This window comes from Klebsiella sp. I138 (assembly GCF_051131765.1).
GTDB lineage: Bacteria > Pseudomonadota > Gammaproteobacteria > Enterobacterales > Enterobacteriaceae > Klebsiella.
Genome location: NZ_CP180447.1, coordinates 5,225,950 through 5,456,635 on the forward strand (window position 1 = coordinate 5,225,950; position 230,686 = coordinate 5,456,635).

General features: G+C 55.4%; 210 protein-coding genes, 5 tRNA genes and 1 pseudogene (1 of these 216 cut by a window edge). 115 read left to right on the plus strand and 101 right to left on the minus strand.

Annotated features, from left to right (window positions below; genetic code table 11):
* The 6 genes from ACMYSK_RS24480 to ACMYSK_RS24505 form a co-directional block, all read left to right on the plus strand.
* Positions 1-548 carry the 3' end of an LLM class flavin-dependent oxidoreductase gene (locus ACMYSK_RS24480; protein WP_434639044.1) on the plus strand. Its footprint begins 859 nt before the window's first position, so 548 of the gene's 1,407 nt are visible here — the last part of the coding sequence; its start codon lies beyond the left edge, outside the window; its stop codon occupies positions 546-548.
* Positions 545-1,564, plus strand: coding sequence for a methionine ABC transporter ATP-binding protein (locus tag ACMYSK_RS24485; RefSeq protein ID WP_434639045.1), 1,020 nt, complete (start codon positions 545-547; stop codon positions 1,562-1,564). Before ACMYSK_RS24480 ends, ACMYSK_RS24485 begins: the two co-directional genes overlap by 4 nt.
* Positions 1,561-2,259: a methionine ABC transporter permease gene (locus ACMYSK_RS24490; protein ID WP_434639046.1), complete on the plus strand. Its 699-nt coding sequence runs from the start codon at positions 1,561-1,563 to the stop codon at positions 2,257-2,259. The genes ACMYSK_RS24485 and ACMYSK_RS24490 overlap by 4 nt, the downstream gene beginning before the upstream one ends.
* Complete coding sequence (locus ACMYSK_RS24495; RefSeq protein ID WP_434639048.1) at positions 2,256-3,134, plus strand: MetQ/NlpA family ABC transporter substrate-binding protein; 879 nt, start codon at positions 2,256-2,258, stop codon at positions 3,132-3,134. The genes ACMYSK_RS24490 and ACMYSK_RS24495 overlap by 4 nt, the downstream gene beginning before the upstream one ends.
* 172 nt (positions 3,135-3,306) lie before the next feature.
* Complete coding sequence (locus ACMYSK_RS24500; protein WP_434639049.1) at positions 3,307-4,728, plus strand: MFS transporter; 1,422 nt, start codon at positions 3,307-3,309, stop codon at positions 4,726-4,728.
* Between the two features lie 10 nt (positions 4,729-4,738).
* Entirely contained in the window at positions 4,739-5,962 is a 1,224-nt protein-coding gene (locus ACMYSK_RS24505) for an acyl-CoA dehydrogenase family protein (RefSeq protein ID WP_434644337.1), read from the plus strand.
* Between the two features lie 34 nt (positions 5,963-5,996).
* Here the strand turns inward: ACMYSK_RS24505 and ACMYSK_RS24510 are convergent, their stop codons facing one another.
* The 5 genes from ACMYSK_RS24510 to queF form a co-directional block, all read right to left on the minus strand.
* Entirely contained in the window at positions 5,997-6,938 is a 942-nt protein-coding gene (locus tag ACMYSK_RS24510; protein ID WP_434639050.1) for an aliphatic sulfonate ABC transporter substrate-binding protein, read from the minus strand.
* Positions 6,939-7,089: 151 nt separating this feature from the next.
* Positions 7,090-8,457, minus strand: coding sequence for an L-serine ammonia-lyase (locus ACMYSK_RS24515; RefSeq protein WP_434639051.1), 1,368 nt, complete (start codon positions 8,455-8,457; stop codon positions 7,090-7,092).
* A 53-nt stretch (positions 8,458-8,510) separates the two neighbouring features.
* Entirely contained in the window at positions 8,511-9,797 is a 1,287-nt protein-coding gene (locus ACMYSK_RS24520; RefSeq protein ID WP_434639052.1) for an HAAAP family serine/threonine permease, read from the minus strand.
* A gap of 527 nt (positions 9,798-10,324) precedes the next feature.
* Positions 10,325-11,692: a nucleotide 5'-monophosphate nucleosidase PpnN gene (ppnN, locus tag ACMYSK_RS24525; RefSeq protein WP_434639054.1), complete on the minus strand. Its 1,368-nt coding sequence runs from the start codon at positions 11,690-11,692 to the stop codon at positions 10,325-10,327.
* A 112-nt stretch (positions 11,693-11,804) separates the two neighbouring features.
* Positions 11,805-12,650, minus strand: coding sequence for an NADPH-dependent 7-cyano-7-deazaguanine reductase QueF (queF, locus tag ACMYSK_RS24530; RefSeq protein ID WP_434639055.1), 846 nt, complete (start codon positions 12,648-12,650; stop codon positions 11,805-11,807).
* Between the two features lie 176 nt (positions 12,651-12,826).
* On the opposite strand from queF, the gene syd reads away from it, so the two are divergent.
* The 8 genes from syd (at position 12,827) to ACMYSK_RS24570 (ending at position 21,489) form a co-directional block, all read left to right on the plus strand.
* Positions 12,827-13,372, plus strand: a complete 546-nt coding sequence (gene syd / locus ACMYSK_RS24535; protein WP_434639057.1) for a SecY-interacting protein — start codon at positions 12,827-12,829, stop codon at positions 13,370-13,372.
* A 765-nt stretch (positions 13,373-14,137) separates the two neighbouring features.
* On the plus strand, positions 14,138-14,467 hold the full coding sequence (locus tag ACMYSK_RS24540) for a YqcC family protein (RefSeq protein ID WP_434639058.1): 330 nt from the start codon (positions 14,138-14,140) through the stop codon (positions 14,465-14,467).
* Positions 14,467-15,261: a tRNA pseudouridine(65) synthase TruC gene (truC, locus tag ACMYSK_RS24545; protein ID WP_434639059.1), complete on the plus strand. Its 795-nt coding sequence runs from the start codon at positions 14,467-14,469 to the stop codon at positions 15,259-15,261. Before ACMYSK_RS24540 ends, truC begins: the two co-directional genes overlap by 1 nt.
* A 2-nt stretch (positions 15,262-15,263) precedes the next feature.
* Positions 15,264-15,707, plus strand: coding sequence for a flavodoxin (locus ACMYSK_RS24550; RefSeq protein ID WP_434639060.1), 444 nt, complete (start codon positions 15,264-15,266; stop codon positions 15,705-15,707).
* Positions 15,708-16,212: 505 nt separating this feature from the next.
* Positions 16,213-17,565 carry a galactarate/glucarate/glycerate transporter GudP gene (gene gudP, locus ACMYSK_RS24555; protein WP_434639061.1) on the plus strand — a complete coding sequence of 451 codons (1,353 nt, stop codon included), beginning with the start codon at positions 16,213-16,215 and terminating at the stop codon, positions 17,563-17,565.
* A 2-nt stretch (positions 17,566-17,567) separates the two neighbouring features.
* Positions 17,568-18,923 carry an enolase C-terminal domain-like protein gene (locus tag ACMYSK_RS24560; RefSeq protein ID WP_434644340.1) on the plus strand — a complete coding sequence of 452 codons (1,356 nt, stop codon included), beginning with the start codon at positions 17,568-17,570 and terminating at the stop codon, positions 18,921-18,923.
* Between the two features lie 15 nt (positions 18,924-18,938).
* Entirely contained in the window at positions 18,939-20,279 is a 1,341-nt protein-coding gene (gudD, locus tag ACMYSK_RS24565; RefSeq protein WP_434639062.1) for a glucarate dehydratase, read from the plus strand.
* A gap of 70 nt (positions 20,280-20,349) precedes the next feature.
* A complete protein-coding gene (locus tag ACMYSK_RS24570; protein WP_434639063.1) occupies positions 20,350-21,489 on the plus strand; it encodes a glycerate kinase in 1,140 nt (379 codons plus the stop codon).
* 100 nt (positions 21,490-21,589) lie between these two features.
* Here ACMYSK_RS24570 and barA read toward each other — a convergent pair whose 3' ends face one another.
* Positions 21,590-24,343, minus strand: coding sequence for a two-component sensor histidine kinase BarA (gene barA / locus ACMYSK_RS24575; RefSeq protein ID WP_434639064.1), 2,754 nt, complete (start codon positions 24,341-24,343; stop codon positions 21,590-21,592).
* A gap of 168 nt (positions 24,344-24,511) precedes the next feature.
* Here barA and rlmD point away from each other — a divergent pair, with 168 nt between their 5' ends.
* The 5 genes from rlmD to eno all read left to right on the plus strand — a co-directional run bounded on the left by rlmD (position 24,512) and on the right by eno (position 32,329).
* Positions 24,512-25,816, plus strand: a complete 1,305-nt coding sequence (gene rlmD, locus ACMYSK_RS24580) for a 23S rRNA (uracil(1939)-C(5))-methyltransferase RlmD (RefSeq protein WP_434639065.1) — start codon at positions 24,512-24,514, stop codon at positions 25,814-25,816.
* A gap of 109 nt (positions 25,817-25,925) precedes the next feature.
* Positions 25,926-28,163, plus strand: a complete 2,238-nt coding sequence (gene relA / locus ACMYSK_RS24585; protein ID WP_434639066.1) for a GTP diphosphokinase — start codon at positions 25,926-25,928, stop codon at positions 28,161-28,163.
* A gap of 133 nt (positions 28,164-28,296) precedes the next feature.
* Positions 28,297-29,088 (plus strand): nucleoside triphosphate pyrophosphohydrolase, encoded by a 792-nt coding sequence (mazG, locus tag ACMYSK_RS24590; protein WP_434639067.1) that lies wholly within the window; start codon positions 28,297-28,299, stop codon positions 29,086-29,088.
* A 223-nt stretch (positions 29,089-29,311) separates the two neighbouring features.
* The gene (pyrG, locus tag ACMYSK_RS24595) at positions 29,312-30,949 is read left to right on the plus strand and encodes a glutamine hydrolyzing CTP synthase (RefSeq protein ID WP_434639068.1); all 1,638 of its coding nucleotides are present in this window, start codon (positions 29,312-29,314) and stop codon (positions 30,947-30,949) included.
* An 81-nt stretch (positions 30,950-31,030) separates the two neighbouring features.
* The gene (gene eno, locus ACMYSK_RS24600) at positions 31,031-32,329 is read left to right on the plus strand and encodes a phosphopyruvate hydratase (RefSeq protein ID WP_434639069.1); all 1,299 of its coding nucleotides are present in this window, start codon (positions 31,031-31,033) and stop codon (positions 32,327-32,329) included.
* Between the two features lie 68 nt (positions 32,330-32,397).
* Here eno and ACMYSK_RS24605 read toward each other — a convergent pair whose 3' ends face one another.
* Positions 32,398-33,507 (minus strand): SDR family oxidoreductase, encoded by a 1,110-nt coding sequence (locus ACMYSK_RS24605; protein ID WP_434639070.1) that lies wholly within the window; start codon positions 33,505-33,507, stop codon positions 32,398-32,400.
* Between the two features lie 512 nt (positions 33,508-34,019).
* Here ACMYSK_RS24605 and queE point away from each other — a divergent pair.
* Positions 34,020-34,691 carry a 7-carboxy-7-deazaguanine synthase QueE gene (queE, locus tag ACMYSK_RS24610; RefSeq protein ID WP_434639071.1) on the plus strand — a complete coding sequence of 224 codons (672 nt, stop codon included), beginning with the start codon at positions 34,020-34,022 and terminating at the stop codon, positions 34,689-34,691.
* Between the two features lie 79 nt (positions 34,692-34,770).
* Here the strand turns inward: queE and queD are convergent, their stop codons facing one another.
* Positions 34,771-35,133, minus strand: coding sequence for a 6-carboxytetrahydropterin synthase QueD (gene queD / locus ACMYSK_RS24615; RefSeq protein ID WP_434639072.1), 363 nt, complete (start codon positions 35,131-35,133; stop codon positions 34,771-34,773).
* A 319-nt stretch (positions 35,134-35,452) separates the two neighbouring features.
* Between queD and cysJ the strand changes: the two genes are divergently transcribed.
* The 3 genes from cysJ (at position 35,453) to cysH (ending at position 39,804) form a co-directional block, all read left to right on the plus strand.
* Complete coding sequence (cysJ, locus tag ACMYSK_RS24620; protein WP_434639073.1) at positions 35,453-37,252, plus strand: NADPH-dependent assimilatory sulfite reductase flavoprotein subunit; 1,800 nt, start codon at positions 35,453-35,455, stop codon at positions 37,250-37,252.
* On the plus strand, positions 37,252-38,964 hold the full coding sequence (gene cysI / locus ACMYSK_RS24625) for an assimilatory sulfite reductase (NADPH) hemoprotein subunit (RefSeq protein WP_434639074.1): 1,713 nt from the start codon (positions 37,252-37,254) through the stop codon (positions 38,962-38,964). The genes cysJ and cysI overlap by 1 nt, the downstream gene beginning before the upstream one ends.
* Positions 38,965-39,069: 105 nt before the next feature.
* Positions 39,070-39,804 (plus strand): phosphoadenosine phosphosulfate reductase, encoded by a 735-nt coding sequence (cysH, locus tag ACMYSK_RS24630; RefSeq protein ID WP_434639075.1) that lies wholly within the window; start codon positions 39,070-39,072, stop codon positions 39,802-39,804.
* A 90-nt stretch (positions 39,805-39,894) separates the two neighbouring features.
* Here the strand turns inward: cysH and ACMYSK_RS24635 are convergent, their stop codons facing one another.
* Positions 39,895-40,938 carry an aminopeptidase gene (locus ACMYSK_RS24635; RefSeq protein ID WP_434639076.1) on the minus strand — a complete coding sequence of 348 codons (1,044 nt, stop codon included), beginning with the start codon at positions 40,936-40,938 and terminating at the stop codon, positions 39,895-39,897.
* A gap of 248 nt (positions 40,939-41,186) precedes the next feature.
* On the opposite strand from ACMYSK_RS24635, the gene cysG reads away from it, so the two are divergent.
* The 13 genes from cysG to rpoS all read left to right on the plus strand — a co-directional run bounded on the left by cysG (position 41,187) and on the right by rpoS (position 52,541).
* Entirely contained in the window at positions 41,187-42,593 is a 1,407-nt protein-coding gene (cysG, locus tag ACMYSK_RS24640) for a siroheme synthase CysG (RefSeq protein ID WP_434644343.1), read from the plus strand.
* A 155-nt stretch (positions 42,594-42,748) separates the two neighbouring features.
* Entirely contained in the window at positions 42,749-43,657 is a 909-nt protein-coding gene (gene cysD, locus ACMYSK_RS24645) for a sulfate adenylyltransferase subunit CysD (RefSeq protein ID WP_434583303.1), read from the plus strand.
* A 9-nt stretch (positions 43,658-43,666) separates the two neighbouring features.
* A complete protein-coding gene (gene cysN / locus ACMYSK_RS24650) occupies positions 43,667-45,094 on the plus strand; it encodes a sulfate adenylyltransferase subunit CysN (RefSeq protein ID WP_434639077.1) in 1,428 nt (475 codons plus the stop codon).
* Positions 45,094-45,699, plus strand: coding sequence for an adenylyl-sulfate kinase (cysC, locus tag ACMYSK_RS24655; RefSeq protein WP_434639078.1), 606 nt, complete (start codon positions 45,094-45,096; stop codon positions 45,697-45,699). Before cysN ends, cysC begins: the two co-directional genes overlap by 1 nt.
* 48 nt (positions 45,700-45,747) lie before the next feature.
* Complete coding sequence (locus tag ACMYSK_RS24660) at positions 45,748-46,074, plus strand: DUF3561 family protein (RefSeq protein ID WP_434639079.1); 327 nt, start codon at positions 45,748-45,750, stop codon at positions 46,072-46,074.
* A 140-nt stretch (positions 46,075-46,214) separates the two neighbouring features.
* Positions 46,215-46,526: a cell division protein FtsB gene (gene ftsB, locus ACMYSK_RS24665; protein WP_434639080.1), complete on the plus strand. Its 312-nt coding sequence runs from the start codon at positions 46,215-46,217 to the stop codon at positions 46,524-46,526.
* A 19-nt stretch (positions 46,527-46,545) separates the two neighbouring features.
* A complete protein-coding gene (gene ispD, locus ACMYSK_RS24670) occupies positions 46,546-47,256 on the plus strand; it encodes a 2-C-methyl-D-erythritol 4-phosphate cytidylyltransferase (protein ID WP_434639081.1) in 711 nt (236 codons plus the stop codon).
* Positions 47,256-47,735 (plus strand): 2-C-methyl-D-erythritol 2,4-cyclodiphosphate synthase, encoded by a 480-nt coding sequence (gene ispF, locus ACMYSK_RS24675; RefSeq protein WP_004866948.1) that lies wholly within the window; start codon positions 47,256-47,258, stop codon positions 47,733-47,735. The genes ispD and ispF overlap by 1 nt, the downstream gene beginning before the upstream one ends.
* Positions 47,732-48,781, plus strand: a complete 1,050-nt coding sequence (gene truD, locus ACMYSK_RS24680; protein WP_434639082.1) for a tRNA pseudouridine(13) synthase TruD — start codon at positions 47,732-47,734, stop codon at positions 48,779-48,781. The genes ispF and truD overlap by 4 nt, the downstream gene beginning before the upstream one ends.
* A complete protein-coding gene (surE, locus tag ACMYSK_RS24685; RefSeq protein ID WP_434639083.1) occupies positions 48,762-49,523 on the plus strand; it encodes a 5'/3'-nucleotidase SurE in 762 nt (253 codons plus the stop codon). The genes truD and surE overlap by 20 nt, the downstream gene beginning before the upstream one ends.
* Complete coding sequence (locus ACMYSK_RS24690; protein WP_434639084.1) at positions 49,517-50,143, plus strand: protein-L-isoaspartate(D-aspartate) O-methyltransferase; 627 nt, start codon at positions 49,517-49,519, stop codon at positions 50,141-50,143. Before surE ends, ACMYSK_RS24690 begins: the two co-directional genes overlap by 7 nt.
* Positions 50,144-50,268: 125 nt before the next feature.
* Positions 50,269-51,393, plus strand: coding sequence for a murein hydrolase activator NlpD (gene nlpD, locus ACMYSK_RS24695; protein WP_434639085.1), 1,125 nt, complete (start codon positions 50,269-50,271; stop codon positions 51,391-51,393).
* A gap of 155 nt (positions 51,394-51,548) precedes the next feature.
* Positions 51,549-52,541 (plus strand): RNA polymerase sigma factor RpoS, encoded by a 993-nt coding sequence (gene rpoS / locus ACMYSK_RS24700; RefSeq protein ID WP_004866938.1) that lies wholly within the window; start codon positions 51,549-51,551, stop codon positions 52,539-52,541.
* A gap of 55 nt (positions 52,542-52,596) precedes the next feature.
* Here the strand turns inward: rpoS and ACMYSK_RS24705 are convergent, their stop codons facing one another.
* Together ACMYSK_RS24705 and ACMYSK_RS24710 are read right to left on the minus strand one after the other, a co-directional pair.
* Positions 52,597-52,974, minus strand: coding sequence for a DUF4440 domain-containing protein (locus ACMYSK_RS24705; protein WP_434639086.1), 378 nt, complete (start codon positions 52,972-52,974; stop codon positions 52,597-52,599).
* Entirely contained in the window at positions 52,971-54,185 is a 1,215-nt protein-coding gene (locus ACMYSK_RS24710) for an MFS transporter (protein WP_434639087.1), read from the minus strand. The genes ACMYSK_RS24705 and ACMYSK_RS24710 overlap by 4 nt, the downstream gene beginning before the upstream one ends.
* Before the next feature lie 108 nt (positions 54,186-54,293).
* On the opposite strand from ACMYSK_RS24710, the gene ACMYSK_RS24715 reads away from it, so the two are divergent.
* Positions 54,294-55,181, plus strand: a complete 888-nt coding sequence (locus ACMYSK_RS24715; RefSeq protein ID WP_434639088.1) for a LysR family transcriptional regulator — start codon at positions 54,294-54,296, stop codon at positions 55,179-55,181.
* On the opposite strand, the gene ACMYSK_RS24720 is transcribed toward ACMYSK_RS24715, so the two are convergent.
* Positions 55,178-55,597, minus strand: coding sequence for a MarR family winged helix-turn-helix transcriptional regulator (locus ACMYSK_RS24720; protein WP_434639089.1), 420 nt, complete (start codon positions 55,595-55,597; stop codon positions 55,178-55,180). The two genes, ACMYSK_RS24715 and ACMYSK_RS24720, sit on opposite strands and share 4 nt — an antisense overlap.
* Before the next feature lie 171 nt (positions 55,598-55,768).
* Between ACMYSK_RS24720 and ACMYSK_RS24725 the strand changes: the two genes are divergently transcribed.
* Genes ACMYSK_RS24725 through ACMYSK_RS24735 form a run of 3 tightly spaced genes read left to right on the plus strand, consistent with a single transcriptional unit; the run spans position 55,769 to position 58,036 of the window.
* On the plus strand, positions 55,769-56,362 hold the full coding sequence (locus tag ACMYSK_RS24725; RefSeq protein WP_434644345.1) for a non-oxidative hydroxyarylic acid decarboxylases subunit B: 594 nt from the start codon (positions 55,769-55,771) through the stop codon (positions 56,360-56,362).
* Positions 56,362-57,789, plus strand: a complete 1,428-nt coding sequence (locus tag ACMYSK_RS24730; RefSeq protein ID WP_434639090.1) for a non-oxidative hydroxyarylic acid decarboxylases subunit C — start codon at positions 56,362-56,364, stop codon at positions 57,787-57,789. The genes ACMYSK_RS24725 and ACMYSK_RS24730 overlap by 1 nt, the downstream gene beginning before the upstream one ends.
* A 10-nt stretch (positions 57,790-57,799) precedes the next feature.
* Positions 57,800-58,036, plus strand: a complete 237-nt coding sequence (locus ACMYSK_RS24735; protein ID WP_434639091.1) for a non-oxidative hydroxyarylic acid decarboxylases subunit D — start codon at positions 57,800-57,802, stop codon at positions 58,034-58,036.
* A 249-nt stretch (positions 58,037-58,285) separates the two neighbouring features.
* Here the strand turns inward: ACMYSK_RS24735 and mutS are convergent, their stop codons facing one another.
* Both mutS and ACMYSK_RS24745 read right to left on the minus strand, forming a co-directional pair.
* Positions 58,286-60,853 carry a DNA mismatch repair protein MutS gene (mutS, locus tag ACMYSK_RS24740; RefSeq protein ID WP_434639092.1) on the minus strand — a complete coding sequence of 856 codons (2,568 nt, stop codon included), beginning with the start codon at positions 60,851-60,853 and terminating at the stop codon, positions 58,286-58,288.
* A gap of 614 nt (positions 60,854-61,467) precedes the next feature.
* The gene (locus ACMYSK_RS24745) at positions 61,468-61,791 is read right to left on the minus strand and encodes a hypothetical protein (RefSeq protein ID WP_434639093.1); all 324 of its coding nucleotides are present in this window, start codon (positions 61,789-61,791) and stop codon (positions 61,468-61,470) included.
* A 261-nt stretch (positions 61,792-62,052) separates the two neighbouring features.
* Here ACMYSK_RS24745 and ACMYSK_RS24750 point away from each other — a divergent pair, with 261 nt between their 5' ends.
* Positions 62,053-62,679 (plus strand): hypothetical protein, encoded by a 627-nt coding sequence (locus ACMYSK_RS24750; RefSeq protein ID WP_434639094.1) that lies wholly within the window; start codon positions 62,053-62,055, stop codon positions 62,677-62,679.
* A 385-nt stretch (positions 62,680-63,064) separates the two neighbouring features.
* Here ACMYSK_RS24750 and ACMYSK_RS24755 read toward each other — a convergent pair whose 3' ends face one another.
* Positions 63,065-63,997: a LysR family transcriptional regulator gene (locus ACMYSK_RS24755; RefSeq protein ID WP_434639095.1), complete on the minus strand. Its 933-nt coding sequence runs from the start codon at positions 63,995-63,997 to the stop codon at positions 63,065-63,067.
* A 92-nt stretch (positions 63,998-64,089) separates the two neighbouring features.
* On the opposite strand from ACMYSK_RS24755, the gene ACMYSK_RS24760 reads away from it, so the two are divergent.
* Complete coding sequence (locus tag ACMYSK_RS24760) at positions 64,090-64,566, plus strand: GNAT family N-acetyltransferase (RefSeq protein ID WP_434639096.1); 477 nt, start codon at positions 64,090-64,092, stop codon at positions 64,564-64,566.
* Positions 64,567-64,621: 55 nt separating this feature from the next.
* On the opposite strand, the gene ACMYSK_RS24765 is transcribed toward ACMYSK_RS24760, so the two are convergent.
* The 5 genes from ACMYSK_RS24765 to ACMYSK_RS24785 form a co-directional block, all read right to left on the minus strand.
* Positions 64,622-65,410 carry a heme ABC transporter ATP-binding protein gene (locus ACMYSK_RS24765; protein WP_434639097.1) on the minus strand — a complete coding sequence of 263 codons (789 nt, stop codon included), beginning with the start codon at positions 65,408-65,410 and terminating at the stop codon, positions 64,622-64,624.
* A complete protein-coding gene (locus tag ACMYSK_RS24770) occupies positions 65,403-66,398 on the minus strand; it encodes a FecCD family ABC transporter permease (protein ID WP_434639098.1) in 996 nt (331 codons plus the stop codon). The genes ACMYSK_RS24765 and ACMYSK_RS24770 overlap by 8 nt, the downstream gene beginning before the upstream one ends.
* The gene (locus ACMYSK_RS24775) at positions 66,398-67,216 is read right to left on the minus strand and encodes a heme/hemin ABC transporter substrate-binding protein (protein WP_434639099.1); all 819 of its coding nucleotides are present in this window, start codon (positions 67,214-67,216) and stop codon (positions 66,398-66,400) included. Before ACMYSK_RS24775 ends, ACMYSK_RS24770 begins: the two co-directional genes overlap by 1 nt.
* Entirely contained in the window at positions 67,213-68,244 is a 1,032-nt protein-coding gene (locus tag ACMYSK_RS24780; protein ID WP_434639100.1) for a hemin-degrading factor, read from the minus strand. The genes ACMYSK_RS24775 and ACMYSK_RS24780 overlap by 4 nt, the downstream gene beginning before the upstream one ends.
* Positions 68,245-68,424: 180 nt before the next feature.
* Entirely contained in the window at positions 68,425-70,794 is a 2,370-nt protein-coding gene (locus tag ACMYSK_RS24785) for a TonB-dependent receptor domain-containing protein (RefSeq protein WP_434639101.1), read from the minus strand.
* 217 nt (positions 70,795-71,011) lie between these two features.
* On the opposite strand from ACMYSK_RS24785, the gene ACMYSK_RS24790 reads away from it, so the two are divergent.
* Both ACMYSK_RS24790 and ACMYSK_RS24795 read left to right on the plus strand, forming a co-directional pair.
* Positions 71,012-71,305 (plus strand): SelT/SelW/SelH family protein, encoded by a 294-nt coding sequence (locus ACMYSK_RS24790; RefSeq protein WP_434639102.1) that lies wholly within the window; start codon positions 71,012-71,014, stop codon positions 71,303-71,305.
* Positions 71,306-71,379: 74 nt separating this feature from the next.
* On the plus strand, positions 71,380-71,724 hold the full coding sequence (locus ACMYSK_RS24795) for a nitrous oxide-stimulated promoter family protein (protein ID WP_434639103.1): 345 nt from the start codon (positions 71,380-71,382) through the stop codon (positions 71,722-71,724).
* Positions 71,725-71,792: 68 nt separating this feature from the next.
* Here the strand turns inward: ACMYSK_RS24795 and ACMYSK_RS24800 are convergent, their stop codons facing one another.
* From ACMYSK_RS24800 to ACMYSK_RS24840, 9 genes are all read right to left on the minus strand, one after another.
* Entirely contained in the window at positions 71,793-72,644 is an 852-nt protein-coding gene (locus tag ACMYSK_RS24800; protein WP_434644348.1) for a metal ABC transporter permease, read from the minus strand.
* Positions 72,638-73,489 (minus strand): iron/manganese ABC transporter permease subunit SitC, encoded by an 852-nt coding sequence (gene sitC, locus ACMYSK_RS24805; protein ID WP_434639104.1) that lies wholly within the window; start codon positions 73,487-73,489, stop codon positions 72,638-72,640. The genes ACMYSK_RS24800 and sitC overlap by 7 nt, the downstream gene beginning before the upstream one ends.
* The gene (locus ACMYSK_RS24810; protein ID WP_434639105.1) at positions 73,486-74,307 is read right to left on the minus strand and encodes a manganese/iron ABC transporter ATP-binding protein; all 822 of its coding nucleotides are present in this window, start codon (positions 74,305-74,307) and stop codon (positions 73,486-73,488) included. The genes sitC and ACMYSK_RS24810 overlap by 4 nt, the downstream gene beginning before the upstream one ends.
* Positions 74,304-75,221 (minus strand): metal ABC transporter substrate-binding protein, encoded by a 918-nt coding sequence (locus tag ACMYSK_RS24815; RefSeq protein WP_434639106.1) that lies wholly within the window; start codon positions 75,219-75,221, stop codon positions 74,304-74,306. Before ACMYSK_RS24815 ends, ACMYSK_RS24810 begins: the two co-directional genes overlap by 4 nt.
* Positions 75,222-75,450: 229 nt before the next feature.
* Positions 75,451-76,413, minus strand: coding sequence for a LacI family DNA-binding transcriptional regulator (locus ACMYSK_RS24820; RefSeq protein ID WP_434639107.1), 963 nt, complete (start codon positions 76,411-76,413; stop codon positions 75,451-75,453).
* A 54-nt stretch (positions 76,414-76,467) separates the two neighbouring features.
* Entirely contained in the window at positions 76,468-77,382 is a 915-nt protein-coding gene (locus ACMYSK_RS24825; protein ID WP_434639108.1) for an ROK family protein, read from the minus strand.
* Positions 77,383-77,443: 61 nt separating this feature from the next.
* Positions 77,444-77,758, minus strand: coding sequence for a PTS lactose/cellobiose transporter subunit IIA (locus ACMYSK_RS24830; RefSeq protein ID WP_434639109.1), 315 nt, complete (start codon positions 77,756-77,758; stop codon positions 77,444-77,446).
* Positions 77,759-77,781: 23 nt separating this feature from the next.
* Entirely contained in the window at positions 77,782-79,104 is a 1,323-nt protein-coding gene (locus tag ACMYSK_RS24835) for a PTS sugar transporter subunit IIC (protein WP_434639110.1), read from the minus strand.
* A gap of 9 nt (positions 79,105-79,113) precedes the next feature.
* Positions 79,114-79,428, minus strand: coding sequence for a PTS sugar transporter subunit IIB (locus tag ACMYSK_RS24840; protein WP_434639111.1), 315 nt, complete (start codon positions 79,426-79,428; stop codon positions 79,114-79,116).
* 174 nt (positions 79,429-79,602) lie between these two features.
* Between ACMYSK_RS24840 and ACMYSK_RS24845 the strand changes: the two genes are divergently transcribed.
* The 4 genes from ACMYSK_RS24845 to ACMYSK_RS24860 all read left to right on the plus strand — a co-directional run bounded on the left by ACMYSK_RS24845 (position 79,603) and on the right by ACMYSK_RS24860 (position 86,104).
* A complete protein-coding gene (locus ACMYSK_RS24845; protein WP_434639112.1) occupies positions 79,603-80,874 on the plus strand; it encodes a PTS sugar transporter subunit IIC in 1,272 nt (423 codons plus the stop codon).
* Between the two features lie 220 nt (positions 80,875-81,094).
* The gene (locus ACMYSK_RS24850) at positions 81,095-82,432 is read left to right on the plus strand and encodes a maltoporin (protein ID WP_434639113.1); all 1,338 of its coding nucleotides are present in this window, start codon (positions 81,095-81,097) and stop codon (positions 82,430-82,432) included.
* Positions 82,433-82,444: 12 nt separating this feature from the next.
* On the plus strand, positions 82,445-84,640 hold the full coding sequence (locus ACMYSK_RS24855) for a CBM35 domain-containing protein (protein ID WP_434644351.1): 2,196 nt from the start codon (positions 82,445-82,447) through the stop codon (positions 84,638-84,640).
* Positions 84,641-84,694: 54 nt separating this feature from the next.
* Positions 84,695-86,104, plus strand: a complete 1,410-nt coding sequence (locus tag ACMYSK_RS24860; protein ID WP_434639114.1) for a glycoside hydrolase family 1 protein — start codon at positions 84,695-84,697, stop codon at positions 86,102-86,104.
* Between the two features lie 129 nt (positions 86,105-86,233).
* On the opposite strand, the gene ACMYSK_RS24865 is transcribed toward ACMYSK_RS24860, so the two are convergent.
* The 7 genes from ACMYSK_RS24865 to hypA form a co-directional block, all read right to left on the minus strand.
* Positions 86,234-86,662, minus strand: a complete 429-nt coding sequence (locus ACMYSK_RS24865; protein WP_434639115.1) for a TOBE domain-containing protein — start codon at positions 86,660-86,662, stop codon at positions 86,234-86,236.
* Between the two features lie 38 nt (positions 86,663-86,700).
* The gene (flhA, locus tag ACMYSK_RS24870) at positions 86,701-88,773 is read right to left on the minus strand and encodes a formate hydrogenlyase transcriptional activator FlhA (RefSeq protein ID WP_434639116.1); all 2,073 of its coding nucleotides are present in this window, start codon (positions 88,771-88,773) and stop codon (positions 86,701-86,703) included.
* 222 nt (positions 88,774-88,995) lie between these two features.
* Positions 88,996-90,006 carry a hydrogenase expression/formation protein HypE gene (hypE, locus tag ACMYSK_RS24875; RefSeq protein ID WP_434639117.1) on the minus strand — a complete coding sequence of 337 codons (1,011 nt, stop codon included), beginning with the start codon at positions 90,004-90,006 and terminating at the stop codon, positions 88,996-88,998.
* Entirely contained in the window at positions 90,003-91,124 is a 1,122-nt protein-coding gene (hypD, locus tag ACMYSK_RS24880) for a hydrogenase formation protein HypD (protein WP_434639118.1), read from the minus strand. The genes hypE and hypD overlap by 4 nt, the downstream gene beginning before the upstream one ends.
* Positions 91,124-91,396, minus strand: coding sequence for a HypC/HybG/HupF family hydrogenase formation chaperone (locus tag ACMYSK_RS24885; protein WP_004866894.1), 273 nt, complete (start codon positions 91,394-91,396; stop codon positions 91,124-91,126). Before ACMYSK_RS24885 ends, hypD begins: the two co-directional genes overlap by 1 nt.
* Positions 91,387-92,259 (minus strand): hydrogenase nickel incorporation protein HypB, encoded by an 873-nt coding sequence (hypB, locus tag ACMYSK_RS24890; protein WP_434639119.1) that lies wholly within the window; start codon positions 92,257-92,259, stop codon positions 91,387-91,389. Before hypB ends, ACMYSK_RS24885 begins: the two co-directional genes overlap by 10 nt.
* A gap of 81 nt (positions 92,260-92,340) precedes the next feature.
* Positions 92,341-92,691 (minus strand): hydrogenase maturation nickel metallochaperone HypA, encoded by a 351-nt coding sequence (hypA, locus tag ACMYSK_RS24895; RefSeq protein WP_434639120.1) that lies wholly within the window; start codon positions 92,689-92,691, stop codon positions 92,341-92,343.
* A 211-nt stretch (positions 92,692-92,902) separates the two neighbouring features.
* Here hypA and hycA point away from each other — a divergent pair, with 211 nt between their 5' ends.
* The 9 genes from hycA to hycI all read left to right on the plus strand — a co-directional run bounded on the left by hycA (position 92,903) and on the right by hycI (position 100,692).
* On the plus strand, positions 92,903-93,352 hold the full coding sequence (hycA, locus tag ACMYSK_RS24900) for a formate hydrogenlyase regulator HycA (protein ID WP_434639121.1): 450 nt from the start codon (positions 92,903-92,905) through the stop codon (positions 93,350-93,352).
* An 82-nt stretch (positions 93,353-93,434) separates the two neighbouring features.
* Positions 93,435-94,043: a 4Fe-4S dicluster domain-containing protein gene (locus ACMYSK_RS24905; protein WP_434639122.1), complete on the plus strand. Its 609-nt coding sequence runs from the start codon at positions 93,435-93,437 to the stop codon at positions 94,041-94,043.
* Entirely contained in the window at positions 94,040-95,866 is a 1,827-nt protein-coding gene (hycC, locus tag ACMYSK_RS24910; RefSeq protein ID WP_434639123.1) for a formate hydrogenlyase subunit 3, read from the plus strand. The genes ACMYSK_RS24905 and hycC overlap by 4 nt, the downstream gene beginning before the upstream one ends.
* 2 nt (positions 95,867-95,868) lie before the next feature.
* On the plus strand, positions 95,869-96,792 hold the full coding sequence (locus tag ACMYSK_RS24915; protein WP_434639124.1) for a respiratory chain complex I subunit 1 family protein: 924 nt from the start codon (positions 95,869-95,871) through the stop codon (positions 96,790-96,792).
* 16 nt (positions 96,793-96,808) lie between these two features.
* A complete protein-coding gene (hycE, locus tag ACMYSK_RS24920; protein WP_434639125.1) occupies positions 96,809-98,518 on the plus strand; it encodes a formate hydrogenlyase subunit HycE in 1,710 nt (569 codons plus the stop codon).
* A 9-nt stretch (positions 98,519-98,527) separates the two neighbouring features.
* Positions 98,528-99,070 (plus strand): formate hydrogenlyase complex iron-sulfur subunit, encoded by a 543-nt coding sequence (locus ACMYSK_RS24925; protein WP_434639126.1) that lies wholly within the window; start codon positions 98,528-98,530, stop codon positions 99,068-99,070.
* Positions 99,070-99,837 (plus strand): NADH-quinone oxidoreductase subunit B family protein, encoded by a 768-nt coding sequence (locus tag ACMYSK_RS24930; RefSeq protein ID WP_434639127.1) that lies wholly within the window; start codon positions 99,070-99,072, stop codon positions 99,835-99,837. Before ACMYSK_RS24925 ends, ACMYSK_RS24930 begins: the two co-directional genes overlap by 1 nt.
* Positions 99,834-100,244: a formate hydrogenlyase maturation HycH family protein gene (locus ACMYSK_RS24935; protein WP_434639128.1), complete on the plus strand. Its 411-nt coding sequence runs from the start codon at positions 99,834-99,836 to the stop codon at positions 100,242-100,244. Before ACMYSK_RS24930 ends, ACMYSK_RS24935 begins: the two co-directional genes overlap by 4 nt.
* A complete protein-coding gene (gene hycI, locus ACMYSK_RS24940) occupies positions 100,237-100,692 on the plus strand; it encodes a hydrogenase maturation peptidase HycI (RefSeq protein WP_434639129.1) in 456 nt (151 codons plus the stop codon). The genes ACMYSK_RS24935 and hycI overlap by 8 nt, the downstream gene beginning before the upstream one ends.
* 211 nt (positions 100,693-100,903) lie before the next feature.
* Here hycI and ACMYSK_RS24945 read toward each other — a convergent pair whose 3' ends face one another.
* Positions 100,904-102,328: a 6-phospho-beta-glucosidase gene (locus ACMYSK_RS24945; RefSeq protein WP_434639130.1), complete on the minus strand. Its 1,425-nt coding sequence runs from the start codon at positions 102,326-102,328 to the stop codon at positions 100,904-100,906.
* Between the two features lie 29 nt (positions 102,329-102,357).
* Positions 102,358-103,800: a PTS cellobiose/arbutin/salicin transporter subunit IIBC gene (ascF, locus tag ACMYSK_RS24950; protein ID WP_434639131.1), complete on the minus strand. Its 1,443-nt coding sequence runs from the start codon at positions 103,798-103,800 to the stop codon at positions 102,358-102,360.
* A gap of 267 nt (positions 103,801-104,067) precedes the next feature.
* On the opposite strand from ascF, the gene ACMYSK_RS24955 reads away from it, so the two are divergent.
* From ACMYSK_RS24955 to ACMYSK_RS24970, 4 genes are all read left to right on the plus strand, one after another.
* Positions 104,068-105,081 carry a LacI family DNA-binding transcriptional regulator gene (locus ACMYSK_RS24955; RefSeq protein ID WP_434639132.1) on the plus strand — a complete coding sequence of 338 codons (1,014 nt, stop codon included), beginning with the start codon at positions 104,068-104,070 and terminating at the stop codon, positions 105,079-105,081.
* Positions 105,082-105,228: 147 nt separating this feature from the next.
* Complete coding sequence (hydN, locus tag ACMYSK_RS24960) at positions 105,229-105,756, plus strand: electron transport protein HydN (RefSeq protein WP_434639133.1); 528 nt, start codon at positions 105,229-105,231, stop codon at positions 105,754-105,756.
* Positions 105,757-105,768: 12 nt separating this feature from the next.
* Positions 105,769-107,997 (plus strand): carbamoyltransferase HypF, encoded by a 2,229-nt coding sequence (gene hypF / locus ACMYSK_RS24965; RefSeq protein WP_434639134.1) that lies wholly within the window; start codon positions 105,769-105,771, stop codon positions 107,995-107,997.
* Positions 107,998-107,999: 2 nt separating this feature from the next.
* Positions 108,000-109,013, plus strand: coding sequence for a HoxN/HupN/NixA family nickel/cobalt transporter (locus ACMYSK_RS24970; RefSeq protein WP_434639135.1), 1,014 nt, complete (start codon positions 108,000-108,002; stop codon positions 109,011-109,013).
* A 138-nt stretch (positions 109,014-109,151) separates the two neighbouring features.
* Here ACMYSK_RS24970 and norW read toward each other — a convergent pair whose 3' ends face one another.
* Together norW and norV are read right to left on the minus strand one after the other, a co-directional pair.
* Positions 109,152-110,285, minus strand: a complete 1,134-nt coding sequence (gene norW, locus ACMYSK_RS24975; RefSeq protein WP_434639136.1) for an NADH:flavorubredoxin reductase NorW — start codon at positions 110,283-110,285, stop codon at positions 109,152-109,154.
* On the minus strand, positions 110,282-111,730 hold the full coding sequence (norV, locus tag ACMYSK_RS24980) for an anaerobic nitric oxide reductase flavorubredoxin (protein ID WP_434639137.1): 1,449 nt from the start codon (positions 111,728-111,730) through the stop codon (positions 110,282-110,284). The genes norW and norV overlap by 4 nt, the downstream gene beginning before the upstream one ends.
* A 187-nt stretch (positions 111,731-111,917) precedes the next feature.
* On the opposite strand from norV, the gene norR reads away from it, so the two are divergent.
* Entirely contained in the window at positions 111,918-113,462 is a 1,545-nt protein-coding gene (gene norR, locus ACMYSK_RS24985) for a nitric oxide reductase transcriptional regulator NorR (protein ID WP_434639138.1), read from the plus strand.
* Here the strand turns inward: norR and gutQ are convergent.
* The 7 genes from gutQ to srlA form a co-directional block, all read right to left on the minus strand.
* Positions 113,425-114,390, minus strand: a complete 966-nt coding sequence (gene gutQ, locus ACMYSK_RS24990; protein WP_434639139.1) for an arabinose-5-phosphate isomerase GutQ — start codon at positions 114,388-114,390, stop codon at positions 113,425-113,427. The two genes, norR and gutQ, sit on opposite strands and share 38 nt — an antisense overlap.
* Positions 114,383-115,156, minus strand: a complete 774-nt coding sequence (gene srlR / locus ACMYSK_RS24995; protein WP_434639140.1) for a glucitol operon DNA-binding transcriptional repressor SrlR — start codon at positions 115,154-115,156, stop codon at positions 114,383-114,385. The genes gutQ and srlR overlap by 8 nt, the downstream gene beginning before the upstream one ends.
* Positions 115,157-115,227: 71 nt before the next feature.
* On the minus strand, positions 115,228-115,587 hold the full coding sequence (gene gutM / locus ACMYSK_RS25000) for a transcriptional regulator GutM (RefSeq protein WP_434639141.1): 360 nt from the start codon (positions 115,585-115,587) through the stop codon (positions 115,228-115,230).
* 165 nt (positions 115,588-115,752) lie between these two features.
* Positions 115,753-116,532, minus strand: coding sequence for a sorbitol-6-phosphate dehydrogenase (gene srlD, locus ACMYSK_RS25005; RefSeq protein WP_434639142.1), 780 nt, complete (start codon positions 116,530-116,532; stop codon positions 115,753-115,755).
* 17 nt (positions 116,533-116,549) lie between these two features.
* Positions 116,550-116,912 carry a PTS glucitol/sorbitol transporter subunit IIA gene (gene srlB / locus ACMYSK_RS25010; RefSeq protein WP_434639143.1) on the minus strand — a complete coding sequence of 121 codons (363 nt, stop codon included), beginning with the start codon at positions 116,910-116,912 and terminating at the stop codon, positions 116,550-116,552.
* 13 nt (positions 116,913-116,925) lie between these two features.
* The gene (gene srlE, locus ACMYSK_RS25015) at positions 116,926-117,903 is read right to left on the minus strand and encodes a PTS glucitol/sorbitol transporter subunit IIB (RefSeq protein ID WP_434639144.1); all 978 of its coding nucleotides are present in this window, start codon (positions 117,901-117,903) and stop codon (positions 116,926-116,928) included.
* Positions 117,900-118,463, minus strand: a complete 564-nt coding sequence (gene srlA, locus ACMYSK_RS25020) for a PTS glucitol/sorbitol transporter subunit IIC (RefSeq protein ID WP_434639145.1) — start codon at positions 118,461-118,463, stop codon at positions 117,900-117,902. Before srlA ends, srlE begins: the two co-directional genes overlap by 4 nt.
* 298 nt (positions 118,464-118,761) lie before the next feature.
* On the opposite strand from srlA, the gene mltB reads away from it, so the two are divergent.
* The 20 genes from mltB to ACMYSK_RS25120 all read left to right on the plus strand — a co-directional run bounded on the left by mltB (position 118,762) and on the right by ACMYSK_RS25120 (position 134,437).
* Positions 118,762-119,835, plus strand: coding sequence for a lytic murein transglycosylase B (mltB, locus tag ACMYSK_RS25025; RefSeq protein ID WP_434639146.1), 1,074 nt, complete (start codon positions 118,762-118,764; stop codon positions 119,833-119,835).
* 201 nt (positions 119,836-120,036) lie between these two features.
* Complete coding sequence (locus ACMYSK_RS25030; RefSeq protein ID WP_434639147.1) at positions 120,037-120,747, plus strand: metal ABC transporter ATP-binding protein; 711 nt, start codon at positions 120,037-120,039, stop codon at positions 120,745-120,747.
* Entirely contained in the window at positions 120,744-121,607 is an 864-nt protein-coding gene (locus tag ACMYSK_RS25035) for a metal ABC transporter permease (RefSeq protein ID WP_434639148.1), read from the plus strand. The genes ACMYSK_RS25030 and ACMYSK_RS25035 overlap by 4 nt, the downstream gene beginning before the upstream one ends.
* An 8-nt stretch (positions 121,608-121,615) precedes the next feature.
* Entirely contained in the window at positions 121,616-122,494 is an 879-nt protein-coding gene (locus tag ACMYSK_RS25040) for a metal ABC transporter substrate-binding protein (RefSeq protein WP_434644353.1), read from the plus strand.
* Positions 122,495-122,632: 138 nt separating this feature from the next.
* Positions 122,633-123,130, plus strand: a complete 498-nt coding sequence (gene pncC, locus ACMYSK_RS25045) for a nicotinamide-nucleotide amidase (protein ID WP_434639149.1) — start codon at positions 122,633-122,635, stop codon at positions 123,128-123,130.
* 80 nt (positions 123,131-123,210) lie between these two features.
* Complete coding sequence (gene recA / locus ACMYSK_RS25050) at positions 123,211-124,275, plus strand: recombinase RecA (protein ID WP_434639150.1); 1,065 nt, start codon at positions 123,211-123,213, stop codon at positions 124,273-124,275.
* Positions 124,276-124,343: 68 nt separating this feature from the next.
* Complete coding sequence (gene recX, locus ACMYSK_RS25055) at positions 124,344-124,844, plus strand: recombination regulator RecX (protein WP_434639151.1); 501 nt, start codon at positions 124,344-124,346, stop codon at positions 124,842-124,844.
* Between the two features lie 254 nt (positions 124,845-125,098).
* Positions 125,099-127,726 carry an alanine--tRNA ligase gene (alaS, locus tag ACMYSK_RS25060; RefSeq protein WP_434639152.1) on the plus strand — a complete coding sequence of 876 codons (2,628 nt, stop codon included), beginning with the start codon at positions 125,099-125,101 and terminating at the stop codon, positions 127,724-127,726.
* Between the two features lie 238 nt (positions 127,727-127,964).
* Positions 127,965-128,150 carry a carbon storage regulator CsrA gene (gene csrA / locus ACMYSK_RS25065; protein WP_000906486.1) on the plus strand — a complete coding sequence of 62 codons (186 nt, stop codon included), beginning with the start codon at positions 127,965-127,967 and terminating at the stop codon, positions 128,148-128,150.
* A 323-nt stretch (positions 128,151-128,473) separates the two neighbouring features.
* Positions 128,474-128,566 (plus strand) — tRNA-Ser (locus tag ACMYSK_RS25070).
* 4 nt (positions 128,567-128,570) lie between these two features.
* Positions 128,571-128,647 (plus strand) — tRNA-Arg (locus tag ACMYSK_RS25075).
* Between the two features lie 63 nt (positions 128,648-128,710).
* Positions 128,711-128,787 (plus strand) — tRNA-Arg (locus ACMYSK_RS25080).
* A gap of 227 nt (positions 128,788-129,014) precedes the next feature.
* Positions 129,015-129,091, plus strand: a tRNA-Arg gene (locus tag ACMYSK_RS25085).
* Positions 129,092-129,318: 227 nt separating this feature from the next.
* Positions 129,319-129,395, plus strand: a tRNA-Arg gene (locus ACMYSK_RS25090).
* Between the two features lie 361 nt (positions 129,396-129,756).
* Positions 129,757-130,071, plus strand: a complete 315-nt coding sequence (locus ACMYSK_RS25095) for a BON domain-containing protein (RefSeq protein WP_434639153.1) — start codon at positions 129,757-129,759, stop codon at positions 130,069-130,071.
* Between the two features lie 120 nt (positions 130,072-130,191).
* Positions 130,192-130,758, plus strand: coding sequence for a fructose-1-phosphate/6-phosphogluconate phosphatase (gene yqaB / locus ACMYSK_RS25100; RefSeq protein ID WP_434639154.1), 567 nt, complete (start codon positions 130,192-130,194; stop codon positions 130,756-130,758).
* Complete coding sequence (locus ACMYSK_RS25105) at positions 130,755-131,183, plus strand: YqaA family protein (protein WP_434639155.1); 429 nt, start codon at positions 130,755-130,757, stop codon at positions 131,181-131,183. The genes yqaB and ACMYSK_RS25105 overlap by 4 nt, the downstream gene beginning before the upstream one ends.
* Before the next feature lie 198 nt (positions 131,184-131,381).
* A complete protein-coding gene (gene gshA / locus ACMYSK_RS25110) occupies positions 131,382-132,938 on the plus strand; it encodes a glutamate--cysteine ligase (protein ID WP_434639156.1) in 1,557 nt (518 codons plus the stop codon).
* A gap of 163 nt (positions 132,939-133,101) precedes the next feature.
* Positions 133,102-133,617, plus strand: a complete 516-nt coding sequence (gene luxS / locus ACMYSK_RS25115; protein WP_434639157.1) for an S-ribosylhomocysteine lyase — start codon at positions 133,102-133,104, stop codon at positions 133,615-133,617.
* Positions 133,618-133,669: 52 nt separating this feature from the next.
* Positions 133,670-134,437, plus strand: a complete 768-nt coding sequence (locus ACMYSK_RS25120) for an AraC family transcriptional regulator (RefSeq protein WP_434639158.1) — start codon at positions 133,670-133,672, stop codon at positions 134,435-134,437.
* Here ACMYSK_RS25120 and leuA read toward each other — a convergent pair.
* The 14 genes from leuA to ACMYSK_RS25190 all read right to left on the minus strand — a co-directional run bounded on the left by leuA (position 134,416) and on the right by ACMYSK_RS25190 (position 149,008).
* A complete protein-coding gene (gene leuA, locus ACMYSK_RS25125) occupies positions 134,416-136,092 on the minus strand; it encodes a 2-isopropylmalate synthase (RefSeq protein WP_434639159.1) in 1,677 nt (558 codons plus the stop codon). The two genes, ACMYSK_RS25120 and leuA, sit on opposite strands and share 22 nt — an antisense overlap.
* Before the next feature lie 145 nt (positions 136,093-136,237).
* Entirely contained in the window at positions 136,238-137,776 is a 1,539-nt protein-coding gene (gene emrB / locus ACMYSK_RS25130; protein WP_434639160.1) for a multidrug efflux MFS transporter permease subunit EmrB, read from the minus strand.
* Positions 137,777-137,791: 15 nt separating this feature from the next.
* Positions 137,792-138,964 (minus strand): multidrug efflux MFS transporter periplasmic adaptor subunit EmrA, encoded by a 1,173-nt coding sequence (gene emrA, locus ACMYSK_RS25135; RefSeq protein WP_434639161.1) that lies wholly within the window; start codon positions 138,962-138,964, stop codon positions 137,792-137,794.
* Between the two features lie 130 nt (positions 138,965-139,094).
* Positions 139,095-139,625 carry a transcriptional repressor MprA gene (gene mprA / locus ACMYSK_RS25140; protein WP_041146855.1) on the minus strand — a complete coding sequence of 177 codons (531 nt, stop codon included), beginning with the start codon at positions 139,623-139,625 and terminating at the stop codon, positions 139,095-139,097.
* Positions 139,626-139,715: 90 nt separating this feature from the next.
* Entirely contained in the window at positions 139,716-140,051 is a 336-nt protein-coding gene (gene ygaH, locus ACMYSK_RS25145; protein ID WP_434639162.1) for an L-valine transporter subunit YgaH, read from the minus strand.
* Entirely contained in the window at positions 140,041-140,769 is a 729-nt protein-coding gene (locus ACMYSK_RS25150; RefSeq protein ID WP_434639163.1) for an AzlC family ABC transporter permease, read from the minus strand. The genes ygaH and ACMYSK_RS25150 overlap by 11 nt, the downstream gene beginning before the upstream one ends.
* 200 nt (positions 140,770-140,969) lie before the next feature.
* Positions 140,970-141,968, minus strand: a complete 999-nt coding sequence (gene proX, locus ACMYSK_RS25155; protein WP_434639164.1) for a glycine betaine/L-proline ABC transporter substrate-binding protein ProX — start codon at positions 141,966-141,968, stop codon at positions 140,970-140,972.
* A gap of 69 nt (positions 141,969-142,037) precedes the next feature.
* A complete protein-coding gene (proW, locus tag ACMYSK_RS25160; RefSeq protein ID WP_434639165.1) occupies positions 142,038-143,102 on the minus strand; it encodes a glycine betaine/L-proline ABC transporter permease ProW in 1,065 nt (354 codons plus the stop codon).
* On the minus strand, positions 143,095-144,297 hold the full coding sequence (gene proV, locus ACMYSK_RS25165) for a glycine betaine/L-proline ABC transporter ATP-binding protein ProV (protein WP_434639166.1): 1,203 nt from the start codon (positions 144,295-144,297) through the stop codon (positions 143,095-143,097). Before proV ends, proW begins: the two co-directional genes overlap by 8 nt.
* 355 nt (positions 144,298-144,652) lie before the next feature.
* Positions 144,653-145,615 (minus strand): class 1b ribonucleoside-diphosphate reductase subunit beta, encoded by a 963-nt coding sequence (gene nrdF, locus ACMYSK_RS25170; protein ID WP_434639167.1) that lies wholly within the window; start codon positions 145,613-145,615, stop codon positions 144,653-144,655.
* Between the two features lie 10 nt (positions 145,616-145,625).
* Positions 145,626-147,770 (minus strand): class 1b ribonucleoside-diphosphate reductase subunit alpha, encoded by a 2,145-nt coding sequence (gene nrdE / locus ACMYSK_RS25175; RefSeq protein ID WP_434639168.1) that lies wholly within the window; start codon positions 147,768-147,770, stop codon positions 145,626-145,628.
* Complete coding sequence (gene nrdI / locus ACMYSK_RS25180) at positions 147,743-148,153, minus strand: class Ib ribonucleoside-diphosphate reductase assembly flavoprotein NrdI (RefSeq protein WP_434639169.1); 411 nt, start codon at positions 148,151-148,153, stop codon at positions 147,743-147,745. Before nrdI ends, nrdE begins: the two co-directional genes overlap by 28 nt.
* Complete coding sequence (gene nrdH, locus ACMYSK_RS25185) at positions 148,150-148,392, minus strand: glutaredoxin-like protein NrdH (protein WP_434639170.1); 243 nt, start codon at positions 148,390-148,392, stop codon at positions 148,150-148,152. Before nrdH ends, nrdI begins: the two co-directional genes overlap by 4 nt.
* Positions 148,393-148,576: 184 nt before the next feature.
* Positions 148,577-149,008, minus strand: coding sequence for a carboxymuconolactone decarboxylase family protein (locus tag ACMYSK_RS25190; RefSeq protein WP_434639171.1), 432 nt, complete (start codon positions 149,006-149,008; stop codon positions 148,577-148,579).
* Positions 149,009-149,119: 111 nt separating this feature from the next.
* Here ACMYSK_RS25190 and ACMYSK_RS25195 point away from each other — a divergent pair, with 111 nt between their 5' ends.
* Positions 149,120-150,481, plus strand: a complete 1,362-nt coding sequence (locus ACMYSK_RS25195; RefSeq protein ID WP_434639172.1) for a PLP-dependent aminotransferase family protein — start codon at positions 149,120-149,122, stop codon at positions 150,479-150,481.
* Between the two features lie 140 nt (positions 150,482-150,621).
* Here the strand turns inward: ACMYSK_RS25195 and ACMYSK_RS25200 are convergent, their stop codons facing one another.
* Positions 150,622-150,948 (minus strand): DUF883 family protein, encoded by a 327-nt coding sequence (locus tag ACMYSK_RS25200; RefSeq protein WP_434639173.1) that lies wholly within the window; start codon positions 150,946-150,948, stop codon positions 150,622-150,624.
* Between the two features lie 150 nt (positions 150,949-151,098).
* Here ACMYSK_RS25200 and ACMYSK_RS25205 point away from each other — a divergent pair, with 150 nt between their 5' ends.
* Positions 151,099-151,461, plus strand: coding sequence for a DUF2002 family protein (locus tag ACMYSK_RS25205; protein ID WP_434639174.1), 363 nt, complete (start codon positions 151,099-151,101; stop codon positions 151,459-151,461).
* Positions 151,462-151,546: 85 nt separating this feature from the next.
* Here ACMYSK_RS25205 and alaE read toward each other — a convergent pair whose 3' ends face one another.
* A complete protein-coding gene (gene alaE / locus ACMYSK_RS25210) occupies positions 151,547-151,996 on the minus strand; it encodes an L-alanine exporter AlaE (RefSeq protein WP_434639175.1) in 450 nt (149 codons plus the stop codon).
* 716 nt (positions 151,997-152,712) lie between these two features.
* Between alaE and stpA the strand changes: the two genes are divergently transcribed.
* Positions 152,713-153,114, plus strand: a complete 402-nt coding sequence (gene stpA / locus ACMYSK_RS25215) for a DNA-binding protein StpA (RefSeq protein WP_434639176.1) — start codon at positions 152,713-152,715, stop codon at positions 153,112-153,114.
* Between the two features lie 94 nt (positions 153,115-153,208).
* Here stpA and ACMYSK_RS25220 read toward each other — a convergent pair whose 3' ends face one another.
* The 4 genes from ACMYSK_RS25220 to ACMYSK_RS25235 form a co-directional block, all read right to left on the minus strand.
* A complete protein-coding gene (locus ACMYSK_RS25220) occupies positions 153,209-153,388 on the minus strand; it encodes a hypothetical protein (protein WP_434644355.1) in 180 nt (59 codons plus the stop codon).
* A 93-nt stretch (positions 153,389-153,481) separates the two neighbouring features.
* Entirely contained in the window at positions 153,482-154,003 is a 522-nt protein-coding gene (locus ACMYSK_RS25225) for a rhodanese family protein (RefSeq protein ID WP_434639177.1), read from the minus strand.
* Between the two features lie 9 nt (positions 154,004-154,012).
* Positions 154,013-154,312: an ArsR/SmtB family transcription factor gene (locus ACMYSK_RS25230; RefSeq protein ID WP_434644358.1), complete on the minus strand. Its 300-nt coding sequence runs from the start codon at positions 154,310-154,312 to the stop codon at positions 154,013-154,015.
* A gap of 79 nt (positions 154,313-154,391) precedes the next feature.
* A complete protein-coding gene (locus ACMYSK_RS25235) occupies positions 154,392-154,997 on the minus strand; it encodes an NAD(P)H-dependent oxidoreductase (protein ID WP_434639178.1) in 606 nt (201 codons plus the stop codon).
* Positions 154,998-155,102: 105 nt separating this feature from the next.
* Here ACMYSK_RS25235 and ACMYSK_RS25240 point away from each other — a divergent pair, with 105 nt between their 5' ends.
* Positions 155,103-156,023: a LysR family transcriptional regulator gene (locus tag ACMYSK_RS25240; RefSeq protein ID WP_434639179.1), complete on the plus strand. Its 921-nt coding sequence runs from the start codon at positions 155,103-155,105 to the stop codon at positions 156,021-156,023.
* Positions 156,024-156,098: 75 nt separating this feature from the next.
* Positions 156,099-156,695, plus strand: a complete 597-nt coding sequence (locus ACMYSK_RS25245; RefSeq protein ID WP_434639180.1) for an undecaprenyl-diphosphatase — start codon at positions 156,099-156,101, stop codon at positions 156,693-156,695.
* Between the two features lie 7 nt (positions 156,696-156,702).
* On the opposite strand, the gene ACMYSK_RS25250 is transcribed toward ACMYSK_RS25245, so the two are convergent.
* The gene (locus ACMYSK_RS25250) at positions 156,703-158,487 is read right to left on the minus strand and encodes a sigma-54-dependent Fis family transcriptional regulator (RefSeq protein WP_434639181.1); all 1,785 of its coding nucleotides are present in this window, start codon (positions 158,485-158,487) and stop codon (positions 156,703-156,705) included.
* Positions 158,488-158,737: 250 nt separating this feature from the next.
* Between ACMYSK_RS25250 and exaC the strand changes: the two genes are divergently transcribed.
* The 5 genes from exaC (at position 158,738) to ACMYSK_RS25275 (ending at position 166,080) form a co-directional block, all read left to right on the plus strand.
* On the plus strand, positions 158,738-160,258 hold the full coding sequence (gene exaC / locus ACMYSK_RS25255) for an acetaldehyde dehydrogenase ExaC (protein WP_434639182.1): 1,521 nt from the start codon (positions 158,738-158,740) through the stop codon (positions 160,256-160,258).
* 754 nt (positions 160,259-161,012) lie between these two features.
* A complete protein-coding gene (locus ACMYSK_RS25260; protein WP_434639183.1) occupies positions 161,013-161,609 on the plus strand; it encodes a fimbrial protein in 597 nt (198 codons plus the stop codon).
* Between the two features lie 99 nt (positions 161,610-161,708).
* The gene (locus ACMYSK_RS25265) at positions 161,709-162,374 is read left to right on the plus strand and encodes a fimbrial biogenesis chaperone (RefSeq protein WP_434639184.1); all 666 of its coding nucleotides are present in this window, start codon (positions 161,709-161,711) and stop codon (positions 162,372-162,374) included.
* 75 nt (positions 162,375-162,449) lie between these two features.
* Positions 162,450-164,942 carry a fimbria/pilus outer membrane usher protein gene (locus ACMYSK_RS25270; protein WP_434644361.1) on the plus strand — a complete coding sequence of 831 codons (2,493 nt, stop codon included), beginning with the start codon at positions 162,450-162,452 and terminating at the stop codon, positions 164,940-164,942.
* A 16-nt stretch (positions 164,943-164,958) separates the two neighbouring features.
* On the plus strand, positions 164,959-166,080 hold the full coding sequence (locus ACMYSK_RS25275; protein WP_434639185.1) for a fimbrial protein: 1,122 nt from the start codon (positions 164,959-164,961) through the stop codon (positions 166,078-166,080).
* On the opposite strand, the gene ACMYSK_RS25280 is transcribed toward ACMYSK_RS25275, so the two are convergent.
* From ACMYSK_RS25280 to ACMYSK_RS25310, 7 genes are read right to left on the minus strand one after another with little or no spacing between them, the layout of a single operon-like run.
* Positions 166,077-167,045, minus strand: coding sequence for an oligopeptide/dipeptide ABC transporter ATP-binding protein (locus ACMYSK_RS25280; protein WP_434639186.1), 969 nt, complete (start codon positions 167,043-167,045; stop codon positions 166,077-166,079). The genes ACMYSK_RS25275 and ACMYSK_RS25280 overlap by 4 nt on opposite strands.
* A complete protein-coding gene (locus ACMYSK_RS25285; RefSeq protein ID WP_434639187.1) occupies positions 167,038-168,024 on the minus strand; it encodes an ABC transporter ATP-binding protein in 987 nt (328 codons plus the stop codon). The genes ACMYSK_RS25280 and ACMYSK_RS25285 overlap by 8 nt, the downstream gene beginning before the upstream one ends.
* Positions 168,021-168,917, minus strand: a complete 897-nt coding sequence (gene ddpC, locus ACMYSK_RS25290; protein WP_434639188.1) for a D,D-dipeptide ABC transporter permease — start codon at positions 168,915-168,917, stop codon at positions 168,021-168,023. Before ddpC ends, ACMYSK_RS25285 begins: the two co-directional genes overlap by 4 nt.
* A complete protein-coding gene (locus tag ACMYSK_RS25295; protein ID WP_434639189.1) occupies positions 168,918-169,937 on the minus strand; it encodes an ABC transporter permease in 1,020 nt (339 codons plus the stop codon). It abuts the gene before it with no gap.
* Positions 169,938-169,991: 54 nt separating this feature from the next.
* Entirely contained in the window at positions 169,992-171,548 is a 1,557-nt protein-coding gene (locus ACMYSK_RS25300; protein WP_434644363.1) for an ABC transporter substrate-binding protein, read from the minus strand.
* Positions 171,549-171,550: 2 nt separating this feature from the next.
* Positions 171,551-172,135 carry a D-alanyl-D-alanine dipeptidase gene (gene ddpX, locus ACMYSK_RS25305; RefSeq protein WP_434639190.1) on the minus strand — a complete coding sequence of 195 codons (585 nt, stop codon included), beginning with the start codon at positions 172,133-172,135 and terminating at the stop codon, positions 171,551-171,553.
* A gap of 37 nt (positions 172,136-172,172) precedes the next feature.
* Entirely contained in the window at positions 172,173-173,042 is an 870-nt protein-coding gene (locus tag ACMYSK_RS25310; RefSeq protein WP_434639191.1) for a MurR/RpiR family transcriptional regulator, read from the minus strand.
* 316 nt (positions 173,043-173,358) lie between these two features.
* Here ACMYSK_RS25310 and ACMYSK_RS25315 point away from each other — a divergent pair, with 316 nt between their 5' ends.
* Positions 173,359-174,120 (plus strand): transporter substrate-binding domain-containing protein, encoded by a 762-nt coding sequence (locus ACMYSK_RS25315; protein ID WP_434639192.1) that lies wholly within the window; start codon positions 173,359-173,361, stop codon positions 174,118-174,120.
* Between the two features lie 76 nt (positions 174,121-174,196).
* Here ACMYSK_RS25315 and ACMYSK_RS25320 read toward each other — a convergent pair whose 3' ends face one another.
* Genes ACMYSK_RS25320 through ACMYSK_RS25335 form a run of 4 tightly spaced genes read right to left on the minus strand, consistent with a single transcriptional unit; the run spans position 174,197 to position 180,791 of the window.
* The gene (locus tag ACMYSK_RS25320) at positions 174,197-175,789 is read right to left on the minus strand and encodes a cyclic peptide export ABC transporter (protein WP_434639193.1); all 1,593 of its coding nucleotides are present in this window, start codon (positions 175,787-175,789) and stop codon (positions 174,197-174,199) included.
* Between the two features lie 31 nt (positions 175,790-175,820).
* Entirely contained in the window at positions 175,821-177,803 is a 1,983-nt protein-coding gene (gene fhuB / locus ACMYSK_RS25325) for a Fe(3+)-hydroxamate ABC transporter permease FhuB (protein ID WP_434639194.1), read from the minus strand.
* Positions 177,796-178,653, minus strand: coding sequence for an iron-siderophore ABC transporter substrate-binding protein (locus ACMYSK_RS25330; RefSeq protein WP_434639195.1), 858 nt, complete (start codon positions 178,651-178,653; stop codon positions 177,796-177,798). Before ACMYSK_RS25330 ends, fhuB begins: the two co-directional genes overlap by 8 nt.
* Before the next feature lie 2 nt (positions 178,654-178,655).
* Positions 178,656-180,791, minus strand: coding sequence for a TonB-dependent siderophore receptor (locus tag ACMYSK_RS25335; RefSeq protein ID WP_434639196.1), 2,136 nt, complete (start codon positions 180,789-180,791; stop codon positions 178,656-178,658).
* 178 nt (positions 180,792-180,969) lie between these two features.
* Between ACMYSK_RS25335 and ACMYSK_RS25340 the strand changes: the two genes are divergently transcribed.
* Positions 180,970-181,722: an AraC family transcriptional regulator gene (locus ACMYSK_RS25340; RefSeq protein WP_434639197.1), complete on the plus strand. Its 753-nt coding sequence runs from the start codon at positions 180,970-180,972 to the stop codon at positions 181,720-181,722.
* A 4-nt stretch (positions 181,723-181,726) separates the two neighbouring features.
* Here ACMYSK_RS25340 and ACMYSK_RS25345 read toward each other — a convergent pair whose 3' ends face one another.
* On the minus strand, positions 181,727-182,629 hold the full coding sequence (locus ACMYSK_RS25345; RefSeq protein WP_434639198.1) for a LysR family transcriptional regulator: 903 nt from the start codon (positions 182,627-182,629) through the stop codon (positions 181,727-181,729).
* 134 nt (positions 182,630-182,763) lie between these two features.
* Between ACMYSK_RS25345 and speB (ACMYSK_RS25350) the strand changes: the two genes are divergently transcribed.
* The 6 genes from speB (ACMYSK_RS25350) (at position 182,764) to ACMYSK_RS25375 (ending at position 187,272) form a co-directional block, all read left to right on the plus strand.
* Positions 182,764-183,735: an agmatinase gene (speB, locus tag ACMYSK_RS25350; RefSeq protein ID WP_434639199.1), complete on the plus strand. Its 972-nt coding sequence runs from the start codon at positions 182,764-182,766 to the stop codon at positions 183,733-183,735.
* A 14-nt stretch (positions 183,736-183,749) separates the two neighbouring features.
* The gene (locus tag ACMYSK_RS25355) at positions 183,750-184,568 is read left to right on the plus strand and encodes a transporter substrate-binding domain-containing protein (protein ID WP_434644365.1); all 819 of its coding nucleotides are present in this window, start codon (positions 183,750-183,752) and stop codon (positions 184,566-184,568) included.
* A 225-nt stretch (positions 184,569-184,793) separates the two neighbouring features.
* Positions 184,794-185,075, plus strand: a complete 282-nt coding sequence (locus ACMYSK_RS25360; RefSeq protein WP_004866676.1) for a PTS sugar transporter subunit IIB — start codon at positions 184,794-184,796, stop codon at positions 185,073-185,075.
* Positions 185,076-185,078: 3 nt separating this feature from the next.
* Positions 185,079-186,443 carry a PTS galactitol transporter subunit IIC gene (locus ACMYSK_RS25365; RefSeq protein ID WP_434639200.1) on the plus strand — a complete coding sequence of 455 codons (1,365 nt, stop codon included), beginning with the start codon at positions 185,079-185,081 and terminating at the stop codon, positions 186,441-186,443.
* Positions 186,440-186,895, plus strand: a complete 456-nt coding sequence (locus ACMYSK_RS25370) for a PTS sugar transporter subunit IIA (RefSeq protein WP_434639201.1) — start codon at positions 186,440-186,442, stop codon at positions 186,893-186,895. Before ACMYSK_RS25365 ends, ACMYSK_RS25370 begins: the two co-directional genes overlap by 4 nt.
* 50 nt (positions 186,896-186,945) lie before the next feature.
* Positions 186,946-187,272, plus strand: a complete 327-nt coding sequence (locus tag ACMYSK_RS25375; RefSeq protein WP_032691060.1) for a helix-turn-helix domain-containing protein — start codon at positions 186,946-186,948, stop codon at positions 187,270-187,272.
* Between the two features lie 22 nt (positions 187,273-187,294).
* Here the strand turns inward: ACMYSK_RS25375 and ACMYSK_RS25380 are convergent, their stop codons facing one another.
* The 8 genes from ACMYSK_RS25380 to speB (ACMYSK_RS25415) form a co-directional block, all read right to left on the minus strand.
* Positions 187,295-188,089: an SDR family NAD(P)-dependent oxidoreductase gene (locus ACMYSK_RS25380; protein ID WP_434639202.1), complete on the minus strand. Its 795-nt coding sequence runs from the start codon at positions 188,087-188,089 to the stop codon at positions 187,295-187,297.
* A gap of 85 nt (positions 188,090-188,174) precedes the next feature.
* Positions 188,175-189,107 carry a 2-hydroxyacid dehydrogenase gene (locus ACMYSK_RS25385; RefSeq protein WP_434639203.1) on the minus strand — a complete coding sequence of 311 codons (933 nt, stop codon included), beginning with the start codon at positions 189,105-189,107 and terminating at the stop codon, positions 188,175-188,177.
* Positions 189,108-189,112: 5 nt separating this feature from the next.
* Complete coding sequence (locus ACMYSK_RS25390; RefSeq protein WP_434639204.1) at positions 189,113-189,841, minus strand: class II aldolase/adducin family protein; 729 nt, start codon at positions 189,839-189,841, stop codon at positions 189,113-189,115.
* Complete coding sequence (locus ACMYSK_RS25395; RefSeq protein WP_434639205.1) at positions 189,842-191,362, minus strand: amino acid ABC transporter permease/ATP-binding protein; 1,521 nt, start codon at positions 191,360-191,362, stop codon at positions 189,842-189,844.
* 33 nt (positions 191,363-191,395) lie between these two features.
* Positions 191,396-192,199, minus strand: a complete 804-nt coding sequence (locus ACMYSK_RS25400; protein ID WP_434639206.1) for an ABC transporter substrate-binding protein — start codon at positions 192,197-192,199, stop codon at positions 191,396-191,398.
* Between the two features lie 9 nt (positions 192,200-192,208).
* Positions 192,209-193,285 carry an isopenicillin N synthase family dioxygenase gene (locus ACMYSK_RS25405; protein ID WP_434639207.1) on the minus strand — a complete coding sequence of 359 codons (1,077 nt, stop codon included), beginning with the start codon at positions 193,283-193,285 and terminating at the stop codon, positions 192,209-192,211.
* A complete protein-coding gene (locus tag ACMYSK_RS25410; RefSeq protein ID WP_434639208.1) occupies positions 193,282-194,145 on the minus strand; it encodes a sugar phosphate isomerase/epimerase family protein in 864 nt (287 codons plus the stop codon). Before ACMYSK_RS25410 ends, ACMYSK_RS25405 begins: the two co-directional genes overlap by 4 nt.
* Before the next feature lie 11 nt (positions 194,146-194,156).
* Entirely contained in the window at positions 194,157-195,107 is a 951-nt protein-coding gene (speB, locus tag ACMYSK_RS25415) for an agmatinase (protein ID WP_434639209.1), read from the minus strand.
* A gap of 112 nt (positions 195,108-195,219) precedes the next feature.
* On the opposite strand from speB (ACMYSK_RS25415), the gene ACMYSK_RS25420 reads away from it, so the two are divergent.
* Positions 195,220-196,131 carry a LysR family transcriptional regulator gene (locus tag ACMYSK_RS25420; RefSeq protein WP_434639210.1) on the plus strand — a complete coding sequence of 304 codons (912 nt, stop codon included), beginning with the start codon at positions 195,220-195,222 and terminating at the stop codon, positions 196,129-196,131.
* 118 nt (positions 196,132-196,249) lie between these two features.
* Here ACMYSK_RS25420 and ACMYSK_RS25425 read toward each other — a convergent pair whose 3' ends face one another.
* The 3 genes from ACMYSK_RS25425 to ACMYSK_RS25435 all read right to left on the minus strand — a co-directional run bounded on the left by ACMYSK_RS25425 (position 196,250) and on the right by ACMYSK_RS25435 (position 199,882).
* Positions 196,250-197,212 (minus strand): sugar-binding transcriptional regulator, encoded by a 963-nt coding sequence (locus ACMYSK_RS25425; protein ID WP_434639211.1) that lies wholly within the window; start codon positions 197,210-197,212, stop codon positions 196,250-196,252.
* Positions 197,213-197,351: 139 nt separating this feature from the next.
* Complete coding sequence (locus tag ACMYSK_RS25430; RefSeq protein ID WP_434639212.1) at positions 197,352-198,131, minus strand: triose-phosphate isomerase family protein; 780 nt, start codon at positions 198,129-198,131, stop codon at positions 197,352-197,354.
* Positions 198,122-199,882: a dihydroxyacetone kinase family protein gene (locus ACMYSK_RS25435; protein ID WP_434639213.1), complete on the minus strand. Its 1,761-nt coding sequence runs from the start codon at positions 199,880-199,882 to the stop codon at positions 198,122-198,124. Before ACMYSK_RS25435 ends, ACMYSK_RS25430 begins: the two co-directional genes overlap by 10 nt.
* A 332-nt stretch (positions 199,883-200,214) precedes the next feature.
* On the opposite strand from ACMYSK_RS25435, the gene rpiB reads away from it, so the two are divergent.
* The 6 genes from rpiB (at position 200,215) to ACMYSK_RS25465 (ending at position 207,273) form a co-directional block, all read left to right on the plus strand.
* On the plus strand, positions 200,215-200,694 hold the full coding sequence (gene rpiB, locus ACMYSK_RS25440) for a ribose 5-phosphate isomerase B (protein WP_434639214.1): 480 nt from the start codon (positions 200,215-200,217) through the stop codon (positions 200,692-200,694).
* A gap of 20 nt (positions 200,695-200,714) precedes the next feature.
* Positions 200,715-201,695, plus strand: a complete 981-nt coding sequence (gene tal / locus ACMYSK_RS25445) for a transaldolase (RefSeq protein WP_434639215.1) — start codon at positions 200,715-200,717, stop codon at positions 201,693-201,695.
* Entirely contained in the window at positions 201,682-203,673 is a 1,992-nt protein-coding gene (gene tkt, locus ACMYSK_RS25450; RefSeq protein WP_434639216.1) for a transketolase, read from the plus strand. The genes tal and tkt overlap by 14 nt, the downstream gene beginning before the upstream one ends.
* Positions 203,674-203,756: 83 nt before the next feature.
* Entirely contained in the window at positions 203,757-204,611 is an 855-nt protein-coding gene (locus ACMYSK_RS25455) for a sugar phosphate isomerase/epimerase family protein (RefSeq protein ID WP_434639217.1), read from the plus strand.
* A 340-nt stretch (positions 204,612-204,951) separates the two neighbouring features.
* Positions 204,952-206,274, plus strand: coding sequence for an MFS transporter (locus ACMYSK_RS25460; RefSeq protein WP_434639218.1), 1,323 nt, complete (start codon positions 204,952-204,954; stop codon positions 206,272-206,274).
* 60 nt (positions 206,275-206,334) lie between these two features.
* Entirely contained in the window at positions 206,335-207,273 is a 939-nt protein-coding gene (locus ACMYSK_RS25465) for a 2-hydroxyacid dehydrogenase (RefSeq protein ID WP_434639219.1), read from the plus strand.
* A gap of 69 nt (positions 207,274-207,342) precedes the next feature.
* Here ACMYSK_RS25465 and ACMYSK_RS25470 read toward each other — a convergent pair whose 3' ends face one another.
* Positions 207,343-208,245, minus strand: a complete 903-nt coding sequence (locus ACMYSK_RS25470) for a sugar phosphate isomerase/epimerase family protein (protein ID WP_434639220.1) — start codon at positions 208,243-208,245, stop codon at positions 207,343-207,345.
* Positions 208,246-208,729: 484 nt separating this feature from the next.
* The gene (locus tag ACMYSK_RS25475; RefSeq protein ID WP_434639221.1) at positions 208,730-210,478 is read right to left on the minus strand and encodes a sigma-54 interaction domain-containing protein; all 1,749 of its coding nucleotides are present in this window, start codon (positions 210,476-210,478) and stop codon (positions 208,730-208,732) included.
* 381 nt (positions 210,479-210,859) lie between these two features.
* On the opposite strand from ACMYSK_RS25475, the gene dpaL reads away from it, so the two are divergent.
* From dpaL to ACMYSK_RS25495, 4 genes are all read left to right on the plus strand, one after another.
* On the plus strand, positions 210,860-212,071 hold the full coding sequence (gene dpaL, locus ACMYSK_RS25480) for a diaminopropionate ammonia-lyase (RefSeq protein ID WP_434644368.1): 1,212 nt from the start codon (positions 210,860-210,862) through the stop codon (positions 212,069-212,071).
* A gap of 35 nt (positions 212,072-212,106) precedes the next feature.
* Positions 212,107-213,291, plus strand: coding sequence for a YgeY family selenium metabolism-linked hydrolase (locus ACMYSK_RS25485; protein ID WP_434639222.1), 1,185 nt, complete (start codon positions 212,107-212,109; stop codon positions 213,289-213,291).
* A 69-nt stretch (positions 213,292-213,360) separates the two neighbouring features.
* Positions 213,361-214,953 (plus strand): N-acyl-D-amino-acid deacylase family protein, encoded by a 1,593-nt coding sequence (locus ACMYSK_RS25490; RefSeq protein ID WP_434639223.1) that lies wholly within the window; start codon positions 213,361-213,363, stop codon positions 214,951-214,953.
* A 78-nt stretch (positions 214,954-215,031) separates the two neighbouring features.
* Complete coding sequence (locus ACMYSK_RS25495) at positions 215,032-216,318, plus strand: MFS transporter (RefSeq protein ID WP_434639224.1); 1,287 nt, start codon at positions 215,032-215,034, stop codon at positions 216,316-216,318.
* Positions 216,319-216,401: 83 nt separating this feature from the next.
* On the opposite strand, the gene ACMYSK_RS25500 is transcribed toward ACMYSK_RS25495, so the two are convergent.
* The 7 genes from ACMYSK_RS25500 to evgA form a co-directional block, all read right to left on the minus strand.
* The gene (locus tag ACMYSK_RS25500; RefSeq protein ID WP_434639225.1) at positions 216,402-217,421 is read right to left on the minus strand and encodes a fimbrial protein; all 1,020 of its coding nucleotides are present in this window, start codon (positions 217,419-217,421) and stop codon (positions 216,402-216,404) included.
* A 10-nt stretch (positions 217,422-217,431) separates the two neighbouring features.
* Positions 217,432-219,933, minus strand: a complete 2,502-nt coding sequence (locus ACMYSK_RS25505) for a fimbria/pilus outer membrane usher protein (RefSeq protein ID WP_434639226.1) — start codon at positions 219,931-219,933, stop codon at positions 217,432-217,434.
* Between the two features lie 11 nt (positions 219,934-219,944).
* Positions 219,945-220,622, minus strand: a complete 678-nt coding sequence (locus ACMYSK_RS25510; protein WP_434639227.1) for a fimbrial biogenesis chaperone — start codon at positions 220,620-220,622, stop codon at positions 219,945-219,947.
* Between the two features lie 46 nt (positions 220,623-220,668).
* Positions 220,669-221,187, minus strand: a complete 519-nt coding sequence (locus ACMYSK_RS25515; RefSeq protein WP_434639228.1) for a fimbrial protein — start codon at positions 221,185-221,187, stop codon at positions 220,669-220,671.
* Positions 221,188-221,287: 100 nt separating this feature from the next.
* A complete protein-coding gene (locus ACMYSK_RS25520; RefSeq protein WP_434639229.1) occupies positions 221,288-221,812 on the minus strand; it encodes a helix-turn-helix domain-containing protein in 525 nt (174 codons plus the stop codon).
* 458 nt (positions 221,813-222,270) lie between these two features.
* Positions 222,271-225,429, minus strand: a complete 3,159-nt coding sequence (locus ACMYSK_RS25525; protein ID WP_434639230.1) for a response regulator — start codon at positions 225,427-225,429, stop codon at positions 222,271-222,273.
* A 23-nt stretch (positions 225,430-225,452) separates the two neighbouring features.
* On the minus strand, positions 225,453-226,082 hold the full coding sequence (evgA, locus tag ACMYSK_RS25530) for an acid-sensing system DNA-binding response regulator EvgA (protein WP_434639231.1): 630 nt from the start codon (positions 226,080-226,082) through the stop codon (positions 225,453-225,455).
* Between the two features lie 336 nt (positions 226,083-226,418).
* Here evgA and ACMYSK_RS25535 point away from each other — a divergent pair, with 336 nt between their 5' ends.
* Together ACMYSK_RS25535 and ACMYSK_RS25540 are read left to right on the plus strand one after the other, a co-directional pair.
* The gene (locus ACMYSK_RS25535) at positions 226,419-227,969 is read left to right on the plus strand and encodes an EAL domain-containing protein (RefSeq protein ID WP_434639232.1); all 1,551 of its coding nucleotides are present in this window, start codon (positions 226,419-226,421) and stop codon (positions 227,967-227,969) included.
* A 217-nt stretch (positions 227,970-228,186) separates the two neighbouring features.
* The gene (locus tag ACMYSK_RS25540) at positions 228,187-228,381 is read left to right on the plus strand and encodes a hypothetical protein (protein ID WP_434639233.1); all 195 of its coding nucleotides are present in this window, start codon (positions 228,187-228,189) and stop codon (positions 228,379-228,381) included.
* Positions 228,382-228,390: 9 nt separating this feature from the next.
* Here ACMYSK_RS25540 and ACMYSK_RS25545 read toward each other — a convergent pair.
* Positions 228,391-228,685: pseudogene (locus ACMYSK_RS25545) on the minus strand (IS5/IS1182 family transposase); the annotation flags it as partial.
* A 339-nt stretch (positions 228,686-229,024) separates the two neighbouring features.
* On the opposite strand from ACMYSK_RS25545, the gene ACMYSK_RS25550 reads away from it, so the two are divergent.
* The gene (locus tag ACMYSK_RS25550; RefSeq protein WP_434639234.1) at positions 229,025-229,321 is read left to right on the plus strand and encodes a FimD/PapC C-terminal domain-containing protein; all 297 of its coding nucleotides are present in this window, start codon (positions 229,025-229,027) and stop codon (positions 229,319-229,321) included.
* A 29-nt stretch (positions 229,322-229,350) separates the two neighbouring features.
* Positions 229,351-230,340: a fimbrial protein gene (locus ACMYSK_RS25555; RefSeq protein WP_434639235.1), complete on the plus strand. Its 990-nt coding sequence runs from the start codon at positions 229,351-229,353 to the stop codon at positions 230,338-230,340.
* Positions 230,341-230,686: the final 346 nt, after the last annotated feature.

Genomic DNA, 230,686 nt, shown 5'->3' on the forward strand with positions numbered 1-230,686 from the left:
TGGGTGAAACCGACCGTGAGGCGCAGGCCAAATGGCAGGAGTATAAATCCTACGTCAGCTATGAAGGGGCGCTGGCGTTGATTTCCGGCTGGACCGGGATCGATTTTGGCCAGTATCAGCCGGACCAGGTGCTGAAATATCTGCATACCAACGCCATTCAATCGGCGGTAGAAGCCTTTTCCACCGCCGACCCTGACCGCCAGTGGACGGTACAGGCGCTAGCAGACTGGGTCGGCATTGGCGGCTTCGGTCCGCTGATTGTCGGCAGCGCAGAAACCGTCGCCGATGAGCTGCAATCGTGGGTCGAAGAGACCGATGTTGACGGCTTCAACCTGGCCTACGCCGTCACCCATGAAACCTTCCGCGATGTGGTGGATCTCTTAATCCCTGAGCTGCAAAAGCGCGGCGTCTTTAAGCAGGAATACCGCGAAGGCACCCTGCGCGAAAAACTGTTTGGCGCCGGGCCGCGACTGGTGGCACCGCATCCGGGCGCGGGATACCGCCGTGGCGCCCGTATCGACGTCGGCGCAGAGGAGAAGGTGACATGATCGAAATCGACAACCTGCATAAAAGCTATTGCGGGGCCGACGGACGCGTCAGCGACGTGCTTAAAGGCCTGTCGCTACGGGTGCCGACCCGCTCCATCACCGCGGTGGTGGGGCCAAGCGGCGCCGGCAAATCGACCCTTGCCCGCTGCATCAGTCTGCTGGAACGTCCCGACAGCGGCAGTATTCGGGTCAACGGTAACGATCTGTCACTGCTCAGCGGCGAGGCGCTGCGCCGCGAGCGGCGCACAATCGGTACCGTTTTTCAGTCCTCCGCGCTGCTGAATCGCAAAACGGCCTGGCAAAATATCGCGCTGCCGCTGGAGTATCTCGGCGTGGTCGATCGCGATATTCGGGCCCGCGTCGGTGAACTGCTGGAGAGCGTCGGACTGAGCCATAAGGCGGATGCCTGGCCGGCCCAGCTTTCCGGCGGCCAGCGTCAGCGGATCGGTATTGCCCGTGCGCTGGCGCTGCGGCCGTCGGTGCTGCTGGCGGATGAAGCCACTTCGGGTCTGGATCCGCATGCCACCGCCGCGGTTCTGAATTTGCTCAAAAGCCTGCGGGATGAATACCGTCTGGCGATTGTCCTGATCACCCACGAGATGGATGCGGTACGCACCGCCGCGGATGCGGTAGCGGAGATTCGCGACGGCGCCATAGTGCAGTTCGGCCAGGTGAAAGAGCTGCTGGCGCGCCCGGATTCGCTGCTGGGCCAGCAGCTGTTGCCGCTGTCTCCGGTTGCGGCCGATAGCGATCTGTTGTTGCGCCTGAGCTATCGCTGGGATATTCCGGTGGCGACTGACTGGATCAGCCGCCTGAGCCAGCAATTCGCCCTGCAAATAGATGTGCTCGGCGGCCACGTCGAGGTGATCAACGGTCGGCTGGCGGGGAGGCTACAGGTGGGCGTGCGTTTTCAGGGAGAACGTCTGACGGCGTCACGGGTGCTGGCGCTGCTGGCTCCACTTGGTATTGCGGGAGAAGTGCTTGATGGCGTACCTGAACTTCAGGAGGCGGTATGAAACCTACGGTGATGAGTCAGGATACTCCCTGGAGTGAGATTCATACGCTGCTGCTGCCGGCCTACGCTGAAACCTGGCTGATGGTGGCCATTGTGATGCTGTTTGTCGTGACGCTTGGCGGCGTGGTCGGGGTGGTGTTATTCAACGCCTCGCCGCGCGGTTTGTTTCCCCATATCGCGCTTTATCGGGTGCTGAACTGGGTGGTGAATATGGGGCGCTCTCTGCCGTTTCTGGTACTGATGGCGGCGATTATTCCCTTCACCTTCTGGCTCACCGGGACGACGATCGGTATTCCGGCGGCCGTGGTGCCGATGATAGCCGCCGGTATCCCGTTTTTTGGCCGGCTGGTGGAAAACGCGCTGCGTGAACTGCCGGCGGAGGTCACCGCCGTGGGGATCGTATGCGGAGGTTCGCGCTGGCAAATAATCCGCAGTGCCCAACTGAGCGAAGCGCTGCCGGCGCTGGTGGCGGCCGTAACGCTCAACCTGGTCTCGATGATCGAATATTCCGCCATTGCCGGCACCATCGGCGCGGGAGGTATCGGTTATCTGGCGGTGGTATATGGCTACCAGCGTTTCGACAATCACATCATGATCGCCACCATTATTGCGCTGATTGCCACTATTCAACTGATTCAATTTTTTGGTGACCGCCTGGTCAACACACTTCGCCACACGCAGGGGATCTCTTCATGACAACAGAACAGTTTGAGTTACGTAAGGCCCGCCGCTGGCCGTGGCTGGTGGTGCTGGCGGCGATCGTGGCTCTGGCCGTCGCCTTCTGGTGGTGGCGGGGACAGGCTCAGTCACAGCAGGTGGTGTTTGGTACCACCTTAAAAATTCATTATGAACCGGCGATGGCCGGCGAGCAGCGAATAATTGAGTATATCGGCCAGCATATCGCGCCGGATTATGGCCTGAAGCTGGAGGCGGTGGGCGTCCAGGATCCGGTGCAGGCGGACCGGGCGGTCGCACAGGGTGAATATGCAGGAACCATTTATCAGCATCAGTGGTGGCTAAAGCAGGTTGTCGATGCCAACGGCTTCGCGCTGTCTACGACGGTGCCGGTGTTCCAGTGGGCCTTTGGCATTTACTCCGACCGCTATACCTCGGTGCAGGCACTTCCCGCCGGCGCGACGATTGTCGTCCCGGATGACGGGGCGAACCAGGGGCAAGCGCTGTGGCTGCTCCAGCGCATCGGCCTGATTTCGCTCGACCCGGCGGTGGAGCCGCGTACGGCGAAGCTGAAAAATATCGTCGGCAACCCGCATCACTTTACGTTTAAGGAGCTGGATTTACTCACCATGCCGCGGGCGCTGAACTCGGTGGATGCGGCTATCGGCTATGTCTCGCAGTTTGATGCCGGGAAAGTGTCGCGCGAGAAGGGAATTTTATTCCCGCCCGCGCCACGCACCTTTGCGTCGCAGCTGGTTATCGGGACGCCTTATTTGTCGCAGGAGAATATCGTCAAATTGCAGCAGGCGTTCTCCGACCCGCGGATTCAGAGCTGGTTAAAAACCACCGACGATCCTCTGGTTAAGGGCGTGCTGGTGCCGGTCTCCGCAGAATAATTCTGGCCAGAAAAAGCGCTTGCAGGACGGGTGAAAGCCCGTCCTTTTTTTGTTATTTTTTGTTTTTAACTTATTGAATATATTCATTTTTATATGCTTATTTGTTGGTTTCATTTACGCCGTTATCGGCCTATAACCCTGATGACCTGCACAACAATATTAAGGTGAAAAAATGAGTACGCTGTCTGTTGATAATCCCGGCGTGGCTTCGGCGCCGGTGAGTAGCGTCGGGGATGTGGCGCGGCTGATAAATTCGGGCAAGGATCAGGCGAAATATGCGCGGATGATTGTCTTCCTCGCGCTCGGCGGTGTCTTTCTCGACGCTTATGATTTAACCACTCTCTCTTACGGCATCGATGATGTGGTGCGTGAATTCCAGCTGTCGCCTCTGCTGACCGGTCTGGTGACCTCTTCCATCATGGTTGGGACCATTATTGGCAACTTAATCGGCGGCTGGCTGACGGATAAATATGGCCGCTATTCGGTGTTTATGGCTGATATGCTGTTTTTTGTGGTCTCAGCGGTCGCCGCGGGGCTGGCGCCCAACGTCTGGGTGCTGATCGGTGCGCGCTTTCTGATGGGGATTGGGGTGGGGATCGACCTGCCGGTTGCCATGTCCTACCTGGCTGAGTTCTCCCGTTTTACCGGTAAAGGCAATAAAGCCGCACGTCTCGCCGCCTGGTGCCCGATGTGGTACGCCGCATCTACGGTCTGTTTTCTGGTTATTTTCGGCCTCTATTTCCTGCTGCCGCAGGAACATCTGGACTGGCTATGGCGCGCTTCGCTGCTGTTTGGCGCCGTACCGGCACTGCTGATTATCGCCGTGCGCAGCAAGTTCATGAATGAATCACCGCTGTGGGCGGCGAACCAGGGAGACCTGGCCTCGGCGGTGCGTATTCTGCGCGACTCTTACGGTATTGCCGCACATGAAGCGCCAGCCGCACGGCCCGCGCCGCCGCCGAAAGTGAGCTTCCGCATACTGTTCGAAAAACCGTACCGCGAGCGCACCATCGTTGCCGGGGTAATGAACATTTGTATCTCCTTTGAGTACACCGCAATCGCCTTCTTCCTGCCGTCGATTCTCGCGCAGTTCCTTGGCGCCGGGGTGTTTGAAACCATTTCGGCTTCGCTGGGGTTGAATGCACTGTTTGCCTTTACCGGCGGGCTACTGGGAATGCATCTGGCGTGGAAATATCCCTCCCGCCACGTGGCGATTGCCGGATTTGCGCTGCAGTTTATCGCCCTGATTGTCCTGGCGCTGCTCGGGCAGCCGCATGCCACCGTGGGCGTGGTACTGGCGATTGCGATGCTTGGACTGTGGTTGTTTGCCGAAGGCTTTGGCCCCGGCGCGCAGCTGATGATCTACCCGGCGCTGTCCTACCCGACGGCGATCCGCGCCACCGGCGTTGGTTTTAGTCGGGCGCTCTCCGGGATCGGCAGCGCGCTGGCGCTGTTCGTGCTGCCATTATTGCAGGCCTCTCTCGGCACCCAAATGTTCTGGGTGGTGTCCCTGGCCGCCATTATTCCGATCTTCTTCCTGCTTGCGGTTCGCCACGAGCCGACGCGTCACGATATTGACGACAGCCACCATTAAGGAACAGATGATGACATTACTTTCTACCGGTACTGACTATGCACAGCTGGCGGCGGCCTTTCGGCCGATTTTCACCCGCATTGCCCAGGGGGCGGTGAGCCGCGAGCAGCAGCGGATTCTGCCCGATGAGCAGATTCGTTGGCTGAAAGAGGCCGGGTTTGGCACGGTGCGTATTCCCCGGGAAAAGGGCGGTTGGGGGGCATCGCTGCCACAGCTGATCGCTCTGCTGATTGAACTGGCCGAGGCTGACTCAAATCTGCCGCAGGCGCTGCGGGCCCATTTTGCCTTCGTTGAAGACCGCCTGAATCAGCCTGATTCTGCACAGCGTGACCGCTGGTTTCAGCGGTTTCTCGACGGTGAACTGGTGGGCAGCGGCTGGACTGAAACGGGGACGGTTAAGCTTGGTGAGGTGATCACCCAGGTTACGCCGCAGGAGCAGGGCTGGCGGTTAAACGGCGAGAAGTTTTACAGCACCGGGGCGCTGTACGCCGACTGGATTGATGTGTTTGCCCGCCGTAGCGATAGTCATGGTGATGTGATTGCGCTGGTCAGCACCCGGCAGAGCGGCGTTGAGCGTGAAGATGACTGGGACGGTTTTGGCCAGCGCCTGACCGGCAGCGGCACCACCCGTTTTAAGCAGGCGCGGGTTGAGCAGGAGCATGTCTATGATTTTGCCGAACGCTTTCGTTATCAGACCGCTTTTTACCAGCATATTTTACTGGCGACGCTGGCAGGGATTGGCCTGGCGGTAGAGCGCGACGCCGCAGAAGGCGTGAAGCGGCGCACCCGGATGTACAGCCACGGCAATGCCGGCGTCCCGCGCGATGATGCGCAGGTGCTACAGGTGGTGGGGCAAATCAGCAGCTGGGCCTGGGCAACCCGTGCGGCGGTGCTACAGGCGGCGGAATCTTTACAGCAGGCCTATGTTGCGCATGCCAGCGGCGATGAAGCGCTTATTGAGCAGCATAACCGGCTGGCCGAGGTGGAAGCTGCGCAGGCGCAGGTGATAGCCAGCGACTGGGTGCCACGTGCAGCGACCGAACTGTTTAACGCTCTTGGCGCCTCGGATACCCGGGTGAGCAAAGCGCTCGACAGGCACTGGCGTAATGCACGCACGGTGGCCTCGCACAATCCGGTTATCTACAAAGCGCGCAATATCGGGAACTGGCTGGTCAATGGCGAAGCGCCGACGTTTATCTGGCAGATTGGTAACGGCGAGAAAGCGCAGGGCTAGAAGAAACGGCGACGGGGCACCCGCCGCCGTGAGATCAGCGTTTGTCCTGTGACCAGGTGGCGCTGCGGACATCCACTTTGACCGGCAGCAGGCCGATACGGGTAAAGGTATCCGCCAGCGCCTGCTGCTCGTTATACACCGCAGGCGTCATGCGTTCAGCACCGTAGGGCAGACGGGTAAGCGCCTTCAGCCAGATAGCTTTGTCCAACCCGGTTGAAGTCGCGAGAATTCCGGCGGCGTCGTCCTGATGGACGTTGGCCCATTCGCTTAATTTACCTAACTCATCCACGACTTGTTTCGCGGTATCCGGGTGATTTTCTGCGAACTTGCGGCTCGCCAGATAGAAGGTGTAGTGCGGCACCAGCCCTTCGGCATTGCGAATCTGCCGGGCTTTGGCGTTTGTTTCAACTTCGGCGAGGTACGGATCCCAGATAACCCAGGCATCAATCGCCCCGCGCTGGAAAGCGGCTCGGGCATCGGCCGGAGGCAGATAAACCGGGGTGATATCTTTATAGCTCAGCCCGGCATTTTCCAATGCGGTAACCAGCAGGTAGTTGACGTCAGAGCCTTTATTCAACCCTACGCGCTTGCCTTTCAGGTCGGCGACGTTGTGAATCGTCGAGTTTTCCGGCACCACGATCGCTTCAGTTTTCGGGTTTGCCGGTGAGTGCGCGAGGTAGACCAGATCCGCCTGCGCCGCCTGGGCAAAGGCCGGTGGTGCGTCGCCGGTGGCCGCCAGGTCGATACTGCCGACGTTCAGCCCCTCCAGCATCTGCGGGCCGGCCGGAAATTCCACCCAGCGCACGGCGATCCCCTGTTTTTTAAACGTTTCATCAAGGGTGCCACGGTACTTCAGCAGGGCGAAGATATTGGCCTTCTGGTAACCAATGTTTACGGTTTCTGGCGCCTGAGCCAGCGCGGAGGCGGACAGACCAAGCAGCAGCGGCAGTGCGGCCAGATGGAATCTTTTGGACATGATGAGTTCTCCTTTGGCGGTTTGCCGTAAGGTAACAAACTGTCCTTATAACCAATAAATAACTAAATTTTAATTTATATAACAGAAATGATTTTTTGCTGAGAGGCCATGCAGGAAAGACCCGGCAGAACAGGCTGCCGGGTTGATATCGTTAGTCGCAGGCGACGATTTTCATCGCCAGGCCGCCGCGCGAGGTTTCGCGGTACTTGGCGTTCATATCTTTGCCCGTTTCGTACATGGTTTCGATAACCTTATCGAGACAGACACGCGGCTCGCTGGTGCGGCGCAGCGCCATACGTGCAGCGTTGACCGCCTTGACGGCAGCGATGGCGTTACGTTCGATGCAGGGAACCTGTACCTGGCCGGCAACCGGATCGCAGGTTAGACCCAGGTTGTGTTCCATGCCGATTTCTGCCGCGATGCACACCTGGCCTGGGCTTCCGCCCAGCAGCTCTGTCAGACCGGCTGCCGCCATTGAGCAGGCTACGCCGACCTCGCCCTGGCAGCCGACTTCGGCACCGGAAATCGAGGCGTTCATCTTATAGAGCGAGCCGATAGCGCTGGTGACCAGCAGGTAGCGCGCCAGCGAATTGGCATTCACCTTACGGATAAACTTGTCGTAATAGGCCAGCACCGCCGGCACGATGCCGCAGGCGCCGTTGGTTGGCGCGGTAACCACGCGTCCACCGGCGGCATTCTCTTCGTTAACCGCCAGAGCAAACATATTGATCCAGTCAACCACCGCCATCGGATCGCTGTTGGTATTGTCCTGGCTGACCAGCATCCGACGCAGCGCGGCCGCACGGCGCGGGACGCGCAGCTTGCCTGGCAGCACGCCTTCGGTAGTGATGCCGCGCTCAATGCCGCTGCTCATGACTTCCCAGACGGCGTTGAAGTGCTGTTCCAGCTCGGCTTTGCTGTGCAAGGCCAGCTCGTTTTGCATCATCAGACCGGAAAGCGAGAGGCCGCTTTCACGGCAGTGTCTTTGCAGATCCGCCGCGTTTTTATACGGATAAGGCACTACCGCTGGCGCTTCATTGGTCTGGCCGAAATGTTCTTCATCGACAATGAATCCGCCGCCGATGGAGTAGTACGTCTGGGTGTAGAGCACCTTGTCGCCACCGAGGGCGGTAATACGCATGCCGTTTTCATGCAGCGACAGGTTGTCGGCATGGAAATTCATGCACTGGTCGACCGGGAACTCAACTTCCTGCTGGCCGTTTGCCAGCATCAGGCGCCCGTGGGTGTTGACGTCCTGAATGAACGCCGGGATAGCGTCGATATCAACGCTGTCAGGCAGGTTGCCCGCAAGGCCCATAATAATGGCGATGTCGGTATGGTGGCCTTTACCAGTGAGGGAAAGGGAGCCGTAAACGTCGACAACGACTTTAGTGACGTCAGCAAGCAGCCCGCGCGCGATAAGATCGTCCGTGAATTGCTTGCCCGCTTTCATTGGTCCAACGGTATGGGAGCTGGAAGGGCCAATGCCGATTTTAAAAATATCGAATACGCTGATCATGTTGCATCCAGTACTGTCGGGAAGCGCGCCGCCTGCTGGCGGCGCGGGGGAGATTAGCTGAACAGAGAGTAGAAAATCGCGGAGATAGCAATCAGGCCCATAATCACAACGAAGACGTTGCTGACGTGGCCGCTGTATTTGCGCATGGCCGGGACTTTCTGGATAGCGTACATCGGCATCAGGAACAGAATCATCGCGATAATCGGGCCGCCGAGCGTTTCGATCATGCCGAGAATGCTTGGGTTCAGCGTGGCCACAATCCAGGTGGTCACCAGCATGAACAGCGCAGTGATTTTGTTCAGTTTATTGATTTCGATGCTTTTGCCTTTACCGCGCAGGGATTTAATCACCATGCCGTTAAAGCCTTCACGTGCGCCCAGATAGTGGCCAAGGAAGGATTTGGTGATGGCAATCATGGCAATGATCGGTGCCATCCAGGCAATGAGCGGTGCGTTAAAGTGGTTCGCCAGGTAAGACAGAATCGAGATGTTCTGATCTTTCGCCGCCGCCAGGTCTGTCGGGGACAGGCTCAGTACGCAGCTGAAGACGAAGAACATTACGGTCAGCACCATCATGATATGAGCGCGAGCTAGGATGCTGGAGCACTTCTTCTCTGCGCCCTGACCGTACTCTTCGCGCTTCGCCACGGCGAAGGAAGAGATAATCGGTGAGTGGTTAAAGGAGAACACCATGACCGGAATCGCCAGCCAGAGGGTCATCCACAGGCCTTTGCCGGTCGTTGCGCTGCTCAGGGAGAGGGTTTCCAGCGCCGCGCCGTTCCACTGAGGAATCAGATACAGTGCCAGAATCATCAGGGCGATAACGAACGGGAACACCAGGATACTCATCGCTTTAACAATCATCTGCTCGCCGAAACGAACGATGGTCATCATGCCCACAATCAGGATCAGGGAGAGGATTGCCCGCGGCGGCGCAGTCATCTGCAGCTGGTGGGTCATAAAGCTCTCAACGGTATTGGTGATAGCCACGCTATATACCAACAGAATCGGGTAGATGGCGAAGAAGTAGAGCAGGGTAATCAGTTTGCCTGCGCCAATACCGAAGTGCTCTTCAACCACTTCCGTGATGTCTTCACCCGGATTTTTCCCGGAAAGGACAAAACGGGTCATTCCACGGTGGGCGAAAAAGGTCATTGGGAAAGCAAGAATTGCCATAATGATCAGGGGGATCATACCGCCGACGCCGGCATTAATCGGCAGGAACAACACGCCTGCACCGATTGCCGTACCGTACAGTCCCAGCATCCACATGGTATCTGTTTTGCGCCATCCGCTACGGGTTTCGCCCGAAACGATAGTGCTGGTTTGAGTGGTTTCCATCTGTATCTCCTGGAGGAAGCGACCAAATATAATGATTAAAATCAATTAAGTAATATGAAATTCGTTTTATTACGGTTTTTTAATGATTTTCTCCGCAACAAGTGGGGCGGAAAGATACATTTATCTGGTAAATGCATCAGTGATCGCGATCCCAATTGCAATAATCCACTTTCTATGTGCGTGTTTTTAGTTCAACAGTCTGTTTATGGTGATCAGCCAGATATTTGTGGCGCGAAGGCTAACATTTACAGGATATGAGATAAAAGAAGGTGGGCTTAATAACGATGTTTTTGCTGTAAAAATGAGATACAGACGATGTTTTTGCGCTTAAATACCCTTTTTTCAGCGTTATTTATCGCTACTTATGGAAACGCAAACGATTGGCTTTTGTAAAAAATTCGCGAATCATTCTTAAAATAAATGAATCATTGGGAAAGCAGACTGGAGAGACTCAGCGGGAAGTAGGGTCGTGAAGAACGGGCTATGTCGCAGTGCGGCGTAGCCCGGAATGGCAGGTTAACTCACTATCAGGAACAGATTTCGTAGCAAGGAATATAAGCGGTACCGCCCGGCAGCTTCATGCGATGCTGCGCGACAAAGCCCTGCAGCAGGTCGTCCATGCGGCGCATCATTTGCGGATCGCCGTGCAGCTTGTAGGGGCCGAATTTTTCGATTGCCTGGATGCCCACTTCTTTGACGTTACCGGCTACGATACCGGAGAACGCGCGGCGCAGATCAGCAGCCAGTACTTCCACCGGTTGATCCGGGTAGAGTTTAAGATTGGCCATGTTTTCATGCGTCGGATCGAACGGCATTTGTAGATCCGGGGTAATACGAATTGACCAGTTAAAGCTGTAGGCATCGTCGGTTTCCCGGCGGCTCTCTTTGACCAGAGGCATCGCTTTTTTCATCTGGCGCGCCACTTCGCTGGCGTCGTCGATAATAATGCGATAGTGACGACGCGCCGATTCGCCCAGGGTGTGGACGATAAACTCATCCAGCACGCGGAAATAGTCGGCGCTCTCTTTCGGGCCGGTGAGGATCAGCGGCAGCACCTGCGATTTGTTAGCCGGGTGCATTAGAATACCCAGCAGATAAAGCAGCTCTTCAGCGGTGCCGACGCCGCCCGGGAAGATAATAATGCCGTGGGCGATGCGCACGAACGCCTCAAGGCGTTTTTCGATATCCGGCATAATGAGCAGCTCGTTAACCAGTGGGTTAGGCGGCTCGGCGGCAATAATTGACGGTTCGGTCATCCCGATAAAGCGGCTGTCTTTGTAACGCTGCTGAGCGTGACCGACCGCGGCGCCTTTCATCGGTGCTTCCATCGCGCCCGGGCCACAGCCGGTGCAGATATTCAGCTCACGCAGGCCCAACTGGGTCCCGACGCGACGGGCGTACAGATATTCGTTTTCGTTAATCGAGTGGCCGCCCCAGCAAACAATCATGTTCGGCGCTTCACCGACGTGCAGGGCGCGGGCGTTACGCAGAATCGAAAAGACCAGATTGGTAATATGTACCGAGCTTTCGAGATCGAGATTCGGGAAACGCACGGTGTTGTGAATCTGCCCGTAAACGAACAGGATATCGCGCAGTACGGCAAACAGGTTGGCCTGCAGGGAACGGATAATACGCCCGTCGACGAAGGCTTCTTCCGGCGGGTTGATCAGTTCCAGCTTCACGCCGCGTTCGCGACGCAGCACGTTAATATCGAAATTTTCAAAACGAGACAGCAGCTCCTTGCTGTTATCGGTCAGGCTCCCCGAGTTGAGTACAGCAAGCGAGCAGTTACGAAAGAGTTGATAGAGGTCACTGCTGGCGGTGCGTTTAAGCATATCCACTTCCAGCTGTGACAGCATATCCATTGAACCAAGCGGGCTAACATGTGTAATCAAGTGAACTCCTTACAGGACGATTATCGTCTTCCTGTGATTACAATAGCCTTGCCCGTGACGTTTCCACAACCTTGCGTACGCGTGAACGCACGCAAAGTGAGAAAAATATCTGCTACTGACGTGCCAGGCGGCCGATGGCCGGCACAAATTCTGTGTTGCTACGCCATGGGTTAATGTCCAGACCGCCGCGACGGGTATAGCGGGCGTAGACCGAAAGTGACTCGGGCTGACAGAAATGCAGGAGGTCATTAAAAATGCGTTCAACACACTGCTCGTGGAATTCATTATGGTGGCGGAAAGATACCAGGTAGCGCAGCAGCTTTTCGCGATCGATTTTTGGCCCGCGGTACTGAATTTGCACCGAGCCCCAGTCGGGCTGGTGGGTGATCAGACAGTTGGATTTCAACAGATGGCTGACCAGCGTCTCCTCGACTATCTTGCCGCCTGCGGCGTCCTGCAGATAGTCCGCGCTGAACGCATAGTTATCAATCTCGATATCCTGATCGTCAATGCAGGAGCCGTGAAAATGTGCCACCGGCTGGCCCTCGAGTTCGTCGAGGCGATAGAGCGCAACCGTGACCTCACCCTGCGCGCAGGCGCACAGATCGCGCGTCAGCGTCGCCTGAACATCCTGCCAGCTGGCAAAACGGGTCTGGTTAAAGCTGTTGAGATAGAGCTTAAAGCTCTTTGACTCTACCAGGTTCACGGTCGTGTCGTTCAGCTCAACGTGACCCACGGCGACCTGCGGCAGACCTTTTGCATTGAGCCAGGAGAGTTCGTACAGCGTCCAGATATCGCCGCCGTGGAAAGGTAAATTGTCCGCATGCAGGCCCAGCGGATCGCGGTTCAGGCTGCGAGGTACGCCTTGTAGCAGAGAGGCGTCGTAAGTATCGCGGTAATCCGTTGATTTACCGAGCGTCAGGCCGGCCAGCGCCTGATGATTATCGTAAGAAGACATGTTTCACCATAGTAAAGCGGGTACACTAGCAACCCAGTACGGACGCGTTGTGTTCAGATAACAGATAAGAAGGCTACGTTTGCGTCAGCCATCGCGGAATGGCCAGTCGGGCTTGCCGCCTTTCTGCAACGCGCAATAAACAGAGTATATCCTGACTCACGTAAGGAGAGAAACCGGTGGACTATCAGACTGCAGAAGCGCTGCGGGCATTTACCCAACGTTATTGCGATGCCTGGCAGCAGCAGTGCGCGAGCCTGCCGCGTAGCGAAGAGCTTTATGGCGTACCGTCACCCTGCATCAGCGCGACGCACGGCGATGCCGTTTTCTGGCAGCCGCAGCCTTTTACAGCGGAACAAAATATCAGCGCGGTTGAACGGGCGCTTGATATTGTGGTACAACAGCCGATTCATAGTTATTATACCACTCAGTTTGCTGGCGATATGCCCGCGCGCTTTGCCGGTGAAACCATGACGCTGCTGCAAACCTGGAGTCCGGATGATTTCCAGCGCGTGCAGGAGAATCTGATCGGCCACCTGGTGGTACAAAAACGGCTGAAGCTGCCGCCAACGCTTTTTATTGCTACGCTTGAAAGCGAGCTGGGAGTGATTTCAGTTTGCAACCTGAGCGGTGAAGTGCTTAAAGAGACGCTCGGCACGCGCAAACGGACGACCCTTTCTCCTTCTCTGTCGAACTTCCTTGACCAGCTTGATCCGGTTCTGTAATCCATTTTACTCACCCGTTTGTGAGAGATCTCTTACAAGACCTGTAAGAGATCGTCATCATTTAGGCCATTTTTTCGCGGCTTTCTTTCTGGTAAATCAATATAATTCAGTTAGTTATTCTTTGCTTTGCCTTTTTAGGTGGGTGCTAATCTTAAGAGATTCTCTTAAGAAGGCTTGTAAGACGAAGCGGAATCAGTGATCCTATGTGTGTCGACAGGGAGTCGCGAAATGAAGTGAACATCAGGATGATGACTCTTCATGCAGGACCCGCCGGGAAGGCGTAGCAAGGATAGGCTTCAGGATGAAGCACAGGATAACGCAGGAACGCGTAAAGGACACCTCCAGGATGGAGAACGTGAGCCGCTCATGATGAACGGTGGATCAGGAAGATCGGGACAGGCTTAAGGACAAGTGATTTCGCATCGGGGTGGTGTGGAAGCAGGATGCACAAGTTTACGGATGAACATGGTCAGGAGACCTCAGGAAAAGTTTTCACGGACGAGCAGGGAGCACCAATGTAGCTGGATTGCTGCGAAACGAACCGGGAGCACTGTTTATACAGTGCTCCCTTTTTTATGCCAGTTTTCTGGCCCTGAACAAAGTGCATCGGGCTAGCCGTGAATGGAAGCCGACGCCGTCGACCGATGGCAGGACCCTGGCTCTCGCCAGTCCACGGCCAGTCTTCCCCAGCCCATATGATTTACAGTAGTTTTCGCTGCTGTATTTGCTATCCTGCGTCCGGTTTACAACACATCGAGGTTTCCCATGACTCTTCACCTTAGCGTGCGCGAGCGGTTGCACGCCCTTGAAGCGCTGTTGCGCGAAACAGAACACTGGCAGGACAATGCGCCGGAAAGCCGTGCGTTTGCCAGCGATCAGCCTTTCTGTATGGACACGCTCGAACCGCTGGAGTGGCTGCAGTGGGTCCTGATCCCTCGTATGCACCACCTCCTCGATGGCGAGCAGCCTTTGCCGCAGAATTTCGCCGTCGCCCCGTATTATGAGATGGCCCTGGATGCCACACATCCGCTGCGCGAGCGACTGCTGGCGGAGCTGATGCTGCTGGATACGCTTTTTGCCGGTGATGACGCCTGATGCTGGAGATTATCTATCAGGACGAATGGCTGGTGGCGGTCAACAAACCCTCCGGCTGGCTGGTACATCGCAGCTGGCTGGATCGCGATGAAAAAGTGGTGGTGATGCAAACCGTGCGCGACCAGATTGGCCAGCATGTGTTTACCGCTCATCGCCTCGACCGTCCGACCTCCGGCGTGCTGCTGATGGGACTGTCGAGCGAAGCAGGAAGGCGTCTGTCGCAGCAGTTTGAGCAGCATCAGATGCAAAAGCGCTACCACGCGATGGTTCGCGGCTGGCTCACTGATGAAGCGGTGCTGGATTACCCGCTGGTGGAAGAACTGGATAAAATCGCCGATAAATTTGCCCGGGACAATAAAGAACCCCAGCCGGCAGTAACCCATTATCGCGGGATGGCGACGGTAGAAATGCCGGTCGCCACCGGCCGTTACCCGACGACGCGCTACAGCCTGGTTGAGCTGGAGCCTAAAACCGGGCGTAAACACCAGTTGCGTCGTCATCTTTCTCATTTGCGTCATCCGATTATCGGCGACAGTAAACACGGCGATCTCCGGCAAAACCGCAGCGCCGCAGAGCATTTTTCCGTTGACCGCTTGATGCTTCACGCCAGCCAGCTATCGTTAACGCATCCCTTTACCGGTGAGCCGCTGGTGATCCGTGCGGGCCTTGACGACGTCTGGATGCGGGCGCTGTCGCAGTTTGGCTGGCGCGGTCTTCTGCCGCTAAATGAAAGGGTTGAGTTTGCTGACGACAGCGGTCAGGATGAAGAGAATGAGGGTAATTCAGGGAGATAATCATGGCAGATATCGGTATTTTTGTAGGCACGATGTACGGAAACGCGCTGCTGGTAGCCGAAGAGGCAGAAGCCATTCTGAGCGGGCTGGGACATAAAGCGAAGGTGTTCGAAGACCCGGAGATTCAGGACTGGGAACCGTATAGCGGCAAATATGTACTGGTGGTGACCTCCACCACCGGGCAGGGCGATCTGCCGGATAGCATCGTCCCGCTGTATGAAGGGATGAAAGATATGTATCAGCCGCACCTGCGCTACGGGATCATCGCGCTTGGCGATAGCACCTACGCTAACTTTTGCGGCGGTGGTAAGACGTTCGATGCGCTGCTGCAGGAGCAGGGGGCCAGGCGTATCGGCGATATGCTGATGATTGATGCCAGTGAAGACCCTGAGCCCGAAGGCGTGTCCAATCCGTGGGTTGAACAGTGGGCGAGCCTGCTCGAATAACCGGATACCTAAACGGATTTATTAGCGGATAAAAGTTGCGCCCTCTCCCTACATAGAGGGCGTCACTTATTGATGCCAGCGCCAGAAAAACGGTCGATGAGATGTTAACTATTTTGTCTGTCCCGGGCATCGGGCATTTGCACGACAACCTTTTCGTGAGTGCGGTTTTTTCCGGCAGTTTCCACCGGGTCAAGAGAGGCATTTCACACTCCTGCTGTTTGTTTCGCCGTTTCCGTTGTTCATCGTGCCTGCTTTTCATTTCCGTGAACTACCCCCCATCCAGTCAGGCATAAGCCACAAATCTATTTCTAAATCTCCGCTAAAGCTGTGTGTATGCACGGTGAGCCCGCCAGGCCCTCTTTTTATACTTTCCCTGCCAGTTAAAAATGCAGCACGCCAGATAGAACGAAAACAATGAAAAACACAAACACGTCATTCTGACTACCCTACAGGTTGTGCCATTCAGAATGAACGTAGCTACCGGCTATGATTCAGGAGTGCAACAATGAGTACATTAAGTCAGGCGGCTAGCGGCGCGGAAAAACGCACCAATGCCCGCTACTGGATAGTGGTGATGCTGTTTATCGTCACATCTTTTAACTACGGTGACCGGGCAACGCTGTCGATCGCTGGTTCGGAAATGGCCAAAGATATCGGCCTGGACGCGGTGGGCATGGGTTACGTTTTCTCTGCGTTCTCATGGGCCTACGTTATTGGTCAGATCCCCGGCGGATGGTTGCTGGACCGCTTCGGTTCAAAACGGGTCTATTTCTGGTCTATCTTCATTTGGTCGATGTTTACCCTGTTGCAGGGGTTCGTCGATATCTTCAGCGGCTTCGGCATTATTATCGCTCTGTTTACCCTGCGATTTTTGGTCGGGCTGGCGGAAGCGCCCTCTTTCCCCGGCAACAGTCGAATCGTGGCGGCCTGGTTCCCCGCGCAGGAAAGGGGCACTGCGGTGGCGATTTTCAACTCTGCACAATATTTTGCCACCGTTATTTTCGCGCCAATCATGGGCTGGCTAACTCATGAAGTTGGCTGGTCACATGTCTTCTTCTTTATGGGGGGACTGGGGATTGTTATCAGCTTTGTGTGGCTGAAAGTCATCCATGAGCCGAATCAACATCCAGGCGTCAACAAGAAAGAGCTGGAGTATATTGCCGAAGGCGGCGCGCTGATCAATATGGATCAGAAGAAAAACGCCCCAAAGGTGCCGTTCAGTGAAAAGTGGGGCCAGATCAAACAGCTCATCGGTTCCCGCATGATGGTCGGTATCTATATCGGTCAGTACTGCATCAACGCATTGACCTACTTCTTTATTACCTGGTTCCCGGTCTATCTGGTGCAGGCGCGCGGCATGTCGATTCTGAAAGCCGGGTTTGTCGCATCGGTACCTGCAATCTGCGGGTTTGCCGGCGGCGTACTGGGCGGGATTATCTCTGACTGGTTAATGCGTCGCACCGGCTCGCTCAATATCGCCCGTAAAACACCAATCGTTGTAGGCATGTTGATGTCGATGGTGATGGTGTTCTGTAACTACGTTAACGTGGAGTGGATGATTATCGGCTTTATGGCGCTGGCCTTCTTCGGTAAAGGGATTGGCGCACTGGGCTGGGCGGTTATGGCAGATACGGCGCCGAAAGAGATTAGCGGCCTGTCGGGCGGCTTGTTCAATATGTTCGGCAACATCTCCGGCATCGTGACGCCGATTGCAATTGGTTACATCGTCGGAACGACAGGCTCATTCAACGGCGCGCTGATTTACGTCGGGGTGCATGCGCTGGTGGCGGTACTGAGCTATCTGGTGCTGGTGGGTGATATCAAACGAATTGAACTTAAACCAGTCGCGGGGCGCTAATGATGAACACTCAATCCAGTCCGGTGATCACCGATATGAAAGTCATTCCGGTAGCCGGCCACGACAGCATGCTGTTGAACATCGGCGGGGCGCACAACGCCTGGTTTACCCGTAATATCGTGGTGCTGACCGACAATGCGGGGAATACCGGCATCGGCGAGGCGCCTGGCGGCGAGGTTATTTATCAGACGCTGGTGGAGGCCATTCCTCAGGTGCTGGGGCAGGAGGTCGCGCGTCTGAATAAAGTGGTTCAGCAGGTACATAAAGGCAACCAGGCGGCAGATTTTGACACTTTTGGGAAGGGGGCCTGGACCTTTGAATTGCGCGTCAACGCGGTCGCGGCGCTGGAGGCCGCGCTGCTTGACCTGCTAGGTAAAGCGCTTAATGTGCCGGTTTGCGAACTGTTGGGGCCGGGCAAACAGCGCGATGCGGTCACTGTCCTGGGCTATCTCTTCTATATCGGCGATCGAAATAAAACGGATCTCCCTTATCTGGCAAGTACCCCAGGAAGCCATGAGTGGTACCACCTGCGCCATCAGGAGGCGATGAACAGCGCTGCGGTGGTGCGGCTCGCTGAGGCCGCGCAAGATCGCTATGGTTTTAAAGATTTCAAACTCAAGGGCGGCGTTTTGCCGGGCGAGCAGGAAATTGAAACCGCACGCGCGCTAAAAAAACGCTTCCCGGACGCGCGTATTACCGTCGACCCAAACGGCGCCTGGCTGCTGGATGAAGCCATTGAGCTCTGCCGGGGGCTGCAGGATGTGTTGACCTATGCAGAAGACCCGTGCGGTGCCGAGCAGGGCTTTTCCGGGCGTGAAGTGATGGCGGAATTCCGTCGTGCAACCGGGCTGCCGGTGGCGACCAATATGATTGCCACCAACTGGCGTGAAATGGGGCACGCGGTGATGCTCAATGCGGTGGATATTCCGCTGGCGGATCCACACTTCTGGACGTTGTCCGGAGCGGTGCGGGTGGCGCAGCTGTGCGATGACTGGGGGCTGACATGGGGCTGTCATTCGAATAACCACTTTGATATTTCGCTGGCGATGTTTACCCACGTGGGCGCCGCTGCCCCGGGCAACCCAACCGCGATAGATACCCACTGGATCTGGCAGGAAGGCGACTGTCGTCTGACGAAAAATCCGCTGCGGATAGAAAACGGCAAGATTGCCGTACCGGATGCGCCAGGCCTCGGCATTGAACTGGACTGGGAGCAGGTGCAAAAAGCCCATGAAGCCTATAAGACGCTGCCCGGAGGCGCGCGCAATGACGCGGGACCGATGCAGTATCTGATCCCCGGCTGGAAATTTGACCGCAAGCGTCCCGTGTTTGGCCGCCACGCTGTCGTCACTCAATAAGAAAAGGATTTAACCATGACCACGCAATTTTCTACCCCCGTCGTCACCGCCATGCAGGTTATTCCGGTTGCCGGTCACGACAGTATGTTGATGAACCTTAGCGGGGCACATGCTCCGTATTTCACCCGCAACATTGTGATTATCAAAGACAACTCCGGCCATACCGGCGTGGGGGAAATCCCCGGCGGAGAAAAAATCCGTCAGACTCTGGAAGAGGCCGCTGAACTGGTCGTCGGTAAAACGCTTGGTGAATACAAGAATGTCCTGGGCGCGGTACGCGGCCGTTTTGCCGACCGCGATGCCGGCGGCCGTGGTTTGCAAACATTCGATTTACGTACCACCATTCACGTCGTCACCGGAATTGAAGCCGCGCTGCTGGATCTGCTGGGACAGCATCTTGGTGTTAACGTCGCCTCTCTGCTGGGCGATGGTCAACAGCGTAGCGAAGTCGAAATGCTGGGCTACCTGTTCTTCGTCGGCGATCGTCATGCCACGCCGCTGGCCTATCAAAGCCAGACCGATGAGAAATGCGACTGGTACCGGCTTCGTCACGAAGAGGCGATGACGCCGGATGCCGTCGTACGCCTGGCGGAAGCCGCTTATGAAAAGTATGGCTTCAACGATTTCAAACTCAAAGGCGGCGTGCTGGCGGGTGAGGAAGAGGCGGAGTCGATAGTCGCGCTGGCGAAACGTTTCCCGCAGGCGCGCGTGACGCTTGACCCGAATGGCGCCTGGCGCCTGGATGAAGCCATCAAGATTGGTAAGCAGCTGAAAGGCGTGCTGGCCTATGCAGAAGATCCCTGCGGTGCTGAGCAAGGCTTCTCCGGGCGTGAGGTCATGGCGGAGTTCCGTCGTGCCACCGGCCTGCCTACGGCCACTAACATGATTGCCACCGACTGGCGTCAGATGGGACATACTCTGTCCCTGCAATCGGTGGATATTCCGCTGGCGGATCCGCACTTCTGGACCATGCAAGGATCGGTTCGCGTGGCGCAGATGTGCCATGAATTTGGTTTGACCTGGGGTTCGCACTCCAACAACCATTTCGATATTTCGCTGGCGATGTTTACCCACGTTGCAGCGGCAGCGCCAGGCAAAATCACCGCCATCGATACCCATTGGATCTGGCAGGAAGGCAATCAGCGTTTGACCAAACAACCTTTTGAGATCAAAGGTGGTATGGTGCAGGTGCCTGCCACACCTGGCCTGGGCGTCGAGCTGGATATGGACCGGGTCATGCAGGCTAATGAGCTGTATAAAAAACACGGTCTTGGCGCGCGTGATGATGCGACGGCGATGCAATATCTGATCCCGAACTGGACGTTTGACAACAAGCGTCCGTGCATGGTGCGCTAAGGAAAATCCGGTTCCTGCGGGAACCGGAATAGTTTTGCTACCGGGTGTTGGTTCATATTAAGGACAGCGTATGAAAATAGTGATTGCACCGGATTCATACAAGGAGAGCCTGAGTGCCCTGGATGTCGCGAGCGCGATAGAAGCGGGGTTTCAGGAGGTTTATCCTGAAGCAGAGTATGTCAAATTGCCTGTTGCCGATGGCGGAGAAGGGACTGTCGAAGCGATGGTCGCCGCCACTCAGGGGCGTCTGGTGCAGGTTACGGTTACCGGCCCGCTGGGTAAACCGGTCAACGCTTTTTACGGTCTTTCCGGCGATGAGCGCTGTGCGTTTATCGAAATGGCGGCGGCCAGCGGCCTGGAAAGCGTGCCACCGGCATGCCGTAACCCATTGTTCACGACCACCTGGGGAACCGGGGAACTGATTCGTCACGCGCTGGATGCGGGCGTACAGCAGATTATTATTGGTATCGGCGGCAGCGCGACTAACGACGGCGGTGCCGGGATGGTACAGGCGCTGGGCGGAAAGTTGCTGAGTGCCGATAATCAGCAAATAGCCTCGGGCGGCGGTGCACTGGATCAGCTGGTGCGAATTGACCTCAGCGAACTGGATAGTCGCCTGGCCGATTGTCGTATTGACGTGGCCTGCGATGTCACCAACCCGCTGACGGGCCCGGAAGGCGCGGCGGCGGTCTTTGGGCCGCAGAAGGGCGCAACGGCGGAGATGATCGTCCGTCTCGATCGCGCGCTGGCGCATTTTGCGCGCATTATCCAACGCGATTTAGGGGTCGACGTGCTTCATCTTGAAGGCGGGGGCGCGGCGGGCGGTATGGGAGCTGCGCTGTATGCTTTCTGTGGCGCCAGATTACGTCCAGGGATCGAGATAGTGACCGATGCGCTGCATCTCGCCGAGCTGGTGGCTGATGCCGATCTGGTGATTACCGGTGAAGGGCGCATTGATAGTCAGACTGTCCACGGCAAAGTGCCGGTGGGCGTTGCGAAGGTTGCGAAGCGTTTTAATGTGCCGGTTATTGCTATTGCCGGCAGCCTGACCGCCGATGTGGGTATTGTTCACCAGCACGGGCTGGATGCGGTATTCAGCGTGATTTATTCAGTATGCACCCTGGAGGAGGCGCTGGAGAATGCGGCAGATAATGTACGCATGACGGCGAGAAACGTTGCCACAGTGCTGAGCATGGGGCGTAAGCTTTAGCGCGCTTTCCCCGCTAGCGCGACGCTTGCCGGGGAGATGAATCGTGATTTTACCCTTTGACCAGGCCCGGACGCGCGCTGCGCTGTCCGGGCCTGGGCGCTTATATTCCCAGCATTTTGCATGCTTCTCGCGTGACATTATCCATTTCATCCAGCAGTTCAAGCAGCTCCGGCTCCAGCTCTTCGGCGGCGGTACCGGCGCGCAGCTGGCTTTCAAGGGTCTGGCACAGCTTTTTCAGCCGCGGTACCCCGCTATAGCTACAGCTTCCGTGGAGCTTATGTATCAAGTCCAGTAGCCCTTCCGGCTCTTCGCCAACCAGCTGCTCTTCCACTTTATTGCGCACTTCAGGCATAAAGGCGATCAGCATTTGCAGCATCTCTCGGGCCAGGTCCGGCTTCATGGCGGCCTGGCGCAGCGCCAGCTGCCAGTTGAGCGTCACGTTGTGATCGACGGGAGGTTCGACGGGCTCGGGGGCCCGCAGCGGCGCGACATGCCTTCCCGGCTGATAGCGCAGCAGCAGGCTGTGCAGCTTATCCTCTTCGATGGGCTTCGCCAGATAGTCATTCATACCGGCTTTCATCAGCTTCTCTTTTTGCCCGTCAAAGGCGTGAGCGGTGACGGCAATCACCGGGGTTTGTTGCTGATGAGGAAGATGGCGAATCAACTCGCAGGCGCGAATACCGTCCATATCCGGCATCTGAATATCCATCAGAATCAGATCCAGCTGCATCTCTTTGGCCTGCTCGACGGCGCCCTGGCCGCTATCACAGAGCGTAACGTGCTGCACCAGATCTTCCAGTAGCACGCCGATAAGCTTCAGGTTCGCCGGATTATCATCCACTGCCATGACCGTCATTGGCAGCTTGCTACTGTCCGAATGGGGTAGCACGATCGGCGCGCGAGTGCGGCAGGAGGCCGTGAGCGCCGGGATTAACCGCGTGGCGGTCAGCGGTTTGAGCAGGCAGGCGGCAACGCCGTCTTGCTTCAGGGTTTCGGCATTTATCTGTGCATGGCAGGGAAGTGCCAGCAGTAAATGATCGGCCATGGCGCAGGCTTTCGCCAGATTATCCTTTTGCTGCGTCAGGTCACGCATCGAAACCGGAAGACCGGCCAGCAGGATATCGTAGTGCGCCTCTGGCAGTGCGGAAAATGTCGGGCTATACACCACTTCCAGCGGCAGGGTAGCCAGCAGCTCCATGGTGCACTGCGCCGCCGTGGCGTTGGCTTCGATATACGCCAGCGTTTTGCCCGCCAGGCATTGGGTCAGCGGACTCTCCTGAGCAGCGTTGGGGTTGAGATCGAGGTTGATATGGAACCAGAATGTCGAACCGCGATTTGGCTGGCTGTGGAATGAGATATCTCCGCCCATCTCTTTCACCAGTCGCTGGGTAATCACCAGCCCGAGCCCGGTGCCGCCGTGGCGGCGGGAAATGCTGGCATCGGCCTGGCGGAAAGCCTGGAACAGACGGGACTGATCGCGTTCCGGGATCCCAATACCGGTATCGTGGATTTGAATTTCGATTTGTACGCTGGTGTTGCTCAGCGCGCGCTGTTCGACCAGCACGTCAATATTGCCATGTTCGGTAAACTTAATGGCATTCCCCACCAGGTTGGTGATTATCTGCTGCAGGCGCAGGGGGTCGCCGATAATATTATCCGGAACATCATTTTTGATGTTCAGCGTCAGCTCCAGCCCCTTATCATGCGCCGAATGTGCCAGCAGGGTCACGACTTCATCCAGCGCATTACGCAGCAGGAACGGGATGCTTTCAAGAATCAGTTTGCCCGCTTCCAGCTTGGAGAAGTCCAGCACGTCGTTAATGATGGCGAGCAGGTTGTTCGCCGAGCGTTCGATAGTGGTGAGGTGGTCGCGCTGAGTGGTGTTTAAATCGGTTTTCAGCGTCAGGCGGGTAAAGCCAATGACGCCGTTGAGCGGCGTTCGTAGCTCGTGAGACATATTGGCAAGGAATTCTGATTTGATGCGCGCCGCTTCCTGGGCGCGCTTTTTCGCCAGATCCAACTCAACGTTCTGAATCTCCATCTGTTCGAGGGTTTCGCGCAGATCGGAGGTCGCCTGGTCAATATTATGCTGCATCTCTTCGTGATAGGCCGCCAGCGACATTGCCATGGAATTGATGCCATTCTTCAGCATATCCAACTCGCCGAGCATAAACCCTTCGACGCGGCTATCCAGCTGGCCGCGACGAATTCGGTCAACGGTATTCACCATATTGCGGATCGGACCGGTCACGTCGCGCATCAGACGCCAGCCGAAGATCAGCGCAATGCCAATACAGAACAACATCATGACGCTGGAGATAAAAATCTCTTTGTACTGCTGTAGCCGCACCGATTTGAGATCCAGTTCGAGGGCGACATAGCCCAGCATGTTGCCGGGCATTTTGGCATCCGTCGTCGGCGATTCGTCGGGTGAATAGCTTTCTGAGACGATAGGGGTACGCAGAATCATCACATCACCTTTGCGCACCGCGCTCAGCTGACGGGGGAATTTTTCTCCGTTTTCCAGGCGCAGTTCACCGGGATCGAGCTGAAAATTGGAGGTGACGAACAGCCGGTTCTGCGAATCATAGATGGAAATAGCGCGCACAATGTCGGAATGACGGCGATGCAAAACGCTAATCAACTGGCCGATGGACTCGCGGTTTTGCAGATTCATGCCATATTCACTGGAGACCGCCAGGGGTTCAATAATACTGGCTCCGGCGTCTTCCAGCTGGCGCTGCAGGTCGTGGTAGCGATGTGCGACGAAGAAAATACTGAGCAGCAAACCGATGAGAACGGTGGGCGCCAGAATAAGAATCATCATGCGAGCACGTAGGCTGTAGTTGGTCATGCGGTTCCATTATGGGAGAATATACGCTTCATCCTTCAAGTGCTTCTGCGTGGGTGGCTCCGGCAACGGGCTTCTCTTTGCCGCCGGGAACGTGTACTCGCCGCCACCGATGTACTTGAATGGACTCGTGTATAGAGTCAGTTTATTTGATTGAGACAAATCTCTACGATGGCGCAATTCTACTCTGCAAAACGGCGTGTGACGACGCGCCAGATCATAACCGTTACAGTCAATGACCTCGATCCCTTTGGTCAGGGCGTTGCTCGTCACCATGGTAAAGCGCTATTTGTTAATGGCTTATTACCGCAGGAACAGGCTGAAGTTATCGTCGTTGAAGACAAAAAACAGTACTCCCGGGCGCAGGTAAAACGCCGTCTTAATGACAGCCCGCAGCGCCAGGCGCCGCGCTGCCCGCATTTCGGTACCTGCGGCGGCTGCCAGCAGCAGCATGCCAGCGTTGAGCTCCAGCAGCAAAGTAAACGTGCCGCGCTTGCCCGGCTGATGAAGCGGGATGTCGACGACATTATAGCCGCTGCACCGTGGGGATACCGCCGACGCGCGCGTCTGAGCTTGAATTATCAGCCAAAGACCCAACAATTGCAGATAGGCTTTCGCAAGGCCGGCTCCAGCGACATTGTCGATGTAGTGCAGTGCCCCATTTTGGTGCCCAGTCTTGAGGCATTGCTGCCGGCGGTGCGCGAGTGTCTGTCCGGACTGAAAGCACAGCGTCAGCTTGGACATGTCGAGCTGGTGCTGGCGGACAACGGTCCGTTAATGGTTCTGCGCTACACGGCTGGGCTACCCGCCGGCGATAAAGAAAAACTGGAACGATTTTCGCAATCACACGGTCTTGCTCTGTACCTGGCGCCACAAAGCGAGATACTGGAACATATTCGTGGAGAAGCGCCATGGTATACCTCAGACGGGCTACGCTTAATGTTTAGCCCGCGCGACTTCATCCAGGTGAACGATGGCGTCAATCAACTGATGGTACAGACAGCGCTAACGTGGCTGGATATTCAGCCGCAGGACCGGGTGCTCGATCTGTTCTGCGGTATGGGTAATTTTACCTTGCCGCTGGCTACGCGCGCGTCCCATGTCGTGGGCGTCGAAGGCGTTCCGGCGCTGGTCGAGAAGGGGCGAGAAAATGCCGCACTCAATCAGTTGCACAACGTGACATTCTTTCATGAAAACCTGGAAGAAGATGTTACCCGTCAGGCCTGGGCGAAGCATGGTTTTGATAAAATATTACTCGACCCGGCGCGCGCCGGCGCGCCGGGCGTCATACCACACATTATAAAACTGGCCCCGCGTCGCGTCGTCTACGTCTCCTGTAATCCGGCGACGTTAGCACGCGATAGCGAACAACTGCTGCAGGCGGGGTATCAGATTCAACGCCTGGCCATGCTGGACATGTTCCCGCATACCGGACATCTGGAATCAATGGTGTTGTTTGAGCACAGAGATACATAGAATCGTTCGGAGCAGGCCGAGGTAGTCAACCCCCCGGCGTACTGAAGGATGAAGTGTCAACGTTGAGGCTTGCCGACTTCGGCAGGCCAGGTCCCTTAAGGAGAGGACAATGGTTGCGGTAAGAAGTGCACATCTAAATAAAGCTGGTGAATTTGACCCGAAGAAATGGATCGCGAGTCTGGGAATTTCCAGCCAGCAGTCGTGTGAACGCTTAGCCGAAACCTGGGACTATTGTCGCGAGAAAACGCAGGGACATCCTCGAGCGGATCTGCTGTTATGGCGCGGCGTGGAGATGGTGGAAATTCTCTCTACGTTGAGCATGGATATTGATACGCTGCGGGCCGCGATGCTGTTCCCGCTGGCGGATGGTAACGTTGTCACCGAAGAGGTGATGCAGGAGAGCGTCGGCAAATCCGTCGTGACGTTGATTCACGGCGTGCGCGATATGGCCGCGATTCGCCAGCTCAAAGCTACCCACACCGACTCCGTCTCCTCTGAGCAGGTCGATAATATTCGTCGCATGCTGCTCGCGATGGTCGACGATTTCCGCTGCGTGGTTATTAAGCTCGCCGAGCGAATAGCCCACCTGCGGGAAGTCAAAGATGAGCCCGAAGACGAACGCGTGCTGGCGGCAAAAGAGTGCACCAATATCTATGCCCCGCTGGCCAACCGCTTAGGCATCGGCCAGCTGAAATGGGAGCTGGAAGACTATTGCTTCCGCTACCTGCATCCTGATGAATACAAGCGTATCGCCAAACTGCTGCATGAACGCCGCATCGATCGTGAACACTACATTGATGAATTCGTCGGCCATTTACGTTCAGAAATGAAAACGGAAGGCGTCAAAGCTGAAGTGTACGGGCGGCCGAAGCACATCTACAGCATCTGGCGAAAAATGCAGAAAAAACATCTCACCTTTGATGAGCTGTTTGACGTGCGTGCGGTTCGTATTGTCGCGGAGCGCCTGCAGGACTGCTATGCCGCTCTGGGGATCGTGCACACGCATTACCGTCATCTCCCGGATGAGTTCGATGATTACGTTGCCAACCCAAAACCAAACGGGTACCAGTCGATTCATACCGTAGTGCTGGGCCCCGGCGGTAAAACGGTTGAGATCCAGATTCGTACCCGGCAGATGCATGAAGATGCGGAGCTGGGCGTTGCCGCGCACTGGAAGTACAAAGAAGGTGCCGGGGCGGTCGTTGGTGGCGGGCGCGGTTATGAAGATCGTATTGCCTGGCTGCGTAAGCTGATCGCCTGGCAGGAAGAGATGGCTGACTCCGGCGAAATGCTGGATGAGGTCCGTAGCCAGGTCTTTGACGACCGGGTTTACGTCTTTACGCCAAAAGGTGACGTCGTTGATTTACCCGCCGGCTCCACGCCGCTCGACTTTGCCTACCATATCCACAGCGATGTCGGCCACCGCTGCATTGGTGCCAAAATCAGCGGGCGTATTGTGCCGTTCACCTATCAGCTGCAAATGGGCGATCAGATTGAAATCATTACCCAGAAGCAGCCAAATCCGAGCCGAGACTGGCTGAACCCGAACCTTGGCTATGTCACCACCAGCCGCGGGCGTTCCAAAATCCACGCCTGGTTCCGTAAGCAGGATCGCGACAAAAATATTCTCGCCGGGCGACAGATTCTCGATGATGAACTGGAGCATCTGGGCATCAGCCTCAAAGAGGCCGAAAAGCATCTTCTGCCGCGCTACAACTTCAATGAGCTGGATGAGCTACTGGCGGCCATTGGCGGCGGAGACATCCGTCTTAATCAGATGGTTAACTTCCTGCAGTCGCAGTTCAATAAGCCGAGCGCCGAAGAACAGGATGCGGCGGCGCTGAAGCAGTTGCAGCAGAAAAGCTGGGCGCCGCAGAATCGCAGCAAAGACAATGGCCGGGTGGTTGTGGAAGGCGTTGGCAATCTGATGCATCACATCGCGCGCTGCTGCCAGCCGATACCTGGGGATGAGATCGTTGGTTTTATCACCCAGGGGCGCGGGATTTCCGTGCACCGGGCGGACTGCGATCAGCTGGCTGAGCTGCAATCGCATGCTCCGGAGCGCATCGTTGACGCGGTCTGGGGGGAAAGCTATTCCGCCGGCTACTCACTGGTCGTACGCGTAGTAGCTAACGATCGCAGCGGCCTGCTGCGCGATATCACCACCATCCTCGCCAACGAAAAAGTGAACGTACTTGGCGTGGCCAGCCGGAGTGATACCAAACAGCAGCTGGCTACCATCGATATGAACATTGAGATCTACAACCTGCAGGTGCTGGGCCGGGTGCTTGGAAAACTGAACCAGGTTCCGGATGTCATTGATGCCCGCCGCCTGCACGGCGGGTAATGACTTTCCCTCTCATGCAACCCTCTCCCTGGCGGGGGAGGGTTGCGCGCATTGTTGACCCGCGAGCCACTCTGATTTCCCCCGCGTTTTAGCCGGGAGAAGGTATAAAAACACTCTATTGCAAGGAATCACTATGACCCAAATCGATCGCCTGCTTGGCATTATGAAACGCCTGCGTGATCCGGAAAACGGCTGTCCGTGGGACAAAGAGCAGACCTTCGCTACTATCGCTCCGTATACCCTTGAGGAGACATACGAAGTGCTGGATGCCATCGCCCGCGAAGATTTCGACGATCTGCGCGGCGAGCTGGGAGACCTGCTGTTTCAGGTGGTGTTCTACGCCCAGATGGCGCAGGAAGAGGGCCGTTTTGCGTTTGACGACATCTGCGCCGCCATCAGCGACAAACTGGAGCGCCGCCATCCGCATATCTTCGGCGATGCCACTGCCGGTAACAGTGCCGAAGTCCTGGCGCGTTGGGAGCAGATTAAAAGCGCTGAGCGGGCGGAAAAGGCGCAGCATTCCGCGCTAGACGATATTCCACACAGCCTGCCGGCGCTGATGCGCGCGCATAAAATTCAGCGTCGCTGCTCGGCGGTCGGGTTTGACTGGACGTCCCTTGGCCCGGTGCTGGACAAAGTGCATGAAGAGATTGACGAGGTTATGCACGAGGCGCAGCAGGCCGTCGTGGATGAAGCTAAACTGGAGGAGGAAATGGGCGACCTGCTGTTCGCAACGGTTAATTTATCCCGCCATTTAGGGGTAAAAGCCGAAGTGGCCTTGCAGAAAGCGAACCTGAAATTCGAACGCCGCTTCCGCGAAGTCGAACGAATTGTCGCCGCTCGCGGGCTGGAAATGACTGGCGTAGACCTCAATATCATGGAAGAAGTGTGGCAAGAGGTAAAACGGCAGGAAACTGATCTCTAACGGAATTTTGCGATCAAGCGCTATTTGTGTGATTTTTTAAATGACAAGCGCTTGATTTGCGTCAAAAACATTTACCCAAAAGGGGCTATTTTCTCACTCCTTATGTTTGTCATAGCCTGGAAAGGAGACGGAGAATGAAAGTTTGTGGCGCTCGTCGTGTTCGGGTATACTACTTTCCCGTCCTGGTTATTCCATCGTTTCACCCTAACTTCTCAGGTTCAGCATGACAACGAACTATATTTTTGTGACCGGCGGGGTCGTATCCTCTCTGGGTAAAGGCATTGCCGCAGCCTCCCTGGCCGCTATTCTCGAAGCCCGTGGGCTTAACGTAACCATGATGAAACTGGATCCGTACATCAACGTCGATCCGGGCACCATGAGCCCAATCCAACACGGGGAAGTGTTCGTTACTGAAGACGGCGCTGAAACCGATCTGGACCTGGGTCACTACGAGCGCTTCATCCGCACCAAAATGAGCCGTCGCAACAACTTCACCACGGGTCGTATTTACTCCGACGTGCTGCGTAAAGAGCGTCGCGGTGACTATCTGGGCGCAACCGTACAGGTTATCCCGCACATCACTAACGCAATTAAAGAGCGCGTGCTTGCCGGTGGCGAAGGTCACGACGTGGTGCTGGTTGAAATCGGCGGTACCGTCGGTGATATCGAATCCCTGCCGTTCCTTGAAGCTATCCGTCAGATGGCGGTAGAAATCGGCCGCGAGCATACCCTGTTTATGCATTTGACCCTGGTGCCGTACATGGCAGCAGCGGGTGAAGTCAAAACCAAACCGACTCAGCACTCCGTTAAAGAGCTGCTTTCCATCGGTATTCAGCCAGATATCCTGATCTGCCGCTCCGATCGCGCGGTGCCGGCCAACGAACGTGCTAAAATTGCATTGTTCTGCAACGTTCCGGAAAAGGCTGTTATTTCTCTGAAAGATGTCGATTCCATTTATAAAATTCCGGGCCTGTTGAAATCTCAGGGGCTGGACGATTATATTTGTAAACGATTCAGCTTAAACTGTCCGGAAGCAAACCTGGCCGAATGGGAACAGGTTATCTACGAAGAAGCTAACCCGGCGGGTGAAGTCACGATCGGTATGGTCGGCAAGTACATTGAACTGCCGGACGCTTACAAATCCGTGATTGAAGCGCTGAAACACGGTGGTCTGAAAAACCGCGTGACCGTTAACATCAAGCTGATTGATTCGCAGGATGTGGAAACGCGCGGCGTCGAAATTCTGAAAAATTTAGACGCTATCCTGATCCCTGGTGGCTTCGGCTACCGTGGCGTTGAAGGGAAGATTGCCACTGCACGCTATGCGCGTGAAAACAATATTCCATATTTGGGCATCTGTCTGGGTATGCAGGTTGCGCTGATTGAGTTTGCGCGCAACGTAGCGGGGATGGAAAACGCCAACTCCACAGAATTTGTGCCAGACTGTAAGTACCCGGTAGTGGCACTCATTACTGAATGGCGTGATGAAGAAGGCAACGTTGAGGTGCGCACTGAGAAGAGCGACCTCGGCGGCACCATGCGCCTTGGCGCACAGCAGTGCCAGCTGGACGACGCAAGCCTGGTTCGCCAGCTGTACGGTGAATCGACTATCACTGAGCGTCATCGTCACCGCTACGAAGTCAACAACATGTTGTTGAAACCAATTGAAAATGCGGGTCTGCGTGTTGCGGGCCGTTCCGGGGATGATCAGTTGGTCGAGATCATCGAAGTGCCGAATCACCCGTGGTTCGTTGCTTGTCAGTTCCATCCGGAGTTTACTTCGACGCCGCGTGATGGCCATCCGCTGTTCGCTGGTTTTGTGAAAGCGGCAAGCGAGTATCAAAAGCGTCAGGCGAAGTAAAAAGAGTTAGTACGGCAATGCACCCATTCGGGTGCATTGTTTGTCTGGAGTTTTAGTTTAACTTGTACTGAGGAAAACCTAATGTCCAAAATCGTTAAAGTCATCGGTCGTGAAATCATCGACTCCCGTGGTAACCCGACTGTTGAAGCCGAAGTACACCTGGAAGGTGGTTTCGTTGGTATGGCAGCAGCTCCGTCAGGTGCTTCTACTGGTTCCCGCGAAGCGCTGGAACTGCGCGATGGCGACAAATCCCGTTTCATGGGTAAAGGCGTACTGAAAGCTGTTGGCGCAGTCAACGGCCCGATCGCTCAGGCAATCCTTGGCAAAGACGCCAAAGATCAGGCTGGCATCGATAAAATCATGATCGACCTGGACGGTACTGAAAACAAATCTAACTTCGGTGCGAACGCAATTCTGGCTGTGTCTCTGGCTAACGCCAAAGCAGCTGCTGCCTCTAAAGGCCAGCCGCTGTACGAACACATCGCTGAGCTGAACGGCACTCCGGGCAAATTCTCCATGCCGGTTCCGATGATGAACATCATCAACGGTGGTGAGCACGCAGACAACAACGTCGACATCCAGGAATTTATGATTCAGCCGGTTGGCGCTAAATCCCTGAAAGAAGCCGTACGTATGGGTTCTGAAGTGTTCCATAACCTGGCTAAGGTTCTGAAATCTAAAGGTATGAACACTGCAGTTGGTGACGAAGGTGGCTACGCGCCGAACCTGGGCTCCAACGCTGAAGCTCTGGCAGTAATCGCTGAAGCGGTTAAAGCTGCTGGCTATGAGCTGGGTACCGACATCACTCTGGCGATGGACTGTGCTGCGTCTGAATTCTACAAAGATGGTAAATACGTTCTGGCCGGCGAAGGCAACAAAGCGTTCACCTCTGAAGAATTCACTCACTTCCTGGAAGACCTGACCAAACAGTACCCGATCGTATCTATCGAAGACGGTCTGGACGAGTCTGACTGGGATGGTTTCGCATACCAGACTAAAGTACTGGGCGACAAAATCCAGCTGGTTGGTGACGATCTGTTCGTAACCAACACCAAGATCCTGAAAGAAGGTATCGACAAAGGCATCGTTAACTCCATCCTGATCAAATTCAACCAGATCGGTTCTCTGACCGAAACTCTGGCTGCGATCAAAATGGCGAAAGATGCTGGCTACACTGCCGTTATCTCTCACCGTTCTGGCGAAACTGAAGATGCAACCATCGCTGACCTGGCGGTAGGTACTGCTGCAGGCCAGATCAAAACCGGTTCCATGAGCCGTTCTGACCGCGTTGCTAAATACAACCAGCTGATTCGTATCGAAGAAGCTCTGGGCGAAAAAGCACCGTTCAACGGTCGTAAAGAGATCAAAGGTCAGGCATAAGCCTGTCTTTATCTGATATGAAAATGCCAGTCTTCGGACTGGCATTTTTTTTAGCTGGGTTACGGTGATTACTTAAAATCGACCGCCATCTGCTGCGGAATAGTAAGCCCGCGGGTGGTTTGCACGCAGCGATCGATATAGTCGGTAAAGCGCGGCGGTTTTGGCATTCCCAGACTGAGCAGCTTGTCGTTGCTAAATCGCACATTTAGCGTGGCGAAGGCGCCGTAGAGACGCATTGCTTTCAGCATCAAGCGCTCGTTGCATGGACCAAAAATATCTTTCAGCTCACGACGCATCTTGACCAGCGTCTCGTAGCTCACTTGTGCATACTTATCGCCAACGGGAACCTGCTCCAGCGCAGAAGCCATGGCGCGATCGATCTCCGCAAACTTCACGCTATTCTCTTCCCCTGCTGAAATATGCACGACTTCGCCTTGAGCCAGCTGGTTATCGAGCAGCATCATCAGCGCATCGGCGCAGTAGTCGACGGGGATAACATCGATCCTGTCTTCCATAGAGCAGAGGAATTTTTGCAGCATTAAGCCCATGCTGAATACCCAGAAGATACTGCTGGAGGGCTGGCAGCCGTGATGGGTATGGCCCACAACGATTGAAGGACGGGCAATCGTCAACGGCAGCGTTGGGCACGTCTGCTGCATCAGCTGTTCTATCGTCGATTTGGAGTGGGTGTACTCGACGAGGTGTTCCGCACGTTCACGAAACTCGGCGCTTTCAGCGACCAGAGAGTCGGGTTCTGGAGAGCATGACATGGCGGTGCCAACGTGCAGGAAACGCTGTAGCCCGGCAACCCGGGACATCCGCTGGGCAAACTGCAGGGTACCTTCCACGTTCACTTTCCAGATGAGCGGGTTATTGCCAAAGGAGGCGACGGCCGCGCAGTTGAGCACATGGGTCACCTGTTCCAGACGCGGGTCGGACAGAAATTCTGCGGGGTTGGCTAAATCACCTGCCAGAATATGCTGGGTGCCCAGCGCCGCCAGTCTCTCCTCAGAGACATTGAACTTGCGCATGTTTTCTTTGACCCGAGCAAGAGCCGCTTCACCATTATCGGCACGAACTAAAAGCAGCAGATTAATCCCGTTCTTTTGGTTCAGGATATTCTCTAAAACCGCTCCCCCCAGAAATCCGGTAACGCCTGTAATTAATAATGTATTCATGAACGCAGTCTCATCATGGTTGGTCGACTGGATTCTAGGCGGCTGAAACTAAACGGAGACTCAATGGAAAATGGCCGGCGGAAAGGCTTCCTTAAGACCGAATTAAGGTTACGAACGGACGTGGATAGCATTGGACATCGGCGCAACAAAGAAGATTCTGTTTTTCATGTTTCCATTTGTACATGCATGATTTTCATGGTTATTGTTTCATGGTTAATCGGTTTTATATATTTGTTGAAATGTAATTTCTAACATATTTAGTTACACCAAAAGCAGCCATATAAAAATTGAAATACATGCAGAAATAATCCTGCGTGGTTTATTTCTCTCGCCGCTGACTTTTTCTAAAGTGAAGGGCGGATAAAGACGAAGGAACGGATTTTTATTGGTTGATGGGCTATAACCATAGTATGACTTCAGGAAGTGCTGACAACCGGCAATCGCAGCCGGGGACAAGACCTCGGCGCTTAAATCTGCGATAATGATCGTTTCGAACCTAAACAGAGATGATTATGCAGTACCCGATTAACGAGATGTTCCAGACCTTGCAAGGCGAGGGTTACTTTACCGGCGTGCCTGCCATTTTTATCCGTTTGCAGGGATGCCCGGTTGGTTGCGCCTGGTGCGATACCAAACATACCTGGGACAAACTTGCCGATCGGGAAGTGTCGCTGTTTAGCATTCTGGCGAAAACCAAAGAGAGTGATAAATGGGGCCCCGCAAGCGGCGAAGATCTGCTGGCAATCATCGGGCGTCAGGACTGGACCGCGCGCCACGTTGTCATCACCGGCGGCGAACCCTGCATTCATGATTTAACCCCGCTGACCACGCTGCTGGAGCAAAACGGGTTCAGCTGTCAGATTGAAACCAGCGGTACCCATGAAGTGCGCTGCAGCCCTAACACCTGGGTGACCGTATCACCGAAGGTTAATATGCGCGGTGGTTATGATGTGCTGTCGCAGGCGCTGCTGCGAGCAGATGAAATTAAGCATCCGGTAGGTCGCGTGCGGGATATCGAAGCGCTGGATGAACTGCTGGATACGCTGAGTGATGACAAACCGCGGATCATCGCCCTGCAGCCCATCAGCCAGAAAGACGACGCCACGCGTCTGTGCATTGAAACCTGTATCGCCCGTAACTGGCGACTCTCCATGCAGACGCACAAGTATCTGAATATTGCCTGATAAAAAGGCCCGGTCGCACAGTGCGAACCGGGCCTTTCTGTTCTGCGGGCCGGGAAACGATATGTTCCCGGTCAGAGCATCATTCGCCGCGATAGATGCAGCCTGCGGTACAGGTCTCTTTAATCATCACCGCGCTCAGCAGCGGAACGACCGGTTTGACCTGCTGCCAGATCCAGCGGGACAGCACTTCGCTGGTTGGGTTTTCCAGGCCGGGAATATCGTTCAGGTAGAAGTGATCCAGGCGATCGTAGGTCGGCTTAAACGCGGCCTTGAGTTCGGCAAAATCCATGATCCAGCCCGTGTGGGGATCGACTTCACCGGTAATCTCCAGACGCACCATAAAAGAGTGACCGTGCAGGCGACCGCACTTATGACCTTCCGGTACGTGAGGCAGGTGGTGGGCGGCTTCGAAGGTGAAATCTTTAAACAGGGTGGTGGACATCTTTTACTCTCAATAAGACAAAAAAACCGCCGTAGGGTACCGGAAAGTGGTTTTTTTATCATTAACTAAAACGGCCCTGAGTGAAAAACAGACACATTTGCCCGGTTGGCTCATAATATCTCTTTATGTTTCATGGGCTTGATTAATCGCTTTTGTTGTTAATAACTATAACTAAAACAGGTTAGTCCATTTGGTTATTTGTTATTTCCATCCCTTCTTTAATTGTTACTATCAGCGCCGTTAACCTTACATTCTCTTCTGTTTTTGCCGCGCTGACAGGGTGCGAATAACAGCTTTGCTTACTGGAACATAACGACGCATGACGACACAGGTCCCACCTTCCAATTTGCTCCCGCTGAACCCGGAGCAAATGGCGCGCCTTCAGGCGGCCACGACAGACTTTACACCGACCCAGCTCGCCTGGGTTTCCGGCTACTTTTGGGGCGTGCTGAATCAGCCGTCCGGCGCGGCAATCTCGGTTCCTGCTCAGGTTGCAGAAATGCCGGGCATTACCCTTATTTCAGCATCGCAAACCGGCAACGCTCGTCGTGTGGCTGAAGCGCTGCGTGACGATCTGCTGGCAGCACAGCTGAACGTGAAACTGGTAAACGCAGGCGACTATAAATTCAAACAAATTGCCTCCGAAAAGCTGCTGGTTATCGTGACGTCAACGCAAGGTGAGGGCGAGTCGCCTGAAGAGGCCGTTGCGCTGCATAAGTTCCTGTTCTCGAAAAAAGCGCCTGCGCTGACCGGCACCGCCTTTGCGGTCTTCGGCCTGGGCGACACCTCTTATGAATTCTTCTGCCAGTCCGGGAAGGATTTTGACAGCCGACTGGCTGAGCTGGGCGGCGAACGCCTGCTGGATCGCGTTGACGCAGACGTGGAATACCAGCCTGCGGCGGCGGAATGGCGTGCGCGCCTGGTCGATGTATTGAAAGCCCGCGCCCCTGCCGCCGCTCCGGTTCAGGCGGCAGTGAGTGGCGCGGTAAATGACATTCACTCCAGCCCTTATACCAAAGAAGCTCCGCTGACGGCGACGCTGGCGGTGAATCAGAAAATCACCGGTCGCGATTCTGAAAAAGATGTCCGCCATATTGAAATCGATCTCGCTGATTCTGGTCTGCGCTACCAGCCTGGCGATGCGCTGGGCGTGTGGTATCAAAACGATCCGGCGCTGGTCAAAGAGCTGGTTGAGCTGCTGTGGCTAAAAGGTGATGAACCCGTCACCGTTGACGGCAAAACACTGCCGCTGGCCGACGCGCTGGAATGGCACTTTGAACTGACGGTGAACACCGGCAATATTGTTGAAAATTACGCGACCTTAACCCGTAGCGAAACGCTGCTGCCGCTGGTCGGCGATAAAGCACAGCTCCAGCATTACGCTGCGACCACCCCGATTGTCGATATGGTGCGTTTCTCCCCGGCGCAGCTGGATGCCGATACGTTGATCGGTCTGCTGCGTCCGCTGACGCCGCGCCTGTACTCTATCGCTTCGTCGCAGGCGGAAGTGGAGAGCGAAGTCCACATCACCGTTGGCGCTGTTCGTTACGATATCGAAGGTCGCGCCCGCGCGGGCGGTGCCTCCAGTTTCCTGGCCGACCGCCTGGAAGAAGATGGCGAAGTCCGCGTCTTTATCGAACATAACGACAACTTCCGCCTACCCGCTAACCCACAGACCCCGGTGATTATGATTGGTCCGGGGACCGGTATTGCACCCTTCCGGGCGTTCATGCAGCAGCGTGCGGCGGACGGCGCGGAAGGTAAGAACTGGCTGTTCTTTGGCAACCCGCACTTTACGGAAGATTTCCTCTATCAGGTGGAATGGCAAAGCTACGTTAAAGAAGGCGTACTGAGTCGTATCGACCTGGCCTGGTCCCGCGATCAACAACAAAAAGTCTATGTTCAGGACAAGCTGCGCGAGCAGGGGGCCGAACTGTGGCGCTGGATTAATGACGGTGCCCATATTTATGTCTGCGGCGATGCCAATCGTATGGCGAAAGACGTTGAGCAGACGTTGCTGGAAGTGATTGCCGAATTCGGCGCGATGGACGCCGAAGCGGCGGACGAATTTTTAAGTGAGCTGCGCGTTGAGCGCCGTTATCAGCGAGATGTCTACTAATGAGCGAAAAACACCCAGGACCTCTGGTGGTCGAAGGTAAACTGACTGATGCAGAGCGCATGAAGGTAGAGAGCAACTACCTGCGTGGCACGATCGCAGAAGACTTAAACGACCCCCTCACCGGCGGCTTTAAAGGCGACAACTTCCTGCTGATTCGCTTTCACGGCATGTATCAGCAGGATGACCGCGATATTCGCGCCGAGCGTGCGGCACAAAAGCTGGAGCCGCGTCATGCGATGCTGCTGCGCTGCCGTCTGCCGGGGGGCGTTATCACCACCACGCAGTGGCAGGCGATCGATAAATTTGCCGCAGATAACACCATTTACGGCAGCATTCGTCTGACTAACCGCCAGACGTTCCAGTTTCACGGCATTCTGAAGAAGAATGTGAAGCCGGTGCATCAGATGCTGCACTCGGTTGGCCTGGATGCGCTGGCGACCGCCAACGACATGAACCGTAACGTGCTGTGCACTTCTAACCCGAACGAGTCTCAGCTGCATGCTGAAGCCTACGAGTGGGCGAAAAAGATCTCTGAGCATCTGCTGCCGCGTACCCGCGCCTATGCTGAGATCTGGCTGGATCAGAAAAAGGTTGCCACCACTGACGAAGAGCCGATCCTCGGTCAGACCTACCTGCCGCGTAAGTTTAAAACGACCGTGGTGATCCCGCCGCAGAACGATATCGATCTGCACGCCAACGACATGAACTTCGTGGCAATTGCTGAAAATGGCAAGCTGGTAGGCTTTAACCTGCTGGTGGGCGGCGGGTTGTCTATTGAGCACGGTAACAAAAAAACCTACGCCCGTACGGCGAGCGAGTTTGGCTATCTGCCGCTGGAACACACGCTGGCGGTGGCGGAAGCGGTGGTCACGACCCAGCGCGACTGGGGCAACCGTACCGATCGTAAAAATGCGAAAACCAAATATACCCTTGAGCGCGTTGGCGTTGAGACCTTCAAGGCCGAAGTTGAGCGCCGGGCAGGCATCAAGTTTGAACCGCTCCGTCCCTATGAATTCACCGGTCGCGGCGATCGCATCGGTTGGGTAAAAGGGATCGATGATAAATGGTATCTGACGCTGTTTATTGAAAACGGTCGTATCCTCGATTATCCAGGCCGTCCGCTGAAAACCGGCCTGCTGGAGATCTCGAAGATCCACCAGGGCGAGTTCCGTATTACGGCGAACCAAAACCTGATTATTGCCGGCGTCCCGGAAGCGGAAAAGGCGCGGATCGAAAAGCTGGCGCGCGATCACGGGCTGATGAACGCCGTCACCCCGCAGCGTGAAAACTCGATGGCCTGTGTCTCCTTCCCGACCTGTCCGCTGGCGATGGCTGAGGCAGAACGCTTCCTGCCGTCGTTTATCGATAAGGTCGACGGGGTGATGAGTAAGCATGGCGTGGGCGATGAGCATATCGTGACGCGCGTGACCGGCTGCCCGAACGGCTGCGGGCGTGCGCTGCTGGCGGAAGTCGGGCTGGTGGGTAAAGCGCCTGGCCGCTATAACCTGCATCTCGGCGGCAACCGTAGCGGGACGCGTATTCCACGTATGTATCGCGAGAATATTACCGAGTCCGAGATCCTCGACTCGATTGACGAACTGGTAGGGCGCTGGGCGAACGAGCGCGAAGCGGGTGAATGCTTCGGTGACTTTACGGTGCGTGCGGGCATTATTCGCCCGGTGCTCGACCCAGCCCGTGATTTCTGGGAATAACTCAGCATTGCCCGATGCCTGATAAGGCTATGCTTATCGGGCGTTCTGATTTTATAGACCGGGCACACGCAGTTCCGCCCGGCGAAACAGGTAAGTGAGGTCTTTATGTCCGTACTCGATCTAAACGTCCTTAACGAGTTACCGAAGGTCGATCGCATTTTGCAACTGGCGGAAATCAACGCTCAGCTGGAGAAACTCAGCGCCGAAGATCGCGTGGCATGGGCGCTGGAAAATCTACCCGGTGACTATGCGCTCTCTTCCAGCTTCGGCATTCAGGCGGCGGTCAGCTTGCATCTGGTCAATCAGATCCGCCCGGATATTCCGGTGATCCTGACGGATACGGGCTACCTGTTTCCGGAAACCTATCAGTTTATTGATGAGCTTACCGACAAGCTGCAGCTGAATCTGAAGGTTTATCGCGCCGAGACCAGTCCTGCCTGGCAGGAAGCGCGCTACGGTAAGCTGTGGGAGCAGGGCGTTGATGGCATTGAGAAATATAATGAGATCAACAAAGTCGAACCCATGAACCGGGCGTTAAAAGAGCTGAATACCCGGACCTGGTTTGCGGGGCTGCGCCGGGAACAGTCCGGCAGTCGTGCAACGTTGCCGGTGCTGGCGATTCAGCGCGGCGTCTTTAAGCTGCTGCCGATTATCGACTGGGATAACCGTACCGTTTACCAGTACCTGCAAAAGCACGGCCTGAAATACCACCCGCTGTGGGATCAGGGCTATTTGTCGGTGGGCGATACCCATACGACCCGCAAGTGGGAACCGGGAATGGCGGAAGAAGAGACGCGCTTTTTTGGTCTGAAACGCGAGTGCGGACTGCACGAAGGGTAAGATTAGTGCGTTAGTCGCACATAGTGATATGTGCAGGAATACAGGAATCCCCGCTTCAGCGGGGATTGTTCGTCAATGCAGCCAGTCCGGTCAGCTTTGCTTCTCCGCCTTCGCCAGTTCTTTGAGCAGCGGCAGCATGACCTTGACGACATCGCGGCTGCGGTGTTCGATACGACCCGGCAGAGCTTTATCGATATGCTGCTGGTTATCTAACTGCACATCATGCCAGCTGGTCCCCTGAGGAAAAGAGGCGGATTTGTTGCGCTGCTGATAGCCATCTTTCTTGCCCAGCGACCAGTTCGTGGCCTCCACTGCAAGAACCGGGAGCCCCGCGTTATCAAAAATGCTGGCGTCATTGCAGCAGCCAGTGCCCTGCGGATAATCATGATTCAGGCCGGGATTGGTGTAAGCAGCAATCCCTTTACTGCGCGCGATGGCCAGGGCACGGTCCCGGGTAAGCTTACGAATCGAGGCTGGCGTGCTGCGTCCGCTATTAAAATAGAGCTTATCGCCTACCACCAGGTTATCGAGATTAATCACCAGCAGCGTATTTTTCTTCTCTGCATCGCTCATCCGTTTGAGTACGTTTTGCGCACCAAGATTACCTTCTTCTTCACCGCTCGAGGCGATAAAACGAATGCCGTAGTGGGTAGGCACATTTTTCAACCGTTCGGCCAGCTCCAGCAAAACACCTACGCCGACGGCATTATCGTCAATCCCCTGCAGGGTCAGGCCGCCAAGATTGTGTTCAACATCCGCATCGCTCATCGGCGCATAGGTATCGAGATGTGCCATCACAATGATCTGCTGGCGAGCAGTCCCTTCATGGGCGGCAATCACGGTGCTGCCGGTGACGTTTTGCCAGTTTTTCCGTTTATCCGCATTGATGTAGATATAGCGCGCATGGAAGCTACGAATGTCGCTCTGGTAGCCCATTTGGGCAAACTGCTGACGCACATAGTCCGCCGACAGCATTTCAGCAGGCGTACCGGTCATCCTTCCGGGAAAAACAGTCGCGATATGACGAGCCTGGGTATTTGCGGTTTCGCCCATAGCGCTGAATGCCGGGGCGGAGAAGACAAAACCTGCGCCAAGCGCCAGGGGAAGAAGGCGGCGGCACAACGCGGAAAACATAGAGGGGGTCCTTTCTCGAGAGGAATAATTTTACGCTCTTAGTATGAAACTGTGACCGCGGTTAAACAATTTCATTTCCTCTTAAATAGCGGATAAATCGCGCGTTAAGCACTTTTTGATATTTGCTTTTTCAGGTCGTTATTCTTTTGGGTAACTACTCATTCCATTTAGTAATTTCATTTGCTCTAAACAGCACCCTATAGTCGCTCTATGACTGATTGTAAGCGAGTTGTTGCAACGTGGACTATTTGCCCTTATTTGCCGAACTGAAAGAAAAACCGGTGCTGGTTATTGGCGGCGGAGACATTGCGGCGCGCAAGATTATGTTTCTGCGCCGGGCCGGAGCCAACGTGCAGGTGGTGGCAGCGGAGCTCTCTGACGATGTTGCCGATCTGGTTACACGCCAGGAGATTCAGTGGCGGGCCCATGAGTTTGATGAGCAACAGCTTGACGATGTCTTTCTGGTGATTGCCGCTACCGACGATGACGCGCTCAATCAGCGGGTTTCCGCTGCTGCCAACGCCCGTTACCGGTTGGTGAATGTTGTCGATAATCAGCCGCTCTGCTCGGTGGTGTTTCCCTCAATCGTAGACCGTTCTCCGCTGCTGATCGCCATATTCTCCGGCGGTTCGGCACCGGTATTGTCCCGGCTGATTCGCGAAAAAATCGAAGCCTTGCTGCCAACAAACCTGGGACGCGTCGCCGAGGCGGCCAGCTACTGGCGGCACCATATCAAAACGCACCTGACGACGACGGCAGCACGGCGTCGTTTCTGGGAGCGGGTCTTCAATGGCCGCTTTGCCAGTCTGATGATTGCCGGCAATAAAGCCGCCGCCGATAAAGCGCTGGAAGATGAACTGCATCAGCCGGAAAAGCGGCTTGGTGAAATTATTCTCGTCGGCGCCGGTCCGGGAGATGCCGGGCTGCTGACGCTGCGTGGCCTGCAGGCGGTGCAGCAGGCGGACGTGGTGTTTTATGACCATCTGGTGACACCGGAAATCCGCGAGCTGGTGCGTCGCGATGCCGAGATGATTTGCGTGGGTAAACGCGCGGGCGAACACTCGGTGCCGCAGCATGAAACGAATCAGATGCTGGTTGATGCGGCGCGAGAAGGCAAAACGGTAGTGCGTCTGAAAGGCGGCGATCCGTTTATTTTCGGGCGTGGCGGCGAAGAGTTACAGGCCGCCGCCGCCGCAGGGATCCCGTTTCAGGTGGTCCCGGGCGTCACGGCTGCGGCCGGGGCGACGGCCTATGCCGGTATTCCGCTGACCCATCGCGACTATGCCCAAAGCGTCACCTTTGTCACCGGTCATTACAAAGCTGACAGCGCCGAGCACGACTGGTCGCTGCTGGCGCAAAGCCGTCAGACGCTGGCTATCTATATGGGCACCATGAAAGCGGCGGAAATCAGCGCGCAGCTGATCGCCCACGGTCGGGACAGCAATACGCCGGTAGCGGTGATTTCTCGCGGTACCCGCGCGGACCAGCAAACGATAACCGGCACCTTACAGCAGCTCGAGGAGCTGGCGAAAGATGCGCCGATGCCCGCGCTGCTGGTGGTCGGCGAAGTGGTGCAACTGCATCAACAGCTCGCCTGGTTTCAACATACAACTCAAACAGATGCATTCAATGCGTCTGTGGTAAATCTGGCTTAGTCCCAGCGCGACAGGCTATTTTATTTGCCATTTTGGCTTTGGGCAGTGCTCGCCATCCTCACGTACCGTGGTACGTTCCGGCTGCTGTGCGCTGTCCGTAACCAAACTGGCTGCAACAATAACGCCTGTTGCAGCAGGCCTTATAAGGAACGGTTATGGACCAAAAACGACTCACTCACCTGCGGCAGCTGGAGGCAGAAAGCATCCACATTATTCGCGAGGTGGCGGCCGAATTTTCTAACCCGGTGATGATGTACTCCATCGGTAAAGATTCCAGCGTCATGCTGCATCTGGCGCGGAAAGCGTTTTATCCGGGAACGTTGCCTTTTCCGCTGCTGCACGTGGATACCGGCTGGAAATTCCGCGAAATGTACGAATTCCGCGACCGTACTGCCAAAGCCTACGGCTGCGAACTGCTGGTGCATAAAAACCCGGAAGGGGTGGCGATGGGGATTAACCCGTTCGTTCACGGCAGCGCTAAGCATACCGATATCATGAAGACCGAAGGCCTGAAGCAGGCGCTGAACAAATATGGGTTTGACGCTGCGTTCGGCGGCGCCCGCCGTGACGAAGAAAAATCGCGTGCTAAAGAGCGTATCTACTCTTTCCGCGACCGTTTTCATCGCTGGGATCCGAAAAACCAGCGTCCGGAGCTGTGGCATAACTACAACGGCCAGATTAACAAGGGCGAAAGCATCCGCGTATTCCCGCTCTCCAACTGGACCGAGCTGGATATCTGGCAGTATATCTATCTGGAAAATATTGAAATTGTGCCTCTGTATCTGGCCGCTGAGCGGCCGGTGCTTGAGCGCGACGGCATGCTGATGATGATTGATGACGATCGTATCGATCTTCAGCCGGGCGAGATGATCAAAAAGCAGATGGTACGCTTCCGTACTTTAGGCTGCTGGCCGCTGACCGGCGCGGTGGAATCCAACGCGCAAACGCTGCCGGAAATTATTGAAGAGATGCTGGTCTCCACCACCAGCGAGCGTCAGGGTCGAATGATTGACCGCGACCAGGCCGGCTCCATGGAGCTGAAGAAACGTCAGGGGTATTTCTAAGGAGCCGCCATGAACACGACAATTGCTCAACAAATTGCTAATGAAGGCGGCGTAGAAGCTTACCTGCACGCGCAACAGCACAAAAGCCTGCTGCGTTTCCTGACCTGCGGCAGCGTCGATGACGGGAAAAGTACCCTGATTGGACGTTTGTTGCATGACACCCGACAGATTTATGAAGATCAGCTCTCATCGCTGCATAATGACAGCAAGCGCCACGGTACCCAGGGTGAAAAACTGGATCTCGCGCTGCTGGTGGATGGCCTGCAGGCCGAGCGCGAGCAGGGCATCACCATCGATGTGGCCTATCGCTATTTTTCCACCGAGAAACGCAAATTTATCATCGCCGACACCCCGGGACATGAGCAGTACACCCGTAATATGGCGACCGGCGCTTCCACCTGCGATCTGGCGATTCTGCTGATGGATGCGCGCAAAGGCGTGCTCGATCAGACCCGCCGTCACAGCTTTATTTCAACGCTGCTGGGCATTAAAAACCTGGTGGTGGCGGTGAATAAAATGGACCTTGTGGACTTTAGCGAAGAGGCGTTTACGCGCATTCGCGAAGAGTATCTGGCCTTTGCCGACCAGCTGCCGGGCGATATCGATATTCGTTTTGTTCCGCTATCGGCACTGGAAGGGGATAACGTAGCGACCCAGAGCGCAAGCATGCCGTGGTACAGCGGTCCAACGCTGCTGGAAGTGCTGGAAACCGTTGAAATTCATCGCGTGGTGGAAAACCAGCCGCTGCGTTTCCCGGTCCAGTTCGTTAACCGTCCTAACCTCGACTTCCGCGGTTTCTCCGGTACCGTAGCCTCCGGCAGCGTGAAGGTCGGACAGCGCCTGAAGGTGTTGCCGTCGGGCGTTGAATCGAGCGTGGCACGTATCGTGACGTTCGATGGCGACCTGCAGGAAGCCGGTGCGGGTGAAGCTATCACCATCGTATTGAAAAATGAGATTGATATCAGCCGCGGCGATCTGCTGGTCGAGGCGCACGAATCCCTGCCGGCGGTACAGAGCGCCAGCGTGGATGTGGTGTGGATGGCCGAGCAGGCGTTAGCCCCGGGTCAGAGCTACAACATCAAAATTGCCGGCAAGAAAACCCGCGCCCGCGTCGACGGGATCCGCTACCAGGTGGATATCAATAATCTGACCCAACGCGAAGTGGAGTCGCTGCCGCTGAACGGTATTGGGCTGGTGGATCTGACCTTTGACGAACCGCTGGTGCTGGATAAATACCAGCATAACCCCGTGACCGGTGGGTTAATCTTTATTGACCGCCTGACCAACGTCACGGTGGGCGCTGGCATGGTGCGCGAGCCGCAGGAGCAATCCCAGGCATCGGCATCGTCGTTCAGCGCGTTTGAACTGGAACTGAATCAGCTGATTCGCAAACACTTCCCACACTGGGACGCACGCGACCTGCTGGGGGGCAAGTAATGGCCCTGCATGACGAAAACGTCGTCTGGCACGCCCATCCGGTTACGCAGCAGCAGCGTGAACAGCACCACGGCCATCGCGGCGTGGTGCTGTGGTTCACCGGGCTGTCCGGCTCCGGTAAGTCTACCGTTGCCGGCGCGCTGGAAGAGGCGCTACATCAGCTAGGCGTCAGCACCTATCTGCTGGATGGCGATAACGTGCGGCACGGCCTGTGCAGCGATCTCGGTTTTAGCGATAACGATCGCAAAGAAAATATTCGACGCGTCGGGGAAGTGGCGAAACTGATGGTCGATGCCGGGCTGGTGGTATTGACCGCGTTTATCTCTCCGCACCGTGCCGAACGGCAGATGGTGCGCGAGCGTTTAGGCGAAGGGCGCTTTATCGAAGTGTTTGTCGATACGCCGCTTGCTATCTGTGAGGCGCGGGATCCAAAAGGGTTATACAAGAAGGCGCGAGCGGGTGAATTACGCAATTTTACCGGGATAGATTCGGTGTATGAATCGCCAGAAAAGGCGGAAATTCATCTGGATGGTGAACAATTGGTAACAAATTTGGTGCACCAACTATTAGACCTCCTCAGACAGAGCGATATTATCAGATCCTGAAACGGCGACGGCATTGAGATGCCGGTCGCCCGGTCAACAGGATTCGATATGCGCAATACCCAGAACATCAGTCTTATTCGTTCAGAACCACCCGCGGTGGCCAATGACGAGACCACCTGGTCTTTGTCAGGCGCCGTCGTGGGCTTTATTTCATGGCTGCTGGCGCTGGGTATTCCCTTCCTCATGTATGGCAGTAATACGCTTTTTTTCCTTCTCTACACCTGGCCCTTTTTTCTCGCCCTGATGCCGGTTGCCGTTGTGGTTGGCATTGCGCTGCACTCGTTGTTGAACGGTAAGCTCCTGTATAGCGCATGCGCGACGATTTTGACGGTGGGGCTGATGTTTGGCCTGCTGTTCCTCTGGTTGCTGGGGTAGTCCTTTCTGCGTATCAATCAAGCCTGGGTATCGACGACAGAAATGTGTTACAGTCCCCGCGTTACGCGGCGTCGTCCGCGCGTCGGAGTGAAATACTCGGGCGAGTTATGGGATGATGATGCCGTTTTTCAGGGGGCAGAATGGGTAAATTAACGCTGCTACTATTGGCTTTGCTGGTCTGGCTACAGTACTCGCTGTGGTTCGGTAAAAATGGTCTGCACGACTATAGCCGGGTGAATGACGACGTCACCGCGCAGCAAGCCACTAACGGCAAATTAAAAGCGCGAAACGATCAACTCTTTGCGGAAATCGACGACCTTAACGGCGGTCAGGAAGCGATCGAAGAGCGCGCACGCAACGAACTAAGCATGACCCGCCCGGGCGAAACATTTTATCGTCTGGTCCCGGATGCGTCTAAACGCAACCAGGGGTCGACGCAGAACAATCGATAAACAAGCCCAGGATTACGACATGGCAGCCACTTTTCCGGGTGTTTGCGCCGTGGTACCGGCAGCCGGTTTTGGCCGCCGCATGCAAACGGAATGCCCGAAACAATATCTCTCAATCGGTAACAAAACGATTCTCGAACACGCGGTCGCCGCGCTGTTGGCAAACGCGTGCGTGCAGCGCGTAATCATCGCCGTCAGTCCCGGCGATGTCCGTTTTAGCCAGCTGCCGCTGGCCACTCATCCGCAGATTACCGTCGTTGACGGCGGCGCCGAACGCGCCGACTCCGTACTGGCCGGCCTGCAGGCGCTGCCCGAAGCCGAATGGGTACTGGTGCACGATGCCGCGCGCCCGTGCCTGCATCAGGACGATCTGCACCGCCTGCTGGCGCTGCGCGAAACCAGCCGCGTGGGCGGCATCCTGGCTGCGCCGGTACGCGATACCATGAAACGTGCGGAACCCGGCAAGGTGGCCATCGCGCACACCGTCGATCGCAATGATTTATGGCATGCGCTGACGCCACAATTTTTTCCTCGTGAATTACTCCTTCAGTGCCTGACGCGCGCGCTCGATGAACGCGCAACCATCACCGATGAAGCATCGGCGCTGGAGTACTGTGGCTTCCATCCCGAACTGGTGGCCGGACGAGCTGATAATATTAAAGTGACGCGCCCGGAAGACCTGGCGCTGGCAGAATTTTACCTTACCCGTTCCCGACACCAGGAGAAGGCTTAATGCGAATTGGACACGGTTTTGACGTACACGCTTTTGGTGGTGAAGGCCCAATCATTATTGGTGGGGTGCGCATCCCTTATGAAAAAGGGCTGCTGGCCCATTCCGATGGTGACGTCGCGCTGCATGCGCTGACTGATGCCCTGCTTGGGGCGGCGGCACTGGGAGATATCGGTAAGCTGTTCCCGGATACCGATCCGGCCTTTAAAGGTGCCGATAGTCGTGAACTGCTGCGTGAAGCCTGGCGGCGGATTCAGGCCAAAGGCTATACCCTCGGAAACGTGGATGTCACGATCATTGCCCAGGCGCCGAAAATGCTGCCGCATATTCCGCAGATGCGCGTCTTTATTGCCGAAGACCTCGGCTGCCATATGGATGATGTCAACGTGAAAGCGACCACCACCGAAAAGCTGGGTTTCACCGGCCGCGGTGAAGGCATCGCCTGTGAAGCGGTGGCGCTGCTGCGCAAGGGGCAGCAATGATTGCCTTCAATGAGCTCACCTGGCTGCACGGTCAACCGCAGGGGCAGGGGATACTGAAAGCCAACCCGGAAGATTTCGTGGTGGTTGAAGACCTCGGTTTTGCGCCGGATGGCGAAGGCGAGCATCTGCTGGTACGGATTCTGAAAACGGACTGCAATACGCGATTTGTGGCGGATGCGCTGGCAAAATTCCTTAAAATCCACGCGCGTGAAGTGAGTTTTGCCGGACAGAAAGACAAACATGCCGTGACCGAGCAGTGGCTGTGCGCCAGGCTTCCGGGCAAAGAGATGCCTGATCTGAGCAAGTTTCAGCTGGAAGGTTGCCAGGTGCTGGAATACGCGCGGCATAAACGCAAGCTGCGCCTCGGCGCGCTGAAGGGTAATCAGTTTACCCTGATTCTACGGGAAATTAGCGATCGCGAGGACGTTGAACAGCGCCTGCAGGCTATTGCCGCCCGGGGGGTACCGAACTATTTCGGCGCCCAGCGTTTTGGCCTTGGTGGGAGCAATCTGCTGGGCGCGCTGCGCTGGGCGGAGAGCGGTGCCCCGGTTCGCGATCGCAATAAACGCAGTTTTTGGCTGTCGGCAGCACGTAGCGGCTTGTTTAATCAACAGGTCAGTATTAGATTAAAAAAACCGGAATTTAATCAGGTTGTTGATGGCGATGCGCTACAATTAGCGGGGCGCGGGAGCTGGTTTGTCGCCACGCTTGAGGAACGCGCGCAGCTACAGGAGCGGGTTGATAACCGCGAACTGATGATTACCGCGGCGTTACCGGGAAGCGGTGATTGGGGTAGCCAACGCGATGCGCTGGCCGCCGAGCAGGCTGCCGTCGCAGAAGAGACGCAGCTCCAGGCTCTGCTGGTGCGTGAAAAAGTCGAAGCGGCACGCCGGGCGATGCTGCTCTATCCGCAGCAGATGAGCTGGAACTGGTGGGATGACGTAACCGTTGAACTGCGTTTCTGGCTGCCAGCGGGCAGCTTCGCCACCAGCGTGGTAAGGGAACTTATCAATACAACGGGTGACTATGCGAATATTGCTGAGTAACGATGACGGGATTCATGCGCCGGGCATTCAAACCCTGGCGAAGGCCTTACGGGAGTTTGCTGAGGTCCAGGTAGTTGCACCCGATCGTAACCGCAGTGGCGCATCGAATTCCCTGACCCTGGAGTCTTCGCTACGTACTTTCACTTTCGATAATGGCGATATCGCCGTCCAGATGGGCACGCCAACGGACTGTGTCTATCTTGGCGTAAACGCCCTGATGCGTCCCCGCCCGGATATCGTGGTGTCCGGCATTAACGCCGGCCCCAATCTCGGCGATGACGTCATCTACTCCGGCACCGTCGCCGCCGCAATGGAAGGCCGTCACCTTGGCTTCCCCGCTTTGGCCGTCTCCCTGAATGGCCATCAGCACTATGATACCGCGGCGGCAATCACCTGTTCTATCCTGCGAGCTTTAAGCCGCGAGCCGCTGCGCACCGGGCGTATCCTCAATATCAATGTGCCCGATCTGCCTCTTGAACAGATTAAAGGCATCCGCGTGACCCGCTGCGGTAGCCGCCATCCTGCCGATCAGGTCATCCCGCAAAAAGATCCGCGCGGCAATACGCTGTACTGGATTGGTCCGCCGGGCGAGAAACACGATGCCGGGCCGGACACCGATTTTGCGGCCGTCGATGAAGGTTACGTGTCCGTGACTCCGCTGCACGTTGATTTAACTGCCCACCAGGCACACGGAGTGGTGGCCGACTGGCTGGATCGCGTCGGAGTGGAAACTCAATGGTAAGCAAACGTGTTGAAAGTCTGCTAAATCAACTGCGTACTCAGGGCATTGTCGACGAGCGTGTGCTGGAGGCGATTGCTCTGGTGCCGCGTGAAAAGTTCGTTGATGAAGCTTTCGAACATAAGGCGTGGGAGAACACGGCGTTACCTATCGGTCAGGGGCAAACTATCTCGCAGCCCTACATGGTTGCGCGGATGACGGAGCTTTTGACGCTGACGCCGGAATCGCGGGTGTTGGAAATCGGCACCGGTTCAGGCTATCAAACGGCAATTCTGGCGCACCTGGTTCATCACGTGTGTTCGGTTGAGCGGATTAAGAGTTTACAGTGGCAGGCGCGTCGTCGCCTGAAACAACTTGATTTACATAATGTTTCAACCCGTCATGGCGATGGATGGCAAGGTTGGAAGGCGCGTGCGCCCTTTGATGCGATTATCGTCACCGCCGCGCCACCGGAAGTCCCGCCCGCACTGCTGTCACAGCTGGATGAGGGCGGCGTTCTGGTTTTACCGGTGGGCGAGGAGCATCAGTTTCTGAAACGGATCCGTCGTCGCGGTAATGAGTTTGTGATGGATACCGTCGAAGCCGTGCGCTTTGTTCCCCTGGTTCAAGGGGAGCTGGCGTAAGACCCGGATTAATCCAGGTTTTTTTTGCCTGACTTTAGGCGTAGGGTGGACACATTTTTCAGTGTCCTGGCCGGGATTCGTCCGGTAAGCAAGATATTGGCAGTTAACATATTCCTGGGGGATAAATGAGCGCGGGAAGCCCAAAATTTACCTTAAGCCGTATTGCGGCGTTATCACTGGTTTCACTCTGGCTGGCAGGTTGTACCAATACCAATAATCCGCCTGCGCCGGTTAGCTCGGCAGGTGGAGCCTCATCCTCAGGAACAAATTCCGGGATGCTGATCACTCCGCCGTCGACTACGGGATCCGCCATTGTTCCGCAAACACCTCAGGTACAGCCGGTTCAGACGTCTGCAACTCAGGTTCAGCCGATGGCTCAGCAGCCGGTGCAGACCGTGAACGGCAAGATCGTCTATAACCGCAAATATGGCAATATTCCGAAAGGCAGCTATACGGGTGGCAGTACCTACACCGTTAAACGCGGCGATACGCTGTTCTATATTGCATGGGTGACGGGCAACGATTTCCGTGACCTGGCGCAGCGCAACAATATCCCCGCGCCGTACGGCCTGAACGTCGGTCAGACGCTGCAAGTCGGCAACTCTGCGGGTCAGCCAATCACCGGTGATAACGCCGTTGCTGCGGCAAGCGTACGGGCGAGCGGCGGTGCGACGGCGGCCTCAAATACTGCACAAAAATCGACCGCGGTGGTTGCGTCACAACCAACTATTACGTATTCTGAATCTTCAGGTGAACAGAATGCTAATAAGATGTTGCCGAACAATAAGCCTGCGACGACCACTGTTGTCGCGCCAGTGACGGCTCCCGCTGTTAGCACAAACCAACCGACTGCAAGCAGTACGTCAACCAGTTCGCCGATCTCCACATGGCGCTGGCCGACTGATGGCAAGGTTATCGAGAACTTTAGCGGCGCTGAAGGCGGCAATAAAGGTATTGATATCGCAGGCAGTAAGGGACAGGCTATTGTCGCGACCGCAGACGGACGCGTCGTCTATGCCGGTAACGCACTGCGCGGTTACGGTAATCTTATTATCATCAAACACAACGATGATTACCTGAGTGCCTACGCTCATAACGATACAATGCTGGTCCGGGAACAACAGGAAGTTAAAGCGGGGCAGAAAATCGCTACCATGGGTAGCACCGGCACCAGCTCTACAAGATTACATTTTGAAATTCGTTACAAGGGGAAATCCGTCAACCCGCTGCAGTATTTACCGCAGCGATAATTTGGCGAAGTACGGATAAGCGTCGCATCAGTTAACAGGCGCCAGGCCGGTCGCAATGGCCCCTTCACCGGGGCCAAAAAGTCTCCGTCCGGGCGTCGTTGAATGATGTATAGCGAAGGTGCTTTGCTCAGGGATCACGGGTAGGAGCCATCTTTATGAGTCAGAATACGCTGAAAGTTCATGATTTAAATGAAGACGCGGAATTTGATGAGAACGGAGTCGAGGTTTTCGATGAGAAAGCCTTAGTAGAAGAGGAACCCAGTGATAGCGATCTGGCCGAGGAAGATCTTCTGTCGCAAGGCGCAACACAACGTGTGCTGGATGCGACGCAGCTCTATCTAGGTGAGATTGGTTATTCCCCGCTGCTGACGGCCGAAGAAGAAGTGTATTTCGCCCGTCGCGCGTTGCGTGGTGATGTGGCTTCACGCCGCCGGATGATTGAAAGTAACCTGCGTCTGGTGGTGAAGATTGCTCGTCGTTATAGCAATCGTGGTCTGGCTCTGCTGGATCTGATTGAAGAGGGCAATCTGGGGCTGATCCGCGCGGTTGAGAAGTTTGACCCGGAACGTGGGTTCCGTTTTTCAACTTACGCCACCTGGTGGATTCGTCAGACGATTGAACGGGCGATCATGAACCAAACCCGTACCATTCGTTTGCCTATCCATATTGTTAAAGAGCTGAACGTCTATCTGCGCACCGCTCGTGAGCTGTCCCATAAGCTGGACCACGAACCGAGTGCGGAAGAGATTGCCGAACAGCTGGATAAACCGGTTGATGACGTTAGCCGTATGCTGCGTCTGAACGAGCGTATTACCTCAGTGGACACACCGCTGGGCGGCGACTCGGAAAAAGCGCTGCTGGACATTCTGGCCGATGAGAAAGACAACGGTCCGGAAGACACCACGCAGGACGATGATATGAAACAAAGCATCGTTAAATGGCTGTTCGAATTGAACGCCAAGCAGCGTGAAGTCCTGGCACGTCGTTTTGGTCTGCTGGGCTATGAAGCCGCTACGCTTGAAGATGTTGGCCGTGAAATTGGACTGACCCGCGAACGCGTACGTCAGATCCAGGTTGAAGGCCTGCGCCGCCTGCGGGAGATCCTGCAAGGACAAGGGCTGAACATCGAAGCGCTATTCCGCGAATAAGACATTTTCCTCTCAAAAAGGCCCGATCGTCCGACCGGGCCTTTTTCTTTGCTTGCTACGCCTGCCGGGTTTCATGCAAATGACGCCACAAAATACGCCCCGCTGTTTTCCTGAATAACACCGTCGACCAGCGGACCGTCTCGCCCTGATCGGGTAAATACTGTGTCTCCCGGTAGCATATCGCTGCGCCATCGTGCCATTCGGCGAGCGTACTCGCGCAGTCAATGACGATGCTTAACCCAGGGCGACTGCCGCCAGCGGCGGAAAAGAAGGCGCTGAGCGCATCATAGTTCATGACATTTCCACCGATACCGACCATCGAAAAGTCTGCGGAAAAGCGAGCCATTAAGGCATCAGCCTCACCTTGCTTGTGGCTGAGCCAGTTTTCAATAGCCACATGGGCGTCGATGGTTTCCTGAATATACGGGTTCATGGGTTCTCCATTTTTTGATGCAGGCGCATAACTATTGCCTGGTTCTTAAGGCGCAGGCAGCCCAGCAGTGGGATGAGCGTCAGACCGGCGGCGATGATAAACACCCCGTGCCAGGCCTGCGTTGGCGGATAATAAGCCTGTAGTGCCGTCAGCAATATGGCCAGCAATGCGGCCCCGGCTAAAAAACTGAGCTGGCGGTTGATATTCCACAGCGCACTGGCATCTGGCATATCGCGGTTGGCGATATCCAGAAAGGCGCAGCTCTGAGCGGTACTGCTGCACAGGCTGCCGCCAGCGCCCATCAAGGTAAAGGCGAAAACCAGCATTCCGCTTGATGTTTGCGGCATGACGCCGGCCAGCAACAGGATCCCGGTCGCCTGTAGTAAGCAGCCGCAGAGTATAAAGGGGCGAGGGCCCAGGCGATTGAAAAAACGGCCGGTCAGGGAGATAGCCACAAATGACGCCAGCGACCAGGGCAGCATCAGGGCACCCGTTGCTGAGGGCGACATCCCGGTGATTGTTTGCAGGTAAAACAGGCCAACTACGTTAATGCCAATAAACATCCCGGGTACGCAGAGATAAATCAGCATGGCGAAACGCAGCAGCGGGTCGGCAAGCAGCGGCAGATGCAGAAAGCGGGAAGGGCGTGGCGCGCCGTCGCCATTGTTCAACCATCTGCCGGCTAACGCCAGGGTAATCAGCGCGACGGGCAGGCTAGCAAAGAACACTCCGCGCCAGCTAACCGTTTCAACCAACAGCCCGCCGAGTGCCGGCGAACAGGCGGGAGCCAGCAGGCCAACCAACATTACGGCTGCCGAGAGCTTCGCCCTTTCGTGAGGCTGAAACAGTTGCCAGGTCAGCGACTGGCCCACCGGGATAAGCAATCCGCCACCCATCCCTTGCAGAGCGCGCCAGAAAATCAAGGCTCCCAGCGAGTCGCTTAACCCGCAGGCCAGCGCCGCCGCGCTAAAGAGCGTGAGCGATAGCAGAAAGAGTCGGCGTGCCCCGCAGCGCTGTGCTAACCAGGCGCTGAACGGCACGACCAGCGTCAGCCCGGCGATATAGCCGTTGCTCACCCAGGCCAGTTCACTCACTGAGGCGTTGAGCGCCCGGCTCATGTCGGGGAAGGCGACGCTGGCAATAAACATATTGATTAAATCGAGAAAGAAACCCAGTAAAAAAACGGTGGCGACCTTGTTGCGAGACGTCATTTTTATCCCTCATCAGAAGGCCGCTACTCTAAACCGCGGGCTCAGGCGGATAAATAAGACGCTGAGGGATATACTGTCTGAAAATTTTTGACAATAAGTGAAGTGGACATGCTGAATCTGCAACGAATGACGATGTTTGTCGCAGTGGTGGATAGCGGTAGTTTTACCGCAGCGGCCGCTGCCCTGGGTCAAACCAAGGCCGTGGTCAGTTTTAACGTTCGCCAGCTGGAGAGCGAGCTTGGCGTCACGCTGCTGTTACGATCCACGCGACGGCTTACGCTCACGGAGGCTGGTTCGCTGTTTTATCATCGTGGAGTGGCGTTACTGAAAACGGCGGAAAACCTGCAGGATGCGGTCCGGGCCAGCCATACAGGGCTCAGCGGTGAACTCCGTATGACGACGACGCCGGAGTATGGTGCGCAGGTGATTATTCCCGCGCTGGCTGAATTCAGCCAGCGGCATCCTGCGCTGCGAGTGCGCCACGTTTCCTCCTCGCACCATGCGGACTTAATCTCTGAACGTTTTGATGTGGCGATTCGCCTCGGGACGCTGGCCGATTCGCGCTACCACGCGGCGCTGATATCCCGTTTTGCGATTATCCCGGTGGCTGCGCCTGCATGGCTGGCTGAGCATCCTTTGAGGACGCTTGAGGATTTGGCCCAGGCGGCGTGGATTATTCATGAACGTCTGCCTGCGCCGCTACGCTGGCAGCTGACCGGACCGCATCATGAAACAGTGGCGTTTGACATTAAAACGCCGCCGCAACTGTCGGCGGATAGCGCCAGCGCACTGATGGCTTTTGCGCTTGCGGGCTGCGGCGTTGCGCTGCTGCCCGAGTGGCTGGTGGCATCGGCGCTGGCGGAGCACAAACTGGTACAGGTGGTGCCGGAGTTTACCTTTCCCCCTCAGGGCGTGTACGCGGTCTATCCGGACGTACAGCATGTCCCGACCAGGGTCCGGGCGTTTATCGATTTCTTACGCGAGCGCCAAGGCTAATCTTTGTTTTCTTGCGCGACCAGCTTGTGGATTATTTGCGAGAACTGCTGACGCTCTTCGTCGCTAAGCCGACCCAGGAACTCATCATCGACGGCATTTCCCCGCGGTACTGAATGTGCCAGCAACGCTTCTCCTTCCGCGGTTAAATAGACAAACCGACGTCGTTTATCCGCCGGATCGTGTTCGCGGCGGACCAGTCCGCGGCTCTCCATACGGCTTAGCATTTCCGCCAGCGTCGCTTTCGTACTGACTGCCGCTTCCGTCAGCGTGACCTGTTCAATTCCCGGATGCTCGGCAATCGAGCGCATCACCGCATACTGGGGCTTAGTGAGCTCCGGCAGTTCATGCTGCCAGCGGGCGGTGTGCTGCTGAAAAAGCTGGCGCAAAAGGTGGAACGCCTCGTTTCTTAACTTCATGGAAACTCCGTAACAAAAACGTCGATTCTATAATAGCCGTTTGCGACGCTTTTACGCATCTTTCCCGCTTTGATTAAAAATGCGGCCGACCGGGAACGGACTTGCACGCGGTGGGTATCAGGCGTAGCTTTAATAAAATGTTCGTATACGAACAATATGCGGAGGAGAATGATGAAGCTGATTGTCGGGATAACAGGTGCCACCGGTGCTCCGTTGGGCGTCGCCCTGCTTAAGGCACTTCGCGGGATGCCGGAAGTGGAAACCCATCTGGTGATGTCGAAGTGGGCTAAAACCACGATTGAACTGGAAACACCGTATAGCGCTCGTGAAGTGGCTGAACTGGCCGATGTCTCACACAATCCTGCCGACCAGGCCGCCGTTATCTCGTCCGGTTCCTTTCGCACCGCGGGCATGATTGTCATCCCCTGCAGTATGAAAACGTTGGCCGGAATTCGTGCTGGTTATGCTGAAGGTTTGGTTGGGCGTGCGGCGGATGTGGTGCTGAAAGAGGGACGCAGGCTGGTGCTGGTCCCGCGGGAAATGCCGTTGAGCACTATCCACCTGGAAAACATGCTGGCCCTGTCCCGTATGGGGGTGGCGATGGTGCCGCCGATGCCTGCCTATTACAACCATCCGGCAACGATTGAAGACGTGACTGACCATGTTGTCACGCGAGTTCTGGATCAGTTTGGTCTTGAGTACCACAAAGCGCGCCGCTGGAACGGGCTGCGGGCCACTGAGAATTTTTCACAGGAGAATGAATAATGGCTTTTGATGATTTGCGCAGCTTTTTACAGGCGCTGGACGACCAGGGGCAACTGCTGAAAATTTGCGAAGAAGTGAATGCTGAACCGGATTTGGCCGCCGCTGCTAACGCCACCGGGCGTATTGGCGATGGAGCACCGGCGCTGTGGTTTGACAATATTCGCGGCTTTACCGATGCCCGGGTAGCGATGAATACCATCGGTTCGTGGCAGAACCATGCTATCTCGCTGGGCCTGCCGGCGAACACGCCAGTCAGGAAACAGATTGATGAGTTTATTCGCCGTTGGGATACATTTCCGGTCACGCCGGAGCGCAGGGCTAATCCGGGGTGGGCGGAGAACACCGTCGACGGCGAGGATATTAACCTGTTTGATATTCTGCCGCTGTTTCGTCTGAACGATGGGGATGGGGGGTTTTATCTCGATAAAGCCTGCGTAGTCTCACGCGATCCGCTCGACCCCAACCACTTTGGCAAGCAGAACGTCGGTATCTATCGCATGGAGGTGAAGGGCAAACGTAAGCTCGGTCTGCAGCCTATACCTATGCATGATATCGCGCTACATCTGCACAAAGCGGAAGAGCGCGGTGAAGATCTGCCGATCGCCATTACGTTAGGTAATGACCCGATTATCACGCTTATGGGCGCAACGCCGCTGAAGTACGATCAGTCAGAATATGAAATGGCGGGTGCGCTGCGCGAAAGCCCGTATCCGATTGCCACCGCACCGCTGACCGGTTTTGACGTGCCGTGGGGGTCGGAGGTGATTCTTGAAGGCGTTATTGAGAGCCGCAAACGTGAAATCGAAGGCCCGTTTGGTGAATTTACCGGTCACTACTCCGGCGGGCGCAATATGACGGTGGTGCGCATTGATAAAGTTTCTTATCGCACGAAACCGATTTTTGAATCGCTGTACCTCGGTATGCCGTGGACCGAAATTGATTATCTGATGGGCCCGGCGACCTGCGTACCGCTATACCAGCAGCTAAAAGCTGAGTTCCCGGAAGTGCAGGCGGTAAATGCCATGTACACCCACGGTCTGCTGGCGATTATCTCGACCAAAAAACGCTACGGCGGCTTTGCGCGTGCGGTCGGCCTGCGGGCAATGACCACGCCGCACGGCCTGGGCTATGTGAAGATGGTCATTATGGTTGATGAGGACGTTGATCCATTCAATCTTCCTCAGGTGATGTGGGCGCTGTCTTCGAAGGTCAATCCGGCGGGGGATTTGGTCCAGCTACCGAATATGTCCGTGCTGGAGCTTGACCCTGGCTCCAGCCCGGCGGGGATTACCGACAAACTGGTCATTGATGCGACCACGCCGGTTGCGCCGGATCTCCGTGGCCACTACAGCCAGCCGGTTCAGGATCTCCCTGAAACCAAAGCCTGGGTTGAAAAACTGACCGCCATGCTGGCCAACCGTAAGTAAGGAGAGAAAAATGATATGTCCACGTTGCGCCGATGCGCAGATTGACGTGCTGGCGAAGTCGCCGGTAAAAGATGTCTGGACTGTATTCCAGTGCCAGCACTGTTTTTATACCTGGCGCGATACTGAACCGCTGCGCCGTATCAGCCGCGAGCACTACCCGGAAGCATTTCGCATGACCCAGAAAGATATTGACGAGTCGCCAATGGTACCGAGTATTCCGCCGCTGCTGGCGGAAGATAAACGCTAAATGAATGGGTCCGCGTCGTCGGGCCCTTTTTATATTTCTTTGCAGGGGGCAAGACATGCTGACAAATATGCCCTTGTGGCAATGGTTGTGCTGCGTATTACGGTACTGGGATTAACGCTGATGGTACGTGGCTCATTGTGCGAGCTGAATATATTAATTTTCTGGATAATTATTTTTGGAAAGTTATTTTCTAAAATAGCAGCACCATTCAGTGCTGCTATTTTTCCACTTCAGCGAGGTATGAAGGGGTTATACCAGGCTCTTCAGCCGGTAAATCCACTCCAGCGCCTGACGCGGGGTGAGCGAATCCGGATCGAGGTTCTCCAGAGCGTCTACCGCCGGCGAAGTCTCCTCCGGGGCGGAGAGCAGCGACATCTGCGTGCCGTCAACCTGCGTGGCGGCAACGCCTGGGGCAATACTCTCCAGCTCGCGCAATTTCTGCCGCGCGCGCTTAATCACCTCTTTAGGCACGCCCGCCAGTGCGGCAACCGCCAGACCGTAGCTCTTGCTGGCCGCGCCATCCTGGACGCTGTGCATAAAGGCGATAGTATCGCCGTGCTCCAGCGCATCAAGATGGACGTTTGCCACGCCTTCCATTTTCTCCGGCAGCTGCGTCAGCTCGAAGTAGTGGGTGGCAAAAAGGGTCAGCGCCTTAATCTTATTGGCCAGACTTTCCGCACAGGCCCACGCCAGCGACAGGCCGTCGTAGGTGGAGGTTCCGCGGCCAATCTCGTCCATCAGCACCAGACTGTATTCGGTGGCGTTATGCAGAATATTAGCGGTTTCGGTCATTTCAACCATGAAAGTCGAACGGCCGCTTGCCAGGTCATCCGCTGCCCCGACGCGGGTAAAGATGCGATCGATAGGGCCGATTTCTACTTTCTCAGCCGGGACGTAGCTGCCGATATAGGCCAGTAGCGCAATCAGCGCGGTCTGACGCATATAGGTACTTTTACCCCCCATGTTGGGGCCGGTAATAATCAACATCCGGCGCTGGGGGGCTAGGTTCAGCGGGTTGGCGATGAACGGCTCTTTCAGTACCTGCTCAACTACCGGATGGCGGCCTTCGCTGATGCGAATGCCCGGTTTATCGCTGAAGGTTGGGCAGCAGTAGTTCAGGGTTTCCGCGCGTTCGGCGAGGTTAATCAGCACGTCCAGCTCTGCCAGCGCGCTGGCGCTTTGCTGGAGGTCGCCAAGGTGCGGCAGCAGCATGTCAAACAGCTGATCGTAGAGCTGCTTTTCCAGCGCCAGGGCTTTCCCTTTCGAGGTCAGGACCTTGTCCTCATATTCCTTCAGTTCCGGAATAATGTAGCGTTCGGCATTTTTCAGCGTTTGACGGCGGACGTAGTGAATCGGCGCATGCTGGCTTTGGCCGCGGCTGATCTGAATGTAATAACCGTGAATGGCATTGTAGCCCACCTTCAGGGTGTCGAGCCCCAGACGCTCGCGTTCACGAATTTCCAGCTTATCGAGATAATCGGTGGCGCCATCCGCCAGCGCGCGCCATTCGTCGAGTTCTTCATGATAACCCGGGGCGATAACGCCGCCGTCGCGTACCAGCACCGGCGGCGCATCGATAATTGCGCGTTCGAGCAGTTCACGCAGTTCGCTGAACTCGCCCATTTTATCGCGCAGCTGCTGTACCGGCGCGCAGCTGACGTCGGCCAACATTTCACGCAGGGTTGGCAGCTGCTGAAACGCATGGCGCATGCGGGCGAGGTCGCGCGGACGCGCGGTGCGCAGCGCCAGCCGCGCCAGAATACGTTCCAGATCGCCCACCTGACGCAGTACTGGCTGTAATTCGGTATAGCGTTCCTGCAGTGCACCTATTGTCTGCTGACGTTCGACGAGTACCGCCGTGTCGCGTACTGGCATGTGCAGCCAGCGTTTGAGCATTCGGCTGCCCATCGGCGTGACGGTGCAGTCGAGCACCGACGCTAGCGTATTGTCGAAACCGCCGGCCAGGTTCTGGGTAATCTCCAGGTTACGCCGGGTTGCCGCATCCATGATAATGCTGTCCTGCTGACGCTCCATGGTGATGGAGCGAATGTGCGGCAGGGAAGTGCGCTGGGTATCTTTGACATATTGCAGCAGGCAGCCGGCAGCGCACAGGCCACGCGGCGCATTTTCAACGCCAAAGCCGACCAGGTCACGGGTGCCGAATTGCAAGTTCAGCTGCTGGCGCGCGGTATCAATTTCAAACTCCCACAGCGGACGACGGCGCAGGCCGCGGCGGCCTTCAATTAACGACGACTCGGCAAAATCTTCGGCATACAGCAGCTCGGCCGGGTTAGTGCGCTGTAGCTCCGCGGCCATGGTTTCGCGGTCGGCCGGTTCGCTCAGGCGAAAACGACCGGAGCTGATATCCAGAGTGGCATAGCCGAAGCCTTTGCTGTCCTGCCAGATGGCGGCCAGCAGATTGTCCTGGCGTTCCTGTAGCAGTGCTTCATCGCTGATGGTGCCGGGCGTAACGATACGTACCACTTTGCGCTCGACCGGGCCTTTGGTGGTGGCCGGGTCGCCAATTTGTTCGCAAATGGCCACTGACTCGCCCTGATTGACCAGTTTGGCAAGGTAGTTTTCCACCGCATGGTGCGGGATCCCGGCCATGGGAATAGGCTCGCCCGCCGAGGCGCCGCGTTTGGTCAGCGAGATATCGAGCAGCTGAGAGGCTCGTTTGGCATCATCATAAAACAGCTCGTAGAAATCACCCATCCGGTAGAACAGCAGGATCTCCGGGTGCTGAGCTTTCAGCTTCAGATACTGCTGCATCATGGGCGTGTGGTTGGAGAAGTCCTTGTCTGTGGCTTCAGTCATAGTGATTTTACTCGTTTTTTAGTCTTTCTAGTGCTTATGTGGCCCATGCTAAATCCCTGTAAACCCACATAAACCCGCAAATTTGTATGCCATATGTATACTCACTATTATCTGGTATATACACGTAAACATCTGGCGCACATCGTTAAAAATGACATTGAACTAGTCGTTTATAATCAATGGGTTATCTGTCATTTTCAAACTAAATATTGATCCGCAAGACAGGGTGGTCTGCTTACCCAATCCCCAGCGAAGGCCGTATCTTATCACTGACAGCCATCGTGATTCATCAGTCGGTTTTGGTGTAAAAAAAGCCGATCTGCTTACTCGCGGTATGCAGCCACAAACGGTAAGAGGGCTTACGATTGGCAACGCGTCTGATTTTACCCGCGTTGATCACGCACGCGATGGTGCTCGCAATTTTGTTCAGACGATGACATTGCTGTAAAGGAACCCCAATCCCTGGTCCGGATTGCGGGTTAAAGATTTAACAGGTGATGAATAAACGCATCACCTGTCAATATCGTTGGCAGTCCCGGTTTATCAAAATGAACACCACGCCCGTGTCATTTCAATGAATGTGGGTGCAAGCCTTAAGCCCGGGTTAATTATAATCACGGATAGCTTCTGGCTTCCTGAATAAATCCGGCTTTAGACATACAGTCTTTAAAGAAAACATTCCTGATATCTTTATTTAGATCAGTTGCATAATAACTTTTGCTGCTTTCTTTTTCATTCTTGTTCTTATCTTTTGTGCTTTTTGTACGGTAATTTTCCTGATAAATTTGACGATCTGGCGGTAGTTCTCTATAAGCCTGAGCCTGACATGCGTATTCATATCGTTGTGAGTTTTCTGAAGATCCATCAGCTTTTATCCAATGGTAAGAAACACATCCTAATAAATTAAAAATAGAAATTACAAATATCAATCTCTTCATTTCACTGCTCGTGTTGTCAATAATAAAATTATTGAAGCTCAGATTGGCACCAAAAACAACTTAAGTAATCTTTGTGAAGTTAAACTGTTTGTTATTACTTGAGCGACGAAAATAAATCGCTACTTCTCATTTTTACAACAATAAACCAAAGAAAAGTTAAGTTTAAATTCGAGAAGAAAATAACGTATTATCAATATGCTTTTAAATTAATTGGCAATACTAGCTTCTGATTAGATTCTATTGTTGTTAAAAGGATATGTTATGGAAATTGTTAAAATTGATAGGACAACCGCAATTGAGTTTAAAAAAACAACGGGGAAAGTACTCTCTGTCAATCAAGAACATGTCACTGAGGTGTCAAGTCACGGGGGTAATTCAAGCGCAATAAGCTCTAATACTATTTTAGTGACTCGGATTCTTTTAGAGTTAGCTAATGCAAGGCAAGTATCATACACAATGAAATGTAATAATCTTATGGTGTTTGAAAATCAGATAATAACAGTCATTGAAGGTAGGGTTTATAAGAAAAATACCTATTTAAAACCGATTTTGATGGTTAATCATTCCATGGGTAATTATTTCATTGATTTTGATCCTATAAATATGGGGTATACTGCAAAGGTTATTATTATACCATTCGTCGTGTCGATAATTTCACCTTTTATTATTGGTGTGGGGGATTTTATTTACCATTGGATGTTAAAGGGTGAAGACAGCGTTGGTTCCTTCTTCGGTGGTATTATGACGGGGCTAGAAATTTTTTCCACCTGTCTTTTTTTTGCTGCTTGTTACTTCATTTATTTGCCGATAAAAATAAAAAGACTAAATAAAAAAGTTGAGGGCATCTACAGGAGATTAGCTAATGATACTTTAAATACGCACATTTAAAGCTCTTAAAATTGACTCTTTTGGTTAAGTTGAATTCATCGATTTACTTCTGTTTTTATTTACCGTAAAAACGGGTGCTCTTCCGGATTGAAATATAAAATCATTCTCATGGGTGCCTGTAATTACAGAAGGTTTTTTGCCTGACTTCAACAAAGTGGAGGGTGATGGTTTTTTATTTACTGCATATCAAGGTATCACCACTTAATACATAGGTGTCGGTAATTGAAAGGGGTGTTTTTCATTGAAATACAGCTTTTTGACAATGATTGATTTAGGTTGTCAATATATGTATGGCATTATTATAATGCTGAGATTCATATAAAATAAGCTCCAAAACGATAATTGCTTCAGAGCGTTCTGCAAATTCACCTGGAACGACTAGACTTTATTTTCGCAATCTGACCTCGTGCGTCATATCCTGCAGTATTTTCTTCAGCCAGTGGGTTACATCCCGCTTACCGCTGCGCTTATGAGAGTAAATTTTCACTTCAAACGGTGGTATCTCAAAAGGTAGGGGGAAAATCTTGATATCTGCTGCCGGAAGCAACTTCTCGGCGGCAAAGCGGGGGATGGCCATCAGCAGGTCGCTTTCCGCCACAATAAATGGTGCGCTGAGCATCGACGGCGTTTTAATGGTGGTCTGACGGGAATATCCCATCAGTTCCAGCTGCAAATCCAGAACCCCCAACTTCTCATTCCAGGGTGTCACGACCAGATGCCGGGCGGCGAGATAATCCTCCAGCGTCAGCGCGGTTCGGCGGGTGTTACTGATGACAACATATTGATCTTCGAACCAGCTGAGCTCATCCAGCTCCGGATGTCGGATATCTTCTGCCGTGCTGAATCCAAGCGCCAGATCCACTTCCCCCGCCAGCAATTCGGTTAACGCCGGGCTGTGCGGCAGATAGCGCAGCTCAAAGCGCAGGCCCGGCGCGGCATGCTGCAGCGTATGCATCAGGGCCGGGAAAATACAGAACGCGGTAAAATCGGTAATCGCAATGTGTAAACACTCGGTACTGCTGGCGGCTTCAAATTTCGGCTGGGGCGCCAGTTCCTGGTTCAGAAGTTTCAGCGCCGCTGCAAGGGTCGGTGCAAGCTGTATGGCATACACGCTGGGGCACATCCGGTGGCCTTCCCGATAAAATAACGGGTCATTGAGGGAGAGCCGTAGCCGCGATAATGCATGGCTCAATGCGGATGTGCTCATCGCCAGCTCATCCGCCGCCAGGCGAACGGAACGATGACGATAAATCGCATCAAAAACAGGCAGAAGGTTTAAATCAATACGCCGTAGGGCCGGATGCATAATATTCATCAATATGTGATTTCATTGCACTTAATTCTCCTGACAATAACCCTTATGCTTAGCGCCATCAATGTTCACGCCAGACAGCAATGACAGGAAGAATTATGAGCATCAGGATTCGCCAGGCCCGCCCGGAAGATGTCAGCACAATTTACAATATGATCTATGAACTAGCGGTATACGAAAAAGCCCCAGAGCAGGTCGTTACCACGCCAGACGAGATCCGCGAAACACTCTTTGGCGCAGACAGTAAGACCGAAGCGCTGATCTGCGAAATTGACGGAACATCAGTAGGCTATGCCGTCTTCTTTACCAGCTACTCCACCTGGCTTGGACGCAATGGGATCTATATGGAAGATTTGTATATTTCCCCTGAACATCGTGGCAAAGGGGCGGGTAGGGCGATGCTGAAGCATATCGCGCAATGCGCCGTGCAACGACAGTGCGGGCGCCTTGAATGGAGCGTACTGGACTGGAACCAGCCCGCCATCGATTTTTACCTGAGCATCGGAGCGTTGCCGCAATCTGAGTGGGTACGCTACCGCCTGGATGGTGAAGCTCTGCTGAAGTTTGCTGAATGAATCTCGGATAAGTGAAGAAAACTCCGCTGAAGCGGAGTTTGTTGGATTGGAAAGTTTACGGCGCCAGATAGACCTGCGGAATGGCAACGTCCGGATGTTCACCCATGCGTACCTCAGCGCCGTACCAGCGGCTAATCACCGACTGGCGAATAACTTCCTGCGGCGTTCCCTCTGCTACCAGCTGCCCCTGATGCAACAGCAGGATGCGGTCTGCCCACAGCGCGGCGAGGTTGAGGTCGTGCAACACCACGCAGACGTGCAGCAGACCGCTGCGGGTCAGCCGTTTTAACAGACGCAGCAGATGCTGTTGATAGTAAAGATCCAGCGCCGAGGTAGGCTCGTCGAGAAACAACCAACCCTGCGGGGCACTTTCATGCCACAGCTGGGCGAGGCAGCGGGCCAGTTGAACTCGCTGCTGTTCCCCCCCGGAAAGTGAAGGGTAGCGTCTGCCCGCCAGGTGGTCGCAGCCGGTTTCTCCCATTACCTGCTGAATCATCTGCGGATCGGGGTTGTTGCCCCACGGAGAGCGTCCCATGGCAATGACCGATTCCACCGGCCAGTCGGCATGAAGCTGCGTGCGTTGCAGCATCACCGCCCGGCGACGGGAGAGCGCCTGTGGCGTCCAGCTTTCCAGCGGGCGGCCTTCCACATGACGTTCACCCTCGTTCGGGGATAAGAAACCGGTCAACAGTCGGAGCAGCGTTGACTTACCGGCGCCGTTAGGGCCAATGAGCGCGGTCATTTCTCCGCCGGAGAGCCGGATCGAAACATCGTCGATCACCCGACGTTTGCCCAGATGCAGGGAGAGCGATGTGGCGGTATAGGCGGTATCACGATTATCCATACGTTGCCCTCTGCTGGCGGAAAATCAACCACAAAAACCACGGCGCGCCGAGCAGGCTGGTCAGCAGACCAACCGGCATTTCCGCAGGAGCTGCGACGGTGCGGGCGAGCGTATCGGCCAGCAGCAATAGGATAGCGCCGGCCAGCAGTGAACCTGGCACCAGGGCGCGGTGGTCCGGTCCCAGCCACATTCGCATCAGGTGCGGAACCACCAGGCCGATAAAGCCAATCACACCGCTTATCGCCACCGAAGAGGCCACCAGCAGTGCGCTACACAGCAGCAGTAGCCGCTGTAATGCCCGGACGTTAATTCCCAGGTAGTGGGCTTCTTCGTCACCGAGCTGGAGCAGATTAAGGCGGGATGCCATCAACCAGACGATCGCCGAAGCGGGGATCATTAAGGTGGCCGCCACCAGCAGCGTGGACCACTCGGCCTGACCGAGGCTGCCCATACCCCACAGCGAAAGCTGGCGCAGCTGGGTATCGTTGCTGATCCACGCCAGCATACCCACCAGCGCGCCGCACAGGGCGTTAATGGCGATGCCGACCAGCAGCAGGCGCGAGAGCGAACTTTCACCGGCTCTGCTGAGGATAAAAATCACCATCATTACCGCCAGACTACCGATAAACGCCGCCAGCATCGGCGCATACAGCGCCACCAGCACCGGAACCGACAGCGGCAGGACCAGCCAGCAGGCCACCGCCAGCGCCGCGCCGCTGCTGATCCCCAGCAGACCGGGATCGGCCAGCGGGTTGCGGAACAATCCCTGCATGACGCAGCCGGAAAGCGCCAGCGCGGCACCGACCAGCAGGGCCAGCAGGACGCGCGGCAGGCGAATGGTGAACCAGATATGACGCAGCACGTCATCCCCTGGTGGCCACAGACTGGTGAGCGGCAGATGCATTGCGCCGAGGGTGGTCGCGAATACCGTCAGGCTCACCAGCAGCAGCGTCATTAACCACAGCTGGCGAGAAAGGGTGGGGCGCATCAGGGAAGCTGCTCCGCTTTTTTCCGCAGCTCGCTAACCGCCTGTGGCGTTCGCGGGCCAAAGCCGAGCAGGGCCATATCGTCAATCACCAGCACCTGCTTATTGCGACCGGCCGGCGTTTGCGCCAGGCCCGGAAGCTTCCATAGCCCGGCTTCGCCGCCCATACCTTTAAGTCCGTCAGCGGAAATAACCACCAGGTCCGGCAGGCTGGCGACCACTCCTTCCTGAGACATACTGCGGTAATGGTCGAATTCCTGCATCGCATTCTGTAGACCAGCGGCATGAATGGCGCCATCTGCCGCAGTCTTTTTACCGGCGACCATGGTATTCATTCCCCCGTGGCTGAGAATAAACAGCACCCGCTTGTCGATAGGCTGCGTTGGGATCTGTGCTATCTGCGTGGCGACGGCGTGGCGCAGGGCGTCGCCCTCAGCCTGCTTACCCAGTGCGACGGCGACCGCGGCGATTTTATTATCAATCGCTGCCAGATCGTCACCACCCGGGATATTGACCACTTTCACCTGGCTGTCCTGCACCTTTTGCAAAACCAGCGAGGGCTGGGCCTGCGCGCTCGCCAGAACGATCGTCGGGCGCAATGACAGGATCCCTTCGGCGTTAAGCTGGCGTATATAGCCAACGTCCGGCAGCGAACGGGCGGCGGCAGGCCAGGTGCTGGTGCTGTCTTTGGCGACCAGCTGCTGTTGCGCATCCAGGGCATAGACGATTTCCGTGACATCGCCGCCGAGAGAAATGATCCGTTCGGCAGCGGCGCTGGCAAACAGCGGAAGGGCGGCAAACAACATCAGCCAGCGCTTCATGCGGTCTGCCCTTCCGTCGTCAGGCGGTCAACCTGGCTGCGCCACGTCGCCTGTTCCGGGTGCCCTTCGCTACGCTGACCGTACAGCTGAGCGATTTGCGTACCGTCCTGAGCAAACAGCTCCACGCTGGTGACGTGGCCATCTGAGGTCGGCTTACGTGTGACCCAGATTTCATCAAGGCTGTCTTCGCGCAGGTGCAGGGTAAAAGCAGTATTGAAGATGTTGAGCCAGCCGCGCATCGGGGCCAGCTTTTCCAGGACGCCGGTGAAAATTTGCACGCAGCCGCGGTTGCCAACAAAAATCATGATCTCATTGCCCTCTTCGCGGATGTTTTCCAGCAGGCGCGGCAGGGCATCGTTGTCGATACGGCAGGCCAGGTCATCGCTGACCAGGCGGAAAGCCTGCTGGCGGGAGAGGTTGTATTTTCGCAACAGCCCGAAGAACTGATGGACGTCAGTCATGGCACGCCATTCATTTTCCAGCGCCGCGCCGTCGGCGGAATCCGCGTAGCGGGGAGCATCGACCGGACGGATGGCCAGCGGTGCCGGGTCGGCATGTGTCTGCCCGGCAATCAGCGCATCCCACGCGGCCATATCAGTCTGAGCGGTCACGTAGACTTTCAACAGCGCGTCGCCGTGGTGGTCGAAGAACTGAATGCTCTGGCGACCGTTATCAGTGAGATGGAACGCGCTGGCCCACTGGCTGAGGAACAGGCGCAGATCGAGCGCGCGTGGGTTCAGCACCAGCCCGGCGTGGCCGCTGAGATGTTGATGAGTAAACTGGCCCACCTGCTCATGCACCGCATATTCATTGCGGCAGATGCATTTGGTCTCGCCGACGGTTTCCAGCCCGGCGATGATTGCCCGTACGTCGTCCTGCAGGCGAACCGCGTCGCGGCCAACGCGAGCGGCGGTTAATTCCGCTTCGCTGATACCCATTTCTGCGGCGATATCGCGGGCATATTTACCGGAAGCCTGCGCTTTCGTGGTCTGGTAGCGCTGCCACAGTTCGTTTTGGTTATTTTGCATGATTCACATCCTTCTCTACGATGAATATCCCCGGCCGAGGCCAGGGAGCAGGTTTATCCCCGTCGTCTTTCAATATGCCGGTGGAGAGGCGCACTTCGGGCCTGAGTCCGCGCATCGGGACTCGCCCTGCTGCTGCCAACGGCATACTGAAATCCAGAGGGTTTATTATTTTCCAGGCGATCAGAAATCGACGTTGACGCCCAGTTGCCAGGTCCGGCCCGGCATCGTCGCCAGCGCTTTATCGTAGGCGTCCTGATTGGTTGACGTCTCAATATTGCGGCTGCTCAGATAATCCCAGTACTGACGATCGGTAATGTTGTAAACGCCGCCGTTCAGACGCACGTTTTTCGCGACTTGCCACCAGGCCGTCAGGTCCAGCATGCCGTAGCCAGGGACGCGCATATATTCGCTGGAAGAGTCGGTAATGGCGGAACCCGTGTTGGTATAGCTTTCGCGGTTGGTCGCATTGGCCTGCTTTCCTTTCACGAAGGTCGCGGTCAGCGCAGTCCCGTAACGTTTCGCCGGATCATCCCAGGCTACGCCCACGATAGCTTTCATCGGGGCAACGCTGTCGAGGTCGATATATTTGTCGCCGAGATAGCTGGATTTCGATTTCCCTTCACTATAGCCGTAGGCCAACGTTGCGCTCAGGCCATTAACCTCTTCAAACCAGGTACCAAAGTTAAATTTGGCACTGATTTCGCCGCCGTAGATAAAAGCCTTATCGCGGTTTTCCGCCTGATAAATCGTATAGATATTCGACGGGACGTTGGTGAAGTGGTCCGGATTGCCAGAACGGGTGTAGCGGCTATAGGCGATGAAGTTCTTGTAATTGTTGTAGAACAGCGCGGTGCGCATCGTGATCCCTTCGACCACTTCGCCTTTTAAGCCCCATTCGAAGTTGTCGCTGGTTTCCGTGTTCAGATCGGTGTTACCAATCAACGCATACTGCGCTCGTCCGGCGTAGCTGGAACCGAGGTTCCAGGAACCGTACAGCTGGCTGGCGTTCGGGAACTCGGCGCCGCGCTTATACTGCAGGTAGGTCATAGTACGTGGAGAGATATCGTACTGGAATGTTAAGGACGGGAGCACCTGCGTATCGGAGTTTTTACCGTACAGGCTGGCGACGGAGGACTCCGTTAACACGCTGCTGTTGGTGGTCAGATCGCCCAGGTTCTCCGGTTTGGTGGATTGATGCACCACGCGTACGCCCGGGATCACAGCAAAGTTGTGGCTGTCGAGATCGAAGTTGATCTTATCCTGAACGAATCCGCCCAGCGTGTAGCCCCGGCTGTCGGCTTCCGGCTGCATGATTTCGCTGTAGATACTCGGAACCGGCGACTGGCTGAACGGGCGCTGGGTTTTGGTGGTGCTGGCGTTAAGCCCGGCGCTCAGGTCGTGGCGGCCGATGGATTTTGCCAGCGCGGTCTGAATGCCCCAGGTATCGGTATCGTAGTTGGAGTTGACCGTTTCCATCGCGCCGGTGGTGCTGTCCGGCATCCAGGTCCAGTCATGGGCCTCGGTATGCTGGTAGTAGACTTTGGTCGACATGCTGTCGAGGTAGTCATTCATCGGCGTCCAGTCATCTTTCAGGCTGAGGCCCCAGCGACGTGTCTGGCTGGTTTGGTTGGCATCGCCAATGATGCTGTTGCCGCTGCTATCCCAGCTATCAAAATGGGTGTGGTTGGTTTTATGGTAGTAGTCGAGCGTGCTGGTCAGCTTATGTTCATCATTCGGCTGCCAGATGCCGGAGGCCATAAACGCGTCGGAGTGCCAGTTGGCCGGATAGGCGTCAATCGTGTCGCTGTTATTCTCGGTTTCCTGACCGTCGCGGCGGCTGTAGACAAAAATACCGCGCAGGGTTTCATCACCGCCAGCTACCGTCACACCGTTATGCCAGCTGCGGTCAGCAGAGTCGTAGCCGCTCTGGTAGCCGAATGCGCTGGTTTTCCCCGGACGCAGGTAGTCATCGGCGGATTTCGGCTGGAAGGAGACATTCCCGCCGATAGAGGCGTTGGCCGTTTCCGTCGAGGTTGCGCCGGACTGGATATCGACGCTGCCATACATATACGGGTCGATGTAATCACGACCGATGCCAAACGTATTCAGGCCGGCCCGGCCAACGTAGCCACGTCCGGTTGCATCTGGCTGCGCGATACCGTCGACGTCAATGCCGACGCGGTTGCTTTCCAGGCCGCGAATGTTATAACCGGTATAGCCGCCGCGGTCGAAGCCGCTTTTGCCGTTCCCTGAGCCGCCGCTGGCGCCGGTCGCGCCGATCAGCGGTTCGTAACGCATGATAGAGCCAAAATCTTTGGCCCCTTTATCCTGCAGCTCCTGCGCGCTGACCGAGTGTTCGCTGCCGGCTTTGAGCACGGGGGCTGGCGCCGTGACGGTCATCTGCTCGGTAGTATCCGATGATGCATCGCTGGTGGCGATGGGTGTGGTGGTGTCTGCTGCCCCGGCGGTAGTCTGATAGATTGCTGCAAGCAATGAAGTCACCAGCAGGCTTTTCTTAAACCAGGTCGGTGATTGAGTGGATTTATACATAGTAGCCACGCCTTGATAATTATTAGTATCGGCTCACGCGTTACTTCCAGATTTGCAGGCGAGTCCCGTTGCTTCCCTAAGCGGACTCTTTTTCTCCATGATTATTGATTGCGAATGGTAATGATAGGTATTATCGTTTGCAACAAAATAATCATTTATTCCTCATTTAATCTGCAACTTGTTTACAATTTGCCCTTACAAATACAGTGAGAAAGTCATGAGTCATAAAGCCGCGATCGTCATCAACTACTGTTCCCAATGCAACTGGATGCTACGCGCCAGCTGGATGGCACAGGAGTTGCTGCATACGTTCAGTACCGATATTGGCTCGGTCACGCTGGTGCCCGGGACCGGTGGCATCTTCACCATTACCGTCGATGACGTACAAATCTGGGACCGCAAACAGGATGAAGGCTTCCCGGATGCGGCGGAACTTAAGCGTCGGGTACGTGATGTCTGCTTCCCGGAGAAGTCGCTGGGCCACGTTGATAAGCCCGCTGAACCGGTGTGAGGGCAGGGGAAAACGGCTGCGTCAAATGACTTAAAGGTGTATTATTTTTGCATCTTTATTGACGGGGAAGAGCAATGGCGGGTCAACGTATCGACCGGGAAAAAAAGACTATCCGCAGCATGATTTCGCTTTATCAGCGCCGCTGCCCGGACGCACAGGCCGACGCGGAGCATTACCAGGCGCTGAACGCCTATGCCGATAAGCGGCTGGATAAATGCGTGTTTGGTGAAGAGAAACCGGCTTGTAAGCAGTGTCCGGTTCACTGCTACCAGCCGGCAAAGCGTGAAGAAATGAAGCAGATCATGCGCTGGGCCGGGCCGCGAATGCTCTGGCGTCATCCGATTCTGACGATTCGTCACCTGATTGATGACCGACGCCCGGTGCCTGAACTTCCGGAAAAATACCGGCCTAAAAAATAGCGCCGGTTCACTCGACTTACGCGGTTGATGGGGCAGAGCCGGCGCTTTCCCCGGAGGCGGTGAAGGCGTTAGCCGCCCCGGACCGCTGTGGACACCGTCTGGGTTCGATTATCGCGAACTGACGTACAGACAAACGTAATAATGAATAATGCGGTAAACAACACCACGATGGTCGGCGCCGGCGCGCTATCCAGGTAAAATGACAGCCACACCCCACCCAACGAACAGCCCACGGCAATTCCTACAGCCAACAGCAGCGCGTTGATAAAACGCCTGGTCAGCAGCAGCGCAATGGCTCCGGGGGCAATCAGCAGCGAGATTGACAGAATAATCCCCACCGCTTTGAGCGTTGCCACGATGGTGAGCGCAATCATGCACAGCAGGCCGTAGTGCAGCAGGCCGCAGCGTAATCCGCTGGCCTTCGCTTGATGTGGATCGAAGGCGTGCAGCAGAAAATCGCGCCATTTCAGCCCGATAATCAGCGCGATAAGCAGGGCAATCGCCGACGTTTGTCCAATATCACTGGCGGAGATCCCCAGCATATCGCCAAACAGAATATGGTCGAGATGAACTTCGGATTGAATGGCGACATACAACACCAGCCCGGCGCCAAACATCCCGGAAAAGACAATGCCCATAATCGTATCGCGCTTGATGCGGCTGTTATCGTCGAGATACCCGGTAGCGATAGCGCAGAACAGCCCGGCAACAAAGGCGCCAATGGCGAACGGAATACCGATAATATAGGCCACCACCACGCCGGGAAAGACCGCATGACTCATCGCGTCACCCATCAATGCCCAGCCTTTTAGTACCAGAAAAACCGACAGCAGCGCGCAGGGAACGGCGACGATGACCGCCACCAGCATGGCGTTGATCATAAACGGAAATTGAAAAGGTTCGAGGATCGTGTTCAGCAGCATGAGGCCTCCCTGGCGCGGCGGCGGCTGGCCAACAGGCCGTGTTTTGGCGCAAAAACAAAGGTCGCCAGAAAGAGCAACGTCTGCGCCACGACGATAATGCCGCCGGTTGCGCCATCCAGGTAGTAACTTATCCAGGCGCCGAAAAAGCTGGTCAGGCTGCCGATGGCGACGGCAATCGCCAGCAGGCGTGGAAAGCGGTCGGTCAGTAGCCAGGCGGTCGCTCCGGGGGTGACGACCAGGCAAATTACCAGAAAGGCGCCCACGGTTTGCAATGCCGCCACCGTACAGGCTGCCAGCAGCGTGAAGAACAGCAGCTTGAGCCCGGTGGTGTTCAGACCCATGGAGCGGGCGTGGCTCTCATCGAAAAAGGTGACCATCAGATCTTTCCATTTCAGCAGCAGAATCGCCATTGAAATCAATCCTATGGCCGCCAGCTGAATGATATCTTCCGGGGCTATTGCCAGAATATTCCCGAGAATAATGGTCTGGATGTTTACCGAGGTTGGGTTGAGCGACACCATAAACAGTCCGATGCCGAAGAATGACGAAAAAATCAGGCCGATAATGGCATCCTCCTTGAGCTTCGAACGTTGGTTGAGAAACAGCATGCTGCCCGCCGCCAGCCCACCGGAGAGAAATGCACCGAGAGCGAAGGGCAGGCCGAGCATATAAGCCCCTGCGACGCCGGGCACGATGGAGTGGGAGAGGGCATCACCAATCAACGACCAGCCCTTCAGCATCAGGTAGCAGGAGAGAAAAGCGCACACGCCGCCCACCAGCGCCGAGACCCACATCGCATTCAACATGTACTGATAGCCGAACGGCTCGGTCAGCCAGCTCATCCTTCACCCCCCGTCGTCCGGCGGCTGATAAACGGCCGTTCATCGTCGGTAATAATCTGCTCCTCACCGCCGCTGAGTACCACGTGGCGCAGCACGCCGCCGAATGCGAGTTCGAGATTCCTGGCGCTAAAGGTTGTCTCCGTCGGCCCGCTGGCCAGAATGGTGCCTTTGACCATCACCGTGTAATCGCAAAACTCGCTCACCGAGCCGAGGTTGTGAGTCGAGACCAGCATGGTGCAGCCGTCGCTACTGAGCTCACGCAGCAGTGCGATGATCTGCGCTTCAGTCTGGACGTCAACGCCGGTAAACGGCTCGTCTAGCAGAATAACTTTACCCTGCTGGGCGATAGCGCGGGCAAGGAACACCCGTTTCTTTTGTCCGCCGGACAGCTCACCGATTTGCCGGTGGCGATAGTCGCTCATCCCGACGCGGGCCAACGCTTCATCAACGATCTCGTGGTCGCGAGCTTTGGCCCGCCGCAGCCAGCCCATGTGCCCGTAGCGGCCCATCATGACGACGTCCTCCACCAGTACCGGAAAGGACCAGTCAACGTCCTCGGATTGCGGGACATAGGCCACCAGGTTCTGGCGCAGCGCGCGATGAACCGGCTGGCCGAGAATCGCAATCTCGCCGTGGGCCAGACGAACAAAGCCCATCAGCGCTTTAAACAGCGTCGATTTTCCTGAACCGTTTATTCCCACCAGCGCAGCAATCGAGCCGCGCGGTACGCTGAAAGTGGCATCGTGCAGCGCGGTGTGGCCATTGCGATAGGTCACGCTGACCTGGTTGACCGAGAGGCCGGGGAAATCAGAACTCATGGCTGTTTCCTCATCCCGTCGTTGATACCCTGGACGATGGTTTGCGTGGTGACGCGCAGCAGATCCAGGTAGGTCGGCACCGGGCCATCGGCGGCGCTCAGAGAGTCAACATACAGCACGCCACCATAGTGGGCACCGGCTTCCCGCGCCACCTGGCGCGCCGGTTTATCAGAAATGGTGCTTTCACTAAAGAGGGTCGGGATATGCTCTTTTTTCATAATATCGATAGTTTTACGTACCTGCTGTGGCGTCCCCTGCTGGTCGGCATTGATTGGCCACAGATAGCGCTCTTTCAGTCCGTTATCCCGGGCCAGATAGGAGAACGCCCCTTCGCTGGTGATCAGCCAGCGCTTCTCTTGCGGCAGTTTTGCCAGTTCCGCCTTCAGCGGCGCCATGGTTTGACGGATTTTCTCTTTATAGGCGGCAGCATTCTGACGATAGGTCTCCGCGTTTTCAGGGTCATACTTCACGAGCGCATCCCGGATGTTATCGACGTAGATCAGAGCATTATCCGCTGACATCCACGCATGAGGGTTGGGCTTGCCGTTATAGGGGCCTTCGCTAATCCCCATCGGCTGAACCCCCTGGCTGACCACGACTTCCGGCACCCCGCTCAGATGCTGATAAAAGCGCGCGAACCACAGTTCAAGATTCAGACCGTTGGTGAGGATCAGCTGCGCCCCCTGGGCGCGTTTAATATCGCCAGGTGTCGGCTGGTATTCGTGGATCTCGGCGCCGGGTTTGGTAATCGAGCTGACCTGCGCCGCTTCGCCGGCGACGTTTTGCGCCATATCGGCAATCACCGTAAACGTGGTGATCACTTTGAATTTTTCGCTGGCCTCAGCCGGGGCGATCGCCAGCAGGCCGAGCATAGCGGTAAAGATCAGGTGCTTCAGAGGCGGCAGGTGCAGCATAGGATCCCTCACGATAATGTGGTTAATTAATCATCTGTTATAGCAATTGCTATGTTATATAGCACAGGCTATTTATAAATGAAAATGATTATTATTTAGATGGTGGGGAGGATGATTGGCGAAAACCGACGGTATTGGGATGACTCGCGGCCGGGAGAGAGCGGGTGGCAGGTAAAGTGAGAGAAGGAAAACGCGCCCGGCAGCGTGACTTTAGCCGGGCAGGAGAATATCAGGAAATATCCGCGACCGACTGGCGTGGGATCAGGCGACCCGCCAGCGTCCGCCCTTCGGTGGCAAACGCCGGACGTTCATCAATCAGGCTGCGGATGCGCTGAAGGCAGTTTTCCATCAGCTGTTCCAGCGGCCAGGAGATGCAGGTCAGCGGCGGATAGAGCAGCGAGGCCAGAGGGGAGTCCTCCAGACTCAGCAGCGATACCTCCTGTGGAACGGCAATATTGAATTCCCGCATCAGGCGCATCGCTTCCGCAGCGAAGCGGTCGCGTTTAACGATAATGACTGAATATTTGCTGAAGCTGTTAATCAGCGTCAGCAGCGCCTGCTCAACGTCATCATTCGCCGTTAGTACCAGCTGTCGGTTGAAAGGGATGGAGTAGTTTTGCAGCACATTACGATAGCCTTCCAGCATCTGGCGGCTGGCATCATCGCCGTCGTTATCGGTGAGAAGCGCAATATTGCGATGGCCTTTACCAATGACGTAGCGGCAGGCGCTTTCAGTGGCAAAAGCATAGTCGTAACCCTGATTGTTAACGCCAGCGATGCTAAAGCGGTCAAAGGAGATGACGTTGCGTGGTGCATCCAGTGGGATTGCACCGAGCACGACGACAGCGACGCACTGGCGCTGCAGGTCGTCGATGACCGCAGCCTGTTCGGTGGCATCCGTTACATACTGCACAATCAGGTTTTTATTCAGATTTTTAAGCGCCAGAGAAAGTAAGGGAAGCAGGCGTGCGCTGCTGCTTTCGTCGCGTATCGGAAGTACCAGACCGACATGATTGGATGATTGACTGGCGAGGTTTTGCGCGGCAAAGCTTGGGCGATAGTTGAGCTCCTCAACTGCGCGCAGAACGGCTTCCCGACTCTCTTCGCGCACGCCTCGGGTGCCGGTCAGCACGCGGGATACCGTCGCTCTCGAGACATTCGCTAATCTTGAAACATCATCAATCGTTGGCATGGTATTTTCTGCTTAAATATTTTCGCTTAGCTTAACATACCTGCTGAAAAAGTGTCATCGCGAGCGGTCCCCTGCATTGGCCAGAACCGGCAGCCAGGCCGCGCCGCGCACGCCGCTGGCATCGCCGAAGCGGGCCGGTTTGATCTGCGTTCTGCAACCATCGGAAAACAGGTACGGGACGATAGCGTCAGGCAGATCCTCGTAAAGCTGTTCAACGTTCGACAGGCCGCCGCCCAGCACAATGACCTGCGGGTCAAGAATATTGATCACCGAGGCCAGGCTGCGGGCAAACGCATCGATAAAGTGTTGCCAGTGGGCCTGGGCTCGGGCATCACCTTCCTGTGCGGCCTGAATGATGGTTTCTGCCCGCGCTGCTTCGCCGTAGCGGCGGGCGAAACCGGTGCCGGAGAGAAAGCTTTCAATGCAGTTTTCTTTGCCACAGTAGCAGGGCTGAGCCGGGCCATCGCGTTCAGGCGTGTAGCCCGGCAGCGGGTTATGCCCCCATTCGCCGACAATTGCATTGGGTCCGCTCAGCAGCTGTTGATTCACGGCGATACCGCCGCCGCAGCCGGTACCGATAATCACGCCAAATACCGTGTGTGCCCCCGCGCCGGCGCCATCGACGGCTTCAGAAAGCGTAAAGCAGTCGGCATCATTGGCCATCCACACCGGCTGGCCGAGCCGTTGTGTCAAATCGCGGCGCAGGTCTTGGCCGTTCAGGACCAGGCAGTTGCAGTTTTTAATCAGACCACTTTGCGGATCGACGGCTCCCGGCAGGCCGATGCCGAGGGAAAACGGGCGTTCGCTCCAGTCGCGAACATCGTCGATCAGGCGGGTCAGTTGCAGCATAAATGCGTCATAGCTCTCTTTATGCGTTGGACGGCGCTGGCGATAGACGCAGTCGCCGGACGCGTTGAGCAGCACGGCTTCCATTTTGGTGCCGCCGATATCTAAACCAAGATGTAGCATGATGTCCTCGAAGGTTTTTCTCTCACCTTGCCACGCGCTTACGCAGCAAGGTGAGGGAGAGTTATGCGTGCAGCGGGCGTGAACGGTAGACCGCAATCAGTTCAGCGATCAGCTCTTTCGCCAGAATGGACGTCATCAGATGATCCTGGGCATGGACCATGACCAGCGTCATTTTGGTCTTCCCTTCGCCCTCGTCGGCCTCGATAAGCCGGGTCTGGACAAGATGCGCTTCACGGGAGAAATGCGCCGCTTCTTTCATTTTCTCATCGGCGCCAGCAAAATCGCCCTCTTTGGCACAGCTCAGCGCTTCGTAACACAGGCTACGAGCTTGCCCGGCGTTGATGATAATGCCCATAACCTGTTCTTCTAATTCCATAGCAAACCTCAAAATGGGATGAATTAAGCGGTACGGATAGCGCCGTCTGCCTGCGCAGCCGCGTTGTCGTGTTCCTGCAGCAGCAGCTGCTTTTCGTAGGCTTTCAGGAACGGCATGTACATCACCATTGCGGTTGCCATACAAATCAGACACATGATCACCGGGCTAAAGCTCCAGTTTGCCGCCCACGAGGCGCCGACGGGAGCCGGAGTGGTCCACGGCGTCATCGATACCACGCGGCTGACCAGATCCAGCTTCAGCGCAAACCAGGCGAGGGTGGCGTTAACCATCGGCACCAGCACGAATGGCAGGAAGAACAGCGGATTCATAATGATCGGTGCGCCGAACAGGATGGGTTCGTTGATGTTAAACACGCCCGGGACAACGCCCATCCGCCCGATGGTGCGCAGATGTACCGCTTTACTGCGTAACAACATCAAGGCCAGCGGCAATGTCGAGCCCACGCCGCCAATCAACAGATAGTGATCCCAGAAGCCCTGGACGTAAATGTGGGGGATCGCCGTACCGGCGGCCATGGCAGCCTGGTTAATTGACAGGTTGGCCATCCAGAACGGATTCATAATTCCGGTCACGATCAGCGCCCCGTGGATCCCGGCAAACCACAATACCTGGCACACCAGCACCGACAGCAGAATCGCCGGTAGCGTATCGGAGGCGGCAACCAGTGGTTTCACCAGCGACATGATCGCTTCTGGAATGATCATCCCCAGTTGAGCTTCGATAAACAGGTTGAGCGGGTGCAGGGTCAGCACGATTGCCAGCACCGGGATCAGAATCTCAAACGATCGGGCAACGCCGGCCGGGACTTCAGGAGGCAGGCGGATGGTTATGTTGTGCCGCTTGAGAAAGGCATACAGTTCGGTGGAATAAATCGCCACCAGAATGGCGGTAAAGATCCCCTGGCCTGAGAAGTAGGCCGTCGAGATTTGCCCGTCCTTTAGCGGTGCCGCAACCAGCAGGAATGACATCAGCGAGAGCATACCTGCGGTCAGCGAATCCAGGTTATGGTGCTTTGCCAGACTGGCGGCGATCCCGACGGCAATAAACAAAGTCATGACCCCCATGCTGAAGTGAAAAGGCAGCATCAGCGCATCGCGGTGGTCAAGAGAGAATTGCAGCCAGGCGTGGGCAAATCCCCAACTGGTATCGGGTGAAAACGGCGGGAAGATAAAGACCAGCAGGAAAGAGCCGACGATCATAAACGGCAGCGCGGTGATAAAACCGTCGCGGATCGAGGTGACGTATTTTTGCTGGCCGATAGCGCCAGCCATCGGGGTAATTTTTTGTTCGATGACGGCGATCAATTTAGCGTACAGAGTGCTCATGATCTTTCCTTAGTTTTTGTTATCAATCAGAGAGATCGCAAAATCCAGTACGGCGCCGCCTTTCTGCATGCCGTAATCCATCATGTTGATGGGTTCAACGCGGATCCCGTATTTATCGGCCTGTTGTTGCAGATCCTTCTGCATGTATTTCACCTGTGGGCCAAGCAGCACGACCTGATATTTTCCGACCTGATCGGCAAATTCGGCGACGCCAAAGGCATTGATCTCGACGGGGAGGCCACGTTGCTCCGCTTCGGCGATCATTTTCTTCATCAGCAGGCTGGTGGACATACCCGCTGAACAGCACAACATTATCTTTTTCATATACCGCTCCTGGTGAGTTGGATGTGCGGACTATAGTCATAACGGATACTTAACGGAAAGCGCTTTCCGTTTGTGGATTTATTAATTGTGACAATGATCACCTAAGGCGGGCTTTTACTTTGAGTGGGAGTGCGCGATCATCCTGGCAATCAAACCATTTCATAAGGTAGGAACATGAACAATCCGTTGATGAATGTTGCCGTTGACATCATCGAGCAGCGCCTGGCACCGCTGGCCAACGTTCTGACGCGCAATCATCACATTACGGCGATGCGCGACAGTTTTGCTCTGGCGATGCCGTTCGTGATTGTGGGGAGTCTGCTGGTACCCGTTTTGTTTCCGCCCGTTTCCATTAATGACGCCACTGCGTTCGGGCAGTTCTACCTGCTGTTGCGGCCAATACTGCTACCGACCTTTGAGCTAACTATTGGCCTGGTGGCATTAATTGTCGCCTTCGGCGCCAGCGCCAGCCTGGCGAAACAGTACCGACTGCCGGAAAGGCTCTGCGGATTAACCGGCTGCCTGGCGTTTCTGCTGTTTATTGGCTTTCGGGATAATGGCGTAACCAATATTTTCCTCGGCGGGATGGGAATTTTTACCGCGCTCATATCGAGCGTTTATTCCATCGAAATAATACGATTTTTTTACAAGAAAGGGTGGTGCATTCGTCTGCCGGAAGAGGTGCCGGTTATGACCCGCAACGGTTTCCAGCTGCTGATACCGCTGCTGTTTGTGATGATATCAATCAGCCTCATCAATGCCGTGCTACTGCAAAGTACCGGGCGAATTCTACCGGAGCTGATCAGCGAAGCGGTCAGGCCGCTGGTGATTGCTTCCGATACTCTGACAGCCGTACTCATCTCTTTGTTTATCTGTAACCTGCTGTGGTTTGTCGGCATTCATGGCGCCTTGATTATCACCGGGATAATGAACCCGTTCTGGATGACCTATCTGTTTGAAAACCAACAGGCGCTGGCCGCAGGTTCGCAGGCGTTGCCCCATATTTATCTGCAAGGGTTCTGGGATTTTTACCTGTTGATTGGCGGGATTGGCTCGACTTTACCGCTGGTCTTTATGGCGATGCGCAGCCGATCCCGGCAGCTGAAAAGCGTGGGGAAAATCGGTCTGTTACCGTCGCTGTTTAATATTAATGAGCCGATATTGTTTGGCTTTCCTATCATCATGAATCCGGTTTTTCTGCTGCCGTTTATTTTTGTGCCACTTATAAATGCCTGTATTGCATGGTATTTAACGCAGCTCGGCATTCTGGATCGCGCGGTGGCGATGCTACCGTGGTCCATGCCATCTCCGCTCGGTGCCGCCTGGTCGGCCAACGGCAGCTGGAAAAATTTGTGTATGAGCCTGTTTGCGATTTTCAACTCCTGGATGCTCTATCGTCCGTTCTTCAAGGTCTATGAACGCCAGCTGGCCGATGCCGAACGCTAGACTTTCCTCCTCAACGCCAGGCCCGCGAAACGCGGGCTTTTTTATATCCTTTTTTTATGTGAACTAAATCACGAATTTTCCCTGGTTATAACAAATTATGTGAACCAGTCCGGCAATAACGGAAAGCGCTTTCCGTTTATGGATGTACATTTCCGTTTTTGATCCGTAAATTTCCAGTCGTTCTCTGGGCTGTGTTAATAAAAATAACCAAGGATAAAAAATGATAAGGCTGAATTATTCAATACCTCTGTCTTTACTCGCCCTTGCGGTAATAAGTGACTGCGCCAGCGCCGATCCTAAATATGATTTTGCGCTGCACGGCTACATCCGCTCGGGGATCCTCGCCAATAGCGATGGCAACCGCGCCGACTCCGTCGGCCTGATGCCGGACGGAAGATGGCGATTGGGGAACGAAGACGACACCAAGATCGAACTGATCCCGACGGTAACGCTGACCTCGGATACCGGGGTTGTTTCCCGCATCCAGGCCAACATTACCCACCAGTCAAAATGTACCTCCGACTGGAACTGCCAGGATGACGACGGTCACGATGTGCAGTTTCGTGAAGGTTTTGCCGAGCTGACAAATCTTGATTTTGCTCCACAGATGACCTTCTGGGCCGGTAAGCGCTACAGCAGCTCCAACACCTCCAGCCACCAGTTTGACTGGGAGTACATTCAGTACAACGGTACCGGCGGCGGCTTCGACAATATGGATCTGGGTTTCGCCCGCTTTGATGCCGGGGTTTATGCCTTCTCTCCCACCGACGAAACTAAGGCTTATCCGGTGGATAAAGGCGACCAGGGCTACCCGGATGACTACTCACTCAACCTGTGGTTCAAGAAGATTGCGGGCAGCGGCTTTGACCTGGAACTGATTGGCCATCATATGAATCGCAATGAAAACCACCCGACCTCGGCGGAAAAAGGGTATGGCGTCACCGGCGTCTACAACTTTGACGGTTTTTACGGCCTGACCGGCGGCTACTCTCGTGCGGTATTCCAGTACGGGCGCGGCCTGGCCGCAGGGGATTCGCTGGGTAAAAACGGCTGGGGCTGGGCGAACCTCGACGATACGCAGTCCTGGCGCGTGGTGCTGGATAACCTCGCATCGATGGGCGACTGGGAAATTTCGACCTTTGCCTACTACCAGAAAGACAAAAACTACCGGTGGTGGACCGATGATAGCAACGGATGGGGCCGTACCAGCTGGGTGGCCGGGATCCGTCCATATCAGCAGATCACCAAAAACTTCGCCATGCAGTATGAGCTGGGCTACGAATACCTCGACGATAAAAACTACAAAGGGGTGGACGGGAAAGGCAAGGGTGGCCTGACAAAAGTGACCGTGGCACCGACTCTGACCTTTGACTCCGGCTTTTGGGCACGCCCGCAGCTGCGCGTTTTTGTCACCTACGCGAAATGGGATAAAGGCGTCTCCGATGCGCTGGATGGAAACTACGACTGGAGCACCAACACCATTTCCGCAGGTAGCTACTCCCGTAGCGGCGGCACCGACACGCTGAACTTCGGTGTGCAGGCCGAAGTGTGGTTCTAAGGAGCGATGGCAATGATTAAACCGGTGAAAAAAATAGTGTTAGTGGCTCTGCTTTCGGCGCTGGGCTGCGCCGGCGCGATGGCGGCAGAACGTTCTCACTTTGAACACTTTATTACCCGCGACGGCGCGACATTGATGGATGGCGATAAGGTCTTCCGCTTCGCGGGGATCCACGCCCCGGAACTGCACCGTATCGAAGATGATGCGCGCGGTCCATGTAAAGCCGACCCGCGCGGCTGGGGGCAATATTTCAAATGGCCAACGGCAGAAGAGCAGGCTAACTGGATTGAAGCGATGGTGAAAACCGGTGCTAAAGCCCAGCGTGTCTATGTCCTGTCCGTGCAGCAGGAGTTTGATCAAGCCTGCGGTCGTGAAACGCATATCCTGGCTCCCGCGACGGCGGAAGGTATGCCACGCCTGAACGAAAAGGCCATGCGAGTCTACGACAATATGATTGCCGAGGCGGATAAACAGGGGCTGCGCCTGATTCTGCCCTTTATTGACCACTGGTGGTGGTGGGGCGGCCGCGAGCAGCTGGCGGCGTTTTACCATGAAAAGCCGGAAGACTTTTATCGTACCGATAGCAAAACCTATAAGGCCTACCTTGACGTCATTCGCCAGGTGATCACCCGTACGAATAGCGTGACCGGCCGTGCGTATTACGATGAGAAAGCGATCATGGCCTGGGAAACCGGCAATGAGCTGGAGGATACCACTGCCGCGTTCCTGGAACAGACCGCCGCCTGGATTAAAAAGTGGGCGCCGCATCAGTTGGTGGTTGACGGAACCTATAAAAAAATCAACGCCTTTGCGTTGAACGATCCTAACGTGGATATCGTCAGTAACCACTACTACACCAATGCGGACAACAACCATCCGCAACAGGTGAAGGCAGACCTGACTGCAACCGGTGGCCGGAAAGTCTACATGGTGGGGGAGTTTGGTTTGCTTGATGCGAAGCAGCTCAACGCCATTATGCAGTCCATCGTGCATACCGAGGTTAACGGCGCGCAGGCGGCAGGTGGCCTGATCTGGGGCTTCAGAGGTCATCGTCACGACGGGGGATTCTACTGGCATAAAGAGTCTACCGGGCATTACAGCTACCATCTGCCAGGCTTCCCGGTGGAAGGCAAAGCGAACCAGGAGATGGACGTCGTTAACTTGGTGCGCACGGCCGCCGCCCAGATGGACGGAAAAGAGAAGGCCCCGGCTTTACCGAAGCCAGATGCGCCAACGCTACGTGAGACAACCTCGCCGTTTGCCATCAACTGGATGGGGGCGGCGGTGGGACGGGCTTATGACGTTGAGCGAGCAACGTCGGCGAAAGGGCCATGGACCACAGTGGGGCGTGATATTTCCGACGGAGTTAACGAGTGGGATCCGGCATCAATGACTCTGTTCCGCGATGACTATCGTAGCCTGCAGCTGAATAAAACCTACTATTACCGGGCGATTGCCAAAAATGAGAGCGGCAGCTCCGCGCCTTCGAACGTTATACGCGTTACGCATACCCAGAAAAACCAGCCGCCGGTGATTACGCTCGCGGAGACATTGACCACCACTCAGGATCTCGGGGTGCCGTTAATCGCGAGCTGGAGCGACGATGCGCTTCCGGACGGTCAGGTGAAGGTCAGCTGGAGCAATAACGGCCAGGCGCAGGCGCATTTTTGTGCGGCGGACCGCGCGCAAACCCGCGCCTGGTTTACCTCTCCAGGTGAGTACACGCTGAGCTTTACCGTCGATGACGGTCTGCTGCAAAGCCGCAAAAATGTGAAAGTTCTGGTGAAGGAGGCGGCAGGGAAAGCACCGGCTGATTACTGTCGCTTTGACGGCGGCGTGGTTGGCCTTTCGCAGGCCGCGATTGCCGCGGCTAAAAGCGAAAAAGATCCGTTGGCGATTGGCGATGACGGTTTCCTTGGGCCTTTTGCCAACGACGGCGATAAGGTCAGCTGGCAGGTGCAGGCTCCCTGGGCCGGAAAATACCTGCTGCGGGTGACGTTTAACGGCAAGTGGGGCGGGAAGAAAAACTCGTTTATCGTCAACGGCGGTGCGCCGATTCCGGTGGAGTTCCCGCAGACCGATGAGAAAGGCCAGCAGCTGCTGGTGCCGGTTGATCTGAAGGCCGGAGACAATCGTATCGACTTCGGTAAATTTGCCGGAGACTGGGGATACATGTTTATCCGTTCGATTGAAGTGGTTGCAGAGTAGTTCTGATTAGCCGCGCCCGCTGGGTGCGGCATTTTTTCACTGACAGGAGGCGTTATGACCCGGTACCAGTTTCCGGAAGGATTTTTTTGGGGCGCGGCGGCATCCGGCCCGCAAACGGAAGGCACAACCCACAAGCGACACCGTTCTATCTGGGATAGCTGGTTTGCCGAGCAGCCGGAACGGTTTTATCAGCAAACAGGGCCGCAGACCGTATGCGACACCTATCATCGCTACCCCCAAGATGTGGCATTAATGAAGCAAACCGGCTTCAACTCTTTTCGCACCTCTATCCAGTGGTCCCGGCTGATCGCGGATTTTGAGACCGGCGCACCCGACCCGGATGCGGTGCGCTTCTACGATGCCTATCTCGATGAGATGATTGCGAGCGGCATCGAGCCGATGATTAATCTCTATCACTTCGACATGCCCGAAGCGCTGCAAAAGCAGTACGGCGGCTTCGAGTCGGCACATGTGACGGATCTGTTCGCGCGCTTTGCCCGTACCGCGTTTGAACTGTTTGGTCACAAGGTGAAATACTGGATAACCTTCAACGAGCCGATTGTGCCGGTAGAAGGTGGCTATCTGTATGACTTCCACTATCCGTGTAAAAAAGATGGCAAGCTGGCAGCGCAGGTGGGCTTTAATATCATGCTGGCTCATGCTAAAGCGGTACGCGAATTTCGAGCGCTTGCGCTGAAAAGTGAAATTGGCGTCGTGCTCAACCTGACGCCGTCCTATACCCGCAGCGATAGCCCTGAGGATAAAAAGGCGGCCTGGTACGCCGATCTGTTTTTTAACCGCAGCTTCCTCGACCCGCTGGTAAAACACCAGTTTCCCAAAGAGCTGTGTGAGATTCTGGCGACGCACAGCTGCCTGCCGGAAATCGCCAAAGCCGATGCCGAACTGATTACGGCTTCACGGATCGACTTTCTCGGCGTCAATTACTACGTTCCGCGCCGGGTCAAAGCCCGCGAAAGCGACTATACGCTGGACTTTTTAACCCCGGAGTTTTACTTCGAGAATTACGTGAATCCTGAAGGCCGCTTTAACCCTTATCGTGACAATAACGAGATCCTGCCGCAGGCGATTTACGATATTGCTGCCAATATCCGCGATAATTACGGAAATATTAAGTGGTATCTCGCTGAGATCGGTATCGCGATGGACAGTGAATCGGAAGGTGAACCGGGCGACGATGGCGTGATTGACGATGGTTTTCGTATCGGCCTGATGGAGGAACATCTGGTGCAGCTGCATCGCGCTATCGCCGACGGCGCCAACTGTTTTGGCGTGCATCAGTGGACCTTTATCGATAACTGGTCGTGGATTAATTCGTTTAAGCGCCGCTATGGCTTTTGGCGACTGAATCTGGCCACCGGGGAACGGCAAATCAAACGCAACGCGCTGTGGTTTGCAGAACTGGCCGCCAGCAACGGCTTCAGCGCCGATAAATACGGCGCTTGACGTAGCGGATCGCCCTGGTTTTTCTCGAATTGAAAATGCCGGTTTATCGGGGAATAAGAAGGGCGAATGCGGGAATGCTTAAGCGCGCCGTTTCACTGATCTGAAATGAAACGGCGCTTTGCGTGCGGATTATGCGCGGGTCGCGATAAGAATCGCGGAGGCCTTGATCAGCGCAATGACGCGGCTGCCCTGGGCCAGTTTCATCTCTTCCTGGCTTTCATTGGTGACGACGGCGACGACATCAAAGCCCGCGTCGGTTTTAATGTGTACCGTTGCGTTAACCGCACCTTCGGTGACGCGGGTTACGCTGCCGGCAAACTGGTTGCGTGCGGAGAACTTCAGGCCGCAATCTTCGGTGGCAAGAGTGACCCACGGCGCTTTAATCAGCGCGATGGCTTCTTTACCGGCGACCAGACCCAGAGCTTCCTTGCTGCTATGGGTGACGATCGCCACCAGCTTTGCGCCGCCGGCAAGGGTCAATTCTACTTCATCATTGACCGCGCCGGTGGCAACTGCGCTGACCGTGCCGGTCAGTTGGTTACGTGCTGATACCGCCATAAAATCTCCTTGTGTGGCTGATTGTGTGAGTACTGGACTTATACTAGCTCATCCTTGTTAATACCCAAGCGTTTCATGCGGGAAAGGAGCGTCGTGCGCTTTAATCCCAGCCGCTGCGCCGCGCCTTTTGGCCCGGCCACCACGCCGTTGCTCTCTTTCAGCACGCGGACGATCAGCTGATATTCATCTTCACCGTCCTGCGGAAGCACCTCTTCGATCATGGCTTCCGTCTCGATATTCAGCTCGGGTAGCGACAGCTGCAGCACGCTGCCACGGGTTAACAGCACTGCGCGTTCAATCACATTTTCCAGCTCACGTACGTTGCCCGGCCACTCCATGTGGCTCAGCGTACGCAGGGTTTCTGCCGGAATACTGTCAATATTGCGCCCAAGGCGGCGAGCAATTTTAAAGGTGAATGCCTTGACCAGCAGCGGGATATCGTCCGGGCGCTCGCGCAGCGGCGGCAGATGGATCGGAAAGACGTTCAGACGGTAATAGAGATCGCTACGGAATTCGCGATCGGCGACCATCTGCCTGAGATCGCGGTTGGTTGCGGCGATCAGTCGGACATCGGTCTGGATCAGCTTGTTGCTGCCAAGACGTTCAAACTCCTGCTCCTGCAGAACCCGCAGCAGTTTTGGCTGAAGCTCCAGCGGCATGTCGCCCACTTCATCAAGGAATAGCGAGCTTTTATCCGCCAGTTCAAAGCGGCCGATGCGCTGGGCGCTGGCTCCGGTGAACGCGCCGCGTTCATGGCCAAAGAGATCGCTTTCCAGCAGGCCGGCGGGCATCGCGGCGCAGTTCATCTTCACCATGCGCCGTGCGTTACGGCCGCTGAGATTATGAATGGCGCGGGCAATCAGCTCTTTGCCGGTACCGGTTTCGCCGAGGATCAGCACGGTGCTGTCGCTTTGTGCGACCATCTCGACCTGCTTGAGCACGCTGTGCATGGCTTCGCTGCGGCCAATAATTTCGCCAAACTCGCTTTCGACGTTATTCAGCTGTTCGGTGAGCGCAAGATTCTCATCTACCAGTCTTTCTTTCAGTCGCTGAATTTCGCGGTACGCAAGGGCATTATCGACGGCGATCGATACGCGCTCGGCAATTTGCCGCAGCAGCTTGAGGTTGGTGGTGGTGAACACCTTCTCATCGCACTGCGCCAGCTTCAGCACGCCCAGCAGCGTATTGCCGGACATCAGCGGCAGCAGACACAGGGTTTGAATCTGGTTGCCCCACATCTCAAAGAGCATTTTTTCATACGGGGCCAGCGAGTCGTGCTCGTGTAAATTGAGCAACAGCATCTCTTTGCTTTTGAACACCCGTTCGGTCAGCGTTCCGGCTTCATTTACCTCGCTCTGATCGTGTACCGGATGGCTGGCGTCGAGATAATGGGTTGAGTAAATGTTCAGCTTGCCCTTGCGGCTGCTGCGTAGCACTACGCTGATGGCGTCGATGCGGAAATAGCGGTGAATCTCTTTGGCCACTTCACCGACCAGCTCATCGATATCCAGACGAGAAAGTACGGCGTTGGTGATGGAGACCAGAATGCGAAAGTTATCGCGTTCGTGGCACAGCAGATCGTAATCGACGTTATTGCTGACCCGGCTCTGGATTTGCTCGGTCACCACGGCAACCAGCTGCGTAAACGTATGCAGCCGCTGGTACTCTTTTTCGGTCCATGGCCGGGCGTCGTTGCGGATAAACTCGCAGCCGCCAAAGATGCGGCCTTCTGCCGCCAGCGGCAGCAGGCAGTAATAGCCAAACGACGGATACAGACCGCAGCTGGCCAGCTGCGGCCAGGCTTCGGTAAAGGTCGCATTGTCGCAGTGCAGGGCATCGGGACGTGACAGCAGACGACGCACCGGCCCGTGCGCCAGTACGGTTTCATCTTCGTAGCACACCGGCAGGCCCGCTTCGTCGCAGGCGTACCTTGCCGCACGGTGATTCCCGGCATTCCACAGAATAATCGCCGCGCGATCCGCCAGCGCAGATTGCTGAACCAGACGGGTCAGCGTTTCACTCAGTGCCGCCAGGTCCGGCTGCTGTAATAAAATACGGGTGATATCGAACAGCCCTTGCTGCCCGAAATCGCCCAATGGTGTATACGACATTGCTTAAGTCCAAAAAGCGCCGTTCAGACGGCGCATAAGAAAGTGATGACACAAATAATAGTCTGTTAAAAAGCAGTCGTTGCCGTGCTTAGCCCATCCGTGGTGGCCCGATGATTTGGGCGGGATAATGATGCTGAGAGCCAGATTCTTTCCCGGTGGTACTACGCTGACCGGGCGGCAGACCGTGCGGCCGGACAGGCGCTACGCCCCGTCCCCGCTCCGCTAACAAATTCGTGGTAAAGGCTCGGCGTGAGGGAGGTCCAGCGTACGCTTAACGCCGTATAAACCGACGGAGCGTACGCCGCGGCGTTCAACTACCTCGCCAATCAGCGCGGCATCGCGGCCCAGCGGATGGCTGCGCAGCTGCGCCAGCGCGGCTTCTGCCGCTTCCCGGGCGACGGCAATCACCAGCTTACCTTCATTCGCGAAGTTAAGCGCATCCAGCCCTAACAGTTCACACACCCCGCGCACGGTATCGTTCACCGGCAGCTTTTGTTCATGTAGCTCAATGCCGCAGCCGCTGGTGGCGGCAAATTCATGGGCCACGGCGTTGACGCCGCCGCGGGTGGCATCGCGCAGCGCTTTAATGCCGGGAACGGCGCGCAGCGTCTGAATGAGCGGCGTCAGCACCGCACAGTCGCTGGACAACGCACCATCCAGCCCCATCTGTTCGCGGAGATTAAGAATAGTGGCGCCGTGATCGCCCAGCGTTCCGCTGACCAGCAGCACATCACCGGGAGTAATCTGCTGCGCTCCCCAGCGGATCTCCGCCGGAATGGCGCCTATCCCGGCGGTATTGATAAACAGTTTATCCGCTGCGCCGCGCGGGACGACTTTGGTATCGCCGGTGACGATGGCAATATCAGCGGCCTGTGCGGTGCGGGCCATGCTGTTGACCACGCGCTCCAGCGTGGCCATCTCCAGCCCCTCTTCGAGAATAAACCCGCAGGAGAGGTAGCGCGGCAGAGCGCCGCTCACCGCGACGTCGTTGGCGGTGCCGCACACCGCCAGCTTGCCGATATCGCCGCCGGGGAAAAACAGCGGATCGATAACGTAGCTATCGGTGGAAAAGGCGAGACGATCGCCCTGTGCGGTCAACTGAGCCAGGTCGAGACGGGCCTGATCTTCCTGTTCCGCCAGCCACGGGTTGGCGAACGCCTGCATAAACAGAGAGGCGATCAGCTGTTGCATCGCCTGACCGCCGCTACCGTGGGCTAACTGGACGCTTTTCATGCTTCATTTTCCTGACTGCGATATTGATACCAGGCGGCGCATGCGCCTTCTGATGAGACCATCAGCGCGCCGAACGCGCTTTGCGGGTTACAGACTTGCCCGAACAGCGGGCACTGATGCGGCTTACAGCGGCCGGTCAGTACGTCGCCACAGCGGGCGCGCGGATCGTCGCAGACGCGCTGCGGCGCCGGCTGAAAATGGGCTTCAGCGTCAAAACGCTGATAGGCGGGCGTCAGGCGTACGCCAGAGTTGTTAATTACCCCCAGTCCGCGCCATTCGCTATCGCCAGACAGGCAAAAGACATCGGCAATCGCCGATTGCGCCAGCGGGTTGCCTTCATCGGGTACCACGCGGCGGTACTGATTTTCCACCTGACTGCGCTGCGCTATTGTCTGCTCAACCAGCATCACCGCGCCTTGCAGTAGATCAAGAGGTTCGAAACCAGCGACCACTAAAGGACGTTGGTAGTCGCTGGCGATAAATCCGTAGGCCTCGGTGCCGATCACCATGCTGACATGGCCTGGCGCAAGAAAGGCGTCGATGCTGTTGTCGGGCTGGTCGAGCAGGCTACGCAGGGTCGGGAGCAGGGTGATATGCTGGCAGAAAAAGAAAAAGTTATCCACGTTGCGCTCGCGGGCCTGGCGCAGCGTCAGCGCGGTAGCGGGCATGGTGGTTTCAAAACCCAGGCCGAAGAAGACCACCTCACGCTGCGGATTCTGCTGGGCCAGCTTCAGTGCATCCATGGGGGAATAGACGATACGCACGTCGGCACCGCGGGATTTAGCCAGCAGCAGGGAGCCATTTTTGCCTGGCACGCGCATGGCGTCGCCGAAGGTGCAGAAAATTACGCCTGGACGGCTGGCGATATCGATACAGGCGTCGATACGCCCCATCGGCAGAACGCAGACCGGGCAGCCGGGGCCGTGAATAAATTCAATATTCTCCGGCAGCAACTGGTCGAGGCCGAATTTAAAGATCGCATGAGTATGGCCGCCGCACACTTCCATAATGCGCAGCGGACGCCCGGCGGTATGAGGGAGCAGATGCGCCCGGGCCTGGAGATGCTCAACCAGCTGCATCACCTGTTCCGGCGCGCGATATTCATCAACAAAACGCATTATCGTTCCTCACCGTAGAGCAGCGCGCCCACGTCCGGCTCGACTTCAAACATATTTTGCAACGCCTCAAGGGTATCGCGAGCCTCGGCTTCATTAATGATGCTCATGGCGAAACCCACGTGGACCAGAACCCACTGGCCGAGCCGCGGCTGCCCTTGTTCATCAACGCTACCCACGAGCGTCAGATCGACTTCGCGCTGGATCCCGCAAACTTCGACCTTCGCCAGGTTGCCGTCAATGGCGCAGATTTGCCCCGGAATGCCTATGCACATGTCTGCGTCTCCAGCCAGGTGAGCCACCGATCCATACCTTCACCGCTGGTGGCGGACAGCATAATGATTTCAATACCGGGATTGACCTCGCGCGCGCAGGCGAGACATTTTTCTACATCAAAGTTGAGATACGGCAGCAGGTCGATTTTGTTCAGCAGCATCAGGCTGGCGGCGGCGAACATATGCGGGTACTTCAGCGGCTTATCTTCGCCTTCGGTAACCGACAGCACCGCGACCTTGTGGCGTTCCCCGAGGTCAAAGCTGGCCGGGCACACCAGATTGCCGACGTTCTCAATAAACAGAATACCGTTATCCGCCAGCGGCAGGCGCGGGGCTGCGTCGGCAATCATCTGTGCGTCAAGGTGACAGCCTTTTCCGGTATTCACCTGAATGGCCGGCGTACCGGTGGCGCGAATACGGGCCGCATCATTGACCGTCTGCTGGTCGCCTTCGATAACCGCGCAGGCGGTTTTTCCTTTCAGACGCAGCAGGGTTTCACTCAGCAGGGTGGTTTTACCGGAACCCGGGCTGGAGACCAGGTTCAGCACCAGCTGACCACGGGCGGAAAAGCGAGCGCGGTTGCGGGCCGCCAGACGATTGTTCTTATCAAGCACGTCGATTTCAACTTCCAGCATCCGGCGCTGGCTCTGACCCGGCGCATGGGTGCCCGCCTCGCCGTGGCCGTAGTGCAGGTCGCCGCCCGGCAAGCGAGTGGGGGAGAAGTTATCGGTTTTGACGCCGGTAATCGTCATGGTCTGGCGCGGGGCTGGCGCGAAGGGGGCGCTGCGAAACGCCGAGTGGGGGTTGTGTTCATCACCTTCGATATAAAGGTTACCTTCCCCACAGCCGCAAGTCGTACACATAGTTTTACTCCTGGTCTATCCCGTTATGCTTCGCGTTATCTCTCTTGGTCGGCGCGCTGGCCGCGGTGAGACACCGACGAATTAACCGTGGATCACTTCTATTCGCTGAATCTGTAAGCCATCGTCCGCCACAATCTGTAGCGTGTCGCTCTGGCACTGCGGGCAACGCCGCACGTGCTGCGAGATGAGGTGCACATACTGCTGGCAGGATTCACACCAGCATTCAGCCTGTTGTTCGGCGATATGCAGTTCGCAGCCTTCCGCCAGAGTGCCCCGGCACACCAGTTCAAAACAGAAGGTCAGCGCGCTGGCTTCCACGCAGGAAAATGCGCCGACCTTCAGCCACACGCCGGTCACCCGACGAGCGCCGGCCTGCTGCGCCTGTTGTTCAATAATTTCCAGCGCCCGCTGGCTAAGAGTGATTTCGTGCATGGTCGCCTCCGTATCGCGATGGGGCATATATGCAATAACGATGCCAGGTCATCTCTACTGTCGGGCTAACTGTCGATGACGACAGCTGACTGCTGTCATCGACATGTCAGTTTGGGTCGCTTGTTTTACAAAATTCATTAAATATCAACTTGTTAAAATTTGGCATGGAAAATGCTAGTACGGTGCATCTCATGCAACCGGGGAATTCGAGATGACTATTTGGGAAATAAGCGAAAAGGCGGACTACATCGCCGACCGTCACCGCCGCTATCAGGATCAGTGGCGTCAATACTGCAATTCGCTGGTTCAGGGCATCACCCTGTCAAAAGCGCGTTTGCATCACGCGATGAGCTGTGCGCCGGACAAAGAGCTGTGCTTCGTCTTGTTTGAACATTTTCAGGTGTATGTCGCGCTGGCGGAAGGGTTTAACAACCACACCATTGAGTACTACGTAGAAACGCGTAATAGCGAAGATAAACGTTTGATCGCTAAGGCAACACTGGCATCTGACGGCACCGTTGACGGCCGGATCAGCAACCGCTCGCGCGAACAGGTGCTGGAACATTACCTGGCCATTATTGCCAGCGTATATGACCGTCTGTATGACGCCATGGAACACGACCAGCCGGTGGATTTAAGCCATCTGGCGCTGGCCCATTAACCGTAAGGTGTCGACACGTGTCGAAAATGACATCTGAACACCCTGATTTCGTCAAAAATGACTTTCACCCGAGGATTGCCCGGTGAACCGTTTTGTAATTGCTGACTCCACCGTCTGTATCGGCTGTCGCACCTGCGAGGCCGCCTGCTCAGAGACGCATCGCCAGCACGGCCTGCAGGCCATGCCGCGCCTGCAGGTTATGCGTAATGAAAAAGAATCGGCGCCGCAAATGTGCCACCACTGCGAAGACGCCCCCTGCGCCGCCGTGTGTCCGGTTAATGCGATCAATCGCGTCGACGGCGCGGTTCAGCTGAATGAAAGCCTGTGCGTAAGCTGCAAACTCTGCGGCATTGCCTGCCCGTTTGGGGCAATTGAATTTTCCGGCAGTCGTCCGCTGGATATTCCGGCCAATGCCAATACACCCATGGCCCCCGCCGCGCCACCGGCGCCAGCCCGCGTCAGTTCGCTGCTCGACTGGGTCCCGGGCGTGCGTGCTATCGCCGTGAAATGCGACCTGTGCCATTTCGATGAACAGGGACCCGCCTGCGTGCGTACGTGCCCGACGAAAGCGCTGCTGCTGGTGGATATCCGCGATATCGCCCAGGCCAGCAAGCGTAAGCGCGAGCTGACCTTTAATACCGACCTCGGCGATTTGTCGCTGTTTCAGTCGCAACAGGAGGGCGTGAAATGAACGCGATTTCTTTAGTGGACCAGGCGGTGCTGTGGTATGCCCTCAGCGGCGTACTGGCATTTATCTTCACCCTGAGAAAATCGTTAAGCGGTGCGATTGCCGGGATCGGCGGCGCGGTAGCCAGTGCGATGCTGATCGTCGCCGCTATCGCGACGCTGATGATGCCGGAGCAGGTGAGCGGCGGAATGCTGCAGATGATCTCTTTGCCGGTACGGGTGAATGGCATCAATGCGCTTTGGCTGCTTGCGATTGGCCTCAGCGCACTGCCCATCTCCTTGTTTAATATTGCCTGGCACCGTCACCCGCAGGTGAAGGCCAACGGCCTGCTGGTAAACCTGCTGCTGGCTTCGGCAACCTGTGCCGTGGTCGCGACCAACTTCGGCACGCTGGTGGTGATGGCCGAGATGATGGCGCTGTGCGGGGCATTCCTGACCGGTTGTGCGCAATCCGGAAAGCTGTGGTTTGCGCTGGGACGCCTGGGAACGCTGCTGATGGCGTGGAGCTGCTGGCTGGTGTGGTCCTTTTACGGCACCCTCGATCTGGCGCAGATTAGCCTGCTTGCTGCCCATACCACGCAAAATATGCTGCTGTGGCTACCGGCTCTCGTCGGTTTCGCGCTGCTGGCGGGTGTCATTCCGCTGCACGGCTGGGCGCCGCAGGCGCACGCCGGAGCCAGCGCGCCGGCTGCCGCACTGTTCTCCACGGTAGTGATGAAAGTGGGTCTGTTTGGCATGCTGACGGTCTCGCTTGCCGGTAGTGCACCGCCGCTGTGGTGGGGCGTCTTGCTGCTGGTCGTGGGGATGGTGACCGCCTTTATCGGCGGGCTGTATGCGCTGATGGAACACAATATCCAGCGCCTGCTGGCTTACCACACCCTGGAAAATATCGGCATTATTCTGCTGGGGCTTGGCGCATTCGTCACCGGCCTGGCGTTGAACAGCAGTAGCCTGATGGCGCTGGGCTTCATCGGCGGAATGTACCACCTGATCAACCACAGCCTGTTCAAAACGACGCTGTTCCTTGGCGCCGGCGCGGTGTGGTTCCGCACCGGCCATCGCGATATCGAAAAGCTGGGCGGGTTGGGAAAAAGAATGCCGCTGATTTCGCTCTCGATGCTGGTTGGTCTGATGGCGATGGCCGCGCTGCCGCCGCTTAACGGTTTCGCCGGCGAGTGGGTTATCTATCAGTCCTTCTTCAAACTGAGCACCAGTGACGCATTTATTGGCCGCCTGATCGGGCCCATGCTGGCCGTTGGCCTGGCCATCACCGGCGCACTGGCGGTGATGTGTATGGCGAAAGTCTACGGCGTAACCTTCCTCGGCGCGCCGCGGACTCCGGAAGCGGAGAATGCCACCTCCGCCCCGGGGCTGATGACGCTCAGCGTCGTGCTCGCCGCGCTCGGCTGCGTGGTTGGCGGGGTCGCCGCCCCGTGGCTGCTGACGCTGGTAGGCGGTGTCCTGCCGGTGCAGGCGCAGGTTTCAAGCGTGGTGTCTCAGCCGCTGATCGCCATTCTGCTGCTGGCCTGTCCGCTGCTGCCGTTCCTGCTGATGATTTTCTTCAAGGGCGACCGTCTGCCCGCCCGTTCTCGCGGTGCGGCATGGGTTTGCGGCTACGACCACGAAAAATCAATGGTCATAACCGCCCACGGTTTTGCCATGCCGGTTAAAGAGGCTTTTGCGCCGCTGTTGAAACTGCGTCACTGGCTGAACCCGGTTCGTCTGGTTCCCGGCTGGCAGTGCGCCTCGGCGCCGGCGCTGTTTCGCAGCGTGGCGTTGATTGAGCTGGCGGTGCTGGTGGTTATTGTCATTTCGCGAGGAGCCTGAGAATGAGCGTTTTAATTGCATTATTGCAGGCGCTGCTGCTGTTTGCCGCCGCGCCACTGCTGTCTGGCATCACCCGCGTGGCTCGCGCCCGTCTGCATAACCGCCGCGGTCCGGGTGTGCTGCAGGAGTACCGGGATATCTTTAAACTGCTGGGCCGTCAAAGCGTTGGGCCGGATGTTTCCGGCTGGGTGTTTCGCCTGACGCCGTTCGTGATGGTCGGCGTGATGTTGACCATTGCCAGTGCGCTGCCGGTGGTGACCGTTGCATCACCGCTGGCGGGGCTGGGCGATCTGATCACCCTGATCTACCTGTTTGCCATTGCCCGTTTCTTCTTTTCGATTGCCGGACTGGATACCGGTAGCCCGTTTACCGCCATCGGCGCCAGCCGTGAAGCGATGCTCGGCGTGCTGGTTGAGCCGATTCTGCTGCTCGGTCTGTGGGTTGCGGCCCAGGTCGCCGGCTCCACGCATATCAGCCTTATCACCGATACCGTTTATCACTGGCCCGTTGCCCACACGTTGCCGCTGCTTCTGGCGCTGTGCGCCTGTGCGTTTGCCACCTTTATCGAAATGGGCAAGCTGCCGTTCGATTTGGCGGAAGCAGAGCAGGAGCTGCAGGAAGGGCCGCTGACCGAATACAGCGGCAGCGGTTTTGCCGTGCTGAAGTGGGGCATCAGCCTCAAACAGCTGGTGGTGCTGCAAATGTTTGTCGGCGTCTTTATTCCGTGGGGCCAGATGATCAGTTTTAGCCTCGGCGGACTGCTGCTGGCGCTGGTTGCCGCCATCGTCAAACTGGTGGTCGGCGTGCTGGTTATTGCGCTGTTTGAAAACAGCATGGCGCGCCTGCGTTTTTGTGCCACTTCCCGCGTCACCTGGGCCGGTTTTGGCTTTGCGTTTTTAGCTTTCGTCTCCTTGCTGGCGGCGTGATTAAGAGAGTTTGAGCATGTCTGAAGAAAAAATCGGTCAACACTATCTCGCCGCACTGCACCAGGCCTTTCCGGGCGTGGTGCTGGATGAAGCCTGGCAGACCCGGGATCAGCTCACCGTGACGGTGAAGCTCAACTACCTCCCGGAAGTGGTGGAGTTCCTCTACTACCAGCAGGGCGGCTGGCTGTCGGTGCTGTTCGGTAACGACGAACGTAAGCTTAACGGCCACTATGCCGTGTATTACGTGCTGTCGATGGAGCAGGGGACGAAGTGCTGGATAACCGTGCGCGTAGAAGTAGATGCCGATAAACCAGAATACCCGTCGGTAACGCCGCGCGTGCCTGCCGCCGTATGGGGCGAACGCGAAGTCCGCGATATGTATGGCCTGGTACCGGTTGGGTTGCCGGATGAGCGCCGTCTGGTGCTGCCGGACGACTGGCCGGATGAACTTTATCCGCTGCGCAAAGACAGCATGGATTACCGTCAGCGCCCGGCGCCGACTACCGATGCGGAAACCTACGAGTTCATCAACGAGCTGGGCAGTAAGAAAAATAACGTGGTGCCGATTGGCCCGCTGCACGTCACCTCCGACGAACCCGGCCACTTCCGCCTGTTTGTTGACGGCGAGAATATCATCGATGCCGATTACCGCCTGTTCTATGTCCATCGTGGTATGGAAAAGCTGGCGGAAACTCGCATGGGTTACAACGAAGTCACCTTCCTTTCCGACCGCGTGTGCGGTATCTGCGGCTTTGCCCACAGTACGGCCTACACCACCTCCGTTGAAAATGCGATGGGGATCGTGGTACCGGAACGCGCGCAGATGATTCGCGCCATTCTGCTGGAAGTCGAACGCCTGCACTCGCACCTGTTAAACCTGGGCCTTGCCTGCCACTTCACCGGTTTTGACTCCGGGTTTATGCAGTTCTTCCGCGTGCGCGAAACGTCAATGAAGATGGCGGAAATACTGACCGGGGCGCGTAAAACCTACGGTATGAACCTGATTGGCGGCATCCGTCGCGACCTGTTGAAAGATGACATGATCCAGACCCGCCTGCTGGCGCAGCAGATGCGCCGCGACGTGCAGGATCTGGTTGATATGCTGCTGAGCACGCCGAACATGGAACAGCGTACCGTCGGCATTGGCCGCCTCGACCCGCAAATTGCCCGTGATTTCAGCAACGTTGGCCCGATGGTTCGCGCCAGCGGCCACGCGCGCGACACCCGCGCCGATCACCCGTTTGTGGGTTACGGCCTGCTGCCGATGACGGTTCACAGCGAACAGGGCTGCGACGTCATTTCACGCCTGAAAGTGCGTATCAACGAGGTGTATACCGCGCTGAATATGATCGACTTCGGTCTGGACAACCTGCCGGGCGGCGCGCTGGCGGTGGAAGGCTTTACCTATATTCCGCATCGTTTTGCGCTGGGCTTCTCGGAAGCGCCGCGCGGGGATGATATCCACTGGAGCATGACCGGCGACAATCAGAAGCTGTACCGCTGGCGCTGCCGTGCGGCCACCTACGCGAACTGGCCAACCCTGCGCTATATGCTGCGCGGCAACACCGTCTCCGATGCACCGCTGATTATCGGCAGCCTCGATCCTTGCTACTCCTGTACCGACCGCATGACCGTGGTCGATGTACGCAAGAAGAAAAGCAAAGTGGTGCCGTACAAAGAGCTGGAGCGCTACAGCATCGAGCGTAAAAACTCGCCGCTGAAATAAGGAATCGCCATGTTTACCTTTATCAAAAAAGTGATCAAAACCGGCAATGCAACGCACGCCTATCCGCTGGAGCCGATGCCGGTCGATAAAAATTTTCGCGGCAAGCCGGAACATACCCCGCAGCAGTGTATTGGCTGTGCGGCCTGCGTGAACGCCTGCCCGTCGAATGCGCTGACGGTGGAGACGGACCTGGTGACGCGCGAGCTGGCCTGGCAGTTCAATTTGGGGCGCTGCATTTTCTGTGGCCGCTGCGAAGAAGTATGCCCGACGGCGGCCATCAAGCTGTCGCAGGAGTATGAGCTGGCGGTGTGGAAAAAAGAGGATTTTCTCCAGCAGTCACGCTTTGACATCTGCCACTGCCGGGTCTGTGAACGCCCGTTCGCCGTGCAAAAAGAGATCGACTACGCAATCGCGCTGCTCAAGCACAACGGCGATAGTCGTGCCGAACTGCATCGGGAAAGTTTTGAAACCTGCCCCGAGTGCAAGCGCCAGAAGTGTCTGGTGCCGTCTGACCGTATTGAACTGACTCGCCATATGAGAGAGGCCAGCTGATGAGCAATTTATTAGGCCCGCGCGATGAAAACGGCATTCCGGTGCCGATGACGGTGGATGAATCCATCGCCAGCATGAAGGCATCGCTGCTGAAGAAGATTAAGCGTTCTGCCTATGTCTATCGCGTGGACTGCGGCGGCTGCAACGGGTGCGAAATTGAAATTTTCGCCACGCTGTCGCCGCTGTTTGATGCCGAACGCTTTGGGATCAAAGTGGTGCCGTCGCCACGTCATGCCGATATTCTGCTGTTTACCGGCGCAGTGACCCGGGCGATGCGTTCGCCGGCGCTGCGCGCCTGGCAGTCGGCGCCGGATCCGAAAATCTGTATCTCCTACGGCGCCTGCGGTAACAGCGGCGGCATCTTCCATGACCTTTACTGCGTGTGGGGCGGAACCGACAAAATCGTCCCGGTGGATGTTTATATTCCGGGCTGCCCGCCGACGCCCGCCGCCACGCTGTACGGTTTTGCGATGGCGCTGGGTCTGCTGGAGCAGAAAATTCACGCTCGCCTGCCGGGCGAGCAGGATGACAAAGCGGCGGAAATTCTCCATCCCAATATGGTACAGCCGCTGCGCGTGCGTATCGACCGCGAAGCGCGTCGTCTGGCGGGCTATCGCTACGGGCGTCAGATTGCCGACGACTATATGCGCCTGCTGGGGCAGGGGGATAGCCAGGTTGTTCGCTGGCTGGAAGCCGAAAAAGATCCGCGTCTGACCGAGATTGTGACCTGTCTGAATCAAGTGGTTGAGGAGACACGCATCCGATGAGCGAAACGGTGGTGTTCAGTCAGCTGAGCCGTAAATTTATTGATGAGAACGACGCCACGCCGGATCAGGCGCAGCAGGTTGTCTATTACAGTCTGGCGATTGGCCACCACCTTGGGGTCATCGATTGCCTGGAGACGGCGCTGAACTGCCCGTGGGAAGAGTACCTGGCATGGATTGCCACGCTCGAAGCAGGTAGCACCGCGCGGCGCAAAATGGAGGGCGTACCGAAGTACGGCGAGATAGTTATCGACAGTAATCACGTGACGATGCTTGCGCACGCCTTCGATAAAGCCCAGGCCGGGCAGAGCCCGCAGCAGCAGGCGTGGAGCAAACTGATGCTCAGCATGTTGCACGATATTCACCAGGAAAGCGCCATCTACCTGATGGTGAGGAGACTCCGTGACTGACGTTTTACTTTGTGTCGGCAACAGTATGATGGGTGATGACGGTGCCGGTCCGCTGCTGGCGGAGATGTGTGCGGCGAACTCCCCGGGGAGCTGGGTAGTCATTGACGGCGGCAGCGCCCCGGAAAACGACATCGTGGCGATCCGTGAACTACGCCCGCAGCGGCTGCTGATCGTCGATGCCACCGATATGGGGCTTAACCCCGGTGACATTCGCATCGTCGACCCGGATGATATTGCCGAGATGTTTATGATGACTACCCACAATATGCCGCTCAACTATCTGATAGACCAGCTGCAAGAGGATGTCGGCGAGGTGATTTTTCTGGGCATTCAGCCGGATATCGTCGGCTTTTATTATCCGATGACCCAGCCGATTAAGGATGCGGTGGCGGCGGTGTATGCGCGGCTTGATGGGTGGGCTGGCGACGGCGGATTTTCAGCGCTCTGAGCCATGTCCGGTGATTTCCCGCAGGCGGTGCCACGCCCCTGTCCGGGCTACGGAGTGGGCGGGGCTGTGGGACTGTAGGCCGGCGCAAGCGTAGCGCCGCCCGGTAATTTCCCGCAGGCGGTGCTACGCCCCTGTCCGGGCTACGGGGTGGGCGGGGCTGCGGGACTGTAGGCCGGCGCAAGCGTAGCGCCGCCCGGCAATTACGCGCGCCTTACTCGAGATCCTCGCCATTGCTGGCAATGACCTTCTTGTACCACCAGAACGATTTCTTCCGTTTGCGTGCGAGGGTACCGTGCCCGGCATCATCGCGGTCAACGTAGACAAAACCATAGCGTTTACTCATCTCGCCGGTTGAGGCGGAAACCAGATCGATACAGCCCCAGCTGGTGTAGCCCATCACCGGAATCCCGTCTTCAATGGCGTCGCGCATCGCTTTAATATGCTCGCGCAGATAGCTGATACGATAATCATCGTGAATCTCGCCGTTGGCGTCGATCTCGTCCCGGGCGCCAAGACCGTTTTCCACCAGGAACAGCGGTTTCTGGTAACGGTCATACATCATATTCATGGTAATGCGCAGACCGAGTGGGTCAATGCCCCAGCCCCATTCGCTGGCCTGAATATGCGGGTTCTTCAGTGATTTAACGATATTGGCGGCGTTGGTGTTATGCGCATTCATCTCCGCTGAGGCGCAGCGCGAGGCGTAATAGCTGAATGAGACAAAATCAACGGTATGCTTGAGAATGTCGTCATCGCCCGGCTCTTTGGCAATCACTACCCCTTTTTCACGGAACACCCGAGCAGCCCATACCGGGTAGGCGCCGCGTGCCTGAACATCGATAAAGAACAGGTTCTCCCGATCTTTTTCCAACGCCATCCACACATCTTCCGGCTTACAGGACCAGGGATAAAAATTACCGCCCGCCAGCATACAGCCAACCTGGTTGTGCGGGTTGACCTCATGGGCGATTTGGGTCGCCAACGCGCTGGCGACCAGCTCGTGATGCGCTGCCTGGTACTTCACCTGCTCCTGATTTTCTCCCTCTTCAAACACCAGCCCGGCGCCGGAGTAGGGACTATGGAGCATAATGTTGATTTCGTTGAAGGTCAGCCAGTACTTCACCAGTCCGTCAAAGGCTTCAAAGCAGGTACGCGCGTAGCGGGTAAAGAACTCCACCATCTTACGATTGCGCCATGAGCCGTATTCAATGACCAGATGCATCGGTACGTCGAAGTGGCACAGCGTCACCAGCGGCTCGATATTGTACTTTTTGCACTCTTCGAACAGTGAACGATAAAACGCGATCCCTTCTTGATTTGGCTCCAGCTCGTCGCCGTTCGGATACAGGCGGCTCCAGGCGATCGAGGTGCGAAATACGCTAAAGCCCATCTCTGCCATCAGGGCGATATCTTCTTTATAACGATGATAAAAGTCGATGGCCTCATGGCTGGGGTAAAACTCATCGTCACGCAGCTGAAAACGCTTCTCCAGCCCCAGCTTTACCGGCATGCGGTTCACGCCGTGGGGAAGGGTATCTACGGTGGTCAGCCCTTTGCCGCCCTCTAAATATCCCCCTTCAGACTGGTTTGCGGCCAGCGCGCCGCCCCATAAAAAGCCGTGCGGAAAAGTCGACATGCGTTACCTCGCTTTCAAAAAAATAGTGTTCAAACGTGTGATGGATGGGCGGCGGTCTGACGCGCTCTGGCATCGGCGGCGGATTCTTCCACCGGAATGTCTTCAAAGCCGAGCAGCAGCGTCAGAACAAACGAGAGCACCACCGCCAGCGCCATGACGCCGAAGACCCAGACGATAGACATCGGGTTGGCTGGATCGAAGAACTGGACGCTGGTAAACAGGCCCGGTGCCGCCATCGAGTGGCTGGCAAGACCGGCGATACCGGCCACCGCGCCGCAGATAAAACCGCTGATCAGGCTGGCAATCAGGGGGCGTTTGAGCCGCACCGCGACGCCATACAGCGCCGGTTCGGAGATACCGGCCAGAATGGCGGAGGCTGCAGCAGCCAGCGCGGTCTGGCGCAGTTCCGGGTTTTTCGTCTTCCAGGCTACCGCCAGCGACGAGCCGCCCAGCGACAGGTTAGCGCCGATTTCTGACGGCATTACCATCCCCTCTTTACCGGTTTCAGCAATGGTCTGAATAATTGTCGGGGTGAACACTCGGTGCATCCCGGTCATCACCAGCAGCGGCCACAGGGCGCCCATAATGGCCACCGACAACCAGCCCAGATAGCTATGAATGGTGTACACCAGCGCGGAGATGGCGCTACCGATCCAGATCCCGAGCGGGCCAATCAGCAGGATGGCCAGCGGGGCGGCAATCAGCACGATCAGCATCGGCTTGAGGAAGTTTTTCGTCACCGCCGGCGTAATGCGATCGACCCAGCGTTCGATATATGACAGGCACCAGGTCATCACCAGCGCCGGAATAACGGTATAGGTGTACTTCACCGCCGTCACCGGGATAAAAGCGAATTCGACGTGCTCGCCCTGGGCCGCTTTCGCCATCAGCTCAATAAAACTCGGATGGACCAGCACCCCGGCAATCGCGATCGCCAGTGACATATTGGTTTTGAATTTTACCGCCGCGGAGGCAGCAACCATCAGCGGCAGGAAGAAAAAGGCACCGTCGCCGATCACGGTCAAAATGGTTAACGTAGGGGAACCTTTAGGCAGAACGCCGCTCATCTCAAGGATCATCGCCAGCAGTTTGACCATCGATCCGCCGATGATAGCCGGGATCAGCGGTGACATCGTGCCGATCAGCGCATCGAGGATCCCGGCGCCGATACGCTTTAACGTCAGCGGTGGCTTGCCTTGAGGTTCGGCAGGGCGCATATCGCCCGGCAGCAGGCTGACGACTTCGCGATACGCCTGCGACACCGTATTGCCGATGATGACCTGGCACTGGTTGTCGCTGCGAACCACGCCGAGTACGCCTTTCAGGCTTTTCAGCGCCGCGCTGTCCACCTGCGTATCATCTTTGACGACAAAACGCAGACGGGTCATGCAGTGGGTGACTGCCGTGATGTTATCCACCCCGCCTGCTGCCGTCAGAATTTGCTTTGCCAGGGCTGCGTAATTTTTCGACATCGGATTTTATCCTGTTTAATCAATAGGGTACTGGCTTGTTATCGCACCAAAATATCGTGCGCTATCAGGGATACGTAGGAAACCGGTTCCACAAAATCATGATGAGTTTCATTGATTGGTACAAGATTTAAAAAAAATCAGTTTTCAGTTTTGTGATTTTGATCGCTATGTAAAGCCGAAAAGAATCTGCATTGCGCGTGAGTCGACGCTGTAAAACGGCGGGGCGTGCAGTACACTGCGGGCATCTTTTGCAACAGGAAGAACAACATGGCAACGATGCTGGAGGTGGCGAAACGCGCGGGTGTCTCGAAGGCGACCGTTTCCCGGGTGCTGTCGGGCAACGGCTATGTCAGCCAGGAAACGAAAGATCGCGTCTTCCAGGCCGTGGCGGAAAGCGGCTACCGGCCCAATCTGCTGGCGCGGAATCTGGCCACTAAAAAGAGCCAGACGCTGGGGCTGGTGGTGACCAACACCCTCTATCACGGGGTGTACTTTAGCGAGCTGCTGTTTCACGTTGCGCGGATGACGGAAGACAAGGGCCGACAGCTGATTCTGGCCGATGGTAAGCACAGCGCGGAAGAGGAGCGCGAGGCGATCCAGTACCTGCTCGACCTGCGCTGCGATGCCATTATCATCTATCCGCGTTTTCTTAGCGTTGATGAGATGGACGAGATCGTTGAAAACCAGCCGCAGCCGATTATGGTGCTCAACCGCCGCCTGCGACGTAACGCCAGTCACTGCGTCTGGTCCGATCAAAAAGCGTCGGCATTTATGGCGGTAGAAAAACTGATTATTCGCGGCCATCGCGATATTGCGTTTATTACCGGCTCGCTGGATTCGCCGACCGGTATTGAACGCCTTTCTGGCTACAAAGATGCGCTGACGAAACACGGCATTCCCCTGAATAACAAGCTGATTGTTGAAGGGAAATGGACGCCAGAAACCGGTGCAGCCGGTGTCGAAACGCTGCGCCAGCGCAATGCCTGCTACAGTGCACTGGTGGCGAGCAATGACGACATGGCGATTGGCGCGATGAAGCAGCTACATCAGCAGGGGGTCCGGGTTCCGGAGCAGGTTTCGGTCATCGGTTTCGATGATATCGTGCTGGCGCCGTATATGGTCCCTGCGCTCTCCAGCGTCAAAATACCGGTGACAGAAATGATCAAAGAGAGCATTAACCGGCTGATCTTTATGCTCGACGGCGGCGATTTAAAATACCAGCAGGCCTTCCCCGGCGAGCTGCTTGAACGTGATTCCATAGCCCCGGGACCGTTCGCCTGACGTCGTCATCTGTCATCGTCAGATGTGACGATGACAGAATCGATTCCCTGCCTGCATCTCATAAATTTCCTTTATTATCAGTATAATAAAAGTTGGAACGTATTATGCATACTCCGCCGCGTAACCTTCTTACTGCTGGAGAAATGGATGAACCGTTTCATTATTGCCGACGCGAGCAAATGCATTGGCTGCCGCACCTGTGAAGTGGCCTGCGTGGTCTCTCATCAGGAACATCAGGACTGCGCCGCGCTGACGCCAAAAACTTTCTTACCGCGCATCCATGTGATCAAAGGCGTTAACGTCTCGACGGCGACCGCCTGCCGCCAGTGTGAAGACGCGCCGTGTGCTAACGTCTGCCCGAACGGCGCTATCAGCCGGGATAAGGGTTTTATTCACGTTATGCAGGAGCGCTGCATCGGCTGTAAAACCTGCGTTGTAGCCTGCCCGTACGGCGCAATGGAAGTGGTTGTGCGCCCGGTGATTCGCCATAGCGGCGCGGGGCTGAACGTGATGGCGGAAAAAGCGGAAGCCAATAAATGCGATCTTTGCCATCACCGCGAAGAGGGCCCCGCCTGTATGGAGGCCTGCCCGACTCACGCGCTGATCTGCGTCGACCGCAATAAGCTCGAGCAGATGAATATCGAAAAACGGCGTCGTACGGCGCTGGCCTGGTAAGGCGACAGCACAATGAACGGGGTGCAGATTCGCATTCGCGGTAAGGTACAGGGGGTGGGCTTTCGCCCCTTTGTCTGGCAGCTGGCGCAGCAGTCAGCCCGCTGTGGCGACGTGTGTAACGACGGTGACGGCGTACTGGTGCGTCTGCTGGGCGATGAAGCGCAATTTCTCGCTGCGCTGGCGCGCCATTGCCCGCCGCTGGCGCGCATCGACAGTGTGGAAACGCAGCCGTTTCACTGGCACACGCGGCCACAGAATTTCGCTATTCGCGAAAGCGGCGGCGGGAATATGCGTACTCAGATTGTCCCCGATGCGGCCACCTGCCCGGCGTGCCTGGCGGAGATGAATAATCCGCAGGAGCGGCGTTATCGCTACCCGTTTATTAACTGCACCCACTGCGGTCCGCGTTTCACCATCATTCGCGCGATGCCCTATGACCGGCCCTTTACCTCGATGGCCCCTTTTTCACTCTGTCCACGCTGTGAGACCGAGTATCGCCACCCCGGAGACCGACGCTTTCATGCTCAACCGGTGGCCTGTGCCGACTGCGGCCCACGTCTGGAATGGCGTACTGAAGGGGAAGTACTGTTCGGAGAGGCGGCCTTGCAGGCGGCTATTCGCCAGTTGCAAGGCGGACTGATTGTCGCAATGAAGGGCGTGGGCGGTTTTCACCTGGTGTGTGACGCCGGGAATCCGTGTGCGGTGGCGCTGCTGCGCGCACGCAAACATCGTCCGGCAAAGCCGCTGGCGGTGATGTTACCGGCGGCGGATAGTCTGCCGGAAGAGGCGCAGGCTTTACTGGGTTCACCCGCTGCGCCCATCGTATTGATAACAAAATCACAGGTCGATGGCCTGTGTCCGGATATCGCGCCAGCGCTGAATGAAGTGGGGGTGATGCTGCCATCTAATCCATTGCAGCATCTGGTTTTGCAGGCGCTGGCGCGACCTTTAGTGATGACCTCCGGCAACCTGAGCGGGCGACCTCCGGCAATAACCAATGCCGACGCGCTGCGCGATTTAGCCGGGATTGCCGATGGCTTTCTGTTACATAACCGCGAGATTGTGCAGCGAATGGACGACTCGGTAGTGCGGCAAAGCGGCGAAATGCTGCGTCGTTCGCGGGGCTATGTACCTGATGCACTGCCGCTCCCGCCGGGGTTTCACGATGTGCCCCCGCTGCTGTGCCTCGGCGCCGATATGAAAAATACCTTTTGCCTGGCACGCGGTGAGCAGGCGGTCCTGAGTCAGCACTTCGGCGATCTCGGGGATGAGGGCGTGGAGCAGCAGTGGCATGAGGCACGACAACTGATGCAGGCGGTTTATGCGTTTACCCCCAGTCTGGTGGTCAGCGATGCGCATCCGGGCTACCGTTCGGCGCAGTGGGCGGACTCGTTAGCGCTGCCGGTCGAGCTTGTTTTGCATCACCATGCGCATGCCACCGCCTGCCTGGCAGAACACGGCTGGCCGCTGGACGGGGGCGATGTTATTGCCGTGGTTCTTGACGGTATCGGTATGGGGGAAAACGGTGCGCTGTGGGGCGGCGAGTGCCTGCGGGTGAACTACCAGGAGTGTGAACGACTGGGTGGACTACCGGCGGTAGCACTGCCCGGCGGCGATCTGGCGGCTCGTCAGCCCTGGCGTAACCTGCTGGCCCACTGTCTGGCCTACGTCGACGACTGGCAAAGCGATGCGCAAACCGCGGCGCTGCGCGAGCACAACTGGCCGCTGCTGGCGCGGGCGATTGAGCGGGGAATGAATGCGCCACAGGCCTCGTCCTGCGGGCGATTGTTTGATGCCGTGGCCTGCGCGCTGGGCTGCGCGCCTGAATATCTGAGCTACGAAGGTGAGGCGGCCTGCCGGCTGGAGGCGCTGGCGAGCGCCTGCGAGGGTGTTGCGCACCCGGTGCAATTACCCTGGCGTGGCGACGAACTGGATCTGGCCACCTTCTGGCCGCAGTGGCTGGGTTGGGAAGCGAGCGGCGAGCAAAAAGCCTGGGCATTTCATGATGCGCTGGCCTGCGGGCTGGCTGAGATGGCGCGAGCCTGTGCGGCTTCGCGCGGGATAACTACGCTGGCGTTCAGCGGCGGGGTGTTGCACAACCGGCTGCTGGTCTCCCGATTGACGTTTTACCTGGCTGATTTTACTCTGCTGTTTCCGCAGCAGTTACCTGCCGGAGATGGGGCGATCGCGTTTGGTCAGGCGGTGGTAGCCGCAGCCCGCTGGCAGGCTCACAGGATATAACCATGATAGTGACGATTTTACGCCAGCAGCCACGTGCCGCTGCGCTGGTGGTGGGACTGATTCTGGCAAACCTGCTCGCCTGGGGCTGGGCGTGGCAGGCGTTTGGCGATAGCGGTGCGCTGATGGCCGCCAGCCTGCTGGCCTGGGGATACGGATTGCGTCATGCGGTCGACGCTGACCATATTGCGGCAATTGACAGCGTGACCCGCAAAATGATGCAGCAGGGGCGCCGGCCTTTTGCCGTCGGAGCCTGGTTCTCGTTAGGCCACTCGTCAATTGTGGTGCTGGCTTCGGCGGCCATTGCTGCGACCGCCACCGCTTTCGGCCAGCAGATGAGCTGGTTTCACGATACCGGTAGCGTGATTGGCACGGCGGTGTCGGCGCTGTTTTTATTGCTGATGGCGTTTATCAATCTGGTGATTTTACGCGGCGTCTGGCGCAGCTTTCGGGCATGGAAGAGAGGCGGCAAGCTGAGTGATGAGGTGGCGACCGGCGGCGGTATGATGAGCTGGCTGTTCGGTAAAACCTTCCGTCTGATTAGCCGGAGCTGGCAGATGTATCTGGTGGGCTTTCTGTTTGGTCTCGGGTTTGATACCGCCACCGAAATCGGCGTGCTGGGGATTTCTGCCGCCAGCGCCTCAAGTGGTATGTCTATCTGGTCGATTATGGTCTTTCCAGCGCTGTTTGCCAGCGGGATGGCGCTGGTGGATACCCTCGATAATGTGCTGATGGTTGGTGCCTACGGCTGGGCCTTTAGCAAGCCGCAGCGCAAGCTCTATTACAATATGACCATTACCGGCACCTCGGTGGTGGTGGCGTTGTTTATCGGTGGCCTGGAAGCGCTGGGGCTGCTAATGGACAAGTTTTCGCTCAGCGGCGGACTATGGCGGTGGGTCGGGGCCCTGAATGATAATCTCGGCGACGCTGGTTTCGTGGTTATCGGTCTGTTTATCGCCTGCTGGGTGCTGTCGGTGCTGAACTACCGCTGGCGAGGATACGATAACCTGGCGCATTAAGCCCACTGTCCCCGGAGGCGGCGCTACCGGGGATGGGAGATTCTCCTGGAGGTGGGCGGGCTACAAAACCTGAAACGCGTGTGGACTGGTAGCCCGGACAGACGCAGCGCGTCGCCTCCGGGAATAAAGCCAGGCAGGTTAACTCACCAATTGTTTAAGCAATGCAAAAGCCTCTTTCATCCGGTCCTCGCTGACCACAAAGGCGCGTAGCTGGTTGTCGGCATCCATGCCTTTCGCCAGCAGCCCCTCTTTTGCGGCAACCATATTCCACGTCAGATCGTCACGGTGCGTCTCGCCAGCCAGATGCAGCGGCAGGTCCGGAGTTTTAACCTTCACCAGCATCGGCGGCAGCGCCAGCTCGCTCCCCTGCGCCAGCAGGTTTTTAGCGAGACACATCGCGCTCAGTAAAATCGGCTGCAGGAACGGCAGAACCCGGCCATTGATTTCTGCGCAGTCGCCGAGGGCGTAAATTGCCGGATCGCTGGTTTGCAACCGACTATTGACCACCACGCCGCGATGAATCGTTATCCCGGCATGCCGCGCCAGCGCCGTTTCCGGGCGCAGGCCAGCGGCGGCGACCACGGCATCCACATCTATTGTTCGTTGCCTGTCGAACGTCACCCGAATGGCGCCATCGTACGCCTCCAGTGTCTCAAGTTGGGTTTTCAGCATCAGATGTACGCCCATGTCAGTGAGCCGATGTTGCAGCCGACTGCTGGCCTCCGGCGGCATCAGCGCCGACAGCACGCTGGCGGAGTTATCGACCACCGTCACCGCTTTTCCGGCGCGGCAGAAATCCATTGCCAGCTCGCAGCCAATCAGCCCACCACCGACGATCAGTACGCGACGAGCATCGCGCAACTGACTCTGCGCGGCGCCGTATTCTCGCTGGCTGTTCAGGGTCAGTATCAGCTCATGCCCCGGTACCGGAGGGATAAACGGCGTGGCGCCCGTCGCCAGCACCAGCTTGTCGTAGCGCCATTCACGCTCCTGGCTTTTTACCACTTTTGCCCCGGCGTCGATGTCACTGACCCAGGTATGAGGAAACAGGCGCAGGTTGTACTGTTCGGCAAATTCACCCGCCGTTTGCAGCGTCAGATCGTCGGCGCGTTGACCGCGGCTGACCACATGGCTGAGGTCTGGTTTGTTGTACTCATCCATGCTGTCGGCGGCGATCAGCGTGAGCGGGATTTGCGCATCCTGCTTGCGGATATTTTTCACCAGCTGACGGGCCGCGAAGCCCGAGCCGATGATGACGATGCCATCACTCATTTTGCCTCCGTTGCCAGTACGTCGAAGACTTCTTTGCCAAGAGAACATTCCGGGCAGAGGAAGTTATCCGGAACTGCGCTCCACGGAGTACCCGGCTGGACATCCTGGTTTGGTTCACCTTTCGCCGGATCGTAAATCCACTGGCAGACGCTGCACTGCATCGAGGGGCCGAGATCGGCTGCGGCAGCGGCTGCACATGCGCAGGCCTCCTGCTCCGGGGTGGCCTCTGCTTCGGCAACCGGCAGCGGGGAGAGGGCCCACTGACGAGCAATTTCGCGGCCGTGTTCGCGACACAATTCCAGCGCATCGAAGTCCGGGCGCCATTTGGCCTTCAGGCTCAGCGACATTTCAAAACCGGCATCCTGTAAGCGGGTGGACAAACGATCGACTGCGCCACCGCTCCAGCCGTGAGAGCCGAAGGCGCTGGCCCGCTTGTTCCGAAAGCGCAGACCGGTCATCTCTTCCACCAGGCCAGCAATTTTCGGCATCATCACGTTATTCATGGTCGAAGTGCCGACCAGCACGCCTTTGGAGCGGAACACGTTGGTCAGGATTTCATTTTTATCGCTGCGGGCCACGTTGAAGATTTTCACCGCCACGCGCGGGTCCACCTCGGTAATTCCCTGGGCGATAGCATCGGCCATCATGCGAGTATTGTTCGACATGGTGTCGTAGAAGAGCGTGATGCGGTCTTCCTGATAGTCCGCGGCCCATTTCAGATACATTTCGACGATTTGCGTCGGGTTGTCGCGCCAGACCACGCCGTGGGAGGTGGCAATCATCTCAACCGGCAGGTTAAAACCGAGGATTTCGGTAATTTTCGGCGTCACCAGACGGCTGAAGGGTGTCAGAATGTTGGCGTAGTAGCGCTGGCACTGCTCGAACAGCTCGGTCTGATCCACTTCGTCATTGAACAGGTGTTCGTCGCAGTAGTGCTGACCGAAGGCATCGTTACTGAACAGTACCGCGTCCCCGGTCATGTAGGTCATCATGCTGTCCGGCCAGTGCAGCATCGGCGTTTCCACAAAAATAAGCTGTTTGCCGTTGCCGAGATCCAGACTGTCGCCGGTTTTCACCACGTTGAAATTCCACTCCGGGTGATGGTGGTGACCGGTAATGGAGTCAATGGCGTTCGCGGTGCAGTAAATTGGGGTGTCCGGGATACTGTTCATCAGTTCGGTCAGCGCACCGGCATGGTCTTCTTCCGCATGGTTTATCACGATGTAGTCAATATCGGCGAGATCGATTTCGCTACGCAGGTTCTGCACGAACTCGCGGCTGAATTTATGATCGACGGTGTCAATCAGGACATTTTTTTCTTCGCGGATGAGATAGCTGTTATAGCTGCTGCCGCGCAGCGTTTTATATTCGGTACCGTGAAAATCACGGACTTCCCAGTCACGTTGGCCAACCCAATGAATGTTATTTTTAACCAGAATAGACATAGCAACCTCAATTAATTCAGCGTCTTCAAATAAGATGGATTGCTTATATCAAGTTACGTGCCAACTTTTTAATTTGTTGATTTGTAATGTATTTTGTGTTTTTTCATAAACTGATTGATGTCAAAATGACAACGGTTAAAATAGTCGTTATGACACTGACTACTGTCAAAAAGACAATGAGACCACGATGAGCTTTTCCGTAGAAGTCCTGGCGAAAATCGCCATTGATTTACAAAGCGATATTGGCCATGCCGATCGATTTTCGCGTTTGATAGCCACCCTGCGACAGCTGTTGGGGTGTGACGCCTCGGCGCTGCTGCGCTATGACGCGCATCAGTTTGTGCCGCTGGCGATCGACGGGCTGGCTCAGGATGTGCTGGGGCGACGCTTCGCGCTGGCAGGACATCCGCGACTGGAGGCAATCGCCCGTGCGGGTGATGTCGTGCGCTTTCCGGCAGACAGCGATTTGCCTGACCCCTATGATGGACTGATTCCCGGCCAGGAAAGCCTCAAGGTCCACGCCTGCGTGGGGCTGCCGCTGTTTGCCGGACAGACTCTGATTGGTGCGCTGACCCTCGATGGAATGGATGCCGACCGTTTCGATAGCTTCAGCGATGAGGAGCTACGCCTGATTGCGGCCCTGGTGGCGGGGGCGCTGAACAACGCGCTGCTCATTGCCCGTCTCGAAAATCAGAACGTGTTGCCGGAGACCAGTGCGAGCTATACGCCTCCCGACCGCCAGGAGATTATTGGCCTGTCGACGCCGATGCTGCAGCTGAAAAAAGAGATCGATATCGTTGCCGCATCGGATTTAAACGTCCTGATTAGCGGCGAGACCGGTACTGGCAAAGAGCTGGTGGCAAAAGCGGTCCATCAGGGCTCATCGCGGGCGGCTAACCCGCTAATCTATCTGAACTGTGCGGCGCTGCCTGAGAGCGTGGCGGAAAGCGAACTGTTCGGGCATGTGAAAGGGGCGTTTACCGGGGCCATCAGCAACCGCAGCGGCAAGTTTGAAATGGCTGATAACGGCACCTTATTTCTTGATGAAATAGGGGAGCTGTCGCTGGCGCTACAGGCCAAGCTGCTGCGCGTATTGCAGTATGGCGATATCCAGCGCGTGGGCGACGATCGTAGCCTGCGGGTTGATGTTCGGGTGCTGGCGGCGACCAATCGCGATCTGCGCCAGGAGGTGATCGAGGGGCGTTTTCGCGCCGATCTCTATCACCGCCTGAGCGTTTTTCCGCTCTCGGTGCCGGCGCTGCGTGACCGTGACGATGACGTGGTGCTGCTGGCCGGGTATTTCTGTGAACAGTGCCGTTCGCGAATGGGGCTGGCGCAGGTGGTGCTGAGCGATGCCGCGCGGGCAAGGCTACGCGGCTGGTCGTGGCCTGGCAACGTGCGCGAGCTGGAGCATGCGATTCATCGTGCGGTGGTGCTGGCGCGGGCGACGCAGGCGGGCGACGAAGTGCGGCTGGATCCGCCGCATTTTCAGTTTGCCACTGATGCGCCGGGCCTGCCTGCCGCGATGCCGGTCGCGCCGCAGCAGACGATCAACCTGCGCGCGGCGACCGAGGAATTTCAGCGGGAGGCCATTGCCCGTGCGCTAGCGGATAACCAGCGCAACTGGGCGGCTGCGGCCCGCGCGTTAGAACTCGACGTTGCCAACCTGCACCGGCTGGCAAAGCGTCTGGGGCTTAAAGGATCCCGGCCTGATAAAAGTTCTGCAGGTTAATCGCACCCACCAGAACACCGTTTTCATCGACCACCGGCGCGGCGCTGATTTTGTGCTTCATCAGGCGCTCTTTAGCTTCAACTGCACGGCTTTCCGCCTGCAGCGTGACGCCGTTGGGGGTCATCGCCTGGTTAACGGCATCGTTCAGCGTGCCGCCGCCGACCAGCCAGCGACGCAGGTCGCCGTCGGTGAAAACGCCCTGCACGCGGTTTTGTGCATCGCAGACCGCGACCAGACCCAGTCCGGTACGGCTCAGTTCCAGCATCGCGTCCATTACGCGGGTCTCAAGATTGACCCGAGGTACATCGTCGTCACGACGCATCAGATGGTGAACCTTGTTCAGCAGTCGTGCGCCGAGGGCCCCGGCAGGGTGTGAACGGGCGAAGTCTTCTTCATTGAAACCGCGGGCCTGCATCACCGCCATTGCCAGTGCGTCGCCGAGCATCAGAGTATTTACGGTGCTGGAGGTTGGCGCCAGATGCATCGGGCAGGCCTCGCGTTCGACGGCAATATCCAGTACCGCTTTTGCTGCCAGCGCCAGCGGCGATCGAGATTTTCCGGTCATCGCCAGCAGGGGGATGCTTTTTTCTTCCAGGCGCGGGACGATAAGGTCCAGCTCTTTGGCGCCGCCGGAGTAGGAGATAAACAGCATGACGTCACGGCTATCGAGCATCCCGAGGTCGCCGTGCAGCGCCTCCGCCGGATGGACGAAAAAAGCCGGGGTGCCGGTACTGGCGAAAGTGGCCGCCAGCTTTTTGCCAATATGGCCTGATTTACCGATACCGGAGACCACCAGTTTCCCTTCGCAGTGGATGATGGTTTCCGCTGCGCGAATGAAGTCGTCGCCCAGGCGTTCAGGCAGGCGGCTGGCCTCCTGTAGCTCCAGTAACAGGGTCTGGCGTCCGGCTTCTAACAGAAAGTTACTCATGTTCTTCTCCAGTAATAATCACTTCGATGCCTTTCTCTTCCAGCGCCCGCTGGAATGTGGGGTCGATACCGGCATCGGTAATCAGCTTATCTACGCGCTCCAGGCCGCAGACGATATTCGGGCTCTTACGGCCAAATTTCGATGAGTCGGCCATCAGGATCACTTCTCTGGCGGCATTGCACATCGCTTTACTGACGGTATAGACCTCATTGAAAGTGGTGACGCCGGCGTTCAGGTCGATGCCGTCGGTACCCATAAACAGTTTATCGAAGCTGAACTGCTCGAAAGCGTTTTCCGCCAGCTGTCCGTGAAAGGAGGCCGATTTTTTCCGGAAAGTCCCGCCGGGCATCAGGATCGTTTGTTCATTATCCAGCTCGGAAAGGGCGTTGACGATATGCAGGCTGTTGGTCATCACCGTGATGTTGTTGAAGCGGCTGAGCAGCGGCACCATTTGCAGCACCGTGCTGCCGGCATCAAGGATGATGGAGTCGCCATCGTGGATGTAGTGTACTGCCGTGTCGGCGATCAGCGCTTTTTTATGGGTGTTAATGAGCGTCTTATGATCGATAGGGGGATCGGGCTCATCTTTGTTGAGTACGACGCCGCCGTAGGTGCGAATAACGGTGCCGGCATTTTCGAGGATCACGAGGTCTTTACGAATCGTCGTGCCGGTGGTCTCGAAATGTTGCGCCAGCTCTTCAACCGAGCATTTGCCCTGCGCTTGCAGGTGCTCAACAATGGCTGCCTGGCGCTGACGTGGTTTCATAGCGGTAGTATCCTATCCTGCGTTAAGTTTCGAAGTGATAATTTCGCAAGATATTTACTTTTACAACGAAATTATACATGTTTCGGTTTAAGCGCTAATGATAGTGCATTCTGACAGAGCGGATCCTGGGGAAAGATCATATCTGGCTGCAATTCCTCGCGATATTGCCCGTTTATTCCGGGGATTTTTTGCGGGCGGGCGAAGACGGTCAGCCCTTTCATTAGCAGCGTATCGCTGACGCGATCGTTGTCATCAAAAGCGATGGCGACCACCGCCCGAGGTTTGAAGCGGCCCGATGAACGCCCGACGCCGACGCGTCCATGCTGGCAGAGCCTATCAAAAGCGCGATTGAACTGGCGAATCTGCCAGCCGCCAAGCGCCAGCTGTGCCAGCCAGGCGATAGCGGCGACGGCGATCAGTGCACTTACCATAAAAGTCTCCATAAGGTAGGTTGTTGGTTGCGGAAATTCTCCCGGAAGCGGTGCTACGCAGCTGTCCGGGCTACCAGCCGGCAAGCCGCACGGGCCTGTTGTTTGTAGCCCGGTCAGCGAAGCCCCACCGGGGAGCCTCCGCTATCCGGGCCGGTACTTCCGGATTTAAAACATTACCTGACCGCCGGTTACGTTAATCGACTGCCCGGTGCAGTAGGACGCCTGCGGGCTGGCATAAAACATCAGCACGTTCAGGACGTCCTGGTAGTCGCAGCCACGTTTCAGCGGCACCTTGTCGATGTAGTACTGCTCGACGTCGTCCTCGGCAATGCCCAGCTTACTGGCATACTGCGGCAGCAGTGACTGGAACATCGGCGATTTCAGCAGGTTACCCAGCATCAATGCGTGAACGGTAATCCCGTACTCCGCCAGATCCAACGCCAGAGACTGGGTCAGTCCGACGCCGCCAAACTTCGCTGCGCTGTAGCCGGAATTGTGCTTGCTGCCTACTTTGCCAGATTTTGAATTGATCTGAATAATGCGTCCCTTAATACCATCGCGAATCATCAGCCGTGAGAATTCGCGTGCGCAGAGGAAATAGCCCACCAGATTCACCTGCAGCGAGCGATCAAAATCACCGAGCGCGAAATCGCTGATAAAGGCCGCTTTGGCGATCCCGGCGCTGTACACCAGCAAATCCACGCGAGCGAAAATGTCGTCCACGCCGCGGGCGAGGGCCATCACGCTGGCCTCGCTGGTGGCATCGGCGCCAAAGCCGTATGCCATCCCCTCTCCATATTCGTCGTTGATAGCCTGGGCGACGCGCGTGGCTTTATCGCTTTGGATATCCACAACGGCAACACGGTATCCCTGGGCCGCAAGGCCCCGGCTCAGAAACTCACCTAAGGTTTGTCCACCACCGATGACAACAGCAACCTGATTCATAATATTCTCCTGACAACTTATGCAACAAATTTCAAAATGCAGCCGGGGGCGATTGCTTCCGGCACGGGGCCTGCCACGTGGACTGTCCCCGGAAATTCCGCTTCGCGATGGCCATCAAAGCGCAGCGTGATATGGCCCAGCTCGCGTAGATTCTGTTCGGCAACATCGCCAACGGCGGTGACCGGATAGCGTTGTTCGCCAAGCTGAAGTTCAGCGCCCGGGGCCAGCGCGCCGAAAAACTCGCCGTGGTTGTGAATAAAGCAATACTCTTCGATATCCGCCGGTGCGCCTTCGCGAAAGGTAATCAGCATCTGTTCTTCAAGCGCTATCGTCGCGCTGGCGCCGATGCGCGTAATTGTGGTCTGGTAAATCACGGTCATCTTCAGGAACCTCTTATTGGTAAATAAATCCGGAAACAAACCAGGCGATTAACACCGTCGGCGCACCGGTCAGAAAACGCCCCACCAGCACCGAAGGAACGCCGACCCGCACCGTGTCCTGACGGGCTTCGGCAAGCGACAGCCCAACCGGAATAAAATCGCAGGCGGCCTGGGCGTTAATGGCGAACAGCGCAGGAAGCGCAAGGTGTGGAGGAATATTGCCGAGGCCAATCTGCACGCCAATCAGTACGCCAATGACCTGAGCGATGACCGCACCAGGGCCGAGAAACGGCGACAGCAGCGGGAAGGAGCAGATCAGCGCCAGCGTCACCAGCCCAAGAGGATGGCTGGCGAGCGGAGCCAGTCCGTGGGCAATCCAGTCGCCGATACCAGAGGCCATGATGATGCCGATCAGCGCCGAGACGAACGCCATAAACGGCAGAATCGTTTTCAGCACCGTGTCGATAGTGTCGCGTCCGGACTGGAACAGTACCGCGACCACGGACCCCATTCCCATGCCGACCTTCGCCAGCAGGCCATCGCTTTGTTCGGTAATTTTTTTGCTGGTGTCGTAATCCCGCACGGCGGGTTGGCCCGGCTTCACGTCCGGCGCCGCCGAACTGCCGTCTGTCAGGGCACGAATGTTCTCCTCTTTCACGCCGGAGACGTATATGTCTTCGACGATATACTGCGCCAGCGGGCCTGATTTGCCGGTGGCGTGGATATTGACGGTCGGGATGCGACGTTTCGGGTACAGGCCGCAGCGCAAGGTGCCGCCGCAGTCGATAATCGCGACGCCAATCTCCTCTTCCGGCGGCTCGCCCTCTTTGAATCCGTCGACGGCCTGCCAGCCGGTCAGGCTTGCGATCTTGTCGACGATAGCCGGGCGGGTTCCGGCGGTAATGTAGACGATCTTTTTGCCGGCAACGGCGTCCAGCTCAAGCGGGCCGCCCCAGCCGCTGGCGCCTTTTTCAATGCGAATTCGGGTCATGATGTGGCTCCGGAGAGATGGACTTTTTGATCAAGCTGAATGCCCATTTTTTTCTCAAAAATCGCGGTGGTCAGGTCGGTGACCCAGCCGCGAAAGAAGTTGGTGACCAGGCCGACCAGCAGATAGCTCACCGCCAGTGGACCGAGCGGTAGGCCGAGGGTGGTCAGGCCGCTGGCAATCCCGAGATAAACAAACAGTTCGCCGGGGTTGATATGGGGAAACAGGCCATTCATGGAGTGGCAGCTGTAAGAGGCTGCCGCGTAGTAGCTGGGTTTGTACTTCTCGGGCATAAAACGTCCGAGGCTCAGGGTCATCGGGTTACAGAATACAAACGTGCCGATGCAGGGCAGCAGCAGATAGCGTGAGATCGGATTGCCGGCGCAGCGTTGCGCCAGCTTTTCGATCCGCCGCTGACCGATAAAGTTGATCAGTGCGTTCATGATAACCAGCAGACTGATCAGAAGCGGCAGGATCCCGGTGACCATACCGGTAAACACCTCGCCTCCCTTCTGAAACAAGCCGATAAACCATTCGGCGCCGTGGGTAATGACATCAATCATTGTTCTCTCCTTCAGAGTGTTATTTTTCTTGCTAACTGGCGTCTTATTTTAATCACTTTGAAAGATTTGAAAGTGTTAAATTGATCGCAAAATGAAAGATAAATATTTTATTTTGAAAGTTAATGGCAAGAGGGAGCCATTTTTGCGGGAGCAAAGAGGAGGTCAAACGACGGATTATGAACCTGACAGGGGAGCGCTGGCGGGACTATTTTGTCCTCAAATACATTGCCACTTCCTTGTTTACGGGCGCATGCTTTACCATAATTATCCTTTGCCAAATTTGTTAAATGGATGTCCCATGTTGAAGCGTCGCTATCTGGCTTTACTTCCCCTGTGTGTTCTCCTCGCTGCCTGTAGCAGCAAACCTAAAACCACCGCAGAAACTCAGACGTCGGGAGGCGGCGGTTTTTTGCTGGAGCCGCAGCATAATGTGATGGCGATGGGGGGCGATTTCGCTAACAACCCGGCGGCGGAGCAGTTCATCGACAAAATGGTGAGCAAGCATGGCTTCGACAGACAGCAGCTGCATGAGATCCTCTCCCAGGCAAAACGTCTGGATTACGTCCTGCGCCTGATGGACCGCCAGGCGCCGAGCGGACTGCCGCCGTCAGGGCCGAACGGTGCCTGGCTGCGTTACAAAAAACAGTTTATTACGCCGGATAACGTGCAGAACGGCGTTGTGTTCTGGAACCAGCATCAGGAAGCGCTGAACCGCGCCTGGCAGGTGTACGGCGTACCGCCGGAAATCATTGTCGGGATTATTGGCGTGGAAACCCGCTGGGGTCGCGTAATGGGCAAAACCCGCATCCTTGACGCGCTGGCGACGCTGTCGTTTAGCTACCCTCGTCGCGCCGAGTATTTCTCCGGTGAGCTCGAAACCTTCCTGCTGATGGCGCGCAGCGAGCAAGATGATCCCTTGAACCTGAAAGGCTCCTTTGCCGGAGCAATGGGGTACGGCCAGTTTATGCCGTCTTCTTATAAACAGTATGCGGTTGACTTCAACGGTGACGGGCACATCAACCTCTGGGACCCGGAAGACGCAATCGGCAGCGTGGCAAACTACTTCAAACAGCACGGTTGGGTGAGCGGCGATCAGGTTGCCGTGCAGGCGCTGGGCCAGGCACCGGGCCTGGAGAATGGCTTTAAAACTAACTACAGCATTTCTCAGCTTACGGCGGCAGGTCTGACGCCGATGCAGCCGCTGGGCAATCACCAGCAGGCCAGCCTGCTGCGTCTGGATATTGGTACCGGCTATCAGTACTGGTACGGTCTGCCAAACTTCTACACCATTACCCGTTACAACCACAGCACCCACTATGCAATGGCCGTCTGGCAGCTGGGTCTGGCCGTTTCTCAGGCCCGCGGACAGTAATCCTTCCCCGATACTCCCCTCCAGGCGAGGGGAGTTCTGTTACATTTTGCAGCATTTCCCGCCGTTGACGCTGATTTACATTTTTCCGTCGATCTAATATTGTTACGTTATAACATATTAAATGGATGCGACGGTGACTTCTCTTTTTATGACATCTGCAGCGGGACGCGTAGGGATTGCCTGCGCACTGCTGGCGCTACTGTGGCTGGCGACCTGGTGGGCGGTAACCCTGCCATGATTGAACTGGATCACCTGGTCGCAGGGTATGAAGAGTTGGCGATTACGCCAGCGCTGAGCGGCGTGATGGCGGCAGGCAGCATGACGGCTATTGTCGGGCTGAACGGGTGCGGTAAATCAACGCTGTTGAAAACGCTGGCCGGCTTTATTCCGCCGGTGAGCGGCAGGCTACGCTGGACGACATCGCGCCCGGTGATTGGCTGGCTGGCTCAGCGCCATGCTCTCGAATCGCAGTTTCCGCTTACGGTGCAGGATGTGGTGAGCCAGGGGGCCTGGCCGCACGTCTCTTTACTGTGTGGAATACGTGGGGAATTCCGTCGGCGTATCGGCGCTGCGCTGGAGCGCGTAGGGCTGTCATCGATGGCAAAAACGCCAATTGAAGCGCTCTCCGGCGGGCAGTTCCAGCGCATGCTGTTCGCCAGAGTTATCGTGCAACAGGCGCCGCTGGTGATGCTGGATGAACCCTTTACCGGGATCGATGAATCAACCAGCCGTGAGCTGATGGGGATGATCCTCGAAATGCATCAACAGGGACAGACGATACTGGCGGTCCTGCATGACAACCAGCGTGTCGCCGAATATTTCCCGGAAACGCTGCTACTGGAACCGCAGCGCGCACGCTGGGGAAATACGGGCGATGTATTGCCCGCCTTCAACTCTGCGAGGCTGGCATGATCTGGCACACCTTCTTCCAGCCGTTTATCGAATTCGGTTTTATGCGCCGGGCGCTGGTGGTGTGCCTCGCGCTCTCCCTCAGCACCACCGTACTTGGTGTTTTCTTGCTGCTGCGACGGATGAGTCTGATGGGCGACGCGCTATCGCACGCGATTTTGCCCGGCGTCGCAGTGGGCTATCTGGTGAGTGGCATGTCGCTGCTGGCGATGACTATCGGTGGCTTTATCGCCGGTATCGCCGTGGCGCTGGTGGCGGGGTGGGTCAGTCGGCGCACGCCGTTGAAAGAAGACGCCAGTTTTGCCGGGTTTTACCTGGGGTCGCTGGCGCTGGGGGTGACGCTGGTGTCTCTTCGCGGCTCCAGCGTTGATCTGCTGCATTTACTGTTTGGTTCGATTCTCGCGGTGGATAACGATGCCGCACTGTTTGTCTCCGGGGTCGCCAGCCTGACGCTACTGAGCATTGCGCTGCTTTATCGTGGGCTGGTAAGCGAAGCCTTTGATAGCGCCTGGCTACAGGTGAACCGGCCGCGCCTGCCGGCGCTGCTGCACGGTATGTTTCTGGCGCTGCTGGTGCTTAACCTGGTGGCCGGATTCCAGGTGCTGGGGACGTTAATGGCGGTCGGCGTGATGATGCTACCGGCGGTTGCGGCCTGCTGTTGGACGCGAACCCTGCCCGGTTCTCTGCTACTGGCGGCGCTGATTGGCAGTTTTTGTGCCTGGATGGGGTTGAGCCTGTCGTGGGCGGCGAATTTACCGGCCGGGCCGTCCATCGTCCTGACCGCCAGCGGGGTCTTTTTTATTTCAGTCTTTTTTGGCACGCGCAGCCGACTGGTCGTCAGCTGGCGTAAATTAATGGGGTAAGGAAAATGATGAAACGTACCGGAGTCATTCTGGCGCTGACGCTAGGTCTCGCGACACAGGGCGCGATAGCAAAGACGCTCAACGTCGTGAGTAGTTTTTCTGTGCTGGGCGATATGGTGCAGCAGGTTGGCGGTGAGCACGTGCACGTTGATACGCTGGTGGGGCCGGACGGAGATCCGCATACCTTTGAACCTTCACCGCAGGATAGCGCCTTGCTCAGCAAAGCGGATGTGGTCGTGGTCAATGGCCTGGGTCTGGAAGGCTGGGTTGACCGATTAATCAAAGCCTCGGGGTTTAAAGGTGAGCTGGTGGTAGCGTCTGCCGGTGTGAAAACGCACACGCTCAATGAAGATGGCAAAACGGTCACCGACCCTCATGCGTGGAACAGCGCCGCTAACGGCGCGCTGTATGCGCAAAATATCCTCAACGGCCTGATTAAAGCCGATCCGCAGGATAAAGCCGCGCTGGAGGCCTCCGGGCAGCGCTATATTGGCCAGCTTACGGAGATCGACGGTTGGGCCAAAAGCCAGTTTACGGCGATTCCGTTGGCTAAACGCAAAGTGCTGACCAGTCATGATGCGTTTGGCTATTTTGGCCGCGCCTATGGCGTGACTTTCCTTGCCCCGCAGGGACTGTCGTCAGAAAGCGAAGCCAGTGCGGCACAGGTGGCGGCGCTGATAACACAAATTAAGGCTGACGGCGTTCATACCTGGTTTATGGAAAATCAGCTCGACCCACGCCTGGTAAAACAAATTGCGGCCGCCACGGGGGCGCAGCCGGGCGGAGAGCTCTATCCGGAAGCGCTCTCGAAACCGGGCGGCGTGGCGGATAGCTACGTGAAAATGCTGCGTCATAATGTCGAACTTATTGCCGCCAGTATGAAGTAAAACGCTCGTTTACGGTCCCGGCGCCGCCGGGGCCGCTCATTTTCGGAAGCCCCCTCGTAAATTCATGACCTCATCCCCATATCTGTGCTGAAAGTGCTATCTTTGATGGCCTCTTTATCAGGCTTAAACGGGGCGATAATGACAGATTCTGAATTAATGCAGCTGAGCGAGCAGGTCGGGCAGGCATTGAAAGCCCGCAGAGCGACGGTCACGACGGCGGAGTCCTGTACGGGCGGTTGGGTAGCGAAAGTACTCACCGACATCGCCGGCAGTTCGGCGTGGTTTGAACGGGGTTTCGTCACCTACAGCAACGAGGCCAAATCGCAGATGATTGGCGTCAGCGAAGTCACGCTCCTTGAGCACGGCGCGGTGAGTGAGCCGGTGGTGATTGAGATGGCGGTTGGCGCGCTGCGCGCTGCGCGTGGCACCTATGCTATCTCGGTGAGCGGTATCGCCGGGCCGGACGGCGGCAGTGCGGAAAAGCCTGTCGGAACGGTGTGGTTTGGCGTGGCCTGTGCGAACGGGCAGGGCGTTACCCGGCGTGAATGCTTTGCCGGAGACAGGGAGGCAGTGCGTCGTCAGGCAACGGCTTATGCGCTAAATCTCCTCTGGCAACAATTTCTACAAAACACTTGATACTGTATGACCATACAGTATAATTGCCTCAACAGAACAGAATTCACCACCCGGTTTCACCCGGCATGACAGGAGTAAAAATGGCTATCGACGAAAACAAACAGAAAGCGTTGGCGGCAGCACTGGGCCAGATTGAAAAACAGTTCGGCAAAGGCTCCATCATGCGCCTGGGTGAAGACCGTTCCATGGATGTGGAAACTATCTCCACTGGTTCGCTTTCACTGGATATCGCTCTGGGCGCTGGCGGTCTGCCGATGGGCCGTATCGTCGAAATTTACGGGCCTGAATCGTCCGGTAAAACGACGTTGACTCTGCAGGTTATCGCCGCCGCGCAGCGCGAAGGCAAAACCTGTGCATTCATCGATGCAGAACACGCGCTGGACCCTGTTTATGCTCGTAAACTGGGCGTCGACATCGACAATCTGCTGTGCTCTCAGCCGGATACCGGTGAACAGGCTCTGGAAATCTGTGATGCGCTGGCGCGCTCTGGCGCAGTCGACGTTATCGTTGTCGACTCCGTAGCGGCGCTGACGCCGAAAGCGGAAATCGAAGGCGAGATCGGTGACTCTCACATGGGCCTTGCGGCACGTATGATGAGCCAGGCGATGCGTAAGCTGGCTGGTAACCTGAAACAGTCCAATACGCTGCTGATCTTCATCAACCAGATTCGTATGAAAATTGGCGTGATGTTCGGTAACCCAGAAACCACAACCGGTGGTAACGCACTGAAATTCTACGCCTCCGTGCGCCTGGATATCCGTCGTATTGGTGCGGTAAAAGATGGCGACAACATTGTCGGCAGCGAAACCCGCGTAAAAGTAGTGAAAAACAAAATTGCTGCACCGTTTAAACAGGCTGAGTTCCAGATTCTTTACGGTGAAGGTATCAACTTCTTCGGCGAGCTGGTTGACCTGGGCGTGAAAGAGAAGCTGATCGAGAAAGCGGGCGCCTGGTACAGCTACAACGGCGATAAAATTGGTCAGGGTAAAGCGAATGCTATCTCCTGGCTGAAAGATAACCCGGCTGCGGCAAAAGAGATTGAGAAAAAGGTTCGTGAACTGCTGCTGAATAACCAGGATTCCACTCCGGACTTCGCGGTTGACGGTAACGGTGCGGGTGCAGAAGAAACCCAGGAAGATTTCTGATAATCTCATCAAGAGATGACTAAGGGCTGCGGATGCAGCCCTTTTGCTTTTTGATTATCGAGGTGCCCGTGACCGAACCTTCATCACGCCGTTCTGGCTATGCTCGTCTGCTGGACCGTGCAATCCGTATTCTGGCGATGCGCGACCATAGTGAACAGGAGCTGCGGCGCAAACTTGCTGCCCCGGTGCCGGGAAAAAATGGCCTTGAGACGCTGGACGTCACGCCAGAAGAGGTGGACACCGTCGTCGCCTGGTGCATTGAAAACCGTTACCTTGATGACGCCCGCTTTGTCCGCCAGTTTATTGGCAGCCGTAGCCGCAAAGGATATGGCCCGGCGCGTATCCGCCAGGATCTCAAGCTGAAAGGTATCCCCCGTGACGTCAGCGAAAGTGCAATGCGCGAGTGTGATATCGACTGGGCCGCGCTGGCTAAAGAGCAGGCGCAGCGTAAGTACGGCGAGCCACTCCCGACCGCATTTGTAGATAAAGTGAAAATCCAGCGTTTTTTGCTGTACCGCGGCTATTTGATGGAAGATATTCAGGAAATCTGGCGAAATTTTGCAGATTGACCCATCGGGTATTTTACTTCCCAGTAAAGAAAACTTATCTTATTCCCACTTTATTCCGTCCGGTCGCTGGATGTTAAAAGGCAATCAGCGCCCACGACGATTATTCCTTATACACAAAATCATTCGCGCTGCGTCAAGGCGGCAAGAGAGTGAATCCCCAGAAGCGTACAGAGGTACATGACTGAGGTGAACGAGTGCAGCCAACGTAGAGGCAGCGTGAAGGATGAAGTGTATAGCTTGATTTCAGGATAATTATGAGCAAGAGCACTGCTGAGATCCGTCAGGCGTTTCTCGACTTTTTCCATAGCAAGGGACACCAGGTTGTTGCGAGCAGCTCCCTGGTGCCGCACAACGACCCGACCCTGCTGTTTACCAACGCCGGGATGAACCAGTTCAAGGATGTTTTCCTGGGTCTCGATAAACGTAATTATTCGCGTGCGACCACCTCGCAGCGTTGCGTTCGTGCGGGCGGTAAACACAACGATCTGGAAAACGTCGGTTACACCGCACGTCACCACACCTTCTTTGAAATGCTGGGCAACTTCAGCTTCGGCGATTACTTCAAGCAGGATGCCATCAAGTATGCATGGGAACTGCTGACCGGTGAAAACTGGTTCGCGCTGCCGAAAGATAAACTGTGGGTTACCGTCTACGAAACCGACGATGAAGCCTTCGATATCTGGGCGAATGAAGTTGGCGTTCCGCGTGAGCGTATTATTCGCATTGGCGATAATAAAGGCGCAGCGTTTGCTTCCGACAACTTCTGGCAGATGGGCGATACCGGTCCGTGCGGTCCATGCACCGAAATCTTCTTCGATCATGGCGACCACATCTGGGGCGGCCCTCCGGGGAGTCCAGAAGAAGATGGCGATCGCTACATTGAGATCTGGAACATCGTCTTCATGCAGTTTAACCGTCAGGCCGATGGTACCATGGAGCCGCTGCCGAAGCCGTCCGTCGACACCGGTATGGGTCTGGAGCGTATCGCTGCTGTTCTGCAGCACGTGAATTCCAACTATGACATCGACCTGTTCCGCACTCTGATTGAAAACGTCGCGAAAGTCACTGGCGCAACCGACCTGACGAACAAGTCGCTGCGCGTTATCGCTGACCATATTCGCTCTTGTGCATTCCTGATTGCTGACGGCGTGATCCCGTCGAATGAAAACCGTGGCTACGTGCTGCGCCGTATCATTCGTCGTGCGGTTCGCCATGGCAACATGGTAGGTGCGAAAGATACCTTCTTCTGGAAACTGGTTGCTCCGCTGATCGAAGTAATGGGTGCAGCAGGGGAAGAACTGAAGCAGCAGCAGGCTCAGGTTGAGCAGGTGCTGAAAACGGAAGAAGAACAGTTTGCACGTACCCTGGAGCGTGGTCTGGCGCTGCTGGATGAAGAGCTGGCTAAACTGAAGGGCGACACGCTGGATGGCGAGACCGCTTTCCGCCTGTACGATACCTACGGCTTCCCGGTTGATCTGACCGCCGACGTGTGTCGCGAACGCAACATTAAAGTCGACGAAGCAGGTTTTGAAGCCGCTATGGAAGAGCAGCGCCGTCGTGCGCGCGAGTCCAGCGGATTTGGCGCAGACTACAATGCGATGATTCGCGTTGACGGGGCTTCTGAATTTAAAGGCTACGAGAGTCTGGAACTGAACGCAAAAGTGACCGCGCTGTTCATTGACGGCAAAGCCGTTGATAGCGTGGCCGCGGGCCAGGAAGCGGTTATCATTCTGGATCAAACTCCGTTCTACGCGGAATCCGGTGGCCAGGTGGGCGATAAAGGCGAACTGAAAGGTGCTGGCTTCTCCTTCGTGGTCAACGATGCGCAGAAATACGGCCAGGCCATTGGTCACATCGGTAAACTGACCAGCGGCGCACTGAAAGTAGGCGACGCGGTTCAGGCTGATGTCGATCGGGCTCGTCGTCAACGTATTCGCCTGAACCACTCGGCGACCCACCTGATGCATGCAGCGCTGCGCCAGGTACTGGGTACGCATGTGGCTCAGAAAGGCTCTCTGGTGAATGACAAAGCCCTGCGCTTTGACTTCTCTCACTTCGAAGCCATGAAGCCGGAAGAGATTCGGGCGGTGGAAGACCTGGTCAATGCTCAGATCCGTCGCAATCTGCCGGTTGAAACCAATATCATGGATTTGGACGCGGCAAAAGAGAAGGGCGCGATGGCGCTGTTCGGCGAGAAGTATGACGATCGCGTTCGCGTGCTGAGCATGGGTGATTTCTCCACCGAGCTGTGCGGCGGGACTCACGCTTCACGCACCGGGGATATCGGCCTGTTCCGCATTACGTCCGAATCTGGTACCGCCGCGGGCGTTCGTCGTATCGAAGCTGTGACCGGTGAAGGCGCTATTGCTCAGCTGCATGCGCAGAGCGATCTGCTGGGCGATATTGCACAGTTGCTGAAAGGTGATAGCCATAACCTTGGCGATAAAGTGCGTGCCGCGCTGGAACGTACTCGCTTACTGGAAAAAGAGCTGCAGCAGCTGAAAGAGCAGGCGGCGGCGCAGGAGAGTGCAAACCTCTCCAGCAAAGCAGAAGAGATTAACGGCGTTAAATTGCTGGTCAGCGAGCTGACTGGCGTTGAGCCGAAAATGCTGCGTACCATGGTTGATGATCTGAAGAACCAACTGGGTTCAACGGTCGTCGTGTTAGCCACGGTGGCGGATGGTAAGGTTTCTCTGATTGCCGGTGTGTCTAAGGATGTGACAGATCGCGTGAAAGCAGGGGAGCTGGTTGGAATGGTCGCCCAGCAGGTGGGTGGCAAAGGGGGCGGTCGTCCGGATATGGCTCAGGCCGGTGGTACCGATGCGTCTGCTCTCCCTGCAGCGTTAGCCAGTGTGAAAGGCTGGGTCAGCGCAAAACTGTAATAACTATAAATGCATAGCTACCTTTATCCTTGGATAACGGTAGCTTGCAAGAGAAGCACTGATAACGATAAAGTCGGGTTGAAGTTGTGTATATCGGCTAAACTTAGGTTTAACAGAATGTGATGCCGTGACTGCTTACACCGCAAGGTGTTTGTCATCGCTTACTTTTTGGCGTTATATGATGGATAATGCCGGGATACGAGAGACCCGACTCTTTTAATCTTTCAAGGAGCAAAGAATGCTGATTCTGACTCGTCGAGTTGGTGAGACCCTCATGATTGGAGATGAGGTCACTGTGACAGTTTTAGGGGTTAAGGGTAACCAGGTACGTATTGGCGTTAATGCCCCTAAAGAAGTCTCTGTGCATCGTGAAGAGATCTACCAGCGTATCCAGGCTGAAAAATCCCAGCAGTCCAGTTACTAAGGTTTCCGCGCCTCGCGATTCCGTGAGGCGCATCCCAGCTCCCGCCCTTTTTTCTGACTTTTCTTCTTCTGCCGTCTCTCTTTTTTGTTCATTGCCCATCATTCGCCACATTTTTCTTTTGCTGATAGCTGGCCGAAACCCCTGAATTCCTGTTGATAAAACACTCTTTTTGCCGTTTTTGCACGCTAATTGCGCGGTAAGTGTGCAAACGGAAAAAGGTCTCGAAAAATTGTTTGACTTATAAGTACCAGAAAGTAATATGTGCGCCATCGCAGCGACGAAGAGCAGAAACAAGTTCTTCGAAGCACTCGTAAGAGGCGTGTGGTGAGGTGGCCGAGAGGCTGAAGGCGCTCCCCTGCTAAGGGAGTATGCGGTCAAAAGCTGCATCCGGGGTTCGAATCCCCGCCTCACCGCCATTTTGCATCCGTAGCTCAGCTGGATAGAGTACTCGGCTACGAACCGAGCGGTCGGAGGTTCGAATCCTCCCGGATGCACCATCTTACTCAGTGTGGCAAGTGTTAGATGTGACACTGACGCGTAGTAAAGAAGTTCTCCCTGATGCATCCGTAGCTCAGCTGGATAGAGTACTCGGCTACGAACCGAGCGGTCGGAGGTTCGAATCCTCCCGGATGCACCATCTTCTCCCATGTCTTCAGCAATGAAGAAGTGGCTGGGGTAGCGGTAATAACCGTCTGCACCAGGGAGGATAACGTTGCTTCAGCAACGGCCCGTAGGGCGAACGAAGTGAGTCATCCTCCCGGATGCACCATTTTCTTCGAAATAACAGCCTGTTTGTTGTTTCATGGTCTGCGAAATTATCGCCAGTACCAGAGAAGTTAATGTCGTAAAGAAGTTCTCCCTGATGCATCCGTAGCTCAGCTGGATAGAGTACTCGGCTACGAACCGAGCGGTCGGAGGTTCGAATCCTCCCGGATGCACCATCTTCTCCCATGTCTTCAGCAATGAAGAAGTGGCTGGGGTAGCGGTAATAACCGTCTGCACCAGGGAGGATAACGTTGCTTCAGCAACGGCCCGTAGGGCGAACGAAGTGAGTCATCCTCCCGGATGCACCATTTTCTTCGAAATAACAGCCTGTTTGTTGTTTCATGGTCTGCGAAATTATCGCCAGTACCAGAGAAGTTAATGTCGTAAAGAAGTTCTCCCTGATGCATCCGTAGCTCAGCTGGATAGAGTACTCGGCTACGAACCGAGCGGTCGGAGGTTCGAATCCTCCCGGATGCACCATCTTCTCCCCTGTCTTCAGCAATGAAGAAGTGGCTGGGGTAGCGGTAATAACCGTCTGCGCCAGGGAGGATAACGTTGCTTCAGCAACGGCCCGTAGGGCGAACACAGTGAGTCATCCTCCCGGATGCACCATCTTCCCCAAACCCAAACCCAAACCCAAACCCAAACCCAAACCCAAACTCGAATCATCTCCGCTTTCTCTTTCTGCCTTTCTGGCAAAGCCCGTTTAGCCTCTTCCTGTGTTGAATACCTTTCAACGATGCATCTCAAACTTTTTTTATTGGCAAGTGACTCTTTCCACTATAATTTACCCGTGTGTATCGACCTGATTTGGGTGAGATGAGTGCAAGGAGAGAAATCCATGAAATGGTTCAAAGCAATACCTGCGTTTTGTGCGACGCTTCTGGTGGCCGTGTCGTTAGCTGGCTGTGCGGGATCGTCTACGAAGGAAAGTACCGGTGGCTATATTGACGATACCGTCGTCACCACGAAAGTCAAAACCGCGTTGTTTAATGAAAAAGAGATTAAGTCCTCTGAAATCAGCGTACAGACCTTTAAGGGGCGCGTTCAACTGAGTGGCTTTGTCTCGTCAGCGAAGGATGCTAACCGTGCGGTGGAAGTGACCCGCAGAGTGCAGGGCGTTCGTCTGGTTGAGAATGATTTAAAAATCAAATAAACCATCGTATTAATAGCATAAAGGCGCCCGGCGGCGCCTTTATTGCTTGAGGCGCTCCCCGCGACAACATGCGCCTTTTGCGATAAAGTAACGTTTTCTTACCCGGTTTGTGAGAACACGATGTACGAACGTTACGCAGGACTGATCTTTGATATGGATGGCACCATCCTTGATACCGAGCCGACGCATCGTAAGGCGTGGCACGAGGTTTTGGGTCGTTACGGAATGCGTTTCGACGAGCAGGCGATGGTCGCGCTCAATGGTTCTCCGACCTGGCGTATTGCCCAGGCGATTATCGAACTGAATCAGGCTGATTTAGATCCTCACCGCCTGGCGCAGGAAAAAACCGCTGCCGTGAAGGCCATGCTGCTGGACAGCGTACGTCCCTTACCGCTGATCGAAGTGGTGAAGGCATGGCACGGACGTCGCCCGATGTCGGTCGGTACCGGCAGTGAAAGCGCCGTGGCCGAAGCGCTATTAGCGCACCTCGGTCTGCGTCACTATTTTGTGGCGGTGGTGGCCGCCGATCATGTCCAGAATCATAAGCCCGCGCCTGATACTTTTCTGCTGTGCGCGCAGCGCATGGGCGTTGAGCCGGAAAAATGTGTCGTCTTTGAAGATGCTGATTTTGGCCTGCAGGCGGCGAAGCGTGCGGGGATGGATGCCGTGGACGTTCGGTTACTGTGAGCGACGCTCTGTCGCTGATATCGCTATTTGCCAGTAGTTTCCTGAGCGCCACATTACTTCCCGGTAATTCGGAAGTTGTGCTGGTTGCTATGCTTCTTACGGGAGCCAGTCAGCCGTGGGCTCTGGTATTAATAGCAACAATCGGCAATAGCCTTGGAGGGGTAACTAACGTTATTCTGGGGCGCTTGTTTCCGCTGCGCAAAACATCGCGCTGGCAGGAGAAAGCATCCGGCTGGTTAAAGCGCTACGGCGCGGTCACATTATTATTAAGCTGGGCGCCGGTCATCGGCGATTTACTGTGTTTGCTGGCGGGATGGATGCGCATCTCCTGGGGACCGGTACTTTTTTTCTTATGCCTTGGTAAAGCGTTACGCTATATCGTCATTGCGGTGGTAACGCTTCAGGGCATGACGTGGTGGCACTAATTGTGGAACTAAGACTATCCCGGCAGGCCATGTTACCGGCTATTTCGTACCTGGACCGGGTCCGAAATCCGCACGTACTGCCAGTACTTTCCGGTTTTCGTGCGCAGAGCCGGCAACAATAACGTTTTCTGGGATAGCCTGTATGGTCACCATTACAATTATGCTTATTCAAACGATTTCGACAGGCGGGAGGTCAAATTGATCCCGGACGTATCACAGGCGCTGGCCTGGCTGGAAAAAAATCCACAGGCTCTTCAGGGTATCCAACGTGGTCTTGAGCGCGAAACGCTGCGCGTCAACGCCGATGGTTCACTGGCGACGACCGGTCATCCTCAGGCCCTTGGCTCGGCGTTGACCCATAAATGGATTACTACCGATTTTGCCGAAGCGCTGCTGGAATTTATTACGCCGGTTGATGGCGATATTCAGCATATGCTCACCTTTATGCGCGATGTTCATCGCTATACCGCACGCCAGTTGGGCGATGAGCGGATGTGGCCGCTGAGCATGCCTTGCTATATTGCCCCTGGTCAGGATATTGAGCTGGCGCAGTACGGCACCTCGAATATTGGTCGTCTGAAAACGTTGTATCGCGAGGGGTTGAAAAACCGCTATGGTGCGCTGATGCAGACCATCTCCGGCGTGCATTATAACTTCTCCCTGCCGATGGCATTCTGGCAGGCGAAGTGCGGCGTTGATGATGAGGAAAGCGGCAAAGAGGCGATTTCCGCCGGCTATTTCCGTTCAATTCGTAACTACTACCGCTTCGGCTGGGTGATCCCATACCTGTTCGGCGCTTCTCCGGCTATCTGCTCTTCTTTCCTGCAGGGGAAACCAACGACGCTGCCGTTTGAGGAAGCGAAAAATGGCATGTACTACCTGCCTTACGCGACCTCTCTGCGTCTGAGCGACCTGGGTTATACCAATAAGTCGCAAAGCAATCTCGGGATTACGTTTAACGATCTGCATGAGTATGTGGCAGGATTAAAGCGGGCGATTAAAACGCCGTCGGAAGAGTATGCCCAAATTGGCCTCGAAAAAGACGGCAAGCACCTGCAAATCAACAGCAATATTCTGCAGATTGAAAACGAGCTTTACGCACCAATTCGTCCGAAGCGGGTGACCCGCAGCGGCGAGACACCTTCAGACGCTCTGCTGCGCGGCGGTATTGAATATATCGAAGTGCGTTCGCTGGACATCAACCCGTTCTCACCTATTGGCGTTGATGAGCAGCAGGTTCGCTTCCTTGACCTGTTCATGGTTTGGTGCGTGTTGGCCGATGCGCCGGAAATGAGCAGCGATGAGCTGCTGTGTACGCGCACTAACTGGAATCGGGTGATTCTTGAAGGCCGTAAACCGGGTCTGACGCTGGGCATCGGTTGTGAAAGCGCGCAGTTCCCACTGGCTAAAGTGGGTAAAGATCTGTTCCGCGATTTGCGCCGCGTGGCGCAGACGTTAGATAGCATTCACGGTGGCGAAGCATACCAGCAGGTGTGTGATGAGCTGGTTGCCAGCTTCGACGATCCGGAATTAACTTTCTCAGCACGTATTCTGCGTTCTATGCTTGAAGAGGGGATCGGGGGTACCGGTAGAGAACTGGCCGATCACTATCGTACGATGCTGCGGGAAGAGCCGCTGGAAATTTTGCGTGAAGAGGATTTTATTACCGAACGTGAAGCTTCAGTAGTGCGTCAGCAGAAGGTGGAGGCGGAAGATAGCGAGCCGTTTGAAGCCCTGTTAGCAAGACACGCGTAGCAAAAAGCGGTACAAAAGAAAAAGGCCACGTCAATGTGGCCAAATTTTCATCTCTGATTCAGGGATGATGATGATAATAAATGCGCGTCTTTCATATACTCAGACTCACGGGTGTAAGAAGAGTTCATTTTATTTTAAAAAAAATCACTATCGGAGGTGAAGAATGCCGTTGTTAGATAGTTTCACAGTCGACCATACCCGCATGGAAGCACCGGCGGTGCGCGTTGCGAAGAAAATGAACACGCCGCACGGCGATGAAATTACCGTTTTCGATCTGCGTTTTTGCGTACCAAACCAGGAAGTCATGCCGGAAAGAGGGATTCATACTCTTGAGCATCTGTTCGCGGGCTTTATGCGCGACCACCTGAACGGCAATGGTGTGGAAATTATCGACATCTCTCCGATGGGCTGCCGCACGGGCTTCTATATGAGCCTGATTGGTACGCCGGACGAGCAGCGCGTCGCTGATGCCTGGAAAGCGGCGATGGCCGATGTGCTGAAAGTGAAAGATCAAAAGCAGATCCCGGAACTGAACGTTTACCAGTGCGGCACCTATACCATGCACTCGCTGGAAGAAGCTCAGGATATCGCGCGCCATATCATCGAGCGCGACGTGCGCATCAACAGCAACGATGATCTGGCTCTGCCGAAAGAAACCCTGCAAGAACTGCACATCTAGTTCTTCTGCAGCGGCCCGACTCTCTGTGTCGGGCCGCTATTCCTGCGCCGCTATGTCGACGACCTTAACTTTCTCTTTTCAACACCGCGCTCTGGTGCCATTTGCCCATGATTATGCTCACGGCGATACAGAACCGTGGCATCAGCATGACTGCGCCCAGCTGCTGCATATCCTCTGCGGCGTGGTGCGGGTTGACACGCCGGTGGGCTACTGGGTTGTCCCGCCTGGCCGCGGCGTCTGGCTGCCGGCAGGTACGCCCCATGCGCTCCGGATTACCGGTCAGGTCGCAGCCCGCACGCTGTTTATCGATCCTCTCGCCCGGGCCGATCTCCCTTCGTCGTGCCAGATTGTCCAGATAACGCCGCTGCTGCGCGAGCTGATCGTCACTTCGCTGGCGCTGGGCGAACGTTATGAACCCAGCAGTCGCGACGAACGCATTTATGAATTAATTCTCGATGAAATTCGCGGCATGGCGGTACTGCCGTTTGGCCTGATGGAGCCCCGGAGCGAGGCGCTGCGCCGTTTATGTCACAAGGTACGGGAAATGCCGGGTGAAGTGTGGAGCAGCCAGCAGGCGGCGAAAGAGAGCAATATGAGCGAACGCACGCTTAATCGCCATTTTCAGCAGCAAACCACGTTGACCTGGAGTGAATGGGTGCGCCGGGCGAAGCTGATGGAAGCGCTGGTTCGCCTGGCGCAGGGGCAGTCGGTGCTGCGGGTGGCGCTGGATCTGGGCTATGGCAGCCACAGCGCCTTCAGCGCGATGTTTCGTCGAGTGATGGGCGTCGCCCCCAGTGATTACTTCCGTCCACCGGAGTGATCGTCTCCGGAGATAGCATGACACAGCGCCTGCAGCGAAGCGCGCGCCACGTCATTATCGATCCCGACACCCCAGCGGCTGTCGCCATTGGGGAAGATACAGCGGATATAGGCCACTGAACGGCTGTCGCTGCGTTCACCAAGGGTATGTTCGTGGTAATCCTTAATCACGAACGTTTGCTTAAGCAGCGCGCTGAGGCCGCTGGCAGCGGCGGAAAGCAGGCCGTTGCCATGACCCTGAAGGCGGCGCGTCTCGCCGTTGACCCGCAGCGTGCCCTGCAACGCGAGCTGGCCGTCCTGCCGGCTGTCGCTTTTATACTCCAGTAGCATCAGCGGCGGCTGAGCAATCAGGCCGTAGCGGGAACGGAACAGCTGCCAGAGCGCATTCTGCGTCATCTCTTTGCCATGCGTATCGGTCTCTTGCTGAACGTGCAGACTGAAATCTTGTTGCAATGCGCGGGGCAGCTTCAGCCCATGATTCTGTTCGATTAACCAGGCGCTGCCGCTCTTACCGGACTGGCTGTTGACGCGAATAACCGCTTCATAGCTACAGCCGATGTCCTGCGGGTCGACGGGCAGGTAGGGCATCTCCCAACGGTCGCCGGGCTGGCGGGCATCGAATCCCTTCTTGATCGCATCCTGATGAGACCCGGAAAAGGCGGTATAGGCAAGACTGCCGGCCCACGGATGGCGTGGGTGAACCGGCAGCTGATTGCAGTTTTCCACCACTTCGACCACCCGTTTCATCTCCGGGAAGCTGAGCTGTGGCGTAATGCCCTGGCTATAGAGATTCATGGCCAGGGTGACCAGGCAGACGTTACCGGTGCGCTCGCCGTTCCCGAACAGGCAGCCTTCTACGCGGTCGGCGCCCGCCATTACTGCCAGCTCCGCGCTGGCAACGCCGGTACCCCGGTCGTTGTGCGGGTGAACGCTAATGCAGACATCGGCCCGGCGGGAGAAATGGCGACAGAAATACTCAATCTGGTCAGCATAAACGTTTGGCGTACTGACCTCGACGGTGGCGGGCAGATTGATAATCATCGGGCGTTCTGCGCTGGGCTGCCAGATGTCCGCTACCGCTTCACAGATAGCCAGAGCAAATTCCGGCTCGGTAAAGCAGAACGTTTCTGGTGAATATTCATACTGCCAGCGGGTGTCCGGCTGGTCTGCACACTGCTGGCGAATCAGGTGGGTGGCGCGGGTTGCCAGCTCAATTATTTGCGCTTTATCCATACCGAACACCAGCCTGCGAAACAGCGGTGCGGTGGCGTTATACAGATGAACGGTGGCGCTGTGGGCGCCGCGCAGCGATTCAAAGGTACGCAGAATGAGGTCTTCTCGCGCCTGGGTCAGCACCTGGATCGTCACATCATGCGGAATACGCCGTTCATCGATCAGCTGGCGGACGAAGTTAAAGTCGGTCTGAGATGCCGACGGAAAAGCCACTTCAATTTCTTTAAATCCGCACTCCAGCAGCAGGTCCCAGAACTGCATTTTACGGGCGCCATCCATCGGTTCGGCCAGCGCCTGGTTGCCATCGCGCAGGTCGGTGGAGAGCCAGCGCGGCGCCTGGGTTATCGGGTTGTCCGGCCAGCGGCGGTCGGGCAGGGAAATTGGCGGCCAGGGGCGGTACTTTTCGCCAGGATTTGTCAGCATAGTTCTCTCCTTGTGTCGGATCTTTATCCTGCCGAAGCGCGGAGCGGGACGCTTTAGCAAACTGGACAGAAACTAGCGAGAACTGGACAACGTTGGCATAAGACAGGCAATAAAAAAGGGATCCGCAGATCCCTTTTGTTAACACTTAGTGCGCGCCGCCGCCTCCGCCGCCTGCGCTGAACGGCGGTCTGGCAAACCAGACCAGGCCGAGCAGAAGAATGAAGATTGCCGCCGAAAACCAGAAGATCTCGTTAGCAGAAATAATCAGTCCCTGGTTGGTTATCTGCTGGGCTATCCAGCCGGATGCCTGCTGCTGGGTCATCCCCAGCCCCTGTAGCTGATCGTACATCTGCTGGGCATTGGGGTTATACGGCGTCACCGATTCGGTAAGCTGCGCATGGTGCAGCGCCTCGCGGTTGGTCCACATGGTCGTGGTTATCGAAGTTCCGATAGAACCCGCCAGCGTACGGGTAAAGTTCGACAGGCTCGATGCCGCCGCCAGCCGCTCCGGCGGCAGGCCGGACAGGGTGATGGTGGTCAGTGGCATAAAGAAGCAGGCCACCGCGAAGCCCTGGATAAACTGCGGCCACGCCGAAGCGCCGAAGTCCATGCCGGGTTCGAAGGTCCAGGCTCGCCAGTAGAAGCATACCGCGTACATGATAAAGCTGAAGGTGACCAGCCGCCGCATATCGAGCTTATGGGCAAAACGACCGATAATCGGCGACAGGATAACCGGGATAACCCCAACCGGTGCGGAAGCCAGGCCGGCCCAGGTGGCCGTGTAGCCGTATACCTCCTGCAGCAGCTGCGGCAGCAGCACGATGGCGCCGAAGTAAAGCATATAGGCCAGGCTGATACACAGACAGCCGATAGTGAAGTTTCGCGATTTGAACAACGAGAGATCGACTATCGGGTTGTCATCGGTCAGCTCCCAGACGATCAGGAAGCTGATAGCGATCACCGCCACGATCGTCAGAACGATTATCTCGTTTGAGGCGAACCAGTCCAGCTCCTTGCCGCGGTCGAGCATCACCTGCAGGCTGCCGATACCAAGAACCAGCAGCGCCAGGCCAACGCCGTCTATCCGCCGCTGTTCCGTTTTGGTTTCGCGGCTGCGCAGGGTTTGCAGCGTCATCACGACCACCGCAACACCAATCGGGACGTTGATAAAGAATATCCAACCCCAGTGGTAGTTATCGCTGATGTAGCCGCCCAGAATAGGCCCACAGATTGGCGCGACGATCACCGTCATCGACCAGAGCGCCAGCGCGATGGAGCGTTTTGCCGGCGGGTAGTTGCTGAGCAGCAGACTTTGCGACAGCGGAATCAGCGGACCGGCGACGATCCCTTGAATGACGCGGAAGAAAATCAGCATCGTCAGGCTGTTGGACATCCCGCAGGCCCAGGAGGCGATGGCAAACGCCACCGTCGACCACAGGAACAGTTTCACTTCCCCGACGCGTTTTGCCAGCCAGCCGGTGATCGGAATCGAGATGGCGTTTGCCACCCCGAATGATGTGATAACCCATGTCCCCTGGCTCAACGATGAGCCAAGGTTACCGGCAATGGTTGGAATGGCCACGTTGGCAATAGTGGAGTCCAGCACCTGCATGAAGGTCGCAAGCGACAGCGCAATGGTCATGATGACCAGCTGTGCGCCTTCCAGCGGTTTTTGCTGTTGCATTACGCTCACCCCGAGTTATCCCGCGTTAGCCTGGATGATACCGTCGATCAGTTTGTTCACCGGCTCAAGGGCGATTTCACGAGCGTTACTTTCATAAACCGGAGATTTGCGCGTCTGGTTAGCCAGCATCTCGCCATCGCGGTTGGTGGTGTTCACTTCAACCAACGTGGAAAGACCAATACGCAGCGGGTGTTCAGCCAGCTGTTTGGCATCCAGCTCAATACGTACCGGCAGACGCTGGACGACCTTGATCCAGTTACCGGTGGCGTTCTGCGCCGGCAGCAGTGAGAACGCGCTGCCGGTCCCCATGTCCAGCCCGACGACCTTACCGGTATATTTCACATCATCGCCGTAAATATCACTGATGACGGTCGCTTCCTGGCCGATACGCATATGCGCCAGCTGGGTTTCTTTAAAGTTTGCATCGACCCACAGATTGGTAGCTGGTACCACCGCCATCAGCGGTGTGGTGGGGCTAATCTGGGCACCGGGCTGTACGGCACGGCGAGAAACGTAGCCGGTAATCGGGCTAACGATTTGCGTCCGCTGCAGCGCAAGCCAGGCATTACGCACTTCGGTCGCCGCCTGCAGAACCGCTGGCTGTTGTTCCAGACGGGTGCCGAGCACGATGGCCTGGTTGGCGTTGAATTGCTGAATGGCAACATCCAGCTCGGCCTGCGCGCTGGCGACGGTATCGCGGGCGTGCTGCAGTTCTTCACGGCCAATCAGGTTGGCGGCTCCCAGCGGGATACGACGGTTGAGGTCGGCCTGTGCCTGAGAGAGCGCGGTTTTCTTGACGTCGATATTCGCCTGCAGCTGCTTGCTGTTGATCATCTGCTGACGCGTCTGACGAACGCTGGCGGCCAGCTGAGTTTGCGCTTTTTCAAATGCCTGCTGGGCATCGGTCTGGTCAAGGGTGACTAGCGTATCGCCCTGCTGCACGAAATCGGTGTTGTCAGCCCAGACTTTCGTCACGCTGCCGGACACCTGCGCCATGATTTGCACCTGGTTCCCTGCCACGTAAGCGTCATCGGTTTCTTCATAATGACGCAGTACCAAAAACCAATAAATTCCGTATGCCACGGCAATAATAATAAAGAGCAATGTCAGCAACAGAAGGGCGCCTTTGCGTTTACCTTTCTTGCTGTCCGGTTGCTGCGGGGTTTGGCTCTCCGCATTTGCGCTCATGTTATTCTCCACGATCTTATTATTTCACATCGGCTGAGCCGACCTGTTTATCAGAAAGGCCAGCAGAAGATCTGCTGGCCTGTCTGTTTTTCCTTGTCAATCCAGAAAAAGTTTTGAGCGGTTCCCGCGCTTAGCGCAGTGACTCCGCAAGCACGCCATCCTCTTCCATTTGGTCAAGGCGACCAAGCAGTTTGCGGGTGATGTGCTCGAGCTGATCTTTCTCGCTGGTGCTTAAAGAAGACCAGAGCTGATGCAGGCAGTTATGCTGAGGCGGTAAGACTTCGCGCAAAAACTGATGACCTTTGTCGGTTAGTTGCAGATGCAGGCAGCGGCGATCGTTGTCGCTTTCGCGACGTTCAATCCAGCCACGTTTTTCCAGTTCATCGGCAATACGGGTAGCGTTGGTACGTGACGATCCCAGCGCGCAGCTCAGCTCGGAAGGCTGAATGCTGTGATTTTCCTGAGATTCCAGGGTTATCAACGCCATAAATAATGTCTCGTTAATTCCCTGCGCTTTCAGCATTTTATTGCGGTTTTCCAGTAGCTTACCTTGCATGTGCATACAGAGGCGGGTGAGCAGAATCTCCTGGAAAGGGAAATCTTCGTGACGGCTGGCGCGGAATTTGAGCATTTGCTCAATGGGAGTAAACGAACTATCCATTTGGGTATGACCTCATTAATTACAGCCGATATAATAACTATTGTGACAAATAAATCAAATCAATTATTGACTAAAATTGATACTTTAAACTTATAAAAAAGTCGTGATTTTCCATGCGATTCCATAGGCCAATGCGCTCAGCAGGGTAGGGATAATAATGCTGCGGGTCTTCCAGAACACCAGACCCAGTACCGCAAATCCAACCAGCGTCGGCAGTAGTCGCCGGGAATCACTGAGGATTTCCGGCACGCTCGAGACAATCAGCAGGGCGCAGATGGAGGCGATGCCGATAGTATCGAGCAGGACGCTAACCGGGCCACGTCGGCCAGAGCGAGAATGGCCCGCGCGCAGACGCAGGGGCAGGTAGCGAAACAGATAGTTCACGCAGCCGACCACGATTCCGATAATCAGCACGTTATTGTTCATCGGGCATCCCCTGAATGCTGGCCTGAATCAGCGCGGTCAGGCAGCCGCAGACAATCCCGGCGAGGATCGCAGCCGGAATAGAAAACAGAATAATACCGCCCAGGGCACCCGCCAGAGCGGCCGTTACGCTGAGAGACTGCTTACGCTGGAATGAAGCCAGCAAGAAGCTCATAAACAGCGCGGGTAGCATAAAACTCAGCGCAGCCTCCACCGCCGGAAAACCGGCCAGCAGGCCGCTGCCGGAATAGGCGCCTGTCAGAGTACCGAACACCCATGATATCCAGGAGGTGAAGGCGATGCCGAGCATCCAGTTTTCGCTCCAGCGGCGGTTGTCACGCACCAGTTTTGCGGTGGCCGCAGCGAAAACCTCATCGGTCAGGCCAAAAGCCCAGAGCGCGGTTTTTCGCTTATCCAGCGCGCGATGAATACGGCTACGTAGCGAAGGGCCGTACAGGACGTGACGTACGTCCATTGCCATGACGGTGAGGGCTGCCACCCACAATGAACTGCCGGCGGCGAGCATCGCGGTAATGACAAACTGGCTGGCGCCGGCGTAGATGATGCAGGAAAAGAACAGGCTTTCCAGCGGCGTGAAGCCGAGCCGGGTCGCGTTCAGGCCAAAGGCGAAGGCCACGGGAATATAGCTAATCACAATCGGCAGGCTGTCTTTGATTCCTTCAGGCAGCGTGGCCTCGCTGGCAGGGGCGGGTTTTTCCATAGGGTGTTATTTATTGATAATTCACGTGAATATCACATGATTGAACAGGTGAGGCTACCTTAGCAGAGAGCGGGGCGCTTTGACACCTTGTTAAGCGGCGCTGGCCGGGGGACACGGGACCGTCTGTAACGCGCCGGAGCAACCACTACAGCGCTAGCGGAAACCCGGATAGCGTACCGCCATCCGGGTCAGAGGGGAGGTTATTTCTGCGCGGCCAGCGCTTCTTTCACCCAGCCGTCAAACTGCTGCTGGTGGGCTTTGATCCAGCCGTCAACGTGACCCTGAATATCGCCTTCTGAGGCGTGACCTTCATGCATCATCGCGTTTTCGGCGTTAATGTCGGCAATAGGCAGCTTCATAATGCTGAACAGTTTTGCCGCCGCCGGGTTTTTCTCAGCCCAGGCTTTGTTCGCCACAATATGCATCGTACTGACCGGGAAACCGTAGTTGGCACCGTTAGCCAGCCTGGTGTCGATATTTTTCTGCACGCCCGGCAGGGAGGAGAACGGTACCTGCAGCCAGACCACGTCTTTACCCGGCTTCAGCACGTCGCTGACCCAGTACGGTGTCCAGGTGTAGTAGATAACCGGCTTGCCTTCTTTATAGCGGGCAATGGTATCGGCCATCATCGCCGCGTAATTCCCCTGATTGTGCACCACCGTATTGCTCAGGCCATAGGCATCAATTTGATGGTTAATCACCGCTTCGCAGCCCCAGCCCGGCGTACAGCCGGTCAGGTCGGCTTTGCCGTCGCCGTTGGTATCAAACAGTTTGGCGATTTTGGGGTCTTTCAGCTGATCGATTGATTTGATGTGATACTGCTCGGCAGTTTTTTTATCGATCAGGTAGCCCTGTGCCGCGCCGTTAACAAAAACGCCTTCGCGATAGAAGCTTTTATCGCCACCGGCGGCGGCGTACATATCATCATGCAGCGGCTGCCAGTTGACGGCGGTAAAAGTCGCGTCGCCGGAGGCGAGCGAGGTGTAGCCGACGTTATAGTCCACTTCGCTGGGTTTATCGACGGTGTAGCCCAGCTTCTCCAGCGCACGGCTGACCAGCAGGGTCTGGAAGGTCTCTTCCGTAATGGTGCTTTGAATGGGTTTGACGGTGATGCCGTTTCCCGGCAGATCGGCTGCCCAGGCAGCGCTGGTAGTGAGCAGTGTGGCCAACGTTGTGGCAATAATCGTGTTATGTCGCATCGTTATTCCTTATACATAAGAGGGGGGCTGCGGGCCCGGCAGGTGCAATGCCGCCGGGCGATGAGATGATTACTTACAGAAAGGGCGGGTAATGAAGCCCAGAGGGCCGGTTGCGTACCAGCGACGGTTGCCACGGCTGCGGGAGTCGCGGCCAACGGCCTGGGTCAGGCGGTCGAGAATAATGGCCAGGATGACAATCCCGACGCCGCCGACGCTTGCCAGTCCCATATCGAGACGGCCGATGCCACGCAGTACCATTTGGCCCAGGCCGCCCACGGCAATCATCGAGGCGATAACCACCATCGACAGCGCCAGCATCAGCGTCTGGTTAACCCCGGCCATGATGGTCGGCATTGCCAGCGGCAGCTGGACCTTAAAGAGCAGCTGACGCGGGCTGGCACCGAACGATCGCGAGGCTTCAATCAGATCAGCGGGCACCTGGTTTATCCCGAGGATGGTCAAACGCACGATTGGCGGCAGGGCAAAGATAATCGTCACCACCACGCCCGGGACGTTACCAATCCCGAAGAGCATCACGATCGGCACCAGGTAGACGAACGCTGGCGTGGTCTGCATAGCATCCAGCATCGGGCGGATAATTTTCGCCGCGCGTGGGCTACGTGCCAGCCAGATCCCCAGCGGCAGGCCGATCAACATACAGAACAGCAGTGCGGTCAGCACCAGGGCCAGAGTCACCATCGCCTGCGACCAGGCACCGATCGCACCGATTGCCACCAGAGAGATCAGCGTCGCCACGCCCATCCCCACGCTGGAGATTTGCCAGGCGATGAGGGCGAACAGCGCAATCGCGACCGGCGCCGGCATACCTAATAACAGCTGCTGGAAGGCGCTGAGGATATAGTCCACCGGCACGCGGATACCCTGGAACAGCGGGCGGAAGTGAACCACTATCCAGTCGATCCCGTGAGTCACCCAGCTGTCGAGTGGGATCAGCGTTTTGTGGAACGGATCCATGATGTTGAAATGTTCCGGCTGCGGCGCTGGCGCGCTGTTTAGCCAGTCGGCCCCGCCGCCGTCGGTCGGTGCGGATGCCGGAGTACCCCAGGCATCGGCAGATTGTGCGGCGCTGTCTGCCGCCGGTGCGGTTTCCCACGGGTTAGATTGATCAGCCATTGTTTGCCCCCTCGCGATCTAAAGCCTTCAGCAGCATTCCTTTAGAAATAATGCCGATGTACTGGTGCCCTTCATCCACTACCGGGACCGCGCACGGTGCCTGGCCTACGTGGGAGAGCAGGTCGCTGAGCGACGTTTGCGCATCCACCGCTTGCGGGGATGCGAGTAACGCCGCATCAATTCCCTGACCTTCGCTCAACGCGGATTTCAGTGAATCAATAGAGACAATGCCGACAAACTTATTACCACGTTCAATCACATAACCATATTCGCGGTCTTCGTCCTGCAATAATTTCAATGCCGAACGTGGGCCGAAACCTGGCGTTTTACGAATTAAGCCAACCGGGCTTCGGCGGGCAATATCTTTAGCGCTGAATACCTGGCTAATATCGACACCGCGGAAGAAGGTTTTCACATAATCATTGGCCGGATTATTCAGTATTTCATCCGGGGTGCCGACCTGAATCACTTCGCCATTTTGCATGATGGCAATACGATCGCCAATGCGCATAGCTTCATCAAGATCGTGGGAAATAAAGACCACGGTACGCTGATGTTTCGCCTGTAATTTTGTCAGCTCATCCTGCATTTCGGTACGAATTAATGGGTCAAGGGCCGAGAAGGCTTCATCCATTAATAAGATGTCAGGGTTGATGGCCAGCGCGCGCGCGAGACCAACGCGTTGGCGCATCCCGCCGGACAGCTCGTCCGGATAAGCGTGCGCATAGTTTTCCAGACCGACCTGGCGCAGCGCCTCCAGCGCTTTCTGCTGGCGCTCCTGGGTTGACATACCCGCCAGCTCCATGCCAAAGGCGGCATTGTCCAGAACGGTCATATGCGGCATCAGCGCAAATGACTGAAATACCATTGCGATCTTTTTTCTGCGCACCTCACGCAGCTCGGTTTCTGAGATTTTGGCGATATCGACGCCATCTATCAGCACCTGCCCGCGGGTGGGTTCAATCAGGCGATTGAGAAGGCGAACCATGGTCGATTTTCCTGAGCCGGAAAGCCCCATGATGACGAATATCTCGCCTTCTTCAATGGTCAGACTGGCGTCTTTTACGCCAAGCGAAAGTCCCGTTTTTTCCAGTAGTTGTTCTTTGGTAAATCCTTTTTCAATATATTTGAACGCTCGCTGTGGATGCTCGCCAAATATCTTATAGAGATTCTTGATTTCTAATTTAATTGCCATGCAATAGAGAGTTTCCTGTTATTTGTATTATGTCAATATAGTACCTGGTGGAGATAATTACCTTTTTACACCCTAACATACTCAGATTCTGTGACAACCCTCAATGTCCCTCGGGTGTCGAAATGAGCGCGGGAATGTCTGGCGTATTCCCCGTGATAGAAGGGCTGAGCGTTGATTATCAGAAGGTAATATTTTTTGGCGATGGCATGATAATAACGGGTGAATAGCTCGATTCTTGATGAATATTACGGCTAGATTTCAGTAAAATATCACGGGGTTATTTTGTGTGATGAAAGTAAATAATAAGGACGGACCTACCAGGAAAATGGGCAATATTCTCCTGGTAGAAGTAAGGTTAAAAATCCCAATCGTCGTCGGCGGTTTCTTCTGTTTTTCCCATAACGTATGAGGAGCCAGAACCGGAGAAAAAGTCGTGGTTTTCATCGGCGTTTGGCGAAAGCGCCGCCAGAATCGCCGGGTTAACCGCCGCCATCTCCGCCGGGAATAACGCCTCGTAGCCGAGGTTCATCAGCGCTTTGTTGGCGTTGTAGCACAGGAAGGCGTTCACCTCCTCAATCCAGCCGCTATCGGCGTACAAATCCCGGGTGTAGGCCAGTTCGTTATCGTATAAATCCATCAGCAAATCGAGAGCGAAATTTTTCAGCTGTTCCTGCTCCTCGGCGCTAATCCTTGCCAGCCCTTTTTGGTATTTATAGCCGATGTAATAACCGTGCACCGCTTCATCGCGGATAATCAAGCGAATCAGGTCGGCGGTATTGGTCATTTTGCCGCGGCTTGAGAAATACATTGGCAGCCAGAATCCGGAATAAAAGAGGAACGATTCGAGGAACACGCTGGCGATTTTCTTCTTTAGCGGATTATCCGCCTGATAATACTCCAGCATCAGCCGGGCTTTGTGCTGGAGCGGTGCGTTCTCTTCGCTCCAGGCATAGGCGGCATCAACATCTTTGGTCTGGCATAACGTGGAGAAAATCGAGCTGTAGGAGCGGGCGTGTACCGCTTCCATAAAGCTGATATTGGAGAGCACCGCCTCTTCGTGAGAGGTCAGGGCATCCGCCATCAGCGCCGGCGCGCCGATGGTGTTCTGAATCGTATCAAGCAACGTCAGGCCGGTGAACACGCGAATGGTGAGCTGCTGTTCCGTCGGCGTCAGCGTCTGCCAGGCCGGGATATCGTTGGACAGTGGTACCTTTTCCGGTAGCCAGAAGTTGCTGGTCAGGCGATTCCACACCTCCAGATCCTTATCGTCCTCAATTTTATTCCAGTTAATAGCGCTGATACGCGTTAAATGGGTCATCCTGTTCTCCTTACAGCGCGCAGGATACGCAGCATTCGATTTCGGTACCTTCCAACGCCAGCTGGCGCAGACGGATGTAATACAGCGTTTTGATGCCTTTTTTCCACGCGTAGATTTGTGCTTTATTGATATCGCGGGTGGTGGCGGTATCGGGGAAAAAGAGCGTCAGCGAGAGTCCCTGATCGACGTGCCGCGTTGCTTCGGCATAGGTGTCGATAATCTTTTGTGGACCGATTTCCCAGGCGTCCTGATACAGCGCCAGGTTGTCATTGGTCATAAACGGCGCGGGATAGTAAACCCGCCCGGTTTTCCCTTCTTTGCGGATCTCAATCTTTGCGACAATCGGGTGGATGCTCGAGGTCGCATGGTTGATGTAGGAGATGGAGCCGGTGGGCGGGATCGCCTGCAAATTGCGGTTATAGATGCCGTAGCGCTTCACGTCATCGCGGAGCTGCTGCCACATGGCACGGTCGGGCAGCGTCACGCCGGCGCGGGAGAACAGTTCGCGGACTTTTGCCGTTTTCGGCTGCCAGTCGCCCTGCAGGTATTGGTCGAAATACTCGCCGCTGGCGTAGCGTGATTGCTCAAACCCGACAAAATGCTGACCGCGCTCGCGGGCTAACTGCATTGAGGTGTGCAGCGCGTGCCAGGTGACGGTATAAAAATAGAGGTTGGTAAAATCCAGCCCTTCCGGGCTGCCGTAGGCAATACCTTCCCGGGCCAGATAGCCGTGCAGGTTCATCTGCCCAAGACCGATGGCATGGGAGGCGGCATTGCCCGCCGCCACCGAGGGCACCGAGCGAATATCGCTCATGTCCGACACCGCCGTCAGACCGCGAACCGCGACGGCGATGGTCCGGGCAAAATCCGGTGAATCCATAGTATGAGCAATATTCAGCGACCCAAGATTGCAGGAGATATCCTGACCCACATGGGCGTAATCGAGATTTTCATCAAAGGTTGACGGGGTGTTGACCTGCAAGATTTCTGAACACAGGTTGCTCATGTTAATCCGCCCGGCAATTGGGTTAGCCCGGTTGACGGTATCTTCAAACATGATGTACGGATAGCCGGACTCAAACTGAATTTCCGCCAGACGCTGGAACAGATCGCGGGCGCGGATCCAGCGTTTACTGACCCGTTCATCGGCGACCAGCTGCGCGTACATCTCGCTGATGGCGATATCGCCAAACGGTTTGCCATATAGACGTTCGACGTCATAGGGCGAGAACAGCGCCATTTGCGCATCGTCCTTTGCCAGCTGGAAGGTAATATCTGCAATCACCACCCCGAGAGACAGCGTTTTGATACGGATTTTCTCGTCGGCGTTTTCCCGCTTGGTATCCAGGAAACGCAGAATGTCCGGGTGATGGGCATGCAGGTAGACCGCGCCAGCGCCCTGACGAGCGCCGAGCTGATTGGCGTAGGAGAAGGCGTCCTCCAGCATTTTCATTACCGGCACCACGCCGGAGGATTGGTTTTCAATCCGCTTAATTGGTGCGCCGGCTTCGCGCAAACTGGAGAGCAAAAACGCCACGCCACCGCCGCGTTTTGACAGTTGCAGCGCCGAGTTTACCGCCCGGCCAATCGACTCCATATTGTCTTCAATGCGCAACAGGAAGCAGGAAACCAGTTCGCCGCGCTGCTGTTTACCGGCGTTGAGGAAGGTGGGCGTCGCTGGCTGGAAGCGACCGCTGAGGATTTCATCGGTGAGCTGGCGGGCCAGGACTTCATTGCCCTGCGCCAGGCTCAGGGCCACCATACAGGCCCGGTCGGCGAAATGCTCAAGGTAGCGTTTACCGTCGAAGGTCTTCAGCGTATAGCTGGTGTAAAACTTCCAGGCGCCAAGAAAAGTCCGGAAGCGGAAACGATAGCCGTTTGCATGGTCAAACAGTCCCAGCACAAAGTGGCGATCGTAGCAGGCCAGTACGTTGGCATCGTAATAGCCTTCGGCGATTAGCCAGTCCAGCTTCTCGTTCTGCGAGCTAAAGGTGACGGTGTTGGCCTGAACGTGCGTCGCCATAAAGGCGTCCACCGCCTGCTGGTCCTTTTCAAATGGAATACGGCCATCGCTGTCATACAAATTCAGCATCGCATTGAGGGCGTGGTAATCCGCCACCTCGGTGGCTATACGTTCTGCGGTTGTCGTTGCCAAAATTCGCTTACTCCTTTACGCACGTTGTCGACATCGGTTGGGGTGCCCATCAGCTCAAAGCGATACAGATACGGTACGCCGCACTTTTGTGCGATGACGTCGCCTGCCCGTCCGTAGGCGTCGCCGAAGTTGCGGTTGCCGGCGGCAATCACGCCGCGTATACGCTGGCGGTTATGTGGGTTGTTTAAAAAACGCATTGCCTGTCGAGGCACCGCGCCTGCCGTGCCGCCGCCGCCGTAGCTGGGGACGATGAGAATGTAGGGCTCGTCTACCTGGATACGCTCCCGCTCGTTAAGCGGAATGCGCACCGCGGGCAGCCCCAGACGCTGGACAAACCGGTGCGTATTTTCGGAACTGCTTGAGAAGTAGACGATCAGGCTCATGCGCTGACTGCCGGTTCGGGGCGCAGGCGGTTGATCATATCGGGGCGGAAGCCAGACCAGCGGGTTTCACCGGCAATCACCACCGGTAGCTGACGAAAACCTTGCTCGCGCAGCATGTCAGCGGCGTCCGGGTGATGCTCGACATTCACCATCTCAAAGGCAAATCCGCGGCTTTCCATTGCCCGCTTTGTCGCATGGCACTGGACGCAGTCATTTTTAGTGTAAATAGTAATGCGCATGATTCGTATTTCCATTTAAGATAACAGAACGGCACAAAAATGTGCGACGTTCGGTATCGGTTAACTGTGTAGGAAATACTAGATGTAGTTATCTAAAAGTTCAACCACGCAATATATAGCGTTTTTAGATAAAGATAACCCTCACGGAAGAACCCCGAGAGGGCGGGGGGCGGTGCGCCTGAAATTACTGGCGCATGCTGACGGCAAGGCGGTTAAAGGCGTTCATCAGGCTGATGGCGAAGGTCAGATCGCTTATCTGGCGTGCGCTGAAATGGTCCAGCAGCGGCAGGTAAACCTCATCTTCTGCATGGGTGCTGGCAATATGGGTCACGGATTCTGCCCAGGCCAGCGCGGCCTGTTCAGCGGCACTGAAATGCCCGCTTACCCGCCAGCCTGCCAGCGCGTCCAGTTTATTCTGCGCCACGCCGGATTTACGCAGCGCTTTACTGTGCATTTCCAGGCAGAAGGCGCAGCCGTTAATCTGTGATACCCGCAGGTAAACCAGTTCCAGCAGGGCGCCATCCAGTTCGCTTTTTTCCAGCGCAATCTTTGCCTGGACCAGCGCGTGATAAACTTCCGGGCTCAGTTCGTTATAGGGCTGACGGAGTGTACTCATAATATTTTCCTCAAACGGGAACCGCAGGTAATCGGTTCTAAGACCAGCGCAAAATAGCACTATAATGGACTGCAAAAGATAGCCATATTTTAATGAAAAAAGCAGACCATAATGGACGTTAAAAAAGTACCGCACTATCAGCGTATTGCCCGGCAGCTAAAATCGGCGATAGAGCGCGGCGAACTCGCGCCCGGTAGTCGTTTGCCCGCCAGCCGGGTCTATGCGCAGGAGCTGGGCGTCTCCCGGGCAACCGTAGAGAATGCCTGGGGTGAGCTGGTGGCCCAGGGCTGGCTGGAGCGGCGAGGGCAGGCGGGCACTTTTGTCAGCGAGCGGCTGAGTCCGCAGCGGGCGGTGGCGCCGCGTTTTCCTGTGGGTCATGAACCGACGACGCCACTGCCGTTTCAACTGGGGCTGCCGGCGCTGGATCTTTTCCCTCGCGGCCTGTGGGCGCGGGTAATGGGGCGGCGACTCCGAACGCAAACGCGTTTTGATCTGGCCCCCGGCGATCCGTGTGGCGAAATGATCCTTCGCCGGGCTATTGTCGATTATTTACGCCTTTCGCGCAGTATCGAGTGCCTGCCTGAGCAGGTGCTGGTGACCGGTAGCTATGCTGCCTCAATGCGCCTGATCTTGCGCACGCTGGCGCAGCCCGGTCAGCATATCTGGATGGAAGACCCCGGTTTTCCGCTGATTCGGCCGGGGGTTATCCAGGAAGGCGTGATTATCGATCCGGTTCCTGTCGATGAAGAGGGGATGGATGTGGCGTGGGCGCAACGGCATTATCCGCAGGCTCATTTTGCGCTCCTCACTCCTGCACACCAGAGCCCGCTGGGCGTGGCGCTGTCGCTGACCCGACGCAGGCAGCTACTGGCGTGGGCTGCCCAGCGCCATGCATGGATCATTGAAGATGATTACGATAGTGAATTTCGCTATCGGGGCAAGCCGCTGCCGCCGCTGAAAAGTCTTGATGCTCCGCAGCGGGTGATTTACGCCGGCACCTTCAGTAAATCGCTTTTCCCGGCACTCCACGCCGCCTGGCTGGTGGTGCCGCTCCCACAGGTTGCCGCCTTTCGTCAGCAGGCGGAGCTGATGAGCTGTAGCGTGCCGACGCTGTGGCAGCAGACGCTGGCGGATTTTATCCATCAAGGCCATTTCTGGCGTCACCTGAAGAAAATGCGTACCTGCTATGCGCAGCGCCGGCAGTGGCTGGAGTCAGCCCTGCTGGCGCAGGGGTTTGGCGTCGTAGCACAGCTGGGTGGGATTCAGCTGGTTATTACGGTAAACGGTGACGATCGGGAGCTGGCGCTAAAGGCAAGGCAGGCCGGGTTGGCTGCGCAGGCGCTGAGCGACTGGCGTATGCACAGTCGCGGCGAGGGAGGCCTGCTGGTGAGTTTTACTAATTTGACGTCGATGGAGATGGCGACGGAGGTAGTGCGCCAACTCAACGTTGCGCTGTTTTCTGCTGATAAGTAAAGTCGCTGATTGAGGATGGCGGGGATTAGGTCTCCCTAAAGCAGCCATTCAGGCCAACATGTGTTGAGACAACAAAAAGCCCCTGGGCCAATGGCGCACAGGGGCTGACGCGTATTTGTTATCTTCATCTATCGTTTATATTATCGACGTAAATTCAATAATACGCCAATAAATAACCCAACTGCGGCGGCGGCACCAACGCTCTGCCACGGTTTATCACGCACATAGGTATCAGCGCAGCCTGCGGCATCGCGGGCGGCCTGCTGAACGCGGTTATTCCCGTTCAGACGGGCACGGGTCTCTTTTAGCAGCGCCTGGGCTTTTTTCCGTGCGGCATCAGCTTCATCTTTCGCATCGCTGCCCCATGATTTCAGCACCTCTTCCAGCGTATCCGCTAATTGGCTGACATCGTTATGAATATCTTCAGCGCTTTCATCGACATTGTTGCGGTTCAGACGGTTAGCCATCGATTTCTCCCTTAATTCCGTTGAGCCATTAAGTGTAGAACAAGATTTTGAATTATGCTTTGGCCATGCCGTTTCTGGAATTTTCCGAAAGCGCTATCAATGATGAATAAGGTAAGGTAAATGTGCGGTAAAAGATAATGAGGAATGAGTATGTATTTAAGACCCGATGAAGTGGCGCGTGTTCTTGAAAAAGCCGGCTTCACTATGGATGTTGTGACGCAAAAAGCGTACGGCTATCGCCGTGGCGATAATTATGTTTATGTGAACCGCGAAGCGCGCATGGGGCGTACCGCTTTAATTATTCATCCGGCTCTAAAAGAGCGGAGTAATTCGCTGGCGGATCCCGCGTCGGATATCAAAACCTGCGATCATTACGAACAGTTTCCGCTGTATTTAGCCGGAGACGTACAGCAGCATTATGGTATTCCACACGGGTTCAGTTCGCGTTTGGCGCTTGAGCGTTTTTTGAATGGATTATATGGCGAAGCCCAGCCGAGTCTGTCCCATAGCTAATCGTATGACGACCAGATAGTTGAGCGAAGTGGGGATAATCGACGAGCAAGCGACTGACAGTGTCAGTCGCTGGTTGTATCGGGGGTCAGGCCTTAGCCTGCTGGTACGCGCTGACGCGGAACAGGCGACGGCAGTAATCGAGGAAGTAGCCGTAGACTGCACCCATCATCATTGATACCGCAATATTTGAACTCACCGCTGCGGCAATCTGGTGCCAGTCGGCACCAACGGCAAATAAGATAGCGACATAAACCGGTGACTGAAACGTCACATAGGCCACGACATCAGCAATATTCTTCATCCAGGCGGAAGGACTGATGTGACGAGCCAGGCGCATTGCGCGGTCGCGGTAAAACCCGTAGGGCACCGCAATAATAATGTTCACCGGAATTGCTACCAGGCGCGAAGATAACGACTGCTCAAAAGTCATTCCGGAGAGAAAAATTTCGATCAACATGTTCACAACGGTGCAGTAGACCACCATCGCAAAGGTGTCTGCTACCGCATGACGCAAGCGGGACTGCGCAGAGAACATCGGTGTGCTCCTCGAAAATGAAGTCTGATAAGCCAAAAAAGTCGCTCTTTTGCAGCGTTTTGGGTTGCCTGTTTTGATGTGCGTAGATTATATCTCTGCATTAAAAGTGGCAACTAGCTATAAATTTTTATTTAATGGCTTTTTGTCGATAAAATACTCTGTGAAAGGTGGTTTTTTCTTCGCTGCGCTACTTTTGTCCTGGTTCTTTATTTTTTGTTTAATTATCAATTAGTTGTATTGTTGGTGCTACAGTCCATCAGAAGCAGCCTGGCTGACGAGCGAGACGACTATAGTCTGAAGTAACGTTTCAGTGTGATGCCTGTCACTTTTAGAATAATTTATGCCAAAAAGCCTATGAAATTAGCATTAGATTCTGTTTTTCATCATGGCTGTATATTCGATTTTCATGCATGTTCATTCACACACCGTTGGTTTTGGTCTCACCCACAGCCCGGATATATCACTCTAACTTGCTGACCATGCAGGTAATATAGAGGGGGATAAGCTTTTTGCGGTTTTTTTACCCTATTCAAATTGTTGTTTAATTAATTCTCTTTTTTAATTTGGTGGCTGCTGAAGATATTTTAAATGGGAATTAAACGGGGCAGGATAGATATATTTATCCTTCGGCATTTAGGGTGGTAATAAATAGCTTCATATATTAGAGTACCCCGGTAGTAATGTCTTATTTGCAATTTGGGATCGTTTAGAAATTTATGTCTTTAATGTTACAGAAGTTGAATAATATCCGTTCGCTGCGGGCCATGTCGCGTGAATTCTCCATTGACGTGCTTGAAGAAATGCTGGAAAAACTCAGGGTCGTCACTGAAGAAAAACGGTCAGAACAGCAGTCTGTCAGGCAACAGAATGCCGAATACCAGGAAAAAATTAATACCTGGCTGGAATTAATGATCGCCGATGGCATCATGCCTGATGAGCTGGTCACGCAGAATTCGGCTCCGTCGAAAGAGGCGAAAAAACGCCAGCCGCGTCCGGCAAAATACCGGTTTACCGATAGTTCCGGTGCGGATAAAACCTGGACCGGCCAGGGACGTATGCCGAAGCCGATCGCCCGGGCGATTGAAGCAGGTGCGACGCTGGACAGTTTTCTGATTTAAGGGTTAACGGGAGTGATATTCGGCAGGCATATGCAGGTATAAAGAGTGCCGTCGGATAGCGTAAAAATAACGGTGGGGGAGCCCACCGTTTGTATTAGCACACGCCAAAATCGCCTTCTTCTGTATAAGGCGTGACGTCAGCGGGCTTGAGAGTATATTTCTCGCCCTGCTCATTACTGGCCTGCACGGCAACAATATGATCCTCGCCGACTGCCACAATCTTCAGTTTTGGCCCACCCGCACGCGGTTGAACCAGGTCACCTATTGAATACATCATTTTTCTCCTCTGCATGGATAACTGCATTGTACTGGTCTTCACTTTAGCTCAGCTGAATATCCGCAGACAACAGGCCTGAAGAACCCGGCGTCAGCGCCGGTTCCAGGGCATGATAGCCAGCAGGCGCGCCATCCCACAAAAACCGGTGATCCCGGCAAAGGTTAACCCAGTGCCGACGAAAGCACTGAGCAGGAAAAAGCCACTACTGACGCCATAGCCCAGCGCGACGCCCAGAAGAATAAGTCCGCCTGCGGCGATCTGTACCTGGCGCATCAGCGGCAGCGGCTGCGTTTTGTCCTCTTTGACCGGCAAACCCGCCGCTTTCCAGGCCTGAATGCCACCGGCCAGCAGTTTGACCTGCGCCGGCGCTGCCGCCGCCAGCAGACGAATGGCATTATTTTGCGTGCGCGACCCCGCCTGGCAATGGAAGATTACGGTTTGATCCGCTGTCGCCTTTAGCGTTGCGCCATTGTTCAGCGCGGCCAGGGGCACCAGTTCGGCATCGGGGATGTGCTCCCGGGCGTACTCATCGGCATCGCGAATATCGATCAATCTGGCCCCTTGCGCAATTTGCGCCCGGGCCTCTTCAGGGGAAAGGGTAGCGATAGTCATGGCTGTTCCTTATGGGCAATAGAGGGTCTTCAGCGTGGTGATGATTTGCTGAACAGCAGGATGAGCGATGAAGTAGTGGATGCGCTGCGCCTGGCGCTCACTGCTGATAAGACCTTCGTCGCGCATGCGCGCCAGGTGCTGAGAGGTGGCCGAAGGGCTCAGGCCGGTTATCCTGGCGAGTTCGCCTGCGCTGGTGTGCGGCGCCTCACACAGCATGCACAGAATTAACAGCCTGTGCGGATTACTCATGGCTTTCAACAGGACGGCGGCTTCCCCGGCGCTGGACTGCAGCTGTTCTGGTGTCATTATTTTATTTTAGTCTTTTCTAAATTTAGATAATTCTAAAATAAAAAATAGCACAGTGCCAGCACGAAAAGTGCCGCGCAGCTCAGACGGTGTAAGCCAGTCGGAAAAGATGTTCTCTGGCATGAGCGATACCCGCGTCACGGCCGTGAGGCCGGATATCCATCCCCTCGGCATAAATAAACGTCACTTCACTGATACCCATCAGCGCCAGCACGGAACGGAGGTAAGGCGTCACGGCATCGCTATCCTGCCCGCAATGTATTCCGCCGCGTGAGCTGACGATCACCGCACGCACGCCGTCGACCAGCCCCTGCGGCCAGGTTTCGGTATAGCGAAAGGTATGGCGTGCCCGGGCGACGAGATCAAACCATTTTTTTAGATCGGTAGGGACGTTGAGGTTATACATGGGCGCACCGATGACCAGCAGCTCGCTGGCTTTCAGTTCGCCAATCAGCGTATCCGATAGCGCGACGCCTCGCTGGATCGCCGGGCGCGGATCGTCGACACCGCGCAGGGCGGCAAACAGTCCGCTATCGAGGACGGGCAGTTCCAGGTCCGTCAGGCGGCGTTCGGTTACGTGGTCCTGCTGGCCTGCCGCCTCGCGCATCTGCATATATTCATCTATCAATTGGTTGGTCAGCGATGCCTGACCATTGATGCTGGATTTCAACACTAGAACCTGGCTCATGGGCATAACCTCTGGCTATCTTTGTTGCACAAAGGCTAACACTGTCCTTTTAGCGCCAGTAGTGACATTATTTTTCTCAATTGTATCTTTTCAGGAACCAATCTTATGAACACGGACCTGAGCGGTATCCCGGTTTTTGTCGCCGTCGTGGAGTGCGGTAACTTTGCCAGAGCGGCAGAGAGGCTGCACGTGACCCGTTCGGCGGTAGGGAAAACGATTGGTCGTCTGGAAGGGCGGCTGGGCGTGGCACTTTTCCAGCGCACCACGCGCAGGCAGGCTCTGACGGAAGAAGGTGAGCTGTTCTACCTGCAATGTCGCCAGGCGCTGGACAGCATTCGCGAGGCGGAGGATGAAATCCAGCGTGGTAAAACGCAGGTAAAAGGGCGGCTACGGATCAGCCTGCCGGTGCTGTTCGGTCAACGCTGCGTCGCCCCGATTCTCTTTTCCCTCAGCCAGCGCTACCCGCAGCTAAAACTCGTGCTCTCTTTTAGCGATCGACAGATTAACCTGCTTGAAGAGGGGTTTGATCTGGCTATTCGCATCGGAACGCTGGCGGATTCCACCTTTCTGAAAGCCCGGCATCTTGGCCGCCACGGCATGGTGCTTTGTGCCTCCTCTGGCTATTTGCAGGCGCACCTGGAACCGCAGACTCACCTTGAACTGGCCGGGCACCAGACCATCGGCTACCAGCAAGGTGGGCAGATCCAGAAATGGCGACTGCACGATCCGCAAGGCGGCCCCGTGGACTGGCTGCCGCAGGCGCATCTGGTAATGGATGATTTTGCGGCGATAACCGCGGCGGCAGTGAGCGGGCTGGGAATTGCCTGGATTCCGGACTGGCTGGCAGCCCAGGAGGTTGAGCAGGGGCGGCTGCGCTGTATTCTGCCGCAGAGCGCGAGCATCACGTTTGCTATCTCGGCCGTCTGGCCTGAGGCACCGTGGGTACCGCAGAAAATCCGGGTGACTATCGATGCGCTGCTGGCCGACCTGCCGCAGGCTATTTTGCCGGTCGCAGTGCATCAATAAAGCCAGGCGGGGTTAAGCGTAACTTAAGAGAGAATGGCGATAATGACAGCAATATGACTGTCATGGATCTTCGCAATGAATCGACTGGAAACTCTTAATCAAGGCGCTTTTCTGGCGCTGAATGCTCAGCCGGGAACGTCAGAAACTCTGCTGTCGTTGGCCGGTTTCTGCGCCAGTGGAATGATATTTATCGTTCCGGCTATTCTGCTCGGTCTGTGGTTCTTAGGCGGTCGTCAGGGGCACCGGCAGGCGTTGTTTTGCACGCTGACCATTCTGCTGGCGCTTGCGCTGGGCTATCTCTGCGGTTCGCTGTGGTTCCACCCCCGGCCGTTTATGATGCCGCTGGGCCATACCTGGATAAGTCATCCGGCGGATAACGGCTTCCCGAGCGACCATGGCCTGGTGATGTTCAGTGCGGCATTTGCGCTACTCTCGCAGCGTCTGCGCAGTATGGGTCTGTTGGTCCTGATCGCATCGTTGCCGGTGGCCTGGTCGCGGATCTTCCTCGGGGTCCATTTCCCGCTGGATATGGTGGGGGCGGCGGCGGTTTCCGCCGTTGCTGTGCTTGTAACCAAACGGGTCTGGCAAATCTTTGGACCGTCGATGGTGAGCGTGTGCGAAGCCATCAGCCAGCGGATGTTTTCCTGGCTGCCGGCCCGTTTTACGCCATAGTGATGGTTTAGTTTCTGCTCCGCGCGGCGCGCCGGTAAAGCGTGCTGCGTGCGACGCCAAGAGCCTGCGCCGCTTTACTGACGTTACCGTTGTAGGTCGTCAGCGTGTCGGCAATCAGCTGGGCATCATGCTGCTGTAGTCCGCGAGAGGGTGCCGGTGCCGGAGGCGACTGGTACTCCACGGGTAAATCTGCCACCTCAAGCCTGTCACCTTCATCAGCCAGCGCCAGCAGCACTTTCATCAGACTTTGAAGCTGGCGCACGTTGCCAGGCCAGGGAAGTGCGGCCAGGTGGGCCAGGAGCGTCGGTGAAAGCTGTACGTGTTGCGCTTCGGCACCGAGGCTTTGCCATAGCTGCTGGATAAAATCCGCAAGCAAGGGCCACTCCCGCAGCGGCGGAATAGTGAGAGCGAACTCACGCAGACGATAGAGTAAATCCTCGCGAAACGTCCCCTCGGTTACATGCTGCATCAGGTGGCGATGGGTGGCGCAAATAAGCGCAAAGCTGACCGGTGCACTGTGGCTGGCGCCGAGCGGCGTGACCTCTTTTTCCTGCAGCACCCGCAGCAGCCGGGTCTGGAGCAGCATCGGCATATCACCAATTTCATCCAGGAACAGGACGCCGCCGTCAGCCTCGCGAATTTTACCGATATAGCCATTTTTACTGGCGCCGGTAAAGGCGCCGGGCTGATAGCCAAACAGCTCTGATTCAATCAGCGATTCGGGGATCGCCGCGCAGTTGATGGCCACGAATTTACCGTTACGCCAGCGGCTGTGCTGATGAAGCGTGCGGCTGAGAAACTCTTTGCCACACCCGGTTTCGCCCTCAATACACAGCGCAATTCCGGCATTCAACAGGCGCACCATCTTCTCTCCCTCACGCTGGCTGGCGAAAGGCAGCGCGATTGCCGGCAGCGCCGGAGCCGGCACGGTCACGTGGGTACGGGTCGGGGCGCGCAAACGGTAATAGTAGGTTTGCCGCTGGAGGGTCAGCGGCAGCGGCACGTTCACTGCGGTTTGCGCCAGCTGAGGAAACAGCTGCTGGAAGGTAATTTGGCCGAACTGCCCGGGATCGAGGCCCAGGTCGCGCATCGCCAGGCGGTTTCCGGCGGTCAGTACGTTATCGGAAAAGACCAGCAGCAGTTCTTCAACGCTATCGAGCTTGTGGGGCTGGAGGTGCAGGCTCATCAGCCACTGCTGCGGATGAAGACTCTGTTTTACCCACAGGTATTCAATCTGCTTCGCGGCCTCTTTTACCCATGCCAGCGTGTGGGTGTGCGGAAAGTGGGCCGGGCCGGAAATATCCAGCACGCCGGCGATTTTGCCGTCCGGACTCTGAACCGGCATCGCGGCACAATAGAGATCCTGATTGCGGGTGAGGAAGTGCTGACGGCCGTCGATTTCGCAGCTGTCGTCTATAGCCAGCGCGGTGCCGATGGCATTGGTGCCGCGCCCGCTTTCGCTCCACAGGTTTCCCGGTGCCAGCGCGAAGCTTTGCGCCTTCTGCATGGCGTGCATATTGCCAAAGGTTTGTAGTACCAGACCGCTGGCGTCAGAGAGGATCACCACCGACTGGAGATCGCTGACCTTACGCGACAGGGCGTTCACCACCGGCAGCGTTAGCTGCTGTAACCGGGTATGGCTGGCCAGCGCATCCGCCAGCTCGCCGGAACCCAGGCGAGGGAAATCTTCTGTCGTCGGATCAAGGCCATACTGCTGGCTACGCAACCAGGAATCGCTGAGCAACGGGCTGGTTTTCACCTCGGCATCGAGGGTAAACGAATTGCCTTGCACGGAGCACCTCGTGGTTGGTTGTGTGATGTTGCAATATTGTAGCTTTATAGTTTCTCATGTGTTGCGATTTGCGACACATAAGCAAAATTCAGTCGCTGCGAAGGGATTAGGTAAATAATAACAAATTGAATTTTATGGTTATTTTACTATCCGGGGAATATGGCATAACCCCTGCATATGCTTCTGTGCAGCAGGCAACAGCAAAAAACCAATACGCCGCTGCGCCTTAACCCTACAGAAGGAGATTGCAATGCGTTATGCACATCCTGGCACCCCGGGCGCCTTAGTTTCATTGAAGTCCGCGTACGGTAACTATATTGACGGCAAATTTATCGAACCGCTCGGTGGCGAATTCTTTATGAATACCTCCCCCGTGGACGGAAGCGACATAGGACAATTTCCCCGCTCTGATGCCAAAGATATCGACTTTGCCCTTGATGCCGCGCACCGCGCCGCAGAAGCCTGGGGGAAAACGTCGGTACAGCATCGTTCCAACCTGCTGCTACAGGTCGCCGACCGTATTCAGGACAATCTTGAGTATCTGGCGATAGCGGAAAGCTGGGATAACGGTAAACCGGTGCGTGAAACGCTGAATGCCGATCTGCCGCTGGCGGTCGATCACTTCCGCTATTTTGCCGGCTGTCTGCGGGCGCAGGAAGGGAGTACTGCGGAGATTGATGAAACCACCGTGGCCTACCACTTCCATGAACCGCTGGGTGTGGTCGGGCAAATTATTCCGTGGAACTTCCCGCTGCTGATGGCGGCGTGGAAGCTGGCACCAGCGCTGGCGGCGGGGAACTGCGTGGTGCTCAAGCCAGCCGAGCAGACGCCGCTGAGCATCACCCTACTGCTGGAGATTATTGGTGATCTCTTCCCGCCGGGTGTCCTGAACGTGGTCCAGGGCTTTGGTAAAGAGGCCGGTGAGGCGCTGGCAACCAGCAAGCGTATCGCCAAAATCGCCTTTACCGGTTCAACGCCCGTCGGACGGCATATTCTGGCCTGCGCGGCGGAGAACATTATCCCCTGCACCGTAGAGTTGGGCGGTAAGTCGCCAAATATCTATTTTGCTGATGTTATGGACGGCGAAGAAGAGTTCATTGAGAAGGCGGTTGAAGGGCTGGTGTTGGGCTTCTTTAACCAGGGCGAGGTGTGTACCTGCCCATCGCGTGCGCTGATCCATGAATCGATCTACGAGCCGTTTATGGAGCGGGTCATGGCGAAGGTGGCACAGATTCGTCGTGGCGATCCCTTTGACACCGACACCATGATTGGCGCCCAGGCGTCGCGCCAGCAGTTCGATAAGATCCTGTCGTACATTAAGATTGCCCGCGAAGAGGGGGGCCAGATCCTGACCGGCGGCGAGCGCGCCAGCATTGCGGCTGAGTTAGATAATGGTTACTACATTCAGCCAACCCTGATTAAGGGGCGCAATGATATGCGCAGCTTCCAGGAAGAAATTTTTGGCCCGGTGATTGGCATCACCACCTTTAAAAATGAGGCGGAAGCGCTGGAAATTGCCAACCAGACCCAGTTTGGTCTTGGCGCCGGCGTCTGGACCCGCGACAGCAATCTGGCGTACCGGATGGGGCGTGGAATTAAGGCTGGCCGCGTCTGGACCAACTGTTATCACGTCTACCCGGCTCATGCCGCGTTTGGCGGTTATAAACAGTCCGGCGTGGGCCGGGAAACCCATAAAATGGCGCTTGATGCCTATCAGCAAACGAAAAACCTGCTGGTGAGTTACGGTACGGCACCGTTAGGGCTGTTTTAATTGACGGCCTGAGCGCCTGATCTACCGTCGGTCATTCAAACCCGCCACCGGAGTTTAAGGGGGCGGGTTTTTTTATGTCGTTTGATGTCACCGGTTTGCTAAGCGAATGGCTCATGCAAGGCTGGCAATACCTTTCACGGCATGATTTTTATTAAATCGGGAAATATGAAATTTATTCAACTTATTCTTTCATTTGAAATATAGCAGCGCAGAAAAACAAGAACAGCTATTTATTAGTGTTATTATGATTTCAGGGGTTACAAAAAAAATTACGTAATTGCAACTAAGAATATTCCTAATATTCTGTTTATCTCTTGCGCCTTCACAGAAAAAACCACGCTTGAATCCCGCTATTTTCATTAAAATTGTTAATTAACATATGGTGTTGTTGGGGGTTATTGTTATGGTGTTGGGTTTTTTGGGTTTGAGAATTAACAAAATAGACGAAATTGATATAAATTATTTTAAATGTAAAATAAAACGCCATTTCATTAACACAACAAATTATTGCGTTTTATTTATTGACGGAATAGTATTTCGTTTAATGTTAAATGCATGACTATGAACTTTTCGTTTGAATTTTATTCTCCCGTTGTCGGGGAATAAAATTAACGGGAATGCGCTGCTGTGCGTTTAATATCCTGCCGAGGGAACGCAATTATTTTTAACATGGACAATCTGAAAACAGAGTGGCTCTGGTCATCACTGTCCTGGGCGCTATCTGTCATAAAATATGTTAGAAATGAGATAAATAATGAAAACGCAATTTTGTATTATGGCAATGATTGTCGGTGCTCTGGTGTCCGGCGCGGTATTAGCTAGTCCTTCACAACCTGCTCATTCTGCATTGCAGATCAATCCGAATAGCAGTATTGGTACACAAAGTACGGGCGGTCAGATCGAGTTTTCCGGTTCAATTACCGATACCTCCTGTAATATTGATAGCACCAGTGCTAATCAGGTTGTCGATCTGGGCAAATGGGCGAGCAGCTTCTTTTCCGGCGCAGGTTCTGAAACCACGAAAACCTCGTTTCACATAAAAGTAAAAGATTGCCCGGCTTCTGTCGCGAGAGTTGCGGTGCTGTTTGACGGTACCCGGGATAGCAACAACAGCAATCTGCTGGCGGTTAACGGCGGCGCCCAGGGCGTGGCGATTAAGCTGTATGAGAATGACCGTACTACACCGATTAATCTCGGCACGGTATCCCGTGACCAGATGGTACTAGCCGGTACCGGTGGGGTAACGACCGGGGCGGCGGATCTGGAGTTCTTTGCTGATTATATCTCCACCAGCGCAGTTTCCGCCGGGGCGGCAAACGGCACGGCAAACTTCAATATGGTTTACAACTAAGAAAAAAATGAGCAGGACTCCCTGCTCATTTTTTTTTATTCTCTGAATAGCCCATTTGTTATTCGTGGTATTCCAGACTCTTACCTCATGGTTACGATTATGAAGCACTTGATAGCCGGTATAGCGGCGGCTTTTTTACTGTTATCCACTACGGTTCAGGCCGGTATTATTATGGGAGGTACCCGGGTTATTTATCAGGAAGGGAAACGTGAAGCCTCTATTTCAGTAACAAATGCAGATCCGCATTCACCTTATCTGGTGCAGTCGTGGGTAGAAAATTATGCGGAAAATAACAAGGCGCCGGTGCCTTTTATTGTCACCCCGCCGCTTTTTCGCCTCGACCCGGATCAGGAAAACGTATTGCGAATTAATTTCATTGGCGCCGACCTGCCGCGCGATCGTGAATCTGTTTTTTGGCTGAGTGTCAAAAGCGTGGCCCCAACGCAAAAAAGCGATGCGAATAAACTTCAGGTCAATATTAAATCTAAATTCAAGATTTTTTATCGACCGAATGGCCTTGCCGGGGACCCGATGAAGGCCTGGCAGCAATTAACCTTTAAGGTGTCCGGCAATCGACTGGTGGCACAGAATCCAACGCCGTATTTTGTCTCCTTTTTCTCTCTTTCCGTCGGTGGGAAAGAGGTCGATGAACCCGGCATGATTGGACCTTTAACCCGCAAAGAGTGGCCGATAAACGGCTCGGGAACGGTTAAATGGCGCGCCATTAATGATTTTGGCGGTATTACGGATGACGCGCAGCAGTAACTTTTGCGCTTTTGCATTGCCTGGTCAAATATCGTGAAAAAAAAGTCCCCAGTGATTCTTCACGGCTATTCCGTGATGGCAACCCCGTTTGGGGATTCCCGGTTATTCGCAAGCCTGCCGCCGCTGCTCTGCTTATTGTGTCAAAGCGCCAGCGTGTCGGCGGATGATTACTTCGATCCTGCCGCCTTAGAGTTTGCTAACCCGCAGCAAAAAATGGCGGATTTACACTATTTTGCCAAATCGGGTGGCCAGCAGCCCGGTAATTACTCGGTCAGCATCTGGGTGAACAACCAGGAAACCGGGCAGGGGTCGATCGCCTTTGTGGAAGATAACGGAACGTTACAGCCGGTATTAACCGTCGCGCAACTGACCGATTTTGGCGTGAACGTCAGTGCCTTTTCCGCGTTTAACACGCTGCATGAAGGCGAAACCTTTACCCGGATTGAACACTATATTCCCGATGCCAGCAGTCACTTTGATTTCGCCACTCAGCGTCTGAATATCAGTATTCCTCAGGCGGCGATGAACACGCAAAGCCGCGGCTATGTCGATCCGGCACGCTGGGATGACGGCATCCCGGCGGGGTTTGTTAACTACAATCTTACCGGTGCGCAAACCCGAGAGTCTGACGCCCGGTCGCACTCAAGCTATCTTAACTTGCGCAGCGGCGCGAACCTGGGTCCCTGGCGCTTGCGTAATATTTCATCAATGCAGTACGACCAGCAGTACCGCTGGCATTCCCAAACCACCTGGCTGCAACGGGATGTGAAATCACTCAGCAGCCAGCTGCTAATTGGCGATACCTTCACGACCGGTGATGTGTTTGACAGCGTGCCATTTCGCGGCGTGCAGCTGATGTCGGATGATGAAATGCTGCCCGACAGCCAGCGGGGTTTTGCGCCAGTTATTCGCGGTATGGCGCACAGTAATGCCAAAGTGACGGTCTCGCAGCACGGCTACGTTATCTATGAGACCTTTGTTTCGCCGGGCGCCTTTGCCATCAAGGATCTCTACCCAACGGCGCAAAGTGGCGATCTTGACGTGCAGGTGAAGGAGAATGACGGATCGGTACGGTCGTTTACCCAGCCTTACTCCGCCGTGCCGTTTATGCTCCGGGAAGGTCGCAGCAAATTCAGCCTCAGCGGCGGGCGTTATCACTCTGGTCAGAGCCAGGCCCGATCGCCGGATTTTGTGCAGGGTACTCTCTTTTATGGACTACCTGCCGCATTCACCTTATACGGTGGCACCCAGCTGGCGCAGGATTATCAGGCCTGGGCGATGGGGGTAGGACGTGGTTTTGGCGAACTCGGATCGCTGGGTAGCGACGCGACCTGGGCCAGAACCACCACGCCTTCCGACACCCGCTCCGCGGGACAGTCCTTTCGCGTGCAATACCAGAAAGATTTTGTCCAGACCGGAACCTCTTTTAGTCTCGCCAGCTACCGCTATTCATCGAGCGGCTATTACGACTTTAGTGAAGCCAATACCCTCGAAAGTCCTGACGAACAGATTGCTAACAAACGAAGCCGCGAAGAACTCTCCGTGACTCAGGCCATGGGTTCGGCCAGCAGCCTGGCTATCTCTGCGTACTCGCAGGACTACTGGCGCAGCAACAGTCACGATGAAACGGTGCACCTGGGTTTCTATAGCGCCTGGAAGGGGGTTTCCTGGGGCGTGGGCTATTACTACACGCAGTCTTCCGACCACAATAAAGCGGACAGCGCCTGGTCATTTAACCTGAATATCCCGCTGGGTAGCCAGCTGGCTGACAGTTCTCTGAGCTACAGCACCACCTCCGATAACAACGGGCGTACCTCGCAGCAGGTATCGATGTATGGCGCGGTGCCGCAGAACCCTAACCTCTATTATTCCGTGCAACAGGGCTACGCCAATGCCGGACAGGGCGGCAACAGCAGCGCCGCCCTGGATTACCACGGCGGATACGGCAGCGCCCAGCTGGGCTATCGCCACGACAGCGTGAGTAACCAACTGACCTGGGGGGCGTCCGGCTCTATCGTGGCGCATCCCTACGGCGTGACGTTAGGGCAACCGGTCGGTGACAGCTTTGCCATCGTACGAGCGCCCGGGGCGGCGGATGTGGCGATTCAGAACGGGACCAATATTCACACCGATGGTCGCGGCTACGCCGTGGTCCCGACGTTAACGGTGTATCGCAAAAATACCCTGACCCTGGATACCGAATCGATGAGCAATGACACCGATGTGGATCTGCAAGGGCAAACCGTGATTCCCGGCGGCGGCGCGGTGGTGCTGGCCAATTACCAGACCCATATTGGCAACCGCGTGCTGTTTACTCTGCGCGATAGAGACGGGGCGATTCCGTTTGGCGCCAACGTGCATCTGCACCAGGAGGACCCGGCAGAAGCGGCAGCGGGGGGGATGGTAGCCGACGACGGGCAGGTGTACCTCAGCGGGATACCGGAAGAGGGCACGCTCGACGCGGACTGGGTTGACGATAACATCTCGCGGAAATGCTCCCTGCATTTTCATCTTTCCGACCACCAACAGCAGAATACGGTGAAAACCGCGGCTGGTCTTTGCCTGTAAACCGAGGAGAAAAGCCATGCATCGCGGCTTTCGTGTAGTGAAGTTACTGTGTCTGCAGCTGTTGTGCCTGCTGCTGTTGGGAATCTATAGCCAACACGTCAGGGCCGAGAGCTGCGGCGGCAGCGTCGGGCAGATGACGATTAACGTACCGAATATTCGCTACCTGCCGACGCTTCGCGCCAATACGCAAATGACCAACGCGATGGCGGATAACGGCGGCGGCATTCACTTCGTCTGCGATCTGCAGATGCCAACTGCCGGCTGGAAACGGATAGTCTATCAGCAGGTTAACACCGGCGGCTCGCCGCAGGTGATTAACGGCCAGCACGTTTATGCTTCCGCGCTCAGCGGTATGGGCTATTCGCTGGGCTTTCAGTGCGGCGGCGGCCCGATTCACTACATTGACGGCAGTCATGCGCCCGCCGGAAGTGAATCGGTGACGGTCTGCGAGAGCTCACAGCTTTCGACGCTGCTTAGCCAGCGGGAGACCGTGGTGAAAGCGTATATCACTTTTTATAAAACCGGGGATGTTGCGCTGGTCAGCGGCAACCATGCCAGCGTCTCAGGCCAGCCGCAGGTGGGAAACTTATATATTGAGAAGCAGGACGGCAGCAGCGCCGCCCGAACGGCGAGCGCGCCGGTCAGCATCGACCTCGCGGCTCTCAACGTGGATATCGGTGCCAGCGGCAGTTGCCAGGTTGCTCGCCCGACGATTAACGTCAATCTGGGGACGGTCAACAAAGCGGCATTCAAAGGTAAAACGACTACCGCGGGCGTGACGCAGACTTTTAGCATTCCGGTATATTGCACCACCCCAACCGATGTCCGCATTGGCTTTTTTGGTGTCGCCGCCGACCCCGCCGCCAGCGATACCTTAGCTCTGGAAAAGGTCGATGGTTCGGCGAGCGGCGTGGGCATCAAGCTGAGCTATGGCAATAACCCCGCACCGGCGCCCTCTGTAGGAACGCCGGTGAAAATCAACGAATCCAGTAACCTGCCGGTACTAAAACATATCGTGGCCGGCAGCGCTGCCGGCGCCGAAAGTATCAACTTCACCGCCCGGTATGTGCAGACAGGAGACGTCGTCACGCCCGGACGGGCTAACGGTCTGGCGACCTTTGCGCTCGAATATAACTAAAGGGCGCTAAGCGGCTGACGGGCGATGGTTTCTGCCTGCCAGCAGCGGGCCGCGGTTCCGTTGGCGAGTGGACGCAGCGGCTGCGGCTGCTCACAGCCCGCGGTGGCGAAAGGGCAGCGCTCGCGAAAATAGCAGCCTTCCGGCAGATGACGGTTGCCGGGTAATTCCGTGTTGCGTGGCGCTTCGCCCAGCGACGAGCCAATACGCGGCACTGAGTCCATTAACAGCCGGGTATAGGGATGGGCTGGGGTATCAAGGACCCGGCGCGCCTCGCCCATTTCGACGATTTGCCCGAGATACATCACGGCTACGCGGTCGCTCATATGACGTACTACGGAGACGTTATGTGAGATCAGAACAAAGGTCAGGTTTTGCCGCCTTTGCAGCTCGACCAGCAAATTGAGGATCTGCGCCTGTACCGAAATATCCAGCGCCGAAGTGGGCTCATCCAGCACGATAATATCCGGCTTTGCCGACAGCGCGCGGGCAATCGCAATGCGCTGACGCTGCCCGCCGGAAAACTCGTGCGGTAAGCGGTCGAGATACTCCGGGCGAATACCTACCTGCAACGCCAGCTGTTCTGCCAGCTGGCGCCGGGCTTGTTCTCCCGGCCGCGACTGGATCCACACCGGTTCGGTGATGGTTCGCCACACGGGAAGCCGCGGATCCAACGAGGAGAGCGGGTCCTGAAACACCATCTGCATACGCCCGCCGGTGCGTCCGTCAGCGCCAGCGGTCATGCGTTCGAACTGCCCGTGAGTGGGCTTGAGCATGCCCATCAACAGCTTTGCAAGGGTGCTTTTTCCGCAGCCGGACTCCCCGACGATACCCAGCGTTTCGCCACGCCAGGCCGCCATATTCAGGCCGTTCAGCGCATAGACGCGTTCGACGACTTTACCGCGCCAGTTTTTGCGGGCCGGAAAATTAAGATGAACATCGCTCAGTTTCAACAGCATCTCAGACATGTGCCTTCTCCAGTTGAGGGTACCAGCAGGCCGCCTGCTGCCCGGTCTGTTCTATCGGGCGGAGCTGCGGGGTAATGCCACAGCTCTCACCGGCGGCGAAGCAGCGCTCGCGGAAGGCGCAGCCGCCAGGGAGTCGCGCCAGATTCGGCACCGTGCCGGGAATCGAACGCAGCAGCGACCGCGGCTCGCCGTTATCCGGGGCGCTGTCGAGCAGGCCAACGGAGTAGGGATGCAAAGGATGATGCAGCACCTGCTGAGTTAACCCGCTTTCAATGACCGCGCCGGCATACATGACGTACAGCCGATCGCAGACCTGGGAAACCACCGCCATATCGTGGCTGATAAACAGCACCGCGGTGCCCGTTGCCTGTGCTTTCTGTTTTAGCAGGCGCAGAACCTGGCGTTGAACGGTCACATCCAGCGCGGTGGTGGGTTCATCGGCAATCAGCAGGTCAGGCTCGCAGGAAAAGGCAATGGCGATCATTACCCGCTGGCGCATCCCGCCGGAGAGTTCGAAGGGGTAGCGCTCCATGACCCGCTGCGGATCCGCTATCTGCATATCCGCCAGCAGCGCAACCGCCCTGGCACGTGCCTCGCGGGCGGAGAGTGGCCGATGCTGGCGGATAACGTCCACCATCTGCTTGCCTATTCGCCGGGTCGGGTTCAGCGCGGTCATTGGCTCCTGAAAAATCATTGCCACCCGGCGGCCGCGGATGTCGCGCATCTCTTTCTCCGACGCCTTAAGAATATCGTTACCCATCAGGGTCACCTGCCCGCTGTGAATCTGATAGCTTCCCGGCGGCAGGAGGCGCATGGCGAGCATGGCAGTGACCGATTTTCCGGACCCGGACTCGCCCACCACGCCAACAATTTCACCACGGTCGAGATGCATGGAGACAGCGTTCAGAACATGTACTTCCCCTTGATAGACGGGGAAACCTAAACGGACGTTGTCGATTGTCAGAACCCGGTTATTCATGCGTTGCGTCCTCCGGACTTCGGATCCAGTAAATCCTGGATCCCGTCACCAAACAGATTAAAACCGACGGCGGTAATCAGGATTGCCGCACCGGGGAAGGCGCAGTACCACCACTGATCGAGGACATAGTTGCGACCGTTTGCCACCATGGCGCCCCACTCGGCGGTGGGCTGCTGTGCACCAAGGCCGATAAACCCTAACGTCGCTGCCATCAGAATGGCGCTGCCGATATCCAGCGACGCCTGTACGACCAGCGGCGGCAGAGCGTTGCGTAAAATATGCCAGCTGATCAGGTGCCAGCGGGAGGCCCCGAAGGTCACCGAGGCTTCGACGAAGCTGTGCTGGCGCACGACCAGCGTTTGTCCACGAGCCAGACGCACGTAAAACGGGATCCGCACGATGGCAATCGCCAGCATGGCGTTGAATAAGCTCGGGCCTAACGCTGCGGCCAGCGCCATCGTCAGCACCAGTGAAGGGATCGACAGCATAATATCCATCAGCCGCATGATCAGCGCGTCGCTGCGCCCGCCGAGCACACCGGAGAGGCAGCCGAGCAGCGAGCCGCTGATCCCGGCGATCAGTACCACCGCCAGACCGGCGGCGATCGATTGCTGGCTGCCGATCAGCACTCGACTGAACAGATCCCGGCCGACCTCATCGGTGCCAAACCAGTGGGACAGCGATGGCGCCTGCAGACGAGCGGTGAGATCGATTGCGTTGGGATCGTGTGGCACCAGCCACGGCGAGAAGATCATCAGAAACAGCATGATCAACATAATGGCCCCGCCGATCAGCGTCAGCGGGCTTTTACGCACCAGCCACCACCGGCGTTTCCACACGTGGCTGCGGCCGGTTTTCGCGATAGCGCCGGGGCGTTCCTGAGTCATCATCATTTAGCGTTCTCCCCGACCCATGCGCGGGTCTATCCATAAATACAGCAGGTCGACGAGCAGGTTGACCAGCACGTAAGCAAATGACACCACGACGGCGAATCCCATGACCGCCGGAAAGTCGAGCGCCTGAATAGAGGAGACGACGTAGGCCCCCATGCCGGGCCAGGCAAAGACGGTTTCGGTGAGCACCGCGCCGTACAGCAGGTCGCCCAGCGCCAGTCCCAGCACTGTGACCGAGGGGATCAGCGCGTTAGGCAGCGCGTAGCGCATCACGATGGTCCATTTCGGCAGGCCGCTGGCCAACGCGGTGCGGATGTAATCTTCACTCAGCTGTTCCAGCATGGCGGAGCGAATTTGCCGGGCGACAATCCCCAGGTGAACGAAGGCCAGGGTGGCCGCCGGCAGGATCAGGTGCTGCAGTGCGTTAAAGAACACGTCCAGGTTGCCTTCCAGCAACGCATCGATCAGATAAAAACCGGTTACGCGGGTCGGCGGGTCGAACCAGTCGTCAAGGCGCCCGCTGCCGGGCAGCCAGTCCAGCTTGCCGTAAAACAGGACAATCACCCCCAGCCCTAGCCAGAACGCCGGAGTAGATATTCCGGTCAGCGCCATCAGACGAACGAGGTGATCCGTCCAGCGGTTGCGGTACACCGCCGAGAGCACCCCCAGTGGAATGCCGACCACCAGCGCGATAAACAGAGCGCAGACTGCCAGTTCAAGGGTCGCTGGGAAAAAGGTTTTTAAATCTTCGAGTACCGGGCGACCCGTGCGGATAGAGGTGCCCAGGTCGCCGTGCAGCAGGGCATTCACATAATGGAAAAATTGCTGCCACAGCGGCAAATCCAGCCCCAGCTGCTGGCGAATATGCTGGACAATTTCATCGCTCGCGCGATCGCCTGCCAGCAGGCGCGCGGGGTCGCCGGGTATGAGGTGCGAAATTATAAAGGTGATCACGCAGACGCCGGCGACGACGAGGATCAATCCCCAGCTGCGTTGTCGTATCAAACCCCAGAAACTCATGATGACGTCCTCTGCCGGGCCCGTAACGGCCCGGCATGACAAGGTTAAGGTGCGCTATTTGTGCATATCGGCAATATTGTAAATCTGCTCGAGCATCGGGTTGAAGACGAAGCCCTTGACCTCCTTGTTCATCGCCACCTGGTAGTTTTTCTGGAACAGATAAACGTAGGCGGCTTCATCAATGACGGTTTTCTGCGCCGCCTGATAATCCCGGGTCCGCGCCGCCTGGTCGGTAGTGGCGACGGCTTGTTTGAGCAGAGCATCAACCTGCGGGTTGGCATAGAACGAGCGGTTGCCCGGCAGCCCTTTCTTATCTGACTCAAACCAGTAGTTCATGAACATATAGGGGTCGGCAAAATCCGGGCTCCAGTTGCCGATAGCAATGTCATAATCCCCTTTCCCAATACGTTCGCGCATGGTGGCGTTGGCCAGTTTTTCGAGCTTCACCTGGATGCCGAGAGTTTGCAGATTGGCCTGGGTGGAGAGCGCGATCGGCTCCCAGTTCGGGTCATTATCGGAGTAGAGGAACGATAGCGTTTTCGGCTTATCGGCCACTTTTGCCAGCGCGGCTTTAGCTTTATCCAGATCAAGGGAATACTGCATGGCGCTCGGGTCAAAGCCCCACATGCCATCGGGGATCGGGCCGCGCATCTGTTTGCCGTTACCGCCGAGAATACCGCTGACCATCCCTTTATAATCGGTGGCCCAGGAGACGGCGCGGCGTAAATCAACCTGATTCATCGGCGCTTTGCTGTTGTTGAGATACAGATAGGTCACCCGCAGCGCCGGGTAGTCATACACCGCCACGCTATCCTGTTTTTTCAGGGCCGCGAACTGGTCAACCGGCAGCGCGTCGGCGATATCCAGATCCCCTTTAGTCAACTGCAGACGGCGGGCGGAACTTTCACCAATAATTTTGACCGTCACTCGCTTGAAGGTCGGCTTTGTGCCGCTGAAGTGCGGGTTGGGTACCAGTACCAGCTGCTGTCCTTTCTGCCAGCGTTGGAGCATATAGGCTCCCGAGCCGGCGGTGTGTTCCGCCAGCCAGGCGCGAGCGTCGTCGGCAGCGTTAGCCTTCAGGACCGCCGGATTGATGATCGATGCGCCGTCATTGGCCAGGGTGTGGAGGAACGGGGCGAACGAATCTGGCAGGGTGAAGCGCACCGTAACGGGATCCACGGCGTCAATTTTCAACCCGGAAGGGAAGGCTTCCGACGGGCCCTGCTTAATGCGCATCAGGCGTTCGAAAGAGAGTTTTACCGCTTCAGCTGTGACCGGCGTTCCGTCATCAAACTGCTGATCTTTATGCAGCGTAAAGGTCCAGGTTTTGCCGTCATCAGAGACCTGCCAGCTTTCGGCCAGGTCGCCCTCCACGTCCGTTGAGCCTTTTCCGTCCTGAGTTTTGTATTTGACCAGCCGCTGATAGGCCGGATAGGTGACCGTCCAGTCGTTATTATCAATGGTGACGGCCGGATCAAGCGTCTGCGGATCGGCGGCTTTACCGATTACCAGCATATCTTTGGGCACGGCGGCATAAGCCGGAGCTACGGCCGCTGCCAGCGCAACGGCCAGCAGCAGAGGGCGAAAACCGGTGAAAGAAGTGCGACTCATATTCATGGAATGACTCCGTCAGTGTGAGCGGGGGACAGGCAGGCGAAAACATCATCAAGGAGCGGATAACCGGCCGCATCCGGTAATTCGAAGTGCCACCATTCCGTGGAAATGCCCTTAAAACCGCCGCCGAACATAATGGCGTTCAACAGCAGGCGGTTACGCTGGGCGGCCTGGGGAACCGCCGGGTGATAAGGGTGAGACAGGTCATCCATCTCATCGAATGCGGTGCCCATATCCAGCGGCTGGCCGTTTTCGTCGAGCAACGTCACGTCGATAGCGGTACCGCGGCTGTGATTGGACCCCAGCGCTATCGGCGTGACGTAATCCTGATTCGGACAGGCGTCCCATAGCCGCTGCTGCGCCTGCTGCGGACGATAGGCATCGAGCACCAGCAGGTTCAGTCCCGCCAGCTGAGCGATACGCAGCGACTTCTCCAGCGCCGCCGCCGCATCCGGGTGGAGCAGGCAGCGGGCCTCGCTATAGATGGGCTGGCCGGTAATGTTATCGGCGCTGGCATATTTGAGATCGACAGGCAGAGCCGGGAACCGTGCGCTGATATCGACCAGTGTGACTTGCTGATTCATCTGTTTTTTCCTGTCCTGGAGCCTGGCGAGCAGGCGCTTATTCACGTTCAAATTGACCAAATTCCTGCTGTAACGTCCGGTTTTCGGCCAGACGCTGCGACAGCGATGGGCCGAGCCGTTCGACGACCGCGGAGAGCAGCAGGTTGAAAAGACAGCTGATCGGGGCGAGGGAATCCCAAAAATGACCGGTATCGGTTTTGACCTGCAGCAGATCGACCGGATAATCGCGGGCCCACGGACACCAGATATCGGTGACCAGCGCGGTGGCAATGCGGCGTTCGGCGGCCACCCGACAGAACTGGCGGGCCGTGCTGGAATAAGCGCGGGTATCCGTCAGGACGATGTAAGGATGTTCATATTCGGAGTTCAGCGATTCCAGCCAACTGCCGGAGCTGCCATCGGCATAGGTCACGCGTGGTCGCAGGTATTCGAGATGGCTAAAAAAACTGTTGGCGAGGCCCCGCGTTGACTGGATCCCGAGCACTATCACCGCATCGGCCTGCGCGATCTGCTCGCTGACTCTGGCAAAAGTCTCTTCCTGTGCCAGCTGGTAGACATAGCGGATTGCATCCAGCTCCATCTGCAATGACAGGCTGGCGCGGTCAGGCTGCGTTTGCTGCTGAGCCCAGGAGTCGAGGCGGTCGATAACGCCCCAGTGCTTATAGGGCGCCGGGGTATGATCTTTCAGGCCGTTTTTGACATCATCGAGGTTGCGGTAGCCCAGCTTGCGCAGACAGCGACCGACGGTGATCCCGCTGGTGCCAGTCGCCAGCGCGATGCTGTCAGCCGTCTCAAAGGGGATATGCTCCCGATGGCTTAGCAGCCAGCTGCCGATGCGTTTTTCACTGGGCGTCAGCTGGCTAAAGATCGACTCAATGGTGCGAAACAGCCTCGAATTATCGTTCATACCCGCCTCTTAATGATATTTCGCTCTCATGAATGCGCATGGTGTTACTCAACTAACAAAGCACGATGCATGCCATCTGTTCCGGAAAACCGTTTTTTGCGGTATGACTGGGAAAGCTCGGGAGGCAGGCGAACAATGAGCGTATATTTTCGTCAAAATATGCACAAAGAAAGTGCAACGTTTCCTGGTTGTGCGTCACAAAAATAAAACATACGATTAACAAAGTTGTCATGACTGCGGTGGATAAGCAGAGAATAGAGCGCGGTGGAATGACGTGGAATCTTCACATAACTGACTTATTTATAAGGATGAGGGTATGAACCTAAAGGTCTGTCTGGCCTTCGTACTGGCGAGTATTGCCTGTAACAGCCAGGCGCGGGATATGCAGGTGATTCAACAAAGCGGCGAGTTGAAAGTGGGGGTTCCTGGCGATTATGCGCCGCTGGCGTTCCACAACGAAGCGGGTGAGCTTCGTGGCTACGACGTGGACATGGCCAAGGATCTGGGGCAAAAACTAGGGCTTAAGGTCACCTTCGTGCTGACCAGTTGGCCTACGCTGTCCGGCGATCTGAAGGCCGATAAATTTGATATTGCGATGGGCGGCGTTACCGAAACGCCGGAGCGGGAAAAAGATTTCGCCCTGAGCCATCCGGTGGTGGCCAACGGAAAAATCGCCCTGGCTAACTGTATGGCGGCCCCGGCGCTCGGTAGTCTGGAGAAAATTGACCGGCCCAATGTGAAGGTGATTGTTAATCCGGGCGGCACCAACCAGAGCTACGTTGATGCCCATATCAAACATGCGCAGATTATCAGGGTGAAAAATAACGTTGATAACCTCGATGCGCTGCGTAAGAAAACCGCCGATATGATGGTGACCGACCTTATTGAAGGCGTCTATTACGAGAACAAAGAGCCCGGAGTCTTCTGCGTCGCAACCGATAAGCCCTTCCCGGGTACTGCCAGTTTTAAAGTTTATATGATGAACAAAGATAATCAGGCGCTGCTGGAGAAGGTGAATCATTGGCTGGATAGCCAGGATAAAAATATTCTCAAGCAAAAATGGAAGATTCACGAATAGATGCCGGCGGAGATAGCCTTACCGACGGGTAAAGCTATCTCCGCGAAATTGCGCGCCTGCGCGGAAAACGTGCGGACTACACTATCTGCCCCGACTCCAGCTTGATAATCCGATCCGCCAGGTGAAAATAGCGGTCGTCATGGGTAATCGCGACGATGGTCCGGCCTTCGGCTTTGAGCATCGGCAGCAGTTCCAGGTAAAACACCGCCTTAAACTCCGGGTCCTGATCGGCGGCCCATTCATCAAACAGATACAGCGGGCGCGCTTCCAGCCAGGCCTGTAGCAGCGCCAGCCGCTTACGCTGCCCCTGTGAGAGGGCGGTGGTCGAAAAACGGCCATCCTGGAAACGGACTTTATGGCTGAGCTTCAGCAGATGCAGCAAATGCGCCACCTGCGCGGGCGTCCGCTCATGGATAAACGCGACGTCGTCAAAAAGAAAAAAATCGCTGAAGACGGCGGAGAACAGCTGGCGATAACCTGCCTGCTGGTCGGCGGCAATCTTGCTGCCGTTGAGTAAAATGGCCCCGCTATCCGGAGGATAAAGCCCGACCAACAGATTGGCGAGGGTGGTTTTACCGCTGCCGTTGCCGCCGACCACAAACACCAGTTCACCGGGCGTAAACTGCATATTCAGTGGCCCGAGGGTAAAGCGTTCGCCATCTTCTCCCTGATACTGATAGCGAACCTCTTGTAGCGTCAGGGAGCGAAAGGGCACCGCTGGCAGCGGGCGCTGCGGCTGTTCCGGGGGCAGATGGTCACGCAGGTGCTGCACCCGCTGGAGCGCCACCCGGGCGCTGGCAATGGTCGGCAGCGATGACAGTACGCCTTCGACCGGTACAATCATGTAGAGAAAGATCATGACGTAGCCGGTGATGGCCGTCGGATCCAGCGTCAGCGATCCCCGCAGGCCGAACAGCACCAGGCCGATAAAGGCAAAAAACAGAATACTTCCCCAACTGGTGGCCAGCCCGTAGAGGACGTATCCGCGGGTCCGTTCCTGGCGGACGGCCTCAATGTTGTCCGCCAGCTCGCCATACACAAACCGCTGGCGGCGGGCGGCATTAAGCCGGTATTCGCGTCCGCCGTCGAACAGCTTTTTGCACTGCTGAATCAAGGTGTCTTCCCGCTGTCGCGACCGGCGCAGCAGGCCGATCGCCCGACCGTGGGCGGCGCGATAGCCCAGGGTACCGAGTGCTATCGCCGCCAGCGCCAGTGTAAAGACGCTGACGGAGAGGGTGGCGAGGTAAATCAGACAGCCAATAATGACCGCGCCGTAGATAAACAGATTTGGCAGGCTGACAAAAAACACGACCAGGGTGTCGAGATCCTGAGTCAGCACCGACACCGTTTTCGCCATGCCGGCTCGCTCCAGCGACAGCCAACGGGTCTCGCTGACGTGGCGGGTGAGCTCGCCGCGCAGGTGCGCCTTCACTTTCTGCCCGAGAAACATAAACGTGGTCTGCGACACAACCCGGGTTGCCAGCATCAGCACTGCCAGCAGCGTAAACTGTATTCCCGGAGCAAGGCTGCTTTGCGCCTGCGGCAGCGTCAGGCTGTGGTTAATCATAGCCAGCAGTGACGCATTGCTAAACCCGCAGATTAACCCGGCGACAACCGCCAGCAGCAGCCAGCCGCCGACCATACGCAATAAAATCAACAACACCGACATGCGACATTCCTTTTTCATGACTTTTTATCTGTTATTCAGCCCCGGGCTGGCCTTTTGCGCGAATCAACGGCCAGACCAGCAGCGGGACGCCAATAAGCGAGGCCACCAGTCCGACCGGAAGCTGGCGCGGATAGAGTGCGTTACGTCCCAGCCAGTCAGCGAGGGTCATAATGCAGGCGGAGAGCAGCGCGGCGGTGTAGAGCTGCGCCAGCGCACCTTTGACACCGGTTTTACGCGCCAGATGCGGCCCGAGCAGGCCAATAAACGACACCGGGCCAACCAGCAGCGTGGCGAGCCCGGTCATCAACGCCGCCAGCGCCAGCACCCCAAAACGGGCACGGGGCAGGGAAAGTCCCAGCGAACCGGCCACCCCGCCGAGGGGCAGCAGCACCAGCCAGCGGCGGAACAGCGGCGTCAGGGTCAGCAAAATCAGGGTGGCGATAAACAGCCCCTGCGCCAGAGGGGCGCTGATGTAATAGGTGCTGCCGGTCATCAGCGGCAGGAGTATCGCGCTGGCGGCGAGGTTATTGAGCATCACAATACTGACCGCTGCCTGGCAAAGCGCGTTCAGCGCCACGCCGTTGAGCAATACCCGCTGGGGGTTAAAGGCGCTGCGGCGGCTGTTCCACATCGTCAGCAGCAGGCTGATAAGCGCACCGCAGAGGTTGCTGAGCAGCAAAAACGTACTGCCCTCGCCGGGGAACAACAGAATACAGGCCGTCACGCCCATCGCCGCGCCGCCGCCGATACCCAGCACTTCAGGGCTGGCGAGCGGGTTACCGCTGACCCGCTGCATCAGCACCCCCGCGCCAGCCAGCAAAGCGCCGGCGCTAATAGCCGCCAGCAGGCGCGGCAGCCGCAAAGGCAGCAGATGGGCCAGCTCAGCCGAATGCGCCCAGTGCCAGTGGGCCAGGCCGTGGCCGAAAAACAGCGAGATAACCACGGAGACCGCGAGGGCGAGCACCGCAGCCCAGGGAACCCAACGGCTGGTGTGGGCCGACATTTGCGGCGGTGGGGCGGTATCCAGACTCTGCTGACGGGCGAAACGTGCCAGCAGGATCAGCAGCGGTCCGCCGGTCAGGGCGGTTAGCATCCCCACTGGCAGCAGTTGACCGTTAAACAGGGAAACCCGTGACACGCAAAGGTCGGTAAACCACAGCAGGCCTGCGCCGGTCAGGGCGCTATGCAACACCAGCTGGCGCGAGGTGCGCGCGCCGCCAAAACGGGCGAGATGCGGTGCGGCAAGACCAATGAAGCCGATAACGCCGACGGCGTTGATGATAAGCGCGCTCATCACCAGCGCCAGCAGCACCGCAGCCGCACGAATCCGCAGCGGCGAAGCGCCAAGACTATTCACCATTGTTTCCGGGAGCTGTAGTAGTTCCAGCGGGCGAAACAGGAGCATCAGTAGCCCGACGCACAGCGCCAGCCACGGCAGCAGCGCCAGCAGCAGATGGCTGTCCTCCTGCGCCAGCGAACCGCCGCCCCACATCAGTACGGTCAGCAGGAAACGGTCGTTGATAATGGCGATCAGCATGGTCAGCGCGCCGCACCACAGGTTAATCATCATTCCCGCCTGAATCATTACCAGCGGGGAGAGCCGCTGGCGCCAGCTCAGAAGCAGAACCAGCAGCAGCGCGATCAGCTCGCCGCCGATAATTATCCCCATCCGCATGCCGCCGGTCAGCGCCGGAAGCCACAGCGAAGCCAGGCCCATCGCCAGGGTTGCGCCGGAAGTCATACCGAGGGTGATCGGCTCCGCCAGCGGGTTACGCAGCGCGCGCTGCATCAGCCAGCCGCACAGGCCGAGTGTGGCTCCCCCAATGATGGCCATCCCCTGACGCGGCAGCCACATGCTGTGCAGAATAATGGCGGCGGGCAGCTTGGCGGGGGGGCTGAACAAGGCATGCCATCCCCCCTGACGCAGCACATCGCTGGCCGCCAGCAACAGCGACACCAGCCACAGCACGGCGATGACGCACCATGAGAGGCGGCGGGAAAGTGGCTCACGCATGGCGCCATCCCACCATCAGCTGGCTGAAAATATCGGCAAAACGCCCGGCGGTTATCAGGGCCCCGGCGTCGCTGATGGGCTGCTCAATCAGCGCGAGTGGATAGCGTGAGGTCAGCGGCAGGCTCCGCCACAGCGAGCTTTGCTGCCAGTGCGCTACCGCATCACGCTGATCCGCCGCGACCAGCAGGATCGGTCGGGCATCGAGGGTGGCGATACGGGTGAGTTCCACCAGGACGTTGCCTTCGGCCCCGCCGCTGGCACGCCAGGCGTTGCGCATCCCGCAGGCCGCCAGTACATCGCCCGGCAGGCTACCGGCGGTATATAACCGCAGGTGCAATGCATCCACCGGGGAAGCAAACAACACCGGCTGATGCAGATTCTGCGCATAGCCGCGGGCACGGGAAATGCGCTGGGACAGGCCGGCGATCAGCGCGGCCGCCTGGGGTTCACGTTTAAGTACCACGCCCAGTTGCTGGGTGGCGCTAATAAAGGCGCTGAGGCCGTGGGCGGGTAGCGTTACGAGGGGAGCAACCTGCGCCAGAGCCGGTTTTAACAGGACGTGTTGGGGAGTGATGACAATCGCGTCCGGTTTCAACGCGTAGAGCGTTTCCAGATTGGGTTGAAACAGCAGGCCTAAATCTTGCACCGTTGTCGGCAGAGCCGGAACGGGGATCAGCTTGCGATACCACGCCGGGGCCGAAACCCCCGCCGGCGTGATGCCGAGAGCGAGGATCATTTCGGTCAGCCCCCAGTCCAGTACCGCCAGCCGCTGTGGCACAGGCGAACTGCTGGCCCACGATAAGGCAGGGGCCAGCAGGGCAGCAGTGAGCAACCTGCGTCGTGACAGCATAGCTACCACTTGTAGTTCACGGTGGCAACCAGCTGTCGTTTCATCGCATATTCGCAGCCGTTATCCTGGCACGAAGCGAGATAGGTTTTATCGGTCAGGTTGGCGGCGTTAAGCGCGACGCCCCATTCACGCCACTGGTAGCCAATTCGCGCGTCGTACACCGTTGCCGCTGGAACTTTCAGGCTGTTATCCGTGGTGGCGTAGCTGCTGCCGATATAACGCACGCCGCCGCCCAGCGAGAAACCGTCCAGCGGGCCGCTCAGTGCATACTGGGTCCACAGTTTGGCGCTGTGACGAGAAATTCCTACCGGATGTTTGCCTTCCGTGCCGTCGTTAGCGCTGGTGACTTTCGGGTCGGTGAAAGCATAGGACGCCAGTACCGACCAGGCCGGGGTGAGGTTGATTTTGCCGTCCAGTTCGACGCCGCGAGAACGGATCTCACCGGTTTGCACGCTGAAGTTGGCGTGATCCGGGTCCGGAGTGGCGACGTTAGTTTCACGCAGGTTAAACAGCGCAAGGGTAAACAGCGCATCGAGGCCAACCGGATCGTACTTCAGACCGATCTCCGACTGCTTACCTTCGGTAGGCTTAAAGGCGTGGCCGTAGAAATCGCTGTTGCTGCTGGGCACGAACGACGTTGAATAGCTGATGTACGGTGCCAGCCCGTTGTCGAAGTGGTAGAGCAGCCCGGCGCGGCCGGTGGTGGCGTAATCGTTACGTTCGCTACGGCTATCGGTAAGCAGATCGGTGGTTTTGGTTTTCGCCGCATCGTACCGCCCGGCGAGGTTCATTATCCATTTACGCCACTCCAGCTGATCCTGTAAATAGAACCCGGTTTGATCCAGCGTTGAGTGGGTATTGCTGGTGAAGGCTGGTTTTTCAACCGGGGTGCTGTAGTCCGGATCGAGGTAGTTGATCGGGCTGGCATCGCCGTAGCCGGCCTGGCTGCGCACCGAGGTGTGCATTCGATCGATACCCGCCAGCAGAGTGTGAGCGACCGGGCCGCTTTGCAGGTGAAACTCCGCCTGGTTGTCCACCGCAAAGTTAGACATGGTCTCTTTCAGGTTCATCGAATAGCGGTCAATCAGCGGCGCATCGGCGTGTTCGCCCCACGGATACACCATCAAATAATTACCGGTGCTGCTGATATAGCGCAGGTTCTGACGGAAGGTGACCGTATCGTTAATGTCATAGCGGAACTGATAGCCGATGCTGCCCTGTTCACGCTCGTACTTATCAAAACCGGGCTGCCCGCCGTAGAAGCTGGTGGAGATCTGCCCGTTAGGGTTATGGGTCAGCGTGCCTGAGACAGGCATCTGGTTGTAGAAGCCGCTGTCCGGGTCTTTGCGCAGCTGCGCAAGGAGGGTCAGGCTGGTTCGCTCGTTCGGCTGCCAGGTCAGCGAAGGGGCGATATCATAGTGCTGGTAGCGGGTGTGATCGACCTGGGTTTGCGTATCGAAAAAGGTCCCTGCGACGCGGCCCAGTAGCGTATTGTCGGCGTTCAGCGGGCCGGTAACATCGAAACCGGTGCCAAACAGGTTGTTATTACCCGCGGTGACATACACCTGACCGCCGGCGTCGGCCTGCGGGGTTTTGCTCACCATATTGACGATCCCGCCCGGATTGGCCTGCCCGTAAAGCACCGATGCCGGACCCTTGACCACTTCGATACGCGAGAGCAGGAACGGGTCCCACGCCGGGCGGCTCCACCAGGCTTCACGCGGCAGACGCAGGCCGTCGAGATATTCGTCGGCTTCGAATCCACGCACGATAATGGTGTCGAAACGAGTATCTGGCCCGGCGTTTTCTGAGGCGACACCGGAGACGTAGCGTAGCGCTTCCGGGATCGTCTTTGCCGCCTGCGCTTCAATTTGTGCCTGGGTAACGACGGCAATACTTTGCGACGTCCGGCTAATCAACTGGCTGGATTTACTGCCCGCCGTCGCGCTGTGCGCAACGATGTTACTCTCGTCATCCTGCCCCTGTGCACCGGCATCGGCGGTGACCACCATCGTCTGTTCTTTTGTGCTATCCTGCCCGCTATCCGCAGTGAACGCTTGCCCGCTGTATCCTGCGATGATCGTACATGCCAGTACTTTCAACGGTTTATCCCTGAGAAACTTGCCAATCTGTCTCATAGCATTTCCGACTGTTATTAGAATTGGATGGAAATGATAATTATTCAACTTCAAAAGAGAAGCCCGTCCATGGCAGAATGGCGCGACTGGTCACCTGGATGTCGCCATTCGGACAAAAGTTGTCTCTAAACGCAGCAGTACGGATAAATGGTGAGAATCGGACAAAGGGCAGGTGAAGATGACAATCCCGCACGCTATTGAAGGGCTACGCCAGCTGAAATATACCCCCGGCAGCGAAGAGCCGGTTCATCAGCATGAACAAGGGCAGCTGATCTACCCGCTGCGCGGCGTGGCAAAAATTGTGACTCCGCAGCATATCTGGCTGCTGTCGCCCGGTCGCGCTATCTGGCTGCCCGGCGGTTTGTCGCACGGTCTGCAGGCGATTGATCATGTCGTGACGCAAAATCTCTATTTAACCCCTCAGGCCTCGCGTCAGTTTGGCCTTCAGTGCCGCGGACTGGCCGCTACGCCGCTGCTGCATACCCTGATTGCAGCCGGTCTGGAAGAGGCCGTTTCAACGGAACGTCAGGCGCTGATTCTGGCATTATTGAGCGACGAGCTGGCCCGTTTGCCTGCCAGCATGCTGTGCCATGTGATTCTCCCCAGCGACCGGCGCGTGCGCCAGGTGTGCGATACCCTCTGCCGCGAGCTGGACCACGCGGCCACGTTGGCGTGGTGGGGGCAAAAAGTGGGCGCCAGCGAGCGCACGCTGGCGCGATTGTTCCGCGAAGAGACCCACCTCAGTTTCTCAGAATGGCGCCAGCAGATTCGTCTGCTGGAGGCGGTATGCAATCTCGCGCGCGGCGTGACGGTGAGCAAACTTGCCCATGAGCTGGGGTACGCTAGCGCCAGCGCGTTTATCGCGATGTTCCGTAAAAAGCTTGGCGTGTCGCCGCAGCGCTATATTCTGGCCACCGGCAGCCGGGAGTAAGTCCCTAATTTTTACGCACCTTCACGCGGGTGCGGACGGTATCCCGCATTGTGCGAATTAATGTCTCTTTGCTGCGCCCACGGCGAAAAATCAGCGAAAAGGGAGCCTGGTAGCCATATTCTGTCGGCAGCAGGGCGCGCAGTTTCTGCGTTTGCACCCACGGCAGCGCGTAGTGCTCCGGCAGATAGCCAACGTATTTCCCGGACAGGATGAGCATCAGCTGCGCTTCCATACTTTCCGCGCTGGCCACGCTCTGCTTAAAGCCTTTGCGCCCTAAATCACTGCTGCTCCAGTAGCTGCGAGTGACCATCCGCTGCTGAGAAATCAGCGCTTCTGTCGGATGTTTAACGCTAAAGAGCGGGTGTTTGTCGCCGCAGTAGAGCCAGTTTTGCTCGCGATAGAGCGGGTGAGATACTACGCTGTTAGCCTGAAGCGAGAAGGTCCCGATGGCGAGATCCAGTTCGTTATTCAACACCCCCTGTAAAAGCGCGTTCGGGCTTCTGACCTGCAGGTTAATATGCACAAGAGGGAAACGTTCGCTGAAGACAGCGATAATATCGCTCATCGGCAGCATCGGATCGGTAATCGTCGAATCAATCACGCCAAGATTAAAGATCCCGGTTTGTTCGCCTCGCAGCGTAGCCGTATTGCGTTCGAAATCCTCCAGCGAATTCAGCAAATCGATGCTTTGCTGAAGCACGGTTTCCCCTTTTTCCGTCAGCGAAAATCCGCCTCTGCCGCGGCGGCACAGGATGATCCCCAGCTTTTCCTCGAGCTCGCTCATATAGTTGCTGATAGCCGACACCGTCAGGTTGAGCTCCTGCTGCGCGTTGGCGTAACCCTGATATTTCGCCACGGTAATAAAAACGTGTAACAGTCGCAGATTGGGAAATTTGCCCACCGACATAGGAGATGCTCCGCTGTAAGTCCCGGGTTTTGTTTTTATTTTTCTAAACTAATTTTTTGGCTTTGACTATTTTTTCTCGACTTCGCGTTGCGCAGTATCTCGTTATCACCCCGATAAGCCATGGAGAAACTGCAATGACATCCGCAACTGAACATGAGTACCCGCAGCCGCAGGATGGAGACATTCCGCGTTTTAGCGGATTACCAACCTTTTTCCGTCTTCCTTTTGCGTCGCAGGCCGCCGAACTGGATATCAGCGTGGTGGGCGTGCCGTGGGATGGCGGAACCACCAACCGTGCCGGCACACGCCACGGGCCGCGCGAGCTGCGCAATGCGTCGAGCCTGGTGCGCCGGGTTCATCCGGTGACCCGCCGCTCTCCCTATGATTATGCGCGGGTGGGCGACCTGGGCGATGTGCGGATTAATCCCGTGAATATGCACGATAGCCTGGCGCGAATTGAAGCCTGGTATCGTGCCCTTGACCAGCAGCAGGTGATGCCGTTAACGGCGGGAGGAGACCACCTCACCACCTTACCGATTTTGCGGGCGCTGGGACGGGATAAGCCGCTGGGGATGATCCATTTCGATGCCCATTCTGATACCAACGACAGCTATTTTGGCGGCGAGCGCTTCACCCACGGTACCCCGTTTCGTCGTGCGGTCGAAGAGGGGGTTCTCGACCCACGGCGCACGGTGCAAATCGGTATTCGTGGCGCGCTGTTTTCCGCGGATGAACACCGGTGGGCGGAGGAAAACGGTATCACGATTATTCGCATGGAACAGGTGAACGAGCTGGGTATCGATAAGGTTATGCAGCGGGCACGGGACATCGTTGGCGACCAGCCCACCTACATCAGTTTTGATATCGACGTGCTCGATCCGGTCTATGCGCCCGGCACCGGAACGCCGGAGATTGGCGGCATGACGACATTGCAGGCCCAGCACTGTATTCGCCTGCTTGCCGGGTTGAACCTGACGGGTGCCGACCTGGTGGAGGTGTCTCCGCCGTTTGACCAGGGCCATCTCACCAGTTTGACTGGCGCGACCCTGATGTTTGAACTGCTTTGCCAGCTCGCCGATGCCCATCATCGCCGTACTTCTGCTTAAACCGGAGCCAAATGATGAAAAAAACTCTCTCATTACGTTATCTCGCTACCGCGCTGGTGCTGGCGTCGGGGATGGCGCCGTTGGCCAATGCGGCTGATGCCCCTCTCGCGCCGGGAAACATTAAAATTGCCATGGAAGTTGCCTATCCGCCGTTTGAGTCCTGGCAGGATGACACTATTGTCGGTTTTGATGCGGAGCTGGCGGCGCTGCTCAGCAAGAAAATGGGCTTCACGCTCCAGCTGGTGGATACGAAATTCAGCAGCCTGATCCTCGGCCTCAGCGGTGGACGTCAGGATGCGGTAATCTCCGCGCTCTATATCACGGATGAGCGTACTCGCCAGGCGGATGCTATCCCGTACGCCAACACCGGAGCCTATATTATGGTGCGCAGCGACAGCAAAGTTACGCCGCAAACGGAGCAGGATCTGTGTGGGTTAACCGTCGGGCTACAGCAGGGCACGTCATGGGTGAAAAAGCTGCAAGAGCTTTCGGCGGGCTATTGCCAGCAGCAGGGTAAAGGGGCTATCGAGATTAAGGAGTTCCCGACCTCGCCGGAGACGTTGCAGGCGCTGCTCTCGGGAAACATTCAGGCACAGGTTGATATTGCTGGCGTGGTCAGCCTCTTTACCCAACGTAGCAAAGGTCGGCTGAAGGTAAGCTCCCCGCAGACAATTTACCCGCAAACGCTGGGGATTTACGTTCGCAAAGGGAACGCGGCGCTGGCGCAGCAGCTGGCTTCTGCACTGAAAACGCTGCGCGACAGCGGGGAATATCATGCTTTGCTGCAAAAATATGCCGCCTACGGCATTACGGATAACGCGGTGCAGCCGTGAGATAAAAAACACAGATGTTGCGATGAACGGGTTGTTTAATGCGATGTTCATCACATTTTGATAGCGGTTATCGCTTTGGGTAAAATTTAATTATCATATTTATCAGTTTGTTATCTGTATTCTTATCACCTGTTGTGTACTCAGTGTGTAAAATTACACACTGATCACAATTCATCTTCTGTCCGCATGTTTTAATTCCCCTCACCAAAACAGAGAGGAATTCTTATGAAACACATGATGATTTGCTGCGGCGCTGGCGTGGCAACCAGCACCGTCGCCTTAAATAAACTGCAGGACTTCCTGAAAAAAGAAAATATCCTCGATAAGGTCCGTATTTCGCAAGGCACCGTAGCGGAGGCCAAAACGCGTGACGATGTCGATTTTATTGTCTCTACGTCGCCCGTTGCGTTGTCCGTCCCGGTTATTAACGCTCTGCCGCTGTTAACCGGCATGGGCACCGATAAAGTGTTCAGCAGCGTGAAAGAATTAATTCTCGCCGAGGGTTAAGCCATGTTTATTGTTGATTACATCGTGGGTTTAGGCGCATCGGTAATGATGCCGCTGATATTTATGCTCCTCGGTTTGCTCCTGCGTCTGTCGTTAAGTAAAGCCCTGAAAGCCGGTTTAATGGTGGGAATTGGTTTTATCGGCTTAAGCATTACCGTTAATCTGATGATCGATTCCCTGACGCCGGTCAGCCACGCGCTGGTGGAGCGTTTCGGCCTGAATCTGACCGTGCTGGATGTGGGCTGGCCCGCCGCGGCGGCGGTGGCGATGGGGACGCGCGTTGGGGCGTTGGTCATTCCGGTGTGCGTGGCGATTAACGTCCTGATGCTGTACACCAAAACGACCCGGGTACTGAACGTCGATATCTGGAACCTGTGGCACCATGCGTTTACCGGCTCGCTGGTGACGATTATTACCGATAGCCTGTGGCTGGGGATATTTGCCGCCGGGATCAACTGCATTATTACGATGGTGATTGCCGACCGCACCAGCGGTGATGTCGAAAAATATTTAAATCTGCCTTCTATTTCAGTACCGCATGGTTTCTCCGCCTCGTTTGTTCCGGCGGCGTGGCTGGTGAATGCTATTGTCGATCGCATTCCGGTGGTACGCGATATTAAAATTGATACCGAAGTGATTCAGCGGAGATTATCTATCCTTGGCGATCCGGCTTCCCTCGGGGCTATTATCGGTGCGCTGCTCGGTATTATCGCCGGAATTGAAGTGAAGGCTATCTTGCAAACGGCAATTACTATGGCAGCGGTGATGACCATTATTCCGCGTATGGCGAAAATGCTGATGGAAGGGGTCTATCCAATCAGCGAACGTATTCAGGAAATTGCCCAGTCGCGGGCCGGATCGTTCGGTAAAATTGCCATCGGCCTGGACTCTGCCGTCAGCGTCGGGCATCCGGTCACGCTGTCCGTTTCCATGCTGATGATTCCGGTCATGCTGGTTCTCGCGGCAATCATTCCCGGCAACCAGTTCCTGCCTTTTGCATCGTTAACCGGTTTACCCTTTGCCTTTGTTCTGGTGACGGCGGTGTGTCGCGGCGATATGTTCCGTACGCTGCTGACCGGGCTGCTAACTCTGAGCCTGGCGCTGCTGATTGGTACCAACCTGGCGCCGATTGTCACCAGCACGGCGGTCAGTACCGGTTTCTCGCTGCCGCAGGGGACCACCAGTATCAGTAGCGTGGATTATGCCGGGGCTATGCTGCCGTGGGCGATTATCCAGAGCTTCCACCTCAAAGAGATTGGCGTCGGGATTCTGACCCTGTGCACCCTCGCGCTGGTACTGTGGAACCGTCGCAAACTGGCACAGGAAAATGAACAGTCGGCAGTGGCGGCAACGGAGGCAGGAAAATGATGTTTAGTACTCAGCGTGTCGTGACGTTTAACCAGGCCGTAAGTCGGACGGCCTTACTGACCCGCCTTGCCCAAAGTCTGCTGGCGGATAATCTGGTGAAACCGAGTTTCATCGACGGCGTACTCACTCGCGAGGAGGTCTACCCGACCGGGATCTATATGGAGACCCACAGCGTTGCTATCCCGCATACCGAGTTTGAGCATGTTAACCAGACCGGGTTTGCCATTGGCATTAACCAGGCCGGCGTGGCGTTTCATCGTACCGATGAGCCGGAAGAAGTGGTGGTGCCAGAGATCGTGGTTATGATGGCCATTGATAAAACTTGCGAAAAAGTGGCAATTATTCAATCCTTATTCGCATTATTAGCCGATCGCGATCGCGTTAACGAAATCGTTAAAATGACGCCAGAGGAGATTGCAAAAGTGTTCACCGATGCCGTCGTCACACAGTAAGATAAAATGATGGGCGCCATACGGTGAGACCGGAAGCGGAGAGGGGCAAGATGTTACGAATCAGCGACGTCATAGAGTTAGCGATGGTCAGTCGCAAGACTATCTATAACGCGATCAACAGCGGTCGGCTGAAGTATCAGCTGGTGAATGTTGATAATCGTCAGGTTCGTATGTTCCTCGAAGAGGATGTGTTTGAAGCGTTTCCTAAAACCAGCCGCAGCACCACGCAAGAGCAGGAGATGCAGGCGCTACGCGAGGAGGTCGCCTCCCTCAAGTTTGCCCTCGCCGAACTGCAAAAAGCGGTCAATGCTATGGATCCTGAGAGTCAGTTCGAAATGACGTCGGTTAACGATCCGGCCAAAAAGCCCGGCCGCTAGTCAGCGGTCGGGCGTAAGCTCGTCAGACAATGTCGTCCACCACGCCGCCGTCAACGCGTAGCGCTGCGCCGGAAGTGGCCGAGGCCTGAGTCGAGCAGACGTACACCACCATGTTGGCCACTTCATCAACCGATGCCGCCCGCTGAATAACCGAGCTGGGGCGATGGGCCAGCACAAACTCTTTGGCGAGCTGGTCCAGCGGTTTACCGGTTTTCGCTACCTCGTCTTTCATCATCTCGGCAAAGCCATCGGAAATTGTCGGTCCAGGCAGCACGCTGTTCACCGTCACGCCGCTGCCGGCCACGAACTTCGCCAGCCCGCGCGCCAGCGACAGCTGGGCGGTTTTGGTCACGCCATAGTGGATCATGTCTGCCGGAATGTTGCGCGCCGACTCAGAAGAGATAAACACCACCCGACCCCAGCCTTTTTGCACCATGGCCGGCAGCAGCGCGCGCGACAGCCGCACGCCGGACATCACGTTGGTCTGCCAGTAGTTTTCCCAGGTGGTATCGTCGGTTTCGTAGAAGTCCAGTGGGCCATAAATCCCGGCGTTATTGACCAGAATATCGACGCCGTTCACCGCTTGCAGGAGTTGCGTGACCCCTTCGGCGCCGCTGAGGTCAGCAACGGCAGCACGTGGTCTGGCACCGGGTACTTCATTTTGCAGCCGGGCAATGGCTTCGTTGACGCTACGCTCGCTGCGCCCGTTCACCACTACCTCCGCACCGCTGGCCGCCAGCCCTTTAGCGATAGCAAAACCAATTCCGGCCGTCGATGCGGTCACCAGTGCGACTTTTCCCGACAGATCAATCTTCATAACTCTGGCCTTATGTGTTGTCAGACAGACCATTAAGCGTAGCAGCTGATGGCGGGCGCCGGACGAGGAATCGGCAGCGCAGAGGTTAATAGCCGCGCTGTTTATTCACCAGATTGTTCAACGGCAGCGCGTGCTGCTGACGGCGGATATTTTCCAGCAGCTGGCGGGCAATCACCTCCGCCGGGGCGATAGAGGCCATATGGGGGGTGATGACCACCTGCGGATGCTGCCAGAGCGGATCATCCTTCGGCAGCGGTTCTACGGGGAAGACATCCAGTACCGCGCCCGCCAGTCGACCGCTATCCAGCGCTTGCAGAACGTCATGATTGACCATATGTTCACCGCGCCCGCAGTTGATGAGCACCGCGCCCGTGGGGAGCCTATCGAGCAGCGGCTGCGCGAGGATACCGCGAGTCTGTTCGGTGAGCGGCAGAACGTTGATGAGCGCATCCAGCCCGGCAAAGAATTCACCGGACTGCGTATCGCCGTGATAACACTGGACGCCGGGGAGCTGTTTCTCGCTGCGCGCCCAGCCGGAGACGTGATACCCCAGCCCGGCGAGGCAGGTGGCAATATAGCCGCCGATTTCGCCAAGCCCCATTACGCCAATACGAAAATCGGCGGCGGCCCGCTGCGGGTAAATCTTCCAGACGTGTTCACGCTGGTGCGCCAGCGCGCGGTCAAAATTGCGCTGGAACCACAACACCCCCCACAGGGCGTACTCGAACATTCCGTGACGGAAATCCTCATCGACCACCCGGCAGAGAGGAACAGAACTGGTGAACAGGTTGTCGGGGAGATGGTCCACGCCGGCCGAGGCGGCCTGGATTAATTTTAATGCCGGCGAACGCGTCAGCAGGCCGGCATCGGGAAACCAGCAGCTGGCATATTCCGCGGTGCGTGCCGCTGGATTATCGGGCAGAACCGCGGTCACGTCCGGGAAAAGGTGCAGCGCTTCGCAAATCTCGCGGGCGTAATTCTGGTCATTGCAATCGACAACGATAGTCAGGTTTGGCATGGGCGTTAGTCTTTGTAAGAGGTGTCGAGACGGTTCAGGCGGCGTAGCCACGCCTGCCAGACCAGCTGGCGTTCATGTTCCACGCCCATCAGTTGTTCGCAGGCGTGTTGGCTCAGGTGCGCCGGGATGGTGTGGATTGCGCCAAGCGGGGCGAGCTGTGCGCTGGCCATCTGAATTTCGCAGGCGCGGTTGAGGTAGTACATGATGTAAAACGCATCGGCGACGGTGCGGCCAACCGACAGTAGCCCGTGGCTCTGCAAAATCATGGCGATATGATTTCCGAGCGAGCGCTGGATCCGCCCGCGTTCGTCGAGGTCAAAGGCGACGCCCTCATACGGGTGATAGCCGACGCGCTGATAAAACTCGGTACTGATCTGGTTGAGCTGTAACAATCCCTCCCGACAGGCGGCGACCGCCATGCCCGGCAGCGTATGGGTGTGGATGACGCAATGCGCATCTTCGCGAGCCATATGAACCGCGCTGTGGATGGTAAAGCCGGCCGAGTTAGCCGGCGCGTGCCCCTCCACGACCTTGCCCTGCATATCGACGACGATCAGGTTGCTGGCCGTGACCTCATCGAACATCATGCCGAACGGGTTAATCAGAAACCGCGGTTCGCCGTCGCCCGGCAGGCGGACGGAGAAGTGGGTATAAAGCGTATCTTCCCAGCCAAACAACGCTGCGAGCCGGTAAGCGGCGGCCAGGTCCTGGCGGAGTTCACGTTCAGTCATCATTTATTGCACTCCCATAAATTCACGTAGGCGGCTTAGCGTCGGGTCTTGTACGCCGTCACGAATGCGCTGCGGATGCACATCGCTCGCCACGACGCCGTTTTCCATCATCACTACCCGGTCAGAGATGGATAAAGCGAAGTCCATTTCGTGGGTGACGATCAGCATCGTCATCCCTTCACGGGCAAGGGACTGAATCACCTTCAGCACTTCTCCCACCAGCTCGGGATCCAGCGCCGAGGTCGGTTCGTCAAACAGCATGATGTCTGGTTTTAAGGCCAGCGCTCTGGCGATGGCGACGCGCTGCTGCTGGCCACCGGAGAGCTGCCAGGGATATTTTTCGGCATGGGCCAGCAGGCCAACGCGGTCCAGCAAATAGAGGGCCTGCTCTTTGGCCACGCTGTGCTCAACCAGCTTGTGATAGAGCGGGGCGAGCATGACGTTATCGAGCACCGTACGGTGGGGAAACAGGTTGAAGCTCTGGAAAACCATGCCGATGCGCCGCACGCCGGCACGCATCTGCGGCTTATCCACGATAGCCGCGCCTTTAAGGTAGTCTTCGCCATAGAGCACGATCTCTCCGGCATCAATGCTTTCCAGCGCATTGATGGTGCGGATGAGGGTGGTTTTACCGGAGCCCGACGGCCCGATGATGCTGATGACCTGACCGTTTTCTACTTTCAGGTCAATACCTTTCAGCACCTGATGCTGGCCCCAGGATTTCTCGATAGCGCGCAGATCCAGCGCTGGTGGGTTACCGCTGGTGGGTTCGGCCTTCGCCGTGTGCTGCGGCGCCTTCAGGGACTGGCGCAGGGCTTCACACTCGGCGTCATTGAACGTCTGCGGACGTTTATTTTGAATATCCAGCACATTTTCCAGCGCCCGGAACAGCCAGGTGAAGAGCGTTACCACCATGACGTAGTAAACCGCTACCGCCAGCAGCGTCTCCATCACGAGGAAGTTTTGCGCATACAGACGCTGGCCGGTAAGCAGCAGTTCCGGGAGTGAAATAACTGACAAGATCGAGCTGAGTTTAATAATAGTGATGTATTCATTAATCAGCGTGGGCAACGAAATACGAAATGCCTGCGGAATAATAATTAAGCGCTGAATACCAATAAAACTGAAGCTTAATGCGTGGCCGGCTTCACTCTGCCCTTTTGCTACCGACATTAAACCACCGCGATGTATTTCCGCCATATAGGCGGCTTCGGTGACGGTCATTGAGACTAATCCGGCAATAAACGGAATACCGAGCAGCGGCTGCGTGACCGGGAAGAGCTGCGGCAGGTTATAGACAAAAACCAGCAGCACCATTAACGGTACGCTGCGGAAAAACCAAATATAGAGTTCGACGGGAACCTTCAGCCAGCGCGGGCCGGAGAGCTTCGCGCAGGCTAACAGGAATCCTAATACCAGGCCAATAAACCAGGACAATGAGCTGACGACGATGACGGTTACGCACGCCTGCCAGAATGCCCCAACGCTAAATAATGAGAAAAAGTATCCCCAATCGAACTCCATACCGACTCCTGTTGCTCATGTGCTTTATTGTATTTAATCGATGCGTTCTAAATTGTATTTCTTGATAATGGCGTCATATTTCCCGTTGGCTTTTAAGGTGGCCAACGCCGATTTAACCGCGGTCACCAGTTCGCTATTGCCTTTGGCGACATAAATACCCAGCGGTAATGGATACACCAGGCGCGTGGAGCTAATGGCCAGGCGACCACGGCTTTTATCGACGATGATCTGTGCCGCCGGGGCGATTTCTACTTGCGCGTTAATGTTTTTCGACAGCAGGGCCTGGGAGACCTCCGGCGAGGTCGGGAACTCGAGAATGCTAATCGCCGGTTTGCCGTTCTTCAGACAGTACTCTTCAGAGTGGGTTTTCAGGCTGGAGACCCACGAGGTTCCCTGTTGCAGGCCCACCTTCACGCCACACAAATCATCTTCCGTTTTCGGCTGCACATTGCTGCTCTTGAGGGCCATGATCGCTGCGCCGGATAAGGCATACGGGATCGCATCGGCTTGTTTCAGGCGTTCGGGGGTGATGTACATTCCGGAGATCACCGCGTCGTACTTCTTGCCAATCCCTAAAATCAGGCTGGTGAATTTGGTGTCGATCAACTGCGGTTTGGCTTTTAGCTGTTCGGCGATCAGCGCGGCAAACTCTGGGTCAAGACCGACGATGTTGTTGTTGCTGTCGTAAGATTCAAATGGCGGATAGGTGACCTCCATACCCACTTTAAAGACGCCATCGGTCAGCAGTTCTGCGGCCTGGGTCAGCGGTGAAAAGCAAGCGGCGACGGCGATGCCCAAAGCCACACGGCGCGAGAGCTTCTTAAGCGTTTTTTTCATCATCTATCCTCACGGGTTATTAACGGTTTTTTGCTGTGCTTGTTTTTTCAGGTGACCAAAAGTGTTGGTGCCGCGCGCGCGCTCCGGAAGCTGCAACTCGCCTCTGGTGACTTTCTCGCGCAGGTAGCGATAGGTTTGCAGCGCCTGGCTCCACATATGTTCGCCGATGCTTAATTCCTGATAGTCGCTGGCTTCTCCGGCGGCCAAAAAATTGGGCAACGGACGGATCAGCGTGTGGTAATCGCAGGCGAAAAACAGCGGGAAGGAGTAGCGCTCCTGGGGCACCTTGCGAACACGGTGTGCTGTAGCAACAAATGTGCCAGCGCTTAATACTTCCAGCATGTCGCCGATATTAATCACGAACGCCTCTTCTTCTGCGGCGTTCTTCGCCGGTGGCGCATCGATCCAGACGCTATCTTCATTCAGTACTTCGAGGCCCGGCTGGTCAGCCAGCAGCAGGGTGAAGCACTCGTAATCGGTGTGTGCACCAATACCGGGAACATCTTCTGCGCTGGCATCAAAGGGGTAGTGAATCAGGCGCAGCTTGGACGGCGGGCAGGTTACCATCGCCTGGAAATACCCTTCCGGCAGGCCAAGGGCGAGGGCGAAGGCGTCAAACAGACGATGACCGAGGGCAAACACCGCGTCATAGTAGGCCAGCACCCGGGATTGAAATTCCGCAAGTTGCGGCCACTCGTTGGCGCCGATCAGCGGGGTGCCCGCCAGGACAAACGGATGGTTATCGGCGGCCTGGAAGCCAATATCGAATGCCTCTTTATGGTCGGGTTTGCCGGAACCATAAATCTCTTCACCTTCAGGAACATAGCCTTTATGGCTTTTCGAATGACCGATGTAGTACTGCATCTTTTGCTCCATCGGCAGGGCGAAGAGCTGTTTTGCCGCGGTACGGACCCCGGCGATCAGTTCAGGGGCAATACCGTGGCCGGTGATGTAGAAAAAGCCGACCTCACGCGCCGCTTCGCCTATCGCGTCGGCGACGGTCTGGCGTTTTGCCAGACTGTCGCTGGCAAGCGCACTGATATCGATGGTCGGTAATTCAGTGAAAGAACTTTTCGCAACGCTCATTTCTGCAGCTCCTGTTCGGTTAGCGATAAAAATTCGGCAAAATGCTGTTGTTCATGCGTCGCCATCCATGCATTCAGCGACCACAGATCGGCGACCGGGACATTGGTGAACGGCAGGTGGTGCAGATAGCCGTCGGGGCCAAATTCCGGCGTTAGCGTGGTGCCCTGATATCCGCGCCGGCGCTGTGATTGCCAGATTTGCTGCCAGAAACGCTGCTGAAACTGCAGCGCAGCATGGTATTCCGCTGCCGCAGGGTGGGGCACCTGTGGCCCCTGGTCGTAACCAACGCGGGCCTGAATGTGGTGCACGCGGTCGATAAAGGCGCTGAAATCATCGCAGGGGTCATCCAGCAGGCGTTCACTCACCACAATCCAGTGGCTGATATCGGCGGTAAACCGCAGCTGCGGCAGCTGTTGGATAATCTCCAGGGTCAGCCACGGGCTATACAGCGAGGTGGCTCGATGGGTTTCGAAGCAGCAGGTCAGCTCATACGCCACCGCCAGCTCGTGGGCTTTGCCGAGAAAATCCACCTGCTGCGCCAGCGGCCAGCGGTCGTTCCCGGCCAGCAGGTTGACGAAGCGCGGGTTCAGCGCTTTGGCATCATCAAAGCGGCCTTTTAAGCGTTCGAGATGCTGCTGCGGCGTGTCGGTCTGCGCAGGGATCACACCGCCGCCGCTGAACACGATGGCGATATATTCCAGCGCCGATTCCTGCAGGCGTCGGGCCAGCGTCTGCTGTTCTTCCGGGGTCAACGGAACGCGCGCTTCAATGCCGCCGCAGCTGACGCTTTTCAGCTCGCTGACCGTTTGCTGCCATGGGGTGGTGACGCCCCAAAGCGTACGAAAAACCGTGAGTTGCATGATCTGAATCCTTATGGGTATTTCACGCCGGGCAGTACGCAGAGCATTTCGTAGAGCAGGTTTGCCGCCAGTTGAGAGGTGTTGCCGCTGACGTCGTAGGGCGGAGAGACTTCGACCAGATCGCAGCCAATCAGGTCCAGGCCACGGCAGCCGCGGACAATTTCCAGGGCCTGAATCGACGTCAGGCCGCCCACTTCCGGTGTGCCGGTGCCTGGCGCCCAGATTGGGTCGAGGCTGTCGATATCGAAGCTGAGGTACACCGGGCCGTCGCCCATCTGCTGGCGGACTTCAGCCATCAGCGGAGCGAGGGATTTGTGCCAGCACTGCTCCGCCTGTACCAGACGGAAGCCCTGGTCGACGCCCCACTGGAAGTCACCGGCGGCATAGCCCTGGGCGCGCTGGCCAATCTGCACTACGCGTTTGAGGTCCAGTAGCCCCTCTTCAACGGCGCGGCGGAAGGTGGTGCCGTGGGCGATTTTTTCCCCGAACATTTCATCGTTGGTGTCGGTGTGGGCATCCACGTGAATCAACCCGACCGGGCCGTGTTTCTTGGTCAGGGCGCGCAGAATCGGCAGGGTGATGGTGTGGTCCCCCCCGAGGGTCAGCGGGATCAGCGGGAAACTATTTAATCCCGTGTAGTAATCCTCGATAATTTGCACTGATTTGAGCAGGCTGTAGGTATTTATCGGCACATCGCCAATATCAGCCACTGACAGTGATTCGAAAGGCGCCGCGCCGGTTGCCATGTTATAGGGACGGATCATCACTGATTCGGTGCGGATATAGCGCGGTCCGTAGCGGGTGCCGGAGCGCTGTGACGTCCCGATATCTAACGGGATACCAACGAATGCCGCATCAAGTCCATGTAAATCTTCAATAAAAGGCAGACGCATCATCGTTGCGCGGCCGCCAAAACGTGGCATCTCGTTGCCACCTTGTGGTTGATGAAAGACGTTATCCATTTCAGCTCCTGAATCTGACACACAAATGCTCGACAGAGTGATAGTGCGAAAGATGGGCTGGACTTTAAATCGTCTGCCGTAAATACTTAGTTCATTTATTGGTGAACTAAATATGCTCAACGATGGCAGTCTCAACATTCGACAGCTGCAGGTTTTTGAGGCAGTGGCGCGCCTTGAAAGCTATGGCAGGGCCCAGCAGGAGCTGGGTATTTCCGTGTCGGCGATCAGCAATGCGATGTCTCAGCTCGAAGGACAGCTGGGGTTCAGCCTGTGCCAGCGCGGGCGCGGCGGATTTGCCCTCACCGAGAAAGGGCAGCAGTTTTTACAGCAGGCGATTCGGGTGCTGAGTGAGCTGAACGAGCTGGAGCGCCAGTCGGCGCTGCTGAAAGGCGAGCACAGCGGGACGATTTGCATTTCGACGCTGGACTCGATTGAAACCGAAACTGCGCTGTCCCTGCCGGTGGTCCTGCGCAGCTTCAGCGATAAGTTTCCCAACGTGCATATTAAGCTAATAATTCGCACGCCGGCTGAGCAGCTGAACGGCGTGCTGAACAACCATATTGATTTGGCTATTGGCAGCTATAACTCCCAGGTGCATAACATTATCAGTGAACCGCTCTATCGCGAGCAGCACTGGCTCTACTGCAGCGACCTGCATCCGATGTTCTTCAGCCGCCAGCTCGATAAAGACCACATCAGCCAGTGTCCACTGGTAACTCGTAGCTACTGGAATACCAGCGATCTGCGCCGCCGCGGCTTTAGTAAAGGCAGCGCCACCGTGGAAACCGTTGATGCGCAGCTGCTGCTGATTCTCTCCGGGAAATATATCGGCTATCTCCCCGAACACTATGCCTGGCCGTGGATCAAAGAGAACCGGCTGCGGGTACTGCTGCCCAACGAATTTGGCTTCCAGTCGCCGTTCTCAGCGATTTGCAGGCGTGGGCGCAGCAACGAGCCGTATCTGAAAGAGTTTCGTCATTTGCTGAAGAAGAATACGGTAGCCAGGCCGAAGTGGAGTTATTGAGGGGAGAGAGCTTGCTGGCCTGATGTCCGAGCCAGTTGCTGACTCGGTGTCCTGGAGGGACTGGCGAAAAATGTGGGGGGAACGAGGAGCGAGCGGCGTAGCGCCCGCCCGGCACCCGCTACTGGCTCATGCTTAAAATAGTCCGAATGTTGCGTGCGCTGGTGGCGATAATATCGATCGCCCCGGTGCGCAGCGCGCCCATTATCGCCATGGCTTTGGTGTTTTCAGACGCAATAGCGATGACGCAGGGGATCTGCTTGAGTTCTTCAACGCTCAGGCCAATCACCCGGTTGTCCATCACCGTATTGACATGCTCACCGCGGGAGTTGAAGAAGTCGTAACCGGCAACATCACCAATAACACCCTGGTTAATGCTGGCATCGTTGATTTCCTGCGGCGTAAACCAGCCCAGCTTCACCATGTAGCTTTCTTCATTCATATCGCCGATACCTACCAGCGCAATATCGGCTTTGCGGGCGCGATCGAGCGTTTCTTTAATAGTACCGTTTTGCAGCAGCAGTTCTTTTAACTGCATGTTTTCGACGTAGGCCGGGGCATACAGTGATTCACTGCTGCCACCAAATTTTTTCGCCAGAAGGCGACTGATATGGTCGGCATTGATGATATCGCCAGGACGATGCGTCCCGCCGATGCCGCAAATAAAACGGCAGTCCCGGGCCTGGATGGTGCCGGAAAACTCAGCCACCGCTGCGACATTGCGGCCTTGTCCGACAGCCACCACGATATTATCTTTCAATATGTTATTAAGATGGCTTGATACCAGCGTTGCTACCTGACGGCGCTGCTCTTCTTCATCGTTATGATCGAGTGCGATAAGCGCGCGGCTGATGGGGAAGCGTTCTTTGAGCTGTTTTTCGAGCTGCGTGCTGAATATGGGATGGTAGCGGACGTTGATTTCGACAATCCCTTCTTCCTTTGCCCGTTTTAGCAGACGTCCAACCTTGATACGGGAAAAGCCAAATTTATTGGCTATCTCCTCCTGCGTCACTTCATCACAGTAATAAGCTACAGCTATCTCGGTGAGTAACTCATATTCCTGGGACGCGCTCGATTTTTCCATTCGGCTGCTTTCTCCACGCGGTAGATTAATGTTTAGAGGGTGAACATTTGCTGAAAGTATATCAGAAATATTTTTACCTCATGCGGGGTAAGCGCGACGGACCGGTGTTGGCTTCCGTCGCACAGGTCAAACGCGTCAATCAGGTTGCCGGGTGGCGACGAATTATCTTTTGCGCCTCAGCCAGTATGGCGGCAAAGGCTTGAGGCCGGTGGGCGAAGCGGCCGAGGAAAATTCCGTCCACATCTGGCCACAGACGGCTCAGCAGGCCGGGACCTGCGCTGCCGCCGTAGATAACCTGCAATTGCGGGCCGTAATGATTATGCAGATGTGAGCGTAGCGCCTGGCAGACACAGCGAATATAGCGATCGCTGGCAGGTTCCGCAGCGCCAATGGCCCACTGTGGTTCCCAGGCGAAAATTATCGCCGGGAGCGCATCTTTGTCGCGATGTGCCAGCAGCTCTTGCGCCTGACCGATGGCGTAAACGGCGGCGGCATCAGCGCTCATCTGCCGGTCTTCGCCGATACAAATGACCGGAGTAAGATGACTTGCAAGGGCCATATCGATCTTTTGATTAATAACTGCTGTCGTTTCACCGAAGTGGCGCCGCCGTTCGGCATGGCCAAGCTCCACGTAGCGGCAGCCCATTTCCTGTAGCATGGACGCGCTGCTCTCACCGGTCCAGGCCCCGGGCGGGGCCGGGCAGATATTCTGCGCTCCGGTGGCCATGGCGGTCCCTTCAAAGCATTGCAGCGCCGTTGCTACCGCGGGCATGGCGGGAAAGGTGAACAGCTGCAGATGCGCAGCCAGCGGCTCGGGCTGTTGGCGTAGTATCTCCGCGACCTGCTGGCACCACATCTGCGTTTGCTCATAGCCAAAATAGGTTTTATGGCTGGTGCCGATCACCAGATTCAGGGACATACGTTCTCCTGCAATTGTACTGTTTCGGTTTTATCTGCCATGCAGACGCCCACGGCGGCGATGATCATCGCCAGCGATACCGCTCCCGCATCCGGTGTGCCAAGGCTGCGTTCAGCCAACGGACGTGCGCGGCCAATCTTAGGCAGCAGCTGGGCGGTATCTTTCGCGCTCTGCCGGGCGACCGGCTCGGCCTGATGCCATGCGTCAGTGAGGGATAAACCTTCGTCAGCGGCGGCGCTGAGCGCCTCACTGAACGGAAGCAGCACATCGACAAGCGTTTTATCACCGGGCTTCGCTTTGCCAAAATGCATGACGCCGGCGTTAGCCTGCGCAACGGCCAGCGCCACTCGTGCGGCATCGGGTTTCTCATCATTCCCGATGGTGATACCCAGCGTATTGAGAATGACGCCCCAGATAGCGCCGGAGGTTCCGCCCGCTTCATCTGCCCAGGCGTCTGCTGCGAACTGGAGTAGGGTACCGGCTCCCGCACCCTGTTCGAGGGCTTTTTTCGCGGCGTCGCGTGCGGCGACCACTCCGCGCTCCATTCCGATCCCATGATCGCCGTCACCCGCAACTGCGTCAATACGGCCAAATTCTTCGGCATTCTCTATGACCGTTTGCGCCACGGCGTCAATCATGCTCATGACCTTGACGGCAACCTGTCGCGATGCCGGACTGCCCTGCGGGATATTGACGGCGCCGCGCTGTTCCAGCTGCTGCGGATCGAGCGGTTTGTGCGGAAGTACGGTACCACGATTAAAGGCAGGTGTGGTGGCGGGCGCAAGCCACAGGGATTCCAGCTCGTCATCAAACCAGGCAAAGGTCATCGACATTCCGGCCATATTGAAACTGGTTACAAATTCACCGATCTGGACGTCAGCAATGACAACTTCGGCTTCCTGTAATTGCTGCTGTACGTCATGCCAGAAGACAAAAAGCTCTTCATATTTGACCGAACCCAGCCCGTTAATAATCACGCCCAGGCGCGCGCCTTTGGACTGCACAATGGCCTGTGGACGTTCTTCAAGCAGTGTCGCCGTCAGCATGCGCGCCAGTTCGTGCGACGGGACAATATCGAGTTCGCTGATACCCGGTTCGCCATGAATTCCCATACCGAAGCCCATTTTTCCTTCCGGAATGGTGAACAGCGGATGTTCTGCCCCTGGAAAGGTGCACCCGCTGAAGGCCAGGCCAAGCGAGCGCGTTTGTTCGTTGGCGCGACGGGAGATAGCCACGACTTCGGCCAGCGTATCACCGCGTTCAGCCGCTGCGGCGGCCGCTTTAAATACCACCAGATCTCCTGCCACACCGCGGCGCTTCTCTTTTTCCGCCAGCGGCGCGCTGGAAATATCATCGGTGATAGCGATGGTTTCGCAGGGAATGCCTTCTGCTCGTAACCGTTCGCAGGCCAACCCAAAATGCAGGACATCGCCGGCATAGTTGCCGAACATCAACAGCACGCCGCCGCCGTTATTGGCAGCGCGCGCGACGGAGCAGATTTGCTGTGCGGAAGGAGAGGCAAACAGATTACCCATTGCCGCCCCGTGCGCCAGGCCCTGGCCAACCAGTCCGGCAAAGGCCGGATAATGCCCCGAGCCACCGCCAACCACGATAGCCACGCTGCCTGCTTTACTCTGCGTGTTACGCACCACGCCGCCGGGAACCTGCCGCACCAGTGAGGCATGCGCGCTGACAAAACCCGCCACCATTTCTTTCGCGAAGTCAGACGGTCGGTTAAAAATCCAGGTCATGTTTTCTTCTCCAGATGATTTGCATTAATTACCCCAGCCGCCATTTCCTGGCCTTTGTATCACCATCACAAATGAACGCTAGCAGATCGTTTGATTCAATCAAATGTTCAATGGGTGGATATGTGATCATGGTCGTGATTTGACGAATAAAGCGAATTTTTGCTTATTACCCCCCTTTTTAAGCGCCGGTTTTCTTGCTAAACATTATTACATACGAACAAGCAGTGAACTTTAGTTCATTTGAGCGATCGAAATACCCAGCCTGAATCCATCACGTGAACGGCTAGTGAACATAAGTTCGAGGCAGCCACCGTAATCTATGAGGTAAAAATATGTTGAAAGTCGCAATCGGTGCGGATGATGCCGCTACCGGGCTTAAAAATCTGGTTAAGGAACACCTGAAACACAAAGAGATTGAGGTCGTTGACTTTAGCCACGACGTGGCGGGGAATGACCAGATGTATCCGGATATCGCCTTCAACCTGGCTTCTGCCATACGCGAAGGGGAATTTGAACGCGGGCTTTTATTTTGTGGTACTGGAATCGGGATGGCGATTGTCGCTAATAAAGTTCCTGGAATTCGTGCGGCGCAGTGTCATGACGTTTACTCGGCCGAGCGCGCCCGTAAAAGTAATAATGCGCAAATCATGACCCTGGGCGCTCGGGTCGTGGGCAGTGAACTGGCGTTAATGTTGGTTGATACCTGGCTTGCCGCCGAATTTGAAGCCGGACGCTCCGGGCCAAAGGTAAAACGTATCGACTATTACGAAACGCTTGCTCACCCGGATTACGCGGCCCGGTCAGAGGAATGATGAATAAAGGAGTCATCACAATGACTATTCTGGAAAAACTGAAAGAAGTGACCACCGTCGTCGCGGACAGCGGCGATATCACCGCAATCCGCGAATACCATCCGCAAGATGCGACCACTAATCCGTCACTGATTTTGAAAGCCGCGGCGCAGCCGCTGTATCGCCCGCTGATTGAGCAGGCCATTGCCTGGGCCTGTGAGCAGGGCGGGACAGCGCAGACGCGTCTGATCAACGCCAGTGACAAACTGGCGGTGAACATCGGCCTGGAACTGCTGCGCCAGGTGCCGGGCAAAGTCTCTACCGAGGTTGACGCGCGGCTCTCTTTTGACCGTGGCCTGTGCATGGCCAAAGCGCGTAAGCTGATTCGTCTCTATGAAGAGGCCGGGATCGATCGTTCTCGCGTGTTGATTAAGCTGGCCTCAACCTGGCAAGGTATTAAAGCGGCGGAAGAGCTGGAGCGTGAAGGTATTCACTGCAACCTGACTCTGCTGTTTTCATTTGCTCAGGCGCGCGCCTGCGCCGAAGCGGGGGTATGGCTGATTTCACCGTTCGTCGGGCGTATTTACGACTGGTATCGCGAGCGCGAACTGCTGGAGGATGATAATCCGCAGCACGATCCCGGCGTCATTTCGGTACGCAATATTTATGAGTACTACAAAAAACATCGTTATCCGACGGTCATAATGGGCGCGAGCTTTCGAAAAACGGAACAGGTTATCGCACTGGCCGGCTGCGATCGCCTGACGATTGCCCCCGCTCTGTTGGAGGCGCTCAGCCGGATGGAGGGAGAGTTAGCCGTTGCGCTGGTGCCTCCGCTGGCAGGCGAAGTGCCGCCATCACCCCTGACTGAAGCTGAGTTTTACTGGTTGCACAATCAGGACCCGATGGCCGTCGATAAACTGGCTGAAGGTATCCGTTTATTTGCGCAGGATCAGGAGAAGCTGGAATCGATGTTGAGTGGACTGCTGGAAAAACAGGAGGCGGCGAATGTCATCGCGTAAAGAGCTGGCTAACGCTATTCGTGCGCTGAGCATGGATGCTGTACAGAAAGCCAAATCCGGCCACCCGGGTGCCCCGATGGGTATGGCTGACATTGCCGAAGTCCTGTGGCGTGATTTCATGAACCATAACCCGCAGAACCCGGCCTGGGCCGACCGCGACCGCTTCGTGCTGTCCAACGGCCACGGCTCCATGCTGATCTACAGCCTGCTGCACCTCACCGGTTATGACCTGCCGATCGAAGAGCTGAAAAACTTCCGTCAGCTGCACTCTAAGACTCCGGGCCACCCGGAAGTGGGCTACACCGCAGGCGTGGAAACCACCACCGGCCCGCTGGGCCAGGGGATTGCTAACGCCGTGGGCATGGCTATCGCGGAAAAAACGCTGGCCGCGCAGTTCAACCGTCCGGGCCACGATATCGTTGACCACTTCACCTACGCCTTCATGGGCGACGGCTGCATGATGGAAGGTATCTCCCACGAAGTGTGCTCCCTGGCGGGTACCCTGAAGCTGGGTAAACTGGTGGCGTTCTATGATGACAACGGCATCTCCATCGACGGCCACGTTGAAGGCTGGTTCACTGACGATACCGCTAAACGCTTTGAAGCCTACGGCTGGCACGTGGTGCGCGGCGTTGACGGTCACGACGCAGCCGCGATTAAACGCGCGGTAGAAGAAGCGCGTGCGGTCACCGACAAACCGTCTCTGCTGATGTGCAAAACCATCATCGGTTTCGGTTCCCCGAACAAAGCCGGTACCCACGACTCCCACGGCGCACCGCTGGGTGACGCAGAAATCGCGCTGACCCGCGAACAGCTGGGCTGGAAATACGCACCGTTCGAGATCCCGTCTGATATCTACGCGCAGTGGGATGCGAAAGAAGCCGGCCAGGCCAAAGAAGCAACGTGGAACGAGAAGTTCGCAGCCTATGCCAAAGCCTTCCCGCAGGAAGCGGCTGAATTCACCCGTCGTATGAAAGGTGACATGCCGGCTGATTTCGACGCGAAAGCGAACGAATTCATCGCTAAGCTGCAGGCTAACCCGGCGAAAATCGCCAGCCGTAAAGCGTCGCAGAACGCGATTGAAGCGTTTGGCCCGTTACTGCCGGAATTCCTCGGTGGCTCCGCTGACCTGGCGCCTTCTAACCTGACTATCTGGTCGGGTTCTAAAGCCATCAACGAAGATACTGCCGGGAACTACATCCACTACGGCGTGCGCGAATTCGGGATGACCGCGATCGCCAACGGTATCGCCCTGCACGGCGGTTTCCTGCCGTACACCTCGACCTTCCTGATGTTCGTCGAATATGCGCGTAACGCGGTGCGTATGGCTGCACTGATGAAACAGCGTCAGGTGATGGTCTACACCCACGACTCCATCGGTCTGGGCGAAGACGGCCCGACTCACCAGCCGGTTGAGCAGGTGGCTTCTCTGCGCGTGACCCCGAACATGTCAACCTGGCGTCCGTGTGACCAGGTGGAATCTGCGGTAGCGTGGAAATACGGTGTTGAGCGTCACGACGGCCCGACCGCGCTGATCCTGTCTCGTCAGAACCTGGCGCAGCAGGATCGTACCGAACAGCAGCTGAAAGACATCGCTCGCGGTGGCTACGTGCTGAAAGACTGTGCGGGTCAGCCAGAGCTTATCTTCATCGCAACCGGTTCTGAAGTTGAGCTGGCGGTTGCGGCATGGGACAAGCTGACAGGCGAAGGCGTGAAGGCGCGCGTGGTGTCCATGCCGTCGACCGACGCGTTCGACAAGCAGGACGCGGCTTACCGTGAATCCGTGCTGCCGAAAGCCGTTTCTGCACGCGTTGCTATCGAAGCGGGCATTGCTGACTACTGGTTCAAATACGTGGGCCTGAACGGGGCTATCGTTGGCAAGACCACCTTCGGTGAGTCAGCGCCAGCGGAACTGCTGTTCGAAGAGTTCGGCTTCACCGTCGACAACGTGGTCGCGAAAGCGAAAGCGCTGCTGTAGCTGCGCCGAGAGACGGGAAAGATTGTGCTGTTCGGCACCCTACGTGCCGATAGCGCCATGAATTTAGTCGGGAGGGAATCAGCATGAACAAGCTTTTAATTGGTGTAAATACCGCGATGTTTGATGGTCTGGACGCTGATGTCGCATTTAGCACGATAAAAAAAGCCGGATTTCGCTATGTCGAGCTGGCCTACAACCAGGGTTACGTTGGCGATATGCCCCCTGAGTTATTCGGGGAGGAGAACGCCCGGTATATTGGCGAGCTTCTGGAAAAACACCAGCTCCGCACGCATTCGCTTGGCGCGACGATGAATATGGGGGCCGTGGATACCGTGGTGCAGTTTAGCCGGCGTATCCGCTTCGCCAGCATGATTGGCGCAAAATGGATCAACGTCTGCGTTGGCAGAAGCGCCGATCGGGCGCGCATTATTGCTAACCTGCGTGAACTGGCACCGGTGGCCAGCGATCATGGCTGCGTGATCTGTCTTGAAAATGGGGGCGATCCCAATTATGACGTTTTTCGCCTGGCCAACGATGGCTTTGGGCTGCTGGATGCCGTCGGCAGCCCGGCGGTGGCCTTTAACGTTGATGCCGGCAATATCGTTTCGCTGTGCCCCGATGCCGATCCGATTGAACAGGCTATCGCGATGTTACCGGGCGCTCAGCATTGCCATCTGAAGGATCTCGAGGTGCGCGATGGGGAAGTTCATTTTACGCCAATGGGCTACGGGGAGTTGAACTACGTGCCCATGCTGAAAGAACTTACCGAGCTCGCCATCCCGTGCAGTCTGGAAATTCCTTTACGCATGCACCGTCAGCGCGATAGTTACCCTGTACGCGGCGATTCGCCTGTCGATCCTGCGCGTAGTCTTGAGGTGTTGATACAGTCTCGCGAGATGCTGGAAAAATGGCTCGGGTATGCTTTGCATGATGCATAAATTAAATGGCGCCGCGGCTTAACCAGGCGGTTAGTTTCCGGCGCATTTTATTTTCTCTGAGATCTTGCAGCATATTTATTTCGTTCATTAAGAATGAACTGCAAGCTTATATCTTAGACGGCGAGAATAAGGAAAAAAGCCGTTATGCCTGTTCGGTATTATGTGATTAGCATCGCACACGGTCTTTAATAACTGTGTTGTTATGTGCTTAACATAAGTTCAGGTCTTGTTCTTTTGTACGATTAAATCAAAAAACGTAACGAATGTTCATAGAGCACCCAAGGTTCATAAATTAATTGTGTTTTATTTTTTTAACTATTTTTAAAACCGAAGGTTAATTATGTCTGACTCTACACTCACTCCGTCATCAAATGCAAAGAAGCCAACGAATTATCGCTGGGTTATCTTTGCAACTATGTTCTTCTTATTGGCCGTCAACCTGATGGATCGTATTACATTATCTATTGGGATGCCTTATATAAAAGAAGAGTTTGATCTTTCACCGACGACTCAAGGTTTGATTCTCAGTAGTTTCTTTTGGTCTTATGCCCTGCTTCAGGTTCCCGGTGGATGGTTACTGGATCGCTACGGTCCGCGTAAAGTGATCACCGGCGCGCTCTTTGGCTGGGGCTTCTTCCAGGCCATTATCGGTCTGGCAAGCGGGGGGCTCAGCCTGATTCTCTCCCGTATTGGCTTAGGTGCCATGGAAGCTCCGGTTTCTCCTAGTGGGGCGAAGCTGAGCTCGACTTGGTTGACCCAGTCAGAAAGGGGACGTGGTGCGGTTATTATGGACTCCGGTAGCCCGCTGGGCGTGGCGATTGGTGGCATCATTGTTGCCCACCTGATTCTGCTGCTGGACTCCTGGCGCATCACCTTTGTGGTGGTTGGTATTTTCACAATGCTGCTGGGTTTTGTGGCATGGCGAATCCTGCGCGACCGCCCCTCTGAACATCCCCGGGTGGATCCAAAAGAGGTCGCATATATTGCGGCTGGCAACACCAACAGCGCGACCGGGATCGATGACTCCACACCGACAAAGGGTCTGGGTATCAGCTGGTTTACGATGGTGGCCATCATGATTGGGCGTGCTTCATGGGGCATGGTCTACTGGGGGTTATTGACCTGGGGACCGAGCTACCTGGCGCAGGCACAGGGTCTGCAGCTGGCCTCTATCGGTAACTCGACGTTCTTCATCTTTATCATGGGGACGCTGGGATGTTTGTTTAGCGGTTTCTTTGTCGACTTCCTGGTGAAAAAGGGCGTCAGCCATAACGTGGCGCTGAAAAGTCTGCTTTCCGTCTCCGGTATTGTCGGGTTGTCTGTGCTGTATGCCCTGGCGACGGTGACCGATCCTGAGCTTGCGGTTACGCTGCTCTCTGTCGCAGCATTTTTCATGATGTTCGGCAGCCTGTACTGGAGTTTCCCGGCTATCCTGGCGCCAAAAGATCGCGTCGGCCTGGTCGGTGGGTTAATGAATATGGCAAACAGCTGCGCAGGTATTCTGGTACCTATTCTGGTTGGCGTTATTCTGCAGGCCACCGGGAGCTATGAGAGTGTTTTGGTTTATTTTGCGGTCTGCGCCGGGTTTTATACCGTGGGTACCCTGTGTATTAACTTTAATAAATTATCGGTTGGCAACGGGAAATTATCGTTTCAGAAATAATGACCCGGGTTAAGTCGGTTTTCACGGTCGAGTAATTACGTTTATATACAGGATACTGTTATGCCAGTGATATTAAGAGTGGATAAAGTACCGCAGGTGTTAGCGGAGGAGCTGGCGCGTGACCACACGCTGTATGAACACAGTCAATTGTCAGCTGAAGAGTTAAATACCATTGCCGGGGATATTCAGGTGATATTAGCCAGCGGAGAGTCGAAAGTGACAGCCTCGCTGATTAACCAGTTGCCAGAATTAAAACTCATTGCCGTATTTGGTGTCGGGTACGACGGCGTGGATATCCGCGCCGCATTTAACCGTAATATTCAGGTCACCAACACTCCGGATATTTTAACCGACGATGTTGCCGACCTCGGGATTGCCCTGATGTTGAATGTATCGCGGAGGATCAACGGCGCGCAGAAGTTTATTGAACGCGGCGACTGGCAGTCGGGGTCATATCCCCAGTCAACCAAGGTGAGCGGCGCACGGTTAGGTATTGTGGGCTTTGGCCGCATCGGACAGGCCGTCGCCAGAAGGGCAAAAGGCTTTGCCATGCACATTGCCTGTTTTGACCGCAACCCCGTAGAGAGCGGAGAGGTGACTTACTATGCTGATTTGCTGGAGCTGGCAAAAAATAGCGATGTGCTGATGGTTTGCGCCAGCGCGGGTAAAGAGAGTGAGAAGCTTATCAACCGCGAAGTGCTCGCCGCGCTGGGGGCAGACGGGATTTTAATTAATATTGCCAGAGGGAGTGTCGTGGACGAGGAGGCTCTGGTTGAGGCCATTACCGAAGGCAGACTTGGCGGGGCGGGGCTGGATGTGTTTGCCAACGAACCCCATATTCCGCCAGCATTACTGCATCGGGATGAGGTTGTGGTTACGCCGCATATTGGCAGTTCAACCCGGGCAACGCGTGCGGCGATGGCAAAGCTGGTGATCGATAATATTGCTGCGTTTTACGCCGGTCAGGCGGTGTTGACTCCGGTTCCACCGCTGCGCTAAGCAGATGCTGTGGTGCAATGCAGGAAGTGAAAAAGGGGCCTTACGGCCCCTTTATTATATGTACAACGGTTAGCGCAGTGCAGCGCGCCAGGCATTCTGCAGAAATTCCCGGCACTGCCGCTCGTTATCCCACAGATCGTCCCGATCGGTGGTGCGCATTTCGACCGCCAGCGAGATGGGACCGAGCGCTTTCGGCAAGGGAAGACTCATTGCGGTGCTGATGATTTTTGCCGCCGTCTCGGTTGTGAGAAAGCCCGGCTCGCCAAATTTCATGTGGTAATCACCATATCCTTGTGCCTGCGGATCGAGGATAGCGTTAGCCAGATGAAGCTGTGAAATCAGCGGTGCGGCCATCGATAGGGATTCGACAAGGTCTTCTTCGTTCAGCGCCACGTGGGCGCTGTCCCAGGCAAGATAAAGTTTCGGGCAGTCTGGTCGTAAGGTTTTCATCCATTCGACCGTCTCATCTGTCGGGCCAATAAGCTGGCATTTGTGTGCAAAACGATCGAGCGGTTCGACCTGCAACAGCATGTTGTCATACTGGCCAACGATTTCGCCAATGCGCACCAGCGCCTCACCAAAACCTTTTTTGGCCTCTTCGCGGCGTGCGTCTCCGGGGTCGCTACCGCTGACCAGCGAGAGTTTGCTGGTCCCGCATTCCGCTGCCAAATGAACCAACTCGCAGGCGCGGCGAATCGACTTTTCTCGTAGATCGGCGTCCAGACTACTGAGGTTCAAATTGTCTTTCAGCAGTTCAAACGTTAACCATTGGGTTACGTTTAAGTGATTCTGTTCAGCTACCGTGCGGACAGTCCGGGCAATCTCCGGTTGATGAATAATACCGGTTTCAAAACCCCGGTAATAACCGATGCCGGCGATTTCGCGGATGACGTGCAAAAGTGCATTTTCATCACCAGCGAGCGGGAAAAAAAGCTCGGCAAGGTGGGCGGATGGATACAATTCGGTCGTCATAATGTTATCGCTGCCTCCTCAGATAAGAGAAAAAAGTAGGTCTGATGTGTGGTGGTCATGTATGCAGGAAAGGGTGACTACGTAGTGAACATAGTAATGATTATTGAACATATGAACAAAGAAAGAACGTCTGTTTTAGCGTAAATTTGATGAGGATCGCATTTTGTGTCCCGCGAGTTTATTGAAGGGAATGACAGTTATTGATGCTTAAAATTAGTATGTTATATAAATTTATTGTTAATGAGGTCGGGCGTGTTGCGGGCGGTGAAAGGAGGAGGTCAATAGTTATTATTATGTTCAAATGTCAGGTCTTTGAATTGAACGATAAAAGAGTGCTCCAGAGGTAAATGGGTTGCAGAGATACAGGTTAAAGGGAGGGGGCAGGGTGGCACATCATGGCGAGGTTTTATCCCTTTCTGGTGTAAGCAGGCTAACAACCACCCGGACAGGGAGCGCTAAAGCGACGGGGAATCCGGGCGGTAAATCACAGACCGAACAGCTTAATTTTTCGATATAACGTCGCGATACTGATCCCTAATTCGGTCGCTGCTTTTTTCTTACCTTCTACGTCTGAGCCAAATCGTTGTACTGCGCTTTCAATGGCGTCTCTTTCCGCTTGTTTACCCCGGCTGGCGAGTTGACGGGGCGCTGCGGTTGAGGTGGATTTTCTGCCGTCAGCAGCGTTGAGGAGATAAGGCGGTAAATGGCTGGCGTTAATCCCGGCAGCTTCTCCGCGCATCACAAAAATGTATTCAATAACATTGCGTAACTCACGGATGTTACCGGGCCAGTGCCAGGCATAAAGACGGTTGATGACATCATCGGGGAGTTTTTGCGGCGGACGCTGGTAGCTTGCCGAGAAGTCGTCGGCAAAATATTGGGCAAGAACGGCGATATCCGCGCGTCGCTCCCGCAGAGAAGGGAGAACCAGGGGAACCACATTCAGGCGATAAAAAAGATCTTCGCGGAACTGATTATTCTCGACCATGGCGTGAATATTTTTGTTGGTCGCAGCAATAATACGGGTATCAATCTCGATAATATTATTAGAGCCGACGCGGGTAATCGTCTTTTCCTGAAGCACCCGGAGCAGCTTGGCCTGTAGATGAAGCGGCATATCGCCTATCTCATCCAGGAACAGACTGCCGCCGTTTGCCAGCTCAAATTTGCCCATGCGCCCTTTGGGATCCGCGCCGCTGAACGCACCGCGGACGTAGCCAAATAGCTCGCTTTCCAGCAGCTGTTCGGGGATGGCCGCGCAGTTGATGGTGACGAAAGGCGCGGCTTTGCGCGGGCTGCTCTGGTGGATGGCAAATGCCACCACTTCTTTACCCGACCCGCTCTCCCCGGTTATCAGTACGCTGGCATAGCTGTTAGCGATTTTGCCAATGGTATTTCTGAGCTGTTCCATTGAGGGCGAGTGGCCGATCAGGCGTACCTGAGTATCCGATTCATAGGCGGATACCGGCATGGTATTCAGGTAGTCGTATGCGTCGCGAAAAATGATCATGGTTAAGCGATCATTATCCGGCGATGAAAGGGAAATTTGTTTGCACAGTACATGGTGTTTTTGCCCATCCAGCGTCAGCCACGCTTCCTCATCGCCATATAAGCTATCGCCGGTGGTTTCGATGGTGAGGGGGAGTCCCTGAACTTCCCGGTTGAGTATGCGATCTGCTGAATGGTTGGCATGCCAGATACGGCCATGGCCATCAATAGCCACTACGCCGCGATCCATCGCGTCAATCAGTCGCCGAAAGGCACCTAGCGTCTCCTGGGCACGTAAGCGTTCCAGGCATTCAAACACTTTGCTGGCGATCATGACGGCAATTTGTTCAATGAACGTAACAAATTTATCAATCTGGCTCAGCAGCGTTTCACGCTGCGCCTGCGTTGAGCAAATGATTCCGATCACACCGATGACCCGTTTATTGAGAAAAATGGGGGCGTTCAAATCAAGCATTTCTGAACAGTAGCGGTGTTTTTCGCATCGCTGGCACAGCGGATGTTCTCCGGGATTTTTGATCAATACCGTTTCACGCACCTGCAAAACGTGGCGATAGATATAGCCATTTTTGGCCACGTTCTGATTGAGCATATGCCGGTATTTCCCCGTGCCGGCGATGCGCATTAATGATTCATCGATGATTTCAACATCCGTACCGGTAATACCAGAAATAGCGTCGGCATAATTGCAGATATCATCCTGAATATTGCTGAGCACTGAAATCATGGTACTTCTCCGGCATCGTGATGAATTTATCAATAGAAATGATAAATATGCGAAATTTAGAAAAATTGATTTGCGAAAAATCAATCTACTGTTCTGTTTTTAGAGCTTTTTTCTGTTTTATCTTCCGCGATCACACTATTTCTCATTACTGAGAATTTATCAAAAAAGGGCGATAAACTCGCAGGGTTGTTTTTACAGGTTGAATAGCTGCGGTGTTATTTAATGTGTTGAGTTTAAAGCCTTTATTAAAATATTTTTAAGAATTAACTCCCTTCATAAAAAACTGGTAAGCATTTTGCTTTGATTGAATAGCGATATCTTAAATATCTCTGTATTACACCGATTACAGGGAGTGAAATACCAAGACAATGAGGTTTTATGATGCAGGATAACTTGTCATTTTTTATCAACCAAACACCGTTTACCGAACACCCTGGCGCATCGCTGACCGCGTTTAGCCAGCAGGAGCTGGTCAAGGCGCTGAATTTTCATCGGTCTATTCCAGGCTATGCGCCGACGCCGCTGTATACGCTATCCGCGCTGTCGGAAAAGCTGGGTGTAAAAACTCTTTATCTTAAAGATGAGTCACAGCGTTTTGGCCTGAAAGCCTTCAAAGCGCTGGGGGGCGCTTATGCCATGGCGTGCCATATCGCTGAATTGCTGGGTAAGGATATCAGCGAATTGCCCTTTGAGAGAATGACCAGCGAAGAGGTGCGCCACGACCTGAAAACGGTGACGTTTGCGACCACGACGGATGGCAACCACGGCCGAGGCGTGGCGTGGATGGCGCGGCAACTGCAGCAGAATGCGGTGGTTTACATGCCGAAAGGCTCTTCGCAGCAGCGCCTGGCATCTATCCGCAATGAGGGAGCAACCGCGGAAATCGTTGATATGAACTATGACGACGCCGTTCGCATGACGGCTGAACAAGCTGAAAAACATGGCTGGATCGTGGTGCAGGACACGGCCTGGGAAGGATATGAAAAGATCCCTCTCTGGATTATGCAGGGCTACGGCACCTTGATGCTGGAGTCGATGACTCAGCTTCATCAGGTTCCGCCGACTCATATTTTCGTTCAGGCAGGCGTGGGTTCATTTGCCGGAATGGTTCAGGGAATGGTGACGGCAGCCTGGGGAGAGCATCGCCCTAAAGTGATCGTCGCCGAGGCGTTAATTGCCGATTGCCTCTACCGCTCAGCGCGTGCCAAAGGAGGGGAAGCGCTGGCCGTAGGCGGGGATCTACAGACCGTGATGGCCGGTCTCGCCTGCGGTGAAGCCAACACGATTGGCTGGAAACTGCTGCGTGATTATGCCACCGCCTTTGTCTCCTGCCCTGATGAAGTCGCTGCGCTAGGCATGCGTATATTGGGCAATCCACTCGCGGGCGATCCGCAGATTATTTCTGGTGAATCAGGCGCGGTAACTACCGGCCTTCTGGCCATGCTCATGACCTCTCCTGAGCTGGCGCAAACGCGTGAACAGCTGGGGCTGGATGAGCACTCGCGCGTATTAGTGATAAGCACAGAAGGTGATACCGACCCGCAGCAGTATCTGGATATTGTCTGGGGCGGCCAGTACCCGAGCATCAGTTAATCATTTCCTGATTGAACATAGTAACGGAGAAAACCATGTTATCTGCAAACCGTATTGATGAAGTTATTAAGAACTGTCAGACGCTGATCCAGCAAAAGAGTTATTCCGGTCAGGAAGGGGATGTGGTTAATGCCATAAAAAAAATGATGCAGCATTACCAGTTTGATGACATCCACGTCGATAAGTACGGCAATATCGTTGGCGGTATTGTGGGCAATCAGCCGGGGAAAACGCTGGTCCTGGATGGGCATATTGATACCGTACCGGTGAACGCTGAGAAGTGGACCCACAACCCGTATGGCGGCGATATTGTTGATGGCAAAATCTATGGCCGCGGCACCACGGACATGAAAGGTGCGGTTGCCGCGATGATCTCCGCCGTCGGGTTTTTCGGCCAGGATAACCAGCGGCATTTTCCCGGCAAAATCTATGTTGCCTGCATCGTACATGAAGAGTGTTTTGAAGGTATCGCCGCCCGTCTGGTAAGTGAACGCTACCAGCCTGATTATGTGATTATCGGCGAGGCGTCCGAATTAAACCTGAAAATTGGCCAGCGCGGCCGGGCCGAAATCGTTGTCGAAACGTTTGGCAAACCTGCCCATTCAGCCAACCCGCAGGCCGGGATTAATGCGGTATACAAAATGGCGCAGCTTATCGACAACATTCGCACCATCGCCCCGCCAACGCATCCGGTTCTGGGGCCGGGTATTCTGGAGCTGACCGATATTAAATCGTCGCCGTATCCAGGCGCATCCGTGGTACCTGATTACTGTCGCGCGACGTACGATCGCCGTTTGTTGGTGGGGGAAACCAAAGAAAGCGTCCTGGCCCCACTGGAAAAGGCGCTAGCGGAGCAGATGGCGCAGGATCCGCAGTTCAAGGCCTCTGTCTCTTATGCTGTAGGCCAGGAGTCCTGCTATACCGGCGCAACCATTGAGGGGGAGCGCTTTTTCCCCGGCTGGGTATATCCAGAGTCTGACGCGTTCGTTCAGGCCGCTCTTGCCGGCGTGCGTGCCGCAGGGTTTGATCCGACCATCACGCAGTATTCATTTTGCACTAACGGTAGCCACTATGCGGGCGAAGCGGGTATCAAAACCATTGGTTTTGGTCCTTCGCGTGAAAACCTGGCGCACACCATCGACGAATATATCGAAATCGATCAGCTGGCCGGTTCGGCCAAAGGCTATTACAGCATCATCCAGACACTCTATCGCGCTTAAAAAATAAAAGATAAAACCCTCTTACCTTACCGGCAGTGCCGTTTATCGGCACTGCAATGGAGAATAAAGATGAAAACCATCTTCAAGAACGGAAATGTGATCGATGGAACAGGTAGTAAAGGCAAAATTGCCGATGTCATGGTGGATGACGGTCGTATTGTCGCGATCGGTCAGATTGACGCCGGGGTAAATGAACAGGTTATTGATGCAACGGATAAAATTATCTGTCCGGGATTTATTGATACTCATACTCATTCTGATTTGTCGGCCATTATTAATCCTGCGCTGTCGGCGAAGATTCGCCAGGGAATTACTACGGAATTACTGGGGCAGGATGGCGTTGCGCTTGCGCCGTTGCCCGAGGAATATATTCCGGCCTGGCGTAAGAATATTGCCGGGCTGGACGGTGATACCGACAAAATAGACTGGAAATATAAAAATACTGACGGCTATCTTAACCTGCTGGCATCCCGCCATCCGGCAACAAACCTGGCCTATCTGGTACCGCATGGAAACGTCCGCATGGAGGCCATGGGGCTGGACGGGCGTCCTTCTACTCGCGAAGACGTGGCGAAGATGTGTGAAGTCCTTGAGCGCGAGTTAAAAGCCGGGGCGTTTGGTCTTTCCACCGGGCTTATCTATATGCCTTGCGCCTTTGGTGACACCGCCGAAATGATTGCGCTGTGTGAGGTCACGGCGAAATACGACGGTCTCTTTGTTGTACATCAGCGTAGTGAAGCGGATGACATTATCAACTCAACGCAGGAGTTGATCGATATCGCTAAAGCGACCGGGGTCTGGCTGCATATCTCACATATGAAAGTCTGCGGTAAGAAAAACTGGGGGTTGATCGACCAGATGCTGGGGATGCTGGAGCAGGCGCAGGAAGAGGGGATTCGCATCTCTTACGACCAGTATCCTTATGTGGCGGGCAGCACTATGCTCGGCGTGATCCTGCCGCCCTGGGTCCATTCTGGCGGTACGGATAAGCTGCTTGAGCGCCTGGCCTCACCTGAGCTGCGGGCGAAAATGATTGCCGATATTCAGCAGGGCATTCCTGGATGGGATAACTTTATTGATTTTGCGGGTCTGGATCAGATTTTTGTCACCAGCGTGAAAACAGAAAAAAATCAGGATGCCGTGGGGCTGAACCTTGTCCAGCTTGGAGAATTACGCGGTAAGGATCCGTATAACGCCACTTTTGATCTGCTCTTTGACGAAGAAAATGCCGTCGGGATGGTTGATTTCTATGGCACCGAAGAACACGTCATAAAATTCCTCTGTCGCCCAGAGCAGAACGTGTGTACCGACGGTTTAATGGGCGCTGGCAAACCTCACCCCCGCGTGTTTGGTGCTTTCCCACGGGTGCTCGGGAAATATGTGCGCGAAGAGGGATGTCTGAGCTGGGAGGCGGCCATTCGCAAAATGACCGGGAAACCGGCTGAGGTGTTAGGCCTGCAGGATCGCGGGCTGATTAAGGAGGGGTATGCTGCAGATATTGTGATGTTTGATCCACAAACCATTGCCGATAAGGGGACGTTTGTTGAACCTAATCAATACCCGGAAGGTATTGAGCTAGTCATGGTTAATGGACGTATTGCCTTAATCAATGGCACCGAAAGCTATGCCTGTAGCGGTACTGTTATCAGAAAACAATATTAATAAATAACGCTAAACACGCATTGAACTACCGCGACCCTTTATGGCCGCGGTGGATCACGACACCCCAAGGACATCACGATGAACCTACAAACATCTTTACCTTCAGGTCAACCAAAGACCTGGAAAGCAAGATATACCGTCCTGACGCTTATCTGGCTGGCGTGGCTACTTTCTTTCCTCGACAGAATGGTGATGAGCGTTTCATTGCCTTATATCGGCAAAGATTTAAATCTGGATACCACGCAGCAAGGTTTAATTATTAGTGCCTTTTTTATTGGCTATGCCGCATTTCAAATCCCCGGAGGTTTACTGGCGGACAAGTTTGGCTCACGTAAAATCATGGCCATTGGTATTGGCTGGTGGTCAATTTTTACCAGCTTAACCGGGGCGGTGCTCACTCTTCCTCTGATGCTGGCCGTTCGCTTTTTGTTTGGTATCGGTGAAGGGTGCTTCCCGTCGGCTTCCTGGAAGATGATTTCGACCTATTTTCCGTCGAAGGAACGCGGTCGCGCAACGGCGATTCAGTCCACGGTGAACACATTAGGCCCGGCGCTGGCGGTGGTGGTGGCCGCAAGTATTATTGGGGCATTTGGCTGGCACATGGTCTTTATCGTGTTGGGTATTCCCGGACTGTTTATTGCTGCGGGTATCTACCTGTTCACGCGAGATAACCCAAAAGATCATCCCGCCATTACCCAGCAGGATCTGGCTGAACTGGCGGAGGACGATCAAGGCAGTCTGCCGGGCACCAGTACCATCGCTTTCAAAGATGTTCTGAAAATGCCCGTGCTGTGGCAGATGGCGAGTATCTGGTTTTTGTTCGACATCACTTTCTGGGGCTTTTCGACCTGGCTGCCCAGCTACTTGATCACCGTCCGTGAATTCTCACTGGCGAAGACCGGCGTTATGGCGGCGATTCCTTTTCTGTTTGGCGCCGGCGGGACCTTGATAGGCGGCTACTGCTCAGATAAATTCAAGCCGCTGCGCAAAATGTTGTATGTCGTGACTTCAGTGATTGCTGCCGGTTTTCTGTACCTGACCTTCAGCGTGAGTAGCGCAGATATGGCGGTGGTCTATCAGTGTGTTTCAGCGCTGTTTATGTTCTTCGCCATGGCGACGTTCTGGGGGATTTTGATGGATACTATCCCCAGCAAAATCATGGGCCGGGCTTCAGGTATCGTTAACTTTGGCGGTCAGATGGCGGGGGTGGTTTCCGCGCCGATTATCGGTTGGCTGATCCAAAGCAGCGGCGGGAGCTATAACAGCGCCTTTATCTTTATGATTGCTGCGCTTCTCTGTTCAGCGGTGGTTACGCTGACCGTGAGAAGCTCACATGCCATCGGTGCGCTCCCCAGCAAAGCCTGACGTGTGATTATCCTCGGTGGCGCTGATATTCCTGCGCCACCGACGTTTTCAGTTTGTCTTATCGTTTTAATTTCTGTTGGTATTTATTGGTACGTCATGGTGAAGGATAAATTACCATTAGCCGTACCGGTGGTTATGCTATTACCTGTCTGGTAATACCTGGCTTTTAATGGCACCGTAAATACCCCGCCCGTAGATGATACCCCGACAGGAAAACTGGAACCCAACACCAGTGGCTGGTTATTAAACAGCAGTTGAATGCCTACGCCTGTAGCAGCATCGATCCCACTGTTCGTATTGAACACACCTTTAGTTGCATCATAAATATTTCCTTCCATCTTCACGCTAACCTGTGTTCCGGCATTGCAGGTCAGTGGCAGACTGAACGACTGGGTGTGTGCATCACCCGGCGTGGAACCTTTGCCATTAAACGCATTTTTATCGACATCTTTCATATCAACAGGTATCGATGCCGTTGTCAGTTTACAGGCTGGCGTAGTGACCGTGAACGCATTGATATTCACGCTTGCGTCCGGGGTTTGCCACAGCAGTGAGTTGTTCAACAGAATCAGAGCACCCACTGTTGTTGCCGTTATCATCCCGGATCCGGTCTCCGTTGCCGTCTTATAAAACGTGACGGTCACAGAACCATTCAACGCAGGACTTATCATTCCGTTCGTATTTTCGCAAAGCTTCGCGGTATTGATATCACCTCTAATGGTATTGCTGCCGTTGACGGTTGCGGTCCCGCCAGCGCATTTTGCCGTGGAGCCTGAAATAGCATAGCCAATACCGGCAACGTTGGTTTTATAGACTCGCCGACCATTCAACATGGAATCAAATGTGCCGATCGCCTTCACGCCGAATATCTGATTCGAGATATTCCCCAAATCGGAGTTATAACAGCTAAATGCATTGATCGTCGGGGTGACAATCTGCGAACCAATGGTCGCGCCAACAGGCAGATCTCGTGAAATAGTGAGGCTCTGCGGTGAGACAGATGTGGAGGGAGTCACCGTCGAACAATCCCACGCCAGAGCCGTTTGTGAGAACAGACCCAGTGCGGTTAAAACTAAACTCAATATCATTCTATACATATTCATTCTCTCCGGCTCAATGGCATAGCGCCGAAAGGTTATGTGTTTTGTCAGAGGTGTTCGCCAACTGATAGGTTGCCTGACAACTTCCTCCGACCCAGCTCACCTCGACCGATCCTTGCTCCGGCGCTCCGTTGAGCCAGACTCGTTGACGATCGTCAACAATTCCTTCTGGAACGTTATCGCGGTTTTTAATTCTTGCCGTCGCACCAAAAGGAATTTCCCGCCCGATTAATTGCAACATGACCTTGTAGCCCGTAACGGTGGGGTAGTCTGCCAGTGCCAGCGCACCTTTGGTTGGCACAACCGTTCGGGTATCATTCAGCACATCGGTATTGTTGTTCAGCGATGCGGTATCCAGAGACAGGCTGTTCTGCCGATACGGCGTGACATACGGCACAACGGCAAAACCTTTACTGTCGGTGTAGATGCCGCTGTTATTCGCTATTTTTACATCTGCCGCATTATCAGCTTTCACCAGCGCTATCGTTTCGCCAAGAGGCTGGGTGGCAGAAACCCCATAAGGGTGAATCACCAGTCCGCCCATCGCCCCGGCGGAAACCTGACGGGTATCGCGGGAGTAGTGATAACCAAGCTGGTATTCCCCGTAGCGTCCTTTGTAGTTAGCCGAGGCGCTGCCCATGACGTCCGAGCCCTTACTGTTGTAACCTTGCTGTACGTTCCAGCTCAGCTTTTTGTCTTCCAGCGCAGAACCGGACAACCCCGCCTGCGAAGTGGTGTCGCCTTGCTTATTGGTGTTTACGGAAACCGTCATCCAGCTATCTGGCAGGAAACGGGAGAATGGGATCTGCATCGTGAAGGAGAGGATGTGGTCATTCTCATTGTTCCAGGGGCCACGTGAGTAGCTGTAGTTCAGTCCGTAGTTAATGTTATGAATACTGGTGTTATAACCCAGGTTGACGTTACGCTCGGTATCACCGCCCCAGTAGTCCTGCTGCCAGGCGGAAAGATTTAAATTCCCCAGCTCGCCAAGGCGTTGGTTCAGCGTTACCTGTGCCATGCTGCGTTTGTTGCGTGCATAGCGCCAGTTATGACTTTCCAGTGCGTTGTCACTCACCATGCGGAATTTGTTTACATCACCATTTGCTTCCTGAAAATCGCGAAAGCCCGAAGAGGAGTAGCGATACCCCATTAAACTCATTGAGGTGCCGGTTGACTCAAAATCTTTGGCATATTGCGCGCGAAGTGAAATCCCTTCTTCGGTCTTGTCAGGCATCTGCGTATGGGCAAAAGTGCTATCAAAAGAGAGCGAGCCAAAATCACCAAATCCTTTGCCAATACCCAACGCACCAGCCTGGTATTTGGCGGATGTCAACGTGCCGCCGTAGACTGTGGTATCTCGCGGCAACCCGTAGCTTAGTGTGGCCTGCAGGAATTCCGGCTCCTTGTCCTTACTGTTTGCTGCGCGATACTTCCCTGCCGCCAGCGCATATTTGAACTGACCTTCACGCTGCATGACCGGCACTGCGGAAAAGGGCTGGATAAACTGATGTACCGTGCCGTCCGCTTCCCGCACCGCGACCTCCAGATCGCCGCTGGCAGCGGTCGGATAGAGGTCATCAATGACAAACGGACCTGGCGGAACGTAGGATTGCCAGATAATGTTGCCACCCTGACGAATCGTGACCTGCGCGTTGCTCTGCGCGATACCGCGAACAACAGGTGCAAACCCGCGCACGCTTTCCGGCAGCATGGTGTCATCAGAATACATTTGCGCCCCACGAAAATTAACGCTGTCAAACACGCCGGCCTGTGTATAGCTGTCGCCCATACTGAGCTGACTTCTCAGAACCTTAATATCGCGCTCCAGTGAGGTACTAATCGTGCTCCAGTGCCCGGCTCCATTATTATTGTTATAGGTTGAATAATTACGTAGCCGCCATGGACCCACGTTAACGCCGCTACGCAGGTTTAAATAAGTGTCATTCCGCGAGTCGCCGCTGCCGTGGTTATTAGCAGCGGAGAAATTGTAATTCATAAACAGCATATTCAGGCCATCATCCCACTGTTCTGGTGATACAGAACCTCGCGGATCGCGCTGCATATATTCCTGCGGTACGGAAATATCGAGTCTCATACTATCGAACAGGAGGTGAAGCTGGCTTCCCGGCAGTGATTCACTAATATTTTCAATATGTGCCGTTTCTGCCATGCCCATCCAGTCAGGCTGAGCATTTCGCTTTACCCCCCATTTGATGAAGTCAGCATGTGTCAAAACCGGATTCAGCGTACTGCCACTACTGACAAAGGAAATATCGCGTGATTCGATATAACTTCCGTTAAGATAAATATCAACGTGGTAGACTCCAGGAACCTGTCCATCGGTCTTGCTGAAACGAGAGATATCAATATCTCGTGGGATATTTCCACGCGTTTCAATAAAGTCTGGCGAGAAATAGTCTTCCGCAAACGCTGCCGGAACAGGTGCGTACAGAGAAATAAAAACAGATAGCTTCGTCAACCTGGCAATATGTGAAACAGTATTGAGATGGAGCATAAATAGTTAACCTACATTTTAAATTTATGTTCAGCCGTTATGCCTCCGAAGTCATTAATCGCACGCCAAGATGCTTCCCCGCCAGTTGCCGTCGGCTGGGGGAGTGATATCGTCTGGAATGGTAAAACCATCGGAGGTTTTGCTATCTTTGTTCCATTCACCTTAAGCTCATAAAGCGATACGCTATAGGGCGAAGGATTATGAATATTGAGTTTTCCCGCTGCGCCTGAAAACGTTAACTGCTGATACGCCAGTGATGGATCGCCTTTTAATCCGGCTGGGCGATAAAATAGCTTCATCTTACTTTTTACCGCGATCAATAATTCATTTTTTGAATCAGGCGATGAGGTGGGGATCGCTTTTATATTCAACCAGTAAACACTTTCTCTGTCTGGCGGTAACGCGTTACCGGTTAACATCACACGAACCGAGTTCTGCGCCTGAGCATTTAATTTAAACAGCGGCGGTGTAGTGGAGAAGGCGCTATCGCCGTCGTCGCTATTCTCATTTTTACTCACCCACGACTGAATTAAATAGGGTTTGTTATCCGGGTTATTAACACTCATCGTCGCCTGGTTGGCATTGCCATTATAAATAAGACGAGTGCCGCCTATTTCCACGCCGCTAAAGGCCGAAGAGGAGATGAGACAAAGCCCCACGCTTACGGCTTTATATACTTTCTGAAACATGAAGAAATCCTGTGAGAAATACTTAGGGCCACGAATGGCCCTGCTATTACTGATAAACGACAGTAAATGATGTTGAAGAGTTTGCAGTCCCTGCTCCCACTGTGCCGGTTGCCATATATTTTGCAAAGTAGGTCAGTGTGTTATTGACATCTTCTAACAGCGTGACGCTTTTGGAAGGAGAACCAACCGGAATCAGCGTGGTGTTATCCTGTTCATAAATCGCTACGCCCACATTGGTCGCCGTTTGCCCGGAGGTCAGTGCCAGAATTGACGGATTTTCGTTACTGGTCGTTCCATCAAAACGCACGCTGGCGCTGGAAACACTTTGCGGGCAGGACTTCAGCACGATGTTAAAACGCTTGGCCGCCGCCGTGGCGCCGTTACCACCTGAAAACGCAGTTGTTGCAACCGTTCCCAGATCGACAGGTTGCGCAATCGCAGACGGATCAACGACACATGCGGTGCCAGTAATATTACCGGTGAAGTTAATTACACCATCGGCGGCATTTGCTGTTTGCAGCGCAGAGAAAGAGAGAATCGCGGAAATCAGGGCAATTTTTTTCATATATAAATCCAAATTTTTTAAGTTAATAGTGAGTGATAATTGATGCATTTTAATGCTGGGTATTAGTGGTTGTATTCCCTCCAGTGAAAAAACAACTCCATTACGATGATTTAAACTCGCAATGGTTTTTTTTATAAAATTCTACTCGTGCGATATTGCGGTATAAAGAAATCCGATTGCCAAGCTGAAGTTTAAATATTAAGCTTCGCTGGTGAGCATAGAACGTCTTCGTTGCCATGCCTAATTGCTTTACTGTCTCATTTGCATCAAGCCCTTTTTGCATGCATGCAAGCACTTCGCTTTCTCGTGATGAGAGCCTGTATTTCACCCGGTATTTATACCGTGAGTCATTGACAAACAGGCAGGACAGAATTTCTTTCAACTGACATCGCTTATCAATAAATATAATGTTATGAACATTCTTTAGTGCGTAGTAATCAAGATCGTTTTTGATAAACGCAATAACTCTCCTGCTGGTAGAGAAATATTTTTTAATCCGTGTGAGGTTGGTCGCCTCAACATCCACGATGTAGTAGTTTTCATCAATCAATTCAGGCGTTAATAACGCGCTCATGCCGACGATGAAAAAGTGATCATCAGAAAAAATAGAGTCTGATAAATCCATAAAACTTCCTTTTTCGGCATATCCTCTTTGGTTATTTAATGCCAGTAAATCACCTCATATTGCAATGTAGAATTTACAGAAAATAATTACTGATAGCATCAGAAAAGTAATGCAATTCACATGGGTAAATAAAAACGATCTTTTATCCTGTCTTTCTTTGTTCGAAAGAGCAATGATCCATAAAATAGTGTTCATGTTGGTTTTAAAAACCATAAAATATACACATATCAACATTAAGTACTTTCGGTATGAATAGGTGTAGTGTAATGATTTGACGGAATTTGATAGCTAAAACTTGAATTAAAAGAAAAATGGATTTTTCTTAGGTAATATCCCAGGGTTAGTTAACAAAATTTATTCTGTCAGAACGTGATTCATTTTACCTGGTTAGCTGAGATGTAACATCAGCGGTACCTTATTCTTCTGTCAGGTACTGCCTACACGTGTAGGAAGGAGGGTTAGAGGATAAATTTTTCGATAGCCTGATCGAGTTCGTTCAGTAAAGCCTCGATGTGTTCAAGTTCGCGAGTCAGCTCTGTGGATGAAAGGGCGCCCGGTAGCTTATCTTCCAGCGACTGTGCCGCAGCCATAAGAGATTTAACTCCCAGCAACTGGGCGGTTCCATTGATACGATGGATATGGTGTTTTACTGTTTGAAAATTCCCTGCATGGCCTTCTTGTTTAGCCGATGATAAATCGTGACGGTTTTCCCGTTGTGCATCTTTTAAAGCCGCACGCATCAACAGACGATTCCCTTGCGCCAACATAGCGAGTCTTTCAATATCAAATATGCTACTGCTGGTATCACTTATCCTTGAGATTAAGTCGGATATTTGTGCAAGCGTAATGGGTTTGAAAAGACAGGCATTCATGCCTGCCGCCAGACAATTTTCACGCTCATGCTCCTGGGCGGTCGCGGTCAGCCCCCAGATGATGAGTGCGTCATTAAATGTCCGCACCTGCCGGGTCAGCTCAAGGCCATCCATAACCGGCATGTTGAGATCGGTAATAAGTAAGTCATAACCCCCTGCCCGTATATAGCGTAATGCAGCTTCCCCGTTGTCCGCTTCATCCGCCTGGAGGCCCAGCGTCGCAAGTTGTCGTTTCAACAGCAGACGGCTTGAGGGATGATCATCGGCAATCAATACCCGTAGCGTCCCCTGAAGATTAAGCGTAGGTGGATTAACATCCGCAGTATCAGGAATCACGTCAACGGAGGTCTGAACGGGGAGGGTCAATGTCAAAAGGGTTCCAGCATTAACGTCACTCTGTAGGGCAATCGCTCCGCCCATTTGCGTCATTAGCGCCCGGCTGATTGCCAGCCCTAACCCCGAACCGCGGTGGTGTTTACCTGCCTTTCCCTGGCTGAAAGCCATGAATAACCGCTTCTGCTCTTCGGCACTGATGCCTGGGCCCGAGTCTCGTACTGAAATCATCAACGTATCGTTATGCTTCGTTGCTGAAACGTGCACGTATCCGTTCTGCGTAAATTTCACTGCGTTACCAATGAGGTTGGTGAGCACCTGTCCCAGCAGCTGCGGATCGAGTTGCATCGCCTCCTGCTGCTCTAGCGTTGAGTCATAATCAAGGTGAATTCCTTTTTGTAAGGCCAGTGCGCTGAACAGCGCTATTTTTTCCTTAATCAGACTATCGGGATAGATCCACTGCGGAACAATCTCCAGCAGGCCGGATTCAATCTTTTCCAGATCGAGGATTTCACCAATCAGTTTTAAGAGTGAACGCGAGGCCTGGGCGGCCTGGTCAATTGATGCTTTATCTTCATAGTTAAAGGTTGCCGGAGAAAGCTGCAGAAGTTCCAGAAACCCCATAATGGCGCTGACCGGAGTACGGATTTCATGACTCATACTGGAAAGAAACTCCCGTTTCTCTTCATTGGCTCGCTGGGCTCTGTTGCGCTCAGTTTCCAGCAAGCGTTGAGAACGTTTTCTGATACGAACTTCCCGCGCCAGGTAGACCGCCCATAATAAGGTGCTCATGACTAACAATGCCGCTAATGTCGTTACCAGATAGAAGGGTCTGTTATACAGTTCCCATGTATCTATTTTTACATCTGGCAGACGTATCCATTTACTGACGATCTGTAAGATCTCTTTTTGCGGAATATCGTCGAGCGCTTTATCAAGTATCTGCCGTAGTTCTGGCTCAGAGCGAGGAACGGCGAAACTGATTGCCGCCGTTTCTTCACCAGGAAGCGTAAGCCAGGTGAGCTGGTCAGGATAATAGTGCTCGCTTAGGTAACGAGCAGTTAACTGATTTGAAATCGCAGCGTCCGCTTTCCCTGTCGCCACAAGATTTAATGCCATACTGGAGTTTTCGACTTCTTCCCAGTGAATACCCGAATATTGTGACTTCAGTTTCGCCAGTAAAGCATGGTCAGCGCTTATCGCCACATGCGAACCCGCTCTTAATGCATTTGTCTGCTTCTCTGTTTTTCTGACAACAACTACAAACTGTGTGCTAATAAAAGGATGGGTATGGGAGATGGCGTTTTCCTGACCCAAATCATAGGTCGCAGCCTGCACAATATGCCAGTTGCCTTTTTTCATTTCTGAAAGCATTTCTTCATTCGACTTCACGACAATCGTCTCGAACTGCATGCCGGTTTGCAGGCTAATCAGATTAAGAATATCGCCGACGACGCCCCGAGTGACCTTATTGCTATCAACCATTGTGTAAGGGGCAAACCATGGATTTATTATGATGCGTACCGTCTTGTTATTTTTCAGCCACTGTTTTTCACGCGGTGTCAGATTCAATGGTTCGATCAAGAATGACAGATTGCCTTTGTCAATCATCGCCTGGGCAATCTGCCCATGAACATTTTCATCAATAGCGCTGAGCGTGTTATTGACAATAGCCAGCAGGCGTTGCTGGGTGGGTAAAAATAAAAAAAAGCTCTCTTTTTGCGGCGCAGACCAGTATTTAACGGTACTCAAGGCCAGGCTAAATTCCTGGGAAAGCCATGTGCTCGTGGTCAGCGAATCCCCCATAAACCACTCATTCTGTCCGTTGGCTACGGAGCTTAGTGCTTCCTGATAGTTGGAGTAGTCGGCAATCTCCGCATTTGGAAACGACTGGTGAATAAAGTCGGCGTCAGGGTAGTGATTAACAATCGCAACATGCGTGCTTTGCGCACTTTGCAAAGGCGCCATCACGTTGGCTAATGATGTGACTAAATTAGGCCAGGAGTGAACCAGCGGCCCCGAGGCTTGAATGCCTTCTTCGCTCAGAGGCGGGTTTTCAAGGCCGGTTAATATCATGTCGGCCTGGCCCGCCTTGAGTGCTTCAACGGCCGCTGCCCGGTTTCTGTATGCCATCACCCTCAGGCGAGTGTTAAGAGAATGTTGGATAAGCGCCAGGTAATCAGCGTTCATGCCACGATAACGCCCGGTAATCGTACTCTGTACCAGCGGGGAGACCTCGGGTTGATAAACTGCAATCCTGAGTATTTTTTTCTGCCGCAGCAGACGTTTGTCATCTTCGCTTAAATCAACTGCCACTGGAGTAACATAATTGTACCCCGATAGTTCAAGCTCAATCGGTGGCGTATCCTGCGCGTATGCGACATGCTCAGCCATTGATAAAACGATGAACATGAGCGCGAACCACTTTATCATCATCACGTCAGCTTATTTTGGTGAGCAAAAGAGAGCAGTTCGATTAACGATTTGCAGCCTAGCTTTTCCATTAACCGTGTTTTATAAGTGCTGACCGTTTTGCTACTGATATACATTAATTCGCCAATATGCGAATTATCAAGACCGCTGAGAACATAGCCCATGACCTTCATCTCTTGTGCCGAGAGGGATTCCAGGCGCTGCGAATCAGTGAGAATGGTTGACGTCGTTTCGAGGAAAAAAGGAAAATAGCTGTAGCCTTTTTGGGCTGCATTAATCGCGGCCAGTATATTTTCCATATCCTGTTTTTTACTGATAAACGCATTAGCACCTGCCTGCGCACAGCGTTTACTGTAATAGCGGTCATTCTTCGCCGACACAACGATGATTGTCCCTGTGAACTGACGTGCCCTGAGGTTTTCGACAAGCTCAACGCCATTTACGCCGGGGATTTCAACGTCAATGACGATAATACTCGCTGTCGTTTTCACCAACGCGGCTAGCGCGGTTGTACCGTTTTCATATTCGTCGATAATGGTAATGTGCTGTTTTTCAAGCACACTACGAATAGCCATCCGGGCAAGAGGGTGATCATCGACAATGATCGCAGTACGGGTTGTACATTCGCTCATACTCCACCTTAAGATCGCCATGCTTAAGTCACGCTATGCTTCCGATAATAGCCTAAACGATGCGGCGACTCGGTGAGACGAGCATCGAATTGTATAAAAAAGTATGGAGTACAAAAGTGAGTACAAAAGAGGGTATGGGATGGCTGCTGAAGAAGCTATCGGGTATACCAGCCCTGGTCTTTTCTGGCATGGCGCTTTTTTGTCGCCAGCAAATACGCAGATATGTCTCTTCGCTGGAAGGGACGGGCATTTTTGATCCGTTGAATTATCATTAGTTCATCTATACCGATGTTTGCAAGAATACTTCCCGGTCAGGACGCTTACTGGAAAACCTTCATGAAAAGACCACCGGCATACCATCATCCTCTGCTGCTGGCATTTTTCCTGCTGATTATGGTGCTGGGCACAGCGCTGAGCTATCTGCAAATGCAGCATTCCCTGGATGACGATATTCATTCTCGCCTGAAACAGGCCGTCGCTAGCCTGGATACCACTCTCAGCCATGCCGAACAGGCGGCCGATCGCGCGAAAGGGTATCTGGGAGAAAGCTGTAGCGATGACGTTCTGACGGGGATCCGGACTATCGTCGCCACCGTCCCGGATGTCAGAACGGTGAGCATGGCAAAACACAATGAAATCTATTGTACCTCAGTTTTTGGTGGCAAGACTTTCAGCCTCAATCAAGCAGACTATCCTGACGGCTCGCTCATCCTGATGGGGGGAAATCAGATTACGCCGTCTAAATCACTCATTGTGTACACTTTGCAGGATCGGAGTGGTAATAGCGTGCTAATCGGTATCGATGGCTATTACCTGTATAACGTTCTTCGGGTATTGGACGGCAACTCTCACCTGTACCTGAAAGTGGGTAATCTCTATCTGGACCGTAGCGGGCAAGTTTCCGGTTCACTGGAGACAGGTAGTCCCGTGGAACTCAAGTCAGGGCTGTTCAGATATTCCATCATTGCCGATCGCATGGGAGGCGAGAGGGCGTCCACAATTATTCATTATGAGCGGAATCTGTTGATTGCCACGCTGGTGGTATCGTTATTGCTGACCTGGCTGTTCAGGAACTATCTACGCTATCGCGGTACATTAGAATTTATGCTTCGGGATGGGATTAAACATAAGCAACTGAAGCCTTTTATTCAGCCTATTGTCGAAGGAGAGTATGGTCGGATAGTTGGGGGAGAAGTTTTGGTACGCTGGGAGCATCCAACACTTGGGTTTATTCCGCCGGACAAATTTATCCCCGTAGCTGAACAAACCGGTCTGATTAAAGATGTGACGGCAATCTGCTTTAATGAGGTGATCCGACAGTTGTATGATCGGCAGTCGACTCTGCCGGAAAGGCTGTTTATTTGCTTTAATGCCAGCGCAGCTAATTTTAAGGATGATGAGATTGTGGGACTATGCACGCGGTTCCAGTCCCGTTTGAAGGAGGTGAAAACCCGGGTGGTACTGGAAATCACCGAACGTGAATCAATCGACAATACCCGGCAGACGGATGCGGTGACCGAAAAATTACGTCAGCTTGGTGTGCAGTTTTCCCTTGATGATTTTGGCACGGGCCATGCGAACTACAGCTATCTGCAGCAGTTCCAGCCGGAGTTTATCAAGGTTGATAAGGTCTTCACGTCAAATGTGGGCACAAACGAGGCTTCGGCGCTGGTTGTCAAAAACATGGTCAATCTTGCGCGGAAGTTTAATTGCCACATCATCGCTGAAGGTGTGGAGGATAGTAACCAGTTACAGGTGCTGAAGGCGCTGGGGATAGAGATATTCCAGGGGTATTATTTTTCCCGCCCCGTGCCAGTAAGTGATTATATCCGGGCATTAGAGCCTGTATCGGATAATAAGGGGGATGAATTTGACCGGCTCCCCTGAACCTGGACGACATGATGGCTAAATACACTTCCGGCCTCTGGTTCTGATGAACTGTATCGTAGATAATTTCAGGTGGATACGAGAATGCATCGCCATATAATCCGGACCCTAATAGTATGTCAGGTCCGAAGACTATATCTGTAGCTGTAGCATTTATATATTTTGTGTCGTCTTATCAGGGCATACTGCTTGCATTGTATTTTGGAGCGGATTCAGCATGAGTATAATATTAAAAGTGGCAGAGGGTGTTTTATATAAGATTGAGGTTTATATGTTTTTGTCTCCTACGTTTTTGCTTTTTATTCCTGCTTTTGTTGAGGGGGGCTGCTGGCTTAACATATGGCGTAAATACGCAAGAAATTTTCGTATTCTGACGATGAATAATAAAATGGATAAGAGCCTATCTCAATAAGCGTTTATTTCAGACGATAAGATCGCAGGCAACATGCAACATGGCCTCGTAATTTTCGGTCTTCTTTTCCCACCGGGTCAGGATCCGGCGAAAGCGCTATGCGTCCTCTCGACGACCCAGCGATAGGTTTGAAGTCCGTGCTTTTACTCGCGTGAGACTCCTCTTTGCGGGACTGGAAATGCGGCTCGTAGCGGTAGCTCTGTAGATACGTTTTCAGCCAGCCTGCTTCGTAGCCTTTGTCCAGGCAGAGTCTGAGTTTTTGTCCCGGACGCCCCGTCTGAAGGGCATCGAGCGTATCCGCCATCTGTCATTCTTTTAATTAAAAATATATTTATTTGAGATTATCTCAGATTGATGGTGGAGGGATGTGATGGTTGGTGAAATATGATGTGTTTTTTGACGTTATGATTATTTTTCTTTTGTTTTTGAGTTCTCTGATGTTCGCCTGGTCGTCATTTTTTACTGCAATTCAATGTGTTTGTGCAGATGTGACGTTTTTTTTGAGGTTAGAGTGAGTGAATGTACTGATTGAAAATACAAAATATAATTTTAATTAAAATCCTTGGGCTGGTTGGCTATTATCTCGGTGCTAAATATTAAAATTTTTAATACTCAATGCACAGTGGCGATGGTGTCGCAGACGGTGGTCCCGACTTGGGGTGCGGCGGTGAAGGTGAGCTACCAGACCAGCGTCGGAATCAGGGCGCTGATGGTACTGAACCGCGCCGATGGTCAGGCGGTGCCGTTTGGTGCGGCTGTGACGCTGGCGGGGAACCGTGAGGAGCAGGGTTACATCGTTGGTGACGGTGGTCAGGTCTATCTGACAGGCCTGGCGCCGCAGGGCGAGCTGGATGTCCGCTGGGTAAAGGGGCCGGGCAGCAGTGCCGTGCGGCATTTCGTTTGCCTGATGAGACGATGGCTTCGGGAATACGCAGCCTGACGGCGCAGTGTTTATAATTTAAGGATATCATGATGCGTATAATTAAATGGATGGCGTTGTTGTTTTTATTGGCACCGGGTGTGTCTCAGGCCGTTGTATGCAACGTTTTACGTGTAGGTTATGTCAGTGCAACTCTGTCAGGAACAATTACGGTACCTCGTACTGTTGAGCCTGGTGATGCCATTGGGGGCTCATATCCATTGGGGGGTAACGGTACTGACGGATACGTTACTTCCTGTAGCGGAAAACCTCCTTTATATTTGGTTTTTTCCAGTACTCAAACACCATCGCCTTTTGCTGGTATATACGAAACAAATATTCGCGGTGTCGGTGTAAAGGTCTGGAGTACTTTTGTAGGCCTTGTAGGCCAAGGAGGTAGTGGAAATACTATTGTTGGTAATTCTCCAGTATATTGGTATTCGCATTATGATAGCGGTAGTTTTTTTGGGTCTACAGCAGAGATGAGGGTGCAGTTTTATGCCACAGCTAGTGATATTGGGCGAGGAAATATTTCTTTTCCCTCTCCTTTCGTCACGGCACGGGCAGGCGAACAACTGGTAATGTATTCTAACTTGTCAATTAATTCTTCTCTCAAAATCGTACCTGAAAAAGGATGCTCAGTAACCAACCCCAACCAGACCGTCACATTATTAGATGTCAAAACCACGGCGTTAAAAAACAATGCCGGTAGGTATCCTGACGGGAAAGACTTCAATATCGGACTCAGCTGCACGCCAGAGACCAAAGTCTCGATGAAGTTTGAAGGCGCCACCATGGCAGGGCATGGCGATGTGCTGGCGAATCAGAGCACCGATACAGATGCTGCGGGTAACTCAGTCGGCATACAGATGATGTATGGCGATAATCCCGTCACTCTGGGGCAGACCTTCCTGGCGGTTGCTGATGCAAAAAATGCAGAGACGTTGCCTTTCAAAGCGCATTATTACTATAACGGCGGAGCGAATATACAGAGTGGCGATGTTACCTCCTCGACCACATTTACCTTTAGCTACCAGTAAGCAGTTCATACCGCGTTGCCAGAGTATCCGTGCCCCGAGGTGTTTACGTCGGGGATACGGGACCTCTGGCGGGGCAAAAGAACCGAGTCAATGCCGTGGCAAGCGATCAGCATGGGCAGATTTCAGGATTTTGCTATTCAGCGAAACGTCTTGCAATTAAAAACAGGTATCATATGTAGGTAAATAACAGGAGTGTTGAATTTGTCCCGTTCGATTTTAAAAATCAGATCTTTCCCGGTTTCATAGAAAAAAGCAGGGAAATAAACGTTAACATTGCTGCTATCGCTTATCGTCACCGCTTAATGACTCTGGTCGGTGAGAGTGGAATATATAAATATCACCATTT

Excerpts from the sequence above, each read along its gene's own strand:
- ACMYSK_RS24485 (WP_434639045.1), top strand. The coding sequence starts at position 545 with ATGATCGAAATCGACAACCTGCATAAAAGCTATTGCGGGGCCGACGGA.
- ACMYSK_RS24490 (WP_434639046.1), top strand. The coding sequence starts at position 1,561 with ATGAAACCTACGGTGATGAGTCAGGATACTCCCTGGAGTGAGATTCAT.
- ACMYSK_RS24495 (WP_434639048.1), top strand. The coding sequence starts at position 2,256 with ATGACAACAGAACAGTTTGAGTTACGTAAGGCCCGCCGCTGGCCGTGG.
- ACMYSK_RS24500 (WP_434639049.1), top strand. The coding sequence starts at position 3,307 with ATGAGTACGCTGTCTGTTGATAATCCCGGCGTGGCTTCGGCGCCGGTG.
- ACMYSK_RS24505 (WP_434644337.1), top strand. The coding sequence starts at position 4,739 with ATGACATTACTTTCTACCGGTACTGACTATGCACAGCTGGCGGCGGCC.
- ACMYSK_RS24510 (WP_434639050.1), bottom strand. The coding sequence starts at position 6,938 with ATGTCCAAAAGATTCCATCTGGCCGCACTGCCGCTGCTGCTTGGTCTG.
- ACMYSK_RS24515 (WP_434639051.1), bottom strand. The coding sequence starts at position 8,457 with ATGATCAGCGTATTCGATATTTTTAAAATCGGCATTGGCCCTTCCAGC.
- ACMYSK_RS24520 (WP_434639052.1), bottom strand. The coding sequence starts at position 9,797 with ATGGAAACCACTCAAACCAGCACTATCGTTTCGGGCGAAACCCGTAGC.
- queF (WP_434639055.1), bottom strand. The coding sequence starts at position 12,650 with ATGTCTTCTTACGATAATCATCAGGCGCTGGCCGGCCTGACGCTCGGT.
- ACMYSK_RS24540 (WP_434639058.1), top strand. The coding sequence starts at position 14,138 with ATGACTCTTCACCTTAGCGTGCGCGAGCGGTTGCACGCCCTTGAAGCG.
- truC (WP_434639059.1), top strand. The coding sequence starts at position 14,467 with ATGCTGGAGATTATCTATCAGGACGAATGGCTGGTGGCGGTCAACAAA.
- ACMYSK_RS24550 (WP_434639060.1), top strand. The coding sequence starts at position 15,264 with ATGGCAGATATCGGTATTTTTGTAGGCACGATGTACGGAAACGCGCTG.
- gudP (WP_434639061.1), top strand. The coding sequence starts at position 16,213 with ATGAGTACATTAAGTCAGGCGGCTAGCGGCGCGGAAAAACGCACCAAT.
- ACMYSK_RS24560 (WP_434644340.1), top strand. The coding sequence starts at position 17,568 with ATGAACACTCAATCCAGTCCGGTGATCACCGATATGAAAGTCATTCCG.
- gudD (WP_434639062.1), top strand. The coding sequence starts at position 18,939 with ATGACCACGCAATTTTCTACCCCCGTCGTCACCGCCATGCAGGTTATT.
- ACMYSK_RS24570 (WP_434639063.1), top strand. The coding sequence starts at position 20,350 with ATGAAAATAGTGATTGCACCGGATTCATACAAGGAGAGCCTGAGTGCC.
- barA (WP_434639064.1), bottom strand. The coding sequence starts at position 24,343 with ATGACCAACTACAGCCTACGTGCTCGCATGATGATTCTTATTCTGGCG.
- rlmD (WP_434639065.1), top strand. The coding sequence starts at position 24,512 with ATGGCGCAATTCTACTCTGCAAAACGGCGTGTGACGACGCGCCAGATC.
- relA (WP_434639066.1), top strand. The coding sequence starts at position 25,926 with ATGGTTGCGGTAAGAAGTGCACATCTAAATAAAGCTGGTGAATTTGAC.
- mazG (WP_434639067.1), top strand. The coding sequence starts at position 28,297 with ATGACCCAAATCGATCGCCTGCTTGGCATTATGAAACGCCTGCGTGAT.
- pyrG (WP_434639068.1), top strand. The coding sequence starts at position 29,312 with ATGACAACGAACTATATTTTTGTGACCGGCGGGGTCGTATCCTCTCTG.
- eno (WP_434639069.1), top strand. The coding sequence starts at position 31,031 with ATGTCCAAAATCGTTAAAGTCATCGGTCGTGAAATCATCGACTCCCGT.
- ACMYSK_RS24605 (WP_434639070.1), bottom strand. The coding sequence starts at position 33,507 with ATGAATACATTATTAATTACAGGCGTTACCGGATTTCTGGGGGGAGCG.
- queE (WP_434639071.1), top strand. The coding sequence starts at position 34,020 with ATGCAGTACCCGATTAACGAGATGTTCCAGACCTTGCAAGGCGAGGGT.
- queD (WP_434639072.1), bottom strand. The coding sequence starts at position 35,133 with ATGTCCACCACCCTGTTTAAAGATTTCACCTTCGAAGCCGCCCACCAC.
- cysJ (WP_434639073.1), top strand. The coding sequence starts at position 35,453 with ATGACGACACAGGTCCCACCTTCCAATTTGCTCCCGCTGAACCCGGAG.
- cysI (WP_434639074.1), top strand. The coding sequence starts at position 37,252 with ATGAGCGAAAAACACCCAGGACCTCTGGTGGTCGAAGGTAAACTGACT.
- cysH (WP_434639075.1), top strand. The coding sequence starts at position 39,070 with ATGTCCGTACTCGATCTAAACGTCCTTAACGAGTTACCGAAGGTCGAT.
- ACMYSK_RS24635 (WP_434639076.1), bottom strand. The coding sequence starts at position 40,938 with ATGTTTTCCGCGTTGTGCCGCCGCCTTCTTCCCCTGGCGCTTGGCGCA.
- cysD (WP_434583303.1), top strand. The coding sequence starts at position 42,749 with ATGGACCAAAAACGACTCACTCACCTGCGGCAGCTGGAGGCAGAAAGC.
- cysN (WP_434639077.1), top strand. The coding sequence starts at position 43,667 with ATGAACACGACAATTGCTCAACAAATTGCTAATGAAGGCGGCGTAGAA.
- cysC (WP_434639078.1), top strand. The coding sequence starts at position 45,094 with ATGGCCCTGCATGACGAAAACGTCGTCTGGCACGCCCATCCGGTTACG.
- ACMYSK_RS24660 (WP_434639079.1), top strand. The coding sequence starts at position 45,748 with ATGCGCAATACCCAGAACATCAGTCTTATTCGTTCAGAACCACCCGCG.
- ftsB (WP_434639080.1), top strand. The coding sequence starts at position 46,215 with ATGGGTAAATTAACGCTGCTACTATTGGCTTTGCTGGTCTGGCTACAG.
- ispD (WP_434639081.1), top strand. The coding sequence starts at position 46,546 with ATGGCAGCCACTTTTCCGGGTGTTTGCGCCGTGGTACCGGCAGCCGGT.
- ispF (WP_004866948.1), top strand. The coding sequence starts at position 47,256 with ATGCGAATTGGACACGGTTTTGACGTACACGCTTTTGGTGGTGAAGGC.
- truD (WP_434639082.1), top strand. The coding sequence starts at position 47,732 with ATGATTGCCTTCAATGAGCTCACCTGGCTGCACGGTCAACCGCAGGGG.
- surE (WP_434639083.1), top strand. The coding sequence starts at position 48,762 with ATGCGAATATTGCTGAGTAACGATGACGGGATTCATGCGCCGGGCATT.
- ACMYSK_RS24690 (WP_434639084.1), top strand. The coding sequence starts at position 49,517 with ATGGTAAGCAAACGTGTTGAAAGTCTGCTAAATCAACTGCGTACTCAG.
- nlpD (WP_434639085.1), top strand. The coding sequence starts at position 50,269 with ATGAGCGCGGGAAGCCCAAAATTTACCTTAAGCCGTATTGCGGCGTTA.
- rpoS (WP_004866938.1), top strand. The coding sequence starts at position 51,549 with ATGAGTCAGAATACGCTGAAAGTTCATGATTTAAATGAAGACGCGGAA.
- ACMYSK_RS24705 (WP_434639086.1), bottom strand. The coding sequence starts at position 52,974 with ATGAACCCGTATATTCAGGAAACCATCGACGCCCATGTGGCTATTGAA.
- ACMYSK_RS24710 (WP_434639087.1), bottom strand. The coding sequence starts at position 54,185 with ATGACGTCTCGCAACAAGGTCGCCACCGTTTTTTTACTGGGTTTCTTT.
- ACMYSK_RS24715 (WP_434639088.1), top strand. The coding sequence starts at position 54,294 with ATGCTGAATCTGCAACGAATGACGATGTTTGTCGCAGTGGTGGATAGC.
- ACMYSK_RS24720 (WP_434639089.1), bottom strand. The coding sequence starts at position 55,597 with ATGAAGTTAAGAAACGAGGCGTTCCACCTTTTGCGCCAGCTTTTTCAG.
- ACMYSK_RS24725 (WP_434644345.1), top strand. The coding sequence starts at position 55,769 with ATGAAGCTGATTGTCGGGATAACAGGTGCCACCGGTGCTCCGTTGGGC.
- ACMYSK_RS24730 (WP_434639090.1), top strand. The coding sequence starts at position 56,362 with ATGGCTTTTGATGATTTGCGCAGCTTTTTACAGGCGCTGGACGACCAG.
- ACMYSK_RS24735 (WP_434639091.1), top strand. The coding sequence starts at position 57,800 with ATGATATGTCCACGTTGCGCCGATGCGCAGATTGACGTGCTGGCGAAG.
- mutS (WP_434639092.1), bottom strand. The coding sequence starts at position 60,853 with ATGACTGAAGCCACAGACAAGGACTTCTCCAACCACACGCCCATGATG.
- ACMYSK_RS24745 (WP_434639093.1), bottom strand. The coding sequence starts at position 61,791 with ATGAAGAGATTGATATTTGTAATTTCTATTTTTAATTTATTAGGATGT.
- ACMYSK_RS24750 (WP_434639094.1), top strand. The coding sequence starts at position 62,053 with ATGGAAATTGTTAAAATTGATAGGACAACCGCAATTGAGTTTAAAAAA.
- ACMYSK_RS24760 (WP_434639096.1), top strand. The coding sequence starts at position 64,090 with ATGAGCATCAGGATTCGCCAGGCCCGCCCGGAAGATGTCAGCACAATT.
- ACMYSK_RS24765 (WP_434639097.1), bottom strand. The coding sequence starts at position 65,410 with ATGGATAATCGTGATACCGCCTATACCGCCACATCGCTCTCCCTGCAT.
- ACMYSK_RS24770 (WP_434639098.1), bottom strand. The coding sequence starts at position 66,398 with ATGCGCCCCACCCTTTCTCGCCAGCTGTGGTTAATGACGCTGCTGCTG.
- ACMYSK_RS24775 (WP_434639099.1), bottom strand. The coding sequence starts at position 67,216 with ATGAAGCGCTGGCTGATGTTGTTTGCCGCCCTTCCGCTGTTTGCCAGC.
- ACMYSK_RS24780 (WP_434639100.1), bottom strand. The coding sequence starts at position 68,244 with ATGCAAAATAACCAAAACGAACTGTGGCAGCGCTACCAGACCACGAAA.
- ACMYSK_RS24785 (WP_434639101.1), bottom strand. The coding sequence starts at position 70,794 with ATGTATAAATCCACTCAATCACCGACCTGGTTTAAGAAAAGCCTGCTG.
- ACMYSK_RS24790 (WP_434639102.1), top strand. The coding sequence starts at position 71,012 with ATGAGTCATAAAGCCGCGATCGTCATCAACTACTGTTCCCAATGCAAC.
- ACMYSK_RS24795 (WP_434639103.1), top strand. The coding sequence starts at position 71,380 with ATGGCGGGTCAACGTATCGACCGGGAAAAAAAGACTATCCGCAGCATG.
- sitC (WP_434639104.1), bottom strand. The coding sequence starts at position 73,489 with ATGAGCTGGCTGACCGAGCCGTTCGGCTATCAGTACATGTTGAATGCG.
- ACMYSK_RS24810 (WP_434639105.1), bottom strand. The coding sequence starts at position 74,307 with ATGAGTTCTGATTTCCCCGGCCTCTCGGTCAACCAGGTCAGCGTGACC.
- ACMYSK_RS24815 (WP_434639106.1), bottom strand. The coding sequence starts at position 75,221 with ATGCTGCACCTGCCGCCTCTGAAGCACCTGATCTTTACCGCTATGCTC.
- ACMYSK_RS24820 (WP_434639107.1), bottom strand. The coding sequence starts at position 76,413 with ATGCCAACGATTGATGATGTTTCAAGATTAGCGAATGTCTCGAGAGCG.
- ACMYSK_RS24825 (WP_434639108.1), bottom strand. The coding sequence starts at position 77,382 with ATGCTACATCTTGGTTTAGATATCGGCGGCACCAAAATGGAAGCCGTG.
- ACMYSK_RS24830 (WP_434639109.1), bottom strand. The coding sequence starts at position 77,758 with ATGGAATTAGAAGAACAGGTTATGGGCATTATCATCAACGCCGGGCAA.
- ACMYSK_RS24835 (WP_434639110.1), bottom strand. The coding sequence starts at position 79,104 with ATGAGCACTCTGTACGCTAAATTGATCGCCGTCATCGAACAAAAAATT.
- ACMYSK_RS24840 (WP_434639111.1), bottom strand. The coding sequence starts at position 79,428 with ATGAAAAAGATAATGTTGTGCTGTTCAGCGGGTATGTCCACCAGCCTG.
- ACMYSK_RS24845 (WP_434639112.1), top strand. The coding sequence starts at position 79,603 with ATGAACAATCCGTTGATGAATGTTGCCGTTGACATCATCGAGCAGCGC.
- ACMYSK_RS24850 (WP_434639113.1), top strand. The coding sequence starts at position 81,095 with ATGATAAGGCTGAATTATTCAATACCTCTGTCTTTACTCGCCCTTGCG.
- ACMYSK_RS24855 (WP_434644351.1), top strand. The coding sequence starts at position 82,445 with ATGATTAAACCGGTGAAAAAAATAGTGTTAGTGGCTCTGCTTTCGGCG.
- ACMYSK_RS24860 (WP_434639114.1), top strand. The coding sequence starts at position 84,695 with ATGACCCGGTACCAGTTTCCGGAAGGATTTTTTTGGGGCGCGGCGGCA.
- ACMYSK_RS24865 (WP_434639115.1), bottom strand. The coding sequence starts at position 86,662 with ATGGCGGTATCAGCACGTAACCAACTGACCGGCACGGTCAGCGCAGTT.
- flhA (WP_434639116.1), bottom strand. The coding sequence starts at position 88,773 with ATGTCGTATACACCATTGGGCGATTTCGGGCAGCAAGGGCTGTTCGAT.
- hypE (WP_434639117.1), bottom strand. The coding sequence starts at position 90,006 with ATGAAAAGCGTCCAGTTAGCCCACGGTAGCGGCGGTCAGGCGATGCAA.
- hypD (WP_434639118.1), bottom strand. The coding sequence starts at position 91,124 with ATGCGTTTTGTTGATGAATATCGCGCGCCGGAACAGGTGATGCAGCTG.
- ACMYSK_RS24885 (WP_004866894.1), bottom strand. The coding sequence starts at position 91,396 with ATGTGCATAGGCATTCCGGGGCAAATCTGCGCCATTGACGGCAACCTG.
- hypB (WP_434639119.1), bottom strand. The coding sequence starts at position 92,259 with ATGTGTACGACTTGCGGCTGTGGGGAAGGTAACCTTTATATCGAAGGT.
- hypA (WP_434639120.1), bottom strand. The coding sequence starts at position 92,691 with ATGCACGAAATCACTCTTAGCCAGCGGGCGCTGGAAATTATTGAACAA.
- hycA (WP_434639121.1), top strand. The coding sequence starts at position 92,903 with ATGACTATTTGGGAAATAAGCGAAAAGGCGGACTACATCGCCGACCGT.
- hycC (WP_434639123.1), top strand. The coding sequence starts at position 94,040 with ATGAACGCGATTTCTTTAGTGGACCAGGCGGTGCTGTGGTATGCCCTC.
- ACMYSK_RS24915 (WP_434639124.1), top strand. The coding sequence starts at position 95,869 with ATGAGCGTTTTAATTGCATTATTGCAGGCGCTGCTGCTGTTTGCCGCC.
- hycE (WP_434639125.1), top strand. The coding sequence starts at position 96,809 with ATGTCTGAAGAAAAAATCGGTCAACACTATCTCGCCGCACTGCACCAG.
- ACMYSK_RS24925 (WP_434639126.1), top strand. The coding sequence starts at position 98,528 with ATGTTTACCTTTATCAAAAAAGTGATCAAAACCGGCAATGCAACGCAC.
- ACMYSK_RS24930 (WP_434639127.1), top strand. The coding sequence starts at position 99,070 with ATGAGCAATTTATTAGGCCCGCGCGATGAAAACGGCATTCCGGTGCCG.
- ACMYSK_RS24935 (WP_434639128.1), top strand. The coding sequence starts at position 99,834 with ATGAGCGAAACGGTGGTGTTCAGTCAGCTGAGCCGTAAATTTATTGAT.
- ACMYSK_RS24945 (WP_434639130.1), bottom strand. The coding sequence starts at position 102,328 with ATGTCGACTTTTCCGCACGGCTTTTTATGGGGCGGCGCGCTGGCCGCA.
- ascF (WP_434639131.1), bottom strand. The coding sequence starts at position 103,800 with ATGTCGAAAAATTACGCAGCCCTGGCAAAGCAAATTCTGACGGCAGCA.
- ACMYSK_RS24955 (WP_434639132.1), top strand. The coding sequence starts at position 104,068 with ATGGCAACGATGCTGGAGGTGGCGAAACGCGCGGGTGTCTCGAAGGCG.
- hydN (WP_434639133.1), top strand. The coding sequence starts at position 105,229 with ATGAACCGTTTCATTATTGCCGACGCGAGCAAATGCATTGGCTGCCGC.
- hypF (WP_434639134.1), top strand. The coding sequence starts at position 105,769 with ATGAACGGGGTGCAGATTCGCATTCGCGGTAAGGTACAGGGGGTGGGC.
- ACMYSK_RS24970 (WP_434639135.1), top strand. The coding sequence starts at position 108,000 with ATGATAGTGACGATTTTACGCCAGCAGCCACGTGCCGCTGCGCTGGTG.
- norW (WP_434639136.1), bottom strand. The coding sequence starts at position 110,285 with ATGAGTGATGGCATCGTCATCATCGGCTCGGGCTTCGCGGCCCGTCAG.
- norV (WP_434639137.1), bottom strand. The coding sequence starts at position 111,730 with ATGTCTATTCTGGTTAAAAATAACATTCATTGGGTTGGCCAACGTGAC.
- norR (WP_434639138.1), top strand. The coding sequence starts at position 111,918 with ATGAGCTTTTCCGTAGAAGTCCTGGCGAAAATCGCCATTGATTTACAA.
- gutQ (WP_434639139.1), bottom strand. The coding sequence starts at position 114,390 with ATGAGTAACTTTCTGTTAGAAGCCGGACGCCAGACCCTGTTACTGGAG.
- srlR (WP_434639140.1), bottom strand. The coding sequence starts at position 115,156 with ATGAAACCACGTCAGCGCCAGGCAGCCATTGTTGAGCACCTGCAAGCG.
- gutM (WP_434639141.1), bottom strand. The coding sequence starts at position 115,587 with ATGGTAAGTGCACTGATCGCCGTCGCCGCTATCGCCTGGCTGGCACAG.
- srlD (WP_434639142.1), bottom strand. The coding sequence starts at position 116,532 with ATGAATCAGGTTGCTGTTGTCATCGGTGGTGGACAAACCTTAGGTGAG.
- srlB (WP_434639143.1), bottom strand. The coding sequence starts at position 116,912 with ATGACCGTGATTTACCAGACCACAATTACGCGCATCGGCGCCAGCGCG.
- srlE (WP_434639144.1), bottom strand. The coding sequence starts at position 117,903 with ATGACCCGAATTCGCATTGAAAAAGGCGCCAGCGGCTGGGGCGGCCCG.
- srlA (WP_434639145.1), bottom strand. The coding sequence starts at position 118,463 with ATGATTGATGTCATTACCCACGGCGCCGAATGGTTTATCGGCTTGTTT.
- mltB (WP_434639146.1), top strand. The coding sequence starts at position 118,762 with ATGTTGAAGCGTCGCTATCTGGCTTTACTTCCCCTGTGTGTTCTCCTC.
- ACMYSK_RS25035 (WP_434639148.1), top strand. The coding sequence starts at position 120,744 with ATGATCTGGCACACCTTCTTCCAGCCGTTTATCGAATTCGGTTTTATG.
- ACMYSK_RS25040 (WP_434644353.1), top strand. The coding sequence starts at position 121,616 with ATGAAACGTACCGGAGTCATTCTGGCGCTGACGCTAGGTCTCGCGACA.
- pncC (WP_434639149.1), top strand. The coding sequence starts at position 122,633 with ATGACAGATTCTGAATTAATGCAGCTGAGCGAGCAGGTCGGGCAGGCA.
- recA (WP_434639150.1), top strand. The coding sequence starts at position 123,211 with ATGGCTATCGACGAAAACAAACAGAAAGCGTTGGCGGCAGCACTGGGC.
- alaS (WP_434639152.1), top strand. The coding sequence starts at position 125,099 with ATGAGCAAGAGCACTGCTGAGATCCGTCAGGCGTTTCTCGACTTTTTC.
- csrA (WP_000906486.1), top strand. The coding sequence starts at position 127,965 with ATGCTGATTCTGACTCGTCGAGTTGGTGAGACCCTCATGATTGGAGAT.
- ACMYSK_RS25095 (WP_434639153.1), top strand. The coding sequence starts at position 129,757 with ATGAAATGGTTCAAAGCAATACCTGCGTTTTGTGCGACGCTTCTGGTG.
- yqaB (WP_434639154.1), top strand. The coding sequence starts at position 130,192 with ATGTACGAACGTTACGCAGGACTGATCTTTGATATGGATGGCACCATC.
- luxS (WP_434639157.1), top strand. The coding sequence starts at position 133,102 with ATGCCGTTGTTAGATAGTTTCACAGTCGACCATACCCGCATGGAAGCA.
- ACMYSK_RS25120 (WP_434639158.1), top strand. The coding sequence starts at position 133,670 with ATGTCGACGACCTTAACTTTCTCTTTTCAACACCGCGCTCTGGTGCCA.
- leuA (WP_434639159.1), bottom strand. The coding sequence starts at position 136,092 with ATGCTGACAAATCCTGGCGAAAAGTACCGCCCCTGGCCGCCAATTTCC.
- emrB (WP_434639160.1), bottom strand. The coding sequence starts at position 137,776 with ATGCAACAGCAAAAACCGCTGGAAGGCGCACAGCTGGTCATCATGACC.
- emrA (WP_434639161.1), bottom strand. The coding sequence starts at position 138,964 with ATGAGCGCAAATGCGGAGAGCCAAACCCCGCAGCAACCGGACAGCAAG.
- mprA (WP_041146855.1), bottom strand. The coding sequence starts at position 139,625 with ATGGATAGTTCGTTTACTCCCATTGAGCAAATGCTCAAATTCCGCGCC.
- ygaH (WP_434639162.1), bottom strand. The coding sequence starts at position 140,051 with ATGAACAATAACGTGCTGATTATCGGAATCGTGGTCGGCTGCGTGAAC.
- ACMYSK_RS25150 (WP_434639163.1), bottom strand. The coding sequence starts at position 140,769 with ATGGAAAAACCCGCCCCTGCCAGCGAGGCCACGCTGCCTGAAGGAATC.
- proX (WP_434639164.1), bottom strand. The coding sequence starts at position 141,968 with ATGCGACATAACACGATTATTGCCACAACGTTGGCCACACTGCTCACT.
- proW (WP_434639165.1), bottom strand. The coding sequence starts at position 143,102 with ATGGCTGATCAATCTAACCCGTGGGAAACCGCACCGGCGGCAGACAGC.
- proV (WP_434639166.1), bottom strand. The coding sequence starts at position 144,297 with ATGGCAATTAAATTAGAAATCAAGAATCTCTATAAGATATTTGGCGAG.
- nrdF (WP_434639167.1), bottom strand. The coding sequence starts at position 145,615 with ATGACCCATTTAACGCGTATCAGCGCTATTAACTGGAATAAAATTGAG.
- nrdI (WP_434639169.1), bottom strand. The coding sequence starts at position 148,153 with ATGAGCCTGATCGTCTACTTCTCAAGCAGTTCCGAAAATACGCACCGG.
- nrdH (WP_434639170.1), bottom strand. The coding sequence starts at position 148,392 with ATGCGCATTACTATTTACACTAAAAATGACTGCGTCCAGTGCCATGCG.
- ACMYSK_RS25190 (WP_434639171.1), bottom strand. The coding sequence starts at position 149,008 with ATGAGTACACTCCGTCAGCCCTATAACGAACTGAGCCCGGAAGTTTAT.
- ACMYSK_RS25195 (WP_434639172.1), top strand. The coding sequence starts at position 149,120 with ATGGACGTTAAAAAAGTACCGCACTATCAGCGTATTGCCCGGCAGCTA.
- ACMYSK_RS25200 (WP_434639173.1), bottom strand. The coding sequence starts at position 150,948 with ATGGCTAACCGTCTGAACCGCAACAATGTCGATGAAAGCGCTGAAGAT.
- ACMYSK_RS25205 (WP_434639174.1), top strand. The coding sequence starts at position 151,099 with ATGTATTTAAGACCCGATGAAGTGGCGCGTGTTCTTGAAAAAGCCGGC.
- alaE (WP_434639175.1), bottom strand. The coding sequence starts at position 151,996 with ATGTTCTCTGCGCAGTCCCGCTTGCGTCATGCGGTAGCAGACACCTTT.
- stpA (WP_434639176.1), top strand. The coding sequence starts at position 152,713 with ATGTCTTTAATGTTACAGAAGTTGAATAATATCCGTTCGCTGCGGGCC.
- ACMYSK_RS25220 (WP_434644355.1), bottom strand. The coding sequence starts at position 153,388 with ATGTATTCAATAGGTGACCTGGTTCAACCGCGTGCGGGTGGGCCAAAA.
- ACMYSK_RS25225 (WP_434639177.1), bottom strand. The coding sequence starts at position 154,003 with ATGACTATCGCTACCCTTTCCCCTGAAGAGGCCCGGGCGCAAATTGCG.
- ACMYSK_RS25235 (WP_434639178.1), bottom strand. The coding sequence starts at position 154,997 with ATGAGCCAGGTTCTAGTGTTGAAATCCAGCATCAATGGTCAGGCATCG.
- ACMYSK_RS25240 (WP_434639179.1), top strand. The coding sequence starts at position 155,103 with ATGAACACGGACCTGAGCGGTATCCCGGTTTTTGTCGCCGTCGTGGAG.
- ACMYSK_RS25245 (WP_434639180.1), top strand. The coding sequence starts at position 156,099 with ATGAATCGACTGGAAACTCTTAATCAAGGCGCTTTTCTGGCGCTGAAT.
- exaC (WP_434639182.1), top strand. The coding sequence starts at position 158,738 with ATGCGTTATGCACATCCTGGCACCCCGGGCGCCTTAGTTTCATTGAAG.
- ACMYSK_RS25260 (WP_434639183.1), top strand. The coding sequence starts at position 161,013 with ATGAAAACGCAATTTTGTATTATGGCAATGATTGTCGGTGCTCTGGTG.
- ACMYSK_RS25265 (WP_434639184.1), top strand. The coding sequence starts at position 161,709 with ATGAAGCACTTGATAGCCGGTATAGCGGCGGCTTTTTTACTGTTATCC.
- ACMYSK_RS25270 (WP_434644361.1), top strand. The coding sequence starts at position 162,450 with ATGGCAACCCCGTTTGGGGATTCCCGGTTATTCGCAAGCCTGCCGCCG.
- ACMYSK_RS25275 (WP_434639185.1), top strand. The coding sequence starts at position 164,959 with ATGCATCGCGGCTTTCGTGTAGTGAAGTTACTGTGTCTGCAGCTGTTG.
- ACMYSK_RS25280 (WP_434639186.1), bottom strand. The coding sequence starts at position 167,045 with ATGTCTGAGATGCTGTTGAAACTGAGCGATGTTCATCTTAATTTTCCG.
- ACMYSK_RS25285 (WP_434639187.1), bottom strand. The coding sequence starts at position 168,024 with ATGAATAACCGGGTTCTGACAATCGACAACGTCCGTTTAGGTTTCCCC.
- ddpC (WP_434639188.1), bottom strand. The coding sequence starts at position 168,917 with ATGATGATGACTCAGGAACGCCCCGGCGCTATCGCGAAAACCGGCCGC.
- ACMYSK_RS25295 (WP_434639189.1), bottom strand. The coding sequence starts at position 169,937 with ATGAGTTTCTGGGGTTTGATACGACAACGCAGCTGGGGATTGATCCTC.
- ACMYSK_RS25300 (WP_434644363.1), bottom strand. The coding sequence starts at position 171,548 with ATGAGTCGCACTTCTTTCACCGGTTTTCGCCCTCTGCTGCTGGCCGTT.
- ddpX (WP_434639190.1), bottom strand. The coding sequence starts at position 172,135 with ATGAATCAGCAAGTCACACTGGTCGATATCAGCGCACGGTTCCCGGCT.
- ACMYSK_RS25310 (WP_434639191.1), bottom strand. The coding sequence starts at position 173,042 with ATGAACGATAATTCGAGGCTGTTTCGCACCATTGAGTCGATCTTTAGC.
- ACMYSK_RS25315 (WP_434639192.1), top strand. The coding sequence starts at position 173,359 with ATGAACCTAAAGGTCTGTCTGGCCTTCGTACTGGCGAGTATTGCCTGT.
- ACMYSK_RS25320 (WP_434639193.1), bottom strand. The coding sequence starts at position 175,789 with ATGTCGGTGTTGTTGATTTTATTGCGTATGGTCGGCGGCTGGCTGCTG.
- fhuB (WP_434639194.1), bottom strand. The coding sequence starts at position 177,803 with ATGCGTGAGCCACTTTCCCGCCGCCTCTCATGGTGCGTCATCGCCGTG.
- ACMYSK_RS25330 (WP_434639195.1), bottom strand. The coding sequence starts at position 178,653 with ATGCTGTCACGACGCAGGTTGCTCACTGCTGCCCTGCTGGCCCCTGCC.
- ACMYSK_RS25335 (WP_434639196.1), bottom strand. The coding sequence starts at position 180,791 with ATGAGACAGATTGGCAAGTTTCTCAGGGATAAACCGTTGAAAGTACTG.
- ACMYSK_RS25340 (WP_434639197.1), top strand. The coding sequence starts at position 180,970 with ATGACAATCCCGCACGCTATTGAAGGGCTACGCCAGCTGAAATATACC.
- ACMYSK_RS25345 (WP_434639198.1), bottom strand. The coding sequence starts at position 182,629 with ATGTCGGTGGGCAAATTTCCCAATCTGCGACTGTTACACGTTTTTATT.
- speB (WP_434639199.1), top strand. The coding sequence starts at position 182,764 with ATGACATCCGCAACTGAACATGAGTACCCGCAGCCGCAGGATGGAGAC.
- ACMYSK_RS25355 (WP_434644365.1), top strand. The coding sequence starts at position 183,750 with ATGAAAAAAACTCTCTCATTACGTTATCTCGCTACCGCGCTGGTGCTG.
- ACMYSK_RS25360 (WP_004866676.1), top strand. The coding sequence starts at position 184,794 with ATGAAACACATGATGATTTGCTGCGGCGCTGGCGTGGCAACCAGCACC.
- ACMYSK_RS25365 (WP_434639200.1), top strand. The coding sequence starts at position 185,079 with ATGTTTATTGTTGATTACATCGTGGGTTTAGGCGCATCGGTAATGATG.
- ACMYSK_RS25370 (WP_434639201.1), top strand. The coding sequence starts at position 186,440 with ATGATGTTTAGTACTCAGCGTGTCGTGACGTTTAACCAGGCCGTAAGT.
- ACMYSK_RS25375 (WP_032691060.1), top strand. The coding sequence starts at position 186,946 with ATGTTACGAATCAGCGACGTCATAGAGTTAGCGATGGTCAGTCGCAAG.
- ACMYSK_RS25380 (WP_434639202.1), bottom strand. The coding sequence starts at position 188,089 with ATGAAGATTGATCTGTCGGGAAAAGTCGCACTGGTGACCGCATCGACG.
- ACMYSK_RS25385 (WP_434639203.1), bottom strand. The coding sequence starts at position 189,107 with ATGCCAAACCTGACTATCGTTGTCGATTGCAATGACCAGAATTACGCC.
- ACMYSK_RS25390 (WP_434639204.1), bottom strand. The coding sequence starts at position 189,841 with ATGATGACTGAACGTGAACTCCGCCAGGACCTGGCCGCCGCTTACCGG.
- ACMYSK_RS25395 (WP_434639205.1), bottom strand. The coding sequence starts at position 191,362 with ATGGAGTTCGATTGGGGATACTTTTTCTCATTATTTAGCGTTGGGGCA.
- ACMYSK_RS25400 (WP_434639206.1), bottom strand. The coding sequence starts at position 192,199 with ATGAAAAAAACGCTTAAGAAGCTCTCGCGCCGTGTGGCTTTGGGCATC.
- ACMYSK_RS25405 (WP_434639207.1), bottom strand. The coding sequence starts at position 193,285 with ATGAGCGTTGCGAAAAGTTCTTTCACTGAATTACCGACCATCGATATC.
- ACMYSK_RS25410 (WP_434639208.1), bottom strand. The coding sequence starts at position 194,145 with ATGCAACTCACGGTTTTTCGTACGCTTTGGGGCGTCACCACCCCATGG.
- speB (WP_434639209.1), bottom strand. The coding sequence starts at position 195,107 with ATGGATAACGTCTTTCATCAACCACAAGGTGGCAACGAGATGCCACGT.
- ACMYSK_RS25420 (WP_434639210.1), top strand. The coding sequence starts at position 195,220 with ATGCTCAACGATGGCAGTCTCAACATTCGACAGCTGCAGGTTTTTGAG.
- ACMYSK_RS25425 (WP_434639211.1), bottom strand. The coding sequence starts at position 197,212 with ATGGAAAAATCGAGCGCGTCCCAGGAATATGAGTTACTCACCGAGATA.
- ACMYSK_RS25430 (WP_434639212.1), bottom strand. The coding sequence starts at position 198,131 with ATGTCCCTGAATCTGGTGATCGGCACCAGCCATAAAACCTATTTTGGC.
- ACMYSK_RS25435 (WP_434639213.1), bottom strand. The coding sequence starts at position 199,882 with ATGACCTGGATTTTTAACCGACCGTCTGACTTCGCGAAAGAAATGGTG.
- rpiB (WP_434639214.1), top strand. The coding sequence starts at position 200,215 with ATGTTGAAAGTCGCAATCGGTGCGGATGATGCCGCTACCGGGCTTAAA.
- tal (WP_434639215.1), top strand. The coding sequence starts at position 200,715 with ATGACTATTCTGGAAAAACTGAAAGAAGTGACCACCGTCGTCGCGGAC.
- tkt (WP_434639216.1), top strand. The coding sequence starts at position 201,682 with ATGTCATCGCGTAAAGAGCTGGCTAACGCTATTCGTGCGCTGAGCATG.
- ACMYSK_RS25455 (WP_434639217.1), top strand. The coding sequence starts at position 203,757 with ATGAACAAGCTTTTAATTGGTGTAAATACCGCGATGTTTGATGGTCTG.
- ACMYSK_RS25460 (WP_434639218.1), top strand. The coding sequence starts at position 204,952 with ATGTCTGACTCTACACTCACTCCGTCATCAAATGCAAAGAAGCCAACG.
- ACMYSK_RS25465 (WP_434639219.1), top strand. The coding sequence starts at position 206,335 with ATGCCAGTGATATTAAGAGTGGATAAAGTACCGCAGGTGTTAGCGGAG.
- ACMYSK_RS25470 (WP_434639220.1), bottom strand. The coding sequence starts at position 208,245 with ATGACGACCGAATTGTATCCATCCGCCCACCTTGCCGAGCTTTTTTTC.
- ACMYSK_RS25475 (WP_434639221.1), bottom strand. The coding sequence starts at position 210,478 with ATGATTTCAGTGCTCAGCAATATTCAGGATGATATCTGCAATTATGCC.
- dpaL (WP_434644368.1), top strand. The coding sequence starts at position 210,860 with ATGCAGGATAACTTGTCATTTTTTATCAACCAAACACCGTTTACCGAA.
- ACMYSK_RS25485 (WP_434639222.1), top strand. The coding sequence starts at position 212,107 with ATGTTATCTGCAAACCGTATTGATGAAGTTATTAAGAACTGTCAGACG.
- ACMYSK_RS25490 (WP_434639223.1), top strand. The coding sequence starts at position 213,361 with ATGAAAACCATCTTCAAGAACGGAAATGTGATCGATGGAACAGGTAGT.
- ACMYSK_RS25495 (WP_434639224.1), top strand. The coding sequence starts at position 215,032 with ATGAACCTACAAACATCTTTACCTTCAGGTCAACCAAAGACCTGGAAA.
- ACMYSK_RS25500 (WP_434639225.1), bottom strand. The coding sequence starts at position 217,421 with ATGAATATGTATAGAATGATATTGAGTTTAGTTTTAACCGCACTGGGT.
- ACMYSK_RS25505 (WP_434639226.1), bottom strand. The coding sequence starts at position 219,933 with ATGCTCCATCTCAATACTGTTTCACATATTGCCAGGTTGACGAAGCTA.
- ACMYSK_RS25510 (WP_434639227.1), bottom strand. The coding sequence starts at position 220,622 with ATGTTTCAGAAAGTATATAAAGCCGTAAGCGTGGGGCTTTGTCTCATC.
- ACMYSK_RS25515 (WP_434639228.1), bottom strand. The coding sequence starts at position 221,187 with ATGAAAAAAATTGCCCTGATTTCCGCGATTCTCTCTTTCTCTGCGCTG.
- ACMYSK_RS25520 (WP_434639229.1), bottom strand. The coding sequence starts at position 221,812 with ATGGATTTATCAGACTCTATTTTTTCTGATGATCACTTTTTCATCGTC.
- ACMYSK_RS25525 (WP_434639230.1), bottom strand. The coding sequence starts at position 225,429 with ATGTTCATCGTTTTATCAATGGCTGAGCATGTCGCATACGCGCAGGAT.
- evgA (WP_434639231.1), bottom strand. The coding sequence starts at position 226,082 with ATGAGCGAATGTACAACCCGTACTGCGATCATTGTCGATGATCACCCT.
- ACMYSK_RS25535 (WP_434639232.1), top strand. The coding sequence starts at position 226,419 with ATGAAAAGACCACCGGCATACCATCATCCTCTGCTGCTGGCATTTTTC.
- ACMYSK_RS25540 (WP_434639233.1), top strand. The coding sequence starts at position 228,187 with ATGAGTATAATATTAAAAGTGGCAGAGGGTGTTTTATATAAGATTGAG.
- ACMYSK_RS25555 (WP_434639235.1), top strand. The coding sequence starts at position 229,351 with ATGATGCGTATAATTAAATGGATGGCGTTGTTGTTTTTATTGGCACCG.